The 227,902-nt window shown below is 73.3% G+C and carries 227 protein-coding genes, 1 tRNA gene, 1 other RNA gene, 1 pseudogene and 1 riboswitch (2 of these 231 only partly in view); of the genes and pseudogenes, 113 read left to right on the top strand and 117 right to left on the bottom strand.

From position 1 onward, the window contains the following. From groL to K329_RS0108550, 9 genes are all read right to left on the bottom strand, one after another. Window positions 1–1,023, bottom strand: partial view of a chaperonin GroEL gene (gene groL / locus K329_RS0108590; protein WP_028472708.1) — the 5' portion only. 609 nt of this gene lie to the left of the window's left edge; the window shows 1,023 of its 1,632 coding nt (coding positions 1–1,023); its start codon is at window positions 1,021–1,023; the stop codon falls past the left edge of the window. A gap of 225 nt (window positions 1,024–1,248) precedes the next feature. Continuing rightward, window positions 1,249–2,118, bottom strand: coding sequence for an ATP-grasp domain-containing protein (locus K329_RS25645; RefSeq protein WP_052336571.1), 870 nt, complete (start codon window positions 2,116–2,118; stop codon window positions 1,249–1,251). Window positions 2,119–2,128: 10 nt separating this feature from the next. Further along, window positions 2,129–3,085 (bottom strand): SGNH/GDSL hydrolase family protein, encoded by a 957-nt coding sequence (locus tag K329_RS25640; RefSeq protein WP_084541123.1) that lies wholly within the window; start codon window positions 3,083–3,085, stop codon window positions 2,129–2,131. 98 nt (window positions 3,086–3,183) lie between these two features. Then, on the bottom strand, window positions 3,184–3,759 hold the full coding sequence (locus tag K329_RS0108575) for a hypothetical protein (RefSeq protein ID WP_028472707.1): 576 nt from the start codon (window positions 3,757–3,759) through the stop codon (window positions 3,184–3,186). A 29-nt stretch (window positions 3,760–3,788) separates the two neighbouring features. After that, window positions 3,789–4,562 (bottom strand): ABC transporter ATP-binding protein, encoded by a 774-nt coding sequence (locus K329_RS0108570; RefSeq protein ID WP_028472706.1) that lies wholly within the window; start codon window positions 4,560–4,562, stop codon window positions 3,789–3,791. Further along, a complete protein-coding gene (locus K329_RS0108565) occupies window positions 4,559–5,578 on the bottom strand; it encodes a FecCD family ABC transporter permease (protein WP_211225780.1) in 1,020 nt (339 codons plus the stop codon). The genes K329_RS0108570 and K329_RS0108565 overlap by 4 nt, the downstream gene beginning before the upstream one ends. Next, complete coding sequence (locus K329_RS0108560; protein ID WP_211225779.1) at window positions 5,575–6,582, bottom strand: FecCD family ABC transporter permease; 1,008 nt, start codon at window positions 6,580–6,582, stop codon at window positions 5,575–5,577. Before K329_RS0108560 ends, K329_RS0108565 begins: the two co-directional genes overlap by 4 nt. A 35-nt stretch (window positions 6,583–6,617) precedes the next feature. Further along, the gene (locus K329_RS0108555) at window positions 6,618–7,466 is read right to left on the bottom strand and encodes a siderophore-interacting protein (protein ID WP_028472703.1); all 849 of its coding nucleotides are present in this window, start codon (window positions 7,464–7,466) and stop codon (window positions 6,618–6,620) included. A 7-nt stretch (window positions 7,467–7,473) separates the two neighbouring features. Beyond that, window positions 7,474–8,487: an ABC transporter substrate-binding protein gene (locus K329_RS0108550; protein WP_028472702.1), complete on the bottom strand. Its 1,014-nt coding sequence runs from the start codon at window positions 8,485–8,487 to the stop codon at window positions 7,474–7,476. Window positions 8,488–8,632: 145 nt separating this feature from the next. Between K329_RS0108550 and K329_RS25635 the strand changes: the two genes are divergently transcribed. From K329_RS25635 to K329_RS0108535, 3 genes are all read left to right on the top strand, one after another. Then, complete coding sequence (locus K329_RS25635; RefSeq protein ID WP_052336570.1) at window positions 8,633–9,463, top strand: helix-turn-helix transcriptional regulator; 831 nt, start codon at window positions 8,633–8,635, stop codon at window positions 9,461–9,463. 99 nt (window positions 9,464–9,562) lie between these two features. Continuing rightward, window positions 9,563–9,925, top strand: a complete 363-nt coding sequence (locus K329_RS0108540) for a YciI family protein (protein ID WP_028472701.1) — start codon at window positions 9,563–9,565, stop codon at window positions 9,923–9,925. 21 nt (window positions 9,926–9,946) lie between these two features. Further along, complete coding sequence (locus tag K329_RS0108535; protein ID WP_052336569.1) at window positions 9,947–11,224, top strand: RNA polymerase sigma factor; 1,278 nt, start codon at window positions 9,947–9,949, stop codon at window positions 11,222–11,224. Here the strand turns inward: K329_RS0108535 and K329_RS0108530 are convergent. From K329_RS0108530 to K329_RS25625, 7 genes are all read right to left on the bottom strand, one after another. Continuing rightward, window positions 11,196–11,474, bottom strand: a complete 279-nt coding sequence (locus tag K329_RS0108530) for a MoaD/ThiS family protein (protein ID WP_028472699.1) — start codon at window positions 11,472–11,474, stop codon at window positions 11,196–11,198. The two genes, K329_RS0108535 and K329_RS0108530, sit on opposite strands and share 29 nt — an antisense overlap. Window positions 11,475–11,542: 68 nt before the next feature. Beyond that, window positions 11,543–12,844: a threonine synthase gene (thrC, locus tag K329_RS0108525; RefSeq protein ID WP_084541120.1), complete on the bottom strand. Its 1,302-nt coding sequence runs from the start codon at window positions 12,842–12,844 to the stop codon at window positions 11,543–11,545. A 9-nt stretch (window positions 12,845–12,853) separates the two neighbouring features. Further along, window positions 12,854–12,991: riboswitch (SAM riboswitch) on the bottom strand. Window positions 12,992–13,125: 134 nt separating this feature from the next. Continuing rightward, complete coding sequence (gene otsB / locus K329_RS25630) at window positions 13,126–13,971, bottom strand: trehalose-phosphatase (RefSeq protein WP_043642569.1); 846 nt, start codon at window positions 13,969–13,971, stop codon at window positions 13,126–13,128. A gap of 123 nt (window positions 13,972–14,094) precedes the next feature. After that, window positions 14,095–14,601, bottom strand: coding sequence for a LytR C-terminal domain-containing protein (locus K329_RS0108515; protein WP_043642568.1), 507 nt, complete (start codon window positions 14,599–14,601; stop codon window positions 14,095–14,097). 8 nt (window positions 14,602–14,609) lie between these two features. After that, entirely contained in the window at window positions 14,610–15,008 is a 399-nt protein-coding gene (gene napA, locus K329_RS0108510) for a nucleoid-associated protein NapA (RefSeq protein WP_483814917.1), read from the bottom strand. Window positions 15,009–15,042: 34 nt separating this feature from the next. Further along, the gene (locus tag K329_RS0108505) at window positions 15,043–15,708 is read right to left on the bottom strand and encodes a response regulator transcription factor (RefSeq protein WP_028472696.1); all 666 of its coding nucleotides are present in this window, start codon (window positions 15,706–15,708) and stop codon (window positions 15,043–15,045) included. Then, window positions 15,686–17,107, bottom strand: coding sequence for a sensor histidine kinase (locus K329_RS25625; protein WP_052336568.1), 1,422 nt, complete (start codon window positions 17,105–17,107; stop codon window positions 15,686–15,688). Before K329_RS25625 ends, K329_RS0108505 begins: the two co-directional genes overlap by 23 nt. A 100-nt stretch (window positions 17,108–17,207) precedes the next feature. Here K329_RS25625 and K329_RS0108495 point away from each other — a divergent pair, with 100 nt between their 5' ends. The 9 genes from K329_RS0108495 (at window position 17,208) to K329_RS0108455 (ending at window position 27,045) form a co-directional block, all read left to right on the top strand. Further along, window positions 17,208–18,647: an alpha,alpha-trehalose-phosphate synthase (UDP-forming) gene (locus K329_RS0108495; protein WP_028472695.1), complete on the top strand. Its 1,440-nt coding sequence runs from the start codon at window positions 17,208–17,210 to the stop codon at window positions 18,645–18,647. Window positions 18,648–18,896: 249 nt separating this feature from the next. Next, window positions 18,897–20,018, top strand: coding sequence for an NDMA-dependent alcohol dehydrogenase (locus tag K329_RS0108490; RefSeq protein WP_028472694.1), 1,122 nt, complete (start codon window positions 18,897–18,899; stop codon window positions 20,016–20,018). 9 nt (window positions 20,019–20,027) lie between these two features. Continuing rightward, entirely contained in the window at window positions 20,028–20,492 is a 465-nt protein-coding gene (locus K329_RS0108485) for a nuclear transport factor 2 family protein (protein WP_052336567.1), read from the top strand. After that, window positions 20,489–20,911 carry a nuclear transport factor 2 family protein gene (locus K329_RS0108480; protein ID WP_028472692.1) on the top strand — a complete coding sequence of 141 codons (423 nt, stop codon included), beginning with the start codon at window positions 20,489–20,491 and terminating at the stop codon, window positions 20,909–20,911. The genes K329_RS0108485 and K329_RS0108480 overlap by 4 nt, the downstream gene beginning before the upstream one ends. Before the next feature lie 118 nt (window positions 20,912–21,029). Next, window positions 21,030–22,235 (top strand): alpha/beta fold hydrolase, encoded by a 1,206-nt coding sequence (locus K329_RS0108475; RefSeq protein ID WP_028472691.1) that lies wholly within the window; start codon window positions 21,030–21,032, stop codon window positions 22,233–22,235. Continuing rightward, window positions 22,225–23,616: an MFS transporter gene (locus K329_RS25620; RefSeq protein WP_052336566.1), complete on the top strand. Its 1,392-nt coding sequence runs from the start codon at window positions 22,225–22,227 to the stop codon at window positions 23,614–23,616. The genes K329_RS0108475 and K329_RS25620 overlap by 11 nt, the downstream gene beginning before the upstream one ends. Further along, entirely contained in the window at window positions 23,613–25,055 is a 1,443-nt protein-coding gene (locus tag K329_RS0108465; RefSeq protein WP_028472690.1) for a pyridoxal phosphate-dependent decarboxylase family protein, read from the top strand. The genes K329_RS25620 and K329_RS0108465 overlap by 4 nt, the downstream gene beginning before the upstream one ends. Before the next feature lie 63 nt (window positions 25,056–25,118). Next, complete coding sequence (locus K329_RS0108460; protein WP_043642567.1) at window positions 25,119–26,327, top strand: NAD(P)/FAD-dependent oxidoreductase; 1,209 nt, start codon at window positions 25,119–25,121, stop codon at window positions 26,325–26,327. Window positions 26,328–26,349: 22 nt separating this feature from the next. Further along, complete coding sequence (locus K329_RS0108455) at window positions 26,350–27,045, top strand: uracil-DNA glycosylase (RefSeq protein ID WP_028472688.1); 696 nt, start codon at window positions 26,350–26,352, stop codon at window positions 27,043–27,045. Between the two features lie 3 nt (window positions 27,046–27,048). Here the strand turns inward: K329_RS0108455 and K329_RS0108450 are convergent, their stop codons facing one another. Next, window positions 27,049–27,528 (bottom strand): MarR family winged helix-turn-helix transcriptional regulator, encoded by a 480-nt coding sequence (locus K329_RS0108450; protein WP_028472687.1) that lies wholly within the window; start codon window positions 27,526–27,528, stop codon window positions 27,049–27,051. 126 nt (window positions 27,529–27,654) lie between these two features. Between K329_RS0108450 and K329_RS0108445 the strand changes: the two genes are divergently transcribed. From K329_RS0108445 to K329_RS0108435, 3 genes are all read left to right on the top strand, one after another. After that, window positions 27,655–28,449, top strand: a complete 795-nt coding sequence (locus K329_RS0108445; protein WP_028472686.1) for a dioxygenase family protein — start codon at window positions 27,655–27,657, stop codon at window positions 28,447–28,449. Window positions 28,450–28,498: 49 nt separating this feature from the next. Next, the gene (gene pdxY / locus K329_RS0108440) at window positions 28,499–29,380 is read left to right on the top strand and encodes a pyridoxal kinase PdxY (protein WP_028472685.1); all 882 of its coding nucleotides are present in this window, start codon (window positions 28,499–28,501) and stop codon (window positions 29,378–29,380) included. A gap of 88 nt (window positions 29,381–29,468) precedes the next feature. After that, complete coding sequence (locus K329_RS0108435; RefSeq protein WP_028472684.1) at window positions 29,469–30,455, top strand: pirin family protein; 987 nt, start codon at window positions 29,469–29,471, stop codon at window positions 30,453–30,455. Between the two features lie 34 nt (window positions 30,456–30,489). Here K329_RS0108435 and K329_RS25615 read toward each other — a convergent pair whose 3' ends face one another. Then, on the bottom strand, window positions 30,490–30,894 hold the full coding sequence (locus K329_RS25615; protein WP_043642566.1) for a hypothetical protein: 405 nt from the start codon (window positions 30,892–30,894) through the stop codon (window positions 30,490–30,492). A gap of 35 nt (window positions 30,895–30,929) precedes the next feature. Further along, window positions 30,930–31,002, bottom strand: a tRNA-Thr gene (locus tag K329_RS0108425). A gap of 122 nt (window positions 31,003–31,124) precedes the next feature. On the opposite strand from K329_RS0108425, the gene soxR reads away from it, so the two are divergent. From soxR to K329_RS29470, 3 genes are read left to right on the top strand one after another with little or no spacing between them, the layout of a single operon-like run. Beyond that, a complete protein-coding gene (soxR, locus tag K329_RS25610; RefSeq protein WP_043642565.1) occupies window positions 31,125–31,571 on the top strand; it encodes a redox-sensitive transcriptional activator SoxR in 447 nt (148 codons plus the stop codon). Window positions 31,572–31,615: 44 nt separating this feature from the next. Continuing rightward, window positions 31,616–32,932, top strand: coding sequence for a DUF4032 domain-containing protein (locus tag K329_RS25605; protein ID WP_084541119.1), 1,317 nt, complete (start codon window positions 31,616–31,618; stop codon window positions 32,930–32,932). A gap of 10 nt (window positions 32,933–32,942) precedes the next feature. Continuing rightward, on the top strand, window positions 32,943–34,196 hold the full coding sequence (locus K329_RS29470; RefSeq protein ID WP_052336565.1) for a GNAT family N-acetyltransferase: 1,254 nt from the start codon (window positions 32,943–32,945) through the stop codon (window positions 34,194–34,196). A 39-nt stretch (window positions 34,197–34,235) separates the two neighbouring features. On the opposite strand, the gene K329_RS25595 is transcribed toward K329_RS29470, so the two are convergent. From K329_RS25595 to cysS, 3 genes are read right to left on the bottom strand one after another with little or no spacing between them, the layout of a single operon-like run. Beyond that, the gene (locus K329_RS25595; protein ID WP_211225778.1) at window positions 34,236–35,951 is read right to left on the bottom strand and encodes a metallophosphoesterase; all 1,716 of its coding nucleotides are present in this window, start codon (window positions 35,949–35,951) and stop codon (window positions 34,236–34,238) included. A gap of 3 nt (window positions 35,952–35,954) precedes the next feature. After that, the gene (gene rlmB / locus K329_RS0108400; RefSeq protein WP_028472682.1) at window positions 35,955–36,923 is read right to left on the bottom strand and encodes a 23S rRNA (guanosine(2251)-2'-O)-methyltransferase RlmB; all 969 of its coding nucleotides are present in this window, start codon (window positions 36,921–36,923) and stop codon (window positions 35,955–35,957) included. A 1-nt stretch (window position 36,924) separates the two neighbouring features. Continuing rightward, window positions 36,925–38,370, bottom strand: coding sequence for a cysteine--tRNA ligase (gene cysS, locus K329_RS0108395; RefSeq protein ID WP_028472681.1), 1,446 nt, complete (start codon window positions 38,368–38,370; stop codon window positions 36,925–36,927). A gap of 172 nt (window positions 38,371–38,542) precedes the next feature. Here cysS and K329_RS25590 point away from each other — a divergent pair, with 172 nt between their 5' ends. Beyond that, window positions 38,543–39,856 (top strand): C39 family peptidase, encoded by a 1,314-nt coding sequence (locus tag K329_RS25590; protein WP_052336564.1) that lies wholly within the window; start codon window positions 38,543–38,545, stop codon window positions 39,854–39,856. A gap of 24 nt (window positions 39,857–39,880) precedes the next feature. On the opposite strand, the gene K329_RS25585 is transcribed toward K329_RS25590, so the two are convergent. After that, window positions 39,881–41,461: a molybdopterin-dependent oxidoreductase gene (locus tag K329_RS25585; protein WP_052336563.1), complete on the bottom strand. Its 1,581-nt coding sequence runs from the start codon at window positions 41,459–41,461 to the stop codon at window positions 39,881–39,883. A 63-nt stretch (window positions 41,462–41,524) separates the two neighbouring features. On the opposite strand from K329_RS25585, the gene ispF reads away from it, so the two are divergent. After that, window positions 41,525–42,031: a 2-C-methyl-D-erythritol 2,4-cyclodiphosphate synthase gene (ispF, locus tag K329_RS0108380; protein WP_084541118.1), complete on the top strand. Its 507-nt coding sequence runs from the start codon at window positions 41,525–41,527 to the stop codon at window positions 42,029–42,031. 3 nt (window positions 42,032–42,034) lie between these two features. On the opposite strand, the gene K329_RS25580 is transcribed toward ispF, so the two are convergent. The 3 genes from K329_RS25580 to nirD are packed head-to-tail and all read right to left on the bottom strand — an operon-like array spanning window position 42,035 to window position 44,005. Further along, window positions 42,035–42,832, bottom strand: a complete 798-nt coding sequence (locus K329_RS25580; RefSeq protein WP_084541117.1) for a MerR family transcriptional regulator — start codon at window positions 42,830–42,832, stop codon at window positions 42,035–42,037. A gap of 31 nt (window positions 42,833–42,863) precedes the next feature. Next, window positions 42,864–43,655, bottom strand: coding sequence for a sirohydrochlorin chelatase (locus tag K329_RS25575; protein ID WP_052336561.1), 792 nt, complete (start codon window positions 43,653–43,655; stop codon window positions 42,864–42,866). Continuing rightward, a complete protein-coding gene (gene nirD / locus K329_RS0108365) occupies window positions 43,652–44,005 on the bottom strand; it encodes a nitrite reductase small subunit NirD (RefSeq protein ID WP_028472679.1) in 354 nt (117 codons plus the stop codon). The genes K329_RS25575 and nirD overlap by 4 nt, the downstream gene beginning before the upstream one ends. Window positions 44,006–44,181: 176 nt before the next feature. On the opposite strand from nirD, the gene K329_RS29465 reads away from it, so the two are divergent. Together K329_RS29465 and K329_RS0108355 are read left to right on the top strand one after the other, a co-directional pair. Next, on the top strand, window positions 44,182–44,985 hold the full coding sequence (locus K329_RS29465; protein ID WP_052336560.1) for a GIDE domain-containing protein: 804 nt from the start codon (window positions 44,182–44,184) through the stop codon (window positions 44,983–44,985). Then, window positions 44,982–45,713, top strand: coding sequence for an IspD/TarI family cytidylyltransferase (locus K329_RS0108355; protein WP_043642758.1), 732 nt, complete (start codon window positions 44,982–44,984; stop codon window positions 45,711–45,713). The genes K329_RS29465 and K329_RS0108355 overlap by 4 nt, the downstream gene beginning before the upstream one ends. Here the strand turns inward: K329_RS0108355 and K329_RS0108350 are convergent. Next, a complete protein-coding gene (locus K329_RS0108350) occupies window positions 45,700–46,257 on the bottom strand; it encodes a 2-C-methyl-D-erythritol 4-phosphate cytidylyltransferase (protein ID WP_028472677.1) in 558 nt (185 codons plus the stop codon). The two genes, K329_RS0108355 and K329_RS0108350, sit on opposite strands and share 14 nt — an antisense overlap. Window positions 46,258–46,369: 112 nt before the next feature. After that, a complete protein-coding gene (locus K329_RS0108345; RefSeq protein WP_028472676.1) occupies window positions 46,370–46,855 on the bottom strand; it encodes a CarD family transcriptional regulator in 486 nt (161 codons plus the stop codon). Between the two features lie 249 nt (window positions 46,856–47,104). Between K329_RS0108345 and K329_RS0108340 the strand changes: the two genes are divergently transcribed. From K329_RS0108340 to K329_RS25565, 4 genes are all read left to right on the top strand, one after another. Then, a complete protein-coding gene (locus tag K329_RS0108340; RefSeq protein ID WP_043642564.1) occupies window positions 47,105–47,941 on the top strand; it encodes a UbiA family prenyltransferase in 837 nt (278 codons plus the stop codon). Between the two features lie 130 nt (window positions 47,942–48,071). After that, window positions 48,072–48,779: a hypothetical protein gene (locus tag K329_RS0108335; RefSeq protein ID WP_028472674.1), complete on the top strand. Its 708-nt coding sequence runs from the start codon at window positions 48,072–48,074 to the stop codon at window positions 48,777–48,779. A 3-nt stretch (window positions 48,780–48,782) separates the two neighbouring features. Continuing rightward, window positions 48,783–49,526 (top strand): phosphoglyceromutase, encoded by a 744-nt coding sequence (locus tag K329_RS0108330; protein WP_028472673.1) that lies wholly within the window; start codon window positions 48,783–48,785, stop codon window positions 49,524–49,526. A gap of 105 nt (window positions 49,527–49,631) precedes the next feature. After that, window positions 49,632–50,546 (top strand): helix-turn-helix domain-containing protein, encoded by a 915-nt coding sequence (locus tag K329_RS25565; protein ID WP_052336559.1) that lies wholly within the window; start codon window positions 49,632–49,634, stop codon window positions 50,544–50,546. A 47-nt stretch (window positions 50,547–50,593) separates the two neighbouring features. Here K329_RS25565 and phoU read toward each other — a convergent pair whose 3' ends face one another. After that, window positions 50,594–51,256, bottom strand: coding sequence for a phosphate signaling complex protein PhoU (phoU, locus tag K329_RS0108320; RefSeq protein WP_043642563.1), 663 nt, complete (start codon window positions 51,254–51,256; stop codon window positions 50,594–50,596). A 121-nt stretch (window positions 51,257–51,377) separates the two neighbouring features. Between phoU and K329_RS0108315 the strand changes: the two genes are divergently transcribed. The 3 genes from K329_RS0108315 to K329_RS25560 all read left to right on the top strand — a co-directional run bounded on the left by K329_RS0108315 (window position 51,378) and on the right by K329_RS25560 (window position 54,368). Beyond that, complete coding sequence (locus K329_RS0108315; protein ID WP_028472671.1) at window positions 51,378–52,562, top strand: sensor histidine kinase; 1,185 nt, start codon at window positions 51,378–51,380, stop codon at window positions 52,560–52,562. After that, window positions 52,559–53,236: a response regulator transcription factor gene (locus K329_RS0108310; protein WP_028472670.1), complete on the top strand. Its 678-nt coding sequence runs from the start codon at window positions 52,559–52,561 to the stop codon at window positions 53,234–53,236. The genes K329_RS0108315 and K329_RS0108310 overlap by 4 nt, the downstream gene beginning before the upstream one ends. 100 nt (window positions 53,237–53,336) lie before the next feature. Next, a complete protein-coding gene (locus K329_RS25560) occupies window positions 53,337–54,368 on the top strand; it encodes a DMT family transporter (protein WP_211225777.1) in 1,032 nt (343 codons plus the stop codon). Here the strand turns inward: K329_RS25560 and K329_RS25555 are convergent. Both K329_RS25555 and mshA read right to left on the bottom strand, forming a co-directional pair. Next, a complete protein-coding gene (locus tag K329_RS25555; RefSeq protein WP_052336633.1) occupies window positions 54,292–54,795 on the bottom strand; it encodes a YbjN domain-containing protein in 504 nt (167 codons plus the stop codon). The two genes, K329_RS25560 and K329_RS25555, sit on opposite strands and share 77 nt — an antisense overlap. 89 nt (window positions 54,796–54,884) lie before the next feature. After that, the gene (gene mshA, locus K329_RS0108295; RefSeq protein WP_028472669.1) at window positions 54,885–56,153 is read right to left on the bottom strand and encodes a D-inositol-3-phosphate glycosyltransferase; all 1,269 of its coding nucleotides are present in this window, start codon (window positions 56,151–56,153) and stop codon (window positions 54,885–54,887) included. 86 nt (window positions 56,154–56,239) lie between these two features. Here mshA and K329_RS0108290 point away from each other — a divergent pair, with 86 nt between their 5' ends. The 4 genes from K329_RS0108290 to K329_RS0108275 all read left to right on the top strand — a co-directional run bounded on the left by K329_RS0108290 (window position 56,240) and on the right by K329_RS0108275 (window position 60,542). After that, window positions 56,240–57,016, top strand: coding sequence for an SDR family NAD(P)-dependent oxidoreductase (locus K329_RS0108290; protein WP_052336558.1), 777 nt, complete (start codon window positions 56,240–56,242; stop codon window positions 57,014–57,016). A gap of 216 nt (window positions 57,017–57,232) precedes the next feature. Further along, the gene (locus K329_RS25550) at window positions 57,233–58,450 is read left to right on the top strand and encodes an iron-containing alcohol dehydrogenase (protein WP_084541113.1); all 1,218 of its coding nucleotides are present in this window, start codon (window positions 57,233–57,235) and stop codon (window positions 58,448–58,450) included. Continuing rightward, entirely contained in the window at window positions 58,447–59,841 is a 1,395-nt protein-coding gene (locus K329_RS25545) for a MadS family sensor histidine kinase (protein WP_052336557.1), read from the top strand. Before K329_RS25550 ends, K329_RS25545 begins: the two co-directional genes overlap by 4 nt. After that, window positions 59,838–60,542, top strand: a complete 705-nt coding sequence (locus tag K329_RS0108275) for a MadR family response regulator transcription factor (protein WP_084541112.1) — start codon at window positions 59,838–59,840, stop codon at window positions 60,540–60,542. Before K329_RS25545 ends, K329_RS0108275 begins: the two co-directional genes overlap by 4 nt. Here the strand turns inward: K329_RS0108275 and mftM are convergent. From mftM to mdo, 4 genes are all read right to left on the bottom strand, one after another. Further along, on the bottom strand, window positions 60,535–61,494 hold the full coding sequence (gene mftM, locus K329_RS0108270; RefSeq protein ID WP_211225776.1) for a mycofactocin oligosaccharide methyltransferase MftM: 960 nt from the start codon (window positions 61,492–61,494) through the stop codon (window positions 60,535–60,537). The genes K329_RS0108275 and mftM overlap by 8 nt on opposite strands. Then, window positions 61,491–63,032, bottom strand: a complete 1,542-nt coding sequence (locus K329_RS0108265; RefSeq protein WP_028472665.1) for a VWA domain-containing protein — start codon at window positions 63,030–63,032, stop codon at window positions 61,491–61,493. The genes mftM and K329_RS0108265 overlap by 4 nt, the downstream gene beginning before the upstream one ends. Before the next feature lie 28 nt (window positions 63,033–63,060). Next, window positions 63,061–64,362, bottom strand: coding sequence for an AAA family ATPase (locus K329_RS0108260; RefSeq protein WP_028472664.1), 1,302 nt, complete (start codon window positions 64,360–64,362; stop codon window positions 63,061–63,063). Between the two features lie 164 nt (window positions 64,363–64,526). Next, complete coding sequence (gene mdo / locus K329_RS0108255) at window positions 64,527–65,819, bottom strand: NDMA-dependent methanol dehydrogenase (RefSeq protein ID WP_028472663.1); 1,293 nt, start codon at window positions 65,817–65,819, stop codon at window positions 64,527–64,529. A 181-nt stretch (window positions 65,820–66,000) separates the two neighbouring features. Here mdo and mftF point away from each other — a divergent pair, with 181 nt between their 5' ends. The 3 genes from mftF (at window position 66,001) to K329_RS0108240 (ending at window position 70,519) form a co-directional block, all read left to right on the top strand. After that, window positions 66,001–67,515, top strand: coding sequence for a mycofactocin biosynthesis glycosyltransferase MftF (gene mftF, locus K329_RS25540; RefSeq protein WP_211225775.1), 1,515 nt, complete (start codon window positions 66,001–66,003; stop codon window positions 67,513–67,515). Window positions 67,516–67,635: 120 nt separating this feature from the next. Continuing rightward, window positions 67,636–69,999 carry an ATP-binding protein gene (locus K329_RS29460; protein WP_052336556.1) on the top strand — a complete coding sequence of 788 codons (2,364 nt, stop codon included), beginning with the start codon at window positions 67,636–67,638 and terminating at the stop codon, window positions 69,997–69,999. A 121-nt stretch (window positions 70,000–70,120) separates the two neighbouring features. Further along, window positions 70,121–70,519: a VOC family protein gene (locus K329_RS0108240; RefSeq protein ID WP_028472662.1), complete on the top strand. Its 399-nt coding sequence runs from the start codon at window positions 70,121–70,123 to the stop codon at window positions 70,517–70,519. Window positions 70,520–70,591: 72 nt separating this feature from the next. On the opposite strand, the gene K329_RS29455 is transcribed toward K329_RS0108240, so the two are convergent. Continuing rightward, window positions 70,592–73,096, bottom strand: a complete 2,505-nt coding sequence (locus K329_RS29455) for a BNR repeat-containing protein (RefSeq protein ID WP_052336555.1) — start codon at window positions 73,094–73,096, stop codon at window positions 70,592–70,594. Between the two features lie 251 nt (window positions 73,097–73,347). On the opposite strand from K329_RS29455, the gene K329_RS25525 reads away from it, so the two are divergent. The 7 genes from K329_RS25525 (at window position 73,348) to K329_RS0108200 (ending at window position 79,585) form a co-directional block, all read left to right on the top strand. After that, window positions 73,348–73,791 carry a hypothetical protein gene (locus K329_RS25525; protein WP_084541111.1) on the top strand — a complete coding sequence of 148 codons (444 nt, stop codon included), beginning with the start codon at window positions 73,348–73,350 and terminating at the stop codon, window positions 73,789–73,791. Between the two features lie 52 nt (window positions 73,792–73,843). Further along, window positions 73,844–74,518, top strand: coding sequence for a TetR family transcriptional regulator (locus tag K329_RS0108225; protein WP_245596489.1), 675 nt, complete (start codon window positions 73,844–73,846; stop codon window positions 74,516–74,518). Between the two features lie 323 nt (window positions 74,519–74,841). Further along, on the top strand, window positions 74,842–75,804 hold the full coding sequence (locus K329_RS0108220) for a TIGR01777 family oxidoreductase (protein ID WP_245596487.1): 963 nt from the start codon (window positions 74,842–74,844) through the stop codon (window positions 75,802–75,804). A gap of 72 nt (window positions 75,805–75,876) precedes the next feature. Continuing rightward, window positions 75,877–77,121 (top strand): LCP family protein, encoded by a 1,245-nt coding sequence (locus K329_RS25520; protein ID WP_052336554.1) that lies wholly within the window; start codon window positions 75,877–75,879, stop codon window positions 77,119–77,121. Between the two features lie 86 nt (window positions 77,122–77,207). Beyond that, a complete protein-coding gene (locus tag K329_RS0108210; RefSeq protein ID WP_028472659.1) occupies window positions 77,208–77,651 on the top strand; it encodes an SRPBCC family protein in 444 nt (147 codons plus the stop codon). Between the two features lie 127 nt (window positions 77,652–77,778). After that, a complete protein-coding gene (locus K329_RS0108205) occupies window positions 77,779–79,236 on the top strand; it encodes a hypothetical protein (RefSeq protein ID WP_028472658.1) in 1,458 nt (485 codons plus the stop codon). A 160-nt stretch (window positions 79,237–79,396) separates the two neighbouring features. Beyond that, window positions 79,397–79,585, top strand: coding sequence for a hypothetical protein (locus K329_RS0108200; RefSeq protein WP_028472657.1), 189 nt, complete (start codon window positions 79,397–79,399; stop codon window positions 79,583–79,585). Between the two features lie 6 nt (window positions 79,586–79,591). Here the strand turns inward: K329_RS0108200 and K329_RS25515 are convergent, their stop codons facing one another. Then, window positions 79,592–80,221: a PepSY domain-containing protein gene (locus tag K329_RS25515; protein WP_043642562.1), complete on the bottom strand. Its 630-nt coding sequence runs from the start codon at window positions 80,219–80,221 to the stop codon at window positions 79,592–79,594. A 226-nt stretch (window positions 80,222–80,447) separates the two neighbouring features. Here K329_RS25515 and K329_RS30790 point away from each other — a divergent pair, with 226 nt between their 5' ends. After that, complete coding sequence (locus K329_RS30790; protein ID WP_157571633.1) at window positions 80,448–80,597, top strand: hypothetical protein; 150 nt, start codon at window positions 80,448–80,450, stop codon at window positions 80,595–80,597. A gap of 39 nt (window positions 80,598–80,636) precedes the next feature. Here K329_RS30790 and ychF read toward each other — a convergent pair whose 3' ends face one another. Further along, entirely contained in the window at window positions 80,637–81,710 is a 1,074-nt protein-coding gene (gene ychF / locus K329_RS0108190) for a redox-regulated ATPase YchF (RefSeq protein WP_028472656.1), read from the bottom strand. 83 nt (window positions 81,711–81,793) lie between these two features. On the opposite strand from ychF, the gene K329_RS0108185 reads away from it, so the two are divergent. From K329_RS0108185 to K329_RS0108165, 5 genes are read left to right on the top strand one after another with little or no spacing between them, the layout of a single operon-like run. Then, window positions 81,794–82,303: a PH domain-containing protein gene (locus K329_RS0108185; RefSeq protein WP_028472655.1), complete on the top strand. Its 510-nt coding sequence runs from the start codon at window positions 81,794–81,796 to the stop codon at window positions 82,301–82,303. After that, complete coding sequence (locus K329_RS0108180; RefSeq protein ID WP_028472654.1) at window positions 82,300–84,117, top strand: PH domain-containing protein; 1,818 nt, start codon at window positions 82,300–82,302, stop codon at window positions 84,115–84,117. Before K329_RS0108185 ends, K329_RS0108180 begins: the two co-directional genes overlap by 4 nt. A 19-nt stretch (window positions 84,118–84,136) precedes the next feature. Further along, entirely contained in the window at window positions 84,137–84,919 is a 783-nt protein-coding gene (locus K329_RS0108175) for an exodeoxyribonuclease III (RefSeq protein ID WP_028472653.1), read from the top strand. After that, window positions 84,916–85,125, top strand: coding sequence for a hypothetical protein (locus K329_RS0108170; RefSeq protein ID WP_028472652.1), 210 nt, complete (start codon window positions 84,916–84,918; stop codon window positions 85,123–85,125). Before K329_RS0108175 ends, K329_RS0108170 begins: the two co-directional genes overlap by 4 nt. Next, window positions 85,122–85,394, top strand: coding sequence for a hypothetical protein (locus K329_RS0108165; protein ID WP_157571632.1), 273 nt, complete (start codon window positions 85,122–85,124; stop codon window positions 85,392–85,394). The genes K329_RS0108170 and K329_RS0108165 overlap by 4 nt, the downstream gene beginning before the upstream one ends. A gap of 16 nt (window positions 85,395–85,410) precedes the next feature. On the opposite strand, the gene K329_RS0108160 is transcribed toward K329_RS0108165, so the two are convergent. Next, complete coding sequence (locus tag K329_RS0108160; RefSeq protein ID WP_028472650.1) at window positions 85,411–85,818, bottom strand: hypothetical protein; 408 nt, start codon at window positions 85,816–85,818, stop codon at window positions 85,411–85,413. A 37-nt stretch (window positions 85,819–85,855) separates the two neighbouring features. Beyond that, window positions 85,856–86,566, bottom strand: coding sequence for a DUF2510 domain-containing protein (locus tag K329_RS30785; protein WP_028472649.1), 711 nt, complete (start codon window positions 86,564–86,566; stop codon window positions 85,856–85,858). A gap of 705 nt (window positions 86,567–87,271) precedes the next feature. On the opposite strand from K329_RS30785, the gene K329_RS0108150 reads away from it, so the two are divergent. Further along, window positions 87,272–88,726 carry an HNH endonuclease signature motif containing protein gene (locus K329_RS0108150; RefSeq protein WP_028472648.1) on the top strand — a complete coding sequence of 485 codons (1,455 nt, stop codon included), beginning with the start codon at window positions 87,272–87,274 and terminating at the stop codon, window positions 88,724–88,726. Between the two features lie 262 nt (window positions 88,727–88,988). Here K329_RS0108150 and K329_RS0108145 read toward each other — a convergent pair whose 3' ends face one another. Continuing rightward, window positions 88,989–89,504: a hypothetical protein gene (locus K329_RS0108145; RefSeq protein ID WP_028472647.1), complete on the bottom strand. Its 516-nt coding sequence runs from the start codon at window positions 89,502–89,504 to the stop codon at window positions 88,989–88,991. Between the two features lie 110 nt (window positions 89,505–89,614). Here K329_RS0108145 and K329_RS25510 point away from each other — a divergent pair, with 110 nt between their 5' ends. The 6 genes and pseudogenes from K329_RS25510 to allB all read left to right on the top strand — a co-directional run bounded on the left by K329_RS25510 (window position 89,615) and on the right by allB (window position 95,527). Further along, window positions 89,615–90,781 carry an acetamidase/formamidase family protein gene (locus tag K329_RS25510; protein ID WP_052336553.1) on the top strand — a complete coding sequence of 389 codons (1,167 nt, stop codon included), beginning with the start codon at window positions 89,615–89,617 and terminating at the stop codon, window positions 90,779–90,781. A 7-nt stretch (window positions 90,782–90,788) separates the two neighbouring features. Next, on the top strand, window positions 90,789–92,324 hold the full coding sequence (locus K329_RS25505; protein WP_245596486.1) for an AtzH-like domain-containing protein: 1,536 nt from the start codon (window positions 90,789–90,791) through the stop codon (window positions 92,322–92,324). Between the two features lie 117 nt (window positions 92,325–92,441). Continuing rightward, window positions 92,442–92,939, top strand: a complete 498-nt coding sequence (gene uraD, locus K329_RS0108130) for a 2-oxo-4-hydroxy-4-carboxy-5-ureidoimidazoline decarboxylase (RefSeq protein ID WP_028472646.1) — start codon at window positions 92,442–92,444, stop codon at window positions 92,937–92,939. Next, window positions 92,936–93,277 carry a hydroxyisourate hydrolase gene (uraH, locus tag K329_RS0108125; RefSeq protein ID WP_028472645.1) on the top strand — a complete coding sequence of 114 codons (342 nt, stop codon included), beginning with the start codon at window positions 92,936–92,938 and terminating at the stop codon, window positions 93,275–93,277. The genes uraD and uraH overlap by 4 nt, the downstream gene beginning before the upstream one ends. A gap of 1 nt (window position 93,278) precedes the next feature. Continuing rightward, window positions 93,279–94,085: pseudogene (pucL, locus tag K329_RS0108120) on the top strand (factor-independent urate hydroxylase); the annotation flags it as partial. A gap of 110 nt (window positions 94,086–94,195) precedes the next feature. Then, on the top strand, window positions 94,196–95,527 hold the full coding sequence (gene allB / locus K329_RS25500; RefSeq protein ID WP_043642561.1) for an allantoinase AllB: 1,332 nt from the start codon (window positions 94,196–94,198) through the stop codon (window positions 95,525–95,527). A 30-nt stretch (window positions 95,528–95,557) separates the two neighbouring features. Here allB and K329_RS0108110 read toward each other — a convergent pair whose 3' ends face one another. The 3 genes from K329_RS0108110 to K329_RS25495 are packed head-to-tail and all read right to left on the bottom strand — an operon-like array spanning window position 95,558 to window position 97,706. Further along, complete coding sequence (locus tag K329_RS0108110) at window positions 95,558–96,040, bottom strand: thioredoxin family protein (RefSeq protein WP_028472643.1); 483 nt, start codon at window positions 96,038–96,040, stop codon at window positions 95,558–95,560. A 52-nt stretch (window positions 96,041–96,092) separates the two neighbouring features. After that, on the bottom strand, window positions 96,093–97,325 hold the full coding sequence (lhgO, locus tag K329_RS0108105; protein ID WP_028472642.1) for an L-2-hydroxyglutarate oxidase: 1,233 nt from the start codon (window positions 97,323–97,325) through the stop codon (window positions 96,093–96,095). 3 nt (window positions 97,326–97,328) lie between these two features. Then, window positions 97,329–97,706: a DUF4259 domain-containing protein gene (locus tag K329_RS25495; protein WP_043642560.1), complete on the bottom strand. Its 378-nt coding sequence runs from the start codon at window positions 97,704–97,706 to the stop codon at window positions 97,329–97,331. A gap of 193 nt (window positions 97,707–97,899) precedes the next feature. On the opposite strand from K329_RS25495, the gene K329_RS0108095 reads away from it, so the two are divergent. The 13 genes from K329_RS0108095 (at window position 97,900) to K329_RS25470 (ending at window position 112,635) form a co-directional block, all read left to right on the top strand. Beyond that, entirely contained in the window at window positions 97,900–99,147 is a 1,248-nt protein-coding gene (locus K329_RS0108095) for a pyridoxal-phosphate-dependent aminotransferase family protein (RefSeq protein WP_028472641.1), read from the top strand. Further along, the gene (locus K329_RS0108090; protein ID WP_084541109.1) at window positions 99,144–100,484 is read left to right on the top strand and encodes an allantoate amidohydrolase; all 1,341 of its coding nucleotides are present in this window, start codon (window positions 99,144–99,146) and stop codon (window positions 100,482–100,484) included. Before K329_RS0108095 ends, K329_RS0108090 begins: the two co-directional genes overlap by 4 nt. After that, window positions 100,481–101,371, top strand: coding sequence for a MurR/RpiR family transcriptional regulator (locus K329_RS0108085; protein ID WP_084541108.1), 891 nt, complete (start codon window positions 100,481–100,483; stop codon window positions 101,369–101,371). Before K329_RS0108090 ends, K329_RS0108085 begins: the two co-directional genes overlap by 4 nt. Then, the gene (locus tag K329_RS0108080; RefSeq protein WP_028472638.1) at window positions 101,371–102,249 is read left to right on the top strand and encodes an FAD binding domain-containing protein; all 879 of its coding nucleotides are present in this window, start codon (window positions 101,371–101,373) and stop codon (window positions 102,247–102,249) included. Before K329_RS0108085 ends, K329_RS0108080 begins: the two co-directional genes overlap by 1 nt. Beyond that, complete coding sequence (locus K329_RS25490; RefSeq protein WP_084541107.1) at window positions 102,246–105,029, top strand: molybdopterin-dependent oxidoreductase; 2,784 nt, start codon at window positions 102,246–102,248, stop codon at window positions 105,027–105,029. The genes K329_RS0108080 and K329_RS25490 overlap by 4 nt, the downstream gene beginning before the upstream one ends. Beyond that, window positions 105,010–105,489, top strand: coding sequence for a nucleoside deaminase (locus K329_RS0108070; RefSeq protein ID WP_028472637.1), 480 nt, complete (start codon window positions 105,010–105,012; stop codon window positions 105,487–105,489). Before K329_RS25490 ends, K329_RS0108070 begins: the two co-directional genes overlap by 20 nt. A gap of 48 nt (window positions 105,490–105,537) precedes the next feature. Continuing rightward, window positions 105,538–106,128: a TetR/AcrR family transcriptional regulator gene (locus K329_RS0108065; protein WP_028472636.1), complete on the top strand. Its 591-nt coding sequence runs from the start codon at window positions 105,538–105,540 to the stop codon at window positions 106,126–106,128. A gap of 78 nt (window positions 106,129–106,206) precedes the next feature. Continuing rightward, window positions 106,207–107,493, top strand: a complete 1,287-nt coding sequence (locus K329_RS25485) for a Cmx/CmrA family chloramphenicol efflux MFS transporter (protein ID WP_157571631.1) — start codon at window positions 106,207–106,209, stop codon at window positions 107,491–107,493. 269 nt (window positions 107,494–107,762) lie between these two features. Beyond that, window positions 107,763–108,842, top strand: a complete 1,080-nt coding sequence (locus K329_RS0108055; RefSeq protein ID WP_028472635.1) for an ABC transporter substrate-binding protein — start codon at window positions 107,763–107,765, stop codon at window positions 108,840–108,842. A 70-nt stretch (window positions 108,843–108,912) separates the two neighbouring features. Beyond that, complete coding sequence (locus tag K329_RS0108050; RefSeq protein WP_052336628.1) at window positions 108,913–109,728, top strand: ABC transporter ATP-binding protein; 816 nt, start codon at window positions 108,913–108,915, stop codon at window positions 109,726–109,728. Window positions 109,729–109,732: 4 nt separating this feature from the next. Continuing rightward, entirely contained in the window at window positions 109,733–110,518 is a 786-nt protein-coding gene (locus tag K329_RS25480; protein WP_245596483.1) for an ABC transporter permease, read from the top strand. Further along, entirely contained in the window at window positions 110,515–111,360 is an 846-nt protein-coding gene (locus K329_RS25475) for an ABC transporter permease (RefSeq protein WP_043642558.1), read from the top strand. Before K329_RS25480 ends, K329_RS25475 begins: the two co-directional genes overlap by 4 nt. A 183-nt stretch (window positions 111,361–111,543) precedes the next feature. After that, entirely contained in the window at window positions 111,544–112,635 is a 1,092-nt protein-coding gene (locus K329_RS25470; protein ID WP_052336552.1) for an isopenicillin N synthase family dioxygenase, read from the top strand. Here the strand turns inward: K329_RS25470 and K329_RS0108030 are convergent. Continuing rightward, window positions 112,607–113,236, bottom strand: a complete 630-nt coding sequence (locus tag K329_RS0108030) for a helix-turn-helix domain-containing protein (RefSeq protein WP_211225774.1) — start codon at window positions 113,234–113,236, stop codon at window positions 112,607–112,609. The genes K329_RS25470 and K329_RS0108030 overlap by 29 nt on opposite strands. Window positions 113,237–113,380: 144 nt before the next feature. Here K329_RS0108030 and add point away from each other — a divergent pair, with 144 nt between their 5' ends. The 4 genes from add to K329_RS25460 all read left to right on the top strand — a co-directional run bounded on the left by add (window position 113,381) and on the right by K329_RS25460 (window position 117,188). Beyond that, a complete protein-coding gene (gene add, locus K329_RS0108025) occupies window positions 113,381–114,442 on the top strand; it encodes an adenosine deaminase (RefSeq protein ID WP_052336551.1) in 1,062 nt (353 codons plus the stop codon). Between the two features lie 44 nt (window positions 114,443–114,486). Then, entirely contained in the window at window positions 114,487–115,602 is a 1,116-nt protein-coding gene (locus K329_RS31890; RefSeq protein ID WP_084541105.1) for an isopenicillin N synthase family dioxygenase, read from the top strand. 79 nt (window positions 115,603–115,681) lie between these two features. Then, complete coding sequence (locus tag K329_RS25465; RefSeq protein ID WP_052336550.1) at window positions 115,682–116,773, top strand: DNA recombination protein RmuC; 1,092 nt, start codon at window positions 115,682–115,684, stop codon at window positions 116,771–116,773. Between the two features lie 22 nt (window positions 116,774–116,795). Then, a complete protein-coding gene (locus K329_RS25460; protein WP_052336549.1) occupies window positions 116,796–117,188 on the top strand; it encodes a DUF6542 domain-containing protein in 393 nt (130 codons plus the stop codon). A gap of 222 nt (window positions 117,189–117,410) precedes the next feature. Here the strand turns inward: K329_RS25460 and K329_RS0108005 are convergent, their stop codons facing one another. After that, window positions 117,411–117,818, bottom strand: coding sequence for a DUF6157 family protein (locus K329_RS0108005; protein ID WP_028472630.1), 408 nt, complete (start codon window positions 117,816–117,818; stop codon window positions 117,411–117,413). 51 nt (window positions 117,819–117,869) lie between these two features. Here K329_RS0108005 and K329_RS0108000 point away from each other — a divergent pair, with 51 nt between their 5' ends. Further along, complete coding sequence (locus tag K329_RS0108000) at window positions 117,870–118,709, top strand: helix-turn-helix domain-containing protein (protein WP_052336548.1); 840 nt, start codon at window positions 117,870–117,872, stop codon at window positions 118,707–118,709. Between the two features lie 33 nt (window positions 118,710–118,742). Here K329_RS0108000 and K329_RS0107995 read toward each other — a convergent pair whose 3' ends face one another. Together K329_RS0107995 and K329_RS0107990 are read right to left on the bottom strand one after the other, a co-directional pair. After that, window positions 118,743–119,366 carry an L-threonylcarbamoyladenylate synthase gene (locus K329_RS0107995; protein WP_028472628.1) on the bottom strand — a complete coding sequence of 208 codons (624 nt, stop codon included), beginning with the start codon at window positions 119,364–119,366 and terminating at the stop codon, window positions 118,743–118,745. Window positions 119,367–119,373: 7 nt separating this feature from the next. Next, window positions 119,374–120,375 carry a 4-hydroxy-3-methylbut-2-enyl diphosphate reductase gene (locus K329_RS0107990; RefSeq protein WP_043642556.1) on the bottom strand — a complete coding sequence of 334 codons (1,002 nt, stop codon included), beginning with the start codon at window positions 120,373–120,375 and terminating at the stop codon, window positions 119,374–119,376. Between the two features lie 98 nt (window positions 120,376–120,473). Here K329_RS0107990 and xseA point away from each other — a divergent pair, with 98 nt between their 5' ends. Together xseA and K329_RS0107980 are read left to right on the top strand one after the other, a co-directional pair. After that, entirely contained in the window at window positions 120,474–121,745 is a 1,272-nt protein-coding gene (gene xseA, locus K329_RS0107985) for an exodeoxyribonuclease VII large subunit (RefSeq protein ID WP_028472626.1), read from the top strand. A gap of 1 nt (window position 121,746) precedes the next feature. Beyond that, window positions 121,747–121,968 (top strand): exodeoxyribonuclease VII small subunit, encoded by a 222-nt coding sequence (locus K329_RS0107980; protein WP_028472625.1) that lies wholly within the window; start codon window positions 121,747–121,749, stop codon window positions 121,966–121,968. 21 nt (window positions 121,969–121,989) lie between these two features. Here K329_RS0107980 and K329_RS0107975 read toward each other — a convergent pair whose 3' ends face one another. The 4 genes from K329_RS0107975 to K329_RS25455 all read right to left on the bottom strand — a co-directional run bounded on the left by K329_RS0107975 (window position 121,990) and on the right by K329_RS25455 (window position 124,920). Then, window positions 121,990–122,859, bottom strand: coding sequence for a WXG100 family type VII secretion target (locus tag K329_RS0107975; protein ID WP_028472624.1), 870 nt, complete (start codon window positions 122,857–122,859; stop codon window positions 121,990–121,992). Further along, window positions 122,859–123,194 carry a hypothetical protein gene (locus tag K329_RS0107970; RefSeq protein WP_028472623.1) on the bottom strand — a complete coding sequence of 112 codons (336 nt, stop codon included), beginning with the start codon at window positions 123,192–123,194 and terminating at the stop codon, window positions 122,859–122,861. The genes K329_RS0107975 and K329_RS0107970 overlap by 1 nt, the downstream gene beginning before the upstream one ends. Then, window positions 123,194–123,751, bottom strand: a complete 558-nt coding sequence (locus K329_RS0107965) for a hypothetical protein (protein WP_028472622.1) — start codon at window positions 123,749–123,751, stop codon at window positions 123,194–123,196. Before K329_RS0107965 ends, K329_RS0107970 begins: the two co-directional genes overlap by 1 nt. 116 nt (window positions 123,752–123,867) lie before the next feature. Next, window positions 123,868–124,920 (bottom strand): glycerophosphodiester phosphodiesterase family protein, encoded by a 1,053-nt coding sequence (locus K329_RS25455; protein WP_052336547.1) that lies wholly within the window; start codon window positions 124,918–124,920, stop codon window positions 123,868–123,870. A gap of 105 nt (window positions 124,921–125,025) precedes the next feature. Between K329_RS25455 and K329_RS0107955 the strand changes: the two genes are divergently transcribed. Next, window positions 125,026–125,568 carry a YbaK/EbsC family protein gene (locus tag K329_RS0107955; protein WP_028472621.1) on the top strand — a complete coding sequence of 181 codons (543 nt, stop codon included), beginning with the start codon at window positions 125,026–125,028 and terminating at the stop codon, window positions 125,566–125,568. 27 nt (window positions 125,569–125,595) lie between these two features. Here K329_RS0107955 and K329_RS0107950 read toward each other — a convergent pair whose 3' ends face one another. The 3 genes from K329_RS0107950 to K329_RS0107940 form a co-directional block, all read right to left on the bottom strand. Next, on the bottom strand, window positions 125,596–126,270 hold the full coding sequence (locus K329_RS0107950) for a GTP cyclohydrolase II (RefSeq protein WP_052336546.1): 675 nt from the start codon (window positions 126,268–126,270) through the stop codon (window positions 125,596–125,598). 267 nt (window positions 126,271–126,537) lie between these two features. Then, on the bottom strand, window positions 126,538–127,050 hold the full coding sequence (locus K329_RS0107945) for a hypothetical protein (protein ID WP_028472619.1): 513 nt from the start codon (window positions 127,048–127,050) through the stop codon (window positions 126,538–126,540). A gap of 193 nt (window positions 127,051–127,243) precedes the next feature. Next, window positions 127,244–129,520 (bottom strand): ATP-binding cassette domain-containing protein, encoded by a 2,277-nt coding sequence (locus K329_RS0107940; protein WP_028472618.1) that lies wholly within the window; start codon window positions 129,518–129,520, stop codon window positions 127,244–127,246. 103 nt (window positions 129,521–129,623) lie between these two features. Here K329_RS0107940 and K329_RS25450 point away from each other — a divergent pair, with 103 nt between their 5' ends. Genes K329_RS25450 through K329_RS0107920 form a run of 4 tightly spaced genes read left to right on the top strand, consistent with a single transcriptional unit; the run spans window position 129,624 to window position 135,130 of the window. Next, the gene (locus K329_RS25450; protein WP_052336545.1) at window positions 129,624–131,423 is read left to right on the top strand and encodes an ABC transporter ATP-binding protein; all 1,800 of its coding nucleotides are present in this window, start codon (window positions 129,624–129,626) and stop codon (window positions 131,421–131,423) included. After that, the gene (locus tag K329_RS0107930) at window positions 131,420–133,192 is read left to right on the top strand and encodes an ABC transporter ATP-binding protein (RefSeq protein ID WP_028472617.1); all 1,773 of its coding nucleotides are present in this window, start codon (window positions 131,420–131,422) and stop codon (window positions 133,190–133,192) included. Before K329_RS25450 ends, K329_RS0107930 begins: the two co-directional genes overlap by 4 nt. A 24-nt stretch (window positions 133,193–133,216) precedes the next feature. Next, window positions 133,217–134,029, top strand: coding sequence for a hypothetical protein (locus tag K329_RS0107925; protein ID WP_028472616.1), 813 nt, complete (start codon window positions 133,217–133,219; stop codon window positions 134,027–134,029). A 54-nt stretch (window positions 134,030–134,083) separates the two neighbouring features. Continuing rightward, window positions 134,084–135,130, top strand: a complete 1,047-nt coding sequence (locus K329_RS0107920) for an LLM class F420-dependent oxidoreductase (RefSeq protein WP_245596482.1) — start codon at window positions 134,084–134,086, stop codon at window positions 135,128–135,130. A 146-nt stretch (window positions 135,131–135,276) separates the two neighbouring features. On the opposite strand, the gene ligD (K329_RS0107915) is transcribed toward K329_RS0107920, so the two are convergent. The 3 genes from ligD (K329_RS0107915) to ligD (K329_RS0107905) are packed head-to-tail and all read right to left on the bottom strand — an operon-like array spanning window position 135,277 to window position 138,044. Continuing rightward, window positions 135,277–136,233, bottom strand: coding sequence for a non-homologous end-joining DNA ligase (ligD, locus tag K329_RS0107915; protein ID WP_028472614.1), 957 nt, complete (start codon window positions 136,231–136,233; stop codon window positions 135,277–135,279). Window positions 136,234–136,239: 6 nt separating this feature from the next. After that, window positions 136,240–136,992, bottom strand: coding sequence for a L,D-transpeptidase family protein (locus tag K329_RS25445; RefSeq protein WP_084541102.1), 753 nt, complete (start codon window positions 136,990–136,992; stop codon window positions 136,240–136,242). 41 nt (window positions 136,993–137,033) lie between these two features. Continuing rightward, window positions 137,034–138,044 (bottom strand): non-homologous end-joining DNA ligase, encoded by a 1,011-nt coding sequence (ligD, locus tag K329_RS0107905; protein WP_245596481.1) that lies wholly within the window; start codon window positions 138,042–138,044, stop codon window positions 137,034–137,036. 164 nt (window positions 138,045–138,208) lie between these two features. Between ligD (K329_RS0107905) and ku the strand changes: the two genes are divergently transcribed. After that, window positions 138,209–139,204 carry a non-homologous end joining protein Ku gene (gene ku / locus K329_RS0107900; RefSeq protein ID WP_028472612.1) on the top strand — a complete coding sequence of 332 codons (996 nt, stop codon included), beginning with the start codon at window positions 138,209–138,211 and terminating at the stop codon, window positions 139,202–139,204. Window positions 139,205–139,666: 462 nt separating this feature from the next. Here the strand turns inward: ku and K329_RS25440 are convergent, their stop codons facing one another. The 4 genes from K329_RS25440 to K329_RS0107880 all read right to left on the bottom strand — a co-directional run bounded on the left by K329_RS25440 (window position 139,667) and on the right by K329_RS0107880 (window position 144,181). Then, a complete protein-coding gene (locus K329_RS25440; RefSeq protein WP_052336544.1) occupies window positions 139,667–140,563 on the bottom strand; it encodes an SDR family NAD(P)-dependent oxidoreductase in 897 nt (298 codons plus the stop codon). A 53-nt stretch (window positions 140,564–140,616) separates the two neighbouring features. Further along, on the bottom strand, window positions 140,617–141,561 hold the full coding sequence (locus K329_RS0107890) for an aldo/keto reductase (protein ID WP_028472611.1): 945 nt from the start codon (window positions 141,559–141,561) through the stop codon (window positions 140,617–140,619). 17 nt (window positions 141,562–141,578) lie between these two features. After that, window positions 141,579–143,522, bottom strand: coding sequence for a bifunctional metallophosphatase/5'-nucleotidase (locus tag K329_RS0107885; protein ID WP_043642555.1), 1,944 nt, complete (start codon window positions 143,520–143,522; stop codon window positions 141,579–141,581). A gap of 107 nt (window positions 143,523–143,629) precedes the next feature. Beyond that, window positions 143,630–144,181 (bottom strand): DUF1697 domain-containing protein, encoded by a 552-nt coding sequence (locus tag K329_RS0107880; protein ID WP_028472609.1) that lies wholly within the window; start codon window positions 144,179–144,181, stop codon window positions 143,630–143,632. A gap of 73 nt (window positions 144,182–144,254) precedes the next feature. On the opposite strand from K329_RS0107880, the gene K329_RS25435 reads away from it, so the two are divergent. Then, on the top strand, window positions 144,255–144,776 hold the full coding sequence (locus tag K329_RS25435) for a MarR family winged helix-turn-helix transcriptional regulator (RefSeq protein WP_052336543.1): 522 nt from the start codon (window positions 144,255–144,257) through the stop codon (window positions 144,774–144,776). After that, the gene (locus K329_RS0107870; RefSeq protein WP_084541100.1) at window positions 144,773–146,077 is read left to right on the top strand and encodes an MFS transporter; all 1,305 of its coding nucleotides are present in this window, start codon (window positions 144,773–144,775) and stop codon (window positions 146,075–146,077) included. Before K329_RS25435 ends, K329_RS0107870 begins: the two co-directional genes overlap by 4 nt. Window positions 146,078–146,101: 24 nt before the next feature. Here K329_RS0107870 and K329_RS25430 read toward each other — a convergent pair whose 3' ends face one another. The 8 genes from K329_RS25430 to K329_RS0107830 form a co-directional block, all read right to left on the bottom strand. Further along, window positions 146,102–146,536, bottom strand: a complete 435-nt coding sequence (locus K329_RS25430) for a hypothetical protein (RefSeq protein WP_043642554.1) — start codon at window positions 146,534–146,536, stop codon at window positions 146,102–146,104. A 100-nt stretch (window positions 146,537–146,636) separates the two neighbouring features. Further along, entirely contained in the window at window positions 146,637–148,754 is a 2,118-nt protein-coding gene (locus K329_RS0107860; protein WP_028472607.1) for an iron ABC transporter permease, read from the bottom strand. A 14-nt stretch (window positions 148,755–148,768) separates the two neighbouring features. Further along, a complete protein-coding gene (locus tag K329_RS0107855) occupies window positions 148,769–149,794 on the bottom strand; it encodes an ABC transporter substrate-binding protein (RefSeq protein WP_028472606.1) in 1,026 nt (341 codons plus the stop codon). Window positions 149,795–149,835: 41 nt separating this feature from the next. Next, window positions 149,836–150,648, bottom strand: a complete 813-nt coding sequence (locus tag K329_RS0107850) for an ABC transporter ATP-binding protein (RefSeq protein ID WP_028472605.1) — start codon at window positions 150,646–150,648, stop codon at window positions 149,836–149,838. Between the two features lie 39 nt (window positions 150,649–150,687). Next, complete coding sequence (locus K329_RS0107845) at window positions 150,688–152,379, bottom strand: DEAD/DEAH box helicase (RefSeq protein WP_084541157.1); 1,692 nt, start codon at window positions 152,377–152,379, stop codon at window positions 150,688–150,690. 119 nt (window positions 152,380–152,498) lie between these two features. Continuing rightward, complete coding sequence (locus K329_RS0107840; RefSeq protein ID WP_245596504.1) at window positions 152,499–152,738, bottom strand: DUF3039 domain-containing protein; 240 nt, start codon at window positions 152,736–152,738, stop codon at window positions 152,499–152,501. Window positions 152,739–152,809: 71 nt separating this feature from the next. Further along, entirely contained in the window at window positions 152,810–153,397 is a 588-nt protein-coding gene (locus K329_RS0107835; protein ID WP_043642553.1) for a YqgE/AlgH family protein, read from the bottom strand. A 94-nt stretch (window positions 153,398–153,491) separates the two neighbouring features. Further along, a complete protein-coding gene (locus K329_RS0107830) occupies window positions 153,492–154,037 on the bottom strand; it encodes a hypothetical protein (RefSeq protein ID WP_028472601.1) in 546 nt (181 codons plus the stop codon). Between the two features lie 122 nt (window positions 154,038–154,159). On the opposite strand from K329_RS0107830, the gene K329_RS25425 reads away from it, so the two are divergent. After that, on the top strand, window positions 154,160–154,903 hold the full coding sequence (locus tag K329_RS25425) for a TetR/AcrR family transcriptional regulator (RefSeq protein ID WP_084541099.1): 744 nt from the start codon (window positions 154,160–154,162) through the stop codon (window positions 154,901–154,903). Between the two features lie 95 nt (window positions 154,904–154,998). Here K329_RS25425 and K329_RS0107820 read toward each other — a convergent pair whose 3' ends face one another. From K329_RS0107820 to K329_RS31885, 4 genes are all read right to left on the bottom strand, one after another. Continuing rightward, complete coding sequence (locus K329_RS0107820; RefSeq protein ID WP_084541098.1) at window positions 154,999–156,012, bottom strand: DUF3048 domain-containing protein; 1,014 nt, start codon at window positions 156,010–156,012, stop codon at window positions 154,999–155,001. 49 nt (window positions 156,013–156,061) lie between these two features. Next, window positions 156,062–156,829: an SDR family NAD(P)-dependent oxidoreductase gene (locus K329_RS0107815; protein WP_028472599.1), complete on the bottom strand. Its 768-nt coding sequence runs from the start codon at window positions 156,827–156,829 to the stop codon at window positions 156,062–156,064. 79 nt (window positions 156,830–156,908) lie between these two features. After that, window positions 156,909–157,334, bottom strand: a complete 426-nt coding sequence (locus K329_RS0107810; protein ID WP_028472598.1) for an HIT family protein — start codon at window positions 157,332–157,334, stop codon at window positions 156,909–156,911. A gap of 4 nt (window positions 157,335–157,338) precedes the next feature. Continuing rightward, on the bottom strand, window positions 157,339–158,895 hold the full coding sequence (locus K329_RS31885) for a M15 family metallopeptidase (RefSeq protein ID WP_052336541.1): 1,557 nt from the start codon (window positions 158,893–158,895) through the stop codon (window positions 157,339–157,341). A gap of 106 nt (window positions 158,896–159,001) precedes the next feature. Between K329_RS31885 and K329_RS25415 the strand changes: the two genes are divergently transcribed. From K329_RS25415 to K329_RS0107765, 7 genes are all read left to right on the top strand, one after another. Then, window positions 159,002–159,958: a DMT family transporter gene (locus tag K329_RS25415; protein ID WP_084541097.1), complete on the top strand. Its 957-nt coding sequence runs from the start codon at window positions 159,002–159,004 to the stop codon at window positions 159,956–159,958. A 43-nt stretch (window positions 159,959–160,001) separates the two neighbouring features. Next, window positions 160,002–160,739 (top strand): GNAT family N-acetyltransferase, encoded by a 738-nt coding sequence (locus K329_RS0107795; RefSeq protein WP_052336540.1) that lies wholly within the window; start codon window positions 160,002–160,004, stop codon window positions 160,737–160,739. Then, a complete protein-coding gene (locus K329_RS0107790) occupies window positions 160,736–161,857 on the top strand; it encodes an LLM class flavin-dependent oxidoreductase (RefSeq protein WP_028472596.1) in 1,122 nt (373 codons plus the stop codon). Before K329_RS0107795 ends, K329_RS0107790 begins: the two co-directional genes overlap by 4 nt. Continuing rightward, entirely contained in the window at window positions 161,854–163,209 is a 1,356-nt protein-coding gene (locus tag K329_RS0107785; RefSeq protein WP_028472595.1) for an LLM class flavin-dependent oxidoreductase, read from the top strand. Before K329_RS0107790 ends, K329_RS0107785 begins: the two co-directional genes overlap by 4 nt. After that, the gene (locus tag K329_RS0107780) at window positions 163,206–164,396 is read left to right on the top strand and encodes an LLM class flavin-dependent oxidoreductase (protein WP_028472594.1); all 1,191 of its coding nucleotides are present in this window, start codon (window positions 163,206–163,208) and stop codon (window positions 164,394–164,396) included. The genes K329_RS0107785 and K329_RS0107780 overlap by 4 nt, the downstream gene beginning before the upstream one ends. A gap of 49 nt (window positions 164,397–164,445) precedes the next feature. Beyond that, window positions 164,446–165,987: an ABC transporter substrate-binding protein/permease gene (locus K329_RS30230; protein ID WP_084541096.1), complete on the top strand. Its 1,542-nt coding sequence runs from the start codon at window positions 164,446–164,448 to the stop codon at window positions 165,985–165,987. A gap of 62 nt (window positions 165,988–166,049) precedes the next feature. Next, a complete protein-coding gene (locus K329_RS0107765; RefSeq protein WP_052336625.1) occupies window positions 166,050–166,823 on the top strand; it encodes an amino acid ABC transporter ATP-binding protein in 774 nt (257 codons plus the stop codon). Window positions 166,824–166,835: 12 nt separating this feature from the next. On the opposite strand, the gene K329_RS0107760 is transcribed toward K329_RS0107765, so the two are convergent. From K329_RS0107760 to K329_RS25405, 3 genes are read right to left on the bottom strand one after another with little or no spacing between them, the layout of a single operon-like run. Next, complete coding sequence (locus tag K329_RS0107760; protein WP_028472592.1) at window positions 166,836–167,156, bottom strand: hypothetical protein; 321 nt, start codon at window positions 167,154–167,156, stop codon at window positions 166,836–166,838. Window positions 167,157–167,208: 52 nt separating this feature from the next. Next, window positions 167,209–167,958 carry a response regulator gene (locus K329_RS0107755; RefSeq protein WP_245596480.1) on the bottom strand — a complete coding sequence of 250 codons (750 nt, stop codon included), beginning with the start codon at window positions 167,956–167,958 and terminating at the stop codon, window positions 167,209–167,211. Then, window positions 167,945–169,621 carry a sensor histidine kinase gene (locus K329_RS25405; RefSeq protein ID WP_169721580.1) on the bottom strand — a complete coding sequence of 559 codons (1,677 nt, stop codon included), beginning with the start codon at window positions 169,619–169,621 and terminating at the stop codon, window positions 167,945–167,947. Before K329_RS25405 ends, K329_RS0107755 begins: the two co-directional genes overlap by 14 nt. A 65-nt stretch (window positions 169,622–169,686) precedes the next feature. On the opposite strand from K329_RS25405, the gene K329_RS0107745 reads away from it, so the two are divergent. The 8 genes from K329_RS0107745 (at window position 169,687) to K329_RS25395 (ending at window position 176,946) form a co-directional block, all read left to right on the top strand. Continuing rightward, the gene (locus tag K329_RS0107745) at window positions 169,687–170,697 is read left to right on the top strand and encodes a Bug family tripartite tricarboxylate transporter substrate binding protein (RefSeq protein WP_028472590.1); all 1,011 of its coding nucleotides are present in this window, start codon (window positions 169,687–169,689) and stop codon (window positions 170,695–170,697) included. Further along, complete coding sequence (locus tag K329_RS0107740) at window positions 170,694–171,317, top strand: tripartite tricarboxylate transporter TctB family protein (RefSeq protein WP_245596479.1); 624 nt, start codon at window positions 170,694–170,696, stop codon at window positions 171,315–171,317. The genes K329_RS0107745 and K329_RS0107740 overlap by 4 nt, the downstream gene beginning before the upstream one ends. Window positions 171,318–171,330: 13 nt before the next feature. Then, the gene (locus tag K329_RS25400) at window positions 171,331–172,902 is read left to right on the top strand and encodes a tripartite tricarboxylate transporter permease (RefSeq protein ID WP_052336538.1); all 1,572 of its coding nucleotides are present in this window, start codon (window positions 171,331–171,333) and stop codon (window positions 172,900–172,902) included. After that, on the top strand, window positions 172,899–173,297 hold the full coding sequence (locus K329_RS0107730) for a universal stress protein (RefSeq protein WP_028472588.1): 399 nt from the start codon (window positions 172,899–172,901) through the stop codon (window positions 173,295–173,297). The genes K329_RS25400 and K329_RS0107730 overlap by 4 nt, the downstream gene beginning before the upstream one ends. 195 nt (window positions 173,298–173,492) lie before the next feature. Continuing rightward, window positions 173,493–173,885 (top strand): universal stress protein, encoded by a 393-nt coding sequence (locus K329_RS0107725; protein WP_028472587.1) that lies wholly within the window; start codon window positions 173,493–173,495, stop codon window positions 173,883–173,885. Then, a complete protein-coding gene (locus tag K329_RS0107720) occupies window positions 173,882–174,883 on the top strand; it encodes a Bug family tripartite tricarboxylate transporter substrate binding protein (RefSeq protein WP_028472586.1) in 1,002 nt (333 codons plus the stop codon). Before K329_RS0107725 ends, K329_RS0107720 begins: the two co-directional genes overlap by 4 nt. Beyond that, window positions 174,880–175,398 carry a tripartite tricarboxylate transporter TctB family protein gene (locus K329_RS0107715; RefSeq protein WP_028472585.1) on the top strand — a complete coding sequence of 173 codons (519 nt, stop codon included), beginning with the start codon at window positions 174,880–174,882 and terminating at the stop codon, window positions 175,396–175,398. Before K329_RS0107720 ends, K329_RS0107715 begins: the two co-directional genes overlap by 4 nt. Window positions 175,399–175,401: 3 nt before the next feature. Then, on the top strand, window positions 175,402–176,946 hold the full coding sequence (locus K329_RS25395) for a tripartite tricarboxylate transporter permease (protein WP_084541093.1): 1,545 nt from the start codon (window positions 175,402–175,404) through the stop codon (window positions 176,944–176,946). Window positions 176,947–177,018: 72 nt separating this feature from the next. Here K329_RS25395 and K329_RS25390 read toward each other — a convergent pair whose 3' ends face one another. The 5 genes from K329_RS25390 to K329_RS0107685 all read right to left on the bottom strand — a co-directional run bounded on the left by K329_RS25390 (window position 177,019) and on the right by K329_RS0107685 (window position 181,793). After that, on the bottom strand, window positions 177,019–177,516 hold the full coding sequence (locus K329_RS25390; protein ID WP_052336537.1) for a MarR family winged helix-turn-helix transcriptional regulator: 498 nt from the start codon (window positions 177,514–177,516) through the stop codon (window positions 177,019–177,021). 22 nt (window positions 177,517–177,538) lie between these two features. Beyond that, on the bottom strand, window positions 177,539–178,657 hold the full coding sequence (locus K329_RS0107700) for a DNA glycosylase AlkZ-like family protein (protein ID WP_028472584.1): 1,119 nt from the start codon (window positions 178,655–178,657) through the stop codon (window positions 177,539–177,541). Next, window positions 178,657–178,944: a DUF1905 domain-containing protein gene (locus K329_RS0107695; protein ID WP_028472583.1), complete on the bottom strand. Its 288-nt coding sequence runs from the start codon at window positions 178,942–178,944 to the stop codon at window positions 178,657–178,659. The genes K329_RS0107700 and K329_RS0107695 overlap by 1 nt, the downstream gene beginning before the upstream one ends. A 76-nt stretch (window positions 178,945–179,020) precedes the next feature. Beyond that, window positions 179,021–181,276: a catalase/peroxidase HPI gene (gene katG / locus K329_RS0107690; RefSeq protein WP_084541092.1), complete on the bottom strand. Its 2,256-nt coding sequence runs from the start codon at window positions 181,274–181,276 to the stop codon at window positions 179,021–179,023. Between the two features lie 58 nt (window positions 181,277–181,334). Continuing rightward, on the bottom strand, window positions 181,335–181,793 hold the full coding sequence (locus K329_RS0107685) for a Fur family transcriptional regulator (RefSeq protein WP_028472581.1): 459 nt from the start codon (window positions 181,791–181,793) through the stop codon (window positions 181,335–181,337). A 111-nt stretch (window positions 181,794–181,904) separates the two neighbouring features. Here K329_RS0107685 and K329_RS0107680 point away from each other — a divergent pair, with 111 nt between their 5' ends. Then, complete coding sequence (locus K329_RS0107680; RefSeq protein ID WP_157571628.1) at window positions 181,905–182,288, top strand: hypothetical protein; 384 nt, start codon at window positions 181,905–181,907, stop codon at window positions 182,286–182,288. 103 nt (window positions 182,289–182,391) lie between these two features. On the opposite strand, the gene K329_RS0107675 is transcribed toward K329_RS0107680, so the two are convergent. Further along, a complete protein-coding gene (locus tag K329_RS0107675) occupies window positions 182,392–182,949 on the bottom strand; it encodes a dihydrofolate reductase family protein (protein ID WP_028472579.1) in 558 nt (185 codons plus the stop codon). A gap of 322 nt (window positions 182,950–183,271) precedes the next feature. On the opposite strand from K329_RS0107675, the gene K329_RS25385 reads away from it, so the two are divergent. Both K329_RS25385 and K329_RS25380 read left to right on the top strand, forming a co-directional pair. Further along, window positions 183,272–184,120, top strand: coding sequence for an SDR family NAD(P)-dependent oxidoreductase (locus tag K329_RS25385; protein ID WP_052336536.1), 849 nt, complete (start codon window positions 183,272–183,274; stop codon window positions 184,118–184,120). Further along, entirely contained in the window at window positions 184,117–184,611 is a 495-nt protein-coding gene (locus K329_RS25380) for a VOC family protein (protein ID WP_169721579.1), read from the top strand. The genes K329_RS25385 and K329_RS25380 overlap by 4 nt, the downstream gene beginning before the upstream one ends. A gap of 30 nt (window positions 184,612–184,641) precedes the next feature. Here the strand turns inward: K329_RS25380 and ssrA are convergent. The 9 genes from ssrA to ftsE all read right to left on the bottom strand — a co-directional run bounded on the left by ssrA (window position 184,642) and on the right by ftsE (window position 192,496). Further along, window positions 184,642–185,012: a transfer-messenger RNA gene (gene ssrA, locus K329_RS30225) on the bottom strand. Window positions 185,013–185,099: 87 nt separating this feature from the next. Continuing rightward, the gene (locus K329_RS0107660) at window positions 185,100–185,891 is read right to left on the bottom strand and encodes an ABC transporter ATP-binding protein (RefSeq protein WP_028472578.1); all 792 of its coding nucleotides are present in this window, start codon (window positions 185,889–185,891) and stop codon (window positions 185,100–185,102) included. After that, complete coding sequence (locus K329_RS25375; protein WP_043642552.1) at window positions 185,884–186,933, bottom strand: taurine ABC transporter substrate-binding protein; 1,050 nt, start codon at window positions 186,931–186,933, stop codon at window positions 185,884–185,886. Before K329_RS25375 ends, K329_RS0107660 begins: the two co-directional genes overlap by 8 nt. Window positions 186,934–186,936: 3 nt before the next feature. After that, a complete protein-coding gene (locus tag K329_RS0107650; protein ID WP_028472577.1) occupies window positions 186,937–187,758 on the bottom strand; it encodes an ABC transporter permease in 822 nt (273 codons plus the stop codon). A gap of 99 nt (window positions 187,759–187,857) precedes the next feature. Then, the gene (locus tag K329_RS0107645) at window positions 187,858–188,844 is read right to left on the bottom strand and encodes an amidohydrolase family protein (RefSeq protein WP_084541090.1); all 987 of its coding nucleotides are present in this window, start codon (window positions 188,842–188,844) and stop codon (window positions 187,858–187,860) included. Next, window positions 188,841–189,323 carry an SsrA-binding protein SmpB gene (smpB, locus tag K329_RS0107640; protein ID WP_028472575.1) on the bottom strand — a complete coding sequence of 161 codons (483 nt, stop codon included), beginning with the start codon at window positions 189,321–189,323 and terminating at the stop codon, window positions 188,841–188,843. Before smpB ends, K329_RS0107645 begins: the two co-directional genes overlap by 4 nt. An 89-nt stretch (window positions 189,324–189,412) precedes the next feature. Further along, the gene (locus tag K329_RS0107635) at window positions 189,413–190,798 is read right to left on the bottom strand and encodes a M23 family metallopeptidase (protein WP_028472574.1); all 1,386 of its coding nucleotides are present in this window, start codon (window positions 190,796–190,798) and stop codon (window positions 189,413–189,415) included. Window positions 190,799–190,852: 54 nt separating this feature from the next. Further along, window positions 190,853–191,773 carry a permease-like cell division protein FtsX gene (gene ftsX, locus K329_RS0107630; RefSeq protein ID WP_028472573.1) on the bottom strand — a complete coding sequence of 307 codons (921 nt, stop codon included), beginning with the start codon at window positions 191,771–191,773 and terminating at the stop codon, window positions 190,853–190,855. A 33-nt stretch (window positions 191,774–191,806) separates the two neighbouring features. Further along, a complete protein-coding gene (ftsE, locus tag K329_RS0107625; protein WP_028472572.1) occupies window positions 191,807–192,496 on the bottom strand; it encodes a cell division ATP-binding protein FtsE in 690 nt (229 codons plus the stop codon). Between the two features lie 50 nt (window positions 192,497–192,546). On the opposite strand from ftsE, the gene K329_RS0107620 reads away from it, so the two are divergent. Then, complete coding sequence (locus K329_RS0107620) at window positions 192,547–193,275, top strand: hypothetical protein (RefSeq protein WP_157571627.1); 729 nt, start codon at window positions 192,547–192,549, stop codon at window positions 193,273–193,275. 80 nt (window positions 193,276–193,355) lie between these two features. Continuing rightward, window positions 193,356–193,661 (top strand): hypothetical protein, encoded by a 306-nt coding sequence (locus tag K329_RS0107615; RefSeq protein WP_157571626.1) that lies wholly within the window; start codon window positions 193,356–193,358, stop codon window positions 193,659–193,661. Window positions 193,662–193,691: 30 nt separating this feature from the next. Here the strand turns inward: K329_RS0107615 and prfB are convergent, their stop codons facing one another. Both prfB and K329_RS0107605 read right to left on the bottom strand, forming a co-directional pair. Continuing rightward, on the bottom strand, window positions 193,692–194,810 hold the full coding sequence (gene prfB / locus K329_RS0107610; RefSeq protein ID WP_028472569.1) for a peptide chain release factor 2: 1,119 nt from the start codon (window positions 194,808–194,810) through the stop codon (window positions 193,692–193,694). Window positions 194,811–194,858: 48 nt separating this feature from the next. Further along, a complete protein-coding gene (locus tag K329_RS0107605; RefSeq protein ID WP_028472568.1) occupies window positions 194,859–196,772 on the bottom strand; it encodes an alpha-amylase family protein in 1,914 nt (637 codons plus the stop codon). A gap of 40 nt (window positions 196,773–196,812) precedes the next feature. Between K329_RS0107605 and K329_RS31460 the strand changes: the two genes are divergently transcribed. Further along, complete coding sequence (locus K329_RS31460; RefSeq protein ID WP_028472567.1) at window positions 196,813–197,232, top strand: universal stress protein; 420 nt, start codon at window positions 196,813–196,815, stop codon at window positions 197,230–197,232. A 12-nt stretch (window positions 197,233–197,244) separates the two neighbouring features. Further along, window positions 197,245–197,757: a ribonuclease E activity regulator RraA gene (gene rraA / locus K329_RS0107595; protein WP_028472566.1), complete on the top strand. Its 513-nt coding sequence runs from the start codon at window positions 197,245–197,247 to the stop codon at window positions 197,755–197,757. Window positions 197,758–198,049: 292 nt separating this feature from the next. Here the strand turns inward: rraA and K329_RS0107590 are convergent, their stop codons facing one another. From K329_RS0107590 to K329_RS31620, 15 genes are all read right to left on the bottom strand, one after another. Further along, window positions 198,050–198,514 carry a pilus assembly protein TadG-related protein gene (locus K329_RS0107590; protein ID WP_028472565.1) on the bottom strand — a complete coding sequence of 155 codons (465 nt, stop codon included), beginning with the start codon at window positions 198,512–198,514 and terminating at the stop codon, window positions 198,050–198,052. Continuing rightward, on the bottom strand, window positions 198,511–198,984 hold the full coding sequence (locus tag K329_RS0107585) for a hypothetical protein (RefSeq protein WP_028472564.1): 474 nt from the start codon (window positions 198,982–198,984) through the stop codon (window positions 198,511–198,513). Before K329_RS0107585 ends, K329_RS0107590 begins: the two co-directional genes overlap by 4 nt. Further along, a complete protein-coding gene (locus tag K329_RS25370) occupies window positions 198,981–199,409 on the bottom strand; it encodes a TadE family protein (protein WP_028472563.1) in 429 nt (142 codons plus the stop codon). The genes K329_RS0107585 and K329_RS25370 overlap by 4 nt, the downstream gene beginning before the upstream one ends. Beyond that, the gene (locus K329_RS25365) at window positions 199,396–199,617 is read right to left on the bottom strand and encodes a hypothetical protein (RefSeq protein WP_043642551.1); all 222 of its coding nucleotides are present in this window, start codon (window positions 199,615–199,617) and stop codon (window positions 199,396–199,398) included. The genes K329_RS25370 and K329_RS25365 overlap by 14 nt, the downstream gene beginning before the upstream one ends. A gap of 58 nt (window positions 199,618–199,675) precedes the next feature. Beyond that, window positions 199,676–200,617 carry a type II secretion system F family protein gene (locus tag K329_RS0107570; protein ID WP_028472562.1) on the bottom strand — a complete coding sequence of 314 codons (942 nt, stop codon included), beginning with the start codon at window positions 200,615–200,617 and terminating at the stop codon, window positions 199,676–199,678. After that, window positions 200,614–201,468: a type II secretion system F family protein gene (locus tag K329_RS0107565; RefSeq protein ID WP_028472561.1), complete on the bottom strand. Its 855-nt coding sequence runs from the start codon at window positions 201,466–201,468 to the stop codon at window positions 200,614–200,616. The genes K329_RS0107570 and K329_RS0107565 overlap by 4 nt, the downstream gene beginning before the upstream one ends. Before the next feature lie 5 nt (window positions 201,469–201,473). Beyond that, a complete protein-coding gene (locus tag K329_RS25360; protein ID WP_245596478.1) occupies window positions 201,474–201,809 on the bottom strand; it encodes a CpaF/VirB11 family protein in 336 nt (111 codons plus the stop codon). A gap of 88 nt (window positions 201,810–201,897) precedes the next feature. Beyond that, complete coding sequence (locus tag K329_RS0107555) at window positions 201,898–202,437, bottom strand: hypothetical protein (protein WP_028472560.1); 540 nt, start codon at window positions 202,435–202,437, stop codon at window positions 201,898–201,900. Between the two features lie 11 nt (window positions 202,438–202,448). Next, complete coding sequence (locus K329_RS0107550) at window positions 202,449–203,372, bottom strand: hypothetical protein (protein ID WP_028472559.1); 924 nt, start codon at window positions 203,370–203,372, stop codon at window positions 202,449–202,451. A gap of 233 nt (window positions 203,373–203,605) precedes the next feature. Then, window positions 203,606–204,136, bottom strand: coding sequence for a recombinase family protein (locus K329_RS32065; RefSeq protein ID WP_084541156.1), 531 nt, complete (start codon window positions 204,134–204,136; stop codon window positions 203,606–203,608). Between the two features lie 1,044 nt (window positions 204,137–205,180). Beyond that, window positions 205,181–205,870 (bottom strand): hypothetical protein, encoded by a 690-nt coding sequence (locus K329_RS0107540; protein ID WP_157571624.1) that lies wholly within the window; start codon window positions 205,868–205,870, stop codon window positions 205,181–205,183. Between the two features lie 638 nt (window positions 205,871–206,508). Further along, a complete protein-coding gene (locus K329_RS29445) occupies window positions 206,509–207,585 on the bottom strand; it encodes a protein NO VEIN domain-containing protein (protein ID WP_028472556.1) in 1,077 nt (358 codons plus the stop codon). Between the two features lie 102 nt (window positions 207,586–207,687). Then, entirely contained in the window at window positions 207,688–209,256 is a 1,569-nt protein-coding gene (locus tag K329_RS0107530; RefSeq protein ID WP_028472555.1) for a recombinase family protein, read from the bottom strand. Then, window positions 209,222–210,232, bottom strand: coding sequence for a TadA family conjugal transfer-associated ATPase (locus K329_RS25350; RefSeq protein WP_245596477.1), 1,011 nt, complete (start codon window positions 210,230–210,232; stop codon window positions 209,222–209,224). Before K329_RS25350 ends, K329_RS0107530 begins: the two co-directional genes overlap by 35 nt. A 457-nt stretch (window positions 210,233–210,689) precedes the next feature. After that, window positions 210,690–211,430, bottom strand: a complete 741-nt coding sequence (locus tag K329_RS31620) for an alpha/beta fold hydrolase (RefSeq protein WP_052336533.1) — start codon at window positions 211,428–211,430, stop codon at window positions 210,690–210,692. Between the two features lie 99 nt (window positions 211,431–211,529). Between K329_RS31620 and K329_RS31615 the strand changes: the two genes are divergently transcribed. From K329_RS31615 to K329_RS0107500, 3 genes are all read left to right on the top strand, one after another. Continuing rightward, window positions 211,530–211,910, top strand: coding sequence for a winged helix-turn-helix transcriptional regulator (locus K329_RS31615; protein WP_245596475.1), 381 nt, complete (start codon window positions 211,530–211,532; stop codon window positions 211,908–211,910). 23 nt (window positions 211,911–211,933) lie between these two features. Further along, window positions 211,934–212,110 (top strand): hypothetical protein, encoded by a 177-nt coding sequence (locus K329_RS30775; RefSeq protein WP_157571623.1) that lies wholly within the window; start codon window positions 211,934–211,936, stop codon window positions 212,108–212,110. Between the two features lie 183 nt (window positions 212,111–212,293). Beyond that, window positions 212,294–215,335, top strand: a complete 3,042-nt coding sequence (locus K329_RS0107500) for a fibronectin type III domain-containing protein (protein ID WP_028472554.1) — start codon at window positions 212,294–212,296, stop codon at window positions 215,333–215,335. A gap of 43 nt (window positions 215,336–215,378) precedes the next feature. On the opposite strand, the gene K329_RS0107495 is transcribed toward K329_RS0107500, so the two are convergent. Next, window positions 215,379–216,173 (bottom strand): HAD-IIA family hydrolase, encoded by a 795-nt coding sequence (locus K329_RS0107495; protein ID WP_028472553.1) that lies wholly within the window; start codon window positions 216,171–216,173, stop codon window positions 215,379–215,381. Window positions 216,174–216,210: 37 nt separating this feature from the next. Beyond that, window positions 216,211–217,011 (bottom strand): MerR family transcriptional regulator, encoded by an 801-nt coding sequence (locus tag K329_RS31445; protein WP_052336531.1) that lies wholly within the window; start codon window positions 217,009–217,011, stop codon window positions 216,211–216,213. A 160-nt stretch (window positions 217,012–217,171) separates the two neighbouring features. On the opposite strand from K329_RS31445, the gene K329_RS0107485 reads away from it, so the two are divergent. Then, a complete protein-coding gene (locus K329_RS0107485) occupies window positions 217,172–218,326 on the top strand; it encodes an acyl-CoA dehydrogenase family protein (RefSeq protein ID WP_028472552.1) in 1,155 nt (384 codons plus the stop codon). Window positions 218,327–218,444: 118 nt separating this feature from the next. Further along, a complete protein-coding gene (locus K329_RS0107480; RefSeq protein ID WP_028472551.1) occupies window positions 218,445–221,036 on the top strand; it encodes a bifunctional FO biosynthesis protein CofGH in 2,592 nt (863 codons plus the stop codon). A 151-nt stretch (window positions 221,037–221,187) separates the two neighbouring features. Here the strand turns inward: K329_RS0107480 and K329_RS0107475 are convergent, their stop codons facing one another. The 4 genes from K329_RS0107475 to K329_RS0107460 all read right to left on the bottom strand — a co-directional run bounded on the left by K329_RS0107475 (window position 221,188) and on the right by K329_RS0107460 (window position 225,754). Next, complete coding sequence (locus tag K329_RS0107475) at window positions 221,188–222,486, bottom strand: cytochrome P450 (RefSeq protein ID WP_084541153.1); 1,299 nt, start codon at window positions 222,484–222,486, stop codon at window positions 221,188–221,190. Between the two features lie 75 nt (window positions 222,487–222,561). After that, window positions 222,562–223,791 carry a sugar ABC transporter permease gene (locus tag K329_RS0107470; RefSeq protein ID WP_028472549.1) on the bottom strand — a complete coding sequence of 410 codons (1,230 nt, stop codon included), beginning with the start codon at window positions 223,789–223,791 and terminating at the stop codon, window positions 222,562–222,564. After that, entirely contained in the window at window positions 223,788–224,675 is an 888-nt protein-coding gene (locus K329_RS25330; protein ID WP_425411473.1) for an ATP-binding cassette domain-containing protein, read from the bottom strand. Before K329_RS25330 ends, K329_RS0107470 begins: the two co-directional genes overlap by 4 nt. After that, on the bottom strand, window positions 224,672–225,754 hold the full coding sequence (locus tag K329_RS0107460; RefSeq protein ID WP_028472548.1) for a substrate-binding domain-containing protein: 1,083 nt from the start codon (window positions 225,752–225,754) through the stop codon (window positions 224,672–224,674). Before K329_RS0107460 ends, K329_RS25330 begins: the two co-directional genes overlap by 4 nt. Window positions 225,755–225,922: 168 nt before the next feature. On the opposite strand from K329_RS0107460, the gene K329_RS0107455 reads away from it, so the two are divergent. Beyond that, entirely contained in the window at window positions 225,923–227,125 is a 1,203-nt protein-coding gene (locus tag K329_RS0107455; protein WP_028472547.1) for an ROK family transcriptional regulator, read from the top strand. A gap of 27 nt (window positions 227,126–227,152) precedes the next feature. Here K329_RS0107455 and K329_RS0107450 read toward each other — a convergent pair whose 3' ends face one another. Together K329_RS0107450 and guaA are read right to left on the bottom strand one after the other, a co-directional pair. Beyond that, window positions 227,153–227,500: a hypothetical protein gene (locus tag K329_RS0107450; RefSeq protein WP_028472546.1), complete on the bottom strand. Its 348-nt coding sequence runs from the start codon at window positions 227,498–227,500 to the stop codon at window positions 227,153–227,155. A 245-nt stretch (window positions 227,501–227,745) separates the two neighbouring features. Continuing rightward, window positions 227,746–227,902 carry the final stretch of a glutamine-hydrolyzing GMP synthase gene (guaA, locus tag K329_RS0107445; protein WP_028472545.1) on the bottom strand. 1,439 nt of this gene lie beyond the right edge of the window, so only the last 157 of its 1,596 coding nucleotides appear in the window; the start codon falls outside the window, past its right edge — the gene reads right to left on this strand; the stop codon is at window positions 227,746–227,748.

Here is a 227,902-nt window from a genome sequence, read left to right as displayed (position 1 = left end):
GGCGATCTGGTCGGCGTCGCCCGCACCCTCGACGATGGTCGTCTCGTCCTTCGTGACGACGACCTTGCGGGCCTGGCCGAGCAGCTCGATGCCGGCGGTCTCCAGGGAGAGGCCGACCGTCTCGCTGATGACCTGACCACCGGTGAGGATGGCGATGTCCTGCAGCATGGCCTTGCGGCGGTCGCCGAAGCCGGGAGCCTTGACGGCGACCGACTTGAACGTGCCACGGATCTTGTTGACGACCAGCGTCGAGAGAGCCTCGCCGTCGACGTCCTCCGAGATGATGAGGAGCGGCTTGCCGGTCTGGATGATCTTCTCCAGGAGCGGCAGCAGGTCCTTCACGTTCGAGATCTTCGACTCGACGAGGAGCAGGTAGGCGTCCTCGAGGACGGCCTCCATGCGCTCCATGTCGGTGGCGAAGTAGGCCGAGATGTAGCCCTTGTCGAACCGCATGCCCTCGGTGAGCTCGAGGTCGATGCCGAAGGTGTTCGACTCCTCGACGGTGATGACGCCTTCCTTGCCGACCTTGTCCATCGCCTCGGCGATGATGTCGCCGACGGTGGGGTCAGCGGCGGAGATCGAGGCGGTGGAGGCGATCTGCTCCTTCGTCTCCACGTCCACGGCGAGGTTGAGCAGCTGCTCCGAGACGGCGGCGACCGCAGCCTCGATGCCGCGCTTGAGCGCGATGGGGTTGGAGCCGGCGGCGACGTTGCGGAGGCCCTCACGGACCAGCGCCTGCGCGAGGACCGTGGCCGTCGTCGTACCGTCACCGGCGACGTCGTCGGTCTTCTTGGCGACCTCCTTGACCAGCTCGGCGCCGATGCGCTCGTAGGGGTCCTCGAGCTCGATCTCCTTGGCGATGCTCACACCGTCGTTGGTGATCGTGGGGGCACCCCACTTCTTCTCGAGCACGACGTTGCGGCCCTTGGGGCCGAGAGTGACCTTGACGGCGTCGGCGAGGGTGTTCATCCCACGCTCGAGACCGCGCCGGGCCTCCTCGTTGAAAGCAATGAGCTTCGACATGTCTCCTGCGATTCCTTGTCTGCTGGAGATGGCGGACAGCTCGGCGGGTCGCCCGCGACGGACGGCCAGACCGACCGGTGGACCCTTCCCACCGCCGCTGCTGACCTCGACTGCACCGAGCCTGGTGCTACGTACTGGAGTGGCACTCTCGACTCGGGAGTGCCAGCGTCATGTTTAGCACTCGCCCCTGGCGAGTGCAAGAAGCACCCCCCGGTACGGCGGACCTCACCGCAGGCGCGACGGGACCAGGTCGGCGAACAGCCCGGCCAGCTCGGGAGCCACGTCGAGGTAGAGCCCGGGCTCGATCAGCTCGAGCTCGCTCACGGCCCAGGCGCCGTCCCACCGCATGAGGTCCACCCGGGCGTAGTCCAGACCGGTCCCGAGCAGCGACTGGGCAGCGTCCACCGCCGTGACCGCCACGCCGCCGGTCTCGTCGCCCACGGGCACGGGGCGCGACCGCCCGCCGTACAGCTCGTGCACGCGGATCTCGCCCGCGGCCGGCAGCTTGTCGACCTGGGCCACCGCCCGGCCGCCGAGCACGAAGACCGAGACCTCGCCCTCGGTGCGCACGGACTCGACCAGGGGCTGCGCGACCCAGGGCCCGGCGGTGAGGCCCTCGAGCCGGTCGTCCCGCAGCCCGTCGAGCACCACGACGCCGACGCCGCCGGCGCCCGTGCGCGGCTTCACGACCACCGTGCCCCAGCGCTCGAGCGCGTCGGCGAGCACCGGCAGCAGCGTGGCGTCGTCGACGGGCAGCGTCGGCACGACCGGCACGTGCTCCCCGAGGGTCGTCAGGTAGCTCTTGTCGGCGTTCCAGGCGAACGTGGCGGGGCCGTTCAGCATCGGCGTGACGTCCGCCGTGCGGCGGGCCCAGTCCAGAAACTCCGGCAGCCGGCGGTGGTAGTCCCAGGTCGAGCGCACGGCGACGAGGTCGGCGGCGGCCCAGTCGACGGACGCGTCGTCCCAGACGGCCCAGGCCGCGTCGACCCCGCGCTCGACGAGCGCGGCCACGAGGGCGGCGCCGCCCGGCTCGCCGTCGGGGAGGACCTGGAAGGTCGCGAGGAGCACACGGGGGCGGGCGGCGGCGGTCGTCATGGTGGCGAGGCTAGGACACACGGTCGGAGCCGTCCGACACCCCACCCGCGACCTGGTCGTCGATGCCCCAGTCGTCGATGTCGACGGCGGCCACGACCGGCTCGGCCGCGGGCTCGACCTCGGGCGACGGCTCGGGCGACGGCTCGGGTGCGTGATGGCCGAACGGCACCTCGTCGACGCGGCCGAGCGCGGCCAGCACCGAGGGCAGCACGGCGCGGGCGGTGCGCTTGTAGCCGGCGGCGCTGGGGTGGAACCGGTCGAGGCTGAACATCTCGTCGGGGTTGGTGATGAAGAACGGCCCGACCACGTCGGCCAGCGACACGGCCCGCGCGCCGGCGGCGACGGCGGTGGCCCGCTGGGCGGCCGCGAGCTGGCGGGAGGCGCGGGACCCGAGGGCGCGCAGCGGCTGCGGGACGGGGCGGAGCGCGCCGAGGTCGGGGCACGTGCCCACCACGACGGCCGTGCCGCGCGCCTGCAGCGCCTCGATGGCCTCGGCCAGGTGACGGGCCGACTCGGCGACCGGCACCCGGTGGGTGACGTCGTTGCCGCCGACGATCACCACGGCCACGGCGGCCCTGTACGACGGGGGCAGCGACGCGACCTGCTCGGCGAGCATGCTCGACTCGGCGCCGACCCGCGCGGCGGTGCGCAGGCGCACGGAGCGCTCCTCCCGCTTGGCGACCATCTTCGCCAGCCGGGCCCCGAAGGTGTCGCCGGGCACCTCGGCGCCGAGACCGGCCGCGATCGAGTCCCCGAGCACGAGCAGGTCGACGGCGTCGCCGTACCGCTTGCGGTAGACCTTGTCGGCGTCGAGCGCCTGTTCGCCGAGGGGCTTGCCGATGATGCGGCGGGCGGTGGCGGCCTGACGGCGCAGCAGCGAGCGCCCGCCGTACCCGACCCCGACCCCGAGCCCGCCGGCGAGGCCGACGACCGCGACGGCGGAGCGCATCCTGGAGGTAGCAGTCATGGGGCCATCGATGCCCGACCAGCACGTGCGGGAGGTGAACGGGTCACCAACGCGGCACGCCCTGGCCCCGACAACTGGCCCCGCCGGCAGGCCCCGGGTCAGCGGGGCCGCCGCCGGCCGTCGGCGTCGTACAGCTGCGGATAGGCCCGCGCCCGGAACGCGGCGAGCTCGGCCTGCTCCTCCTCGTCGGTCTTCTCGACCCACGGCCGGTACTCGCCGAGCGGCACGGCGCGACCGCCGGAGAGGTAGGCGGCCCGGAAGGCGTACTCCCCCGTCGGGCCCGGCCGCACCGCGGTGGCGATCCGCTGGCGCGACCCGAGCATGCGGTGCAGGTGCACCACCGAGACCCGGTCGGCCGGCGGCTCGGCGACCTGGCGCACCAGCAGCAGCGCGAGATCGACCGGGCGTCCGCGGGGAGGCCGCACCACCGCACCGGCGGGGTCCCGCTCGACGCTCGCCTCGTGCAGCACCACCACGCGCCAGGCGACGTCGCCCCCGACCCCGGGCAGGTAGCCGTCGAGCATCCGCAGCACGATGTCGCCGACGCGGGCGTCGCCGGGCAGCGTCCACTCCTGCACGTGCGTGTCGATGTCGTCACCGGCGGCCACGCTGTCGCGGTCGACGACGACACGGATCTCCTGCGGCTGCGCGTCCGGGCTCGACGATCGGCTCATGCGCCCAGTCTGGCGGGATCCAGGAGCACTCAGTCGAGCGGCACCACCATGGGGCTGCCGGCGACCGGGTCCGGCACCACGAGGCACGGCAGCCCGAAGACCTCCTCGACGAGCGTGGCGGTGACGACGTCGGCGGGGGCGCCCGTCGCGACGACCCGGCCGTCCCGCATCGCCACGACGTGGTCGGCGAAGCGCGTCGCCTGGTTGAGGTCGTGGAGCACGGCCACGACGGTGCGGCCCTCGTCGCGCAGCCGGGCGAGCAGCCGGAGCAGCTCGTACTGGTGGGCGATGTCGAGGAAGGTCGTCGGTTCGTCGAGCAGCAGGTACGGCGTCTCCTGCGCCAGGACCATCGCGATCCACACCCGCTGCCGCTGCCCGCCCGAGAGGTGCTCGACGCCCCGCTCCGCGAGGTCCGTGACCCCGGCGGCGGCCATCGCCCCCACGACGGCCCGCTCGTCGCCCGGCCCCCAGGTGCCGAGCACCGACTGGTGCGCGTAGCGCCCCCGCCGCACGAGCTGGGCCACCCGGATGCCCTCGGGCGCCTCGACGCCCTGGGGCAGGAAGCCCAGCTCGCGGGCCACGTGGCGCGACCGGAGCCGCTGGAGGTCGCGGCCGTCGAGCTCGACGACCCCGCCCCGCGGCCGCAGCAGCCGCACCAGCGCGCGCAGCAGCGTCGACTTGCCGCACGCGTTCGGCCCGACGACGGCGGTGAACGCCCCCTCGGGGATCGTCAGGTTCAGGCCCGTCACGACCTGGCGGTCGCCGTAGCCCAGCGAGAGGTCGCGGGCACGCAGCTCGGTCATCGCTTCACTTCCCTGGCCAGGAGCCACATGAGGTAGGCACCGCCGACGGCGGTGGTGACGACGCCGACGGGCAGGACCACCGGGGCGAGGAGCGCCTGGGCGACGACGTCGGAGCCCGTCAGCAGGGTGGCCCCGACGAGGGCGGCGGGCAGGAGCGGCACCCCGGTCGCCCGCACGAGCCGGCGCCCGACCTGCGGGGCGACGAGGGCGATGAAGACGATCGGGCCGGCCACGGCCGTCACCGTCGCCGTCAGCCCGACACCCACCACGACGAGCAGCAGGCGCAGGCCCGCCAGGGCCACCCCCGAGGTGCGCGCCACCTCGTCGCCCAGGGCGAGCTGGTGCATCGGGTGCGAGGCCAGCGCCAGGAGGACGGCCAGCGCGCCGACGACGGTCAGGGGCAGCCCCAGGTCCTCCCAACCCAGGCCGTTGAGGCTGCCGGCGCTCCAGGCGGTCGCGGCGATCGCCACGTCGAGGTCGGCGCGCAGGACGATCCACGAGTTCACCCCGGTGAGCACGGCGTTGACCCCGATCCCGACCACGACGAGCCGCAGGCCGCTGAAGCCCGAGCGCAGCGACAGCACGTAGATGAGGGCCGCGGTCGCCAGGCCCGCCGCGACCGAGCCGGCGGCCACCCCGGTCGCCGTGCCCGTGCCCACGGTGAGCACCAGCAGGGTGCCCGTGTAGGCGCCGGCGTCGAGGCCGATGACGTCGGGGCTGCCGAGCGGGTTGCGGGTGAGGTTCTGGAAGACCGCGCCGGCGAGCCCGAGGGCGGCACCGAACGCGAGGCCGCCGACGACGCGCGGCAGCCGCCACCGGGTGACGACGAAGTCGATCGGTCCGCCGCCCGCGAGCGCCGCGGCGACGTCGCGCGGCGACGACCAGCCGTCGCCGAGGCAGAGGCCGGTGAACCCGGCCGCCGCGGCGGTGGCCACCAGCAGGAGCGAGGCCACGAGGGTGCGCCGCTCGATCCGGACGTGCGCCCCGCGTCCCACGGGGACGCCGACCGCGCTCACGCGCCCGCCAGCCGACGCCGGACGACCCACACGAGCACCGGACCGCCGAGCACCGCGGTCACGATCGCGACCGGCACGTCACCGGTGGGCAGCAGCACCCGGGCGAGCACGTCGGAGCCGACGAGCAGCGCTCCGCCGAGCACGATGCTGAGCGTCACCAACCAGGGCACGGAGCCGCCCGCCACCCGGCGTGCGACGTGGGGGACGATCAGGCCGACGAAGGCGATCGGCCCGGCGACCGCGGTCGCGACGCCCGCGAGCACCGTCATCGTCACCACCGTCAGCACGCGGACCCGGAGCACGGGGACGCCCAGGCCGTGGGCCACGTCCTCCCCCAGCGCGATCGCGTCGAGCGGCCGGCTCAGGAGCAGGGCGGCCACCAGGCCGGCCCCGACCACCAGCGCCGGAAGCAGGAGCGGCAGCTGCTCGCGCCCGGCGAGCGAGCCGACGGACCAGAAGCGGTGGCTGTCGAACGCCTCGGCGTCGGCGAGCCGGATCGCGAGCGAGACCCCCGAGAGCACCGCCGTGAGGGCGACCCCGGCGAGCACCATGCGCAGGGGCTCGGCACGGCCGACGGCGTGCACGACGACCGTCGCCGCCGCGGCCCCCGCGCAGGCCGCCAGCATCCGGCCCGCCTGCGAGCCGTCGGGCAGCAGGATCGTCGTCACCACGACCGCCAGCGCGGCGCCGGCCGTGACCCCGAGGATGCCCGGCTCGGCGAGCGGGTTGCGGGTCATCGTCTGGACGAGGGCGCCGCCGACCGCGAGGGCGGCGCCCACGAGCAGGGCGAGCGCGGTGCGCGGCAGCCGCACGGTGCGGACGGCGACGTGGTCGGGGTTGCCGGCCCCCGGGTCGGTGAAGGCGCGCACCACCTCCCCCGGCGCCACGTCACGCTGGCCCACGGCGAGGCTGAGCAGGACGAGGAGCCCGAGGACCACGAGGCCCAGCACGAGCGCCGCGGCCGGCAGTGCCGGCGCGGGGCGTCGCTTTACCGGATCCGTCACGACCCCGGGGGTCGCGGACGGAGTGGGGGTCGTGCTCACTCCTCGTGCCCCGCGACCCCACGCTTCCAGTAGCCGGTGACCAGCGCGTCGTACCCCTTCTCGGCCGCCCAACGTCGCAGCGGCTTGATGTCCCCGGCCTCACCGGCGGCGAAGACGAAGACCTCCCGCGGGTCGTCGGGCAGCGGCAGCGCGGCCGTCTCCTCGGCCAGCCGGGAGCCGCCGGTGCGCGACAGCCAGCGCACGTCGACCCCGGGCCGCACCGCGAGCGGGTACGACGTCTCGTCGGCGTGGTCGTGGTCGACCAGCACCTGGGCGGTCACGCCCGTGGACGCCCAGGCACCCAGCTCGTCGAGCCAGCGGGCGACGGCCGGCAGGGCCGTCACGTCGACCGCCAGCACGTAGTGGCCGTAGGTGTGGGCGAAGGCCTTGGCGCCCGGCGGGCCGGCGACGACGGCCTCCTCTCCCGTCGCGACCCCGACCTCGACGGCGGCCGCCCACTCCGCGGCCAGCCCGCCCTCGTGGACCACGAAGTCGAGGTCGAGCTCGCGCGCCCCCGCGTCGTAGCGACGCACCGTGTACTTGCGCGTCGGCGTGTGCGGCCGCGGCCAGTCCAGCTCGTCGTGGTCGTCGGGCACCGGGTCGTTGCGCGTGCCGTCGGGCAGCGGGAAGACGATCTTCACGTGGTCGTCGGCGGCGTGCGTCACGAAGTCGGCGAGCTCGTCGCCGGCGAGCGTCAGCCGGAGCATGCGGGGGGTGACCGCCTCCCGGCGCACGACGCGGGCCCGTCGCACGCCGATGGGGTAGCCGACGCGGGTGACGCCACGGCCCTCCCGCTGGTGGGCGGCGACGCGGGGGCCGGGGTCGCTGCGGTCCATGCCGGTCATCGACGCCTCAGCCGAGCTCGGTCGCGAAGGCGACACCGAACGCCTCGTCGAGGCCGTCGAGGGTCGCCAGCGCCGACGTGTAGGTGGCCGCCTCGGTGTAGCGGACCGGGATGACGTGGCCGGCCCGGACCGCCGGGAGGCTCGCCCACAGCTCCGAGTCGAGCACGTACTGCACGGCCTCGCTCGGGGTGCCGTCGTCCTCGACCGAGTAGGTGATCCAGTCGGCGTCGCCCAGGCTCTCGGGCAGCTCCTCGATCGAGGGGTACTCGCTGACGTCGCTGGAGCCGCCCTGCGGGTCGGCGACCTCGCCGTAGTAGTCCACGCCGACGTCACCGGCGACGTTCGTGCCCCAGGAGCCGGCGAACTCGCGCTGGAAGTTGCCGGCGGAGACGTCGCCGTACCCGCCGAGGTGGCCGAAGGCGAGACCGTCCAGGACCGGGGCGTAGGTCTCGCGCAGCTCGCCCGCCCGCGCCTCGTAGGTCGCCTTGGCCTCGTCGAAGCTGCCGAGCACCCCGGCGGCGTCGGACTGGCGCTGCGTGAGCTCACGCCACTTGTCGGGCCGGGTCGGGCCGAGCACCACCACCGGGGCCACGGCCTCCAGACGCTCCATGTCGAGGTCGACGAGCGCCGGCACGGGCACACCGATGACGATGAGGTCCGGGTCGAGGTTGGCGATCGCCTCGTAGTTGGTGGAGGCCGCCGTCTCGCCGGCGACCTTGTCGAGGCCCTCGTAGGACGAGCGGTCCTCCGCCGTCATGATGTTGATCCCGCGCGACCACTCCGAGATCCCCACGAGGTCGGCGTCCGCCTCGAGCAGCGCCGGCACGGCGTACCCGGTCGCGACGACCCGCTCGGGGGCGACCGGGATCTCCACCTCCCCGTTGTCGGCCTCGAAGGTGCGCGTCTCGGCGTCGGGGGCGGCGTCGTCGTCGCCCCCGCAGGCGACCAGGGAGAGCCCCAGCACGAGGGCGGTGGCGGTCGCGAGCGCGCGGCGGGCAGGGACGGACGGGCGTGGGCGCATGGTGGTTCCTCCGGGACGGACGTGGGGGCGCGGTGCGGGGACCGCGACGGAAGGGGGCGCGGCGGGCCCGAGACGGCTCCGCCGGCGCGACCTGGTGAGGCTAGCCTTACCTGACGTGCGGGGAGTGTCGACGAAGGGTCATGCGGTGTCGGGCAGAGGACAGACGGGGAGCGCGGCCGGTGAGGTCACGGTCGAGGAGTACGGCTACGGGCTCGGCCCGCCGACCGGCATCCTCGTGCTGCGCTACCCGCCGGCCGACACCATCGCGGACTTCCCGGAGGGCCGCGACGACTACGTCCACCAGGTGCTGTGGTCCCCCGACGGGGTCCTCGCCGTGCGGCGGGGGCGCACCGCCCGCTTCCTCGGACCCGACCAGGCGCTGTGGGTGCGCCGCGGGGTCGTGTTCGAGGCCCGGGCCCTCGACCGCCAGACCGTGCTGCGGGTCTGCCTGCGCCAGGCGTCCCCCGAGCTGCTCGCGGTCGGCGCGGGCGCGGTGACCGTCGACCCGGGCGCGGCCGCCGCGCTCCTGTCGATCGCACGGCCCGGCGTGCGCCAGGAGGACGGGCTCGCCGCCCGGCAGGTCGTGCTCGACGGGCTCTCCACCCGCGGCGTCGACGAGGTCGACCACCAGGCGCTCGGCGCCGGGCACGCCCGGGAGGTGGCGCGCGGCCTGCTCGCCGACCCCGCCGACGCGACCGGCCTCGAGGAGTGGGCCCACCGCCTCCACGTCAGCGTGAAGACCCTGCAGCGCGACTTCCACCGCGAGTACGGCGTGTCGTTCTCGACGTGGCGCGGCCGCACCCGGCTGCACGCGTCGGTCGCGATGCTGGGGCGCCTCAGCGTCACCGAGACCGCCCACCGCGTCGGCTACGCGAGCGTGTCGGCGTACGTCACCGCGTTCACCCGCGAGCTCGGCGAGACGCCCGGGCAGCACGCCCTGCGGCAGCGTCTCGGGGTCGTCGCCGACGCGGGCTGAGCGCCGAACCGGAGAGAACCTCGTCGCCGTTGTCGAAATCGGGCACCCCCGACCGTCATCGGGCTGGAAGACTCACCCCGACGACGAAGGAGAACCCCCGTGAAGATCCTGGTGCTGATGACCGAGACCGACCCCGGAGCCTGGGACACGGTGACCGAGGCGGAGCGCGAGGCCGTGTTCGCCGCCCACGTCGCCTTCGACCGCGCCGTGCGCGAGCGCGGCACCCTCGACGCCGGCGAGGCGCTCCACGGCGTCGAGACCGCCCGCACCCTGCGCACCGTCGACGGGGAGCGGGTGGTGACCGACGGGCCGTACGCCGAGACCGCCGAGCAGCTCGGCGGCTTCTACCTCATCGACGTCGCCGACCTCGACGAGGCCGTCGAGCTCGTGCGGCTCCTGCCGTCGTCCTACACCGTCGAGGTGCGCCCGGCGCTGCACATCGAGGGCTACGACTCGGAATGACCCGGGTGAGGGGCGTGTCCCGTGGCTGACCCCGCGATCGGGCCGGGCCAGCTCCTCGCCGCCCTGCAACGCGACGAGTGGGGCCGCCTGCTCGCGCTGCTGGTCGGACAGTTCCGCCGCCTCGACCTCGCCGAGGACGGCCTCGCGGAGGCGTTCGAGGCCGGGCTGCGCCGCTGGCCGGCCGACGGCGTGCCCGACAACCCGCGGGCCTGGCTCCTGGTCGCGGCCCGGCGCCGCGTGCTGGACCGGCTGCGGGCCGAGGCGGTCGCGGCCCGGGCCGTGCCCCACCTCGAGGTGGAGGCCGAGCTGGTGCAGCGGTCGGGCCGCACGATGGCGGACGCCGGGGAGACCGTCACCGACGAGCGCTTGCGTCTCGTGCTGCTGTGCACCCACCCCTCCCTGCCGCCGCCGCACGCCGCGGCCCTGACGCTCCGGATGGTCCTGGGGGTCTCGACGGCCGACGTCGCCCGGCTCTTCTGCGTGGGTACGACGACCATGGCGGCCCGGCTCACCCGCGCCCGCAAGCGCCTGGCCGGGGCCCGGTTCGAGGTGCCGAGCGGGCCCGACCTGGTCGGGCGGGTGGCCGGCGTCGCGGACGTGGCCTACCTGGCCTTCACCGCGGGCTACGCGCCCGGGTCGGGCCCGGACGTGCTCCGCGCCGACGTGGCCGGCGAGGCGCTCCGGCTCGTGCGGGTGCTGCGGGCGCTCGTCGACCCCGACGTGGTCCGCCGGGCCGACCTCGACGCGCTGCTCGCGCTCCTCCTGCTGCAGCACTCCCGTCGCGACGCCCGGGTGGACGCCGACGGGGCGCTCGTGCTGCTGGCCGACCAGGACCGTCGCCGGTGGCACCACGCCGAGATCGCCGAGGCGCTGGCCCTGCTGACGCCGGTCGTGCGCCGTACGCCGGTCGGCGCCGCCACGCCCTGGCTGCTGCAGGCGCTCGTCGCCGCCGAGCACGCCCGCGCTCCCACCGCGGCCGCCACCGACCGGGCGCGCATCGCCGACCTCTACGCCGAGCTCGAGACGCTCACCGGATCACCCGTCGTCCGCCTCAACCGTGCGGTCGCCGTGGCCGAGCACGAGGGTCCGGAGGCGGGCCTCGCCCTCCTGGCCGGCGTCGACCCGCGGAGGCTCCCCGGGCACCGGCTGCCGGCGACCCGCGCGGAGCTGCTGGGCCGTGCCGGCGACCTCGAGGCGGCCGCGACGGCGTACGCCGAGGCCCTGGCGCGCTGCGACAACGAGGCCGAGCGCGCCCACCTGGAGGCGCGGGTCAGCAGCCTCCGGCGACCGCCGGGATGATCGAGACCTGCGCACCGTCGGGCGTCGGCGTCGCCAGGTCGTCGAGGAAGCGCACGTCCTCGTTGCCCACGTAGACGTTGACGAAGCGGCGCAGGTCGCCCTCGTCGTCGAGCACCCGGCCCTTGATGCCGGAGTGGTGCGCGTCGAGGTCGTCGAGCACCTCGGCCAGGGTCGCCCCGGTCGCGGTGACCTCGGAGGCCCCGCCCGTGTAGGTGCGCAGGATGGTGGGGATACGGACGGACACGCTCACGTGCGGGGGCTCCTCGGTTCGTGCGGGCGGGGCGGGCCGGTCAGGCGATGCCGGTCAGGCGATGCCGGTCAGGCGATGCCGGTGGCCGCGAAGGCGGCGTACGACGGCGCGATCGTGGCGACGGGGCCGACCTGGTCGGCGACGGCGTCGAGCGTCTTGAGGCCGTGGCCGGTGTTGATGACGACGGTCTCGGCGGTCGGGTCGAGCTGACCGGTCTCGACCAGCTTCTTCAGCACACCCACCGTGGTGCCGCCGGCGGTCTCGGTGAAGATGCCCTCGGTGCGGGCCAGCAGCACGATGGCCTCGCGGACCTCGTCGTCGCTGATGTCCTCGACGACGCCCCCGGTACGACGGCACACGTCGAGCACGTACGGCCCGTCGGCTGGGTTGCCGATGGCGAGCGACTTCGCGATCGTGTCGGGCTTGACCGGGCGGACGACCTTCTTGCCGTCCTTGAACGCCGCGGAGACGGGCGAGCAGCCGGTGGCCTGGGCGCCGAAGATCTTGTACGGCTTGTCCTCCACGAGGCCCAGCTTCACCAGCTCCTGGAAGGCCTTGTCGACCTTCGTGAGCTGCGAGCCCGAGGCGACCGGGATGACGACCTGGTCGGGCAGGCGCCAGCCGAGCTGCTCGGCGATCTCGTAGCCCAGCGTCTTCGAGCCCTCGGCGTAGAAGGGACGGACGTTGACGTTGACGAACGCCCACCCGTCCTCCTCCCCCGCGATCTCGGAGGCCAGCTTGTTGACGTCGTCGTAGTTGCCCTCGACGGCGACGAGCGAGTCGGTGTAGACGGCCGAGTTGATCTGCTTCGGCTTCTCGAGGTTGCTCGGGATGAAGACGACGGTCTTGATGCCGGCGCGGGCACCGGCGGCGGCGACGGCGTTGGCGAGGTTGCCCGTCGACGGGCACGCGAAGACCTTGGCGTCGAGCTCACGGGCGGCGCTCAGCGCGCACGCGACGACGCGGTCCTTGAAGGAGTTGGTGGGGTTCGTGGAGTCGTCCTTCACCCACAGCTTCTCGAGGCCCAGGGTCGCGGCGAGGTTCCTCGCCTCGAGGAGGCGGGTGAAGCCGGGCTCCATGTTGGGGCTCTGCTCGATGTCGTCCGGCACCGGCAGGAGCGCCTTGTAGCGCCAGATGTTGGCGGGGCCGGCGGCGATCTGCTCGCGGGTGACGGCCGGGAAGTCGTAGGCGACCTCGAGGGGGCCGAAGCACTCCGGACAGGCGTAGAAGGGACCGAGCTCGACCTCGTGGCCGCACTCGCGGCAGGCGAGGGCCGTGGCGTTGCCGAAGGCGCCGTCACGCAGCGGCTTCTTCGGGTCGGCCGGGGCCGCAGCGAGGGTGTCGGGGTTCTCGACGATGGACGCGCTCATGAGTCCTCCTTCTCATCTTCCCCACGACGTACCTCGCCCCGGGCCGGAATTAGCACCGTTTCCACGTCCGTCAACTGGAGTGTCGACGGGGTCGTGGCGGTTGCCGGGACTTCACTGGGCCGTTCCCTCAGTCCCTCTCGATGAGCCGTCGCCAGCGTAGGGGCGCGTCGACGGGGAGGCCTAACGGCCATCCCGTCATGCGAGACGGTCAGCCACATCGTGAGACGACGTCGCTCGAGGGTCCCCGCGACGGGGATGGACGGCGCGGGCGACGCGGAGCGTCAGAGGCGCAGGGAGGTGGCGTCGGCCGTGAACGTCCGCAGCAGGTCGAGCACGCCCTCGGGCCCCTCGACGATGACGTCGGCGAGGTCGACGAGCGCACTGACCTCCTCCGAGGCGGAGCAGACGAGGAGCGTCGGCAGCCCCTGGCTGCGCAGGTCGTCGACGGCCTTGAACGCCTCGACGTCACCGAGGTCGTCGCCGGCGAAGATGAAGGCCCCCGCGTCGGTCTCCTTCACGAGGGTCCGCACGGCCTCGCCCTTGTGCATCCCGGGCGAGCGCACCTCGATCACGCTGCGGCCCGGCTCGACGCCGAGGTCGTGGGCGGCGGCGAGCTCGGAGACGAGCGGCATGAGGCGCTCGAACGCGGCCTCGGCGTCGGGGAGGCGGCGAGTGTGGACGGCGATGGCCAGCCCCTTCTCCTCGACGTACGCACCCTCGGCGTGCGCCGTGCGCAGCACCTTGGGCAGACCGAGGAGGAAGGAGGAGAGACCGTGGGGCGGGCGCGGCGACCGGACGCGGCGGTCCTGGGTGTCCCAGCGCTCGTTGCCGTACTGGCCGAAGACGTAGAGGTCGCTGCCGGCGTCGTGCACGGCCTCGCCGACCTCGTCGAGGCCACCGAGGGCCAGCACCTGACGGGCCGGTCGACCGGTCACCACGGCGACGGCGCGCACGTGGCGGGAGAGCTCGACGAGGACCTCGGGTGCGTCGTCGTGGATGTGGGCCGTGCTGGGGTCGTCCACGATCGGCGACAGCGTGCCGTCGAAGTCACAGGCCACGACGGCTCGGGAGGCGGCGCGCACGACCGCGGCGTACCGCTGCTCAGCGGCCGGGGAGGAGAACTCCATGACGGACAGTGGACCACGAAACCGCCCCGGCGCGTGCGTGGACGAGGGAGCCGGTCGTACCGGATCCCACCCCGTCGGCGCTGGTCAGCGGCCGTGGCAAGGGTCGGACGGGTGACCGACGTCTCAGGCGAAGTCGGAGGTCAGGATGATCGTCAGGCGGTCGCCGCGCATGGGGTCGACCGCCGGCATGAGGCGCTCGATCCCCAGGTCGGCGGCCAGCAGCTGGGCCTCGCGCTCGAGGCGCTCGGGATAGTAGACGGTCGTCGAGGGGATGGTGCCGACCCAGTTGTCGGACCCCGCGACCTGCCAGCCGACACCGGAGGCCGCGTCCGCCGTACGCCCCGCGAGACCCGCGATGCCGGAGTTGTTGTAGACCTCGACGAAGACCTGGGCACGGTCGATCGCCGGCTCCTCCGGCTCGGCCGGCTGCTCGGGCTCGGCCGTGACCGTGGGCTCGGGCGTGGCCAACTCGGTGGCGGCCGGCTGGGCCGCCGTGACGATCTCGTCGTCCGCGCCGCCGCCGGCGGTCACGAGGTAGGCGAGACCCGCCATGGCGACGGCGATGACGGTGAGGATGACCAGGGGGGCCGGGTAGGCCACGCCGCGCTGGTCACGGGAACGGGAGCTCATCGGCCGGCTCAGACGTCGAAGCCGAGGCGACGGGCGGAGCGCTGGCGCTGGCGGGCGGCCCGCAGGCGGCGCAGGCGACGGACCAGCAGCGGGTCGGCGGCGAGCGCCTCCGGCTTGTCGATCAGCGCGTTCAGCACCTGGTAGTAGCGCGTCGACGACATGTCGAACTTCTCGCGGACCGCCTGCTCCTTGGCCCCCGCGTACTTCCACCACTGGCGCTCGAACTCGAGGATGTCGTGGTCACGGTCAGACAAGTCGTCGATCTCCGGGGTGGTCCGCGTCTCCGGGGAGACGGCGTTCGCGGCGTCCATGAACTGGCTCCTCCTGAGGGTACGGGCGGCAGGTCGAGCGGTGAGCTGCGGCCATGGCCACCCGTCATGGTAGGCGACGAACCACAACGGTGTCATTCGCATCGGGCGGCGTGGCGCGGCGACCCGCGGGTCAGCGTCCCGGCGCCGCCTGGAGGAACGCGAGCACGGCCTGCACCCGCCGGTGGGTCGAGGTGTCGGCGTGCAGGTCGAGCTTCGCGAAGATCCGCTGCGTGTGCTTCTCGACCGCTCCCTCCGTCACCACGAGCCGTCGGGCCACGGCCGCGTTCGAGAGTCCCTCGGCCATCGCCGCCAGGACCTCGAGCTCGCGCGGCGTCAGCCCGGCGAGCGGGTCACGTCGCCGCCGCATCAGCTGGGCCACCACCTGGGGGTCGAGCGCCGTGCCGCCCTGCGCGACCGAGGTGAGCGCGTCCAGGAAGGTCGCGAGCTCGCTCACCCGGTCCTTGAGCAGGTAGCCCACCCCGCCGACCTCGCCACCCGCACCCGCCCCCGCGAGCAGCTCGGCGGCGTAGGACACCTCGACGTACTGGCTGAGCACCAGGACCGGGGCGCCCGGCAGCAGCCGGCGCACCTCGACCGCGGCCCGCAGGCCCTCGTCGGTGTGCGACGGGGGCATCCGGACGTCGACGCAGCTCACGTCCGGGCGGTGGGCCAGCGCCGCCTCGACGAACGCCGGGCCGTCCCCGACCGCGGCGACCACCTCGTGGCCCGCGTCGGCGAGGATCAGGCCGAGGCCCTCCCGCAGCAGCAGCGAGTCATCGGCGAGCACCACGCGCACGAGCGCCTCCCCCTGCGTCCGGGTCGCGCCGCGCGTCGGTCGCAGCGCCCGCGTCGAGCGGCAGGAGCGCCCGGAGCACGGTCGGCCCGCCGGCCGGCGAGTCGAGGTCCAGCATGCCGTCCAGGCCGCGCACACGCTGGACCAGCCCCGCCAGGCCGCTGCCCTTCGCCGTGTGGGCGCCGCCGACCCCGTCGTCACGCACCTCCACGAGCAGCAGGGCCGGGTCGAGCGGGTCGACGCCGACCACCACGTCGACCCGGGTCGCGCCGCTGTGCTTGGCCACGTTCGTGAGCGCCTCGGCGACCACGAAGTAGGCCGCGGCCTCGGTGTGGCTCCCGAGGCCCGCCGGCAGGTCGACGGCGAGGTGCACGTCCTCGGCGCTGCGGGTCACGAGCTCCTCGACGGCCGCCGCCAGCCCGCGGTCGACGAGCAGGGGCGGGGCGATCCCTCGCGAGAGCGCCCGCAGCTCCTCGATGGCGGTGCGGGTCTGCTCGTACGCCGCGTCCAGCGCCGCCTGCGCGACGGCCGGGTCGTCGGCGTGCCGCGCCCGACCGAGGTCCATCGCGACCCGCACCATCCGCTGCTGGGGCCCGTCGTGGAGGTCCCGCTCGAGCCTGCGCATCGACCCGGCCTCCGCCTCGCGGGCGGCGCTGCGGCCGCCGACCTCGCGCCGCACCTGCCCCTGGAGATCGGCGCGGCTGCAGAGCAGCACCGTGGCGAGGCCGCCGTGCAGCAGGGCCATCAGGCGCACCACGAGGGGCAGCGTCAGCAGCGCGACGAGCCCGAGGAACGTGTTCAGCCAGATCTCCGGCTGGCGGCCCTCGCCGAGGCCGACCAGCGACGCCAGGGTCACGTTGTCCGGGCTCTCGGGCAGCCACCGCTGCCAGAACCAGTACGTCGCGCCGCCGAGCACCAGCGCGTACCAGCAGAACGTGACGACGGCGGCGGTCAGACCGGTGGCGAAGCCGACGACCGACCAGAGCACGTCGAGCCAGGACTGCGGATCGCGGAGCGGGGTGAGCACCCGGCGCCACCAGCCGGCCCCGGGGGGCGCCGTCGCGTACTCGGGGTGCGCCGCCACCCGCCCCTGCAGCGAGCGCAGCCGCAGCCGCTCGAGGTGCGCGAAGCCCCGCGCCGTCAGCACCGTGGCCGCCAGCACCGGCAACCCGATCGCCAGCCACGCCAGCGAGACGCCGGCCACGGTGCCCACCAGCACGAGGACGAAGGCGACCAGACCGATCGGCATCGCGGTCAGCGCGTACGTCGTGTCGTCGCCGAGGCGGCGCAGCCACGAGGTCCGACGCGGCGCCGACGACCCGTCGGCACGACCGTCGGCGGGCCCACCCGGGGGCCCGTCGGAGAGGTCGGGCACGGGCGGCATGTGCAGAGTCTCGGTCATGTCGAGGACGCTAGGCACGCCCGGCGGGCCGATCGATCCGGCCAGCCACCCGACGTGGTGTCGGGCTGGCCCGACACCCGATCCGGACTAGGGTGACCCCGTGGCACGCATCGGCACGGCAGACCTGGTCATCGTCGCCAACCGGCTCCCCGTCGACCGGATGACGAACCCCGACGGCACCCTGGGGTGGCGGCGCTCCCCCGGTGGTCTCGTCAGCGCGCTCGAGCCGGTGATGCGCGCCAACGACGGCGCCTGGATCGGGTGGCCGGGCGGCGACGACGGCGAGCTGGAGCCGTTCGTCGACGACGGCCTGCAGCTGGTGCCGGTGGCGCTGTCGCCCGACGAGATCGAGGAGTTCTACGAGGGCTTCTCCAACGGCACGCTCTGGCCGCTCTACCACGACGTGGTCGCGAAGCCGGAGTTCCACCGCGAGTGGTTCGACTCCTACGTGCGCGTCAACGAGCGGTTCGCCCGCAAGGCCGCCGAGGTCGCGTCCGAGAACGCCACGGTCTGGATCCAGGACTACCAGATGCAGCTGGTGCCGCAGATGCTGCGCGAGCTGCGGCCCGACCTGCGCATCGGCTTCTACCTCCACATCCCGTTCCCGCCCGCCGAGCTGTTCCAGCAGCTGCCGTGGCGCCGCCAGGTGCTCGAGGGCCTCCTCGGCGCCGACCTCGTCGGCTTCCAGCTGCCGGGTGCCGCGCAGAACTTCATCCGGCTCGTGCGTCAGCGCGTCGGCCACAAGACGCACCGCGACACCGTCTACCTGCCCGACGGTCGCACGGTGAAGGCCGCCGCCTTCCCGATCAGCATCGACGCGAAGAACTTCGAGGACCTCGCCCGCACCGAGGCCGTCGACCGTCGCGCGAAGGCGATCCGCGAGGCCCTCGGCAACCCGGCCAAGATCTTCCTCGGCATCGACCGGCTCGACTACACGAAGGGCATCCACGCCCGGCTGCGCGCGTTCTCGGAGCTCATCCGCGACGGCCAGTTCGACGTCGAGGACGCCGTCTTCGTGCAGGTGGCCACCCCGTCGCGCGAGCGCGTGGAGCAGTACCGGATCCTGCGCGACGACATCGACCGGCTCGTCGGACGCATCAACGGCGACCTCGGCCGCATCGGCCGCCCCGCGATCTCGTACCTGCACTCCTCCTACCCGCGCGAGGAGATGGCGGCGCTCTACAAGGCGGCCGACGTCATGGTCGTCACGCCGTACCGCGACGGCATGAACCTCGTGGCGAAGGAGTACGTCGCCTGCCGCTACGAGGGCGACGGCGCCCTCGTGCTCTCCGAGTTCGCCGGCGCGGCCGAGGAGCTGCGCCAGGCGTGGCTCGTCAACCCGTACGACATCAACGGCATGAAGCAGGCGCTGCTGCAGGCCTACGAGGCCGACCCGAAGGACATCGCGCGCCGCATGAAGGCGATGCGCAAGACGGTCATCGAGAAGGACGTCGCCCACTGGGCCGCCCGCTTCCTCGACGAGCTGGCCGCCACCCGGCCCGACCATGGCAAGTCCGTGCGGCCCGCACGCCGCAGCTGACCCGAGCCACCCCGGCCACCCCGGCCACCTCCGTCACCCCGGCCACCGGAAGTGCCGCGGCGCCTGTCGGCGCCGTCATGACAACCGCCTGCTCCCAGACCTTTACCTCTATCCCTTCGCATGGTTAGGTGATCGGCGTCACACCGTAACCATGCGCATGATGAACCTGTATGCGCTCCGGTGGGACTCACGCCAACTCGGAAGGGCGCTGATGGACGGCGTCCGACCTCCACGCAGAGGAGCACGTCAATGAAGACCATCGGTGCACTGATCTGGGAGCCCGGCACGCGGTCGGGCTGGAGCGTCGAAGACATCGAGATCGACCCGCCGAAGAGCCGCGAGGTGCGGATCAAGCTCGCCGCCTCCGGCATCTGCCACAGCGACGACCACGTCGACACGGGCGACATCCCCCTGCCGTGGGCGCCGATCATCGGCGGCCACGAGGGCGCCGGCATCATCGAGGAGCTCGGCCCCGACGTCACCGGCTTCGAGGTGGGCGACCACGTCGTGCTCTCGTTCCTGCCGTCGTGCGGCCACTGCAAGATGTGCACGATCGGCCGCGCCAACATGTGCGAGATGGGCGCCGGCGTGCTCGCCGGCTTCGCCCCCGACGGCACCCACCGCGTGCACGCGCGCGGCCAGGGCGTCGGGCCGTTCTCCTACCTGGGCACCTTCTCGCCGTACGTCGTGGTCAACATCGACTCCTGCGTGAAGATCGACAAGGACATCCCGCTCGACAAGGCCGCCCTCATCGGCTGCGGCGTGCCGACCGGCTGGGGCTCCGCCATGTACGCCGCCGACATCGCCCTCGGCGACACGGTGGTGATCGTGGGCACCGGCGGCGTCGGCATGAACGCCGTGCAGGGCGCGCGCCACCGCGGCGCGAAGAACATCGTCACGATCGACCCGGTGCCCTACAAGCGCGAGATGGCGAAGATCTTCGGCGCGACGCACTCGGTCGAGAACTACGAGCAGGCCGCCGACCTCGTCTCCGAGATGTCGAACGGCCAGGGCGCCGACGTCGTCATCATCACCGTCGACGTGGCCTACGGCCACCTGCTCAACCCGGCCCAGGAGATGACGCGCCGCGGCGGCACGCTCGTGCTCACCTCGGCGGCGCCCGTCACGCAGCGCGACGTGCCGTTCGACCTCTTCACGTTCGCCATGTCGGGCAAGCGCCTGCAGGGCAGCCTCTACGGCACCGTCACGCCGCGCCGCGACATCCCCCTCATCTGCGACCTCTACCGCCGCGGCGAGTTCAAGCTCGACGAGCTCATCACGAAGACCTACGAGCTCGAGCAGATCAACGAGGCCGTCCAGGACATGCGGGACGGCAAGAACATCCGCGGCGTCATCACCTACGACCTCTGAGGAGACGCGATGACCACCACCTCGCACGAGACCATCACCGGCTCGCTCGACGGCCGCTCCGCCGACTGGGCCGACATCGTGACGGCGACGCACACCTACGCCCTGGGCCTCGACAGCCGTAAGCCCGACCTGGCGCTGTCGGCGTTCTCCTCCGACGCCGTCTGGGACGCCACGCCGGTCGGCCTGGCCCGCTACTCCGGCCACGCCGAGATCCTCGACTTCTTCCAGCGGGACGCCGCCCAGATGGCCGACCAGTACCACGCCATCACCAACCACCGGATCGTCTTCGACGGGGCCGACGCCGCGCACGGCACCAACTACGTGCTGGCCGAGGGGCACACCACCTCGGGCGGGGCGATCAAGGCGGCCGCGCTCAACGAGGACACCTACGTGCGCACCGCGGACGGCTGGCGCATCAGCTCCCGGGTGATCACGCCGCTGATCCCGCCGCAGATGGAGGGGTTCGAGGCATGAGCACGGAGGGCGACAAGCAGGTCATCACGGCCTACCTCGACGCCGTCAGCCGGCTCGACGTCGACGCCGTGGCCCCGTTGTTCGCCGACGACGGCCGGGTCGACCTGCCCTACGCGCCCGACGGGGTGCCGACGACGATCGAGGGCCGGGAGGCGGTCGACGCCTACTACCGGGCGCTTCCCGAGATGGCCACCGAGCTGAACTTCGCCGACTACCGGATCGCCGCGCTCGACGAGCCCGGGGAGTACGTCGCGGAGTACACGTCCGACTCCTCCATGCGGGCCACGGGTGCGTCGTACGCGAACACCTACATCACGCGGGTCTCGATCCGGGACGGGCGCATCACCCGCCTGGCCGAGTTCTTCGACCCCGTGCGGCTCGTGCGGGCCCTCGGCGGCACCGTCACGATGCCGGGGTGAGACCCGTCCTCCCGCGGTCCCCGCACCACCGCCGTCCCCGGTCACGCCCGTCGTGGCCGGGGACGGCGGCGTGCGGAGCTCCCTCCCGCTCGAGGTGTCCCTCGGGTAACTTGCGCTCATGGATCTGATCCCGAAGCCCGATCAGGTCGTCTCCGCGACCGGCAACGTGGCCCACAAGCTGCTGTACGGCGGGCTCGCCGACCTGCGGCCGATGCCGCGGGTGCTCATCGAGGACGGCCAGCTCCGGGAGGTCTACCACTACCGCCCCGACCCCGCGGTGCCCGAGAAGGGCGAGCCGGTCCTGCTGGTCACGCCGCTGGCCGCACCCGCCACGTGCTTCGACCTGCGCCGCGGCTGCTCGCTCGTCGAGCACTTCGTCGGCGAGGGCCGCCCGACGTACCTCGTGGAGTACGGGCAGGTCTCGTTCAAGGACCGCAACCTCGGCATGGAGCACTGGATCACCGAGGTGGTGCCCACCGCGATCCGCGAGGTGTCGCAGCACTCCGGCGGCCGCCCCGTCCACGTCGTCGGCTGGAGCCTCGGCGGCATCTTCGCCGCCCTGACGCTGGCGAACGACGCCGACCTGCCCGTCGCGTCCCTCACGGTGGTCGGCTCCCCGTTCGACCTCAGCAAGGTGCCGCTCATCGCGCCCCTGCGCCCGCTGCTCAACCTCCGGGTGCCCGGAGGCCTGCGCCCGGTCACCCGCGCCTACCAGGCGCTCGGCGGGGCCCCGCAGCCGCTGGTGCGCTGGGCGTTCCAGCTCAGCGCCTTCCAGAAGCTGGTGACGAAGCCGCTCGCCGTGGTGCAGAACCTGGACGACGCCGACTTCCTCGCGCAGGTCGAGGCCGTCGACCGCTTCACCTCGAACATGATCGCCTACCCGGGCCGCTCGTTCGGGCAGCTCTACCACCGCATGTACCGCGGCAACGCGCTGCTGAGCGGGCGGTTCCTGCTCGACACCGGCGACGGTGAGCAGGAGGTCGACCTGGCCACGATCGAGGTGCCCGTGCTGGTCTTCGCCGGCGCGAACGACGGCATCGCGCCGGTCGCGGCGGTCAAGCCCCTCGTCGACCTGCTCACCGGCGCCGAGGAGGTCCAGTTCGAGATCGTGCCCGGCGGCCACCTCGGCATGCTCACCGGCCGGGCCGCCCGGGCGACGACGTGGCAGGTGCTCGACGAGTGGGTCGACCGCTGGTCGACGCCGCGCCCGCTCGCCGGGGGCGCCGACGCCCCGGCGCCCGAGCGGTCGGCCGCCCCGCGCGCCGACCGCATCGGGTCGAACCCGGTGCGGCGCTACGGCTCGTCGTCCTCCCGTGGTCTCTGAGGCGGCGTCGCCGGCCACCCCGCTGACCCGCGGCGTCCGGATCGGCTACGGCAGCGGCTCCGTGGCGACGGGCGCCTTCGGCACCGTGCCGGGCCTGATGCTGCTGCCGTACCTCACCGACCAGCTCGGCATCGCGGCCCTGTGGGCCGGTGTCATCGTCTTCGCGCCGAAGGCGTGGGACGTGCTGCTCAACCCCGTCGCCGGCGGCATCACCGACCGCACCCGCGACCCGCGCGGCCCCCGCCGTCCGTGGTTGCTGCGGGCCGGCACGCTGCTGGCGATCAGCTTCGCCCTGATCTTCGCCTCCCCCGGCCTCGGGTCGCAGGGCCTGGAGGCCGCGTGGGTCCTGGTGTGCTTCCTGGTCTGCGCGACGGCGTACGCGTTCTTCCAGGTGCCGTACGTCGCGATGCCGGCGGAGATCACCGACTCCTACGACGAGCGCACCCGCCTGATGACCTGGCGCGTCGCGATCCTCGCGTTCACGATCCTGCTGGCCGGCGCCTCGGCCCCGCTCATCCGTGACACGGTCGGCGGGCGCGACGGCTACCGGGTGATGGGCGTCGCGATGGCGCTCGTCATCGCGGTGGGCGTGGTGGCGGCGTACCTCGGGACCCGCCGCGCCCCCGTCGGCGCCGTGGCCGCGGGCACCGGCTCGATCCGGGACCAGCTGCGCGTCGTCGCGGCGGCCCGGGACTTCCGGATGCTGCTCGTCACCTTCGTCCTCCAGGCGCTCGCCACGGGCGCGATGCTGGCCGGCGTCGACTACGTGGCCCGCAACGTGCTCGGCAGCTCGGGCGCCTCCACGATCCTCTTCCTCTGCTTCGTCGGGCCCGCGCTCGTGCTCACGCCCGTGTGGGCCTCGGTCGGCGAGCGGGTCGGGAAGCGTCGGGGGTACGTCGTGTCCTCGCTCCTCCTCGCCGCCGGGGCCCTGCTGCTGGTCGGCGCGGCCGTCCTGCCCGCCGCGCTGGTGTACGGCGCCGTGGCCCTCGTCGGGGTCGGCTACGCCGGCTGCCAGGTCTTCCCGCTCGCGATGATGCCGGACGCCGCGGCCGTCGACGCCCACCGCACGGGCGAGAACCGCGCCGGGGTCTACACGGGCGTGTGGACCGCGGGCGAGACGCTCGGCCTCGCCCTGGGCCCCGGCGTCTTCGCCGTCGTGCTGGCCCTCGGCGGCTACGTGTCGTCGACGGGAGGCGACGCCGTGCAGCCCGACTCCGCGGTGACCGCGATCGTGCTGGGCTTCTCGGTGCTCCCCGCCGTGCTCGTCCTCGTGAGCCTGCTCTGGCTGCGGCGCTACTCCCTCGACGCGGCGACGGTCGCCGCGGCCACCTCGACCGGCACCCCCACCGGCACCTCGACCCCGAACGGAGACGCGTCGTGAGCGACGTCCTCGCCCGCCTCGCCGAGCTGCAGCGCGCCGACCTGCCCACCCACGGCGGCCGCACCCTCGCCTACGTCTACGACTCGGGGCTCGCCGAGGTCGACCGCGTCGGGCGCGAGGCCGTCGCCGCCTTCGCGGCCACCAACGGCCTCGACCCCACGGCCTTCCCCAGCACGCTGCTGATGGAGAACGAGGTGGTGGGGTCGACGGCCGACCTCCTCGACGCCCCGGCCACGTGCGTCGGCACCGTCACCTCCGGTGGCACCGAGTCGGTGCTCCTCGCCGTCCAGGGCGCCCGCGACTCCCGGCCCGACCTCGTGGAGGCGGGCGTCCGGCCGCGCCTGGTCGTGCCGTCCACGATCCACGCGGCGTTCCACAAGGCTGCCCACTACTTCGGGCTCGACCTGGTCGTCGTGCCGGTCGGCGCCGACTTCCGCGCCGACGTCGCCGCCACCCGCGCCGCGGTGGAGGCCGACCCGGGCCGCACGGTGCTCGTGGCGGTGAGCGCACCGTCGTACGCGCACGGCGTGGTCGACCCGGTGACCGAGGTCGCGGCGATCGCGGCCGAGCACGGCATCCGCTGCCACGTCGACGCCTGCATCGGCGGCTGGGTGCTGCCCTACGCGGCCCGGCTCGGGCGCGACGTGCCCCCGTGGTCGTTCGCCGTCGACGGCGTCACCAGCATCTCGGTCGACCTCCACAAGTACGCCTACACCCCGAAGGGCGCGTCGGTCCTGCTGCACCGCACGCCCGAGCTGCGGCGCGCCCAGCTGTTCGCGTGCGCCGACTGGCCGGGCTACACGATGCTCAACTCGACCCTGCAGTCGACGAAGTCGGGCGGTCCGCTCGCGGGCGCGTGGGCGGTGCTCCGCTCGATCGGCGACGCGGGCTACCTCGACCTCACCCGGCAGGTGCTCGACGGCGTCGACAGGCTGGTCGCCGGCATCGAGGCCCTGCCCGCGCTCCGCGTCGTCGCTCCGCCCGACTCCACCCTCGTCGCGGTCGCGACCGACGACACCTGCGACGTCTTCACGCTGGTCGACGAGCTCGGCCTCGTCGGGTGGCTGGCGCAGCCGCAGATGCGGTACGGCGACCAGCCCGCCACGCTCCACCTCTCCCTCAGCGCGGCGACCGCCCCGCTGGTCGACGAGCTGCTGGACGCGCTGGCGACCGCCGTCGCCACGGCGGTGGCGCGCGGCCCCGTCGCCGTGGACCCCGCGGTGGTCGAGTTCGTCGAGGCCCTCGACCCGGGCGCGCTGGGCGACGACGACTTCGACGGCCTGCTCGCCGCGGTGGGCATGGAGGCCGGCGCCGACGGACCCGCGCTCCCCGAGCGGATGGCCGAGGTCAACGCGCTGCTCGACCTCGCCTCCCCCGCCCTGCGGGAGGCGCTGCTGGGTGCCTTCCTCGATCGCCTGGCCCGCCCCACCCGCGCCTGACGGGACCCTCGTCCGGCCGTCGACGGGCCTCCACCCTTTCGGGCCACCTGCTTGCGTGGAGCCATGGAGCACCGGAGCACCTACCTCGTCATCGGAGGCGGCATGGCCGCCGACGCCGCCGCCCAGGGCATCCGCGAGCGCGACGCCGACGGGTCGATCGCGATCGTCGGCGAGGAGCCGACCGCGCCCTTCCCCCGTCCTGCGCTGTCGAAGAAGCTCTGGACCGATCCGGACTTCACGTACGACGACGCGGCGCTCGACACCGCGGGGTCGACGGGCGCGACCCTGCACCTGGGGCGCCGCGCGACCGCCGTCGACGCCGGGCTGCGCCGGGTCACCGACAGCGCGGGCGACGTGCACGCCTACGAGCACCTGCTCGTGGCCACCGGCGGTCACCCCCGCCGGATCGACGGCCTGGAGCCCGGGCCCCGGGTCCTCTACTTCCGCACGCTCACCGACTACGAGCAGCTGCGGGCCCTCGCCGCCGACCGGCCCGCTGTCACCGTCGTCGGCGGCGGCTGGATCGGCACGGAGATCGCCGCCGCCCTGCACCAGCACGGTGCGGACGTGACGCTGCTCCACCCCGACGACCGGCTGGGCGCGCCACGCTTCCCGGCCGCGCTCGCCGCCACCTTCGAGGACCTCTTCACCGACGCGGGCGTGACCGTGCGCGGGGGTGTGCGGGTGGTCGGCGGGTCGGGGGACGAGGACGGGGTCCGGCTCGACCTCGAGGACGGTTCGACGACCACCGCCGACGTCGTCGTGGTCGGCCTGGGCATCGAGCCGGCCGGCCGCCTCGACGGGCTCGACGTGGAGCTGGCCGACGACGGCAGCATCGTCGTCGACGAGCGGCTCGCGACCGGCGTCCCCGGGGTGCACGCGGCGGGCGACGTGGCGACGTACCCCGACCGGATCCTCGGCACCACGCGCGTCGAGCACGTCGACAACGCCACGACGATGGGCCGCGTGGCGGGTCGCATCCTGGCCGGCTCCGACGAGACCTACGACCACACGCCCTACTTCTACTCCGCCGTGCTCGGGCACCGCTTCGAGGCCGTCGGCACGCTCGACGCGTCGCTCGAGACGGTGACCGACGAGCTGCCCGACGGTGACGACGGCGAGCGCCGCCTCGTCGTCTACTACTTCGACGACGCCGAGGTCGTCGGTGTGCTGCTGTGGAACGTGGAGGAGCGTCGCGACGCCGCCCGGGCCGTGCTCGCCGCGCACGAGCGCCCCGCCGACGCGAGCGACCTGCGCGGTCGCATCGCGTGAGCCTGCGGCAGGATCGACGCCCATGAGCGCACTCGCGGGTCTCGTGGAGAAGGGCCTGATGGCCGCCGACTGGGCCGAGGCCCTCGCCGAGGTCGATCCGACGATCGACGACCGGGTCGCTGCCATGGGCGCCTTTCTCCGCTCCGAGATCGCGGCGGGCCGGCCGTACCTGCCCGCGGGCGACGACGTCTTCAAGGCGTTCGCGCGGCCGCTCGCCGACGTCCGCGTGCTGGTCGTGGGCCAGGACCCCTACCCGACCCCCGGCCACCCCATCGGCCTGAGCTTCGCGGTGGCGCCCGACGTGCGCCCCGTGCCCCGCAGCCTCGAGAACATCTACCGCGAGCTGCGCGACGACCTCGACCTCCCCACCCCCGAGCACGGCGACCTCACGGCCTGGGCCGACCAGGGCGTCATGCTGCTCAACCGGTGCCTGACCGTGCGACCGGGAGCGTCGGCGTCCCACCGCGGCGAGGGCTGGGAGCACGTCACGGCGACGGCGATCACGGCGCTCGTACGGCGCGGGGGCCCGCTCGCCGCGATCCTCTGGGGCAAGGACGCCCAGGGGCTCGTGCCCCACCTCGGCGACGTGCCGTCGGTGGCGTCGGCCCACCCGTCGCCGCTCTCGGCGCACCGCGGGTTCTTCGGCTCGAAGCCGTTCAGCCGCGTCGACGCGCTGCTCGTCGAGCAGGGCGGCGAGCCGGTCGACTGGCGCCTCTGACGCTCAGCCGTCGAGCGTGCGCAGGTCGGAGGCGTCGAGGTTCGCGCGCACCGTCGTGGCGATCGCGACGAGCTGACGCACCTGCTCGGGGCTCAGCCCGTCGAACACGAGCTGTCGTACGGCGCTCACGTGCCCCGGGGCGGCGGCGACCAGCACGTCGTACCCGTGGGTCGTCAGCTCGCACTCGGTGACGCGTCGGTTCGTGGGCGAGGGCGAGCGGGCGAGCCAGCCGCGGGCCTCGAGCTTCTTGACGACGTGCGAGAGGCGCGAGAGCGACGAGTTGGTGCGGGCGGCCAGCTCGCTCATCGCGAGCCGCCGCTCGGGCGCGCCCGAGAGCATCGCCATCACCTGGTAGTCGAAGTGGGTCATGCCGGCGTCGCGCTGGGCCTGGGAGTCCAGGGCGGGGCCGAGCCGTAGCAGCACCCCGACGAGCGCCAGCCACGCGGCCATCTCGTCGTCGTCGAGCCAGGGAGTCTCCGCCACGCTCGCACCCTAGGTCACCTGCGGCGACGCCGCGGCGCCGGAGGGGACGGTCTGGACCACCTCCGGAATACTTGAAACTTCAAGTTGTTCTCCCTACAGTTGCCACACCAGACCGCAGGAGACGCCATGACCGAGACCAGCCCCGCCACGACGGGCCGCATGCCCGCCCTCTACATCGGCCACGGCGCCCCGCCCCTGCTCGACGACCCCCTCTGGTCGGCCCAGCTGAGCGCATGGGCGGCCGGCCTGCCACGGCCGAAGGCGATCCTGATCGTGAGCGCGCACTGGGAGTCGGCGCCCGTCAGCCTCAGCGCGTCGGGCGTGCCCCTCGTCTACGACTTCGGCGGCTTCCACCCGCGCTACTACCAGATGCAGTACGCCACGCCCGACGCCTCGGCGCTGGCCGCCCGCGTCGCCGCGATGATGCCGGACCGCGAACCGGTGCACCAGCACGCCTCCCGCGGCCTCGACCACGGCGCCTGGGTGCCGCTGAAGATCATGTTCCCCGAGGCCGACATCCCCGTGCTGCAGATGTCGTTGCCGACCCACGACCCCTACCGGCTGCTCGCCCTCGGCGAGCGGCTGCGGCCCCTGCGCGACGAGGGCGTGCTGGTGATGGGCTCGGGCTTCCTCACCCACGGGCTCCCCTTCCTGCGCGACTTCACCATCGAGGCGAAGGCGCCGGGCTGGTCGGTCGACTTCGACCTGTGGGCCGCGGACGCGCTCGCCCGCGGCGACGTCGACGAGCTGGCGGCCTACCAGGCCAAGGCGCCCGGCATGCCCTACGCGCACCCCACCGTCGAGCACTACACGCCGCTGTTCGTCACCCTCGGCGCGGCCACCGCGGCGGACGCCCCCGGCGACCAGCGCATCGACGGCTACTGGATGGGCCTCTCGAAGCGGTCGCTGCAGGTCGCCTGAGCGCCCCGGCACCGCCGCCGCGGCGGCCGACCGTGGCAGGATCAACGGCGTGAAGATCCTGTCCATCCAGTCGTCGGTCGCCTACGGGCACGTCGGCAACTCCGCGGCCACGTTCCCCCTCCAGCGCCTGGGTCACGAGGTGTGGCCGGTGCTCACGGTGCACTTCTCCAACCACACCGGGTACGGCGCGTGGCGCGGGCCGCTGCTCGACCCCGCCGACGTCGCCGACGTCATCACCGGCATCGGCGAGCGCGAGGTCACCGGGCCCGACGGTCGTGCGGTCAGCGTGCTGGCGACGGCCGACGCCGTGCTCTCGGGCTACCAGGGCGCCGAGGAAGTCGGGGGCGTCGTGCTCGACGCCGTCGCCCGCGTCAAGGAGCTCAACCCCCGCGCCGTCTACTGCTGCGACCCCGTGATGGGCGACGTCGGCCGCGGGATGTTCGTGCGCCCGGGCATCCCGGAGTTCATGCGCGACCACGTCGTGCCGCAGGCCGACATCCTCACGCCGAACCACTTCGAGCTCGACTTCCTCGCCGGCACGACGACGACCACCGAGGCCGAGGTGCTCGCAGCGGTCGACGTCATCCGCGACCGCGGGCCCCGCGACGTGCTCGTCACCAGCGTGATCACCGAGGAGACCCCCGAGGGCGCGCTCGAGGTCTACGCCGTCTCCGACGACGGCGCGTGGGCCGTGACGACCCCGCAGCTGCCGATCGCCCCCAACGGGTGCGGCGACGTGACCTCGGCGCTCTACCTGGCCCACCTCACCACCACCGGCTCGCCCGAGGTGGCGCTCGAGCGCACCACCGCCACCGTCTACGCGGTCCTCGAGGCGACGATCGCCGCCGGCACCCGCGAGATCCAGCTCGTCGGCGCCCAGGCCTCCATCGCCAGCCCGCCCGAGCGGTTCACGGCGCGCCAGCTGCGCTGACCGGGCGGTCCGACGGGTCGGGAACAGAAGTCCTCGACAGGTAGTTCACTCGTCAACTACATTGGGCCATCGACCCGAGGAGCTCCCCGTGCCCGCAGTGAACGTCCCCGACTGGACCGTCCTCCCCCGCACCGTCGCGGCGCTGCCCGGCGCGGAGGACCGCGCGGTCGTCACCGTCACCACCGCCCCGCAGGGCTACGAGGGCGAGGGGTTCCCCGTCCGGCGCGCGTTCGCCGGCGTCGACGCCCGGGCGCTCGACCCCTTCATCCACATGGACCAGATGGGCGAGGTGGAGTACGCGCCGGGCGAGCCGAAGGGCACCTCGTGGCACCCGCACCGCGGCTTCGAGACCGTCACCTACATCATGGACGGCGTCTTCGACCACGCCGACAGCCACGGCGGCGGCGGGTCGATCACCGACGGCGACACCCAGTGGATGACCGCGGGTTCGGGCCTGCTCCACATCGAGGCCCCGCCGGAGTGGCTCGTGGTCGAGGGGGGCCTCTTCCACGGCATCCAGCTCTGGGTGAACCTGCCGAAGGCCGACAAGTGGCTGCCCCCGCACTACCAGGACCTGCGGGCCAGCGAGGTCGGGCTGGGCACGTCGGCCGACGCCGGCGCACTCATCCGCGTCATCGCCGGCGAGGTCGACGGCATCACGGGCCCCGGCAGCACCCGCACCCCGATGGCGATGGTGCACGCGACCGTGTCTCCGGGCGCCGAGCTCGTCATGCCGTGGCGCACCGACTTCAACGCGCTCGTCTACGTGATGAGCGGCGACGGCTACGTCTCGGGCGGCCGACGGAAGGTCCGCACGGGCCAGCTCGCGGTGCTCGGCCACGGCGAGACGGTCACGATCGGCGCCGACCGCCAGCAGGACGGCCGCCACGGCGCGCTCGAGGTGATCGTGCTCGGCGGCCTGCCGATCCGGGAGCCGATCGCGTGGATGGGCCCGTTCGTCATGAACACCCGCGCCGAGGTGCAGCAGGCGTTCGAGGACTTCTCCAAGGGCCGCCTCGGCACCATCCCGTCCGTGCCCCACGCCGACGTGCACGGCGAGCTGCGCCCGGAGTGAGTCCCGGGACGTCCGGGACCGACTGAGGGCTGCGTCAGTAGGAATCGCCCCGGGCGTACCGCTCGCGCCGCCAGGCACGACCGCGCCCGCGGTTGCGGGCCTTGTAGGTGGGCAGCTGGCTGTCGCAGTTCGGGCACACGAGCCGCAGGTTGCCACGCGCGTTGTGGTTCGCGTCCCCGTCGACGTGGTCGAGCACCAGGGTGAGGGGACGGCCGTTCCACGTCGCCTCACCGCGACACAGAGCGCACCTGCCGGCCTGCTCCTCCATCAGGTGGAGCCGCACGTAGTGCCGCGGATTCGTGTCGATGAAGGCAACACCGGACGCCAGCCAGGCCTCCGTCCTCAGGCGACGGTCGGCCTGCCGTTGGCACCCGTTGCTGCAGAAGCTCTTCTGGTGCCGGCCGGTGAGGGCACCGCCGCATCCTCGACACTCCGCCATGACGCCGGACGCTAGGTGTCGCCACCGACAACCGGAGCCGCGTGAGAGCCTCGAACTCTCGACCTTTCGCTTACAAGGCGAATGCTCTACCAACTGAGCTAACGCGGCCTGCCGCGGGAGCGGCCCGGCAATCCTAGACATGGGCGCGTCCGACCCGCACCACAGGCGGCAGACGGCCCGGGACGACGACCCTGGACCTCCAGCCCCCTCGAGGTCGTAGGCTCGCGCGCGTGCACCTCCTGACCATCGGCCAGGTCGCCGAGCGCTCGGGCGTCGCGCACTCGACGCTGCGCTACTACGAGACCCTCGGGCTCGTCTCCTCGGCGCGTACGTCGGGCAACCAGCGCCGCTACCCGCAGCCGACCCTGCGACGCCTGGCGTTCATCCGCAGCGCCCAGCAGGTGGGGCTGAGCCTCGAGGAGATCGGCGCCGCCCTCGCCACGCTGCCGGAGGGCCGCACGCCCACCAAGGCCGACTGGACCCGGCTGAGCCAGGCCTGGCGCGCCCGTCTCGACCAGCAGATCGAGCGCATCGAGCGGTTGCGCGACCAGCTGGACGGCTGCATCGGGTGCGGCTGCCTGAGCCTGCGCTCGTGCCGCCTCGCCAACCCCGCCGACGTCGCCGCCGACCTCGGGCCGGGCGGCACCTTCCTCGACCCCGAGGTCACGCCGTCGTAGGGTCGCAGCACCCGCGACCGGACGACGGACGGCAGGAGGAACCCGTGGCACTGCGCATCGTGGCGAACCGCCCCGACCCGGCCCTGGTCCGCCTGCCCTGGTCGCTCCCGCTCGCCGACTGGAGCGACGACGTCGTCGTACCGCTCCCGCGCGGCATCTCCCGCCACGTCGTCCGCATCGTGCGGCTCGACACCCGCGGCCGGCCCGGGGCGCCGGCCGGGTCGACGTACGCGGTGAAGGAGACCGAGGAGGCGATCGCCTTCCGGGAGTACGGGATGCTGCGCGACCTCCAGCGCTCCGGCCTGCCCGCCGTCGTGGCGCAGGGCGTGGTCACCGGCCGCGTCGGCGCCGACGGCGAGGCCCTGCCCGCGGCCCTCCTCACCCAGCACCTGAGGTTCTCCCTCCCCTACCGCAGCCTCTTCGCCCACGGGGCCGGCGCCGACCACGTCTCGTCGCTCGTCGACGCCCTCGTCGTGCTGCTGGTGCGGCTGCACCTCGCGGACTTCTACTGGGGCGACGTCTCGCTCTCCAACGTGCTCTTCCGGCGCGACGCGGGCGGGTTCGCGGCGTACCTCGTCGACGCCGAGACCGGGGAGTGGCGCAGCCCGCTCTCCGACCGCCTCCGCGAGTACGACGTGGAGGTCGGCTGCCAGAACGTGTTCGCCGAGCTGTGCGACCTGCAGGCCGCCGGCACGCTCGACGAGGACTTCGGGACGCACGCGGTGGTCGCGATGATCGAGGAGCGGTACGGCGCGCTGTGGGGCGAGCTCACCGGCAGCGAGGAGTTCACCACCGACGAGATGTGGCGCATCGAGCAGCGCATCCAGCGCCTCAACGACCTCGGGTTCGACGTCGAGGAGCTCGACATCGTCACCGACTTCGACGGCGACCGCGTCGAGATCCAGCCCCGCGTCGTCGAGCTCGGCCACCACTGCCGCGAGCTGCGCGCGCTCACGGGCCTGGACGTCGAGGACGCCCAGGCGCGGCGGATGCTCAACGACATCGCCGCCTTCAGCGCCCACCACGACCTGGGCGGCGCCGACCGCGGCCTCGTCGCGCACCGCTGGCTGACGACGGTCTACGAGCCCCTCGTCGCGATGGTGCCGGCGGAGGCCCGCGGCAAGCTCGACGGGCCGGAGCTCTTCCACGAGGTCCTCGAGCACCGCTGGTACCTCTCCGAGCTCGCCGGCCACGAGGTCGACATCTTCGAGACCGCCCACGACTACATCGACCGGATCCTCCTCGGACGGCCCGACGAGGCCGTCGCGCCCCCGCTGGACGACGGGCTCGTGCCGGCCGACGCCGCCGACGCGGCGGTGGGAGGGGAAACCCGGGAGACGACGGTCGACACCAGCCCGTAGGTTGCCGGGCATGGCCCTCCACACCCGCCGGCTCGGTCCCGACGACCCCGAGAGCGTGCACGTCGCCTCACGCCGGCTCGGCACCGAGGCCTTCGGCGCCTGGCCGAGCGACCGCACGCCGCCGCCCCTGCCGGTCGGCGACGCCTGGCCCGCCGGCGTCGCCATGTGGGCCACGTTCGACGACGAGCTCCCCGATCCCGCCGACCCCGACGGACCGCTGATGGTCGCCCGGGTCCGCACCCACGACTACACCTCCTGGTTCGGCGGCGCGTCGGTGCCGACGACCGGGTACGCCGGCGTGGCCGTCACCGCCGAGCACCGGGGCGGCGGCCTGCTGAACGAGCTGTTCGCCGCCTCCCTCGTGGAGTCCGCCGAGGCGGGAGCGGCGCTCTCGACGCTCTACCCGACCGCGCCGGGCATCTACCGGCGCTTCGGCTACGAGGTCGTCGCCGCCTACGACACCGTCGAGGTGCCGACCACCGCGCTGGCCGGCGTGCGTCCCTCCCCGACCGTCCGCACCCGTCGTGCGACCCCGGCGGACGTGCCGGCGGTGCTCGCGACGTACGACACGTGGGCCTCCGCCCAGAACGGCCCCCTCACCCGCCGCGGTCCGCTCTTCGCGGACGCCGAGAAGCTGCTCGACGAGGTCTTCGCCGTGACCCTCGCCGAGGAGCCCGACACCGACGGGACGGCGCGGGTGGTCGGGTTCGCGAGCTGGGACCGCGGCAGCGGGTACGACCTGGACAGCGCCATCGAGGTGCACGACCTCGTCGCCCTCACCGGGGACGCGGCCCGCGCGCTGTGGCGGGTGCTCGGGTCGTTCTCGAGCGTGGCCGGCCGCATCCGGCTGCACACGTCCGACCCCGACGTCACCCGGCTCGTGCTGCCGTCCCTGGCGTGGGAGCGGGCGGCCCACCATCCGTACATGCTGCGGATCCTCGACCTGCCGGCGGCGATGGCGCCCCGGGCCCTGCCCGTCCCCGGGACGGTCGAGCTCGAGGTGGCCGACGATCCCGTGGGCCTCCTCGACGGCGCGTGGCGCCTCACCGCGCTCGACGGCGTCGCCGCCGCTGCCACCCGCACGGGCGCGGCGTCGGGCGACCTCCCGCGGTTCACCGTCGCGGGCGTCTCGCTCCTGTACGCCGGAGCGCAGGGCACCGCGAACCTGCGGATGGCCGGTCACCTGAGCGGACCGACGACGTACGACGCGCTGCTCGACGCCTGGTTCGGCGGCCGGCAGACCCACGTGCGCGACTACTTCTAGCGCGCAGGCGGGTCAGCCGGGTCGGCCGAGCCCGGAAGCTCAGCCGGCCGGGACGGTCTCCTCGTCGGAGGACGAGTCCTCCGTGTCCTCCGGCGCGAGCGGCGTCTCGTCGTCGTCACCGGGCACGAGCTCGCCCGTGTCGCCGGGCTCCTCCGACGGCGTGTAGTCGAGCTCGACGTACTCGCCCACGTCGAAGCGACCGTTCGTCTGGAGCACGACCCACTGCATCCCGACCGGCCGGCCCTCGCGGTAGGTGATGAGCGTGGTCTCGGCGGGACGGCGGGGCTTGCTGCCGACCGCGATCGCGTACGCCGCGCCGCCCGTCGTGCCGCTCGTGTAGCTGTAGCCGAACTCGCCGTTCTCGCCCTCGACGAGGGTCGGGTCGGACCGCACGTGGATGTGCCCGCCGATGACCAGGTCGACGCAGCCCTGCGCGAGGGCGTCACGCCCCAGGGAGGCGTCGTGCACGAGCAGGGTGTTGACCCGCTCCTCGGCGTCGCAGGCCGCCTCGGTGAGCAGGTCGCGGACCTCCCCGAAGGTGAGGTCGACGGTGTCGCGCCAGTTGCCGAGGCCACTGGAGCGCGGGTCGTCGACGCCCATGAGCACGCCGCCGCCGGGGCCCTCCATCGACTCGCCGTCGGTCACGCGGGTCCACCCCTTGTCGGCGAGGTAGTCGCCGACGAAGTCGCCCTGGTCGTGGTTGCCGAGGATGGCGAAGCGCTCGTCGTAGTCGTTGAAGGCGTCGTCGAGCGAGTCGAGGCTGAACGCCTCCCACGGCTGTCCGGTCGAGGTGTCGTCGCCCGCGTCGAGCACGACGGTCGCGCCACCGGTGTCGCCGATCGCCCGGGCCACCGGGTCCATGCCGATGTTGTCGTGGCGGTCGGAGACCATCACGGCCACGGTCTCGTCGTCCTCGGGCTGGCGCAGCTCGAGGTCGGCGGCCCGCTCGGCCGCGTCGGCGTAGAACGCCTGGGAGGCCTCGTACGTCGAGACCGCGCTCTCGATGAGGCGCCGCGTCTGTGCGGTCGTCACGTCGGCCCGGATCTCGACGTCGGCCGCCTCCACCGGGAGCGGGACCTGGTCGCCGAGGAACTCGCCGAGCGTCTGCCACGGGCTCACCTCGGCCTGGGCCTCGTCGGTCGTCGCGTCCTCGCCCGCCCACGGCTGGACGACGAGGCCGACGCCGACCGCGAGCACCACCACGACGACGACCCCGCCGCGCCACCCCAGCGACGCGCGCAGCAGCTGGCGACGACGGTCGCGGCCGAGCAGCAGGTAGATGCCCACGGGCACCGCGCCGGCCACGAGGCCGCGCAGGATCGCGGAGACGGCCATGTCGGTGACGAGGTCGGTGACCTTGGTGATCTGGGCGTCGGGCTGGGAGGCGATGAAGGCGTAGCGCTCCACCAGCTCCTCCGTCGAGGCGACCTCGGTCTTGCCGAGCTGGAGGTCGACACCGATCCGGCCGCCGGTGTCGACGCGCACGTCGGGCAGCAGGGCGCCCGGGTGCAGCACGGCGTACCCGTCGAGGGTCGGGCTCACGACGGTGTCGTGGCCGGCGACGACGGTGGTCCGGCTGCTGCCCAGGAAGAGCGCGAGCGCCACCGCGGCGCCGACGCCCAGCCAGACCACGGCGAGGACCACGCCGGTCAGCACCCGGGCACGGCGGCGGGTGCCGCGCCCCGGTCGATCCCCGGTGGTGGTGCCGGTGGTGGTGCTGTCGGCCGGGTCCTGCGGGGTCTGCTGGTCGGGCATCGCTCAGGCGCGCCGCGACTGAGCGACGGAGTACAGGGCCACGGAGGCGGCGACGCCGGCGTTGAGCGACTCGAGGTCGTTCGCCATCGGGATCGACACGAGCTGGTCGCAGTGCTCGGCGACGAGGCGCGAGAGGCCCTTGCCCTCCGAGCCGACCACCACGACGAGCGGACCGTCGCCGAGCTGGAGGTCGGGCAGCTCGATGTCACCGTCGGCGGCGAGCCCGATGATCATCAGCCCGGCGTCGGCGTAGGCCTTCAGCTGGCGGTTGAGGTTCACCGTCTGCGCGACGGGGATCCGGGCCGCGGCACCGGCGGACGTCTTCCAGGCCGACGCCGTCATGCCGGCGGCACGACGCTCGGGGATCAGCACGCCGTGGGCACCGAAACCGGCCGCGGAGCGGATGACCGCACCCAGGTTGCGCGGGTCGGTGACCGAGTCGAGGGCCACGATGAGCGGGGGCTCGCCCTTCTCGTCGGCCCGGTCGAGCAGGTCGTCGGGGTGCGCGTACTCGTACGACGGCAGCCGCGCCGCCAGCCCCTGGTGCACGGCACCCTGGGTCAGGCGGTCGAGCTCGTTGCGGGTGACCTCGAGGAGCGGCGCACCCTGCTCGGCGGCGAGCCCGAACACCTCGCGCATGCGGCCGTCGCGCTCGGTGCCCTCGGCGACGTAGACGCCGGTCACCGGGATGCCGGAGCGCAGCACCTCGGCCACCGAGTTGCGCCCGGCCACCCACTCCGCGTCGCTGCTCTTCGACGTACGACGCGGCGGACCGCTGCGGCCGCCGCCCCGGGCGGCGGACCGCTCCGCGGCCTTCGCCGACTTGTAGGTCTTGTGGTAGGGCCGGTCCTTGGCCTTGGGCGTGGGCCCCTTGCCCTCGAGACCGCGGCGCACGCGACCTCCGGAGCCGGCGGTGGGGTTGCCCTTGCCGCTCTTGCGGATCGCGCCCTTGCGCTGTGAGTTGCCTGGCACGTCAGTCTTCCCGTCTGTTGGTGGGTGCACCGTCGACCAGGGACCACTCGGGTCCGCTGGGTGTGTCGGTCACCTCGATGCCTGCGGCCTTGATGCCGTCGCGGATGGCGTCGGCGGTCGCGAAGTCCTTGGCCGCCCGGGCGGCGGCACGCTGCTCGAGCATCCCGGCGACGAGGGCGTCGACCGCGGCCACGAGGGCGTCGTCGGCGCTCCCGCCCGCGGACGGCCACGCCGGGTCGGCCGGGTCGAGCCCGAGCACGTCGAGCATGGCGCGCACCTGGCCCGCCGTGGTGCGTGCGGCCTCGGTGTCGCCGTCGGCGAGCGACCGGTTGCCGTCGCGCACGGCGTCGTGGAGCACGGCGACCGCGGCCGGGGTGGCGAGGTCGTCGTCCATCGCGGCCACGAACGCGGCCGGGAGGCCCGGGAGTCCTGCGGGCGCATCGGTGGCGTCGCCCCCGGCGCGCTCGAGGAAGCCCTCGACCCGGCGGAACCCGGCCGCGGCCTCGTCGAGGGCCTCGAACGAGAACTCGACGTGGCTGCGGTAGTGGGCCGCCACCAGGTAGTAGCGCAGCTCGATGCCCCGCACGCGCTCGAGGATCCGCGGGATCGACAGCGTGTTGCCGAGCGACTTGCTCATCTTCTCGCCGGCGGTCGTGATCCAGGCGTTGTGCAGCCAGTACGACGCGAACGCGTGCCCGGCCGCGCGCGACTGGGCCTGCTCGTTCTCGTGGTGGGGGAAGCGGAGGTCGAACCCGCCGCCGTGGATGTCGAAGGCCTCGCCGAGGTACTTGCCCGCCATGGCGGAGCACTCGATGTGCCAGCCGGGCCGACCGCGACCCCACGGCGACGGCCAGGAGGCGGTCGCGGGCTCGCTCGGCTTGTGGCCCTTCCAGAGGGCGAAGTCGCGGGCGTCCCGCTTGCCGCGCGGGTCGGCGTCGGCCGCGGCCTCCATGTCGTCGATCGACTGGCGGGTGAGCTCGCCGTACGACGGCCACGAGCGCACGTCGAAGTAGACGTCGCCCGAGCCGTCGGCGGCCGCGTAGGCGTGGCCGCGCTCGACGAGCGCGCCGATCAACTCGAGCATCTCGGGCACGTGGCCGGTCGCCGCGGGCTCGTAGGTGGGCGGCGCGACGTTGAGCGCCGCGTACGACGCCGTGAGGTCGCGGTGCATCGCCTGGGCGTGGGCGAACCACGGGCGCCCACGCTCGGCGGCCTTGGCGAGGATCTTGTCGTCGATGTCGGTGACGTTGCGGATGAACGTCACGTCGAGGCCGCGCGCGGTCAGCCAGCGCCGCAGCACGTCGAAGTTGACCCCGGACCGCACGTGCCCCACGTGGGGCTCCGACTGCACCGTCAGACCACACACGTACAGACCGGCCCGACCTTCGACGAGGGGCACGAAGTCACGCACTTCGCGGGTCGCGGTGTCGTAGAGGCGCAGGGTCACCCGCCTGATTCTAGGGCCACGAGGCCCTCCGGCCGACTCGTCGCGCCCGGGGGCCGGCGGCGGCGCTCACCGTCGGCGCCGCGCCCTCCCTCGCGTCCCACCCGTCGCAGAGGTCGCACACGCCTCGTGCGTATCCGCTGACAGCGACCGCGGGGCGTCGTACGCTCGACGGGTGAGCGAGCCCCTCGGAACCCCGGACCACCCCGCGACCACCGGCGTCGAGCGCCGCACCCTGCTGCGCGCCCCGGCCGCCGCCGTCGCCGGCTCGGTCGCCCTCGGGGCGCTCGGTGCCCTCGGCGGTGCCGCTCCGGCCTCCGCCGCGGTCGCCCGCCAGGTGATGTACCGCGCCTGGGAGGGGCCCCGCCTGCTGCGCACCGGCCAGCTCGACAGCGTCGTCGTCGACGCGACGGGCGCGCTGGCGATGCCGGCCAACGCCCGCCTGCGCACCACCCTCAACGGCAAGACGTACGCCGGCGGTGCCTGGTACTCCCCGTGGGTCCGCGAGGGCTACGCCTTCACCGAGCTCATCCCGTCGTGGGCGGCGGTCACGCCCGGCGACAGCTTCATCGTGGTCGAGGTGCGCGGCAAGGACGCCGCCGGCCGCACCTCGAGCTGGGACGTGATGGCCCGCTGGGCCACGGGCGACAGCCAGGTGCGCCGCACGTCGTTCGGCGCCCAGACCGACGACCTCGCGAACGTCGCGGTCGACACGTGGCGCTCCAGCTCCGCGACGGGGCTGCGCGACTTCCAGCTGCGGGTCTCGCTCTACCGCAAGGTCGGCGCCACCACCGCCAGCCCGACGGTCCGCTCCGTGGGCGCGATGACCTCGCGCCTCCCCTCCGGCTCGGTGCAGCCGTCGCGGCCGCTGGGCATCGCGAAGACGCTGCCCGTGCCGCAGTTCTCGCAGATGGTGCACTCGGGCCACTACCCGTCGTACGGCGGCGGCGGCCAGGCCTGGTGCTCCCCCACCTCGGTCTCGATGGTCCTCCACTACTACCGGGCGCTGCCCACCTCGAGCGCCTGGTCGTGGGTGCCCGCCGGCCACGTCGACCCGTGGGTCGACCACGCGGCCCGGATGACGTACGACACCACGTACGGCGGCTGCGGCAACTGGTCGTTCAACACGGCCTACGCCAACCAGCGCGTCGCCAGCGCCTTCGTGACCCGGCTCAAGAGCCTGCGCGAGGCGGAGGAGTTCATCGCGTACGGCATCCCGCTCATCGCCTCGATCTCGTTCGCCCGGGGCCAGCTGTCGGGCTCGCCCATCGGCGCCACCAACGGCCACCTGCTCGTCATCTCGGGCTTCACGCCCGAGGGCGACGTGGTCGTCAACGACCCGGCGTCGCCGAACCGGGAGGGCGTGCGCCGCGTCTACCAGCGCGCCCAGTTCGAGAACGTCTGGCTGCCCAAGTCGGGCGGGCTCGTCTACGTCATCCGTGACGCCGCCCACCCGCTGCCGCCGCGCGGGACCCGCCGCAACTGGTGACCCCGGCCCGGGGGCCGGGCCCGCTCACGCCTCGACGACGGTGAACGTCACCTCGTGGAGGCCCGTGGTCGGGTCCTCGGTCTCCTCGGGGTCGCCCTCGTCCTGCAGGTTGCCGACGCGGTCGCGGGCCCGGGCGCGCACGACGTGCTCACCGGGCTCCAGCTCGACCTCGGCGCGCCACTGCACCCACGCGTCGTGCTCGCGCGCGTCACCCAGGATCGCCAGCCGCCACGCACCGCCGTCGACCGACACCTCCACCGAGCTCACGCCCTGCGGCGGCGCCCAGGCCGTGCCCGCGAGGCGGACCACGCCGGGCGGCAGGTCGCTGTCCGACGCCGGCACCTCGACCCGGGAGGACGGACGCACGGGCGTGAGCAGCGCCGGGTCCTCCTCGCGGGTCTCGGCCACCACGTCGAGGCGCGTGACCTCCCAGTCGACCACCCACTTGCAGGCGGACGCGGCGCCGTACAGGCCGGGCACGATGGTCCGCGCGGGGTAGCCGTGCTCGAGCGGCAGGGGCTCGCCGTTCATCGCGAAGGCGAGGAGCCCGCCGCGGCGGGGGTCGCCCAGCGCCTGCGTCGACGTCACGCACGACCAGCCGTCGCGGCCCGTCTGCACGACGGCGTCGGCCCCGGGCAGCACGCCGGCCATCCCCAGGAGCACCCGGGTCGGCACCCCCGACCACCAGGCGTTGCCCACGAGGTCGCCCCCCGGCTCGTTCTGCAGCGAGACCAGCGCCTGCCACCCCTCCTGCACCGTCATGCCGATGAGCTGGGTGTAGCTGAGCAGCACCTCCCGCTCCACCTCGCCGTGGATGCGCAGCTGCCACTGCTCGGCGTCGATCGTCGGCACGATGAGCGCGGAGTCGACGCGGTAGAAGTCCTCGTTGGGGGTCATCCAGGGAGTGAGGCCGGCGACCTCGAGCTGCGCGCCGGCGGGCACCTGGGGCGGGGTCACCATCGTGAGGCGCAGCAGGTCGCGGCCCCGTTCGACGACGCGGCGGCCCTGGCCGATCACCTCGCCCACGACGGTCGTCGCGACGGCAGCCACGACGACGACGGCGGAACGGACGAGGAAGGCCCGCCGGCTGCCCCGGAGGCCCGGCTCGTCGGTGTCGGTCCGGCCGGCCTCGCCCGCACCCCTCTCCTCCGGGACGCCGCGGCCGCGGCGCAGCAGCGACCACCCGCCCCCGACCACGGCCAGCCCGATGCCGAAGCCGAGTGCCCCGGCCGCCACGGGCACGAAGTCGACCCGGGTGGTGGCGGGCCGCACCACGACCAGCAGGAACCCGACCGCCGCCACGAGGACCGTCACGACGGCCGGGGTGCGCCAGCCGTCGGAGGCGGCGAGGCCGGTCGCGGCGGCCAGCGCGGTGGTGCCGAGCACCAGGAGCACGATGAGGAGCGGTCCGGTCGCGATCGCGACGAGGTCGACGCCGTTGTGCACGATGTACTCCGGCGGGAGGGCGGTGATGATCGCCTCGCGCAGGCCCAGCAGGGGCCCGACCTCCAGGGTGACGGCGCCCGCGGCCAGCTCGCTCAGCCCGAAGCCGAGCAGCGCGGCCACCACGCCCGCCAGGGCCCAGCGCCCCCGTGCCTCGCTCACGCGCCGATTCTCCCTCCACCTGCTCCGCGGGGCTCCGCGGGCCGGGTCCGGCATGATCCTCCCGTGACCGTACCGTCCCCCGACCCCAGGCCCCTCCTGCCCCGCGTCGGGGTGGGCACCGACGTCCACCGCTTCGCGGACGGCGTGCCGATGCACCTCGCCGGCCTGCACTTCCCCGACGAGCCCCGGGGGCTCGAGGGCCACTCCGACGCCGACGTCGCCGCGCACGCCGCGTGCGACGCCCTGCTGTCGGCCTCGGGGCTCGGAGACCTCGGCAGCAACTTCGGCACGTCCGCGCCCGAGTGGGCGGGGGCGTCCGGGGTCGCGCTGCTGACCGAGACCGTACGGCGCGTGACCGCCGCCGGGTTCGTGATCGGCAACGTCGCGGTGCAGGTGATCGGCAACCGTCCCCGGATCGGCGGGCGCCGGTCCGAGGCGGAGCAGGTCCTGAGCGCGGCCGTGGGGGCACCCGTGACGCTGTCGGCCACCACGACCGACGGGCTGGGGCTCACGGGCCGCGGCGAGGGCGTCGCGGCGCTCGCCACCGCCCTCGTCGTACCGGTGGCCTGAGGCTCAGCCCGAGAACCCGCCGAGCGGGGAGTCGCCGCTCCCGAAGAGCGCCTCGGCCTGCTCGCCGGTGAGCGCGCCCAGCTCCTCCGCCAGCACCCGCTCGATCACCTGGGCGAGCTCGTAGCGGAACGACGCCAGCACGGCCTGGCTCACGATCGGCAGCAGCGCCTCGATGCTGCTGACGAGGTCGGGCCACTTCTCCTCGGGCATGCCCTCGGCGAGGAAGCGCTGCCACACGTCGTGCCGGAACGCCTCCACGTAGTCGGCCGCCATCTGGCCGAGGTGCGTGTGGGACTGGTCGAAGAGCCCGACCACCGTGTCCTTCCCCAGCCCCATCCGCATGCCCTGGGCACCGGCGCGCACGAGCGCCGGTCGGAGCATCCGCACGGTGTCCGGGTCGAGCCGCTGCAGCAGGCCCCGCTGCTCGAGCGCACCCACGAACGACTCGTCGTGCGCGATGCCGGCCAGGTCGGCGAGCGCGTCGACCGTGACCTCCTCCGGCTCGACGGGGCCGCCGACGGGCCGGGTGAGCAGGGTCAGCAGGTCGAGCGCGTGGGTCTCGGGCACGTGCGGGTTCTCGGCCAGGGCCTTCTCGACCGCGTTGAGGGTGTAGCCCCGGTCGAGCAGGTCGCGCACGAGCGCGAGGCGGGCGGCGTGGTCCTCGTTGTAGTAGCCCTTGCGGCCGATGAGGCGCGGCGCGGCCATCAGGCCGCGGGTGGCGTACGCGCGGACGTTCCGCACGGTCATCCCGACCCGCGCGGCCAGCTCGTCGATCGTCATCTCTCCGGGGCGTGCGCTCATGGCCCGGCCATTCTGTCAGGCGTGTCGAGCCTCAGGCGGCAGGCCTCCGCGCGGCGGCCCGACCGGTCCCTCGGGCCGCGCTGCGCGCCGTGGCCCGTCCGACCGCCCCGAGGTAGCGACGGGCGACGAGCTCGACGACCAGCCGGTGGGGTCCGAGCACGTCGGCCAGCACGTCCGCACCGCTCGCCCGGGCGAGGGCCGAGGCACGGTTGGCGTGCGGTCCGCTGCCCAGCAGGTACGGCGCGACCGCCACACGCAGGCCCTGCGCGCGCAGCTCGGCGACGGTCTCCGCGACGGGGGCACCGGTACCGGTCACGCCCGCGGGCCGCACCACCGCGTGCCGGCGTCGGGCGTGGAGGAGCTCCGCCGCGCGCTGCAGCTCCGACTCGGTCGTGGCGGCGCCGTGGCCCGCCCCGACGAGCACGACCGCGTCCGCGGACCGTGCGCCGGCGGCCACCAGCTGGCGGCTGGCCGCCTCGGCGAGCAGGGGGTGGGGGCCGATGCCGGGCGTCACGCGCACGGTGTCCGGGCCGAGCCCGGGCAGGCGCGCGCCCGCAGCGGCGTACTCGCCGAGCTCGGGGTCCGTCGTCAGGGTGAGGGGCACGACGACGACGCGGCGGCCCTGGCGGGCCAGGGTACGGAGGACGGTGGTGTAGCGCGGGCCCCCGCCGTCGAGGAAGCAGGTCACGCGCCCGACCCCGCCCAGCCGGCGTCCGGCCTGGGTCGTCACGGCCCGCGGCACGAGGTCGCCGGCGGGTGCGCCGCTCCCCCGCGAGAGCGTCACGAGGATGGTTCCGTCGGTCTCGTTCGTTCCGGTGCTCATGCCACGACCTCCTGCTTGCGACTGCCGACGAGGACGACGCCCTCGACGACCTTGACCTCGTACGCCGGCACGGTGACGCCCTCGTCCTCGCGGCAGCGGCCCGTCCTCAGGTCGAAGGAGTGACGGTGCACCGGCGACGCCACGAAGGGCACGCCGTCGCGACTGCCCACGATCCCCCGCGCCATGACCGAGGCGTGGGCGAACGGATCGTGGTTGCCGAGCGCGTAGACCAGGTCGTCCGCGGTGCGGAACAGGGCGATCGCCTGACCGTGCACCAGTGCCGTCGCGCCGCGCTCGACCTCGAGCTCCGCGACGCGGCAGACCGGCCGCCACTCCTGCGCCCCGCCCATCCGTGCCTCCCTCGTCCCGAGCCCGCTGGTGGCGCGAAACTAGGCGCCGCGTGTTGACGGGGCGTGTCGCCGCGTTACGCCCGTGAAAACACCTTCCGGCAGCGGCCCGGGTTTGGTGCGCCCCGGCGGACGGCAGGATGGCCCGGCACGCCCGTCCCCCTCCCGAGGAGCCCGCCATGGTCTACCTGTTCGTCGCCGCTGGCTTCGCCGCCGCGATCGGCGCTCTCTCGCTCTACAAGGCCCGGCAGGCCTCGGCCAACGTCGCCGGGCTGCTGGGGGTCGAGACCAGCACGACCGCGCTGCTCCACGAGCTGCACCAGAACGCCACGGCCGCCGCCGGGCCGGGCGCCTACCGCGAGCGCGTCGAGGTCGAGGGCGTCGTCGTCGCCGGCCCCGGCGGCCTGCTGACCTCGGAGATCTCGAAGACCGAGTGCGTGTGGCACCAGCACCGCGTCACCCGCCACTACGAGCACGTGCGACGCGACGACGAGGGCCGTCGCCGGGTCGAGAAGCGCAAGGAGAAGGTGGCCAACAACCGCAGCCGCGACGCCTTCGTGGTGCGCGACGACCACGGCGAGGTCGTCGTGGTGCCGACCCACAACGTGCAGCAGGCGCGCAAGACCGTCAGCGAGTTCCGCCCGGAGGCGCAGGGGAACGCCGGCACGCAGCTCAGCCTGGGCTCCTTCTCGCTGTCGCTGCCGGCCGCCGACCGTGGGGGCACGGTCGGCTACCAGTACGACGAGTGGGTGCTGACGCCCGGCACCCGGGTGTTCGTCTCCGGCGAGGCCGTCGACCGCGACGGCCGGCTCGAGATCCGCGCGCCCCAGGACGACCGCATCCTCATCACGACCCGGTCCGAGGACGAGGTGCTCGACGACAAGGGCCAGGAGGCCAAGATGTCCGGCCTCACGGGCTACGGCCTGCTGGCCCTCGCCGTGGCGCTCGCCGTCGCCGGCGTCGTGGTCGGGATCGTCCGCTGAGGCCCGCCGTCGTCCTGCTCGCCGGCGGCTCGGGCACCCGGGTCGGGGCGGGCGTCAACAAGGTCCTCCTGGACCTCGCGGGCGAGCCCGTGCTGGTGCGTGCCCTCCGTACGGCGCTCGCCGTCCCCGACGTCGTGCGCGTGGTGCTGGTGGTGCGCCCGGAGGACGAGCAGCTGGTCGCCGCCGCGGTGGCGCCCCACCTCGGCGAGCGCGAGGTGCTGCTGGTGCACGGCGGCGCCACGCGACACGCCTCCGAGCTCGCGGCCCTCGCCGCGCTGGAGCAGGACCTGCTGTCGGGCGACGTGGACGTGGTGGCCCTCCACGACGCGGCGCGTCCGCTGGCCCGCCCCGAGCTGTTCACCCGTGCTCTCGAGGCCGCGGAGGCCCAGGGGGGCGCGGTGCCGGCGGTCGAGCTGCCCGCGCTGGTACGACGCGACGGCGGCCCCGTGGCCGACCTGACCGGCGACGCCCGGACCGTCGGCGTGCAGACCCCGCAGGCGTTCCGCGGGCACGACCTGCTCGCCGCCTACCGGTGGGCGGACGCCTCGGGGGTCGAGGCCACCGACACGGCCGGCTGCGTGAGCGCCTGGGCCGCGGCCACCGGCACCGACCTGGCGGTGGTCGCCGTCCCGTCGTCGCCCGCCAACCTCAAGGTGACGTACGCCGAGGACGTGCCGGCGGCGGTCGCCCTGCTGGACGCCCGCACCCCCGGCCTCACGGGGTGGTGAGGGCCTCGAGCACCGCGAGGTCGTCCGGCCCGGACACCCGCCGGCCCGCGGCCGGCACCTCCACCAGCACGACCCGGTAGCGCTCCTGCAGCGCGGTGACGAGCGCACCGAAGTCGAGGCTCGGCAGCCGTTCCAGGTCGGCGACGACCGACACGGGCAGCACGACGGGCGACGCGACGGCGGCGAGCGCGTCGCGGTCGACGGTCTCGCCGAGCAGTCCGTCGCGCGCCACCTTCACGGTGTCGGTGACCGGGCGCACGCCCACCACCACGACGTCGTCGTCGACAGCCCGCCGGACGCACGCGACGAGGTCGTCGGCGTCGAGCAGCGGGCACAGCGAGTCGTGGAGCACGAACGGCACCTCGGCCGCCCGGACGTCGGCCCACGGCGTGCCCAGGCTGATCGCGTCCACCCCGGCGGCGCCGAGCGCCCACGCGGCGCAGGCGACGAGGGACTCGCCGTGCACCAGCGCGAAGGGCAGGGAGCCGCGCCCCTCCTCGACCACCGTGCCCCAGACCGGGCCCTCGAGCTCGTCGTACGTCACGTGTGCCTCACCCGGCCAACCTATGCCCCGCCGCCGCTCCCGGGAACGACGACGGCCCCGGGAGGTTCTCCCGGGGCCGTGATCGATGCTGTGGTGCGTGGAGGGGGTCGCCTCAGGAGGCCAGCACCTCGTCGAGGATGGACTCCGCCTTGTCCTCGTTGGTGCTCTCGGCGAGCGCGAGCTCGGAGACGAGGATCTGCCGCGCCTTCGCGAGCATCCGCTTCTCGCCGGCCGACAGACCGCGGTCACGCTCCCGGCGCCAGAGGTCGCGCACGACCTCGGCCACCTTCATGACGTCACCGCTGTGCAGCTTCTCGAGGTTGGCCTTGTAGCGACGCGACCAGTTGGTCGGCTCCTCGACCTGCTCGGCACGGAGGACGTCGAACACACGGTCGAGACCCTCCTTGTCGACCACGTCGCGGACCCCGACGAGGTCGAGGTTGCACGCCGGCACCCTCACGACCAGGTCCTGCTGTGCCACGATCCTCAGGACCAGGTACTCCCGGTCCTCTCCCTTGATCTTCCGCATCTCGATGTCCTCGATGACTGCGGCCCCGTGATTGGGATAGACGACCGTTTCGCCGACGGTGAAAGTCATATGTCAGGTTCCCCTTCCTAGGGGACCCACTCTACCACGGTGTGACGCCTCCCTCGGCTGCGTTTGTGCAGGTCAGCGGCATGACGAGGGGTTGACAGATGACGGAATGCTGTGTTCCGGCGGCCGGAAGACGTCCCGTCAGGACGGCGTGACGGAGGACGGTCGCCCGTCGGTCCCCCGTCGTCCCGCTCGCTCCGACGCGCCCGCTGACCTCCCCAAACTGCTCGCCCGTGGTCGATACTCCTCCTCATGGCGGCCTCCTCCACCGACGCGACGACCTCGCCCGCACCGGCGACCCCCGAGGTCGACGAGACCGGCGACGACACCACCGGGACCGGCAGGCCGAGGACCGGACGCCTCCCCCGCCCGAGGGTGCCCCGCAGCGTGCGCACCGCGCTCGACCTCGCCCAGGCCGCCCACCCGCGCCAGCTGGTGCTGACGGCGCTCGGCGTCGCGGGCGCCGCGTTCGTCGCCGGACGTCCGATGACCGAGGTCTGGCTCGTGCTCGCGACCGTCGCGCTCGGCCAGGCCGTGCTGGGGTGGCACAACGACCTCGTCGACCGCGGCTCCGACGCCCGGGAGGAGCGGCCGCGCAAGCCCGTCGCCGCCGGTCGCCTCGACCACGGCACCGTCTGGTTCGCGCTCGCGTGCGCCGTCCTCGCGCTCGTCCCGCTGGCGGTCGCCAACGGGACGACGGCGGCCGCCGCGTACGTCGGCAGCGTCGTCATCGGGGTGCTCGGCAACCTCGTGCTGCGCGGCTCGGTGCTCTCCTGGGTGCCGTGGGCGGCGTCGTACGCGCTCTACCCGTTCTTCCTCTCGTACGGCGGGCTCGGCGGCAGCTACGAGGGCGGCGCACCACCCACGGTCGCGATCGTCGTGCTGGCCGGCGCCCTCGGCGTGTGCGTGCACGTGCTGCGGGCGCTGCCCGGCCTCGTGCCCGACAACCGGAGCGGACGTCGCCATCTGCCACTGCGCCTGGCCCTCCGCACGGGGGCGCCGCGCCTGCTGCTGCTCGCGAGCCTCGCCACCGCCCTGGTCGTCGCGGGCCTCGTCGCGGTGGCCGCCACGAGCGGCCTCACCCGCTGACGCCGACTGTGACCGGCCGCGGCGAGGGGGCACACCACCGGGTCACCCGCGAACGCTAGGCTGTGCCCGGCCGCGCCAGCAGGGCGGCGTACGACCACGGCACCACTGCCCGACGACGAAGGTATCCACGATGCAGCGCACCCCCGCACGCACCTTCTCCCGCAACCGACGCCGCCTCGGCCTGTTCCTGGCCGGCGCCCTCGTGGCCGCCCCCGCGCTCTCGTCGTGCGGCAAGTCGGGCTTCGACGTCTCGACGGACCTGCCCTACGTGCCGGCCAACGGCGCCAACTTCCGCGAGGACGCGCCGATCGACGTCGTCGGCCTCGTGATCGTCTCGGCCGAGGACGGCTCGGGCACGCTCATCGCGACCTTCGTCAACAAGACGCTGGAGCCCGCGACGACGCCGGAGATCGCGCCGCGCGACGAGGTCGAGGTCGAGGGCTACGAGCCCTTCGAGATGACGAGCAACGAGTACGTCAACCTCGCCGACGAGACGCTCGACCCGATCATCGTCACCGGCGAGACGGTGGTCAGCGGCGCCAGCGTCCCGCTCGTGTTCACCGAGGGCGACATCGAGCGCACGATGTGGGTGCCCGTCGTGCCGAACGACGAGACCACCACGACCCTCCCGCTCGAGCACGGCGAGGAGTCGGGCGAGGAGTCGGAGGAGGGCACCGACACCGAGGAGCACTTCGGCGAGAGCCACGACGGCGCCCCCAACCCGTGGGCCGACCTCGACCGCTCCGCCGACGCCGCTCCCGAGGAGCCCGCGACCGTCACCCCGGAGCCGGCCACGCCGGAGTCCGAGACCTCGACCGACGCTCCCACGGAGGGCTGACCCGTGACCTACACCCTCGTGCTGCTCCGCCACGGCGAGAGCGAGTGGAACGCCAAGAACCTCTTCACCGGCTGGGTCGACGTGGCCCTGACCGAGAAGGGCCGCGGCGAGGCCGTCCGCGGCGGCGAGCTGCTCAAGGACGCCGGCGTCCTGCCCGACGTCGTGCACACGTCGCTCCAGCGCCGGGCGATCAACACCGCCGCGCTCGCCCTCGACGCGGCCGACCGCCACTGGATCCCGGTCCGTCGCTCGTGGCGCCTCAACGAGCGCCACTACGGCGCGCTCCAGGGCAAGGACAAGAAGCAGACCCTCGAGGAGTTCGGCGAGGAGCAGTTCATGCTCTGGCGTCGCAGCTTCGACGTGCCCCCGCCGGCCATCGCCGACGACGACGAGTTCTCGCAGGCCGCCGACCCGCGCTACGCGGACCTCGGCGACGAGGCCCCGCGCACCGAGTGCCTCAAGGACGTCATCGGCCGCCTGCTCCCCTACTGGGACTCCGCGGTCGTGCCCGACCTGCGCGAGGGTCGCACCGTGCTCGTCGCCGCCCACGGCAACAGCCTCCGCGCCATCGTGAAGCACCTCGACCAGGTCTCCGACGACGACATCGCCGGCCTCAACATTCCGACCGGCATGCCCCTGGTCTACCGGCTCGACGACGACCTGCGTCCGACGGTGCCGGGCGGCGAGTACCTCGACCCCGAGGCCGCTGCGGCGGCTGCGGCGGCCGTGGCGAACCAGGGCCGCTGAACCGGAAGGTTCCCCCGCGTCGCCCGTTCCGCTGAGGACCGACGGCCACTAGCGTTGCGCCCTTCACCCCCGACCGGTCCTGCCGGCCGAGATGGAGGAGAGGACGTGACCCTGGTCGCCCCCGAGGCCAAGGACGACGGCTTCGCGACCGCGCTCCGCGCCGCGCTCGAGGCGAGCGGGCTCGGTCTCGAGTCGGTGCAGCGCCGGCTGGCCCAGCGCGGCGTCAGCATCAGCGTCGCCACCCTCAGCTACTGGCAGACGGGGGCGCGCACCCCCGGTCGGCGTGCGTCCCTCGAGGTCGTCGCCCACCTGGAGGCCCTCCTCGGGCTCCCCGGCGGCGAGCTCGTCTCCCGCGTGCCCGCGCCGCGCCCGCGGGGGCCGGTCGCACCCCGCACCGACGAGGTCACCCTCCCCCGCTTCGCGGCCCGCGACGTGGTCCGGCGGATCACCGAGACGGTCGAGAACCCCGACAGCCTCCTGCTGGGCCGCATCTCCCACCACGACGAGGTCGTGATCGGCGCCGACCGGCGGCTGGCGTCCGCGCGCAGCCGCATCGTGGGCCGCGCGGAGGCGGACGGGCTCACGGGGATGGGCATCACCCAGTTCCTCGACGACCACACCGCCGGCACGCCACGCCTGATCGTCCACGGCGGCGGCTCCGTCGGGCACGAGATCGTCGACCACGACCACCGGGTCGTGGGCGTCCGGCTCGACTACGACGTGCCGCTGCGGCGCGGCGACGCCGTGCTCATCGACTACGAGCTCGGCACGGAGGGCGCAGGGCCGCGCGACACGTCGTACGACGCGAGCTGCAGCCTGCCGGTGCGGGAGTACCTGCTCGTCGTGAAGTTCCGGACCGACGACGTGCCGGCGCGCGTCGAGTCCTACCAGCTGCACGGCGACGGGACGCCTCTCCACCCGCGCCGCCGGGTCCAGCCCGACCACCGCGGCCACGCCGTGCTGCTGGCCCTCGACTGCCCGCCCGGCACCGTCGGGATGGCCTGGTCCTGGGACGACTGAGGCCCCCGGCGTGCGCCGGGGGCCCCAGCTGGACGGGTGGGGCGTCGTCAGCGCTGCGAGGCGCTGCCGGCCGGGTTCTCGCCCGTGACGACGAAGACGACTCGGTTGGCCACCGACACCGCGTGGTCGGCGATGCGCTCGTAGTAGCGGCCCAGCAGGGCGAGGTCGACCGCCGCCTCCACCCCGTGGGGCCACTCGTCGTCGAGCATGGCGGAGAAGGTGGCGCGCCGCAGGGTGTCCATCTCGTCGTCGACGAGGTGGAGGTCGCGCGCGGACTCGGCGTCGCGCTCGAGGATGATGCGCTCGACCTGCGCCGTCATCGTCTCGGCGACCTTGGCCATGCGGCCCAGGGTCGGCTGCACCGACGCCGGGACAGCGAGGTCGGGCACCCGCAGGCGGGCGATCTTGGCGACGTGGACGGAGAGGTCACCCATGCGCTCGAGCTCGGCCACCATGCGCAGCGCCGCGACGACGACCCGCAGGTCACCGGCCACCGGCTGCTGGAGCGAGAGGAGGGAGAACGCGTTCTCCTCCACCCGCTCGCGCGTGAGGTCGATCTCGAGGTCACCGGTGATCACCTTCTCGGCGACGAGGGCGTCGCCCGAGAGGAGGGCGGTGGTGGCGTCGGCGACGGCGCGCCGCACCTGACCCGCCATGGCGGAGAGATCGTCGAAGAGAGCATCGAGCTGCTCGTGGAAGGCATCACGCATGCCCACGAACCTAGAGGGCCCAGGCAGCAGGTGGCGCACGTGGCGTGAACGCGCGGTGAACAGTGCCGCGCCAGGGATCGCGTGGTCCGGGGCACCGGTGGACAATGCGTACGATCGGCTCGTGGACCCGACGACCCAGGCATTCGTGGCCGCCCTCCTGGGCGCCCTCGTCGCCGGCTCCGGGGTCATGGCGTGGCACATCAGCGACCGCCTGCAGCACAAGCAGCCTGAGCCCCCCGAGGAGCCCCTGCTCCCCGCCGGCGTGGCAGGTGTCCTCTCCGTCCTGCGCAGCAGCGCGGTCGTCGTCGGCGGCGACGACGTCGTGCTCAAGGCCTCGGCCCCGGCGTACGCGCTGGGCCTGGTGCGCGGCCAGGACGTCGTCGACTCGCGCCTCGCCGAGATGGTGCGGCAGGTGCGGCGCGACGGCCAGATCCGGGAGCAGGAGATCACCATGACGCGGGCGGGCTACCCCAGCCGCACCGTCATCGCCCGCGTGGCGCCCCTCGGCTCGCGGCTCGTGCTCGCGCTGGTCGAGGACCGCACCCGGGAGCACCGCGTGGAGGAGGTGCGCCGCGACTTCGTGGCGAACGTCAGCCACGAGCTCAAGACGCCCGTCGGCGCGATCCGGCTGCTGGCCGACGCCGTGGTCGACGCCTCCGACGACCCCGAGGCCGTCGTGCGGTTCGCGCAGCGCATGAAGAAGGAGAGCGAGCGGCTCTCCGTGCTCGTGCAGCAGATCATCGAGCTGTCGCGGCTGCAGGGCGACGACCCCCTCGAGCACCCGGCACCGGTCGACGTCGACGAGGTCGTCACCGCGGCGATCGACACCAGCGCGATCGACGCGCAGAACCGTCGGGTCACTGTGACCACCTCCGGCGAGTCCGGCCTCGCCGTCTTCGGCAGCCACGAGCAGATCCTCATCGCGGTCGGCAACCTGGTGGCCAACGCCGTCAACTACAGCCCCGCCGGATCGACCGTCGTCGTGTCGTCGAAGACCCTCGAGGAGTCGGTGGAGATCGCCGTCACCGACCAGGGCATCGGCATCCCCGCCGGCGAGATCGACCGCATCTTCGAGCGCTTCTACCGCGTCGACCCGGCCCGCCACCGCTCCACCGGGGGCACCGGCCTCGGGCTCTCCATCGTCAAGCACGTCGCAGCGACCCACGGCGGCGACGTCCGCGTGTGGTCCGTCGAGGGCCAGGGCTCGACGTTCCGGCTGCGCCTGCCCCGCATCGCGAGCGAGCTCGCGTCCAGCGGCACCACGTCCCGCACCACTCGCAGCACCCACCAGGAGGAAAGCCCGTGACCCGGGTACTCGTCGTCGAGGACGAAGAGAGCTACAGCGACGCGCTCGCCTACATGCTCCGCAAGGAAGGCTTCGAGGTGGCGATCGCCGCCGACGGAAACGCCGCACTGACCGAGTTCGACCGCAACGGCGCCGACATCGTGCTGCTCGACCTCATGCTGCCGGGCATCCCCGGCACCGAGGTCTGCCGCCAGATCCGGCAGACCTCGAGCGTGCCGGTGATCATGGTGAGCGCCAAGGACGACGAGGTCGACAAGGTGGTGGGCCTCGAGCTCGGCGCCGACGACTACGTCACCAAGCCGTACTCGCCCCGCGAGCTCGTGGCCCGGATCCGCGCCGTGCTGCGCCGCGGCGTGGAGCCCGACCTCTCCCCCAGCACGCTCGAGGCCGGCCCCGTGCGGATGGACGTGGAGCGCCACGTCGTCACCGTCGACGGCCTCGAGCAGCGGCTCCCGCTCAAGGAGTTCGAGCTGCTCGAGATGTTCCTGCGCAACCCGGGCCGCGTGCTCACGCGCGGCCAGCTCATCGACCGGGTCTGGGGCTCCGACTACGTCGGCGACACCAAGACCCTCGACGTGCACGTGAAGCGGCTGCGCGCGAAGCTCGAGCCCGACCCGAGCGAGCCGAAGTACCTCGTCACCGTGCGTGGGCTGGGCTACAAGCTCGACCTCTGAGCGGGTCCGGCGCGGGGTTGGCGCGGGGTTGGCGGGGGTTCGTCGTACGACGACCGATTCCCGCGTGTCGGCTGTCGGCGCCATCGCCTAGCGTCGACCCGTGACGACCCCGACCCCGCGCACCGAGCCCCTCCCCGACGCCCCCGGCACCCGCGTCGGCGCCACGCGCCCGGCACCGACGTGGCTGCCGGTCGCGGCGGCGGCCGTGACGCTGCTGGCGTGGGCCTCGGCGTTCGTGGCGATCCGCCACCTGGGTGACGACGTGCCGCCCGGCGCACTGTCGCTGGGTCGTCTGCTCGTCGCCGCCGTCGCCCTCGGCGTGCTGCTCGCGCTGCGTCCGCGGTCGGGCCACCGCTGGCCGGTACGACGCCACCTCCCGCTGCTGCTCCTCTGCGGTGCGGCCTGGTTCGGCGTCTACAACCTGGCCCTCAACGCCTCCGAGCAGCGCATCGACGCCGGTACGGCCGCCCTCGTGGTGCAGATCGGGCCGCTCATCGTGGCCGGGCTCGCGTGCGTCTTCCTCGGCGAGGTCATGCACCGCTGGCTCGCCCTCGGCATGGGCGTCGGCTTCAGCGGCGTCGTGGTCATCGGCCAGGCGTCGTCGGGCCACGAGAACGGCGACCTGCTGGGCGTGCTCCTCGCGGTCGTCGCTGCGGTCACCTACGCGATCGGGGTGCTGGCGCAGAAGCCGATCCTCGGCCGGGCCGGAGCGCTCGAGGTCACCTTCCTGGCCTGCGTCATCGGCGCGGTCGTCTGCCTGCCGTGGTCGGTCCAGCTGGTCGACGTCCTGCGCACGGCCGAGCTCTCCACCGTGCTCTGGGTGGTCTACCTGGGCCTCGTGCCGACCGCGATCGCCTTCAGCACGTGGGCCTACGCGCTCACCCGCACCGACGCCTCGACGATGGCGATGTCGACGTTCCTCGTGCCGTTCATCGCGAGCGGCCTGGCGTGGCTGTTCCTCGGCGAGGTGCCACCGCCGCTGGCCTTCGTGGGCGGCGCGCTGTGCATCGTCGGCGTGCTGCTCACCCGGCGGCGCCCGCCGGTGGTGCCGCCGGTCAGTCCCGGTCCGGCGCCGACGGGTCCGGCTGGTCGGGGTCAGGACGGGGCTGCCCCGACTCGAGCCACCCCCTGAACGCCTCGAGGTTGCGGGTCGACTCGCCGCGGTCGGTGCGCCACTCCCACTCCTTGCGGATGGAGGAGGCGAACCCGAGCTCGAGGATCGTGTTGAACGACTCGTCGGCGTAGGTGAGCACCGAGCCCAGCAGCCGGTCGAGCCCGTCGGACGTGAGCGTCTCGAGCGGGAGCCGGGCGTCGAGGTAGATGTCGCCGCTGTGGTCGACGGCGAAGGCGACGCCGTACATGCGGAGGTTGCGCTGCAGCAGCCAGCGGTAGACGCCCTCGTGGTTCTCGTCGGGGTTGCGGCAGACGAACGCGTGCACGCCGAGGGCGTGGCGCCCGACGTCGAGGCGAACGGGCACGGTCAGCTTGCGCTCGCCGGGCAGCGAGAGGGAGAAGACGCCGGGGGTGGCCTCGTCGTACTCGATCTCGGTGGCCGCCAGGTGGTCGCGGAGGAACCCGGCGGCGGCCTCGTCGAGGTCGGCGGACGGGGCGGCGCCGAGCCCGTCGGGCGTGTCCTGCGTCGGGCCCGTCACCGGTCGGCCGGCGATCGGTCGGCCGGGGCGCGCAGGGTGCGGCGCGCCTGCTCGTAGGCGGCGATCGTGGACTCGGCGGCCCGCTCCCAGGCGAACGCGCGGGCGTGCTCGAGGGCGCCGGCCGAGAGGTCGAGCAGGAGGTCGGGGTCGCGCAGCACGCGGCGCAGGACGCGGGCCCAGTCGACCGGCTCGTGGGTGTCGACCAGCAGGCCGCTGGTGCCGTCGTTCACCGCGGTGACGAGCCCGCCGACGCCGGCGGCGACCACCGGGGTGCCCGTGGCCTGAGCCTCGAGCGCGACGAGGCCGAACGACTCGTTGTAGGACGGCACGGCGACGACCGTGGCCGCTGCGTACCACCAGGCGAGCTCGGCCTGGCCGACCGGCGGGACGAAGCGCACGACGTCGCCGAGACCGAGCTCGGCGACGAGGTCGGCGAGAGCCTCGGGGCGCTCGAGGCCGGAGCCGGAGGGACCGCCGACGATCGGGACCACGAGCCGCGGGCGCAGGCCGGGGTCGGCCTCGAGCAGGGCGGCGACGGCACGCACCAGCACGTCGGGCGCCTTGAGGGGCTGGATGCGACCGGCGAACAGCACGACGTGGGCGTCGACGGGCAGGCCGAGGGCGGCCCGCACGGTCGCCCGGTGCTGGGGCCGGAAGAGGTCGAGGTCGACCCCCGGGTGGATCACGCGCACGCGCTCGGGGGCGGCGCCGTACAGGCTGACGAGGTCGTCGGCCTCGCGCTCGGTGTTGGCGACGAGGAGGTCGGCGGCGTCGACGACCTGCTCCTCGCCGATCACGCGCACCGCGGGCTCGGGGGTGTCACCGAGCGCCAGCGCGCCGTTCTTCACCTTCGCCATCGTGTGCATCGAGTGCACGAGCGGCACACCCCAGCGGTCGCGGGCGAGCGCCCCGACCTGGCCCGACAGCCAGTAGTGGGAGTGCACCGCGTCGAAGTGGCCGAGCGGCGCCTCGGCCTCCGTGCGCAGCACCTCGCGGGCGAACGCGCACAGCTGGGCGGGGAGGTCGGCCTTGCCGAGCCCCTCGTAGGGACCGGCGACGAGGTGGCGGACCCGCACCCGCTCCGCGGCCTCGACGACGGCGGGGAGCCGCGAGGAGGTGGCGCGGGTCATCACGTCGACCTCGACCCCGAGGGCGCCGAGACGGCGGGCGAGCTCGAGCACGTAGACGTTCATGCCCCCCGCGTCGCCGGTGCCCGGCTGGTCGAGGGGGGAGGTGTGGAGGCTGATCATCGCGACCCGCTTCATGCTGCCTCCTCCAGACGCCCGGGGCCCGTGGTGTGCGGACCGGGCCCCATTCTCCACCGTCGGGCCAAGTCGGTCAGAATCGAGGCATGACCTCCACCGAGCCCACCGCCGCCCCCGCCCGCCGTACCGCCGTCGTGACCGGCGCCAGCAGCGGCATCGGCGAGGCGACCGCCCGCGCGCTCGCCGGCGCCGGCTTCCACGTGGTCTGCGCCGCCCGCCGGGCCGAGCGCGTGGAGGCCCTCGCCGCGGAGATCGGCGGCACCGCCGTCGCGTGCGACGTGACCGACGCCGCACAGGTCGCCGCCCTCGCCGCGGCCGCCGGCCCCGTCGTGCACGTGCTCGTCAACAACGCCGGCGGCGCCTTCGGCTCCGACCCGGTCGAGCGGGCCGACGCCGAGCAGTGGCGCTCGATGTACGAGGTCAACGTCGTCGGCCTCCTGCAGGTGACCCAGGCCGTGCTGCCCGCGCTGCGCGCCAGCGGCGACGGCGTGGTCGTGAACATCGGCTCGACCGCCGGCCGCGTGGCCTACGAGGGCGGCGCCGGCTACGTCGCCGCGAAGCACGGCACGAAGGTCGTCACCCAGACCCTGCGCCTCGAGCTCGTGGGCGAGCCGATCCGGATCACCGAGATCGCGCCCGGCATGGTGCACACCCCCGAGTTCTCCCTCGTGCGCTTCGGGGGCGACCAGGACGCGGCCGACAAGGTGTACGCCGGGGTGCCCGACCCCCTCGTCGCCGACGACGTCGCGGACGCCGTCGCCTGGGTGGTCACCCGCCCCAGCCACGTCAACATCGACGAGCTCGTCATCCGCCCCCGCGCCCAGGCCGCCCAGCACAAGGTGCACCGGGTCGACCAGGACTGAGACCGGCGGAGCACGCCGCCGAGCACGGTGCCGGGACCGCAGCGGCCCCGGCAACGTGCTCGCAACCTCGTGCGGGCCAGGGTGGGGCCACCCTCCCTGCACGTGATGCCGGTCACACCACGGGCAGGGCCGCAGGCCGGACCCTGGAGTGCCCGTGAACGAACGCCGTACCCCTCGCACCACCCACGCCCGCCGCTGCGCCCGACGGGGCCCGCGATGACGCTGATGGCGCCGCCGGCCTCCCGGGCGCAGGCCCACGGGCACGACCACCGCCAGGCCGCTCCGGCCCCGCTGCTCAAGTTCCACGCCCCCGAGATCGTCTTCGGCTTCGGCTCGCTGGCCGAGGCGGGCTTCGCCGCCGCCCGGCTCGGCGCGCGGCGCCCCTTCGTCGTCACCGACCCCGGCATCTGCGAGGCCGGCTGGGTCGACGAGCTCACGGCGTACCTGCGGGACGCCCGGCTCCACCCCGTGATCTGGAGCGCGGTCACGCCGAACCCGAAGGACCACGAGGTGCGGGCCGCCTACGAGCGGTACGTCGCCAGCGAGGCCGACGTGATCATCGGCATCGGCGGCGGCTCGGTGATGGACGCCGCCAAGGGCGTCGCGATCCTCTCCGGCAACGCGGGCGACATCCTCGACTTCGCGGGGGTCGACCAGGTGACGCACCCGATCCCGCCGATGCTGATGATCCCCAGCACCTCCGGCACGGGCGCCGACGTGAGCCAGTTCTGCATCGTGACCGACACCGAGCGCTCCGTGAAGATCACGATCATGGGGCGCGCGCTCGTGCCCGACATCTCGGTGACCGACCCGCGCCTGCTCGTCACGATGCCCGAGGACCTCAACGCCGCGACGGGTCTCGACGCGCTCACGCACGGGGTCGAGTCGTTCGTCTCGCTGGCCCACAACCCCCTCGCCGACAGCCACGCCCTCAACGCCGTGGGGCTCGTCTGCCGCCACCTGCGCACCACGATGACCTCGCCCCGCGACGAGCACGCCCGCGCCAAGATGGCCCAGGCCAGCCTCGAGGCGGGTCTCGCCTTCACCAACGCGATCCTCGGCGCCACCCACGCCATGAGCCACCAGGTGGGCGGCCTGCTCGACCTGCCCCACGGCGTCGTCAACGGCGTGCTGCTCCCCCACGTCATCCGCTACAACGCCCGCGCCACGCCGGCGCGCTTCCTCGACCTCGCCGGGGCGGCCGGGCTCGACGTCGACGGGGCCGACGGCGAGAAGGCCGCCGAGCTGCTGGCCGAGCACGTCCGGCGGCTGGCGGACGACGTCGGCGTGCCGAGCGGCCTGCGGGCGCTCGGGGTGAGCGAGGACGACATCCCCCAGCTCGCCCGGACCACCCTCGACGACGCCTGCCTCACGACCAACCCGCGCACCGCCTCCGAGGAGGAGATCGTCACCCTCTTCCGCGAGGCGCTGTGACCGTCGACCACCCGGCGCGGCCCGACCTGGAGGCCCTGACGGGGGTCCGCTCCGGCAAGGGCTCCTACTACCGCGCCTACGTGCGCTCCGACGAGCGCACGCAGCGCGCGGTCCGCGCGATGGACTCGATCTCGCGCGCGCTGGTGCGCACCGTCGAGGGTCCGCGCGGGCTGCTCGAGGAGGTCGTCCGGGCGGCGTCGGCGCACCTCGAGGCCGAGTGGACCCTGCTCGCGCTCTCCGACGGCCACCTCCCGGGGGCGCGCCCGCGCTTCCTCGCCCTGGCGCAGGACGGAGCACCCGTCGACGACGAGGCGACGCTGCCCGCCTTCGTGCGGCGCGAGCTGGGCGCCGTACGCGCCGGGCACGCCACCCGGTCGTCGGACGAGAGCCGGTGGGTGCGGGTGCCGATGACGCTCGAGGGTCGCCACATCGGCAGCCTCGTGGGGCTGCACGGGCTGCCCGCCGACCCCGAGCCCGGCGACCTGTCCGTGCTGCGGATCCTCGCCAACCACGCGGCCGTCTCCCTGCACACCTCGGAGCAGTACCACGCCGGCCTGGCCCTGCACCGGCGCGCGCAGCGGCTGTACGACGAAGCCCAGGCCCAGCGCCGCGACCTCGAGGCCCGCACGGCCGAGCTGCGGCACGTCGAGCGCCGGCTCGTCGTCGCCCACCAGCGCGAGCTCGTCGACACCGAGCGCCACCGGATCGCGCGCGAGCTGCACGACTCCGTGACCCAGTTCGTGCTGTCGGCGGGCATGGCGGTCGAGCTGGCGCGCGGTGAGGCGAGCGACCTGGGTGCCACGTCGATCGCCGCCCGCCTGGCGACCGCGAAGGCCCTCAGCGCGGAGGCGGTCGACCAGCTGCGGCGCGCGATCTACGCGCTGCACCGCCCCCACAGCGCCACGGTCGCGACGCTGCCCGAGCTGCTCCACGAGCTGGCCGACCACCACCGGCCCGGCCTCGCGGTGCAGGTGCGGGTCGAGGGCGACGCGGCCGAGCTGCCCGCCGACGCCGACCACGACCTCGCCCGCGCCGTCGGCGAGGCCCTCTTCAACGTCGCCAACCACGCCCGGGCCACCCGGGCCGTGGTGCGCGTGCGCTACCGGCCGCACGAGCTGGTGGTGACCGTCGCCGACGACGGCGGGGGCGACCCCGTCGAGCTGGCGCGCCTGCTGCGCCTCGAGCGCGGGGCTGCCGTCGACGGACGCCACCGCGGTCTCGCCAACATCGAGTCCCGCGTGCTCGAGCTCGGCGGCACCCTCGCCTTCCGGCGCGCCCGCCTCGGCGGCGTGCGCGTCGAGCTGCGGGTGCCGCTGCCCATCACCGACCGGGGCCGCCCGTCGCTCATCCGCGACCTCGTCACCGCCCCACCCCGAGAGGACACCCCATGACCACCACGATCCCCGTCGGCGACACCGGCGTCGCCGACGACCGGGCCGTCGACCGCACGGCCGGCACCGTCGGCATCATGCTCGTCGACGACCACGCGATCGTCCGGCAGGGACTGCGGTCGATCCTCGAGCGCGAGCCCGACCTGCGGGTGCTCGCCGAGGCCTCGACAGCGGCGGAGGCGCTCGTCGTCGTGGGGCGGGTGCGGCCCGACATCGTGCTGCTCGACCTGAAGCTCTCGACCTCCTCCGACACCGAGGGCCTCGAGCTGTGCGCCGACCTCGTCGCGACCCACCCCGGCCTCGGCGTGCTCGTGCTCACGACGTTCCTCGACGACCAGCTCGTGCTGCGCGCGATCCGGGTGGGCGCGAAGGGGTACGTCGTGAAGGACGTCGACACCTCCGGGCTGATCCGGGCCATCCGCGACGTGAGCCGCGGCGGCAGCGCGTTCGACGCCCGCAGCGCCGCCGCGATGGTGCGGGGCCTCAACGCCCCAGAGGTCACCGACGTGCGCCGGCTGACCGAGCGCGAGCGGGAGGTGCTGCGGCTGCTCGCACGGGGCCACTCCAACAAGGGCATCGGCGAGCGCCTGTTCATCTCCGAGACCACCGCGAAGTTCCACGTGGGCAACATCCTGCGCAAGCTCGGCGTCTCGCGCCGGGCCGAGGCGGTCTACGAGGCCAGCAAGCTGGGCGTCATCTGACGTCGAGCACGAGCCAGCCGCCGTGGTGCTCGTGCACGTCGTACGCCAGCCCGGTCGCGGCGCCCCAGGCGTCGAGGTCGGCGAGGTCGACGGTGCGCACGTGGCCCCAGGTCTCCTCGGCCACGTCCTCCAGGGGTACGGCGACGACCACGCGGCGCCGCGCCAGCCGGCACGCCTCGGCGATGATGCGGACGCCGTGGTCGGCGTCGACGTGCTCGAGCAGGTGCAGCACCAGCACCGCGTCGACCGAGCCGTCGGCGCCCGGGTGGTGGGCGGCGTCGGCCACCACGGTCGTCAGCCCGAGGCCGAGGCGCGGCGCCATCGCCCCCAGCAGGCCGACCGTCCCGGGGGCGACGTCCGAGGCGGTGACCTCGCGCCCCGCGGCGGCCAGCCGGAGCGCGAGGAACCCGAAGCAGCAGCCCATCTCGAGCACGGAGCCGGGCGGGAGCAGGGCCTCCGCGTGGCGGTAGACGGGGGCGTACTCGGCGATGGTGCCGTGACCGGAGCCGACCGGCCCGTCGGCCGTGACCGTCGCCGCCTCCACCCGCTCGAGGGTGTGGCGGTAGAAGCGCTCCCAGGCCGCCAGCGGATCGGGGTCGAGGGAGCGGACGACGCCCGTGAAGATGCGCTCGAAGAGGTCGGCGCCCCGGAGCCAGCCGGGGCCGAACAGCTCGTCGGCCACCAGCCCGGCCAGGTCGTCGTCGACGTCGTCGGCGCCCAGCACGTGCTCCACCCGCACGCGGTCGCCGACCGACGTTAGGTCGAAGTGGGGCGTGCGGACCGTGGCGAGGGTGAGACGGGACCGGTGCCCGCCGACGGCGCGGACCTCGACGACGGCGTCGCGGTAGAGGCCGGGCAGCGCCGGCGCGAGGGGGTCGATGGTGGTGGCCGTCGCGTCCGTGGCCGTCGCGACCGGGGCCGGCGGCACCGGGGCCGGCGGCACGACGCTCACCGCGACCGCCCGGCCGGCAGGTCCTCGGTCGCCTTCTCGAGGTGGGCCAGGTTGCGCACCACCTGGACGCGGTCGCAGTGCTCGGCGTACGCCGGCAGGTCGCACCGGCCCAGGCCCCACGAGTAGCGGGGCTCGGGCGTCAGCCACACCGTCGAGCGGGCGCGGCGCGCCAGCTCCTCGAAGGAGGAGAGCCCGGGGTCCCGGCCGTTGCTGCGGCCGTCGCCGAGCACCACGAGCGTCGTACGACGCGTGACGGCCCCGCCGTACTGGTCGAGGAAGGTGTCGAACATCGACCCGTAGTCGGAGTCCGCGTCGACGTCGAGGAGGCCGCCGGCGGGCAGACCGGCGAGCACGAGCGAGAGCGCCTCCTCCGTGCGGTGCTCGGCGAAGAGGTCGGTGGTCTCGACGAGGTCGGAGACGAACGCGAAGGTGCGCACCGACGCGGCGACCGACTGCAGTCCGTGCACCAGGTGCAGCGTGAACCGGGCGGTCGAGCGCACGGAGAGCGACACGTCGCAGAGCACCATGAGCCGCGGGCGGTCCTCGACCTTGCTGACGGCGACCGGTCGGAAGGGCACCCCGTCGTACCGCATGTTCGACCGCATCGTGCGGCGCCCGTCGACCACGCCGCGGGCCGAGGCCGTGCGGCGGGAGCGCGGCGCCCCGTGCAGCGAGCGCAGCAACCGGCGCAGCGACTCCTCCAGCGCGGCGCGCTCCTCCTCGTCGACCGTCTCGGCCTGGGCGGCCTGGATCTCGCGGCTCTCGAGCTCGACGTCGAGGGCCATCAGCTCCTCGAGGTGCTGCTTGATGCGCTCGGGCAGCGCCTCCAGGAAGGGCGCGAGCGCCTCGCGCAGCGCGGCCAGGGTGGCGGCGTGCTCGGGGTCCATGGGCTCGTCGGAGGCCTCGGCCTCCTCGAGCCACGACAGCAGCGTCAGCTCCTCCGCCACCGTCAGCTCGGTGTCGAGCTGGAGGCCGGGGGTACTGGCGATCTCGCCGGGGTTGCCGGGGTTGTGCATCCGCGACGTCGAGATCTGGACGCGGGCGGCCTCGCCGATGTTCGACTGCTTCTCGTTCGACAGCACGATCTCGTCGGTCATCGAGGCCATGTCGATCTTGTCGGCCTCCTGGTGCAGGTTGTACTGCTGCGCCAGGTCCTCGGGCTTGAAGAACTCCTTGATGTCCTTCGGCTTGTCGTGGCTGTGGCCGTCCTGCGGCAGGTCGCCCGGGCTGTCGGAGAGCGTGAACTGGTCGAGCACGCCGTCGTCGACGAGGTCGTCGTGGGTGTGGTCGTGGCCGTGGTCGCCGTCGTCGTCGACCACCGCGCGGAGCCCGAAGAAGCGGTCGAAGACCCGCTCGTACGTCGCGAGGTCGCGCCGGTCCTTGACCAGGCAGACGGCGAGCGCCGACCGGAGCACCTCGCGCTCGGCCAGCACCCCCTCGACCCCGACGGCGTGCATGGCGTCGATCGCCTCGGCGGTGCTGACCCGCACCCCGTGCAGGCGCAGCAGGCGGATGAAGCGGTGCAGGGCGCCTTCCATCGTCGTACCCCTCTCGCCGCGACCGGGCTCAGACCGGGCGCTTGCGGGCGCCGGCGGCGAACGAGCGGGAGCCCTGGCCGCTGGGCACGGACCTCGGCGCCGAGCCCTTGCCGCCCTTGCCGCCCTTGTCGCCGCCCGGGGACCCGGGGGCGCCGTAGTAGTTCTCGTCGTGGCGCCCCGGCTGGTCCTTCGCGGCGCGCACGTCCTTGCCGCTCGGGCCGTCGTCGGCGGGTCCGTCGTGGCGGTGGTCGGCGCCCGGGCCGTGGCCGTGCCCGTGGCCGTGGCCGTGGCCGTGGCCCGTGTGGAGGCTGTCGGGCACCGTCGCGTTCGGGTCGACGAGGCGCGGGATCTCCTTGAGCGCCCGGGCGAGGTCGCGCTCGTACTTCACGACCACGTTCATCGTGGAGGCCAGCACCTCCGACGACAGCTCGGTGACGCCGAGCACGGCGAGGGTGCGCGCCCAGTCGATCGTCTCCGAGATGCTCGGTGCCTTGCGCAGGTCGAGCTCGCGCAGCTGCCGCACGACCTCGACGAGCCGGGTCGAGAGAGCGGCGGACAGCCCCGTGTCCTTCGACGCGATGATCTCCAGCTCGCGCTGCGCCTCGGGGTAGTCGAGGAAGAGGTGGAGGCAGCGCCGCTTGAGGGCGGCGGAGAGGTCACGCGTGTTGTTGGAGGTCAGCACCACGTACGGCGCGTGGACCGCCGTGATCGTGCCGATCTCGGGGATGGAGATCTGGTACTCCGAGAGCAGCTCGAGCAGCACCGCCTCGAGCGCCTCGTCGGCGCGGTCGACCTCGTCGATGAGGAGCACGACCGGCTCGGGGGACGTGATCGCCTCGAGCAGGGGCCGCGGGGAGAGGAAGCGGTCGGAGAAGAACACGCTGTCCTGGGCCGCGATGCGCTCGACGGCCTCGCTGATGGTCGTGGTGTCGGCGACGACCTGGCCGATCTTCTCGCGCAGGATCTGGGTGTAGAGCAGCTGCTTGCCGTAGTCCCACTCGTAGAGGGCCTTCGTCTCGTCCTGGCCCTCGTAGCACTGCAGGCGGAGCAGGCGGCGGCCCGTGACCTCGGCCAGGGTCTGCGCGAGCTGGGTCTTGCCGACGCCGGCCGGCCCCTCCAGCAGCACCGGCTTGTCGAGCCGGGTCTGGAGGAACACGGTGGTGGCCAGGCGGTCGTCGGGCAGGTAGCCGGCCTCCGTGAACCGCTCCTTGACCGCGGCCACGGACTCGAAGCCCACCGGTGCCTCACCGGGCTCGCCGGGCTCGCCGGGCTCGCGCGGCGTACCGGAGGTGCCCGGGACGGGGGTGTCGGCGGTCGGGGTCGTGGTCACGAGCGGCTCCTCGGATCGGCGGTGCTGGCGGGCGGTGGCAGCGGGGCGGCCCCGACCCCCGCAGGTAGTCCCTGACGTTCTGGTCGCTCGCGGTTCGCGGGCACGACCGTTCCGTCAGGGACTACCCGGCCGGGGGCAGGTGCGGGGCGGTGCGGGGGCGAGGCTCAGGACAGGAGGTCGTCCAGGTCGCCCGTCATGCAGTGCTCCACGACGGGGCGCACGGTCTCGAACGTGCACTCCTTGGCGTTGCCGGGGGTGCACGCGTCGCCGAGCACGTGGTTCGTGATGCGGTCGACGTCGTCGGCGTCGCCCTTGATGACGGGCGCGTTCTCGTAGAACGCGGTCGGACCGGTGCCGAGGCGGTTCTTGGAGTACGAGTCGGCCGTGACGTCGACGAACCGCTCCGGGATGCCCACGTCGCGCAGGAGGCGGATCGCGGCGGCGAGCGCGGCGTCGGCGGCCTGCGGCTTGGTCATGCCGCGGGTGTCGACGCCCATCGCCTCGGCGATGTCGGCGAACCGACCGTAGACGGCGGGCATGTTGAAGGCCCACACGCGCGGCAGCGCGATCGCGTTGTTGAGCCCGTGGTGGGTGTCGTAGAAGGCGCTCACCGCGTGGCTGATCGAGTGGATGATGCCGAGCCCGCCCGAGTTGAACGCCTGGGCGGCGATGTACTGGGCATACATCATGCCCTCGCGCCCCTTGAGGTCCTGGCCGTTCCAGACCGCCTCGCGGAGGTTCTCGTTGGTGAGCTTGATGGCCCGGATCGCGTTGCCGAGGCTCGGCTCGAAGTTGAGGCGCGAGACGTAGGGCTCGGAGGCGTGGGCGAGCACGTCGAAGCCGCACTGGGCGGTGTAGTCGACCGGGCAGTCGAAGTAGAGCACCGGGTCGTCGATCGCCAGGGTGGCCACCGAGGCGTCGTCGAACGCGACGTACTTGTGGGGGTTGTCGGGGTCCGTCGTGGTGTCGGTGATGACGTAGGCCCACGAGGTCTCCGAGCCGGTGCCGGCCGTGGTGGAGACCGCGATGTGCGGCGGGTTCTTCGGGTTCTCGGACATGTTGAAGCCCTCGAACTCGTTCACGTTGCGACCGTCGTGGGCGACGGAGACGCGGGCGCCCTTGCAGGCGTCGTGGGAGGACCCGCCACCGATGGAGACGAACGAGTCGCACTCGTTCTCCTGGTAGAGCGCCACGGAGTCCATGACGTTGTAGTCCTTCGGGTTCGACTCGACCTTGTCGTACACGACGACCTCGAGGCCGTGGTACTTCATCGACTCGACGATCTTGTGGACGATGTCGGTGCCGCGCAGGCCCGAGGTCATCACCAGCGTCTTGCGGAAGCCCAGCTTGAGGGCCTCGGGACCGATCATCTCGTGCGCGCCCGGCCCCATGAGGGCACGGGGGAACGGGTGGAACTCCTTGATGGGGAACGGCTTGAGCAGCTCGTCGACCTGCATGGTGGTGACCTCCTGGGACCTGATGGGGGTGGCGCTCCCCAGCGACGCTAGGAGTGACGTGGGCCACTGCGACAGACGAGGATCCGGATACGGGTCGCGTGGTGAGGGGCTCCCCTCTCCGACCGGGCAGGTGGCGCCGTCACGGCGGCGGGCGCGGCGCACGACCCCGTACGGTGCGGTCGTGACCACGACGCAGGGAGGCCCGGTCGAGCCCGCGAGCCCGCCCGGCCCCACGGGGGTCGCGCTCCCCCGGGGCTTCCGCGTGCGGCTCTCGCCCCGCACCCGGGTGCTCGACGGCGGCGGCCTCCTCGTCGGGGGCACGGCGACCGGGGTGCTGCACCTCAGGCCGGCGGCCGTCGGACGCCTGGGCACCGACCGCTCGCTGGTCGCGGACGACGCGGTCGGGGCCCAGCTGTGCCGGGCGCTGCTCGACCGCGGGTTCGCGGACCCCGACCTGGATCCCTCTCCCGCCCCGCCCACCGGTGGGTACGGCGAGGTGACCGTCGTCGTACCGGTGCACGACGACGCCCCGCGGCTGGCGCGGCTCCTCGACGTGCTGCCCGACGGCCTCGCGGTAGTGGTGGTCGACGACGCCTCCGCCGACCCCGACGCGCTCGCGCGGGTGGTGGCCGCCCGGGCGGAGCGCCTCGACGTCCGGCTCCTGCACCACGCCACGAACCGCGGACCCGGCGCCGCCCGCAACACCGGTCTCGCGGCGGTGGGCACGCCGTACGTCGTGTTCTGCGACGCCGACGTGCGCCCCGTCGACGGCTGGCTCGAGCGGCTGCTGGCCCACTTCGCCGACCCGGCGCTGGCGCTCGTCGCCCCGCGCGTGCTCGGCGAGCCCACGGCTCCGGGTGAGCGGCCGACCTGGCTGTGGCGCTACGAGCAGGCCCGGTCGTCGTTGGACCTGGGACGCGTCGCGGCCGCCGTGCGTCCGGGCGGCACGGTCTCCTACGTGCCCAGCGCCTGCCTCGCCGGGCGCACGGCGTCGCTCGCGGGCGGGTTCGCGGAGGCGCTGCGCGTCGCCGAGGACGTCGACCTCGTGTGGCGCCTCACCGCCGCCGGCTGGCGCGTGCGCTACGACCCGGAGGCGGTCGTCCGCCACGACCACCGCACGGCCTGGGGCCCGTGGCTGCGCCGCAAGGCCTACTACGGCACCGGCGCCGCCGAGCTGGCGCGGCGGCACGGCGACGCGGTCGCCCCGATGGTGCTCACGCCCTGGACGGCGGCCCTCACCGTCGCCGTCCTCGCGCAGCGCCGGTGGTCGGCCCCGGTCGCGCTCGCCGTCACCGGCACCACGACGGTGGCGCTCTCCCGGCGCCTCGGCTCGGCGCACCGACCGCTCCTGACGTCCGCCCGGCTGGTCGGCGGCGGCGTCGTCGCCACCGCGTCCCAGACGGCCGGCTCGCTCACGCGGCACCACTGGCCGCTGGCGGTCGCCGCGGCCGTCGTGTCGCCCCGGGCCCGCCGGGCTCTCGTGGTCGCCGCCGTGGCGGAGGCCGTCGCCGACCACCGGTCGGTGCGCCCGGACCTCGACGTCGTGCGGTACGGCGTGGCCCGTCGGCTCGACGACGCCGCGTACGGCGCGGGCCTCTGGGCCGGCGCCTGGCACGGGCGCAGCGTCCGAGCGCTGCTCCCCCGGGTGGTCGGGGTCCCGGACCGCGTGTCGCGGCTGCTGCGCCGTACCCGCTGAGGCTGTGGCCGCGCGCACGGACAAGCCTGGAGCATTCGGGCCCGCGCCCCCGGGGAGTGGTCCACAATCAGCACGGGACGGCGGCGCGACCGTGCGCGGCCGAGGGAGAGAGTGCAAGGCGTGGAGCGCTGGCCGCTGTGGTGGTGGGGCGCGCTGGTGACGGGCATCGCGGCCGTCGCCGTCGTGCACTTCATCGAGCCCGAAGGTCCCGTCGGGCAGGCCACCTACCTCCTCGTCACCGTCGGCGCCCCGGTCGTCGGAGCGATCGGCACCCGCCGTCGCCCGCCGGGGCAGCGGCTCGTGCCGGGCCTGGTGACCCTCGGCCTCGCCACCTTCACCGTGGGCGACCTGGTCTGGTTCGCCGACCGCTGGTTCGGCGGCGTCCCCCAGGTCTCGCTCGCCGACGCCTTCTGGACCGCGAGCTACCTCGGCCTCGGGGCCGCCCTCTTCCTCACCGTCGTGGCGCCGCGCGACGACGTGGACGAGGCGGGCGGGGAGCTCGGGGCCACGGATGCCGCGGGCCCCCGTCGACGGATCGACGTCGACGCCGTGATCGACAGCCTCACGGTCGTGGTGGTGGCGGTCATCGTGCTGTGGACCGTGCTGGTCGGAGACCTCGTGGGCGAGAGCGACGTCTCGGCCACGACGCGCGTGGTCCGTGGCGCCTACCCGGTGCTCGACGCGGTGCTGCTGGCGCTGGCGGTGCGGGCGCTGCTCGTACGTCGTACCCGGGCCGGTGTCGGGCTGCCGCTCGCGCTCGGCGTCGCCTACTGGATGGCGGCCGACATCGGCTACCTCGTCTTCGCCGTCTCCGGCGCCAACGAGCGCACCCTCGACGTGCTCTGGATGCTCGGCTGCTCGCTGATGGCGGTCTCCGTCTGGATCGACACCCCGGTGCGGCCGGCGACCGCGGCCGCCCCGTCCGACACCGGGCACGTCGGCCGTCTCAGCATCGCCACGCTCCCGCTCCTCGTGCCGGCGGCGCTGGCCGTCGTCGAGTCCCGCGACGACTCGGGGCGCAGCACCGTGGTCCTGCTCGCCGGGTTCCTCGCGCTCCTCGGGCTCGCGTTCGCCCGCACCCACCGACAGCTGCGCTCCGAGACCACGGCCCGGCAGGAGACCGCGCTGGCCCGCGACGCCGCGCTCGCCGCCTCCCGGGCGAAGTCCGAGTTCCTCACCACCATGAGCCACGAGATCCGCACGCCCATGAACGGGGTGCTCGGCCTCACGGCGCTCCTGCTGACGACCGAGCTGACCCCCGAGCAGCGGCAGTACGCCGAGGGCGTGCGCGTCGCGGGCGACACGCTGCTGGCGCTGATCGACGACATCCTCGACCTCTCCAAGGTCGAGGCCGGCCGGATCGACCTCGAGTCCATCGACTTCGTGCCCGCCCTGGTCGTGACGGAGGCCGCGTCGCTCGTGTCGGACCAGGCCTGCCGCCGGGGCGTGACCCTCGAGGTCGACGTCGACGCGGACGCCGCCCTCACCGTGCGCGGCGACCCGGGCCGGCTCCGCCAGGTGGTCGTGAACCTGCTCTCCAACGCGGTGAAGTTCACGACGGACGGGAGCGTCACGGTCACCCTCACCGCCCGCCCGGTCGACCTGGAGCGCGCCGAGGGGGACGCGGCCGGCGACCCGGAACGCGCCCCGGACGGTGACCCGGAGGACGGAGCGCTCGCCCTGCGCCTCGAGGTCGTCGACACCGGCATCGGCATCGAGCCCGACGCCCGCGCCCGCATCTTCGCGCCGTTCACGCAGGCCGACTCCTCGACCACCCGCGAGTACGGCGGCACCGGCCTCGGGCTGGCGATCTCCCGACGGCTCGTCGACGCCATGGGCGGCACGCTCGACTTCGACTCCCGCCCGGGCGAGGGCTCGACGTTCTGGGTCGAGGTCACCCTCCCGCGGGTCGCTGCGCCCGTCGCGGCCGCCCTGGCCGAGTCGCTGGCGGAGCACCCGGCCGAGCCGTCCGACCTGCCGGGGCCGACACCGGCGCGCCCCGTCGACGCGCTCGTGCCGGCGCTCGTCGCGCCCGGCGCCCCGCCGGCGCCGGCGACGCCCGCCCCGACCGCCACCGTCACCGTCGCCCCCGCCCGACCGCGGGTGCTCGTGGTCGACGACGACGAGATCAACCGCGTGGTCGCGACGGGCATGCTGAAGCGGCTCGGGTACGACGCCGACGAGGTCCCGGGCGGGGCCGAGGCCCTGGCCGCGATGACCGCGGCCGGCGGCGCCGCGTCGTACGCCGCCGTGCTCATGGACTGCCAGATGCCGGTGATGGACGGCTACACCGTCACGCGGGAGTGGCGGACGACCGAGGGCCTCGGGACGCCCCGGCTGCCGATCATCGCGATGACCGCCAGCGCCGTCGAGGGCGAGCGCGAGCGGTGCCTGTCCGCCGGGATGGACGACTACGTGACGAAGCCGGTGACGCCGGCCTCCATCGGCGCGGCGCTCACGCGGCACGCGCTCCCCGTCGGCTGACCGCTCCCCTCCCTGCCCGGTCGGCCAGGCCCGGCGGGCGAGTGCCTGCCCGCCCGGGGAGTGTGCGGCGCACCCGGGTCGGCGACGGTGGGAGGACCGTCCGCCGCACGAAGGAGTGCCCATGCCGTTCCCTCCCCTCGCCCACGCCGCCGTCACCGTGACCGACCTCGAGCGCAGCACCCGCTGGTACGCCGCGCTGTTCGGCGCCGACCCCGTGCTCGACGAGGACGAGACGACCGGCGGGTTCCACCACACCGTCTTCGCCCTCGACGGCGGCCAGCTCTTCGGTCTGCACACCCACCCGGCCGGGGCGGAGGGCACGTTCGACGAGCACGTGACGGGCCTCGACCACCTGGCCTTCGCCTGCGCGGACCGCGCCGAGCTCGAGACCTGGGCGGGCCGGCTCGACGAGCTCGGGATCAGCCACGGCGGGGTCGTCGACGCGCACTACGGGTCGGGCCTCTCGTTCCGCGACCCCGACAACATCGCGCTCGAGTTCTTCGCCCCGCCGGCCGGCTGAGGCGGCGCTGCTGAGCGAACGCGAAGAGGCGGCCGACCCGAAGGTCGACCGCCTCTCCTGGGGTTCAGCGGGTCACGGTCGGCCGGACACCGTCGTCCACTGCCACCACGACCGGACGGTCGCGCGGTACGCCGGGTCGTCGGGCACGAACGTCACGCTGACCTGCCAGCTGCCCGTGGTGGGCACGGCGGGGGTCCACATGCGGGTCGTGGTGCCGCTGTAGCGCCACGAACGCGCGATCACCTGGGCCGTGCCGGCCTTGCGGATCGTCACGTACGCCGTGCCGCTGACGCGCGTGGCGTCCTCGCCGGCGTAGAAGATCGTGAACGGCTTCGCCGTGCCCACCCGACCGAAGCGCCAGGGCGCCCCGACCGTGAGGCTGGAGCCGACACCGATCGAGCCGGGCTCCGGGGTCACCGGGGGCTCGGGCTCCGGGTCGACCGGCGGCACCTCGGTCTCCTCGCCCAGCAGCACGACCTGCAGCGTGCTGCCGTCACGCGGCCACTCGTCGCGCGGAAGGTCGCGGTTCTCGGGCAGGGTCTCCCAGCGCAGCACGTAGCGGCCCCGGTCGGTCGCCGGCTCGGCGCCGTCGCCGCGGTCGCGCGTGACGTTGACCTGCAGGTCCTCGACACCCTCGTACGGCGTCCGCACCTCCGAGAGGTCGCCCGGGAGGGCGGGGGTCGGCGTCTGGGCCAGGGGCTCCAGGTCAGGGTCGATGACGATGCTCTGGCGCACGCCCGAGCAGGCGAAGTTCACCTGGACGTTGCCGTCGGCGAGGAGCTCCGAGCCGAGCATCTGGACCTCGAAGACGAGCGTGCCGCCGCCGCCGAAGCTCCAGCGTCCCTCCCAGTCGCTGATCTGGTTGATCTTCCAGTCGGCGGGGTCCGCGGCCGGGGTGGCCGCGTACAGCTGCGAGTGACCGTCGGCGTCGTACTTGTGGTAGCTGACGAGCACCTCGCCCTCGGCGGTGAACCCGATCCGGGCGTTGCCGTTGAGCAGACCGGCGAAGTCGGGGATCGGGTCGACGACGTCGCCCTCGCCGTACGTGAAGGGGGTGCTCAGGGGCTCGCCGGCGGCGTCGACCCAGTTGACCAGGTCCTCGCTCTTGGCGTAGGTGAGCATGCTGTTCGTCGCCGCGTCGGGCGTGTCGCGCCAGACCCAGAGCAGGTGGAACATGCCGTCGGGGCCGAGCGTGGGGCCCTGGAAGTAGGAGTTCCAGGTGCCGTCCGGGTTCTCGGCCGAGCCCTGGCCGTCGAAGAACGGCTGGTCGATGAGCCGCACCCAGGCGCCGGCCTCCTCGTCGTACACGTTGAAGTAGGTGACGCCACTGCCGCTGCCGCCGTTGCGGTGGCTGAAGACGAGGCTGCCGTCGAGGCGGTTCACGAACTCCGGGTAGGTCACGCTGTTCTCGGTGGCGGCGTCGACCATGACCGGCACGCGGGTGAGGGTCGCGATGTCGCCGCCGGGAGCGGTCTTGAAGTACGCGAGCCGCACGTTGTGCATGTTGCCGGACACGTGGAGCGTGCCGTCGCGGTCGAGGCCGAGCGAGATGTAGTTGTGGCTGTCCCAGCCGAGGCGCTCGGGGAGCTCCTGGTAGGTCCACTCGCCGTCGGGGAGCGTCCGGTGCGCGATCACCATCGTGCGGTCGACGTCGTAGAAACCGACGTACTGGTCGTCACCGCGGGTGAGCAGGTCCTGGACCACGAACATGCCGGCCCAGGTGAGGCCGAGGTCGCTGGTCTCCAGCACCTCGTTGCCGTCCTGGGGGAACTCGTAGCTGCCGTCGGCCTGGTCGCAGACCAGCGGGCCGGGCGGCTGGACCGCGGGGGTCGAGGTGGTGACCTCGAAGGAGTCGGCACGCAGGTTGTCGGTGACGGTGTAGAGACCGGCACGACCGCCGACGAGGGCGACGTCGGTCGGCACGGTGACGGTGGTGTCGACGAGCACGCCGCCGTCGGCGTCGACGATCGACCCCGAGAGCTCGTTGCCGTCCCGCGAGAGGGTCGCCACGACGCCGTCGTGGCCGGGGAGCGAGGCCGGGCCCGTGAAGGTGCCCTCCTTCAGCACCTGGACGGTCGAGCTGCCGGTCATCTTGAGGAGGTGCCAGCGACCCGTGCCCGGGTTGCCCGAGGTCGCCGAGGTCGTGAGTCGCAGCAGGTAGTAGGAGAGCGAGCCGCTCGTGCTGCGCACGTTGCCCGCCACCCCGCTCCACTCCCGGCCCGTGGCCGGGGCGTAGGGCTGGACGCGCACGTCGGCGCTGACGCTCCACGTGGCGCCGAGCTCGACACCGTCCTGGGTCGTGACGTTGTTCTGCGCTCCGGTGACCGCGTTGAGCGCCTCGCCGTCGGTGATCTGCCACGTGCCCCGCGGGCTGGTCCAGCCGTTGCCCAGCCCGGCGCTGCCGTCGGTGGTGCGCTCGAAGTCGTCGGTGAACGTGACCGTCGCCGAGTCGTCGGGCTCGGCGGCCGAGACCGCCAGGGGGCTCGAGGCCGCCCCCGCCAGTGCGGTGGCGACGACAGCGACCAGGGCGGTGGCGGCCCGCCGAGGTCGGGACGGGCGATGGAGGAACGAGCTCATGGATGCTCCGGTGGTCGAAGGTAGTAAATCGATTTAACGCGGCCGTGATCCCCACCTTTGCACACGAAAGTGAGCCATGTCACCTCCGATCCGACGCCGCCGAGGCCGTCCGCGGAGCTCCCGGAGGTGGCCTATGGGATCCGCTCCCCACGACGGCAGGCCGACCAGACCTGGCGTATTGAACATGTTCAAAACTAGCCGTACAGTCGGGCCGAGACCATTTTCGAACACGTTCGACTCTAGGAGATCCCGTGGACTGGACCGTCACCACGTACCTCGGCTACCTCGCCATCACCCTCCCGATCACGGTGTGGGTCGCCCGCACGCTCTTCACCAACGGCGCGGCGTTCCTCGCCGACGTCTTCGACGGACGCACCGACCTCGCCGCCGCCGTGAACCACCTGCTCGTCGTCGGCTTCTACCTGCTCAACGTCGGCTTCGTGCTGCTCTTCCTGCGGGTCGGCGATCCCGTGCCGGACGCGGGCGCGATGCTCGAGGCGCTGAGCGTGAAGGTCGGCGTCGTGCTGCTCGTGGTGGGCGCCGTCCACTTCCTCAACATCGTGCTCTTCAACTCGATCCGGAAGCGCCACGGCGTCGAGCAGGCGCAGCGCGCGACCGCCGGCGCCTCCGCCCTCCGAGGCCCCGGGCCCGGCCAGGTGGGTGGCTACCCGCCGTACCCCGCTCCGGGTCGGTGACCGCGGCGTGCACCCGCGCGCACCGCGGGCCCCGGTGACTACCCTGGCTCCCGTGCCGACGCCCGCCCCCCGCTCCGCCAAGGCCGAGGCCACGCGCGCCGGCATCGTCTCGGCCGCCATGCGCCTCTTCAAGGAGGGCGGGTACGACGCCACCACCATGCGGGCCGTGGCCGACGCCGCCGGGGTCTCCCTGGGCAGCGCGTACTACTACTTCGCCTCCAAGGAGCACCTCGTCCAGGGGTTCTACGACCAGATCTCGGGCGAGCACCAGGAGGTCGTGACCGACGTCCTGGCCGACGAGACCGCCTTCGCCCCCCGGCTCGCGGGCGTGCTCGAGCGGTGGATCGACCTCGCCGCGCCGTACCACGACTTCGCCGGCACGTTCTTCCGGAACGCCGCCGACCCCCGCAGCCCTCTCTCGCCCTTCTCGCCCGAGTCGGCGGCGGCCCGCGAGGCCTCCGTCGCGATCCACCGCGAGGTGCTCGCCGGCTCGGACCTCAAGCTGCCCGCCGCGCTGCGCGAGGAGATGCCCGAGCTGCTCTGGCTGCTGCAGATGGGCATGGTGCTCTTCTGGGTCTACGACTCCTCCGACGACCAGGCCCGCACCCGCGCCCTCGTGCGCGGTGTCGTGCCGCTCGTCGATCGGCTCGGGCGACTCACCCGCCTGCCCGTCGTGCGCGGCGTCGCCGGCGACATCGCCGCGCTCGCCCGGTCGCTGCGGGACTGACGCGCGACCTCGGCCCCAGGCGCGGACTCCAGCCACCGCATCCCGCGGGCCTCGGTCCGCACCCCATCGACGGCCCGCCCGCCGCGGACTAAGGCCAGCCGATCCCGCGGGCCTCGGTCCGCACTCCATCGACGGCCCGCCCGCCGCGGACTAAGGCCAGCCGATCCCGCGGGCCTGGGTCCGCACCCTCCGCGTCACCGGGGACCTCTCCGCACACCCACGCTTCGCCCACCCCCGAGCCACCCCGCAACTGCGTTCTTGAACACGTTCATTTTACCCTCGAGCCTCTTTTGAACGCGTTCAATTCATCCTAGGCTGACGTCATGTCTCCCATGAAGATCGTCATCCCCGGTGGCACCGGCCACGTCGGTGGCGTCCTGCGTCGGGCGCTCGTCGCGCAGGGTCACGAGGTCGTCGTCCTGAGCCGTCACCCCCGCCCCCTCGAGCCGGGCGTGCGCCACGTGGAGTGGGACGGGCGGACGCTCGGCCCGTGGGCCGACGAGCTCGACGGCGCCGACGCCGTGGTCAACCTGGCCGGTCGCACGGTGAGCTGCCGCTACACCGACGAGCACCTGCGCGAGATGATGGACTCGCGGGTCGAGTCCACACGGGTCGTCGGCGAAGCCGTGATGAAGGCCGAGCGCCCGCCACGGGTCTGGCTGCAGATGAGCACGGCGACGATCTACGCCGACACCCGCGGTCCCGCCCACGACGAGGCCACCGGCGTCATCGGCGGCGACGAGCCGCACGTGCCCCTGTACTGGGAGTACAGCGTGCGGATCGCCCGCCGCTGGGAGGCGGCGCAGCAGGAGGCCGACCTGCCCGCGACCCGGCGGGTGGCCCTGCGGACCGCGATGGTGATGGGCACCGAGCGTGGGGGTGTGCTCGACTACCTGCTCTGGCTCGCCCGGCTCGGCCTCGGCGGCCCGGTCGCGGGCGGAGGCCAGTACGTGTCGTGGATCCACGCCGACGACTTCGCCCGGGCGGTGCTGTTCCTGCTCGAGCACGACGACCTCGACGGACCCGTCAACCTCGCCGCGCCCGGACCGCTGCCGCAGCGCGAGCTGATGCGCGGCCTGCGTCGGGCGTGGGGTCGCCGACCGGGCCTGCCGGCCACCCGCTGGATGGCCTCGATCGGCGCCTTCATCCTGCGGACGGACCCCGAGCTGCTGCTCAAGAGCCGTCGCGTCGTGCCCGGCCGGCTGCTCGACGCCGGCTTCACCTTCGACCATCCGCGGTGGGACGGAGCGGCCGCCGACCTGGTGCGGGGCGTACGGGCTCGCTGACCTTCCCGGGCGGCGCGGGGCGTCGGAACGTAGGTTGGGGGCCGACACCCCTCACCTCCACCGGGAGCAGCCGTGCCACAGGACCCCGCGTCGAGCGCCGCCGACCGCCGTACCCGCCCGAAGCGGCGCGCCCGCGGCAAGCGACGCCACACCGTGCTGCGGGCCGTCGTGGCCACCGCGGCGGTGCTGGCGCTCGTGACCACCCTGACCGCCGCGTTCGCCTACCGGCAGCTGGGCGCCAACATCGACACCTTCGCCGACTCGGAGCAGCGGATGGGCGAGCGGCCCGACAAGGAGGCCGCCGACACGCCCCAGGAGCCGCTCAACATCCTGCTCGTGGGCTCGGACCTCAACAACCCCGAGGAGGGCGCGCGGTCCGACACGGCGATCGTCATGCACGTCTCAGGCGACCGCGACTTCGCCTACGGCATCAGCCTGCCGCGCGACGCGCTCGTCGACCGCCCCGACTGCGAGCTCGAGGACGGCGAGGTCGTGCCGGGTGAGGAGATGGTCATGTTCAACACCGCGTACGACGAGGCCGACGCCATCTGCACGGCCCGCACGGTGGAGTCCCTCACCGGCATCTACGTCGACGCCACCGTCGAGATGGACTTCGGCGGCTTCGAGGACATGGTCGACGCGATCGACGGGGTCGAGATCTGCCTGCCCGAGCCGATCGAGGAGAGCCGCTTCAACGACGCGCTGCCCCGCGAGGGCACCTTCACCGCCACCGGCGAGGAGGCCCTCATCTACGTGCGCGAGCGCCACCAGCTCTCGATCAACGGCGACGTCGGCCGCATGAAGCGCCAGCAGGCCTTCCTCGCGTCGATGGCCAACAAGGTGGTGTCGGCGGAGACGCTGACGAACCCGTCGCGGATCACCGGCTTCCTCGAGGCGGTCACCGGGTCGATGACCATCACGGAGGAGTACCGCGACCTCGCGAAGCTCGGTCAGCTGGGCCTGCAGCTCAACGGGATCGGCCTCGACAACATCACGTTCCTGACGGTGCCGAGCGAGGAGTGGGTCGAGGACCCGAACCGCCTCGTGTGGACCGACGAGGCCGACGACCTGTGGACGCTGGTGCGCACGGACCAGCCCCTGACCCCGCAGTTCCTCGAGGGCTCCATCGGCGCCGAGGAGAGCGGGGGCTCCGTCAACACCGGTGGGCCCGCTCCGGCCCCCACCGGCAGCGCGTCGGACGCGCCGACGACCGGCACGTCCGACGACCCGAGCGACGACTCGGCCGACGACCCGACGACGTCCGCGCCGGAGGGCATCGACGCCGAGGAGTTCGCCGACCAGAACGGCCTCTGCTGAGGCCCGCACCGGCTCGGGCCCCCGCCGTACGGGCGACGGCCTGAGCCACCATCACCCACCACCACCCCGACCTCGAGGAGACGACGATGGCCCAGGTCACCGCCACCACCCACACGCACCTGTCCGTCCCGCCGGCCGTGGCCCTGGACGCGCTGAGCGACTACACGACCGTCAGGCCCGCGATCCTGACCGACAAGTACACCGACTACTCCGTGGTCGAGGGCGGCATCGGCTCCGGCACGGTCGTCACCTGGCGGCTGCACGCGACCGAGAAGCGGGTGCGCCACGTGCTCGCCGACGTCACCGTCGACGGCAGCGAGGTCGTCGAGACCGACCGGCACTCGACCATGGTCACGCGGTACGCCGTGACGCCCGACGGCTCGGGCAGCGAAGTCACCGTGACCACCACCTGGAAGGGCGCCGGCGGCATCGGCGGCTTCTTCGAGAAGACCTTCGCCCCCAAGGGGCTCGCGCGCATCCACGACGAGCTGCTCGCGAACCTCGCCTCCCGGCTGGGCGGCCGCGCCTGACCCTGGCGCAGGTTTCCGGCAACGTTTCGTCATTTCCCCCTCCTCTTCCCGCGCCCTCGGTTACTTTTCGCGCACGAGCTCGGGACAAGCCGTCCCGAGCTCTGTCGCGCCAGGGGAACGAGGGGAAATGCGCAGGATCATCACGACGGGCGTCGTCGCCGCAGGGTCGGCCGCGCTCGTGGTCAGCGGGACCGGGTTCGGCACGCCGGCCCAGGCCGCGTCGAGCGGGATCACCATCACGGACGTGTCCTACGCGGAGGCGGAGGACATCGACTACGGCTACGACCTGCCGTTCGTCGACGCCAGCTGCGGGTTCGTCGTCGAGTTCACGGACAGCACGCCCGGCGCCTTCTACGAGGTCGCGCTCTCCCCCGCGGTGGACGTGTACACCTGGGCCGACTACGACCGTCGCTCACGCACGGGCCAGGCCTGGGTGGACTGCGGCTACGCCCCTGACGCACTGGTGAGCGGCCAGACCTACACGGTCACGATCCAGGAGTACGACTCCCGCGAACGCCTGGTCGGCTCGACGACCACCGAGGTCGCCTACCAAGAGGTCGGCGCACCCACCGCCGCGCGCCTCGAGGTCGGCGGCGTGGAGGCCGTGGACACGCTGCCGACGGGGGTCCCCATCGACATCGCGTACGACGGCGAGTGGGAGCCCGGCACGACCTTCCACACGGTCGTCAGCTCGATCTCGCCCGAGGACCTCGAGGACGACGGGGGCTACTGGTTCGAGTCCTTCCGCGCCGGCGCCGACGGGCGCGGCGCCCTCGCCCGTGAGTCGGGCTCGGCCTCGGCCAGCGTCGTGAGCGACGACGACTGGCCCTTCACCACGATCCTGTCGCAGACGGTGACCGGCAACGCCCCCGTCTCGCGCTTCCGGATCCCCCACCACCTCGGGGGCGAGATCGCGCTGGTGTCGATCCGCGCGGAGAAGGCCGGCAAGGCCCCCGTGCTGGTCTGGTTCGACGAGATCGAGATCGTCACCTCGGCCCCGACGCAGCAGTTCCCCGCCGCCTGGGTGCGCACCCCGGGCGCCAAGTCCGGGGCTGCGTTCGCCGGCACGCCCGTCGGTGTCTCGGCGCCGTCGTTCACCCACACCGGCACCGTCGCCGAGCTGCGGCCGTACTACCAGTGGTACCTCGACGGGGCGGTCATCCCGGGCGCGAAGTCGCGGACCTACACGCCGCCGGCCAACGCCATCGGCCGCACGCTCACGCTCGGCATCGCGTTCGCCGCGCCGGGCTACCTGACCCGCACCGGCTCCTTCAACTTCGGCACGGTCGGCCAGCGCTCCGTGCCCGCGGCCTGGGTCCGCACGCCGGCCGTGAAGTCCGGTACGGCGCGGGCGGGCAGCACGGTGTCGGTCTCGGCGCCGGTCCTCACCTCGACCGCGGTGGCCCAGGGCACCAAGGTCTACTACCAGTGGTTCCTCGACGGCCGGGCGATCCCGGGCGCGAAGTCCCGCACGTACACGGTCACCAGCGCCGCGCGCGGCAAGACGCTGACCGTCGGCATCGCCGTGGCCAAGCCGCTCTGGAAGCCGCTCAACTCGACGTTGTCCTTCGGCAAGGTCCGCTGACCGCTCCCGCACAGCCCGCTCCACCGCAGCACCGCACGGCCGCGAGCCGCGTCCCCTCGGGGGCGCGGCTCGCGTGCGTCGTACCGGGGTTCACCCAGGGTTCACCGGGACGGCGGCCGACGGTCGGTCAGGTAGTTGAGGAGTGTACGACACTCGGGGCATGGTCGCCTTCCTCCTCGTGCTGGCCGTCGGTGGCCTCGCGCTCCTCGCGGGCTCGGCGGCCGCACTGCGGCTCCAGGCGCGGGGACGCGGTCCCTCCCCCACCCAGATGCGCCTCGGGATCGTCCTCGTCGTGGCCGCGGTCGCCGTCGCGACCGGGTTCATCGTCCGGGCCGAGCTGAGCGAGTAGCGCGGGTCAGTCGCGGACGGCGGAGATGACGCCGAGGTCGGCGTCGAGGGTGACGTCCCAGTCCTGGTTCTGCGCGTCGCGGACCTCGACCTCGAAGGCCTCGCCGGCGTCGTCGCTGCGGTCGACGTCGACGGCGGTGCCGCCCTCGACGGCGGCCTCGGCCGCGGCGGCGACCTGGGCACGCTCCTCGTCGCTGATGGGCTGGTCGTCGGCGTCGCCGGTCGGCGCGGTGCCGGGCGAGGTGCTGGAGGACGCGCTCGGGTCGGCGCTCGGAACCGCACCGGCGCCGGAGCCCTGGCCGTCGTCACCGCGGTCGCCGCGGCCGTCGTCGTCGGCGCGGCTGCTGATCACCTCGAAGTCCTCGTCGAGCAGGACGTCCCAGGAGAGGCCGTCGGCGTCGACGACCTCGACGTCGTAGAGACGCGAGCCGCCCTCGTCGGTGTCGTCGTCGACGTCGGCGTCCACGGCCCGGCCGCTGCCGACCTCCTCGACGGCGGCGGACTCGGCGCGCTCGCGGTCGTCACGGCTCAGGTCGTCCCCGTCGCCGCTGACCGCCCAGAAGATGCCGCCGGCGGCGAGCACGGCGACGACCGCGATGCCGGGGACGAGGACGCGCTTGCTGGTGACCTTGCTCATGACTGTTTCCTCCAGGGTGGTGGTGTCCCGGGGTGGTGCACCCCGTGGCGATGGCACCACTGTGCGACGCCCTCGCTGAAGCGGACCTGAAGGCACCTGAAGGCGCGTTCAGGAAGGCGTGGGCAGGGGGTGAGGTACCTACGGCCACGCGCCGGAGGCGTGCGGCCCGCGACACAGCGTGGTCGATCGCTGCCATCCCGTGGCACCGATCGGACACACTCCGGGCGTGCGCGACCTGGGAACGACGTCCGGGGTGGTCCGGGCCTGGTACGACGACCACGGCTGGGGCGTCCTCGGCTCCCCGGACACGCCCGGCGGCTGCTGGGCGCACCACCGTCGTCGTACGACGGCGTCGACGCCTTCCGGTCGACGCTGACCATCGTCTGGGACGACGAGCCGCCGTCGAGCGGGACGGTCAGACGTTGAAGCGGAACTCCACCACGTCGCCGTCGGCCATGATGTAGTCCTTGCCCTCCATGCGCACCTTGCCGGCCTCCTTGGCCTTGGCCATGGAGCCCGCGGCGACGAGGTCGTCGTACGAGACGATCTCGGCCTTGATGAAGCCCTTCTGGAAGTCCGTGTGGATGACGCCGGCGGCCTCGGGGGCGCTCGCGCCCTGCGGCACGGTCCAGGCGCGCGTCTCCTTGGGACCGGCGGTGAGGTAGGTCTGCAGGCCGAGGGTCTCGAAGCCGACGCGGGCGAGCACCTCGAGGCCGGGCTCGTCGACGCCGGCCTCCGCGAGGAACTCCACGGCCTCCTCGTCGTCGAGCTCGATCAGCTCGGACTCGAACTTCGCGTCGAGGAAGATCGCCTCCGCCGGGGCGACCAGGTCGCGCATGCGCTGCTTGAGCTCGTCGTCGGCGAGCTCGTCGGCGTCGCAGTTGAAGACGTAGAGGAAGGGCTTCGCGGTGAGCAGCGACAGCTCGCGCAGCAGGGAGCGGTCGATGTCGGTGGCGATGATCGGGGTGCCCGACTCCAGCGCCTCCTTGGCGGCCTTCGCCGCCTCGAGGTTCGCGACGAGGTCCTTGACCTTGCGCGACTCCTTCTCCAGCCGCGTCACCGCGCGCTCGACCGTGTCGAGGTCGGCGAGGATCAGCTCGGTCTGGATGGTGGAGATGTCGTTCGCGGGGTTGACCTCGCCGTCGACGTGCGTCACGTCCTCGTCGCGGAAGACGCGGGTGACCTGGCAGATCGCCGCCGACTCGCGGATGTGGGAGAGGAACTTGTTGCCGAGGCCCTCGCCCTCGCTGGCGCCGCGCACGATGCCCGCGATGTCGACGAACTCGACCGTCGCGGGGAGCACCTTGGCCGAGCCGAAGATCTCCGCCAGCTTCGCGAGCCGGTCGTCGGGCACACCGACCACCCCGACGTTCGGCTCGATCGTGGCGAACGGGTAGTTCGCCGCGAGCACGTCGTTCTTGGTCAGTGCGTTGAAGAGGGTCGACTTGCCCGCGTTGGGGAGCCCGACGATGCCGATGGTGAGTGCCACGGGCGCAGACTCTACGGCGCGACGCGGGTGCGGTTCACATCAAGGAGCCCCGCCCCGTGTGCGAGGCTCGCCGGGTGACGTCGATGGAACCTGCTGTGCCGCCCGTGCCCGTGGCCCTCCGCGAGCCGACCCACCAGGTCTCGCCCCGCGCCGTGACCTACTGGCGCCTCGTCGCCGGGATCACGACGGCGGTCGTGTGGGTCGTGCTGGGCCTGGTGGTGCTCCTCTGGTCCGACCGCCCGTGGTGGTTCACCGTCCCGGCGCTGGTCGTCGCGCTCCTCCTCCTCGCGTGGACCCTGGTGATGCCGTCGTTCCGGTTCCGCGTGCACCGCTGGGAGGTCACCGACGACGCCGTCCACACCCGCAGCGGCTGGCTCACCGTCGAGGAGCGGATCGCGCCGCTCTCCCGCGTGCAGACGGTCGACTCGACGCAGGGCCCGATCATGCGCATGTTCTCGCTGCGGTCGCTCACCGTCACCACCGCCTCCGCGGCGGGGCCGCTGACGATCGACTGCCTCGACGCCGAGCTCGCCCGGCGCCTCGTCGCCGACCTCACCGCCATCACCGCCGCCACGCAGGACGACGCGACGTGAGCACCCCACCGCCGTACCAGCCGCCCCAGCAGCCGCCCCAGCAGCCGCCCGGCCCCCCGCCGTACCAGCCGCCGGGCCCCCCGCCGTACCAGCAGCCCTTCCCGCAGCAGCCCGTCCCGCAGCAGGGCTCCTCGCCGTACGGCGCGGGCCCGCCCCCGGGCGTCGCCGACGACGGCGGCCCGGCCTGGCACCGCCTCGACAAGCGCCTCCTGGTGATCGGACCGCTGGCGGTGCTGCGCCAGTTCGCGATCCCGCTGATCATCGGCTTCTTCGGGATCGGCAGCTCGGGCGGCGGTCTCTGGTCGCTGCTGCTGCTCCCGGTGGCCGTCGTGAGCGCGGCCGTGCTGGGTGCGGTCCCGTGGCTGACGACGTACTACCGGCAGACGGCGACCCAGTTCGAGGTGCGCCGCGGGCTGCTCAACAAGACGAACCTCACCGCCCCGCTCGACCGCGTGCGGAGCGTCGACCTCACCGCGCCCCTGGTGCACCGGCTGCTCGGGGTGACGAAGGTCGAGATCGGCACCGGCGTCGACGACACCCGCATCGAGCTCGAGACCCTCGGCAAGGACGCCGCGGCCCACCTGCGCACCTCCCTGCTGCACCGCGCGCAGGCGGCCGGGACGACCGCGGGCCCGATGACGGGCCCGGCGGGTACGACGGCGGGCGACCCCGCGCCGTACGCGACGGGCTCCGCCGACCCGCAGGGCTCGACCCCGGGCGGCTCCCCCAGCACCGGCTGGCACCCCGGCGACCGCCACCCGGGCGAGCCCGTCGGCGTCGGCCCGACCGTCGAGCTCGCCACGATGCACTGGGCGTGGCTGCGATTCGCGCCGCTCAGCCTCGCGCGGCTCGCGATCGTCGCCGGTGCGCTGGGTGCGTCGTCGCAGTTCCTCGACGACCTGCCGATCTGGGACACCGAGCACGCGCAGAGCGCGTGGGGCTGGCTCGGGTCGCAGGCCCTCCCGCTGGTGCTGGTCGCCGGCGCCGTGATCCTCCTGGTGGCGTGGCTCGCGCTGTCGATCACGGGCTACGTGCTGCAGTGGTTCAACTACCGCCTCGTGCGGCAGCCCGGCGGCCAGCAGGCGGGCGACACGTCGCTGCGGCTCACCGCGGGCCTGCTCACCACACGGTCGACCACCGTCGAGGACCGTCGCGTCCGCGGCGTCGAGCTGGTCGAGCCCGCGCTCATGCGCCTCGCCGACGGCGCCGAGCTGTCGACGCTGGCCACCGGCGTCGAGGACGGCACGACGAAGATCCTGCCGTCGTGCCCCACCTCGGTCGCGGTCGACGTCGCCCACCGCGTGCTCGGCCCGGCGGCCGAGGCGTCGCGCCCGCTGGGCCGGACCCTCGTCTCCCACGGCGGGGCCGCCCGCCGCCGCGCCCACGTGCGCTGGCAGTGGTCCACCCTTATCGCGGGTACGGCGGGCGTCGTCGCCACGATCGTCCTCGAGGGGCCCTGGTGGCCGCCCGTGGTCGGCATCGCCGCGCTCCTCCTGCTCGGCGTCGCCGGGGCGGAGGCGTCGTACCGGAACCTCGGCCACGCCCTCACCACCGACGACGACGGTCCCCTCCACCTCGTGGCCGGGTCGGGCGCGTTCGCGCGGCACCGCACCGTGCTGGAGGCCGAGGGCGTCATCGGCTGGGTGGTGAGCCAGACGTTCTTCCAGCGCCGTCGCGGGCTGGCGAACCTCGTGGCGACGACCGCCGCCGGCTCGGAGGCCGTCGTCATCCGAGACGTGCCCCTCGCCGACGCCGTACCGCTCGCCGACGCCACCACGCCGGGGCTGCTGACCTCGTTCCTGCCGGGCCGCTGACGCGCCGTACGCTCGCCGGGTGCGTATCGCGACCTGGAACGTCAACTCCCTCCGCTCCCGCATCGACCGCGTCGAGGCCTTCCTCGACCGCCACGACGTCGACGTGCTGGCGCTGCAGGAGACGAAGGCCCGCGAGGAGCAGCTGCCGCTGATGGGGCTGACGTCGCGGGGCTACGAGGTGGCCGCCGCGGGCGTGAACCAGTGGAACGGGGTCGCGATCATCAGCCGCGTCGGGCTCGAGGACGTCGAGGTCGGGTTCCCCGGCATGCCGACGTTCGGGGAGCCCCCGGTGGCGGAGTCGCGCGCGATCGGCGCGACCTGCGGCGGGGTGCGCGTGTGGTCGCTCTACGTGCCGAACGGTCGCAAGGTCGACGACCCGCACTACGTCTACAAGCTCGAGTGGCTCGCGCGGCTGCGGGAGTCCGCGCAGGGCTGGGTCGACACCCCGACGGCGCTCGTCGGCGACTGGAACGTCGCACCGCGGGACGAGGACGTCTTCGACATCTTGGCGTTCGCCGGCTCCACCCACGTCACGGCACCGGAGCGCGCGGCCTTCCAGGGGTTCATCGACGACGGGTACGACGACGTGGTGCGGCCTCACACGCCCGGCCCGGAGGTCTACACGTACTGGGACTACTTCCGGCAGCGCTACGAGCGCAACCGCGGCCTGCGCATCGACTTCGTGCTCGGGTCGCCGTCCTTCGCCGCCGGCGTGACGGGGGCGTTCATCGACCGTGACGAGCGCGCCGGCAAGGGCGCCTCCGACCACGCGCCCGTCGTGGTCGACCTGGACCTCCCGTGACCAAGCAGTTCGGGCTGGCGCGCCCCGTCCTCTACACCGCCATCTCCACGGTCATCGGGACCGTCATCTTCGCGGTGTGCGTCTCCCTCACGGGGGACCCGTCCGCGGTGGGGCTCCTCGTCAGGTGCCTCGTGTTCGCCGCCGTGCTCGGCCCGGTGACGTACCTGCTCACCCGCCGGCAGAACCGCAGGCTGCTCGGCGGATGAGGAACCCCGTCGCCAGGTTCAACCGGATGGTGATGCGCAACCCGCTCAAGTGGCTCTGCTTCACCAGTGGGGCGATGTTCGGCGGGATGGCCCTTCTCCTCGTGGCCGGCATGACCCAGGAACCGGTGGGTACGGGCTTCTGGTACTTCTGCCTCGTCACCGTCGCGTGCGCGGTGGCGATCGTCGGCGTCTGCGCGTGGTTCTTCGCCAAGTTCCACCGGCTCGAGAAGAAGCTGGAGGCCGAGCCCGAGACCGAGACGGACCCGTGAGCCAGCCGGCCCGCTCCTACCCGAGGTCGCCGCAGGTCTCCTCCACGTAGGTGTCGAAGGCGTCGCCCTCCGGACCGCGGTCGCCCGTGAGGTCACCTGCCTCCTCGATCTCGGCGCGGGTCGTGCCGTCGGCGTCCTCCAGGCCGTCGACGAGCTGCTCGAACCCGGCACGCCCGTCGTCCGAGATGCTCGCCGGAGCTCCGGTGTCGGCCAGGACCTCGACCATGCGGTCCGTCTCCCAGGGCTCGCCCTCGGCCCGCGCACCCTCCTCGGCGAGGAGGGCCCGGACCTCGCCGACCGAGAGGCAGAAGTCGTACGCGGTGGCGTCGGCCGGCGCGTCCGAAGCGCGGGAACCGCCGATCACCACGACCAAGGCGACCACGAGGGCGGCGACGACGACGGTGCCGCCGAGGAGGGCACGCACGGGCCTTCGGCGGGTGGTCCTGCCGTCGTCGGGCCGGTCAGTCCGTGCCGAACGGCGTGCCACACGTCTCCTCGGTGTAGGTCTCGAAGGCGTCGCTCTCCGGGCTGTCGTCGCCGTCCCCGCTGACGTTCCCCTCACCTGACTCCTCGAGCTCGTCGTACGTCATCCCGTCCGCCAGCTCGAGGCCGGCCACCAGCTCCTCGAAGCCCGCGCGCGCGTCGTCCTCGATGCCCGCGGGAGTGCCGGTGTCGACGAGCACGTCCACCATGCGACCCGTCTCCCACTCCTGGTCACCCTCCTGGAACGCCAGCACGAAGATGAGGCCGTAGACCTCGTCCATCGCCTCGCAGAAGTCGTCCTCCGTCGCATCGGTCGGAGCGCTAGAGGGACCGGAACCGCCGCCCAGCACCACCACCAGGGTCACGACCAGGGCCACCACGAGCACGACCCCACCGATCAAGGGGCCGACGATCCTCCAGTTCGTGACCGGGGCTGGAGCCGGGGCCGGGACCCACGTGGAGCCGGAAGTCGGGGCGGCCGTCGGGTCTGCCGTCGGGTCTGCCATCGGGTCTGCGGTCGGGTCGGAGGCCGGGGCGGGCGGGTCAGGGGTCGGGCGGGTGTGCGCCGTCCAGGACGTGCCGTCCCACCAGCGCTCCGCCCCGGGGTCCGCGCCGTACCAGCCGGGCTGCGGGCCGCCCGCGCCACCAGGCGCTCGGCCGTCGTCCTGCGTGCTGTCGTCCCCCGTCATGGTGTCCCCCTCGTACGTCGGTCACGTCGCGCCTCGTTGCCGGCGTCGCCGCTGGTTCAGCCTTTCAGAGTCGGACGCCGCCCACCGGGACTTGGCCGACTCCGAGGCCCGGCCGGACCACGTCTGGCCGTGCCTTCGGTCGTCGAGGGGGGCCGTTCGGGGCGGGAGGGCCCCGCGTGCGGAACGGTGGTGGTGGAGCGAGCGCCCCCGGTGGTGGAGGAGCGACCGCCAGCGAGCGTCTCCCGGTGGTTGAGGAGCGAGCGCCAGCGAGCGTCTCGAAACCACGGCCACGGTGGTGGAGGAGGGTCGCCAAGCCCGCGCCCGCGGTGGTTGAGGAGGGCCGCGAGGCTCGCGCCCACGGTGGTGGAGGAGGGTCGCCAAGCCCGCGCCCGCGGTGGTTGAGGAGGGCCGCGAGGCTCGCGCCCACGGTGGTGGAGGAGGGTCGCCAAGCCCGCGCCCGCGGTGGTTGAGGAGGGCCGCGAGGCTCGCGCCCACGGTGGTGGAGGAGGGTCGCCAAGCCCGCGCCCGCGGTGGTTGAGGAGGGCCGCGAGGCTCGTGCCCCGGTGGTTGAGGAGGGCCGCTAGGCCCGTCTCGAAACCACTGGCCCCTCTCGGCAGCTAAGGGCCGCTTGACCTGGTCAAACAGTTATCCCCAGATCACCTCCAGTGCCTGGCGATCGAACGCGTGATCGAATAGAATCAGGACATGAGCCCGCCCACCGCCACCCTCGGCAGCACTGCCTTCCCGGCCGTGCTGCTCGACGGTGCCCGGGCGGCTCTGGCCCGTCAGCGGGCGGCGGAGGTCGAGGTCCTCGTGGCGGTCGCGGACTGGGCCGACGCGCACACCGAGGGCGGCGTGGTCGCCGACCAGTACGGCCCGTTTGGGCTGCTCCGCTCCGATGCGCACCTGCTCCCGGGCGCGGACGTGTTCGGGGAGCTCGGCGGGCCGGGCGCTCCGTTGGTGTCGGAGTTCTGCGTCGTGGAGATCGCCGCCGCCCTCGGTCTGTCGACCGACTCCGGTCGCCGGCTGGTCGGTGAGGCGGTCGAGCTGCGGCACCGGCTCCCCAGGCTCTGGGCGCGGGTCATGGTCGGCGCGTTGCCGGTGTGGAGGGCTCGGAAGATCGCGCAGGAGACGACCCAGCTCACGGTCGAGGGCGCGGAGTTCGTCGACCGTCACCTCGCACCCGTGGCCCACAAGACCGGACTGGTGACCGCGCAGAAGCTGGTCGCCGAGGCGGTCGCCCGGTTCGACCCCGAAAAGGCCGAGCTCGACCGCGCCGACTCCGACGCCACCCGACGGTTCGACATCGACTTCGACTTCGACGCCCAGGTGGATCCGGGTCGGGGTGTGGTGCCGGTGTCCGGCACCCTCGACCTCGCCGACGCCCTCGACCTCGAGAACGCCGTGTCCCGCGTGGCCGCTGACCTCGCGCTCGCGGGGTCGCTGGACTCCCTCGACGCACGGCGATCATCCGCGGTCGGTGAGATCGCGCGGCGTCAGACCACGCTCGACCTCAGCGGCTGCGACAACGCCGACGCTGTGCGGACCACGACGGGCGAGGCCAGCAACCAGACCGGCAGCGACACCCCGCCGGCCGCGACGCGATCGAAGGCGCGTCAGGTCGTGCTCCACGTCCACCTCTCCGAGACCGCGCTCACCGACCTGGACCCCAACGCCTGCGGCGGCGTCGATCTCGCACGGGTCGAGAAGACCCGCAGCTTCGTGCTCGCCGAGCAGGTCCGCGAATGGTGCCGCGCAACCTCCACCCAGGTCGTCGTGAAGCCGGTGATCGACCTGCGCGACCAGATCGCGGTCGACGCCTACGAGATCCCCGACCGGATCGCCGAACGCGTCCGCCTCACCCGACCCGCCTGCGTGTTCCCGCACTGCACGAGGCCCGCGCGGGGTTGCGACCTCGACCACGTCGATGAGTACGTCCGAGCAGATGACGGCGGGCCACCGGGTCAGACCTCCACGACCAACCTCGCCCCGCTCTGCCGGCGACATCACCGCGTGAAGACCCACCCATCGCTGACCGGTGCAGGACCCGAGAGACGGTGGCGCTACCGCCGCCTGCCCGACGGATCCTTCGTCTGGACGAGCCCCCACGACCAGCAGTACCTCGTCGACCCCCACGGCACGATCCCTCTGCCCGCTTGAACCTGCCCGTCTGACCGCACACCTCAGCGACACCCGTCACTGGGGTGTGCCGTCATGCCCCGGGGGCGCGCGTGGCTTCGAGACGCTCGCTGCGCTCGCTCCTCACCCACCGAGACATGCTGCGCTCGCTCCTCACCCACCGGACGCGCTGCACTCGCCCCTCACCCATCGAGCCGGCTGCGCTCGCACCCCACCCACCAAGAGTTTCGACCCAGTGCTGAGCCCTCCCCACCAGCTCACGCTGCCACCGCCGCCCGCGCCCTCACCACCGCTCGCGCCGGGGCTCGCCGTACGGCACGGGCCGCTCGGCGATCTGGCGGTCGAGGTCCGCGAGGGCCCGCTCGTAGGCGCCGCGGCGGACCTCGAAGGGTCCGAGGCGCTCGAGGGTGGTGCCGGTGCCGTCGTAGAACCGTTCCCACCGCACGGCCCAGGGCAGGAGGACGACGTCGACGAAGACGGAGCTGCAGCCGAACCCGCCGCAGGAGCAGGTGGCCACGCCGGTGCCGGCGAGCACGGTCCCGCCGAGCGGTGCGAACTCGACCACGAGGTCCTCGACGCCGGGTGCGTCGTCGGGGTCACCGGTGGTGGTGGCGGCGAAGTCGAAGGCGGGCCGGTCCAGGAAGTGGCGCGAGGAGGAGCCGATCTCGGAGACGGTCGGTCCGGTCCACCAGCTGGCGACGGTGCCACCGGCGATCTCGGGCAGGGGGCGACCCCCGACGAGCACCTGGACCCGGTGGTCCCCCTCGTCGGCGACCAGCTGGAAGGACAGGAGCGCCATCCGTCGAGGCTACGGTCGGAGGACCTCCGCCGCACCGCGGTTTCCGCGCCGAGCCCGCCACGAAACGCCTCGGAACACCCCTGAAACACCGGTTCCGTACGCTCCCGGCCATGCCCGGCCACTTCCCCGCCCCGACCGCCCCGCTCGACGCCGGCACGGGCCCGGTGCGCGCCGCGACGTACCTGCCGTCGACGCCCGACCACGTGCTCTGGGGCCGCCTGCCCTGCGGCACGGACTCCCCGGTGCTCACGGTCGACGCGGGCACCGAGGTCACCGTCGACACGCTGAGCCACGAGGGCGTCCTCGAGGACCAGGGCCGCGACCCCCGTCGCTTCTTCGGCCGGTACGGCGTCGCGCCCGAGGGCGTGCTCGCCGACGCGGTCGCGCTGGCGGCGTCCGACCACCCGCGCACGTTCGGGGTGGACGGGCCGCACGTGGTGACGGGTCCGATCGCGGTGCGCGGCGCGCGGGCGGGCGACCTGCTCGCGATCACGGTGCTCGAGACGCTGCCGCGGGTGCCGTACGGCGTCGTCTCCAACCGGCACGCGAAGGGCGCGCTGCCCGGCGAGTACCCCCTCGACGACGCCCCGGTCTTCTCCGCCTTCGCCGCGCTCACGGAGCACGAGGACCCCCGCGGGCGGGGGCGGGCATCGTACGGCGAGCTGCCGCTCACCGTGGCGGGGTACGACGACCCGGACGCGCCCCGGGCGAGGTTCCCGCTCGCCCCGTTCCTCGGGATCATGGGCGTCGCGGTGGCGGGCGGGGAACGTCCGCACTCGGTGCCGCCCGGGCCGCACGGCGGCAACATCGACATCAACCTGCTGACGGTCGGGGCCACGCTCTACCTCCCGGTGCAGGTGGACGGAGCGCTCGCGTACGTCGGCGACCCGCACTTCGCGCAGGGCGACGGCGAGGTGGCGCTGACGGCGATGGAGGCCAGCCTGCGCGCCACCGTGCGCCTCGACGTCGTCGCGCACGAGGAGGCGGTCGCCCACTTCGGCGAGCTCGCCGGGCCGCTGGCCGCCACGACCGAGCACCTGGTGCCCACCGGCATGGACCCGGACCTCGACGTCGCCACCCAGAACTGCGTGCGCGCCGCGATCGGGCTGCTCGGCGCCCGCTACGGGATGGAGCCGGCGATGGCCTACGCCTACCTCTCCGCCGCCACCGACTTCGACATCAGCCAGGTGGTCGACGTGGTGAAGGGCGTGCACGCGCGGATCCGCACGTCCGACTTCGCCCATCTGAACGACCGCGGACTGCCCGGCAGGCGATGATGCGCAGGTGAGCATCCCCGTGGCCGCCACCGAGCCCCTCCCCGACGGCCTGCCCGCCGGTCTGATGGACGCCTTCTGGGCCTACGAGCACGCGCTCATGACCGACGACCTGGAGGCGCTCGACCGGCTCTTCGCCCCCGGCCCCGGCACCCTGCGCACCGACGCGGCCGGGATGCTCGTCGGCCACGACGCGATCAGCGCCTTCCGCGGCGGCCGGGGCGGTGCCCCGCGCCGCACCGTCGTGGAGACGCAGGTGCAGGTGGTCGACGACGACAACGCCCTGGTCATGGCCGTCACCGAGCTGACCCGCGGCGGACGCGGCCAGCAGACCCAGCTGTGGCAGCGCCGGGCCGGCGGGTGGGTCGTCACCGCCGCCCACGTCGCCGTCAGCGCCCCGGCCCTCGACACCCGCATCTGGCGCGTCGCCGGCGACCCGCTGGTCGCGGGCTTCGAGGACGGTCCGCTCGCCGGGGAGACCGTGGCCGTCAAGGACCTCTACGCCGTCGCCGGTCACCGCATCGGGGCGGGCAACCCGTCGTACCTGGCCGCGGCCCCGCCCGAGACCCGCCACGCGCGCGTGGTCGGTCGGCTGCTCGACGCCGGCGCCGACGTCACCGGCATCGCCCGCACCGACGAGTTCGCGTGGAGCCTGTTCGGCGACAACGAGCACTACGGCGCCCCGCCGAACCCGCACGCCCCGCGCCGCCTGCCGGGCGGCTCGTCGTCCGGCTCCGCGACCGCCACCAGCCTCGGCCAGGTCAGCATCGGGCTCGGCACCGACACGGGCGGCTCGATCCGGGTGCCCTCGTCGTGGCAGGGCCTCTGGGGCATCCGTACGTCGCGCAACGCCGTGCCGCGCGACAGCCTCCTCGCTCTCGCACCCACCTTCGACGCGGTCGGCTGGATGACCCGCGACCCCGGGCTGCTGGCCCGGGTCGGCGACGTGCTCCTGCCGCCCTCTCCCCCGCCGGCCAGCAGCGACGTCGTGCTCGCGACGGACCTCCTGGCCCTCGCGACCCCGGACGTCCGGGCCGCGGTCGAGGCGTTCGCCCGCTCCTGGGGCACGGTCATCCGCGAGCCGTTCGGCACGCGCGAGCTCGCCGAGTGGCGGCAGGCCTTCGTCACCGTGCAGTCGAGCGAGGCGTGGCGCCAGCACGCCAGCTGGGTCGCGTCGCGGCCGAGCACCCTCACGCCCGCGGTGCGCGGACGCTTCGAGGCCGCCGCGCGCCAGCCCGCCGCCGACGTGGCCCGGGCCGCCGAGTCGCTCACCGGCATCCGGCTCGACGTCCGTCACCGGGTGGCCGACCGGATCCTGCTGCTGCCCACGACGCCGAGCGTCGCGCCGTACCCCGGCCAGGCCGACCAGCAGCTGCGCGACACCATGCTGGAGCTCACGAGCATCGCGGGCATCGGCGGCCTGCCGGCGGTGAACGTGCCGCTCCGCACGGCCGACGGGCTGCCCTGCGGGGTCTGCCTCGTCGCCGCCCCCGGGCGCGACCGCGACCTGCTCGCCCTCGCCGGGACACTCACCTCGCTGCTCTGACGCGAGCCCGGCCGACGCTGCCGAGCCCGGGCCGAAACGTTCGTTACAGTCGCGAAACGCGGGCGCCGTCCCGCGAAACACGGCGTCCCTACGGTGGTCGTCGGCGGAGGGAGAGCAGTGGAGATCGAGGAGTTCAACGCACTCGGGGCGACGGCGGCACGGGAGCTGCTGCGACCCGTCGCCGGCATCGACTGGTGGCTGGACGCGCTGGTCGCGGGCCGGCCCTACACCGACGTCGAGGCGCTGACGTCGTACGCCGCGGCCGAGGCGGCCCGCTGGAGCCCGGCCGACGTCGACGCCGCCCTGGCCCACCACCCGCGCATCGGCGAGCGACCGCAGGGCGACGGCGCCGAGGCGGCGCTGAGCCGGCGGGAGCAGGCGGCCATCGGCGGCCCGCGCGACCCCGGCCTCGAGGAGGCCATCGCGACGGGCAACGCGGCCTACGAGGCGCGCCACGACCGGGTCTTCCTCATCCGCGCTGCCGGGCGCAGCCGCAAGGAGATCCTCGACGAGCTCGTGCGCCGACTCGACAACGACCCGGACGCCGAGGCCCTCGAGGTCGCCGACCAGCTCACCCAGATCGCCCACCTCCGGCTGGAAGGCCTCTTCTCGTGACCACCTGCTCCACCCACGTGCTCGACGCCGCCCTCGGCGTGCCCGCGGCCGGTCTCGAGGTGTTCCTCTCCACCGCCGACGGCGACACCCTCGCGACGGCCCGCACCGACGACGACGGCCGGATCCGCTGGGACGCGCCGCTGGAGGCCGGGGGGCTGCCCGCCGACCTCGCCCCCGCGACGTACCTCGTGACGTTCGCGACCGGCTCGTGGTTCGCGGCCGCGGCGCGCGAGACCTTCTTCCCCCACGTGCAGGTGGCCGCCGAGATCAGCGGCCCGCACGTGCACGTGGCGCTGCTCCTGAGCCCGTTCTCCTACACGACCTACAAGGGAAGCTGACATGGCTGCTGGCGACATCATCCTGGGGGCGAACCAGTACGGGAAGGCCGAGTGCCGGCTCGTGCGCGTCGACCGCGACACCCCCGTGCACCGCCTCACCGACCTCAACGTCACCGCCCAGCTGCGCGGCGACTTCGCCGCCTGCCACACCGACGGCGACAACAGCCAGGTGGTCGCCACCGACACGCAGAAGAACACCGTCTACGCCTTCGCCCGCGAGCACGGGATCGCCGACCCCGAGACCTTCCTGATGACGCTGGGCGCGCACTTCGTCGACGGCTTCGAGTGGGTCGACGGCGGCCGCTGGGAGGCCGAGCAGTTCTCGTGGGAGCGCATCGCGGTCGACGGCCGCCCCCACGACCACTCCTTCGTGCGCACGGGCCAGGAGGTGCGCACGACCGTCGTCCAGAAGGACGGCGACACCACCTGGGTCGTCTCGGGCCTCAAGGACTGCACGGTGCTGAAGTCGACCGGGTCGGAGTTCCACGGCTTCCCCCGCGACCGCTACACGACGCTCGGCGAGACCGACGACCGCATCATGGCGACCTCGGTGACCGCCGGGTGGCGCTACGCCTCGACCGACGCGGCCGAGCTCGCCGCGCTCGACTTCGACGCCCTCTACACCGGCATCCGCGACACGATGCTCGCGACGTTCGCCGACGTGCACTCGCTCGCGCTGCAGCAGACGCTCTTCGCCATGGGCAAGGCCGTGCTCGAGCAGTACGACGCGGTGGCCGAGGTCAAGCTGTCGTGCCCCAACAAGCACCACTTCCTCGTCGACCTGGCGCCGTTCGGGCTCGACAACCCGGGCGAGGTCTTCTTCGCGGCCGACCGGCCCTACGGCCTCATCCAGGCCACCATCGAGCGCGAGGGAGCGCCGGCCGCGCCCCAGGCCTGGGCGACCGTGCCGGGCTTCGCGTGAGGATCGACGCGCTGCGGGCCCGGCACGTGCTCGTCGGCGACGAGGTCGTGCCCGCCACCCTCGTCGTGCGCGACGAGCGGATCGCGGCGATCGAGCCCTACGAGCACCCGACCGAGGGCGTCGTGGTGCAGGCACCCGACTCGGCGTACGTCGTTCCCGGCGTCGTCGACACCCACGTGCACGTCAACGAGCCCGGCCGCACCGAGTGGGAGGGGTTCCTCTCCGCGACGGAGGCGGCCGCCCTCGGCGGCGCCACCACGCTCGTCGACATGCCGCTCAACTCGATCCCGCCCACCACCACCGTCGAGCACCTGCAGGTCAAGCAGTCGGCGGCGCTCGGTCAGCTGATGGTGGACGTCGGCTTCTGGGGCGGCGCCGTGCCCGGCAACGTGGCCGACCTCGAGCCGCTCTGGCGCACCGGCGTGTTCGGGTTCAAGTGCTTCCTCGCCCCCAGCGGCGTCGACGAGTTCCCACCCCTGGCGCCCGACGAGTTCCTGCTCGCGCTCCGCGAGATCGCCCGCTTCGACGGGCTGATGATCGTGCACGCCGAGGACGCGACCGTGCTCGAGGCGGCGCCCTCGCCGCCGAGCCGGGCGTACGCCGACTTCGTGGTCTCCCGCCCGCCCGCCGCGGAGACCCAGGCGATCCGCCAGGTGCTCGACGGCGCCCGCGAGACCGGGGCGCGGGTGCACGTGCTGCACCTCTCCAGCGCCCGCGCGCTCGACATGCTCGCCGACGCCAAGGCCGAGGGCCTGCGCGTCACGGTCGAGACCTGCCCGCACTACCTGACCTTCGCGGCCGAGACCATCCCCGACGCCTCGCCGCAGTTCAAGTGCTGCCCGCCGATCCGCGACGCCGGCAACCGCGAGGAGCTGTGGGCCGCGCTGCGCGAGGGCGTCATCGACTGCGTCGTCTCCGACCACTCGCCCGCGACCGCCGAGGAGAAGCACCGTGGCGGCGGGGACCTGCAGCAGGCGTGGGGCGGGGTCTCCGGCCTCCAGGTCGGGTTCGCGGCCATGGCGTCCGAGGCGCGCAGCCGCGGCATCCCGCTCGCCCAGGTGAGCCGCTGGATGTCGCGCCACACCGCCGACCTCGTCGGCCTCACCGCGAAGGGCCGGATCGAGGTGGGCGCCGACGCCGACCTCGCCGTCTACGACACCGCCGCGCCGTTCCGGGTCGAGGCGACGAACCTCGCCCACAAGAACCCCATCTCGGCGTACGACGGCCTCACGTACGACGGGCGCGTCGTCCGCACCGTCGTGCGCGGCAACGCGATCGACGTCGACCGCCCCGACCACGACTGGGGCCGGCAGCTGCTGCGCGGCTGAGGCCTCCGGGCCCGGGCAGGATCCAGTCGCTCAGATCGCCGCGTCGATGCCCGCGAGCACCTGCTGCTTCGTGGGCGCCCCCGTGGCGCGCGTGACCTCGCGGCCGGCCGCGTCGAGCACGATCGTGGTGGGTGTGCGCAGGATGTTCAGCTCGCGCGTCAGCTCGAGGTGGTGCTCGGCGTCGACCTCCACGTGCGCCACGCCCGGCACGACCTCGGCCACCTCGCCGAGCACGCGGCGGGTCGCCCGGCAGGGGGCGCAGAAGGCCGACGAGAACTGCAGCAGCGTCACGCGCTCCCCCGGCTCGGCCTCGACGCCCGAGGCGGCGGCGCGCTCCCAGGCGGTGGGCTGGGCGGGAGCGCTGGGCTCCGCCGGTGCGGCGGCCTCGTCCGGTACGGCGGCCGCCGGCGCCGTACGACCGTTCGTCCGGAAGCGGCCGTCGGTGCGGGCGCGCCACAGCCCGCCGGCCACGGCGAGCACGACGGCGGCGAGCAGGATCCAGGCTCCGGTCACGTCGGTGGCAACCGCCGCGGCGCGGGACGCATTCCCGGTCTCGGAGCCGCGCTCAGAGCCCGACCCGGTCGGCCAGCTCGCGGGCGAGGGCGAACGAGCTGGTCGCCGCCGGCGACGGGGCGTTGCGGAGGTGGCTGACGACGCCGCCGGTCGTGGAGATGACGAAGTCGTCGACGAGGGAACCGTCCCGCGCGACCGCCTGGGCGCGGACGCCGGCGTGGGTGGTGCCGTCGAGGTCGTCGAGCGTCAGCGACGGCACGTAGCGCGCGGCGGCCTCGACGAACGCCCGCCGGCTCGCCGCCATCCGCAGCTCGGTGGCGCCGGTGCGCCAGAACCGTCGGGCGACCCGCCAGGTGCCGGGCCAGGTCGCGGTCTCCCAGGCGTCGCGCCCGCGCAGGGTCCGCAGCCGGTAGGCGTCCCGGGCCGGCACCAGCATGGCGGTCGGGCCCAGGGTGACGCCGCCGTCGACGTGCTTCGTGACGTGCACGCCGAGGAACGGCAGGTCGGGGTCCGGCACCGGGTAGACCATCCCGCGGACGACGGGCTCCGCCGTACGGCGCAGCGCGAGGTAGGCGCCGCGGAACGGCACGATGCGCGGGTCGGCGGGCGCGCCGGCTCCCCGGGCGAGGCGGTCGGCCCACAGCCCCGCGCAGACCACGACGCGTCGGGCGGCGAGCACCGACGGGCCGCCGGTCCCGACCCCGGTCACGTCCACGCGGGCGCCGTCGCCGCCGGGCTCGGCGACGATGCCACCGACCTCGACACCGAGGCGCACCTCGCCGCCGAGACGCTCGACCTCGGCCGCGATCGCCCGGGCCACCGCGCCGTAGTCGACGATGCCGGTGTTCGGCGCGTGCAGCGCCGCCAGGCCGGTGGCGTTCGGCTCGACCTCGCGGATCTCGTCGGCCCCGACCCGCCGCAGCCCCGGTACGCCGTTCGCGCGGCCGCGCAGCTCGAGGGCGTCGAGGCGTCCGAGCTCGTCGTCGGCCACCGCCACGACGAGCTTGCCGCAGCGCTCGTGCGGGATGCCGTGCTCCTCGCAGTAGTCGTACATCAGCCGGGCGCCCTCGACGCAGAGCCGGGCCTTCAGCGACCCGGGCTCGTAGTAGATGCCGCCGTGCACCACCCCGGAGTTGTGACCGGTCTGGTGGGCCGCGACCCGGTCCTCCTTGTCGACGACCACCACCGACGCACCGGGCCGGCGCAGCAGCGCCTCGCGGGCCACCGCGAGCCCCACGATGCCGGCGCCGACGACGACGAGGTCGTGGCGGGCGTCCCCCGGCACGCGTCAGCCCCGCGCGGCCAGGTCGCGCAGCTGCGCGCGGGCGGCCGGCGGCAGGAACTCCTCGCCCTCGCGGTCGACCAGCGCCGCCGAGGCGTCGCGGGCCTGCCGGACGAGGGCGGGCGACGGACGCCAGTCGGGCCGGGGCCAGTCGGCCGGGTCGAGGTAGGGCTCGTGCGCCTCGATCCCCGTGCGGTCGATCGCGAAGAAGACCAGCGCGGCAGCGGCTGCCGCGTCGGCGAGGTCGGAGTCGTAGCCGCCCTCGGCCTCCGCGAGGAAGGCGGCGAGCATCCCCTCGACCTCCCCGGTGTCCGCTTCCGCGAGCTCCATCACGATGTCCGCGGCCGAGTCGTTCTCGAACAGTCCCTCGCCCCAGGTCCCCACGTCACGCCCCTCTCCTCGGACCGGCCCCGTGCCGGTCACGGGTCCAGTCCACCGTGTCGGGGACGCCGACGCACGCGCGGCGCGGCGTCGTACCCGAGTTTCGGGAGGTAGGGCCCGTCACCGCGCCGGAAACGGAAACACCGCGGGCGCGTCGCGAAACACCCCAGAAACGGATGTTTCATAGGCTGCCCCCATGTCCGTCTCGGCCGCTGCCCAGATCCACCCCCCGCCGCGCCTGCTGATGGGTCCCGGACCCGTCAACGCCGACCCCCGCGTGCTGCGGGCGATGAGCGCGCCGCTGGTGGGTCAGTACGACCCCGCGATGACGTCGTACATGAACGAGGTCATGGCGCTCTACCGCGACGTGTTCGTGACGACGAACGAGCAGACGTTCCTCGTCGACGGCACCTCCCGCGCGGGCATCGAGGCCGCGCTGGTGAGCCTGCTCGAGCCCGGCGACCGGGTGCTCGTGCCGGTCTTCGGGCGCTTCGGCCACCTGCTCACCGAGATCGCCGAGCGCTGCGGCGCCGAGGTGCACACGATCTCCACCGACTGGGGCACCGTCTTCACGCCGGAGCAGCTGGAGGAGGCCGTCGCCGCGGTCCGGCCCAAGGTCGTCGCGGTCGTGCAGGGCGACACCGCCACCACGATGTGCCAGCCGCTGGCCGACCTCGGCGAGATCTGCCGGCGCCACGACGCGCTCCTCTACTGCGACGCCACGGCCTCGCTCGCCGGCAACGAGTTCCTCACCGACGCGTGGGGCGTCGACGTCGTCACGGCCGGCCTGCAGAAGTGCCTCGGCGGGCCGTCGGGCAGCGCCCCCATCACGATCGCGCCGCGGGCCGTCGAGGTCATCGACGGCCGCCGGCACGTCGAGGCGGGCATCCGCGAGGCCGCCGACGAGGCGCGCGAGGGCGGCCTGCGCATCCGCTCCAACTACTTCGACCTCGCGCAGGTCATGGACTACTGGGGCCCCCGCCGCCTCAACCACCACACCGAGGCGACGAGCATGCTGTACGGCGCCCGCGAGTGCGCCCGCCTGCTCGTCGAGGAGGGCGTGGGCCGGGCCGTCGAGCGCCACCGCCTGCACGGGGCGGCGATGCTGGCCGGTGTCCGCGGCCTCGGGCTCGAGGTCTTCGGCGACGTCGACCACAAGATGCACAACGTGGTGGCCGTCCACATCCCCGACGGCGTGCCCGGCGACGCCGCCCGCGGCGCGATGCTCACCGACTTCGGCATCGAGATCGGCACCTCCTTCGGTCCGCTGCACGGCAAGGTCTGGCGCATCGGCACGATGGGCTACAACGCCCGCCGCGACGCCGTGCTCCTCACCCTCGCCGCCCTCGAGCAGGTGCTCCGCGCGTACGGCGCCCGCGTCACCGGCGGTGGCGGGGTCGGGGCCGCGCGCGAGGTGTACGACGCGAGCGAGGCCGACGCATGAGCACCGACGCGACCACCACCGACGCGACCAGCGACCCCACCACCGACCCGACCACCGACCCGACCACCGCCCCGGGCGTGCTCGCCCGCTGCACCGAGCTCGACCGCTTCACCTCCTCGCCCGACCACCTCGAGCGCGTGCACCTCTCCCCCGAGCACGCCGCCGCCAACGAGGCGGTGCGCGCCTGGATGGAGCAGGCCGGGCTAACCACGTGGCGCGACGCCGCCGGCAACATGTGCGGACGACGCGAGGGCCGTGAGCCGGGCCTGCCCGCGCTCCTGCTGGGCTCGCACGTCGACACGGTGCCCGACGCCGGGTCGTACGACGGGATGCTCGGCGTCGTCATGGCGATCGCCGTGGCGCAGCGGCTCGGCGACCGGGTCGCCGAGCTGCCCTTCGCGCTCGAGCTGGTCGCGTTCTCCGACGAGGAGGGCACCCGCTTCGGCACGGCCCTCATGGGCAGCAAGGCGCTGGCCGGTCTCTGGGACGACGCCTGGTGGCAGCTCGCCGACGCCGACGGCGTCCCGCTGCGGCAGGCCTTCCTCGACTTCGGCCTCGACCCCGAGCGCGCCCGCGACGCGGCCCGCGCCCCCGGGAGCCTCGTCGGCTACCTCGAGGCCCACATCGAGCAGGGCCCCTACCTCGAGGCCGCCGACGTCTCGCTCGGCTACGTCACGACCATCGCGGGCGCCCGCCGCTTCCGCCTCACGGTGCTCGGCGAGGCCCGGCACGCGGGCGGCACGCCGTACGAGCGCCGCCGCGACGCCCTCGTCGGCGCCGGCGAGGCCATCACGACGATCGAGCGGCTCGGCCGCGCGCTCGGTGTCATCGCCACCGTCGGTCAGATCGAGGTGCACCCCGGCGCCGTCAACGTGATCGCCGGCCGGGCCGACTTCAGCCTCGACCTGCGCGCCCCGCTCGACGAGGACCGCGACCGCGCGTGGGAGCGGCTGCACGCCGAGGTCGCCGCCGCCTGCGAGGCGCGCGGCCTGCGGCTCGAGGTCACCGAGACCCACGCGGCGCCCGCCGCCCCCTGCGCGGGCTGGCTCCAGCAGGCCGTCGTCGACGGCATCCGCAGCACCGGCGACGCCGACCCGATGGCGCTGTGGAGCCGCGCGGGCCACGACGCGATGGCCGTCGCGGCCGTCGCCGACATCGGGATGCTCTTCCTGCGCTGCCACGACGGCATCAGCCACCACCCGGGCGAGGACGTGCGCGAGGTCGACGTCGCCCGGGGCATCGACGCGTTCGAGGCGGCCGTGCTCGCGGTCGCGACGGCCCACGACGCCGGCGGCACCGCCGCCGTCCCACCCCCGACACCAGGACTGGGCCGATGACCACCACGAGCACGCCACCCACTGCCGGGACCGCCACCGGGTCCGCCACCGCCATGGCCGGCACCACCGCCGTGCGCATCGACGAGCGCATCGCCACCCGGCGCGCCGACCTCTCGCCCCAGGAGCGTCGGGCCGCCGACACGCTGCTCGAGCACCTCGAGGACCTCGCCACCTACCGCGCCGCCGAGCTGGCCGAGCTCGCCGGCGTCTCGAAGGCGACGATGAGCCGGCTCTTCCGCAGCCTGGGGTACGCCGACTTCGACGAGGTCCGCGACCACCTCCGCGCCCTGCGCGCCGTGGGCGAGCCGCGCCAGCTGGAGGCGCCGGCGAGCCTTCCGGCGTACGCCCGGGCCGAGGCCGCGACCATCGCCGCCGTGCTGGCGCAGCCGAGCATCGCGCGGGCGGTCTCGGCCCTCGTCGCGGCGCGCCACGTGCACGTCGTCGGCTGGCGCAACAGCCACGCCGTCGCGCTCCACCTGCGCCAGCAGCTCGCGCAGGCCCGGCCCGACGTCCGGCTCGGCCCGCTGCCCGGGCAGGTGATGGGCGAGGAGCTCGCCGACGTCGGGGCGGGCGACGCCGTCGTCGTCATCGGGTTCCGTCGCCGGCCGCACGGCCTGGGCGGCTTCCTCGCCGAGGCGGTGCGCACCGGTGCCACCGTCGTGCTGCTCGCCGACCCGAGCGCCGTCGACCACGCCCGCCAGCTGGGCGCCCCGCACGTGTGGCTCGAGTGCCCCGTCGCGACCGACCTCGCGTTCGACTCCTACGCCGCCGCCATGAGCGTCGTCGCCGTGCTGGCCGACGGCGTGCTCGCCGCGCTCGGCCCGGCCGGGCGCGAGCGCGTGACGTCGATCAGCGGCCGCTACCACCGCCTCCGAGAGATCGAGTGATGGACCTCGTCGAGCTCACCGGCGTCCGGGTCGCCCGCACCCGCGACGACCTGCGCCTCGCCCCCGGCGAGGCCTTCCTCGGCGGCGGGTCGTGGCTCTACTCCACGCCGCAGCCCGGGCTGCGCGGCCTCGTCGACCTCACCGGCCTCGGCTGGGCCCCGACCGAGCCGCTCGCCGCGCCGGAGGGTGACGGCGGGCTCCGGATCGCGGGCACCTGCACCGTGGCACAGCTCGTCGCCGCGGCCGCCGGGTGGCCGGGCGCCGACCCGCGTCGTACGTCGGCCGCCGCCCTCGTGCGCGACTGCGCCGAGGCCTTCCTGATGTCGTTCAAGGTGTGGGAGGTCGCGACCGTCGGCGGCAACGTGTGCCTGGGGCTGCCGGCCGGCGCGATGATCTCGCTGACCTCCGCGCTCGGCGCCACGGCCGAGCTGTGGGGCCCCGACGGCGAGCGTCGCGTGGCCGTGACCGACCTCGTGGTCGACGCGGAGCGCACGGACCGCCGTACCGACGAGGTGGTGCGCGCCCTCGACGTGCCCGCCGCCGCGCTCACCGCCCGCTACGCCTTCCGCAAGGTCGCGCTCTCGCCGATCGGCCGCTCGTCCGCGGTCGTCGTCGGCCGGCTCGACGTCGACGGCCCGACGCCCGGCGCCTGCACCGTCGTCGTCACCGCGGCCACGCGTCGTCCGGTGCCGCTGCGGTTCCCCGCGCTGCCCACGCCCGTCGAGCTCGCCGCCGCGGTGGCGGCGATCGACTGCTGGTACGACGACCCGCACGGCCCCGCCGACTGGCGGGCCGGCGTGACGCCGGTGCTCGCGGCGGAGGTGCTGGCGGAGCTCGCCGGCGGCGCCGGGGTCTCCGGTCCGGGGGCGGCCGCGTGATCGAGGTCAACGGCACCCCGGTCGACCCGGCGGAGATCGGCACCCACCCGGGGCAGTGCCTGCGCACGTTCCTGCGCGACGCCGGCCGGCTCGACGTGAAGAAGGGCTGCGACGCCGGCGACTGCGGCGCCTGCACCGTGCTGCTCGACGGCACCCCGACCCACTCCTGCCTCACGCCCGTGCACCGCGCCGAGGGCCGCACGGTCACCACCGTCGCCGGCCTCGGCACGCCGGAGCACCTCCACCCGGTGCAGCGGGGCTTCGTCGCGGCGGGCGGCTTCCAGTGCGGCTTCTGCACGGCGGGGTACGTCGTGACCGCCGCCGCGCTCGCCGACGCCGACGGGGTCGTGCCCGGCGCCGACGACCCCGCGCGCGAGGCCGACGTGGCCCGGCTCTTCAAGGGCAACCTCTGCCGCTGCACCGGCTACCGCTCGATCCGCGACGCCCTCGCGGGGCGCTCCAACGTCGCTCCGGACGGCCCCGGGTGTGCGGGTCACGGAGGCGTCGGCCGATCGCTGGGAGCACCCGCCGGGCCGCGCATCGTCTCCGGGTGCGAGCCGTTCACGCTCGACCTGCCGACCACCGGCGTGCTGCACATGAGCGTCGTGCAGAGCACCGAGGCCCACGCGCGCATCGTCTCGATCGACACGAGCCGGGCGGAGGCCCTGCCCGGCGTGCGCCTCGTGCTCACCCACCACGACGTGCCCGGCACGCTCTTCTCGACCGGCCGCCACCAGAGCCGCCTCGACGACCCCGACGACACCCGCATGCTCGACGACGTCGTCCGGTACGTCGGGCAGCGCGTCGCCGCGGTCGTGGCCGACTCCCCGCAGACCGCCGCCCACGCCGCCACGCTGGTCGACGTCGTCTACGCGCCGCTGCCGGCCGTCTTCGACCCGGAGGCCGCGCGCACGCCGGGGGCACCGCTGCTGCACGGCGACAAGGGGCCGGAGTCGCGCATCAGCGAGCCCGCCCGCAACGTGGTGGCGCAGAGCCACGGCGAGGTCGGGGACGTCGACGCCGGCCTGGCCGCGGCCGTCCACACCGTCGGGGGCACGTGGCGCACCGCCCGCGTCACCCACGCCCAGCTCGAGACGCACGGCGCCCGTGCCTGGGTGGACCCCGACGGCACGCTCGTCGTGCGCACGAGCACGCAGGTGCCGTTCCTCATCCGCGACGAGCTGGCGCGCCTCCTCGAGCGCGACCCCGCGACGGTCCGGGTGGTCGCCGCGCGGGTCGGCGGCGGCTTCGGCGGCAAGCAGGAGCTGCTGGTCGAGGACCTCGTCGCGATCGCCACGCTGCGGCTCGGCGCCCCGGTCCAGCTCGAGCTCACCCGCGCCCAGCAGTTCACGATGCTGCCGTGCCGCCACCCGATGCGGGTGCGGGTGCGCCTGGGCGCGGACGCCGACGGCGTGCTCACCGCGATGGCCGTCGACGTGCTCTCCGACACCGGCGCCTACGGCAACCACGCCCCCGGCGTGATGTTCCACGGCTGCCACGAGTCGGTCGCGCTCTACCGCTGCGCCAACAAGCGGGTCGACGCCGAGGCGGTCTACACGAACAACGTCCCCTCCGGGGCGTTCCGGGGCTACGGGCTGGGCCAGATCATCTTCGCCATCGAGTCGGCGATGGACGAGCTGGCCCGCGAGGTCGGGCTGAGCGCGACCGAGGTACGGCGCCGCAACGTCGTCGTCCCGGGCGACGAGTTCGTCGTGAACGGCGCCCCCGACACCGACCTCGTCTTCGGCAGCTACGGCCTCGACCAGTGCCTCGACCTCGTCGACGCCGCGCTCGCCGACGGGCGCGGGGCGGCCGCCGTACCCGCCCCGAGCGCCACCTCCGACTGGGTGCTCGGCGAGGGGGTCGCGGCCGCGATGATCGCGACGATCCCGCCCCGGGGCCACCACAGCGAGGCGGCCGTGACCATGGCGCCCGACGGGCAGGTCACGATCGACGTCGGCACCGCCGAGTTCGGCAACGGCACCGCCACCGTGCACACCCAGCTCGCCGCCGACGCGCTCGGCGTGGCGCCGGAGCGGGTGCGGCTGCGGGCCTCCGACACGGCGACCGCCGGCTACGACACCGGGGCCTACGGCTCGACGGGATCGGTCGTCGCGGGGGCCGCCGTGGCCCGTGCGGCCGCCGACCTGCGGGCCCGGCTCGACGCGGTCGGCGGCGACCCGTCGGTGCTGGAGTCGCCCGTCACGGCCCGAGCGAGCAGCGACGGGTCGCCCCGCTCGGTGGCGTTCAACGTGCACGCCTTCCGGGTCGCGGTCGACCGCAGCACGGGAGAGGTGCGGATCCTCGACTCGGTCCAGGCCGTCGACGCCGCCGTCGTGCTCAACCCCGAGCAGCTGCGGGGCCAGGTCGAGGGCGGGGTCGCGCAGGCCATCGGCGGCGCGCTCTACGAGGAGCTGGTGCTCACCGACGGCGTGCTGTCGACGGCGGCGTTCCGCGACTACCGCGTGCCCCAGATGGCCGACGTGCCGCCCACCCGGGTGCTGTTCGCCGACACCTACGACACGCTCGGCCCCGCCGGCGCGAAGTCGATGAGCGAGGCGCCGTACAACCCCGTCGCCCCCGCCCTCGCCAACGCCGTGCGCGACGCGCTCGGCGTGCGACCCCACGAGATCCCCCTGAGCCGCGACCGCGTGTGGCGGCTCGCGCGCACCGACACCGGCGTCGGTCAGCCGCTCCCCCCTGCGCTCGCCCCGGGTCACCCCGGCGAGCTCCCCGTTGACGAGAAGGACGAGAACCACGATGCAGACGACCACGACTGACGCGCAGTGGCTGGCCCAGGCCATCGAGCTGGCGGTGGCGAACGTCGCCGACGGGGGCGGCCCCTTCGGCGCCGTGATCGTGCGGGACGGCGAGCTCGTCGCGACCGGGCAGAACCGCGTGACGCCCCTGCTCGACCCCACCGCGCACGCGGAGGTGCAGGCGATCCGGGCGGCGTGCCAGGTGGTGGGCGACTTCTCGCTCGCCGGCTGCGAGCTCTTCACCTCGTGCGAGCCCTGCCCGCTCTGCGTCTCGGCGTCGCTGTGGGCCCGCCTCGACCGCGTCGTCTTCGCCGCCGACCGCGACGACGCCGCGAACGGCGGGTTCGACGACCGCGCCTTCTACGACGTGCTCGCCGCGCCCCGCGACACCTGGACCACCCCCGTCGTCGGGCTGCGCCCCGCCGACGCCACGGCGCCCTTCGACGCCTGGGTCGCGAAGGTCGACCGCACGCGGTACTGACCCCGGAGGTTCTGGACAGACCAGTTCAGATCTCGTACGGTCGTCGTCGTGGCCCGACCTCGTGCGTTCGACACCGACACCGCCCTCGACGTGCTCGTCGAGAGCTTCTGGGACCACTCCTTCGCGACGACGTCGACCGACGACCTCTGTCGGCTCTCCGGCCTCTCGCGCAGCAGCCTCTACAACGCGTTCGGCACAAAGCGGGAGGTCTACGCGCTGGTGCTGAAGCGCTACTCCGACCGCAAGGCGGCCGAGCAGGGTGCCCTGCTCGAGCTGGACCTGCCCGGCGCCGACCTGCTCCGGACCTTCGCCCGCACCGTGCTCGACCACCAGTGGGCCGAGGCCGAGCGACGCGCCTGCCTGGGCATCACGGCGTCGCTCGAGACGGGACCCACCGGCGGTGACGTGACCGAGCGGCTCGAGCGCAACGCGCAGGGCTTCTCCGCGACGATCGCCGAGATCGTCGCCCGCGGCCAGCGCGACGGCACCCTCGACGCGAGCCGGCCTGCGACCGAGCTCGCCTGGGTCGTGCACGCGATGCTCGACGGCCTCCAGGTGCGCTCGCGCATCCACCACGACCGCGCCGACGTCGACCGATGTGTCGAGACCCTGCTCGACCTGCTCGCCCCGCGCGACTGACCCACCCGACCACCCCGACCCGTCCTCGACCCCGCCCCTGTTCTGGACAGAACCATCCATCATCTCGGAGGACCCGCCATGACCGCACCCGCTCCCGCCCGGCTGCCCCTGGCCGTCTACGTGCTCGGGGCCACGATCTTCTGCCTCGGCACGTCGGAGTTCATGCTGGCCGGGCTCCTCCCCGACCTCGCCCGCGACCTCGGCGTCGGCCTGCCCACGGCGGGCGGCCTGATCAGCGGGTTCGCGATCGGCATGCTGGTCGGCGCCCCCGTGATGGCACTGCTGACGTTGCGCCTGCCGCGTCGTACGACGCTCGTGGCCGCCGCGCTGGTCTTCGCCGTCGCCCACCTCGCGGGCGCCGTCGCCGACGACTACGTCCTGCTGATGGTCAGCCGGGTGGTCGCGGCCGTGGCCTGCGCGACGTACTGGGCCGTGGCCGCCGTGACGGCACTGGCGCTCTCCCCGGCCGGCGCCACCGCCCGCGCCATGGCGGTCGTGGTCGGCGGGCTGACGGTCGCCAACGTCGCCGGCGTACCGCTCGGCACCCTGGTCGGCAGCGCCGGCGGCTGGCGGCTGACGTTCGTCGCCGTCGGGGCGCTGACCCTCGTCGCCGCGGTGGCGACGGCGTGGCTCGTCCCCGAGACGCGCGCCCGCGACGTCGACACGACCCCGTACGGCGCGGTGCTGCGCCGCGAGCTGCGCACCTTCCGCCGCCTGCCGCTGTGGGTGGCGCTCGGCACCACGGCGGCCTTCCAGGCCACGGTGTTCTGCACCTTCTCCTACCTCGCGCCCGTCGTCACCGACGTGGCCGGGCTCTCCGAGTCCGCCGTGCCGGGCGTGCTGCTGGCCTTCGGGGTCGGTTCGGTCGTGGGGGTGGTCCTCGGCGGCCGGTACGCCGACCGCGACCTCATGGGCAACGTGCTGGTCTCGCTCGTGGCGCTGGCCGGCTCCCTGGTGCTGCTCGTCGCCCTCGCGCCGCTGCCGGGCGCCCTCGTGCCGGCCGTCTTCGTCTTCGGGGTGGCCGCCTTCTCGATCGCGTCGGCGATCAACGCGCGCGTGCTGGGGCTGGCGGGTGACGCCCCGACCCTCGCCTCGGCCGTCAACGTCTCGGCGTTCAACGTGGGCAACGCGGTGGGCCCGGCTGTCGGCGGCGCCGTCATCGCCTCCGGCGCCGGCTACCTCGCGCCGGCCTGGGCCTCGGTCGGCCTGGCCGTCGTCGCCCTCGGGCTCGCGCTCGTGTCGCGGCGGATCGAGCGGCCCGAGCCGGGCCGGCCGGAGAAGCCCGGCCAGTCGGAGAGCGCCGCAGTCCCCGCCGTACCGCCGACGCCCACCCTCTGCACCTCGGGCTGCGCGGACGCGAGCTGACGGCCAGCCGTCCACGAGCACGGACGGCGGCGAATCGCCCACCGCCCAGCTCGTACGACGCCCACCGGCCCGGATCGCCGCGATCCGGGCCGGTGGCGCGCTCGACCGCGCCCGCCGTACGCACCCTGAGCACAACCTGAAACGAACGTAACAGCGCTGAAACGCCAACCGCCCGTTCGTGTTACCGGCGCTTCCTAGCCTTCCGGCGTACTCGGGGAAACCCGCGCAGAGACGCGCGCGATCCGTCACCCCTCATCGAGGAGAACCACATGAAGCTGTCCCTGCGCCGCGACGGCCGGATCGTCCGATCCGGTGCCGTCCTTGCGGCTGCCGCCCTCGTCCTCAGCGGCTGCGGCGGGTCCGACGACGAAGCCAGCGACGGCGAGGGCTACGGCGACGTCACCGTGCAGCTGTCGTGGATCAAGAACGCCGAGTTCGCCGGCGAGTTCTTCGCCGACACGAACGGCTACTACACCGACGCCGGCTTCGGCGACGTCACCCTCAACCCCGGCCCCGGCGCGATCGAGACCCTCGTGGCGTCCGGCGAGGCCGACTTCGGGCTCTCGAACGCGATCGCCACCGCGCAGCTCATCGACTCCGAGGACGCGCCGCTGAAGATCGTCGGCACCAAGTTCCAGAAGAACCCGTTCACGATCCTCTCGCTCGCCGACGGCGGCAACATCCTCACGCCCGAGGACCTGGTCGGCAAGACCATCGGCGTCCAGGCCGGCGGCAACGAGACGCTGTTCGACGCGCTGCTCGAGGTCAACGGCATCGACCCGGCCGACGTCACGAAGGTGCCGGTCGAGTACGACCCGTCGCCGCTCATCGACGGCGAGGTCGACGGGTTCCTCGCCTACCTGACGAACGAGTCGATCACGGTCGAGTTCGACGGCTACGACGTCGCGAACCTGCCCTTCGCCGACAACGGCCTGCCGTTCGTCGCCGAGTCGGTGATCGTCAACGAGCGCACCATCGAGGAGAACCCGGAGATGATCAAGGACTTCCTCCGCGCCGAGATCCTCGGCTGGAAGGACGCCCTCGCCGACCCCGACGAGGCCGCCCGCCTGGCCGTCGAGGAGTACGGCGCCGACCTCGACCTCTCCATGGACAAGGAGCTCGAGCAGGCCCGCATCCAGGCCGGCCTGATCGTCACCCCCGACGTCGAGAGCAACGGGCTGTTCACCATCAGCGACACGCTCATCGAGGAGAACCTCGCGACGCTGGCGGCCGCCGGCGTCGACATCGAGGCCGACGACCTCTTCGACCTCTCGCTGCTCACGGAGCTGCTCGAGGAGGAGCCGGAGCTCGCCGAGCTGCCCGACGACATCGAGCTCCCGACCTCCTGACCCGCTCGACCCCGCACCACCCGCGACACCCGCACCACCCCGCATGACCGAAGCCGAGCAGGGAGAGACCGTGTCCACCACGCTGAAGAACCCCGGCGCCGCCGAGGCCCGCACCTCGGGCACCGGCGTCCGGATCGAGAACCTGTCCAAGACCTTCCGGATGGGGCGCAAGAGCGTCACGGCGCTCGACGACGCCACCCTCTTCACGGAGAAGGGCAGCTTCCTCTCCCTGCTCGGCCCCTCGGGCTGCGGCAAGTCCACCATCCTGCGCATCCTGGCCGGCCTCGAGAAGCCGACCTCGGGCACGGCGCTCGTCGAGGGCAAGACGCCGCTCGAGCTGCGTCGCGACCACGAGCTCGGCATCGCGTTCCAGGACTCGGCGCTGCTGCCGTGGCGCTCGGTGATGGCCAACATCCGGCTGCCGTTCGAGGTCTCCGGCGTGAAGCCCGACGAGAGCCTCATCGCCGAGCTCATCGCCCTCGTGGGTCTCACCGGCTTCGAGAAGGCCAAGCCCGCCCAGCTCTCGGGCGGCATGCGGCAGCGGGTGTCGATCGCCCGCTCGCTCGTCGTGAAGCCGTCGGTGCTGCTGCTGGACGAGCCCTTCGGCGCCCTCGACGACATGACCCGCCAGCGGCTGAACGTCGAGCTGCTGCGCATCTGGACCGAGAAGCCCGCGACGACCCTCATGGTCACGCACGGCATCTCCGAGGCGATCTTCCTCTCCGACCAGGTCGCCGTGATGAGCGCGCGCCCGGGTCGGATCAAAGAGGTCATCGACGTCGACCTCCCGCGGCCCCGCCTGCCCGAGATCATGCGGACGCCCGAGTTCCACGCCCTCCACGACCGGGCGAGCGACCTGCTCTTCGGCGACCCGGCTGCGGAGTGAGCGCGTGCTGACCTCCGAACGTCTCCGCGCGCCGGCCATGGGGGCCGCCGGCGTGGTCGTCGTCGTGCTCGCCTGGTGGCTGCTCTCCGTCACCCTGCTGCGCGAGGCCCGCGTGCCCACCCCGGGCGGCGTCGTCTCCTCGATCCTCGACGACGGCTGGGCCTACTACTGGCCGAACTTCTCCATGACGATCAACGAGGCCGTGCTCGGGTTCCTCTACGGCAACGTGGCGGCGATCGCGCTGGCCTCGCTCGTCCTGCTCGTGCCGCAGCTCGAGGCGGTGATCATGCAGGTGGCCGTCATCAGCTACTGCATCCCGATCGTCGCCATCGCGCCGGTGCTCTACATCATCATCGGCATCCCCGACGACGGCGCCGCCTCCGGCACCGCGGTCGCGCTGGCCACGCTGTCGGTCTTCTTCACCACCGTCATCGGCACGGTGCTGGGCCTGCGGTCGGCGGAGCGTACGAGCCTCGACGTCGTCAGCGTGTACGGCGGGGGCCGGCTCGCCCAGCTGCGCAAGGTGCAGCTGGTCTCCGCCCTCCCGTCCGTGCTCAACGCCCTGCAGATCGCCGCCCCGGCGGCCTTCCTCGGCGCCATCCTCGGCGAGTACACCGGCGGCCTGCGCCCCGGCGTCGCGCGCGTGCTCGTCACCGCGCAGCAGAACCTCAACGTCGAGCGCGCCTGGGCCACGGGGCTGCTCTGCGCGGCCGTCGCCGGCGCCGGGTTCGCGCTCTTCGGGATCATCAGCCGGGTCGTCAGCCCGTGGTCGAAGGGAGCGCAGGCATGAGCTCGACCCTCACCACCGGCGAGAAGCCCGTCAAGGCGCGCACCGGTCTCGCGATCCTCCGCTCGCTCGCCACGACGACCCTCACGATGGTGCTGGTGCTCGCAGTCGTGCTCGGGCTCTGGGTGGCCGGACTGGCCATCTGGGACGTCGACGAGTTCGTCGGCAAGGGCCCCGCCGACGTGTGGGCCTACCTCGTGAGCGACCCCGACGCCGCCGAGAACCGCGAGGGCATGGGCGGCCTGCTCGCCCAGACGCTCGAGGACGCCACCATCGGCTTCGTCGTCGGCATGCTCGCCGCCATCGGGTTCGCGATGCTCATCGTGCGGTTCAAGGCCGTCGAGAGCGCCGTCATGCCGGTCGCGATGGTCTTCCGCTCGGTGCCGCTCGTCGCCCTCGCGCCGATCATCATCCTGCTGGCCGGTCGCGGCGCCCTCACGGTGGCGATCATCAGCGGTGTCGTCGTGCTCTTCCCGGCGCTGGTCACCACGGTCTTCGGGCTCCGGTCGGTCTCGCCCCAGATGCGTGACGTCGTCACCGTGTACGGCGGGTCCGAGGGCGCCGTCCTGCGCAAGGCCGCGTTCCCCTCGGCCCTGCCCTCGCTGTTCGCGGCGATCCGCATCTCCGTGCCCGGCGCCATCACCGGCGCCCTGCTCGCGGAGTGGCTCGCCACCGGCAAGGGCATGGGGTCCGCGATCGTCTCGGCGTCCCGCAACGGCCGCATCAACGAGACCTGGTCGCTGGTCGTCATCGTGACGGTCGCCTCGGTCGTGCTCTACCTCGTCGCCCAGCTCGTCGAGTCCGCCGTGCTCGCGCGCTACGGCAAGAACGCCGGCAAGGCCTGACCCACCACCGTCCCCGAGCCGCAACACGCACGTCACCCACCGCTGCCCCCGCCCGCCTAGGGTCGGGGGCAGCGCTCTAGTTCCAACGGACACGACGGGCTCCCGCACCCGCGCACGGGGCGGGCCTCCCGGGACACGGACACCTCAGAGCGGATCCGTGTCCCGACTCCCGAGGAGAGCTCCGTGTCCCCCACCCCGTTCGCCGTCCCCGTCGTCGACCTCGCCCGCCCGCACGCCGAGGTGGTCGCCGCCATCGACCGCGCCTGCACCGAGGTCGGCTTCCTCCAGCTCGTCGGCCACGGCGTGCCCGACGAGGTCGTCGCCGGCCTCGTCGCCGCCCTGGACCAGTTCTTCGCCCTCCCCGACGCCGACAAGCGGGCGCTGCGCCGGCCCCCGGAGGAGAACCGCGGCTACGTGCCGCCGCGCACCGAGGCGCAGAGCCTCAGCCTCGGCGTCCAGCCGGCCGACATGATGAACGACTTCTTCGAGGCGTACGGCGTGGGCCGCGGCCTCGCGGACTACCCGGCGTCCTCGGGGGTCGCGGCGGTGGCCGACCACGCGTCGTACGGCGAGCACTACGCCCCGAGCGTGTGGCCGGACCTGCCCGGCTGGCGCGAGGCGGTCGAGCGCTACCTCGGCGAGGCCGAGCGTGTGGCCCGCACCCTGGTCGCGCTGTTCGAGGACGCCCTCGGGCTCGACCGTGGTGAGCTCGCGGCCCTGGACCGGCACCCGATCAGCGTCATGCGGCTCATCAACTACGCGCTCGACGAGGGCACGGCGGTGCACCTCGACGGCGACCTGCGGGGCATGGGCGAGCACACCGACTACGGCCTGCTCACCGTGCTGTGGGCCGACCGGGTCGCGGGCCTGCAGGTGCTCGCGGCCGACGGCACGTGGCACGACGTCATGCCCGCCGACGGGGCGCTGCTCGTGAACCTCGGCGACCTCACCGCTCGGCTCACCAACGACCGGTGGTCGTCGACGCTGCACCGCGTGCGGCCGCCGGTCGTCGACGGCACGATCCGACGGCGGCGCTCGGCGGCGTACTTCCACGACGCGGACGCGGACGCCGTCGTCGCTCCCCTGCCGGGCTGCGTCGACGACGCCCACCCGGCGCGCTACTCGCCCGTGACGGTGGACGAGCACGTGCGCGCGAAGGTCGCGGGCTCGAACGCCGGGGTGGTCAACCACGCGGCGGTGCGGGAACGGGCGCGCCTCGGCCCGGGTGCCGGCACGCCGGCGGTCGTCAGTCCCCCGACGGCATCGCGACGCTGAGCAGCAGGTGCACCGGCTCGTCGCCCTCGACGCTCCAGCGCTCCCGTGTGCCCGTGGGGAAGGCGAGGAAGTCGCGGGGCCCGAGCCGGTGCACCGCGCCGCCGTCGACCTCGACCGCGAGGCGGCCGCTGACGACGTACACCCCGGTCTCGCCGACCGCCTCGAACCAGGTCGTGAGGTGCTCGCCCGGGCCCACGACGTACTCGACGACCTGCAGCGGGGAGTCGTCCTGGAACCTCAGGGCGCGCCCGACCGCGCTGTCCGGGCGGTCGGAGACGGGGATGAGACGGCCGCTGCCGGCCGGGACCAGCACGACGGGGTCGGCCGGCTCCCCGGCCACGACGGGCAGCAGCTCGCCGGGCGAGACGCCGAGCGCGGACGCGAGGCGGTAGGTCGTCACCATCGACGGCGCGCTCTGCCCGCGCTCGAGCTGGCTGAGGAACGGCTGGCTGACGCCGGCCACCGCGGCGAGGGCACGCATCGATAACCCCTGCTTGTCGCGGAGCTCCTTGATGCGGAGGCCGATGCGGGCGGCGATGTCGCTCTCGCTGGTCGGCACCGCGGCCGGGAGGGCGGGACCCGTTACGGGGAGATCGCTCAACCGTCACACTCCTGACACATCTGTTCGATCAGATCGAGGCACAATGATCGTCATGACTTATCAGCGCCCGCGTGACGCCCTCGCCGGGATGGCGACTGCCGCTGATCGTAGCGACTTCTCACCGCACCCGGAGGTCACCGCCCGATGACCGGCTTCGCCTACTCGACCCCGACCCCCGCCGACCCGGTGATCGACGCCCTCGTGGCGGCGCTGCCGAAGGTCAGCCTCCACTGCCACCTGCTCGGCACCGTCGCACCCGCGACCGTCGTCGACCTGGCCCGCAAGCACCGCGTCGACCTCGGCGGCCGCACCGCCGACGACCTCTACGACCACGACAGCTACGAGGACCTCGGCGAGTTCCTCCGCGTGCTCGACGTCGTCGGCTCCGTCGTGCGCGACCTCGACGACCTGCACCGCGTCACCTACGAGTCGCTCACCGCGGGCGGCGCGGCCCACGGGGTGCTCTACCGCGAGATCCAGCTCAGCCCGCCGGGCCACGAGGGCGTGCCCTACTCCCGGCTGCTCGACGGCGTCATCGCCGGCGCGCGCGACGCGGAGACCGACACCGGCATCGGGTTCGGCCTGGTCATCGGGATCAACCGCGAGCGCAGCGGCGCCGAGGCCCGCCGGCTGGTGGAACAGGTGATCGCCGACCGCCGTGACGAGGTGCTCGGCATCGGCCTCGACTACGCCGAGGTCAACGGTCCGCCGCACGGCTTCGTGGAGGCCTACCGCCTGGCCGGGGACGCCGGGCTGGGCCGCACCGCGCACTCCGAGTCCGGCCCGCCCGCCCACGTGCTCACCCTGCTCGACGACCTCGGCTGCTCCCGGATCGACCACGGCTACCACGTCGTCGACGACCCCGAGATCACCGCGCGCTGCGTCGAGGAGCGCATCCCGTTCAACTGCACGCCCGTGAGCTCCGACATCGGCCGCTACTCCGGCAGCGGCGACGGCACCCACGAGCGCATCCGCGAGATGGTCGACGCCGGGCTCTGCGTGACGATCGACTCCGACGACCCGCCGATGTTCGGCACCGACCCCACCCACGACTTCCGGGTGCTCGCCCACGCGCTCGGGTACGGCGCGGAGCAGCTCGGTGCGTTCACCCTCAACGCCGTCGAGGCCACCTGGCTCGACGCGAGCGACAAGCAGGCCCTGCGGCAGCGGGTCGAGGCCGCGCTGGCCGCCGTACCCACCCCCTGACCCCACCCGCCCGACCGCTCACCCCCGCGAGAAGGAGCACCCCGATGACCACCGACGTCTCCCCCACCAGCACCCCCACGGCCGCCCCCGGGAACGGCGGCGCCCTCGTCGGCGCCGACGGCTTCCACGTGCCGACCGTCGACATCGGCGCGTACGTCGGGGCCGGCACCCCCGAGGCGCGAGCGGCGGCCGCCGCGGCCTTCGACGAGGCCGCCCGCACGGTCGGCTTCGTGCAGGTCGTGGGCCACGGCGTGCCCACCGACGTGCTCGAGGGCTTCGGCGACGCGCTCGACGCGTTCTTCGGGCTGCCGCTGGAGGTGAAGAAGACGTACCGGACGCCTCCGGCGGTCAACCGCGGCTACACGGCGCCGAAGACGGAGTCGCTGAGCCTCAGCCTGGGCGTGGCGCCGTCGAACCGGATGCACGACTTCTTCGAGGCGTTCAACGTCGGCCTCGCGGTCTCGGACTTCCCGGGCCTCGACCTGCCGGAGGCCGACTACCCGGAGAACGTGTGGCCCGCGGAGGCGACGGCGTTCCGGGAGGCCGTGTCGGCGTACTTCGACGAGGCCGGCCGTGTCGCCCGCACGCTGACGACCCTCTTCGCCGACGCGCTCGGGCTCGAGCCCGGCCACCTCGACGCGTTCACCGACCACTCCGTCGACGTGCTGCGCATGAACAACTACGCCCTCGAGCCCGGCACCGTCGAGCTCGACGGCGAGCTGACCGGCATGGGCGCCCACACCGACTACGGCATCGTCACGGTGCTCTGGGCCGACCAGGTCGCGGGCCTCCAGGTGCTCGGCGCCGACGGCTCGTGGAACGACGTGATGCCCGCCGACGGCGCCCTGCTGATCAACCTCGGCGACCTCATGGCGCGGTGGACCAACGAGCGCTGGATGTCGACGGTGCACCGCGTGAAGCCCCCGATCGTCGACGGCTCCATCCAGCGCCGCCGCAGCGCGGCGTACTTCCACGACGGCAACATCGACGCCGTCATCGCCACCCTGCCGACCTGCGTCGCCGAGGGCGAGGAGAGCCGGTACGCCCCGATCACCGTCGCGGAGCACCTGCGGGCGAAGCTCGCCGGGTCGCGCGCCGGGGTCGCGAACGAGGGCGCCGGCCGCGAGGCCGCGCGGGTGCTCGGCGCGCAGCAGGGCTGAGGCGGCCCCGGGGCGGGCACGACACGCCCCGGGCACCGCCGTCCCGCCACTGTCGGTGGTGCCCGGCAGGGTGGGGCCCATGGACCTCACCGACGTCGTCACCGCGGTCGTGCTGCTGGCGATCGGCGCACTGCTGGGCGGGTACGTCGGCGTGCTCTGGGCCCGCTCGCGGCCCGGGCAGCTCGACGGCGCCGTGTCGGCCGACCGCCTCACGGAGGGCATCGACCGGCTGGGCGACCAGCTGGCCGACCTCCACCACGACCGCGCCGTGTGGCAGGGCGAGCTGGCCCAGCAGGTGGCCGACATGCGCACCCAGACCGGTGAGCTGCGCCGGGAGACGCACTCGCTGGCGACCGCGCTGCGCCGCCCGACGGTGCGCGGCCGCTGGGGCGAGCTGCACCTGCGGCGGGCCGTCGAGCTGGCCGGCATGGTCGACCGCTGCGACTTCACCGAGCAGGCGCGGCTCGACGACGGCGCGCTGCGGCCCGACCTGGTGGTGAGCCTGGCCGGGGGCCGCTCGATCGCGGTCGACGCCAAGGTGCCGCTCGACGCGTTCCTCGACGCCACCGAGCTCGACCCTGGCGACGCCGTGCAGGCGGAGGCGCAGCGGGCCCACCTGCTGCGGCACGCCCGACAGGTCCGCACCCACGTCGACGCCCTGGGCGCGAAGCGCTACTGGTCGGCGCTGCGGGAGTCGCCCGAGTTCGTCGTGCTCTTCGTGCCCGGCGACGCGTTCCTCGCGGCCGCGCTCGAGGCCGACCCGTCGTTGATGGAGCACGCCGCCGCCCGCCAGGTCGTGCTCGCCACCCCGACCACGCTCATCGCGCTGCTGCGCACGGTGGCCCACGGCTGGCGCCACGAGGCGCTCGCCGACCAGGCGGAGGAGATCCAGCGCGTCGGCCGCGAGCTGCACCTGCGGCTGCGCACCTGGACCGGCCACCTCGACCAGCTCGGCCGTTCCCTCGGCGCCGCCACCCGTCACTTCAACGGTGCCGTCGGCTCGCTCGAGACCCGGGTGCTGGTCTCGGCCCGCCGGCTCGCCGACCTCGGTGTCACCGACGACGACCTGCCCGCGCCCCGCGCCGTCAGCGAGCTGCCGCGCACGGCCGACCCCCTCGACGTACGCGAAGACCGCGAGGCCGGCCCCGGCGCGTCGGCGCGCGGCGCCTGACGGAGCGTCCTATCTTGACCGCGTGAGCCAGCTCGCCGCGCCCTGGACGACCGGGTACGAGCCCGGCCGCCAGGTGGTGGTGCTGGGTGTCGCCGGCCTGCTCAGCGTGACGGTGCTCGACATCCTCCTGGGCGGCACCGTCGGCCTGTTCTTCGACCTCTGCTTCATCGTGCTGTGCCTCGGGCTCGCGGTGCTGGTCGACCGGCGGGACTTCTTCGTCGTCGGCGTGCTGCCGCCCCTGCTGATGCTCGGCGCGTTCGTGCTGCTCGCGATCGTCAACCGAGGTGCGATCGCCTCCCCCGACGACACCGCCACCCAGGCCGTCGTCACCGCGGTCGTCGCTCACAGCGTCGCCCTCACCGCCGGCTACGCCCTGTGCGCCGCGACGCTCGTAGCGCGCATGACGCGCGACTGACGCCGCCCGGAGCGGGTGGGGCTGGACGGGCCCGTCAGGGCGGACGTCATACGAACCCGGGGCCGGGCGCCACGTCCCGTATGACGTCCGGTCTCGCCGCACGCCAGCCGCTGCGGTGCCATCGACCGGGCGGACGGGGCGCGACACCGCAACCGCGCGCCGTACGACGACGTGCGCGCGGCAGTCGGGCGCGGTCGGGCGCAGCGCTGGCGCGCGCCTCACCTACGCGCGCGACGAGCGCATCGCGACGAGGTGGCGAACGGTCGGATCGGACCGCAGCGCGTCGTACTCAGGCGTGCCCAGGCCGACGAGCGCCACCCGGCCCTCGTCGTCGTGGTGCGTGCCCCACCCGTAGCGCTTCGAGAGCGGGGAGGCCCGGAGGCAGGCGCGGTCCTTGGCGAAGAAGGCATCGCGCTCGGCGACGAGGTCGACGCCCTCGGGAAGGTCGGACCGTTCGACGTGGAGGGCGAAGAGGAGGTCGTCGGACGTCAGCTCGTACGGCCTCTCTGTCAGCAGGCGGTGCTGGAGCGCCGCGATGCTGGGCCGCGCGGCGAGCGGTGGCACCTCGGCCCCGGTGACGGGGCAGTCGGGTGCGACCTCGATGAAGACGGTGCGGTACGTGGTGGACATGACGCCACCTTCGCCTGCGCCGACGTCCCGGGTCTTGCAGAATCACGCCACATGGACAGTGCCGCGGTGGAACGCACGATCAGCGCCGAGGAGCGCACCGGCGTGCTGGAGCCCGACAACCTCGCGCGCTTCGGTGCCCGCTGGTACGCCCCGTCGGGCGCGGCGGCCGAGGTCGTCGACACCTACTGGAGCGTCGTCTGGAACCTGGGCGTCGACGAGACCCTGACCCAGCGCATCCTCGAGCTGCCGGCGATCACGCTGAGCGTCGAGTCCGGCGAGGGCGTGCCGGCGCCACTGGTGCTGAGTCCGGTCCAGCGGCGCGCGTGGGTGCGCACGATCACCGGTCGGGGTCGGGCGTTCGGCATCCGCCTCCGACCGGCGGGCCTCGCCGTGGTCAGCGACCTGAGGCCGCAGGACGTGGACGTGCCGTGCGCCGTGACGCCCGAGCTCGACCGCCGGGCGCACGCGTTCCTCGCCGACGTCGCGCGCGGTCGGTGCGACGACGAGCGGGTGCGGCTCGCCGACGACGCGGCTGCCCGGCTCGTGGCCGAACGCCCCCTCTCGTCCGAGCAGCGCCTGGCCGACGCGACGGTGGCCGCCCTGACCGCGAGCGTCCGCTCTCGCACCGGACCGGGACTGGCCGCGGACCTCGGGGCAAGCGAGCGAGCGGTCCAGCGGGCCCTGCGCAACACGCTCGGGATCGGACCCAAGGCTGCGGCGCGACGGATCCGGCTGCAGGAGGTCGTGCGGCTCCTCTCGCAACCCGGTGCACGCATCGCGCAGGTGGCCGGCGACCTGGGCTACGTCGACCAGGCGCACCTCGTCAACGACTTCCGGTCCGTCGTCGGACTCACCCCTGGTCAGTACGTACGGCAGCTCGGCACGCCCTAGCGACCGTACGGCGGGTGCAGCGCGGTCGGGCGATCAGTCCTCGAACGGCCCGGGGTCGCCGGCGCCGTACCGGACGATCTCCGGCGCGTCGTCGGACCAGTCGACGACGGTGGTGGGCTCGGCGGGGGTCTCGCCGGCCTCGATGACGATCTCGACGACGTGGTCGAGGTCCTCCTTGACCTCCCAGCCCATGGTGCGCGGCTCGGTCTCGCCGGGGAGGATCAGCGTGCTCGTCAGCATCGGCTCGCCGAGGCCCTCGAGGAGGGCGCAGACCACCGGGTGGTCGGGGATGCGCACGCCGACGGTCTTCTTCTTGGGGTGCATCAGCTGCTTCGGCACCTCGCGGGTGGCCGGCAGGATGAACGTGTACGGCCCCGGCAGCGCCGACTTCACGCTGCGGAAGGCGTGGTTCGAGACGTGCACGAAGTGGCCGAGCTGGGAGAAGTCGGCGCACATGAGCGTGAAGTGGTGCTTGTCGTCGAGCTCGCGGATCTTGAGGATCCGGTCCTTGCCGTCGCGGTTGCCGAGCTGGCAGCCGAGGGCGTAGCCGGAGTCGGTCGGGTACGCGATCAGCGCACCGTCCTTGAGGGCCTCGACCACCTGCGCCACGAGACGCGGCTGGGGGTCGACGGGGTGGAGGTCGAGGTAGCGGGCCATCGGAGCGTCAGGCCTTGCCCGCGGCCTTGAGGTCGCGACGCAGCTCGGGCGGGAGGGAGAAGATGAGCGACTCCTCGGCCGTCTGCACCGCGCGGGCGTCCGGGTAGCCGCGGTCGGCGAGGAGGCCGAGCACACCCTCCACGAGGTCCTCCGGCACCGAGGCGCCCGAGGTGACGCTCACCGTGGTGACGCCCTCGAACCACGCGTCCTCGATCTCGCTCGCGTCGTCGACCCGGTACGACGCCTTGGCGCCGGCCTCGAGCGCGACCTCCACGAGCCGGACCGAGTTCGACGAGTTCGCCGAGCCCACGACGATGACGAGGTCGGCGTCCTTGCCGATCTCCTTCACCGCGACCTGGCGGTTCTGGGTGGCGTAGCAGATGTCGTCGGACGGCGGGTCCTCGAGCTGCGGGAACTTCTCGCGCAGCCGGCGCACCGTCTCCATCGTCTCGTCGACGCTCAGCGTGGTCTGCGACAGCCACGACAGCTTGGTGCCCTCGGGGAACTCGAGGTCGTCGACGTCGGCGGGGGTCTCGACCAGGGTGATGTGGTCGGGTGCCTCGCCGGCGGTGCCCTCGACCTCCTCGTGACCCTCGTGGCCGATGAGCAGGATGCGGTAGCCGTCGTTCGCGAAGCGGCGCGCCTCGTGGTGCACCTTCGTCACGAGCGGGCAGGTGGCGTCGATCGTCTTCAGCGAGCGCTCGGCCGCCTCCGCGTGCACCATCGGCGAGACGCCGTGGGCGGAGAAGACGACGGTGGCGCCCTCGGGGATCTCCTCGATCTCCTCGACGAAGATCGCGCCGCGCTCCTCGAGCGTGCGCACCACGTGCTTGTTGTGCACGATCTGCTTGCGCACGTAGACCGGGGCGCCGTAGAGGTCGAGCGCCTTCTCGACCGTGATGACCGCGCGGTCGACGCCCGCGCAGTAGCCGCGGGGGGCCGCGAGCAGCACCGCCCGCTCGGCCTCGCCCGGAGGCAGGAGGGTCGGCGTGCCCAGGTCGATGCTCATGGTGCCCGAGTCTAGGTGAGCGACCACGTACGCCGAAGCCCTCGCGCGTGCCCCGGGGTGCGCGCCCGCTGTCGGCGCGCTCCCCTAGGCTCCCGTGCGTGGCCCTGGAGACCTCCCCCGAGCAGCCGGCCCCGGTGCGGCAGATCGCGAACGCGATCGCCGGCTGGGTCGAACGGCTCGGTGCCGTGTGGGTCGAGGGCCAGGTCGCCCAGGTGAACCGACGTCCCGGCATGAGCACCGTCTTCATGACGCTGCGCGACGCCGTCGCCGACCTGTCGGTCACCGTCACCTGCTCCCGCACCCTCTTCGACGGGCTCAACCCGCCGCTCGTCGAGGGCGCGAGCGTCATCATCCACGCGAAGCCGTCGTACTACGCCAACCGCGGCACGCTCTCGCTGGCGGCCCGCGACATCCGCATGGTCGGGCTCGGCGAGCTGCTGGCGCGCATCGAGCGCCGGCGCCAGCTGCTGGCCGCCGAGGGCCTCTTCGCGGCCGAGCTGAAGCGGCGCCTGCCGTTCCTGCCGGCGTGCGTCGGGCTGGTCACCTCCCCCGGGTCGGCCGCCGAGCGCGACGTGCTCGAGGTCGCGCGCCGCCGCTGGCCGGCGGTGCGCTTCACGACGGCGTACGCCGCGATGCAGGGCCCCCGCAGCGCCGTCGAGGTGATCGAGGCCGTCGAGAGGCTCGACCGCGACCCGACCGTCGACGTCATCGTGGTGGCGCGGGGTGGCGGGTCGGTGGAGGACCTGCTGCCCTTCTCCGACGAGGGCCTGCTCCGGGCGGTCCACAAGGTCCGCACCCCCGTGGTCTCCGCCATCGGCCACGAGCCCGACTCCCCGCTGCTCGACCTGGTCGCCGACTTCCGGGCGGCCACCCCCACCGACGCCGCCAAGCACGTCGTGCCCGACGTCGCCGACGAGCTGGCCGGCATCGGGCAGGCCCGCGACCGGGCCCGCCGCGCCGTCGAGCACCGCATCGGCCGGGAGCAGGCCGGGCTCGACGCCCTGCGCTCGCGACCCGCGATGGCCGACCCGCGCCACCTGCTCGACGTACGACGTGACGAGGTCACCGCCCTGCGCGACCGGGCGCGGCTCACGCTGCGCCACCGGCTCGACCGCGCCGCCGACGACGTGACCCACGGACGCGCCCGGGCGCAGGCCCTCTCGCCCCTGGAGACCCTGCGGCGCGGCTACGCGGTGCTGCAGACCGACGCCGGCGAGGTCGTCACGTCGTTGGCCCGGGTCGCCCCCGGTGTCGAGGTGTCGGTCCGCGTCGCCGACGGTCGCGTCCACGCCACGACCACGCGGCTCGAGCCGCTCACCGACGTCCCCACCGACACGCCCACCGACGCCCAGCCGGGCGAGGAGTCCTGACATGGCCGAGAAGAAGAAGACCGAGGCTCCCGAGCAGTCCTACGAGGAGGCGCGCGACGAGCTCATCGAGGTCGTGCGCCGCCTCGAGAGCGGCGGCACGACGCTGGAGGAGTCCCTCGCGCTGTGGGAGCGGGCCGAGCAGCTCGCGCGCTCCTGCCAGGAGTGGCTCGAGGGCGCCCGGGCGCGCCTCGACGCCGCGGTCGGGACCGACGCCGCCGGGTGAGCGGGCGCCGGCCGCGACCCGTCAGGCCGTCTCCCACTCCCCGTTGAGGTCGGTGAGCAGCAGGTCGAAGCGCGGCCACTCGCCGTTGGGCAGACCGGCCGAACCGAGGCTCGAGTTGAGGTCGTCCCAGGCGCCGGCGTAGCTGATCGCCAGCTCGGAGAAGTACTGGACCGCGTTGTCGACGACGGTGGCCACGCCGTTGACCGTCGTGGCGATGAGGTCGAGCGTCGGGGCGACCCAGGCCCCGGTCGCCTTGTCGAGGCTGGCGAAGCTGCCGGCCGCCGCCATCATGTCCATCGACAGCTGCACGACGCTCGTCAGCTGGGTGCTCCAGTACTGGACCATCGCGGTGCTCCCGTCGTTGAGGAGCCCGCCGGCGTCGCTCAGGAGGTCCGAGACGCCCGACGCCGCCGTGTTCTGCTGCTGGGCGACCGTCTTGTAGGCCTCCATGCCGTCGCCGGTCCAGTCGTTGGCGAGGTAGGTCTCGAGCTGCGTGACCTGGAACGACATGTCGTTGAGGTGGTCGCGGGCGTCCTGGTAGCCGGCCGCGATGACGGCCATCTGCAGGGGGTCGCCGAACACGTCCCCGATGGCCTGCCGGATGTCGGCGACCGCCTGCTCCCAGGCCTCGCTGACGCGGGTGCAGGCGTCGTCGAACACGCCCTGCAGCGCCTGCGCGGCGAGCCAGCCGAGACCGGCCCCGGCCAGGGGCCCGAGAACCGGGACGCTGATGCCGAGCCCGCCCCCGACGAGCGGGAGGATCCAGTCGAGGTTGTCGTTGATGAAGACGGCGATGTCCTCGAACATCTGCCCGATCGCCTCGGTGACGGCGTCGATCGCGTCGTCGATCTGCACCGCGAAGACCTCGGGGTCGTTGGACGCCTGGCTCATCAGGGCACCTCCGAGAAGTTGGGGACCTGGCTCTGGTCGGTGTTGGAGTAGTCGTTGGCTGTCTCGACCAGGCCGTCGGCGAGCAGCGACGCGGCCACCGCGCCGTCGCCCAGCGCGGCCGCCACGGTGGTGTTGAAGGCCATGTGCTTGCGACCGATGCCGGTCAGCTCGGCGGCCGCGCCGAACAGGAACGGCCTGCCCGCGCCCTCCGCCATGGCCCCCTGCGCGGAGCTGATGTTGGTCGACAAGGTGTCCCAGCGATCGGCCGCGGTGACGAGGCGCTCCGCCTCGACGCTGAACCCGCCTCCGGGCGGGATCGGGTCTCCGTGCGCCATCACCACTCCTCTCGGGCGTACGCCGCGGCGAACGCCTCGCGCAGCGCGTACCGGACGTCGGACGCCGACGCACGGACGAGCCAGGCGTGGTCGACCTCGAGCCGGCTGAACCCCATCGGGTACGACGCGTGCACGGTCAGCTCACCGTCGCGGGACGACCCGCGGAGCGGGGCCGGCGCCTCGTAGACCCGCCGTCCGTCAGGCGCCGTCCGGACCTCGTCCGGGTGCGGCGGCAGGGCCGGGACGCGGGCCGGGGCGGGGTAGCGGTTGACGGTGACCCGCACACGTCGCTCCGCGATGGCCCGCCCGTGGGCGAGGTCGTCCTCGTCGACCCGGCCGGTGGCGGCCGCCGCCAGGCCACGCCGCAGCTCCGCCACGCCGTACGTCTCGGCCACCAGCTCCGGCAGCGTGGGTCCGGCCTCCCGGAAGTCCTGACCGACCTCGACCGCGGTGACCCAGCCGGTGCAGTCGACCGTGAGCGTCAGCGCGCCCGAGCTGTGCTGCGCCACCACCGGGTCGTGCTCGACGTACCGCCCGTCGTGCGTGCGTCGGCGCAAGCCCTCGAGCCTGCGTCTCGTCGTCCCGTCCACGTCTCCCCCTCGCGGCCGGCCGCTCGGCCGGCTCCGGGGAGTCGTGTGCCCGTGAGCCCGCCGACCAAACCCTCCGGTCCGCGTCAGAGGCGGTGCGCCACCGCCGCCATGACGATCTCGGGGTGGTCGGTGGTGAGGCCGTCGACCCCCGCGTCGAGGAAGGCGGTCGCCTCGGCGAAGAGGTCGCCGTACGACGCGGGGTCGTCGCCGTCGCGCAGGTCGGTCGGGAGGAAGCGGTTCTCGGCGCGCAGCGTCCAGACCTGCACGGTGAGCCAGCGACGGTGGGCGTCGCGCACGAGGTCGGTGGGCTCGCCGAGGGTGCCGTCGGGGCCGGGCGGCAGCACGAGCGCCTTGGTGACGCCGATGCCGTCGGCGTACTCGTCGACGCGGGCGAGGCCCTCGGGGGTCATGAGGTCGCCGTACGTCGTGGGGTCACCGGCGAGCACGGCGTCGGGCGGCTGCCGGTCGTGTAGGTCGAGCAGCTGCACGACCTGCACGCGGCTGCGTCGCGAGAGCCGGCGGAGCACCTCGGTCTCGAACGACATGACCGTGACACGGGCTCGCGGGTGGTCGAGGTCGTGGCGGCGCAGGTCGGCCAGCAGTGCGGTCTCGACGTCGAGGCCGCGGCGCCGGGCGTGCTCCACGTGCTTGAGCTCGAGCATGATGCCGACGGCGCGCCCGCGTCGCACCGACTCGGCCTCCACCATCGCGAAGACCTCGGTGAGCGTCGGCACGCCCTCGCGGCCGTCGTACGCCGCGGAGTCCGGCCGCAGGTCCGGGAACCTCTCCCGGGCGGTGAGCGTCTTGAGCTCGGCGACCGTCAGGTCCTCGACGAACCAGCCCTCCCGCTCGACGCCGTCGACGCTGCGGGTGGTGCGCAGGTGCGCGAGCCCGGGGCGCGAGGCGACGTCGGTGGTGGCGGAGAGCTCGTTCTCGTGGCGGGCGACGAGCACGCCGTCGCGGGTGGCCACGAGGTCGAGCTCGATGTCGTCGACACCGGCGCGGATGGCGGTGCGGTAGGCCTCGAGGGTGTGCTCGGGCCGGTAGGCCGAGGCTCCGCGGTGGGCGGTCACCCCCGGCGTCACCACGAGGCTGTGCCGCGAGCGGGACCTGAGGGGCGTGAGCTGGACCGTCACGCTCTCGAGAGCACCAGCCGTCCACGACATCGGCCCCACGCCCGGGTGACGAGCAGGTGACATCCGCACGAGGAGCGGGGGGCGGGCTCCGGCAGACTCGGGCGCATGAGCATCCCCCAGCTGGGCGGCCTGGTCGGCCGCCCGTTCGCCGACGCCACCGACCTGCTCGCCGACCCGACCGCGGCGGCCCTCGCCGACTGGGCCCACCACGGTGCCATGGGGGTCGTCGAGATCGACCCCGACCTGGCCGACACGGCCGCCCTGACCGAGGCCTACGACCTGCCGCTGGCGGCCTCCGGCAACTGCGTGCTGGTCGCCGGGCGGCGTGACGGCGAGGAGCGGGTCGCGGCGTGCGTCGTCGCCGCCGACACGCGGGCGGACGTCAACGGGCTCGTGAAGCGCACGCTCGACGTGCGCAAGGCGTCGTTCCTTGCCATGGACCGCGCGGTCGAGGAGTCCGGGATGGAGCACGGCGGCATCACCCCGGTCGGGCTGCCCGCCGCCTGGCGCGTGCTCGTCGACCCGCGCCTGCTCGAGGCCGACGTCGTGGTGCTCGGCTCCGGCCTGCGCCGCTCCAAGCTGCTCGTGCCCGGCGCCCTCCTGGCCGAGCTGCCCGGCGCGGAGGTCGTCGAGGGCCTCGCGCGCTGAGCCCGCCCGCCCGGTGGGCCGTCGCGCTCAGGCGGTGAGGTCGAGGGTGTGCGCGGTGTGGTCGCGCTTGGCCACGAGGTAGCGCGCGTTGGCGTCGGAGAGGTGCACGCCGGTGGGCACGCGGTCGGTGACCACGACGCCGTACGACGCGAGCTGCGCCGCCTTGTCGGGGTTGTTCGAGAGCAGCCGGATCCGGTCGGCGCCGACGGCCCGGAGCATCTGGGCCGCGGCCCGATAGTCGCGCTCGTCCTCACCGCGGCCGAGGGCGACGTTGGCCTCGAAGGTGTCGAGGCCGGCGTCCTGCAGCGCGTAGGCGTCGAGCTTGGCGTAGAGGCCGATGCCCCGCCCCTCCTGGCGCAGGTAGAGCAGGAACCCGCCGGTGGCCGTGATCCGCTCGACGGCCTCGCGGAGCTGGGGGCCGCAGTCGCACCGCTGGGAGCCCAGCACGTCGCCGGTGAGGCACTCGCTGTGCGGGCGCACGAGCGGCGCCTCTCCCCCGGCGGCCGACCGCTCGACCGCGGCCGCCCAGTCACCGAGGCCGAGCAGCAGGTGCTCCCGGTCATCGAGCAGACCGCGGAACGTGAACACGTCGGTGGTGGTCGCGTAGCCGTCACCGAGCTCCATCGGCACGCGGACGTGGGTGCGCACCTCGGCGGGCGGCGTGGGGACCAGGGCGGTCAGCGGGGTGACGTTCTCGGACATGCGGTCTCCTCGGAGGTCGTTGCTCCCGCAAGCATCCCTCGCAACACTTGAAACATCAAGCGTTGGGCGAGACGGCATGCCGTCGACGACGGACGGGCGCGGCTGCCTGGGCATGGCCCGGCCGCGCGGAGCGTGGCGGACGGACGCACGCCGGAGCCCGTCCTGGGCGCATGCGTCCGCCACACCCGACCCGAGCGGCGTCACCGTGCAGACGCGACAACTCGGCACGTCCAGGGCGTGCAGACCCGACAGCTCGGGCCGGCCCTCTCAGGCCTGGTTCGGCTCCGACGACCGCTCCGACCCGACCGACCCGACCGACTCGACCTCCGCCGACTCCGCCGACTCCGCCGACTCCGCCGACTCTGCCGACCCAGCCGGCTCACCCGCTTCGGCGGCCTCGGCGGCGGCGAGCGCCTCGCGAATGGCCTCGAGGGCGTCGTACCCGGTCGTCGTCAGCTCCCACAGCCCCAGGCCGCCGGAGGTGATCAGGCCGTCGTCGGCCATGGCTCGGCGCTCCTTGAGCACCACGGTGCGCCAGCGGACCTCGCCGCTGGGGCCGACGGCGAGGTCGTCGCGCTGGAGCACGTCGGCCATCCGGGTGGAGAGCTCGTCGAGCACCAGCTCGCGCTCGAGGCGGCCGGCGTGGTCGGCGAGGACCGCGAGCACGTACGGCCGGAACGCCGACTGGGCGGTGCGGCCGGGGAGGGTGCGGGGCGTACGGCGCACCGGGGCGGGCACCGCCTCGGGCTCCGCGATCGCCGGGGCCCGGGTGCCGGGCACGCGGCGGGGGGCCGGGGTGCGGGGGGTCGAGGCGCGCGAGGCCCGCGGCGGCTTGGGGGCCGGCGGTGGGGACGGTGGCGGCGGCGGTGCCCCGTGGGGACACGTCAGGAGGGGCAGTTCACAGAGTTCGCACCAGGCGTCCGCGCTCACGGGCTCCACGATAGGGGCCGGGCCCCCACCCCTCCCCGGTGGGTCAGCCGACGTGCGCGGCGAGGCAGTCGCCGGTGAGCGTGCCGGCCCGGGCGAGGTCGGCGGGCGTGCCCTCGAAGACCACCGTGCCGCCGTCGTGGCCGGCGCCCGGCCCCATGTCGATCACCCAGTCCGCCTGGCTGACGACGTCGAGGTGGTGCTCGATGACGACCACCGTGCTGCCGCCGTCGACGAGCCGGTCGAGCAGCCCCATCAGGGTGGCGATGTCACCGAGGTGGAGCCCGGTGGTCGGCTCGTCGAGCAGGTAGACCGCGCCCTTCGTGCCGAGCTCCATCGCGAGCTTCAGCCGCTGTCGCTCGCCGCCCGAGAGGGTGGTCAGGGTCTGCCCGAGCGTCAGGTAGCCGAGGCCGACGTCGACCATCGACGTCACCACCTTCAGCACCGCCTTCTCGGTGAAGAACTCGCAGGCCGCCTCGGCCGAGAGCCCGAGCACCTCGGCCACGTTCAGCCCGCGCAGCGTGTGGGCGAGCACGGCGGGCGTGTAGCGGCTGCCGCCGCACTCCTCGCAGGTCGTGGCGACCGTGTCGAGGAAGGCCAGCTCGGAGTAGATCAGGCCGAGGCCCTTGCACTCCGGGCAGGCGCCCTCGGAGTTCGCGCTGAACAGGGCCGGCTTCACCCCGTTGGCCTTCGCGAAGACCTTGCGCACCTCGTCCATCACCCCGGTGTAGGTCGCCACGCTCGAGCGCCGCGACCCGCGGGCGATCGCCTGGTCGACCACGACGGCGTCCGGGCAGGCGCGCCGCAGCGCGGTGTGCACCAGGGTGGACTTGCCCGACCCCGCGACCCCCGTGACGACCGTCAGCACCCCCGTCGGCACGTCGACCGAGACGTCGCGCAGGTTGTGCGCGCTCGCGCCGCGCACCTCGATGGCGCCGGTCGGCGTGCGGTACGACGTGCGCAGCGGCGGCTGCAGGTCCAGGTGGCGCCCGGTCCGGGTGTCGGCGCCGCGCAGCGCGTCGTACGAGCCCTCGAAGACCACCGTGCCACCGGCGGCCCCCGCGCCCGGGCCCATGTCGACGACGTGGTCGGCGATCGCCATGAGCTGCGGCTTGTGCTCGACGACGAGCACGGTGTTGCCCTTGTCGCGCAGGCGCTGCAGCAGCACCGTCAGGGGGCCCAGGTCGTGCGGGTGGAGCCCGACCGACGGCTCGTCGAAGACGTAGGTGAGGTCGGTGAGGGCGGAGCCGAGGTGGCGCACCATCTTCACGCGCTGCGCCTCGCCGCCCGAGAGGCTCGGGCTGGAGCGGTCGAGCGAGAGGTAGCCGAGGCCGATGAACGCCAGGGCGTCGAGACGCTCGGCCAGCGCGTGCACGAGGGGTGCGACCTCGGGGGTGGTGATCGCGCGGAGGAAGACGCCCAGGTCGGTGACCTGCAGCGCCGCGGCCTCGGCGATGTTCAGCGACCGCCCGTCGGCCGTGATCCGGCAGCCCAGCACGGCGGGCGCGTAGCGGCTGCCGCCGCAGTCGGGGCACGGCTGGGAGGTGACGAACCGGTCGACGATCCGCCGTACGTGCGGCTGCAGGGCGTCGTAGTCCTTGCTGAGGTAGCTGCGCTTGAACCGCTCGACGAGTCCCTCGTAGGTGAGGTTCATGTTCGCCGTGCGCACCTTCACCGGCTCGCCGCGCAGGAAGCGCTCGCGCTCGGCCGCGTCGTACTCGCGCAGCGGCTTGTCGGCGTCGAAGAAGCCGGAGTCGATGAAGATCTGGAGGTACCACTTGCCCGGGGCGAAGTCGGGCAGGTCGATCGGCCCCTCGGCCAGCGACTTGTCCCAGTCCACCAGCAGGTCGAGGTCGATGTCGTCGACGCGGCCGGACCCCTCGCACCGCGGGCACATGCCCTCGGGGTGGGTGAACGACAGCTGCGCCGGGTGGGCGATCGCCGGCTCCCCGACCTTGCCGAAGAGCATCCGCAGCAGCGCCTGGGTGTCGGTGGCGGTGCCGACCGTCGAGCGCGAGCTGCCGCCCATCCGCTCCTGGCCCACGACGATGGCGGCGCTCAGGTGGCGCAGCTCGTCGACGTCGGGCTGCGGGATGCTCGGCAGGAAGCCCTGGATGAAGGTCGAGTGCGTCTCGTTGAGCAGGCGCTGGCTCTCGGCCGCGATGGTGCCGAACACGAGCGACGACTTGCCCGAGCCCGAGACCCCCGTGAAGACGGTGATCTGGCGCTTCGGGATGTCGACGGAGACGTCGCGCAGGTTGTTCTCCCGCGCGCCGCGGACCTCGATGTGGCTGGCGTACGACGGGGTGGCTGAGGTGGTCACGGCGATCAGACTGCCGCAGGTCGACGGACTCATCGGGCCCGTCGGCGATTCGTCGCCCGAAAAGGATTGGCTGAAGCCCGCTCGAGGTCTTTACCGTGAGTCGGTGCGCTCCCTCCCGCTCGACCACCCCGGCGTCGCCGACCACTCCTCCCCCGGTCGGCTGCTGCTGTGGATGGCGGCGGGCCAGAAGGTGACCCTCCTCGGCGGCGCGCTCTTCGGCATCGTGTGGATGGGCTCGCAGGCCGTGCTGCCCGCCGTCATCGGCCGGGCGATCGACGACGGCGTCGCGGCGCGCGACCGGGGCGCCCTGCTCGGCTGGGCCGCCGTCATGCTCGCCCTCGGCCTCCTGCAGGCGGGGAGCGGCATCATGCGGCACCGGTTCGCCGTCACGAACTGGCTCACCGCGGCCTACCGCACGGTGCAGCTCGTCGGCCACCAGACCGAGCGCCTGGGCGGCACCCTGCCGCGACGGGTCTCGACGGGCGAGGTCGTCGCGATCGGCACCAGCGACCTCGAGCACATCGGCGGCGTGATGGACGTCAGCGCCCGGTTCGCCGGCGCCGTCGTCAGCTTCGTGCTCGTCAGCGGCATCCTGCTCACCACCTCGGTGCCGCTCGGCCTCATGGTGCTGCTCGGCGTGCCGCTGCTGATGCTGTCGGTCGGCCCGCTGCTCAAGCCGCTCCAGCGCCGCTCCGCGATGCAGCGCGAGCTGATGAGCCACCTCGCCACCACGGCCGGCGACATCGTGGCCGGCCTCCGCGTGCTGCGCGGCGTCGGCGGCGAGCAGGTGTTCTCGGAGCGCTACGCCCGGCAGTCGCAGACGACCCGCCGCGCCGGCGTGCGCGTCGCGCGGCTGCAGTCGGTGCTCGACGCGCTCCAGGTGCTGCTCCCCGGCGTCTTCGTCGTGCTCGTCGTGTGGGTGGGCGCCCGGTACGCCGTCGCGGGCACCATCACGGCCGGCGAGCTCGTGGCGTTCTACGGCTACGCGACGTTCCTGATGATCCCCCTGCGCACGGCCACCGAGTTCGCCAACAAGGTCATCCGGGCCCGCGTCTCCGCCGCCCGCGTCTGCCACGTGCTGGCGCTCGAGCCCGACACCGCGACGCCCACGACGCCCCTCGTCGCGCCCACGGGCGCCGACCTCGTCGACCTGCGCTCGGGGCTGCGCGTGCCCGCCGGCCGTCTCGTCGCCCTCGTCTGCGAGGACCCGGACGTCACGGCCCACCTCGCCGACCGCCTGGGCCTCACCACCGCCGACCCCGACGACGCGGTCCGTCTCGTCGACGCCGACGGCGCCGTGCCGCTCACCGCGCTCGACCCCGCCGACGTACGCCGGCACGTGCTCGTCTCCGACACGGGTGCGGCGCTGTTCTCGGGCCGCCTGCGCGACGTGCTCGACCCGCTCGGCCGGGGCGACGCGGTGCTCGCCGAGGCCCTGCGCACCGCCTCGGCGGAGGACGTCGTGGACGCGCTGCCCGAGGGTCTCGACCACGTGGTCACCGAGCGCGGCCGCAGCTTCTCGGGCGGCCAGCGCCAGCGGCTCGTGCTGACCCGGGCGCTCACCTGCGCGCCCGAGATCCTCGTGCTCGTGGAGCCGACCTCCGCCGTCGACGCCCACACCGAGGCCCGCGTCGCCACCCGGCTCGCCGAGCTGCGGCACGGGCTCACGACGGTCGTCGTCACCAGCAGCCCCCTCATGCTCGACGCGGTCGACGAGGTCGCGTTCTGCTCGCCCGACGGCCGCGTGGTCGCCCACGGTCCGCACCTCGACCTGCTGACCGAGGTGCCGGCGTACCGCGCGGTGGTGACCCGCGGCGCGGACGACGAGACCGACGACCAGAACGACGACCAGAACGACCACGAGACCGACCGGCCGACGCGACCGAGGGAGACCGTGCGATGAGCGTCCGCGCCCTGCCCGTCGCCGACGGCCCCGCCGTCCGCCGCTACGCCGTCGACCTCGCCCGTCGCCACCCGCGCCTGCTCGCGGCGGCGCTCTCGCTGCACGTCGTCGCGGCCGTCGCGGCGCTCGCGCTGCCCCGCCTGCTCGGCGACCTCGTGGAGGCCGTCGAGACCGGTACGACGAACGAGCACGTCAACCGGATCGTGCTGCTCATCGCCGGGTTCGTGGTCGCCCAGGCCGTGCTCACGCGCTACGCCCGCCTGCTGAGCCAGGTGCTCGGCGAGCAGGTGCTGGCCGAGCTGCGCGAGGACTTCGTCGACCACACGCTCGCGCTGCCGATCAGCACGGTCGAGGACGCCGGCTCCGGCGACCTCATGACCCGCACGAGCCGCGACGTCGACCGCCTCGGCTGGTCGGTGCGCTACTCCGTGCCCGAGTGGGTCATCGCCGTCATCACCGCCGTGCTCACGGTCGCCGCCGCGATCAGCGTCGGCTGGTGGGTCGTGCTCCCCTGCCTGCTGGGCGTGCCGCCGCTCGTGATCGGGCTGCGCTGGTACCTGGCGCGGGCCCGCGACGGCTACCAGTGGGAGTCGGCCACCTACTCGCAGATCAACACCACCCTCACCGAGAGCGTCGAGGGCGCCCGCACGGCGGACGCGCTCGGCATCGGACGCGCCCGGCTGCGGCTCCTGGACGACGACATCGCCGAGTCGTTCCGCGCCGAGCGCTACACCCTGCGGCTGCGCACGCTCTTCTTCCCGAGCATGGAGATCGCCTACCTCGTGCCCGTCGTCGGCACGCTCCTGCTGGGCGGCTGGCTCTACGTCGGCGGCCACGTCTCGCTCGGCGAGGTCACCACGGCCACTCTCTACGTGCAGATGCTCGTCGGCCCGGTCGACCAGATCGTCGCGATCATGGACGAGCTGCAGGTCGGCGCCGCCTCGCTGGCCCGGCTGCTCGGCGTGGCCGACGTGCCCGACGACCGCGTCGCCACCGACGCCCGGCCCCGCGGCGAGAAGGTCGACGTGCGGGACGCGCGCTTCTCGTACGTCGAGGGGCGCGAGGTGCTGCACGGGGTCAGCCTCGACATCGGCGTCGGCGAACGCATCGCCATGGTCGGGCCCTCGGGCGCCGGCAAGTCGACGCTCGGCCGACTGCTGGCGGGCATCCACCCGCCGACCGCCGGCTCCGTCACCGTCGGCGGCGTCGCCCTCACCGACCTGCCCCTCGACGACCTGCGCGGCCACGTCGCGCTCGTGACGCAGGAGCACCACGTCTTCGCCGGCACCCTGCGGGAGAACCTCGCCCTCGCCGCCGGCCCCGGCGCCTCCGAGGCCGACATCCGTGCGGCGCTCTCCGCCGTCGACGCGCTCGAGTGGGCCGACGCGCTCCCCGAGGGCCTCGACACCGAGGTCGGCAACGGCGGACGGGCGCTGACGCCCCCGCAGGCCCAGCAGGTCGCGCTGGCCCGGCTCGTGCTGGCCGACCCGCACACGCTGGTGCTCGACGAGGCCACGTCGCTCATCGACCCGCGGGCGGCGCGCCACCTGGAGCGCTCCCTGGCCGCCGTGCTCGAGGGCCGCACGGTCGTCGCCATCGCCCACCGGCTGTTCTCGGCGCACGACGCCGACCGGGTGGCCGTGGTGGCCGACGGGCGGATCGCCGAGTTCGGCACGCACGACGAGCTGGTCGCCGCGGGTGGGTCGTACGCCGCGCTCTGGGCGTCGTGGAACGGCGAGCACGAGGTGGAGAAGCCGCGCGAGGCGTGACCGACCGGTGGGTACCGTCGGACCATGACGCTCGTCGTGGTGCTGGTGGCCCTGGTCGTGATCGCCGGGATCGGCGTCGTCGCGTGGCAACGGTCCCGCGCCAAGCAGCTGGCGCAGGCCGAGGAGAGCCTCCGCGCGGTCACCAAGGTGGCCGACGAGGACGTCACGCGCTTCGGCGAGGAGCTGCAGGACCTGCACATCGACACCCTCACCACCGAGCTCGACCCGGCGATGCGGCAGGACTACCAGCGGGCCCTCGACTCCTACGAGAACGCCAAGGACCTGCTGCGCGACGTCCGTGAGCCCGAGCAGGTCAAGGGCGTCACCACCGCGCTGGAGGATGGCCGCTACGCCAAGGCGTGCGTGCTCGCCCGCCAGGCCGGCGAGCCCCTGCCCCAGCGCCTCGCGCCCTGCTTCTTCAACCCGGCCCACGGCCCGTCGACCACCGAGGTCGAGTGGGCGCCCCCGGGCGGCGTCCCCCGCGACGTGCCCCTGTGCGCCGCCGACGCCGAGCGGCTCGCCCAGGGCGCCGAGCCCGACACGCGCCTCGTGCGCAAGGACGGCCGCATGGTGCCCTGGTACGACGGCGGTGCCGCCTACCGGCCCTACGCCGACGGCTACTACGGCATGGCCATGATGAACGGCCTGTTCCCCGCGTTCTTCCTGGGCGCGATGCTCTCGAGCGGCTCGGCCTTCGACACCGGCGGCGACGGCGGGTTCGGCGGCGACGGTGGTGGCGGTTGGGACGGCGGCGGAGGCGGCGACGGCGGTGGCGGCGACGGCGGGTTCTTCGGCGGCGGGGACCTCGGCGGCGGCGGGGACTTCGGCGGCTTCTGACCCGTGCGGTGGACCCGGATTGATCGGTGACAGTTCTGCTGTCATCGTGACGCCATGACTCTGCGCATCGCCACCCAGCTCCAGTACGCCGGCAACCCCCGCGACGCGGCCGACCAGGTGCTCGCCCTGGAGAAGGCGGGCCTCGACTCGGTGTGGGTGGCTGAGGCGTACGGCTTCGACTCCCCCACGCTGATGGGCTACCTGGCCGCGAAGACCGAGAACGTGAAGATCGGCTCCGCCATCCTCAACGTCTACTCCCGCACGCCCGGTGCCCTGCTGCAGACGGCGGCCGGCCTCGACAACGTCAGCGGTGGCCGCGCCATCCTCGGTCTCGGCGCCTCGGGCCCGCAGGTGATCGAGGGCTTCCACGGCGTGCCGTACGCGAAGCCCCTGGCCCGCACCCGCGAGGTCGTCGACATCATCCGCCGCGGCCTCCAGCGCGAGCCTCTGGTGCACGACGGCGAGTTCCACCTGCCGCTCGACAAGGAGCACGGCGCCGTCACCGGCCTCGGCAAGCCGCTCAAGCTGCTGACGAAGCCCGAGCGCTCCTCGATCCCGATCTGGATCGCCGCGCTCGGCCCGAAGAGCGTGGAGCAGACCGCCGAGTACGCCGACGGCTGGATCCCCCACCTGTTCCACCCGGAGAAGTCGTCCCTCGTCTGGGGCGACGCGCTCGCCAAGGGCACCGCGGCCCGCCCGGCCGAGCTCGGCCCGCTGAACGTGATGGCCGGCGGCATGCTCGCCATCGGCGAGGGCCCCGAGACCAAGGCGCTCCTCGACTTCGCCCGCCCGCTGTTCGCGCTCTACGTGGGCGGCATGGGCGCCAAGGGCAAGAACTTCTACAACGACGTCGCGCGCTCCTACGGCTACGAGGAGGAGGCGGAGAAGATCCAGGACCTCTACCTCTCGGGCCAGAAGAAGGAGGCCGAGGCGCTGGTGCCCACCGAGTGGCTCGAGGCGTCGAACCTCGTCGGCCCCGCGTCGTACGTGAAGGAGCGGCTCGCCGCCTTCGAGGAGGCCGGCGTCACCGACATCAACGTCATGCCCGCCTCCGACGACCCGGCCGCGACCATCGCCGAGCTGCGCGACCTCATCGGCTGAGCCCGGGCCGGTCGGGGCTTCGGCGCGCGAGTGTGGCGGACCGATGCAGGCGCGGAGCCCCTGGGCCCGCGACCGTCCGCCACGCTCGCCCGGCCGCTGCGGAGCGCACGTCGACCCGGCCGGCGTACGGCGGGACACCCCACGCCTCACGCGTCGAACAGGTCCCCGTCGGCGTCGACGCGGGCGAGCACCTCGTCGTACGTCAGCTGGTCGATGTCGAGGGGGTCGTCGGCGCCGGCCTCGACCTCGGCCCAGGTGAGGGGGGCGGCGACGTACGGGCGGTCCTTGCCGCGCAGCGAGTACGGCGCGACGGTGGTCTTCGCCCCGGCGTTCTGCGACCAGTCGATGAAGACCTTGCCGCCGCGGCGCTGCTTCGTCATCGACGCGGTGACGAGGGTCGGGTGGGCCGCCTGGAGCTCCTCGGCGACGGCCTTCGCCAGCGCGCTGGCCTCGTCGGAGTCGACCGGCGCCTCGCCGCGCGGGAGCCGGTCGAGGGACGCGTAGAGATGGAGGCCCTTGCTGCCGCTCGTCACCGGCGTGCAGGTCAGGCCCCGCTCGGCCAGCGCGTCACGCGCCAGCAGCGCCACCGTGCAGCACTCGTGGAGCCCGGCCGGCTCGCCCGGGTCGAGGTCGATGACGATGCGGTCGGGGCGCCGGGCCCGCCCGGTGCGCCCGACCCGCCACTGGTGCACGTGCAGCTCGAGCGCCGCGAGGTTGACGACCCACGTGAGCGTGGCGAGGTCGTCGACGACCGGGAAGCGCAGGACGCCGGGACCGGTCTCCTCGCCCGTGTCGCCCCAGCGGCGGGAGCCGGTGGTCGACACCTCCGCCGTCCGCACCCAGGCCGGCGTGCCGCCCGGCGCGTTCTTCTCGAAGAAGCTCGAGCCGCCGACGCCGTGGGGCCAGCGCACCCGGGTGACGGCGCGGTCGCGCAGCTGGGGCAGCAGCACGGGGGCGATGCGGGCGTAGTAGTCGAGCACCTCGCCCTTGGTCGTGCCGGTGGTCGGGTAGAGCACCTTGCCGAGGTTGGTCAGCCGGAGCACGCGGCCCTCGACCTCGACGCGGACCTCCGCGCCCTGCTCCCCCGCAGCGCCCGTCGCCACGGCGCCTCAGGTGCCGATCGCGATGAGCGGCACCTTCGCGGGGTGCAGCAGGGGCATGAGCGCGACCATCACGTGGCGGGGCACGGAGACGCAGCCGGCGGTCGCGCCCCGGCCGTTCACGTGCAGGAAGATGCCGCTGCCGCGGTACCGGACCTGCTCGCGGTAGTTGTAGTCGGTGACGACGGAGTACTCGTACTGCGCGCCGTAGTCGCTCAGCCGCTCCGAGCCGTTCTCGCCCGTCAGGTTCCAGCGGAAGCCGCCCTGGGCCTGGTTGCGGAGCCGGTTGTACCAGTTCGACGCGTTGTCCTGCACCCAGAAGTCGCCCGACTCGATCTTGCGGTAGGGCAGGCCCCACCCCGGCTGCAGGCCGTGCGTCCCGAACGACGAGAACAGGCCGTACGTGCCGAGCGGCGTCGCCCCGGAGCCCTGGCGGCGCTGCGTGCCGGCGACGAGGCCGCCGTACCCGATGCGCCCGTCGGTCGTGAGGAACTCCGGCGTCCACGTGGTGTTGCGGCGCTGCCAGAACACGACGCGGGCCTGGTGGCCCGAGGTGCGGTTGACGGTGACGACGGCCCGCGAGCCCGCGCGCAGGACGACGGGCACGTTGTCGAGCCGGATCGTCGAGGCCGCCTGCGCCGGCGTGGGGCGGACGAGCCCCGAGAGCGTGAGCAGGCCTCCTGCGCCGAGCGCGAGGGCGGTACGGCGCGTCGGCCCCGGGGGCTGGGCCCGGAGCTGGGACTGGGTGTGCGGTGCGGTCACTGGTCCTCCGACCCGAGATGGCGTGCGGGCCACGGTACGGGTCAGAGGTCACCGAGGTCGAGGTCGGTGCGCACCCCGCGGTACGACGGCTGCCGCAGCCGGGACCCGGACACCGTCGGGTCACCGTTCACCCCGAGCGACTCGACGTCGACGACGAGCTGGGGGTGCACCCACCGGGTCCCCGTCGCGTCGATGCGCGGCACCTCGTCGGCGAACGGGCTGCGCGTCGCGGCCAGGGGCGCGAGCAGCTCGGCGAGCACCGGGCCCACCTTGCCGGCGATGCCCGAGCCCACCCGCCCCCGGTAGAGCAGGCCCCCGGGGGTCGGCGTACCGACCAGCAGCGCACCCAGGCGGTGCTCCGAGCCGGTCTCCGGGCGCCAGCCACCGACGACGTACGACGCGCGCCGACGGTGCGGGAACTTGAGCCAGTGGCGGCTCCGGGTGCCGGGCGCGTACGGCGAGTCGAGGCGCTTGCTGACGATGCCCTCGAGGCCCTGCTGGTCGGTGGCCTCCAGCAGCATCGCGCCGTCGTCGTACGCCGGGGGCACCTGCCAGCGGTCGTCGACGGCGAGCACGTCGGCCAGCAGCGCACGGCGCTCGGCCAGGGGCCGGGAGGTGAGGTCGCGGCCGTCGAGGCGCAGCAGGTCGAAGACGAGGAAGGTCACCGGGTTGGTCGTCGCCAGGCGGGCCGCCCGCCGCGGCTCGCGCACGTGCATGCGGTCGGCGAGCGCGGAGAAGCTGGGCAGGCCGTCGGCGAACGCCACCACCTCGCCGTCGAGCACGGCGTGGCGGCCGTCGACCGCGGCCGGCAGGCCGTGCAGCTCGGGGTAGGCGGCGGTGACCGTGTTCTCGTTGCGGCTCGTCATCCGCAGGTCGGGCGTGGCCGCGGCGCCGACGCTGGCGCCGGTGGCGGCCAGGACGCGCATGCCGTCCCACTTGACCTCGTGGCTCCACCCCTCGCCGGTGGGCACGTGGGTGCCCTTCGTGGCCAGCATCGGGCGCAGCCCGGCCGCCCCGGTCAGCCCGGTGCGGGAGGTCGGCGAGGTCGGCACGGCGCCATCCTGCCCGCTCCACCGGCCACACGCGTGACCTCGGGTGATACTGGGAACCTGGTGTCGACCGGCTGGTCTTCCCCGCCCCGATGAGTTCGGGGCACCGGCCGGGTCTGGTCCGTGGGTCTGCCGCGGGGCGGACGTGACGGAGAGAGGTGCACGCCATGCGGGCGATCTGGAAGGGCGCGGTCTCGTTCGGGCTGGTCAACGTGCCGGTCAAGCTGTACGCCGCGACCGAGTCGCACGACGTCTCGTTCCGGCAGGTGCACGCCAAGGACGGCGGGCGCATCAAGTACCAGCGCATCTGCTCCGTCGACGGCGAGGAGGTCGCGTACGCCGACATCGCCAAGGGCTACGAGACCGAGGACGGCGAGATGGTCATCCTCGAGGACGAGGACCTCGCCAGCCTGCCGTCGGCCTCCTCCCGCGAGATCGCGGTCGAGAAGTTCGTGCCGAGCGACCAGATCGACCCGATGCTGTTCGAGAAGTCCTACTACCTCGAGCCCGAGAAGACCGGCGCCAAGCCCTACGCGCTGCTGCGCCAGGCGCTCCAGGACGCCGACCGGATGGCCGTCGTCACCGTCGCCATCCGCAACCGCACCTCCATCGCCGTGCTCCGCGTGCGCGACGACGTGATCGTGCTGCAGACGATGATGTGGCCCGACGAGGTGCGGGTGCCCGACTTCTCGATCGACTCCGGCGAGGTCAAGGACTCCGAGGTGAAGATGGCCCGGATGCTCGTCGAGACCCTCGCGGGTGACTTCGACGCCGACGAGTTCACCGACGACTACGCCGACGCCGTCGAGGCCGTCGTGAAGGCGAAGATCGAGGGCGGCGAGGTGCAGCGCACCGAGACCTCCACCAAGTCCTCCGGCGAGGTCGTCGACCTGCTCGCGGCGCTGCAGCGCTCGGTGCAGGCGGCGAAGAAGTCGCGCGGCGAGGCGGTGGACGACGCCGACGACGACACCGAGTCCGAGTCCGACGAGGAATCGGCGGCGCCCGCGAAAAAGACGACGCGCAAGGCACCGGCGAAGAAGGCCGCCACCGGCGCGAAGAAGGCCCCGGCGGCGAAGAAGGCCCCCACGAAGACCGCCGCGAAGAAGAGCAGCTCCGCCGCCAAGAAGGCCCCCGCGAAGCGGACGGCGAAGAAGGCCAGCTAGGTCGTCGGCGGGACCCGTCCGTCGGGGGTGCTGCGCCCGACGCAGCCCGGCGCAGCCCGACCGACCAGGCCGAGGGGAACGCGGACCGCGCCCGTCACCAAGGCGGGCACACGGACCGTTCCGTCCGCGCGCGACGGCGTGGCGCCAGCACCGGCCGGCCGGCCCGGCGACGCCCGCGGACCCACGCCGACGGAATCCACCGGCCTCGGTCCGCACCCCAGGGCCCGGCGACGCCCGCGGACCCACGCCCCCGGAATCCACCGGCCTCGGTCCGCACCCCAGGGCCCGGCGACGCGCGCGGACCCACGCCCCCGGAATCCACCGGCCTCAGTCCCCACCCCAGGGCCCGGCGACGCCCGCGGACCCACGCCTCCGGAATCCACCGGCCTCAGTCCGCACCCCGTGGCCCGGCGACGCCCCTCCGCGAGTCGCCCCACACCGAGCGGGCGCCCGCCGTACCCCTCAGACGTCGGCGGGCGACGTGGCGGCGACGCCGCGACGTGCGGCGGCCGAGTCCGGGAACCGCCGGTCGGCGAGCGAGAAGGCCAGGTCGGTGAGCCGGGGCGCGACGACGTTCGCGAGCTCGAGCACGCGGGCCGGGAGGAGGTCGACCGTGATCGGCCGGTCCTCCAGCGCCCGCACGACCGTCAGCGCGGCCTGCTCCGGCGACTGCGCGGGCACCCGCCGGTAGGCCTCGGTCGGGGCCGACATCGCCGTCCGCACGAGACCCATCCGCAGGTTCGTGAACGCGACGTTGTCGCGATAGGTCTCGCGTCCGGCGATGCGCGCGAAGGTGTCGAGGGCGGTCTTCGAGGCGATGTACGGCGCGAACTTCGGCGACTTCACCTGCACGCCCCAGGTCACGACGTTGACGACGTGCCCGAAGCCCTGGGCGCGCATGGCGGGCAGCAGGCCCAGCGTGAGGCGCACCGGTCCGAGGTAGTTGACCGCGATCGTGCGCTCGACGTCGTGGAAGCGGTCGTGCGTCAGGGCCAGCGAGCGCCGGATCGAGCGACCGGCGTTGTTGACGAGGTGGTCGACCGGACCGAACTCGGCGTCGACCGTGCGCACCAGCTGGTCGATCTGGTCGCCGTCGGTCAGGTCGCAGACGAACGCGTACGCCGTTCCGCCGGCCGACTCGATCTCGCGCCGCACCCGCTCGAGCTCGTCGCCGCGGCGGGCCACCAGCAGCACCGTCGCCCCGCGGGCGCCCACCGCCAGGGCCGTCGCCTCGCCGATGCCCGACGAGGCGCCGGTGATCATGACGGTGCGCCCGGCCAGCGGACTGCGGGGATAACCGGTCAGGTGGCGCACCACGCGTCGTACCCGGGAGAGCGGCGTCGTCAGCAGGAGACCCATGCATCGAGCGTACGACGGGCCCGGTTCGGTGGTCCCGGCTCCCTGGGCTCGGCTCAGCGCGCCCCGTCGAGCCGCTCACGCTGCGCGGGCGTGAGCTCGAGCCGCGCGGCACCGACGGCCTCGTCGAGCTGCTCGAGCGAGCTGACGCCGACGATCGGCCGCATGGCGGGCGAGCCGCCGAGCAGCCACGCCAGCACGACCTGGGTCGTCGAGGCGCCGAGCTCGGCCGCGACCTCGGCGAGCACGGCGAGGCGCCGCGTCGTACCGGGGTGGTCGTAGGCCTCCGGGAACGGGCGGTCGTCGCGGGCGTAGCTGCCCTGGACGAGCGGGCTGTAGGCCCACAGCTCGAGGTCGGGGTGGGTGGCGAGGTAGTCGACGGTCTCGTCGGTGACGAAGCCGAAGCGGTGGTCCTTGCCGGGCACCTCGGTGTCGGGGCGGGGCCGCACGTACGACGTGGTCAGCTGCAGCGCCGTGAACGGCTCCACCCCGGACGCCGCCGCCAGGGCGCGCGCCTGCTCGACCCGCCAGGTCGGGTGGTTGGAGATGCCGAGCCGCGTCGCGAGACCGTCGCGGACGACCTCGCCGAACACCGCGACGACCTCGTCCATCGGCACGCTGCGGTCCTCCAGGTGGGCCCAGTAGAGGTCGACCCGGTCGAGCCCGAGCCGCTCGAGGCTGGCGCGCACCGAGCGTCGTACGACGTCGGGGGCGAGGCCGACGACGCGCCCGAGATCGCCCGGCACGACCGGCTCCGGCCCCACCTTCGTCGCGATCACGAGCTCGTCGCGCAGCCCGGGGTGGGCGGCGAGCCAGCGACCGAGGACCGCCTCGCTCTGCCCGCCCGCGCCGGTGTCGCTCGCCCAGAAGGCGTAGCAGTCGGCGGTGTCGAGCGTGCGCCCGCCCGCCTCGACGAAGCGGTCGAGGAGCGCGAACGACGTGCGCTCGTCGGTCTTCGTCCCGAAGTACATGGTGCCCAGCACGAGGTCGGCGACAGTCACGCCCCGAGCATGTCAGGTCACCGCACGTCGAGCGGCTCCCCGCCCGCGGTGAGGCGCCAGTCGACCGACGCGAAGTCCGCCGGGTCGACGACCCCGCGGTCGGTCACCCAGTCGATGAGCAGCTGCCGGATCTCCTGCTGGCCGTTCACCACGACGGGTGCCGTCGTGACGTGCGGGAAGCCACCGCCGCCGGACTGCCGGTAGTTGTTGACCGCGAGCACGAACTCGGCCTCCGGGGCGACGGGGTCCCCGCCGTACGCCAGGCCCACGATGCGGGAGCCGACCGGCTGCGTGAGGTCGACGTCGTACGTCAGCGGCGCGTCGAGCCCGGCGACGGTGTCGAAGTTGTAGTCGGGCGTGCCGTTCGGCGCCTCGGTGGTCGGGGCGTTCGTGACGTCGGCGATCGCGTGGGGCCCGGCGCCCGTGACGGCCTTGAAGTAGCGGGCCGAGAACTCGAGGTAGTCCTTCAGCTGCGCCCCCGTCACGCGGACGGCGAGCAGCGTGTTGTCGAAGACATAGAGCGAGGCGACGTCGCGCACGGTGAGGTCGCCCTGCGGGAAGACCGCGGTGCGGCTGAAGGGCGCTGCGATCGACAGGACGGGCAGCGCCGCGTCGGCCCCCGTGAGGCCCTCCTTCACCGCGCCGGCCTGCACGTGCTGCACGAAGTCGATGATCGGCACGTCCTCCACCACGCCCCGGGCGGCCGGCAGCTCGGTCACCGAGGTGCCGACCACCGAGTTCACGTAGTCGACGACCACCGCGTGCTGCTCGGCGACGGCGGCCGCGACCGCCGGGTGCTCGTCGACCGTGTTGGCGTTGAGCGTCTGGGCGGTGCTGCCGACGACCTGCCAGCGGCCGCGGTGGCGGCGCAGCTCGAGGTCCATCACGGTCAGCCGCATGCCCCAGTAGAGGGGCTCGCTCAGGAGTACGCTCCGGCCCGTGCTCGCGTTCGTCACGAACCGCTGCGGGATCTCCCGGTGGGCGTGGCCCACGAGGATCGCGTCGATGCCCGGCACCTGCTCGGCCACGAGGCTCGCCGCGTTCTCCGGGTAGGGCAGCGCGTCGCCGTACGACGAGCTCGTGTCGGCCCCCGAGTGCGCCGCGACCACGACCACGTCGCAGCCCTCGCGCCTCATCCGCGGCACCCAGCGCTGCGCCTCCTCGACGAGGCCCGGGAACTCGAGCCGCCCCTCGACGACCGCCTTGTCCCAGATCGCGATGCCCGGGTTGGTGAGGCCGAGGATGCCGACGTTGATCCACTCGCCCCCGCCGTGACCCCCGCCGTGACCCTCGCCGCGACCCCCGCCGCGTCCGCCCTGCGCGCCGTGGCCCCCGTGGCCGCGACCGCCCACGCGCAGGCGCTTGACCACGTACGGCGGGAAGACGGGCCGCTTCGTGGTGGCGTCGACGGCGTTGGCGCCGAGGAGCGGGAAGTCCAGCTGGCTCTCGAAGGTGCGCAGCACGTCGAGCCCGTAGTTGAACTCGTGGTTGCCGAGCGCGGCGGCGTCGTACCCGCAGAGGTTCATCGCCGCCGCCATCGGGTGGACGCCACCGCCCGTGATGGGCGCGACCCGGGCGTAGTAGTAGGCGAGCGGCGTGCCCTGCAGGGTGTCGCCGGCGTCGATGGTGACGAGGGGCTCGCCGGCCCGCTCCGCCTTGACGGCCTCGATGAGCGTCGCCACCTTGGCCACGCCGATCTCGTCGCCGGCCGCGTTCGCGAAGGCCGCGTTCTTGAAGTAGTCCCAGCTCAGCACGTTGCCGTGGAGGTCGGTCGTGCCGAGCACCGTGAGCCGCACGCTGTCTCGACCTCCTCCTCCGTGACCGCCGCCGGGGTGGGCGGCCTGGGCGGCGAGCGGCGCCGAGACGAAGCCGGCGGCGCCCAGGGCCGCGGCCCCGGTGAGCACCGTACGGCGCGTCGAGCGACGCGTGGGCAGGGGCGAGCGATCTGCGGAGCTGGTCATCGTCGAGTCCCGAGTGTCGAGGTGATCAGAGGCGCCACCGTTCTACCCCGGCCCGACGGGGCCCGGTCAAGGGGCCCGGTCGAGAGGCCCGGCCGGCACCCCCGCCCTCAGCGCCCCCAGTCGGCCGCGAGGCGTCGTACGACGGTGAGGTTGCGGTTGGTGCCGGCCACGCCCAGCACCTTCTCGACGCGGTTGTTGTCGAGCCGGGTCGACCGGTAGCCCTCCGCCAGCGTGACGTGGACGGCCCGCCCCCGCACCCGGACCCGGCCGTCGACGTCGGAGAGCGCCTCGAGGGCCTCGACCGCCGCCGGCTCGGGGAGGTCGCGCAGGAACGTCACGTACTGCCCGTGCACCTCCCCCGCCGCCGCCTCCAGCGCGAGGATCGCCTCGCCGTCGGTGGCGGCCTCCACCAGCTCGGCGCGGGTCAGCACCGCGGTCGGCACCTCGAACCCCCGGTCGGCCGCGAAGACCCGCTCCAGCCGCTCGGTGAGCCGCGCGACGCTCCGCATCGGGGTCTCGAGGCGGACGTTGCCGGTCTGGATGTGGGTGCGGGGCTCGACGAAGCCGTCGGCCTCGAGCGCGGCCCGCAGGTCGGCCATGGGGAACTGGCGGCGCGGGCCCAGGTTGATGGCGCGGAGGAAGGCGACGTAGACGGCCACGACCGGAGTCTGCTCCCTCCCACCGCCCGCCGCCACTTTATTTGTATAGACCATCTATGTAGTCTGGTCTCTTGTGACGACGACTCCCGGCACCGACACCGCCCCGCCCACCGGCGAGACCGGTCCCGACGACAGCGGGTCCCTCGGCAGTGGCCCCCTCGACGGTGAGGGCCCGCAGGACGAGCGGCTCACCCAGCTGTCCGTCGACCTCGTGATCCACGCGGCCCGCCTGATCCGGCAGATCCGTCGCACCTCGCCCGACTCCTCCCCCGCGCTGCGCATGCTGTCGCTGCTGGAGGAGCAGGGCCCGCTCGGTGTCAGCCGCCTCGCGCAGGCCGACGGCACCGCCCAACCCACCGCGACCGCCACGGTCAACGGGCTGCTCGCCCGCGGGTGGGTGACCAAGGAGCAGCACCCGGACGACTACCGCTCCACGCTCGTGCGCATGACCGCCGAGGGCCGTGAGGCCCTCGAGCTGGTACGACGCCGCAACGCCGCCGCCGTCAGCGCGCGCCTCGTGGCCGCCGGCCACGACGTCGACGAGCTGGAGCGCGCCGTCTCGCTGCTCCGCGACCTCACGGAAGGACCCCAGTGACCACCCTCGACACGTCCACCAGCACCGCCCCCACCGCCGCCGCACCCCCGGCCGGCGGCGCGCACGCGCCGGACCCGGGCGGCTCGCCCTGGCGCCAGCCCCGCGCCGTGTGGGCCGTGGCGTTCGCCTGCGTGATCGCGTTCATGGGCATCGGGCTGGTCGACCCCATCCTCAAGGAGATCGCGGGCCAGCTCGACGCGACGCCCAGCCAGGTCTCGCTGCTCTTCACCAGTTACATGGCCGTCATGGGCATCGCCATGCTCGTCACCGGCGTGGTCTCGAGCCGCATCGGTCCCAAGCGCACCCTGCTCGCCGGGCTCGCGCTCATCATCGTGTTCGCCGCCCTGGCCGGGTCGTCGGGCTCCGTGGGCGCCGTCATCGGCTTCCGCGCGGGCTGGGGGCTCGGCAACGCCCTCTTCGTGGCCACCGCGCTCTCGACGATCGTGACGTCGTCGAAGGGCTCGCTCGCCCACGCCATCATCCTGTTCGAGGCGGCCCTCGGCCTCGGCATCGCGTCGGGCCCGCTGCTCGGCGGCCTGCTCGGCGAGCAGTCGTGGCGCGGTCCGTTCTTCGGCGTCTCCGTGCTGATGACGATCGCCCTCGTGGCCACCGCGTTCTTCCTGCCCAGCACGCCGCCCACCGGGCGCCGTACCTCGCTCGCCGACCCGTTCCGCGCCCTGCGCCACCCCGCGCTGCTGCTGCTCGCGCTGGTCGCCGTCTTCTACAACCTCGGCTTCTTCACGCTCATGGCCGCCGGCCCGTTCGCGCTGCCGAGCCTCGACATCATGCAGATCGGCTGGACCTTCTTCGGCTGGGGCGTCCTGCTCGCCGTCGCGTCCGTCGTCGTGGCGCCGCGGCTGCAGCACCGCTTCGGCACCGTGCCCGCGATGATCGGCTGCCTCGCGCTGTTCGCGCTCGACCTCGCCATGATGGCGGTCTTCGCCACCCACGAGCCGGTCATCATCGTCGGCATCGTCGTGGCCGGCGCCTTCCTCGGCGTCAACAACACGCTCGTCACCGAGGCCGTCATGGGCTCGGCGCCCGTCGAGCGTCCCGTGGCCTCCGCGGCGTACTCGTTCGTGCGGTTCACCGGCGGGGCGCTCGGCCCGTTCGTCGCGCTGAAGCTGGCCGAGAACGTCGACGTGCACGCCCCGTTCTGGTTCGGCGCCGCGGCCGTCGCCGTCGGCGTGGTCATCGCGAGCGGCGGCGCCCGGACGGTGACCCGTGCCCTGCACGGCGACGCCCCGGCCGCCCACAGCACGCGGGAGGCCGAGGCGGTCGTGGTCGGCGACGTCGACTGAGCGACCCCGCACCACGCCTCCGCGTCACTCCGCGGCCGGCTCCTCGGGCGTCTCGCAGTACGACGCGGAGCCGGTCGCGGCGGCGTGGTAGGCGAACTCCTCGCCCCCGACGGTGAGGATGATGCGGCGGCCGGGCGTCAGCGCCTGGGTGTACATCTGGCCGGCCTCCGGGCACCCGAGGGCGCCGCTGCGCCACTCGACGGCCTCGTCGGAGGCCACGGTGATCTCACCGGCGTCGGCGCCCTCCCGCTCCGCGAGGTCGGCGACGGCGGCCGCGACGACGTCGTCGGCGTCGGTCTCCTCCCCCGGCACCTCGGGCGTGCCGTCGGACGCGGACGGGGACGAGCTCGACTCCGGGTCGGTGCCCGTGTCGGCGGCGGACCCGTCGTCATCGGACCCGCAGGCCGAGAGCGCCAGGATCGTGGCCAGGGCGGCGGGCAGTGCCAGTGCGCGGAACATCCGAGATCAGCTCCTCGTGGTCGGTTGCCGGACCACCCTAGGACGCGCCCCGGCGGGCATCGGTTCCCTGCCCCCGCCGCCACCCCACCACCCCGGAGGGTCAGGCGCGCGAGCGGGAGAGCAGCCAGAGGAAGTACGGCGCCCCGATGATCGCGACGACGAGCCCGGCCGGCACCTGGGCCGGCGCGATGACCGTGCGCCCGACCGTGTCGGCGACGCTCAGCAGCACGGCCCCGAGCAGCATCGCCACCGGCACGACCCGGAGGTGGGAGCCGCCGACGAGCGCCCGGGCGGCGTGCGGGGCCACCAGTCCCACGAAGCCGACCACGCCCACCGCGCTGACGCTGCCCGCGATCAGCAGGGCGGCCGCGAGCAGCAGGCCCAGCCGCGCCGGCTCGAGACGCACCCCGACGAGCCGCGGGGTGTCCTCGTCGAGGGCGACGAGGTCGAGCACCCGCGAGGCCGCCCACACGAGCGGCAGCAGCACCACGAGCAGCACGACCACCGGGCGCACCTGCTCCCAGGTGCGGCCGTACGTCGTGCCCGAGAGCCACGTGAAGATCGTCGGGGTGTCGTAGGGGTTCGACCGCACGAGCAGGTACGTCGTCAGCGCCGTCGCCCCGGCGGAGAACCCGATGCCGACCAGCACCAGGCGGTCGGAGTCCAGCCCGTTGCGCCAGGCGAGCCCGTAGACGATCGCGAACGCGATGAGCGCGCCCGCCACGGCGGCGCCGAGCACGGCGGTCGTCGAGGCCAGACCGACGCCCGTCACGACGACGACGGCGCCCACCCCGGCCCCACCGGTGATGCCGACGATGCCCGGCTCGGCGAGGGGGTTGCGGCAGACCGCCTGGATGACCGTGCCCGCGAGCGCGAGAGCGGCGCCCGCGACGAGTGCGGCCACGACGCGCGGGCTCCGCTCGTCGATCGCGAACTCGACGAGGGGCAGCGCGTTGCCCCGCGCCCAGTTGACGAGGTCACCCGTGAGCAGCCAGGTGTAGCCGGCGAGGAGGCCGACCACGCCGGCCGTGGCGGCGAGCACGCCGGCGAGGCCGGTGACGATCCAGAAGCGGAGGCGCGAGCGACCGGCGACCGCACCCGTCGGCGGCCGTCGCGTCGGACCGGCGTCCCGCGCGCTGCGGGCGAGCACCACGAGCACGACGGCCCCGAGGAGCGTCGTCGTCACCCCGGTGGGGACGATCAGCGCCGCCTCCGCGCCGAGGAACGCCCGGAGCGTCGCGTCGGAGAGCAGCACCAGCAGCGCACCGAGGAGTCCCGAGGCCGGCAGGAGCACGAGGTGGCGGCGCAGCGCGGGCACGACGCCGCCCAGCAGCCGCGCGGCCGCCGGCGCGCAGAGGCCGACGAAGCCGATGGGCCCGGCCAGGGTGACCGCGGCGGCCGACAGGACGACGGCGATCAGGGTGCCGAGGACCCGGGTGCTGCGCACCGGGACACCGAGCACCCCGGCGGTGTCGTCGCCGAGCCCCACGATGTCGAGGCGGCTGCACAGCAGGAGGCCCGCGGCGAGGGCCAGCAGGATCACCGGGGCCATCTGCCGCACCGCGGCGGGTCCGAGCTGGCTCAGCGAGCCGCTCCCCCAGGCGAACAGGCCCGTGGTCTCCTGCGCGAAGAGGACGAGGAGCATCGAGGTCAGGGCACTGAGCGCGAGGCCCAGCACCGTGCCGGCGAGGATGAGGCGGGTCGTCGAGGCGCCCCCGCGGCCGGCGAGCGCGAGCACGAGCCCCGCTGCGGCGAGGCCGCCGAGGAACGCCGTGCCGCCCGAGACCAGCAGCGGCAGGCTCACGCCGAGCACCGAGCTGAGCGCCACCGCGAAGTAGGCCCCCGCGTTCACCGCGAGGGTGTCGGGCGAGGCCAGCGCGTTGCGCGCCAGCGACTGGAACATCGCGCCGGCCACCCCGAGGGCGAAGCCCACCAGGAGACCGGCGAGCATGCGCGGCAGCCGCGACGCCGAGAGCACGTCGAGCGTGCGCTCGGCGCCGTCGGCGCCGGGCGAGGTGAGCAGGCCCAGCAGGTCGGAGACCCCGACCGCCGAGGTGCCCTGCGTCAGGTGCCACCCGGCGACGACCACGAGGGCCGAGACCAGGAGCACGCCCACCCCGAGCGCGCCGGGGACGACCCGCCGTACCCCGGTGGGCAGCTGCTCCGCCTCGGCGGCCGCGGCGGCGTCAGCGGCCGCGCGCTCCTGCGTCGTCGTCATCGGGCGGCCCGGGCTCAGGAGAGCTGAGCGACGTACGCGTCGACCATCTGCTGGATCGAGCGGGGACCGCCGAACGTCCAGATGCCCTCGGGGAACGGGAGGAGGCGGTCGTTCTCGACGAAGTCGAGGCCGGTCCACACCGCGTTGTCCTGCAGCGGCTCGAGCCACGACGCCGACTCGGTCTCCGTGTAGAAGACGGTCGCGTCCTCGACGGCCACGAGGCCCTCGACGTCGGTGGCGCCGAGGCCGTAGACGGGGTCGACCTCACCGGTCCAGGCGTTGGTGAGCCCGAGCTCCTCGCCGACCTCGGACATCAGCGCGCCCTGGCCGAACGGCCGGATGCTGACGTTGGAGCCGTCGACGTACGCGTCGAAGTAGACGAAGTCGGTGCTCTCGGGCGCGGCGGCCTCGATCGCGGCGCGGCCCTCCTCGAGCGAGGCGTCGAGCTGCGCGAGCACCTCCTCGGCCCGGGCCTGCTTGCCCAGCGCCTCCGCGATCATCGTGAACGTGTCGCGAGCCTTGCCGATGGGGTCCTCGGCGTCCGCGCCGACGGAGGCGAGCACGGGCACGCCGTACTCCTCGAGCTGCGCGATGCGCGGGTCGTCGGCGCTGCTCGGCTCGACGATGATCAGGTCGGGGTCCTGCGCGAAGACCGCGTCGAGGCTCGGCTCCTGGCGGGTGCCGACGTCCTCCGTGTCAGCGGGCAGGTCCGCCGCGGAGTCCCACGTGCCGTAGCCCTCGACGTCGGCGGCGCCCACCGGGTTCACGCAGAGCGTCAGGACGTCCTCCGTCTGCTGCCACTCCAGCGAGACCACGCGCGTGGCCGGCTCGTCGAGCTCGACGGTGCGGCCGAGGTCGTCGGTGATCGTGATCGGCCCCTCGGTGACCTCGTCGGCCGTCTCCGACGTCGCGCAGTCGTCGCCGCTGGCGGCCGAGGGGGTCGATTCGTCGGACTCGTCGGCGGCGGGCTGGGTCGAGCCGCAGGCGGCGAGGGCCGTGAGGCCGGCCGCCAGGACGGCGGCGGAGAGCTGACGCTTCATCGGTGATCCTTCTGGGTCGGTGGGGCGGGAGGCTCCGGGGCTCAGGCCCGACGGAGGTGGTGCTTTCCCCGTGGTTCGACGCGGACGGTTCCGAGGTCCGGGTCGAGGGCGGTGTGGACGGTGAGGCCGTAGACCTCGCTGAGCAGCTCGGCGTCGAGCACGTCGGCCGGCGCGCCCGCGGCGCGGACGACGCCCCGGTGGAGCAGCACGATGTCGTCGGCGACGGCGGACGCCTGGTTGAGGTCGTGGAGCACGATGCCGATGGCCACCTGGTGCTCGTCGGCGAGGTCGCGCACCAGGTCGAGGATCTCCACCTGGTAGCGCAGGTCGAGGTGGTTGGTCGGCTCGTCGAGCAGCAGGACGCCCGTGTCCTGGGCCAGGCAGGTGGCCAGCCAGACCCGCTGCAGCTCGCCGCCCGACAGCTCGTCGACGGCACGGTCGGCCATGGCGTCGGTGCCCGTCACGGCGAGGGCGTGGGCGATGGCCTCGCGGTCGGCGTCGCCCAGGCCCGAGAACCGGGCGCGGTGGGGATGGCGTCCGAACGCCACCACGTCACGGACGGCGAGGCCCGACGGCTGCGGGCGGGACTGCGACAGCAGGGTCACCCGGTGGGCGAACTCCTTGGCACCGAGGCCGTGGGCGTCGAGGCCGTCGGCGAGCAGCACCGCACCCACGTCGACCTTGTGGAGCCGGGCCAGGGAGCGGAGGACCGTCGACTTGCCGCTGCCGTTCGGGCCCACGAGCGCGGTGACCGCGCCGGTGCGCAGGGCGACGGAGACCTCGTGCACCACGGCGGTGCCGTGGTAGCTCAGGCGGAGGCCACGGCCCTCGAGGGCGACGTCGGAGACGGACACGAGAGGGGAGGCTAACCTAACTTCGGCTTGCCCGCACCGTCACGACGTACGGCGGACCGCCCACTCGCGGATGCGCTCGATGCGCTCCCGCAGCTGCTCCGACGTCGCGATGGCCGCCGGCGGACCCCCGCAGTCGCGCCGGAGCGCGGCGTGGGTGACGCCGTGGGGCTGCCCCGTCCGGTGGTTCCACGCCGCCACCAGGCCGTTGAGCTCGCGCCGCAGGACGGCCAGCTGCTCGTGCGCCGTGAGCTGCTCCACGGAGTCGGTGCTGGGGCGTCGGCCGGACTCCTCCGCCGCCGCCTTCTGCTTGCGCGCGCGCTCCGACTGACGGGTGTGGAGCAGGTCGCGCACCTGGTCGGCGTCGAGGAGGCCGGGGATGCCGAGGAAGTCCATCTCCTCCTCCGAGCCCACCTGGACCTCGCCGGCGTGGCCGAACTCGCCCCCGTCGTACAGCACGCGGTCGAAGACGGCCGCCGAGCCGAGCGCCTCGAACGAGAGCATCTCCTCGCCCGACGCCGACTCGGTGGCGTTCGCCTGCGCCACCAGCGCGTCCTCGGCGGCGAAGATGTCGTCCTCGTCGGTGACCTTCTTGCCCAGCACGTGGTCGCGCTGCGCCTCCAGCTCGGAGGCGTGCTCGAGCAGCTTCGGCACCGACGGCAGGAAGACCGACGCCACCTCGCCGCGCTTGCGGGCACGCACGAAGCGACCCACCGCCTGGGCGAAGAACAGCGGGGTCGAGGTGGTCGTGGCGTAGACCCCGACGGCGAGCCGCGGCACGTCGACGCCCTCCGACACCATGCGTACGGCGACCATCCAGCGGCTGTCGTCGGCCGCGAACGCGGTGATCTTCTTCGACGAGGTCTTCTCGTCGCTGAGCACGATGGTCGCCGCCTCGCCCGTGATCGTCCGGAGCAGCTTGGCGTAGGCCCGCGCCGACTCCTGGTCGGTCGCGATGACGAGGCCGCCGGCGTCCGGCACGTGGCGCCGCACCTCGCTCAGGCGCGAGTCGGCCGCCGCCAGCACGCTCGGCATCCACGACCCGCGCGGGTCGAGGGCCGTGCGCAGCGCGTGGGCCGTCATGTCCTTGGTCAGCGGCTCCCCCAGCCGGGCCGCGATCTCGTCGCCGGCGCTGGTGCGCCACTGCATCTCGCCGGAGTAGGCGAGGAACAGCACGGGGCGGACGACGTGGTCGCTGAGCGCGTGCTGGTAGCCGTAGGTGTAGTCCGCCACCGAGCGCGGGATGCCGTCGTCGCCCGGCGCGTAGCGCACGAACGGGATCGGGTTGATGTCGGAGCGGAACGGGGTGCCGGTGAGCGCGAGCCGGCGCGACGCCGGCTGGAACGCCTCGAGCACGCCCTCGCCCCACGACATGGCGTCGCCGGCGTGGTGGATCTCGTCGAGGATCACCAGGGTGCGGAACCGCTCGGTGCGGATGCGCATCGCCAACGGGTTGACCGCGACCCCGGCATAGGTGACGGCGACGCCGACGAAGTCCTTCGAGGTGCGGCCCTTGCCGGCCGCGAACGTCGGGTCGATCGGGATGCCGACCTTCGCCGCGGCCTCGGCCCACTGGACCTTGAGGTGCTCGGTCGGCGCGACGATGGTGATGCGGTCGATGACCCGGCGGGCCAGCAGCTCGGAGGCCACCGAGAGCGCGAACGTCGTCTTGCCGGCACCCGGCGTCGCGACGGTGAGGAAGTCCTTCGGCGCCTCGGTGAGGTACTGCTTCATGGCCGCCGTCTGCCACGCGCGCAGCGACGGCGCCGTGCCCCAGGCCGCACGGTCCGGCCACGCGGGCGAGAGGTCGACGGGGGTGGGCTCAGGCGTCCCGTTGCCGGGCACCTGCCCCGTCACGCCTTGTCGCCGGAACCGCTGTCGCCGGAACCGTCCTTCATGGACTCCCAGATCTCCTTGCAGTCCGGGCAGACCGGGAACTTCTCGGGGGCGCGGCTCGGCACCCAGACCTTGCCGCAGAGGGCGATGACGGGCGTGCCCAGCACCATGGCCTCGGTCAGCTTGTCCTTCGGGACGTAGTGGCTGAAGCGCTCGTGGTCACCGTCGTCGGTCGGGACCGTACGACGGTCCTCGATGACGCTCGTGCCACCGTCGGTGCCGGGGCCGGAGAATCCGATTCGTGTGCTCACCCGGAGGATTCTACGGGTCAGTTGAGGGTCGGGTCGGCCGGACGCGTGGAGATCCACGCCTCCTCGCCCGGCTGGCGGCGCAGCACGTCGCGCCGGAGGTCGGCCGGCTCCGCGACGAACACGTCGGAGAGCTGCGCGGGCACGACGTACCAGCTGCCCTCCTCGACCTCGGCGTCCAGCTGGCCGGGACCCCAGCCGGCGTACCCCACGAAGATCCGGAAGGCGGCGAGCCCGCCGTCGAGCAGCTCCACGGGGGTGTCGAGGTCGACGACACCGAGGCCGTCGACGACCTCGCGGTAGCCGACCGGCCGGTCGGCGTCGCTCAGCGGGCGGGCCAGGCCGAGGGCGCCGTCGGTGCTGACGGGGCCGCCCTGGAACAGCACGTCGGGCCCGGTGACGATGTCGCGCCACTGGTCGAGCACGTCGGCCACCAGCACGGGCGAGGGCCGGTTGAGCACCACCCCGAGCGCCCCGTCGGCGTCGCTGTCGAGGAGGAAGATGACGGTCTCGTGGAAGTTCGGGTCGTTCAGCTCCGGCGTCGCGACCAGGAGCATCCCGGAGCCGAGCGCCCCGGAGCCGGGAGTCCCGGCGCTGGGGGATGACATGGCGTCCACTATGCCGCCACCGCCCAGCGCACGTCGACGCCCCCGCGGGGGTGGCCGCGGGGGCGTCGGTCGGCGCGCACGGTCAGGACGCTCCCTAGGCCGCGAGCGCGGCGCGCAGGCGGCCCAGCAGGCCGGAGGCACCGGGGTCGGTCGTGGCGCTCCGGGCGGTGCCGCCCACGGCGCCGGAGGCGAGGAGCTGGCGCGCCCGCTCCTCGATCGCCGCGCCGGCGACGGCGCCGACGGAGTCGTCGAAGCTCGAGCGTCCGGCCATCGCGGCGAGCATGGCGCGCTCCTTGGCGCGGGCCCCCGCCATCACCCGGACGGCGTGGCCGCCGATCTCGTCGGCCGCGGGGCCGTCGAGGATCGCGCGGACGCCGGGCATGTCGGCCGCCGTGCCGGCCCAGGCCGTGGCCACGGCCTCCTCGAGGTCGAGGGGCTGGGTCGCCAGCGCGGCGTCGATGCGGCCCGAGAGCCGGGTGTGCCAGCGCAGCTGGAGGGTGCCGAGCAGGTCGAGGTCGTCCGCGAAGGTGGCGCGGACCCCGTCGAGGTCGGTGGGGAGACGGCCGTCGAGACGGGCGTCCGCGGTGGCGATCGCCGTCGAGAGGACCTCGCCGCGCCGGTGGTACGCATTCCAGGTCATGGGCTTCTCCTTCACAGTGCTTCACATACCTTCGGTACGTACTCCGAGTATGCAGCCGACCACCGGTATGCCGAAGGGCTGAGCGCCGTGACGTCCGTTACCCGGACCTATGCTGGGCCGCGATGACCAAGTCGACCGCGTCCAAGCTGCTGCGCCAGGGCATCGGGGTCCCCGGCACCAGCCGACGGGCCCAGTACTCCGCCTCCACCAAGCGGGCCCTCGTCGACGTGGCGGAGCGCCTCTTCACCGACGCCGGGTACGCCGGCGCCTCCCTCGACGCGATCGTCGCGGGCGCCGAGGTGACCAAGGGCGCGCTCTACCACCACTTCCACGGCAAGCGCGCGCTCTTCGAGGCCGTCTTCGAGAAGGTCGAGGGCGAGGCCGTCCTCGTCATCTCGAAGGCGATGAAGGAGGAGAAGGACCCCTGGGAGAAGGCCGTCGTCGGCCTCCGCACGTTCCTCCAGGTGGTGCAGCAGCCGACGTACCGCCGCGTGGTCGTGCAGGAGGGGCCGGCCGTCCTGGGCTACGAGCGCTTCCGCGAGCACGAGGAGCGCTCGAGCTACGCGATCATCCACGACATGGTGGCCGCGATCCTCACCGACAAGCGGCGCAAGGTCGACGACCTGCTGCTCCAGTCGTTCAGCAGCATCTTCTTCGGCGCCATGTCGGCGGCCGGCGAGCTGGTCGCCGACAGCGACGACCCGGCCGGCGCCAGCCACCGCGTCGAGGTCGCCATCGGCTACATCATCAGCGGGATGCAGCTCGTGCGGGAGGCCGGCGTCGAGCTGCCCACCACCGAGGACTTCGACGAGGGCACCGACTCGGCGGACGCCGAGGTCGACCCCGATGCCGACCCGATCGACTGACCCCGCTCGACCACCTCGTACGGCGACGGGTCGCGGTGCACGCGCCCCGTCCGCCCTGTCGCTCACACCGCACGACGACGCCCGCCGCGCCCGGCTCAGCGGTAGTCCAGCGACCCCGTCGTGCTCGGCAGGAGCTCGATCCACGTGTGGCCCGGCGGCACGAGCAGCGGCCCGTCGTCGGTGGTGAGCTCGAGCGCGTCGCCCGGGGAGTCCTTCGACCACTCCGCCTCGACCGCGCGCCCGTCGTGGAACACGGTGGCCGTGCCCGAGCCCTCGAGCAGCGACTCCGGGACGGGGTTGCCGGCCGGGTCGAGGTAGCCCGCGTCGACGACGTCCACCTCGAGCGCGACGACCGTGTCGGCCACGAACTCGTCGTCGTCCGCGGCGAAGGACGACGTCGGGAGGTAGCGGCCGTCGTCCTGCAGCTCCCAGCTCGTCGTGTGGGCGGTGGAGAACACCGCGTCGATCTCGGTGGCCGGGGCACCCTCGTCGTACGCGGCCGACACGCCCCACGGCAGGTAGTCGTCGGCGCGACCACCGTCGGCCGTCAGGTCGGACTCGACCTCGAGCAGATCGGCGAACAGGTCGTACGGCGAGGTGCGGCCGGCCGCGCGGTAGAAGCCCGGGGCGCCCTCCTCGACGTAGTCGATGCCGGCCTCGTCGATGCGCCGCAGGGTCCGCGCGGCCGCGCCGCTCGTCACGATCGTGGCGTGGTCGGCGGGCACGATGCCGATGTCGGTCGCGCGCATCGAGCGCACCGGACCCACCTCGTCGGGCACGTCGGTCTGGAAGAACACGGCCAACCGCGCCTCGCCGCCCTCGACCAGCTGCTCGACCACGAGGTCGGCGTGGCTCAGGCCCACCTGCGGGGAGCTCGACCGGGTGTTGTCGATCTTGACCACCAGGAGCGGACGCGTCGCGTCGCCGTCGGTGGCGGGCAGCCCGGTGTAGGGCCAGACGGTCGGCCCGGCGTCGGTGGGCGCGCCGGACGCACCCGGCGTCTCCGCCGGACCGTCGGGCCCCATGGCCTCCGGGTCGCCCTGCGAGCAGCCGGCCAGCAGCACGCCGACGGCCGCCAGCGCGACCACTCCCCTGGTGCGAGGTGTCATGGCACGCAGTCTGCCGAGGGAGGGGCCGCGCCGGTCGGTGGCGCGCCGGTCAGACGAGCGTGGCGCCGCCGTCGACGTACAGGGTCTGGCCCGTGATGTAGGACGCCTCGTCGCTGGCGAGGAACGCGACCGCGGCCGCGATGTCCTCCGGGTGCCCGATGCGCTTGACGGGGTTGTGGTCGGCGACGCCGGCCCGGAAGTCCTCGACGCTGAGCTTGAGCCGGGCCGCGGTGGCGTCGGTCATCTCGGTCGCGATGAAGCCGGGGGCCACGGCGTTGACGTTGATGCCGTAGGGGCCGAGCTCGAGGCCGAGCGTGCGGGTGAAGCCCTGGATGCCCATCTTGGCGGCCGAGTAGTTGGCCTGCCCGCGGTTGCCCAGCGCCGACGTGCTCGAGAGGTTCACGACCTTGCCGTAGCGCTGCTCGACGAAGTGCTTCTGCGCCGCCTTCGTCATGAGGAAGGCGCCCTTGAGGTGCACGTTCATGACCATGTCCCAGTCGACCTCGGTCATCTTGAACAGCAGGTTGTCGCGCGTCACGCCGGCGTTGTTGACGAGCACGTGCAGACCGCCGAGCTCGGCGACGACCCGCTCCACGGCGGCGTCGACGGAGGCGGCGTCGCCCACGTCGGCCCCGACGCCCACGGCGCGGGCGCCGTCGACCAGCTCGAGACGACCGGCGGCGTCGGCGGCGGCCTGCTCGTCGAGGTCGAGGATCGCGATCGAGGCGCCCTCGCTCGCGAGGCGTTGCGCCGTACCGAACCCGATGCCGCGCGCGGCTCCCGTGATGACTGCGACGCGTGCGTCGTACCGACCCATGACGACTCCTTCTGGCTGATGACGGCTGATGACGGCCCGTGTGACCTGGCGCGCGTCACTCTAGGACCCGCCACCGACGTCAGGTGACCAGGGCCACACGCAACCTCTCCGCGTACGCCGCCCGCTCGCCGTCGGCGTACTTCTGGCGCGGCCAGAAGAACCCGCGCAGGCCGTCGCCCCTGGTGCGGGGCACGACGTGGAGGTGGAGGTGGGGCACCGACTGGCTGACCACGTTGTTGATCGCCACGAACGAGCCCTGCGCCCCCAGCGCGTCGACGACGGCCGTGCACAGCCGCTGCGCCGTGGCGAGGAAGTCCTCGCGCAGGTCGGCGGGCAGCTCGGGCAGCGTCACGACGTGCTCGCGCGGCACGAGCAGCACGTGGCCCTTGAAGACGGGACGCACGTCGAGGAACGCCACCAGCCGGTCGTCGGTGTGCACCACGTCGGCCGGCGTCGTTCCGGCGACGATGCCGCAGAAGACGCAGCCGTCGGGAGCGGCGGCCACGGGCTCAGCCGTCGAAGTGGTGGATGTCGCCGAGGCCGTAGGTCCAGCGGAAGCCGTAGCTCGCCATGATCTGCACGACCCGGTGCGAGCGGCTGCGCCAGGCCACGTCGGGGTGGCTACGGTTGAGCCACCACGTGTTGGGCACGACGCCCTGGGCCGAGCTGTAGGGGTTCTCCCACGGGTTGAGGTCGATCGAGCGGCCGGTGGAGTGCGGCGAGCGCCTCCCCGGGCTGCCGACGACGCTGCGGCAGTTGAAGCCGGAGGTGTTGTCGGCCGCCATCGACCGGTAGTCGTCGGCACCGCCGACGCGCGAGGAGTAGCCGAAGACGTCGGGCCGCACCATCGACCGGATCGGCACGCCGCCGTCGTGCAGGCGGGCGAACAGCTGCGCCGTGCGGGACGCGATGGCCTTGTTCACGACGATCTCGCCCTGGTAGCGGTAGCCGTCGAACCCGATGTAGTTGACGCGCACCAGTCGCAGGTCGGCGCGCCCCACGGGGCACCCGGAGCGCCAGCTGACGCCGACCATGTCGTTCCAGATGTGGTTGGGGATCGCGAAGACCTGGGCGTTGGGGCCCGGCACGGTCGCACGCGGCGCCCACGGGCGGGCGACCGACGGGCGGGGCGCACCGGCGGGCAGCACGACGGGGTTCGTGTAGGGCAGGTTGGCGACCCAGCGCTCGGCGCTGATGCCCTGCCCGATCCACTCCAGCGGGCGGAAGACGACCCGGTACTTCGTGCCCGTGCGCGGGCGGAACGTCACCGAGCCGCCGCCGTTGGCCGCGGTCGGGGCCGTGCCGAGCAGCTGGTAGCCGGCGCCGGCGTTCGCGTGGACCTCGACGCGGCCCTGGACGGGGGCGCCGGTCTCGTCACGCACCGCGTACCACATCTTCAGCGGGCTCTCGTCGCGCACGGACGTGGCGGTCACGAGGTCGACGACCGCCGTGCGCAGGCGCAGCGGGACGATCGCCCGGCCGTAGCCCGCGGCGTTCGCGTCGTTGCCGGCGAAGATCGCCCGCACGTTGTTGTCGCGCGTCGTGCCCGCGAGCGTGACGGTGGCGGTCGTGGTGCCGTCGGCGCCGGTGGTGAGGTTGGCGACGGGCTGCCAGACGGTGCCGGCCGCACGCTCGACCCGCACCGGGACGCCGCTCAGGCCGGCTCCGTCGCCGCCGGTGACGCGGATGGTCACGTCGACCTGCTGACCCTTGTAGCCGGCGGGCCCGCTGACGCTGATCTGCGTGCCGGCCGCGGCCCGGGGGGCCGAGGTCGGCGGCGGGCCGGGCTGCGCCGGAGCGGTCGGCTCCGCGGGGGTCGACGGCTCGGCCGGGGTGCTCGGCTCCGCGGGAGCGGACGGCTCCGCGGGGGTCGTCGTCTCCGCGGGCGCGGTCGGCTCGGCCGGGGTGGAGGGGTCGGCCGGTGCCGTCGGCTCGGCCGGGGAGGGCTGCGCGCCGTACGCGAGGCCGGGCGTGACGAGCAGCGCGGCGGTGAGGACGGCGACGAGCGCGCCGTGGCGACGCGACCTCCGACGAGAGGAGAGCGGAGGACGTGCACCCGAGTTCATCGCATCAGAGTAGGGACCACCACCGACGGTGTAAACGGGGCTCACCCGTAGGGAGCCCGCGGCAATCCCGTCGCGTCGGCCCGGGCCGACGCCCTAGGCTCGCGCCGTGCACAGCCGGGCAGGTCTCCTCCAGGTCAGCGCCGCCGGCATCCTCTGGGGCACGGGCGGCCTCGGGGTGCACGTCGTGCACGACCGCGCCGGACTCTCGGCCGGGGCCGTCAGCGCCTGGCGGATGGGGCTGGCCGCCGTCGTGCTGCTCCTCGTCGTGGTCGTGCTCCGGCAGGCCCCCGCCGTCGTCGACCTGCTGCGCCGCCACCCCGTGCGGGCCGTCGCCGTCGGCGTCGCGACGGCCGCCTACCAGGGCCTCTACTTCGCGGCCGTCCTCGCGGTCGGGGTGGGCGTCGCCACCGTCGTCGCCCTGGGCCTGGCCCCCGTGATGGTCACCGTCGTCGAGTGCGTCACCGAGCGCCGGCCGCCCCGCGGGGGCGAGGTCGTGGCGCTGGCGGCGGCCCTCCTCGGCCTGGGGCTCGTCTCGTACGCCGGGGCCAGCGCCGGCACCGGTCCCGCCCCGCTGCTCGGCGTGGCCGCGGCCGTCGTCGCCGCGCTGGGGTACGCCGCCACCACCCTCGTCGGCCGGACCGTCAGCCGGGCGGCCTCCCCCCTCGCCCTCACCACCGTCGCCACCACCGTCGGGGCCCTCGCGCTCCTGCCCTTCGCCGCGGTCGACGTCGCCCGGGGCCTGCCGGTGGGCACGACCGACCCGGTCTCGATCGCCTGGCTCGCGTGGCTGGGCGTCGCCACGATGGCGCTCGCCTACGGGCTGCTCTACGCCGGCCTGCGCTCGACCTCGAGCAGCGCCGCCACCATCGCGACCCTCCTCGAGCCGGTGACGGCCGCCGTGCTGGCCGCCCTGCTGCTCGGCGAGCGGCTCGGCGTGGCCGGGGTGGCCGGCGGGGTGCTGATCCTCGCGGCCATCGCGGTGCACGCCCGGGCGACGCCGGCGGCGATCCCCACGGCGCTCCCCGCCGCCACCCCTCGGGCCGGGGAATCAGCAGTGCCCTGATCGACTTAGGTTGGGGACCGCACGACGACCTGAGGAGGCACACGTGACCGTCCCGCTCGACGAGATCCTCGACCCGACCGCCGGACCCGACCCCCTCGACAACGCGGTCTGGGCCTCGCTCACCGGCCCGGCCCACGCCGCGCTGGCCGTCGGTGGCGACCTCGCCCGCCGCTACCCCGCCGAGGTGTCGCCGTTCGCCGCCCTGCGCGACCACCGCGACCCGGCCTCCTGGGACGCGCTCGCCGGGCTGCTCGACCCCGGCGAGGCGATCGTGCTCTCCGCCCCCGGCCTCGAGGTGCCGCCCGACTGGCGCGTAGTCGAGACGATCCCCGGCGTGCAGATGGTCGCGACGCCGCGACTGGTCGATGCCCGCGACGAGGGCGACGCCCCGACGACCGTGCTCGACCCCGACGCCGACACCCCCGCGATGCTCGACCTCACCCGCCGCACGCGCCCCGGCCCGTTCCTGCGCCGCACCGCGACGATGGGCACCTACCTCGGCGTCCGGGGGCCCGACGGCGAGCTGGCCGCCATGGCCGGCGAGCGCCTGCACCCCGCCGGCTGGACCGAGATCAGCGCCGTCTGCACCGACCCGGCGCACGTCGGTCGTGGTCTGGCCTCGCGCCTCCTGCGCGACGTCGCCCGCGGGATCCGCGCGCGGGGCGAGGTGCCGTTCCTGCACACGGGCGCGCAGAACACCCGGGCGATCCGCCTCTACGAGCACCTCGGGTTCGAGCTGCGCACCCCGACGGTGTTCGTGCTCGTGGGAGCCCCCCGATGAGCGGGCCGGGGTTCCACCTCGCGCTCGGTCTCGACGGCGTCGGCTGGCACCCGGGCGCGGCGGCGCTGCTGCCGCAGGACGCGGCGCGGACGGCGCGGGCGTCGTACTGGTCGCCGCTCGTGCGCCGGGCGGAGGCGGCGGGGATCGACCTGGTCACCTGGGAGGACTCCTTCCGCCCGAGCCGCGGCACGTACGGCGTACCTGACGCCGTGCTGCTCGCCAGCGCCCTGGCTCCCGTCACCGAGCACATCGGGCTCGTGCCGACCGTCGTCGTCACGTCGACCGAGCCGTTCCACGTGGCCAAGGCGGTCGCGACCCTCGACCACGTGTCGCTGGGTCGGGCGGGCGTGCGGATCAAGGTCGACGCCCAGCACCGCGGGCCGCGGTTCGACGGGAGCCGGGACGTCTTCGCGGACGCCACCGACGTCGTCGAGGTGCTGGGCCGGCTGTGGGACAGCTGGGAGGACGACGCCGAGATCCGCGACGTCGCGACCGGCCGGTTCGTGGACCGCGACCGGCTGCACCACGTCGACTTCGTCGGCGAGGGGTTCTCGGTGAAGGGACCGCTCATCACGCCGCGACCGCCGCAGGGCAGGCCACCGGTCGTCGTGCTGGCCCACGACGAGCGCGCGTTCGCGCTCGCGGCCACCTCGGCCGACGTGGTGCTCGTGACGCCCGGCGGCCCGTTCCCGGGCGACGACGTGCCGGGCGCGCTGGCGCGGGTCCGGGCGGCCTCGGTCGCGGCGGGCCGCACGGGCGCGCCCCTCCGGGTGCTCGGCGAGGTGGCGTTCGTGCTCGGACGCACCACCGCCGACGCCCACGACCGGGCCGCCCGCCTCGAGGAGGCGGCCGGCCGGCCCTGGCGCAGCGACGCGCACCTGCACGTCGGGACCGCCCCCGAGCTGGCCGACCTCGTCACCTCCTGGGCCGACGCGGGCCTCGACGGGGTCCGCTTCCGACCCGCGACCCACACCGACGACGTCCGACGCCTGCTCGACGAGACCCTGCCGCTGCTCGCGGCACGCGGGTCGACGGCGCACGCCCCCGACCGCACGACCCTGCGGGACCGGCTCGGCCTCGAGCGGCCGGTCTCCCGCTACGCCGAGGAGGCGCCATGACCAGCGAGCCGGCGCCGCGGCAGGTGCGGCTGGGTGCCCACTTCCCGGGCGTCAACAACACGACCGTGTGGAGCGACCCGGCGTCGGGGAGCCACATCGCCTTCGACAGCTTCGTGCGGCTCGCGCAGACCGCCGAGCGGGCCTGCTTCGACTTCTTCTTCCTCGCCGAGGGGCTCCGGCTGCGGGAGAAGAAGGGCCGGATCCACGACCTCGACGTCGTCGGCCGGCCCGACACCCTGCCCGTGCTCGCCGCGCTGTCGGCGGTCACGGAGCACATCGGGCTCGTCGGCACCATGACGACGACCTTCAACGAGCCGGAGGAGCTGGCGCGCCAGCTCGCCAGCCTCGACCACCTCTCGGGCGGACGGGCGGGGTGGAACGCGGTCACCTCACCCGACGCGTTCACGGGCGCGAACTTCCGCCGCGGAGGCTTCCTCGCCCGCGAGGACCGCTACACGCGGGCGTCGGAGTTCGTCGCGCTCGTGCGCCGGCTCTGGACGTCGTGGCCCGACCGCGTCGTGCACGCCGGCCGACACTTCGACGTCGACGGACGGTTCGCGCTGCCCCGGAGCCCCCAGGGGCAGCCGGTGGTGCTGCAGGCCGGGGACTCCGACGACGGGCGCGGGTTCGGCGCCACCCACGCCGACGGCATCTTCACCCTGGCCCGCGACCTCGACGGCGCCCGCGCCTTCTCGGCCGACCTCAAGGCCCGCGCCGCCGCGGCGGGCCGCGACCCCGACCACCTGCTCATCCTCCCCGCCGCCACGTTCGCGCTCGGCGACACGGCGGCGGAGGCCGAGGTCCGGGCGGCGGAGATCCGCCGCCAGCAGGTGAGCGGGCAGACCGCGCAGCAGTTCCTGGAGCGCTACTGGAACCGCGACCTCTCGGCGTACGACCCCGACGGCCCCCTCCCCGACGTCGATCCGCTCCCCGAGCCCGAGGACCCGCTGCTGTTCCAGGGCCAGGTGCGCCCCACGGGCGACGTGGCGGGCCAGGTGCGCCAGTGGAGGGACCTGGCCGACGAGAAGGACCTCTCCCTGCGCGACCTCGTGGTCGAGGTGAGCGCCCGCCAGACCTTCGTCGGCACGCCCGCCGACGTGGCCGACCAGATCGACCACCGGGTGCAGACCGGGGCGGCCGACGGCTTCATCCTGGTGCCCCACCTCACCCCCGGCGGGCTCGACGACTTCGCCACCCACGTGGTCCCGCTGCTGCAGGCCAAGGGGGTGCTGCGCACGTCGTACGGCGGGGCGACGCTGCGCGAGAACCTCGGCCTCCCGGCCGTGGCGCCGGACCCGCCGAGCCCCACCGACCCGCCCAGCCCGTCCTCGACCGCCCGGAGGCCCGCATGACCGCCCACCTCAGCGTCCTCGACCTGCTGCCCCGCGTCAGCGGCGACGACCAGCCGACCGCCCTCGCGCACGCGGTCGACCTCGCCCGCGCCGCCGAGGCCGCGGGCTACCGACGTCTCTGGTACGCCGAGCACCACCTCAACCCCGGCCTCCTCGGGGTCTCCCCCGCCGTCGTGGTCGCCCTCGTGGGCGGAGCGACGACGACGATCCGCCTCGGGTCGGCGGGCGTGCAGTTCGGCCACCGGACCCCGCTCGCGACCGTCGAGGAGTTCGGCCTGCTCGACGCGGCGTTCCCGGGCCGCATCGACCTCGGCATCGGACGGTCGCCGTCGCGCCCGGCGCCGGACGCCTCGAGCACGACCGGTGCGGCTGCAGGCGGCGGCCAGGGTGCCGCTGCCTCCTTCCTCGCCGCCCGGGCGCAGGCCTCGGCGGCGGCGCACGCCGAGGACACCCACGCGCCCAACGGCCTGCTCCTGCCGGCGCAGTTCGACCCGTCGTCGGGCGGTGGCGGTGCCCGGCTCGGCGACACCCTCGACCTCCTCCAGCAGCCCGGCGCCTGGGCCCCCGACTACGACGAGCAGATCGCAGAGGTGCAAGTGCTGCTCCGGGGCGAGCACCACGGCGCGGACGGCCGCGAGCTGCCCGCCGTTCCCGGTCGGGGGGCCGACGTCGAGATCTGGGTGCTCGGGGCCTCCGCGGGCCGCAGCGCCGCCGTCGCCGGGGCCCGCGGGCTGCCGTTCGTGGCCAGCTACCACCACTCCCCCAGCACGGTGCTCGACGCGGTCGACGCCTACCGCGCGGCGTTCGTGCCGTCGGCAGCGCTGGCCGAGCCGTACGTCGCGGTCTCCGTCGACGCTGTCGCCGCGCCGACCACCGAGGAGGCCCGGCACCTGGCGTCCGGCCACGCCCACTGGGTGCGCAGCATCCGGGCCGGCGAGGGCGCGATCCCCTACCCCTCCGCCGACGAGGCCGCGGCCCTGCCGTGGACCGACGCCGACGACGCGCTCGTCGACGACCGGGTGCGCACCCAGCTCGTCGGCGACCCCGGCGAGGTGGCCGACCGGCTCGCCCAGGTGGCGGAGGCGGCGGGCGCCGCGGAGCTCGCGATCACGACCATCACGCACGCCCACGACGCGAGGGTGCGATCGTACGAGCTCATCGCGCAGGAGTGGGCGCGTCGTGCCTGAGGCACGACACCCCGGTCCCGCCACCCGCACGAGCACCCCAGGAGCGACCATGCGTCGTACCGCAGCCGCCCTCCTCGGGGCCCTGCTCGCCACCCTCGTGATCGCCGGGGCGGTGCTCGGCCTCGCGGGTCCGTCCCCGACCCAGGCGGCGACCCAGGCCGCGACCCAGGCCGCGACCCAGGCAGCGTCGGGGCAGGACGAGGACCGCCGCGTCGTCCGCGTCGGCACCGAGGGCACCTACCCGCCGTTCACCTACCGCGAGGGCAGCGGGGAGGACGACCTCACGGGCTACGACATCGACGTGATCGAGGCGGTCGCCGACGAGGCCGGGTGGGACCTGGAGTTCGTCGAGTCGCAGTTCGACGCCATCTTCGCGGCGCTCGACTCCGGACGCATCGACGTGATCGCCAACCAGATCTCGTTCAACCCGGAGCGCGACGCCCGCTACGCGCTGTCGGAGCCGTACACCTACTCGCAGGGCGTGATCGTCACGCGCAGCGACGACGACTCGATCACGTCGCTCGACGACCTCGAGGGCGTCACCACGGCCCAGTCGTCGACGAGCAACTGGGCCGAGATCGCCCGCGAGGCGGGAGCCGACGTGCAGACGGTCGAGGGCTTCGCCCCGGCCGCCGAGCTGCTCGCCCAGGGCCGGGTCGACGCGATCGTCAACGACAACATCGCGGTGCTCGACTACCTCAACACCTCCGGCTCCGACGAGATCAAGATCGCCGGCGAGGCCGGCGACGAGGGCAGCGAGCAGGTGCTCGCGTTCCGCAAGGAGGACCAGGCCCTCGCCGAGGAGGCGAACGCCGCGCTCGACGCCCTGCGGGAGGACGGCACCCTCGCCGAGATCTCGGAGAGCTACTTCCGCGCCGACGTCTCGGTGCCCGACGGCGGCGACGCGGACCTCAGCGGCGGCCGCGAGGGCCGCACCACGTGGGAGGCGGTCCAGGACACCGCCTGGCCGATGTTCGTCGCGATGGTCAAGATCACGATCCCGCTCACCGTGGTGAGCTTCGCGATCGGGCTGGTGCTCGCGGTGGCCGTCGCCCTCGCCCGGATCTCCCGCTCCCGCGTGCTCGCGGGCCTCGCTCGCGCGTTCGTCTCGATCATCCGCGGCACCCCGCTGCTCGTGCAGCTGTTCATCGTCTTCTTCGGCCTGGGCCAGATCGGGATCCGGCTCGACCCGTTCGTGGCGGCCACGATCGCGCTCAGCCTCAACGTGGCCGGGTACGCCTCCGAGGTCGTCCGCTCGGCCATCCTGTCGGTGCCGAAGGGGCAGTTCGAGGCCGCCACGACGATCGGCCTCGACTACCGCCAGACCCTGCGACGCATCGTCTTCCCGCAGGCCGCGCGCACCGCCGTACCCCCGCTGTCGAACACGCTGCTGTCGCTGACGAAGGACACGTCGCTGGCCTCGACGGTGCTGCTCACCGAGCTGTTCCGCGTCGCGCAGGTCTCCGCCGGGGCGAACGGCCAGTACCTCGCGCTCTACAGCGTCGCCGCGGTCTACTACTGGGTGCTCTGCACGATCCTCTCCGTGGCGCAGACGCGGCTGGAGAAGCGGCTCGACAGGTACGTCGCGTGAGCGCCGACCGCGACTCGCCCGGCCCCACCCCGCCCCACGCCGACCCGACGAAGGAGACCCCCTTGGCCGCAGACGAGACGCCCCGCATCCGGGTCGAGGGCCTCACCAAGGCGTTCGGCGACAACCGGGTGCTGAAGGGCATCGACCTCACCGCCGCGGCGGGCACGTCGACGGTCGTGATCGGGCCGTCGGGCTCCGGCAAGACGACGGTGCTGCGCTCGCTGAACGTGCTCGACCAGCCCGACGCCGGCCTGGTCGCGATCGACGACGTGGCGATTGACTTCGCGACGCTGCCGCCGGGTCGGGCCGGTCGTGCCCAGGTCGCGCGCCTGCGTGCCCAGAGCGGGATGGTCTTCCAGTCCCACCACCTGTTCCCGCACAAGTCGGTGCTGGAGAACGTCATCGAGGGCCCGGTCGTCGCGCAGGGCCGCCCCCGCGAGGAGGCCGTCGCCGACGCCCGGCAGCTGCTGGCCCAGGTCGGTCTGACCGACAAGGAGGACGAGCACCCGTTCCAGCTCTCCGGCGGTCAGCAGCAGCGGGTGGGCATCGCCCGGGCGTTGGCGCTCAAGCCGCAGGTGGTGCTCTTCGACGAGCCGACGTCGGCCCTCGACCCCGAGCTGGTCGGCGAGGTGCTCGCCGTGATCCGCGACCTCGCCGAGCAGGGCTGGACCACCGTGATCGTGACCCACGAGATCCGCTTCGCGGAGCAGGTGGCCGACCAGGTGCTGTTCCTCGACGGCGGCGTGATCGTCGAGCGTGGCCCGGCCGCGCAGGTCATCGGTGACCCGCAGGTCGAGCGGACGCAGCAGTTCCTGCAGCGGATCCTGGCGCCGTAGGAGCGACGGAGGTCAGCCGCCAGTGCCGCCACGCAGCTGCGTGGTCGCGGCGGGGTGCTCCTCGTGCCGCGACACCCGCTGGCCGTCGACGACGGCCTCGCGGTCGCCGTACGTCGAGAAGTGCACCCGCGAGTGCCGGCGGCCCACCTGGCGCCAGACGACGACGCCGGCGACGACCGTGACGGCGAGGGCGATCGCGAGCTCCAGGTCGCCGAGCGTGGCGACCTGCGCCAGGCCCAGGACGGCGAGCGCGACCACCGCCGCCACGGCGAGCACGGCGCCCACCTGCTTGACGTACAGACCACCCGAGGTGCTGAAGAACGGTCGGCTCATGGCTGCCTCCCCCGATAGAGTCCCCCGACCGTAGCCGACCCGGCGGGCCCGGTCAGCCCCTCGCGCGCCGGTACAGCCGCTGCGGGCGACCGGCGCCGCCGTACTGCAACCGCACCGCGGCCTCCCCCGTCTCGGCGAAGTGCTCGAGGTAGCGCCGCGCGCTGACGCGCGAGATGCCCATGCTCTCGGCGCAGTCGGCGGCGGAGATCTCGGCCACGGGGTCGAGCTGGGTGAGCACGCCGGCGGCGGTCTCGGCGGAGAGTCCCTTGGGCAGCACGACGCGGGCGCCGGTGGTGGGCGCGAACACGGCGTCGATGGCCTCCTGGGTGGCGCGCGGCTCCGACCGGCCGGCGCCCGCGGCGGCGGGCTCGAGCGCGGCGACCCCCTCCAGCGCCTCGAGGTTGCGGCGGAAGACCTCGAGGCGGCTGACCAGGTCGTCGCGGTCGAAGGGCTTCACCAGGTAGTGGGCGGCCCCGGCGGCCGCGGCCGCGCGCACCGTGTCGGCCTCGCGCGCGGCGGTGACCATGATGACGCCGGTCTCGTCGCCGTCGCCGCGCAGGCGCCGCAGCACCTCGATGCCGCTGAGGTCCGGCAGGTGCACGTCGAGCAGCACCAGGTCGGGGGCCAGCCGCGCGATCTCGGTGAGCGCGGTCGCGCCGGTCGCCGCCACCCCCACGGGCACGAAGCCGGGCACGGCCTCGACGAACCGGCTGTGGATCGAGGCGACCATGAAGTCGTCGTCGACGACGAGCACGCGCAGGTCGGGCCCGCGTGCGCCGTCGCCGGGGTCAGGCGCCGACACCGGGCACCTCCGTGCGCTGCCGGTCGCCCGGCAGCCTCGCCGCGAACACCGCGCCGGCCTCCTCGTTCTCGTCCACCGTCACCTCACCGCCCCGACGCTGGCAGACCTGCTGCACGAGCGCCAGCCCCACGCCCCGACCGCCCGTGCCGGCCGGCTTCGTCGACCAGCCGCGCTCGAAGATCCGGGCCCGGTCCTCCTCCGGGACTCCCACGCCCGTGTCGGCCACCTCGACCCACGCCGCGTCGTCGGCGTGCCACAACCGCACGCGTACGGCGCCGTGGCCACCCCCGGTGCTGCCCGCGGCGCCCGCCACGGCGTCCACCGCGTTGTCGACGAGGTTGCCCAGCACCGTGCCGACGTCCGCCGCCAGGTCGGGGTCGAGCCGCGGCAGCACGTCGTCGCCGACGAGGTCGATCGCGAGCCCGCGCTCGGCGGCGAGGCTCGCCTTCGCCACCAGGAGGGCGGCGACCTGCGGGTCCTCGACGCGCGCGCGGATGCCGTCGCTGATCTCGGCCTGCCGACGCACGATCGTACCGATCGCGCCCGCGGCCTCGTCGTACTCGCCCAGCTGCAGCAGCCCGGAGATGGTGTGCAGGCGGTTGGCGAACTCGTGGGTCTGCGCGCGCAGGGTCTCGGTGACCGACTCGCGGTTGCGCAGCTCGCTGCGCAGGGCCAGCAGCTCGGTGTGGTCGCGCAGCGTCACGACGACGCCACCGGTGCGCCCCGGCTCCCGCACGCGCGTGCGGTTGACGACGAGCACCCGGGCGCCGACGACGAGCACCGCGTCCCGGATCTCCGGGGCCCGGTCCTCACGGCCCCGGGTCGTGTCGGCGGCCAGGACGGCGGCCACCTCCGGCGGCAGGTCGACCTCGGCGAGGAGCGTGCCCGGCCCGACCCGCTCGCTCAGGTCGAGCAGCTCCCGGGCGGTGTCGTTGACGACGGTGAGGCGGCCGTCGTCGCCCACGGCCACGAGGCCCTCGCGCAGGGAGTGCAGCAGCGCCTCGCGCTGGTCGGCGAGGGCGGCGATCTCCGCGGGCTCGAGGCCGCGCGTGCGGCGCCGGATGAGCCGCGACAGCATCCACGACCCCGCCCCGCCGAGCGCGAGGCCCAGCCCGAGGAACACCCCGAGGTCGGGCACGGCGCTCTCGACCTGGGCCGCGAAGGAGGGGTAGGTCTCGGCGAGCATCACGGTGCCGATGAGGGTGCCGTCGTCGGCGAGCACCGGCACGAGGGCCGCCACCGACTCGCGGTCGCGCACGTTGACGTCGCCCACCCAGCTGCGGCGCTCCAGCACGGAGCCGTCGCCGAGGTCGAGCTGGTCGCCCTCCAGGGTCGGGTCGGTGGCCGTGACGATCCGTCCGGTCGCGTCGGTGAGGTAGACGGCGTCGGCGCCGAGGCGCACGCGGGTGTCGTCGGCGTACGCCGTCAGCGGCTGGATCGGCGGGTTCGCGCGCGCGAGGCCCTCCCGGACCCCGTCGGTGCCGGCCAGGGCCTCCGCCGCGAGGCGCAGACGGGAGCCCCGCTCGTCGCGGAAGGAGGTGTCGGCCTGCTGCAGCGTGACGAAGCCGGCGACCAGGAGCACGACGAGCAGGACGCTCAGCTGCAGCACCAGGAACTGGCCCGCGAGCGTCATCCGGGCGCCCGGCGCCGTACGTGACCGCAAGTTACACAACCTCCTTTGCGACCCTAAGCGTGACGCAGCCCACATCCATGGTGAGCATTCCCCACATGAAGGTCCCACAGCCCCGCAGGTCCGCGCGCCGTCGCGCGACCCTAGCCCTCGCCGCCGCGACGACCCTCGTCGCGGCGCTCGCGGGCTGCGGCGTCACGCGCGGCGACGCCAGCAACGATTTCACGGTCTACATCCCCAACAGCCCCGGGGGTGGGTACGACCAGACGGGCCGCGCAGCGGTCTCGGCCATGGAGCGCAACGACCTCACGGGCGGCGACTTCGAGATCAGCAACATCATCGGCGCCGGTGGCTCCGTGGCGATGTCGCGCCTCATGAACGCCGAGGGCGACGAGCACCTCATGCTCTACATGGGTCTCGGCGTCGTCGGCTCGCTCTACTCCAACGGCAACGACTACCGCCCGCAGGACGCCACCCCGATCGCCAAGCTGATCGAGGACCAGGAGGGCGTGCTCGTGCCCGCCGACTCGCCGTTCGAGACGTTCGAGGACTTCCTCGCCGCGTGGCGCGCCGACCCCGGCTCCGTGGTCGTCGGCGGCGGCTCGTCGGTGGGCGGCCCCGACCACCTCTTCCCGATGCTGCTCGCGCAGGCGGCCGGCATCGACCCGCGCGAGGTCCGCTACGTCGTGTACGACGGCGGCGGCCCGCTCACGAGCGCCCTGCTCGGCAACAAGATCCAGGTCGGCTTCTCCGGCCTCGGCGAGTTCGAGGGCCAGATCGCCTCGGGCGAGCTGCGGGCGCTGGCCGTCTCCGGCGAGGAGCGCCTCGAGACCGAGACGCTCGCCGACGTGCCCACCGTCACCGAGGGCGGCGTCGACCTGGTCTTCAACAACTGGCGCGGCGTGCTCGCCCCGCCCGGCATCTCCGAGGAGCGCCAGGACGAGCTGATCGCCCTGGTCGAGGAGATGCACGCGACCGACGAGTGGCAGCAGGCGATGGCCGACAACGGCTGGATCGACGCCCTGCAGACCGGCGACGAGTTCGGCGAGTTCCTCGCCAGCGAGGACGCCCGGGTCGCCGACACCCTCGACGAGCTGGGGCTGCGATGAGCACCCCCGACCGACCTCCCACCACCCCCGTCACCACCCCCGCCGGCACCCCGGCCAGCACGCAGACAGGCGACCAGATGACCGTCGACACCTCGCCCCCGGACGGGGCCACCCCACCGGGGACGGCGCAGCCCGAGGCCCCCGAACGCGACCTCGCGCAGCTCGGCCTCGCCGCCCTGCTCGTCGTCGTCGGCGTCTACACCGTGTACGACGCCAGCACCCTCACCGTCGGCTTCGCCGACCCCGTCGGCCCGAAGGCGTTCCCCTACGTCATCGGCACCGTCATGACCCTGCTCGGCGCGCTCCTCGCCGTGGCCGCGCTGCGCGGCGACGTGCCGGAGCCGGACTCGGGCGAGGACATCGACCTCTCGCAGAAGTCCGACTGGCTCACGGTCGCCAAGCTCGTCGGCGTGCTGGTCTTCACCATCGCGACCGTCGACTTCCTCGGCTGGGCCATCACCGGCGCCGTCCTGTTCGCCGGCGCCACCTGGTCGCTCGGCAGCAAGACCCCGGTGCGCGACGTCCTCATCGGCGTCGTGCTCTCGGTCGGCAGCTGGTACGCGTTCCACGTCGGCCTGGGGATCCCCCTGACGCCCGGCATCCTCGACGGAATCCTCTGAGGGGGGCGGACAGATGGAGAGTCTGGAGCTCCTCGCCGGCGGCCTCGCGACCGCCGTCACCCCCGAGAACCTCATGTGGGCCGCGATCGGCGTGCTGCTCGGCACGTTCGTCGGCGTCCTCCCCGGCATCGGCCCCGCCATGGCCGTGGCCCTGCTGCTGCCCGTCACGTTCGGCCTCGAGCCGACGCAGGCGTTCATCATGTTCGCCGGCATCTACTACGGCGGCATGTACGGCGGGTCGACCACCTCGATCCTGCTGAACACACCCGGTGAGTCCGCGTCGGTGATGACGGCGCTCGAGGGCAACAAGATGGCGAAGAAGGGGCGGGCCGCCCAGGCGCTCGCCACCGCCGCCATCGGGTCCTTCATCGCCGGCACCATCGGCACGATGCTCGTCGTCTTCTTCGCCCCCGCCCTCGCCGGCGTGGCCGTCGAGGTGGGCGCCCCGTCGTACCTCGCGATCATGCTCATGGCGATGGTGCTCGTCACCAGCGTGCTCGGCTCCTCGCGGCTGCGCGGCTTCATCGCGCTGTTCCTCGGCCTCACGATCGGGCTCGTCGGGCTCGACCTCAACACGGGCCAGCCGCGCCTGTCGTTCGACCAGCCCCTGCTGGCCGACCGCATCGACATCGTGGTGGTCGCCGTCGGCATCTTCGCCCTCGGCGAGGCCCTCTGGGTCGCGGCGCACCTGCGTCGCCGTCCGCTCGCCGTCATCCCCGTCGGTCGCCCGTGGATGGGCAAGGCCGACTGGAGCCGGTCGTGGAAGCCGTGGCTGCGCGGCACCGCCCTCGGCTTCCCGTTCGGCGCCGTGCCGGCCGGTGGCGCCGAGACGCCGACGTTCCTCTCCTACGTGCTCGAGAAGCGCCTGGCGAAGAAGGGCCACGAGTTCGGCCACGGCGCCATCGAGGGCGTCGCGGGTCCGGAGGCGGCCAACAACGCCTCGGCCGCCGGCACCTTCGTGCCGCTGCTCGCGCTCGGCCTGCCGGTCACCGCGACGGCGACGATCATGCTCGCCGCGCTCCAGGGCTACGGCATCCAGCCCGGCCCGCAGCTGATGACCGAGCACGCCGACCTCGTGTGGACCCTGCTCGCCAGCCTGCTCATCGGCAACACCCTGCTGCTCGTGCTCAACCTGCCGCTCGCGCCGCTGTGGGCGAAGCTGCTCCGGATCCCGCGCCCGTACCTCTACGCCGGCATCCTGTTCTTCGCCTCGCTGGGCGCCTACACGGCGAACCAGCAGCCGTTCGACCTGTTCCTGCTCCTCGTCTTCGGCCTGCTCGGCCTGCTGATGCGTCGCTTCGGGCTGCCGGTGCTGCCGCTCATCCTGGGCGTCATCCTCGGCCCCCTCATGGAGACGAAGATGCGGGAGGCGCTCGCCATCTCGGACGGCGACGTCGCCGGCCTGGTCAACGAGCCCGTCGCGATCGTCGTCTACGTGATCATCGCCCTCCTGGTCGTCGTCCCGCTGGTGCTCGCCCGGGTCCGCCCGCCGCGCAAGCCCACCGAGATCGCGGCCGAGCTGAACGACGACGACACCACCTCCGGACCCACCTCCGGCCCGACCTCGAAGGAGACCGTGCGATGAGCACGACCGACACCGTCCTGATCGCCTACACCCCCGACGACTTCGGACAGGCCGCGCTCGCGCACGGCATCGCCGAGGCCACCCGCCGCTCGGCACGGATCGTCGCCGTCAACGCGACCCGCGGCGACGCGTACGTCGACGAGCGCCACGCCGACGACGACCGCGTGGCCACCCTCGAGGAGGAGCTGACCGCCTCGGGCCTCGAGTTCGTCGTACGACGCCCGATCGCCGCCGACGTGGCCGAGGCCGTCGTCGAGGCGGCCGACGAGGAGAGCGCGGACGTCATCGTCATCGGCCTGCGACGCCGTTCGCCGGTCGGCAAGCTGGTCATGGGGAGCGTTGCCCAGCGCGTGCTGCTGGGCGCCGGCTGCCCGGTGCTGGCGGTCAAGCCGTAGTCCCAGGTCACAGCGTCATCCACCCCGAGCGGGGCCCGGTCGGACCGGGCCCCGCTCGTGGTGCGTCCCCGCCCTGACCACAACTTTCTCTTCGTCCGTTGTGTCGCCAAGGGTGACGCCCGCCACCGGCTCCGTGACCGTGGCCACACACCGGGCGCCGCGCGCGCCCTTCGCACCACGTCACGAAGGAGCTCGATGACCGTCGTCCTCGCCCACACCCCGGCGCCGTCCGCAGGGGCCGCGTTCGCCTCCGCTCTCGACCAGGCGCGGCTGCGTGGGACCGACCTGGTCGTGCTCAACGTGTCGTCGAACGACAGCCTGGCCGATCCCCACCACGTCTCCGACGAGGCGCTGGCGCCCCTGCTCGCCGCCGCGACGCAGGCCGGCGTGGACGCGCGCGTCGAGCGGGTGGTGGCGGGCGACGCCGTCGACGCGGTGCTCTCGACCCTCGAGCGGCTCGATGCCGACCTCGTCGTGCTCGGCATCCGCCACCGCTCCCCCGTCGGCAAGCTGCTGATGGGCAGCACGGCCCAGCGGATCCTGCTCGCGGCCCACTGCGACGTGCTCGCCGTCAAGGCCAAGCCGTGATCGGCGACAAGGGCCTGCTCGCCGCGGGGGTCGGTCTCGTGCTCGCCGCCACGACCGGCTTCTTCGCCGTGCAGGACGCCCGTGGCGACGAGGGCGGCGCCCAGGCCCGCTCGGCCGTCACGATGATCGCGCCCGCGGCCGCCGGCGGTGGCTGGGACCTCACGGCCCGCGAGTTCCAGCAGGCCACGCGCACCGAGGGCATCGTCAACAACATGCAGGTCGTCAACGTGCCCGGCGCCGGCGGCACCATCGGGCTGAGCCAGCTCGTGCGGTTCGACGGCGACGCGACCACGCTGATGATGACCGGCGCCGCCATGGTCGGCGGGGTCGAGATGGGCGGCGGCTCGAGCCGCATCTCCGACGTCACCCCGATCGCCCGGCTCGCCGACGACTTCGAGGTCATCGCCGTTCCGGAGGACTCGCCCTGGCAGACGCTCGAGGACTTCGTCGAGGCCTGGGTGGCCGACCCGGGCCTCCCGGTCGGCGGCGGCTCGGCCGGCTCGGTCGACCACCTGGTGGCCGGTCAGCTGGCGCGGGCCGCGGGCATCGACCCGGGCGACCTGCAGTACACGCCGCACGCCGGCGGCGGCGACCTCACGCTCTCCCTGCTCTCCAACGCGAGCGGGACCGTGCCGGTCGGCATCAGCGGCTACAACGACTTCCGCGACCTGATCGAGGGCGGACGCCTGCGCGCCCTCGCCGTCGTCTCGCCCGAGCCCCTCGACGGCGTCGACGCCCCGACCGTCCAGGAGGCGGGCTACGACGGCGTCGACCTCGTCAACTGGCGCGGCGTGCTCGCGCCACCGGGCATCACCGACGAGGAGCGCGACGAGCTCCTCGCCATCACCGAGGAGATGCGGGAGACGGACTCGTGGGGCGAGGCTGTCGACCGCAACCGCTGGGAGGAGAGCTTCATGGGCCCCGACGAGTTCGCCGCCTTCATCGCCGTCGAGGAGGAGCGCACGAACGCGCTCCTGGTCGAGCTGGGGATCCTGTGAGCGCCCCGACCGCCGCCGGTGAGGGAACGCGTCGTACGACGCCGATCGCCGGCCGCGGCGAGATCGTCGTCGCCGGGCTGCTGCTCGTGCTGGCCGGCGTGCTGGTGCACGGCAACCTCACGATGGACGTCGTCGGCGACGGCGGCCTGCTCGGCCCGCAGGGTGCCGGCTGGCTCGTCGCCGTGCTCGCCGTCCTGGTCGCGCTGGGGCTGGTGCGCAGCGCGCTCGCGAAGCCCGCGCCGGCCCGCGAGGCCGCGGCCGCGGTCTCGGCCGACACCAACTGGCGGGCCGTGCTGACGGTCTTCGGCGGTCTGCTCGCCTTCACCGCCCTCATCGAGACCGTGGGCTGGCTGATCATGGCCACCGTCATGTTCGCGACCGTGGCCACCGGCCTCGGCAACCGCAACCTCCTGCGCAACGTGACGGTCGGGTTCATCCTCGCCTCGGTCGTGCAGATCACCTTCAGCGGCATGCTCGGTCTCGCGCTGCCCTCCGGACTCCTCGGAAGGGGCTGACCCGTGGACCAGCTCTCCAGCCTCGCCGGCGGTTTCGGCGACGTCCTCACGCCGATGAACCTGATGTGGGTGCTCATCGGTGCGTTCCTCGGCACCGCGGTCGGCGTCATGCCCGGCCTCGGCTCCGCGATGGCGGTGGCCCTGCTGCTGCCGATGACCTTCACGCTCGACCCGCTCGCCGCGCTCATCATGTTCTCCGGCATCTACTTCGGCGGGCTGTTCGGCGACTCGACCGCCGGCATCCTCATGAACACCCCCGGCAACAGCACCGCGATCGCCACGACGTTCGAGGGCCACAAGATGGCCCGCGGCGGCCGGGCGCCCCAGGCGCTCGCAACCTCGGCGATCGGCGCGTTCATCGGCTCGATCCTCGCGACCACGCTCGTGGTGTTCTTCGCCCCGACCATGGCCGACCTGGCCACCAGCTTCGGGCCGGGCGAGTACTTCGCGCTCGCCCTGTTCGCGTTCGTGGCGATCTCGACGGTGGTCTCGGAGTCCCCGCTGCGCGGCCTCGCCGCCCTCACCTTCGGCCTGGCGTTCGCGCTCGTCGGGGTCGACCAGTCGACCGGTACGGCGCGCTACACCTTCGAGGTGCCCGCCCTCTTCGACGGCATCAGCATCGTCGTCATCACCGTGGCGGTCCTCGCCGTGGGCGAGGTGCTGCACGTGGCCGGGCGCCACGGGCGCGCCGGCGGCACCGAGCTCATCCCGTCGAGGGGCCGGCCGTGGCTCTCCGGCGGCGAGTTCCGCCGGGCCCTGCCGGCCTGGCTGCGCGGGGCGAGCATCGGCGTGCCGTTCGGCATCATCCCGGCCGGTGGCGCCGAGGTGCCGACGTTCCTCTCGTACACGACCGAGAAGCAGCTCGACAAGCGTCGCGACGAGCCCGAGTTCGGCACCGGCGCCATCGAGGGCGTCGCCGGACCGGAGGCCGCGGGCAACGCGACCGCCGGCTCCGCCATGGGGGCGCTCCTCGCGCTCGGTCTGCCGACCTCGGCCACCGCCGCGCTGCTGCTGGCCACGTTCCAGCAGTACGGCATGCAGCCGGGCCCGCTGCTGTTCGAGCGCAACGGCGAGATCGTCTGGGCCCTGCTCGCGGCGCTGTTCCTCGCCGCGATCGTGCTGCTGATCCTCAACCTGCCGTTCGCGCCGCTGTGGGCGAAGCTGCTGATGCTGCCGCAGTCCTACCTGTACGCCGGGATCACGGTGTTCGCCAGCCTCGGCGTCTACGCGACGGGCGCCAGCCAGACCGACCTGGTGCTCATGTGCGCGCTCGGCCTGCTCGCGTTCGTGATGCGGCGCAACGACGTGCCGCTCGCTCCGGTGCTCATCGCGGTGATCCTCGGCCCGCTGGCCGAGTACTCGCTGCGCGACGCCATGGCCAACTCCGGCAACGACCCCGTCACGCTGGTCAGCAGCCCGATCACCATCGGGCTCTACACGCTGCTGGCGCTCGGCATCGCCTGGACCGTCTACCGCCGCCTGCGTCCGCCGGCCCCGCCGGAGGCCGTCGCCGCCGAGCAGCAGGAGCGCGTCGGCTCCGACCGCTGAGCACACGTCGTACGACGAGGGGCGCCGACCACGGAGGTCGGCGCCCCTCGGGCGTGCGGTGGGTGCGAGACGTCAGGCGGGCGCGCCGGTGGAGCCGCCCGGACAGGTGACGTCGACCCCCGCGCCGAACTGGCGCACGGCCTCCGTCATCCGGGGCACGTCGAGCCCGTCGAGGTGGGCGATCACGTGCCGCCGCACGCTCGCCAGGTGGGTGGGCCACGCCTCGGCGAGCCGGGCGAGGCCGGCGTCGGTGAGGATCGCGTCGGCGCCGCGACCGTCGTCGGCGGAGCGCTCGCGGCGCACCCAGCCCTGCTTCTCCAGGCGCTGCACCACGCGCGTCATGCCGCTCGGCGAGAGGGCGTGCGCGGTGGCGAGCTCGCTCATCCGCAGCTGACGGCCCGGCGCCTCGGAGAGGTACATCAGGGCGGAGTACTCGCTCATCGTGAGGTCCTCCTCCCGCCGCAGGTCGGCGTCGAGGGCCCGTGGCACGGCGACGAGGGCACGGGCGAAGACCCGGAAGAACTCGTCGTGCTCGGCCGAGAGCGGCTCGACGGGCGGAAGGACGGACATGTCGTCCAGGATACTTGCTTGATCAACTAATTGTCACGACGGGCAGGTCGAGCCAACGACCGAGGTCGGCGATCTCGCGGTCGACGGCCGCCCGGACCGACGCCGGGAACGGCTCGTCCTCGTGGACGGCGGCGACCCGCAGCTCGCCCTCGGCCCGGTCGGCGGTGACGTCGACCTTGCCGACCAGCCGGTCGCCGTGCAGGACCGGCAGGGCGTAGTAGCCCCAGCGCCGGGCGGCGGCGGGCTTGTACATCTCGAGCACGTAGTCGAACTCGAAGAGGTCGACCATCCGTTTCCGGTCGTGCAGCAGCCGGTCGAACGGCGAGAGCAGCGCCGTACGCCCCGCGAACGCGTCGTCGGAGAGGCCGTCGAGCAGCGAGGGGTCGACCCGCCACCGGCCGCGGACCCCCTCGACGACGGCCTCCTCCCCCACCGGGTGGCCCTCCAGGGGCTCGACCGTCGACGCCGGGCCCGTCGCGCGGGCGATGCCGAGCGAGCCCAGCCGGCGCTCGTCGCGCCGTACCCGCGCCTCCTCGAGCCCGGGGCCGGGGTCGTCCGGGTAGACGCGGTCGGCGAGGTCCCACAGCGGGTCGCGGCCGCGTCGACCGGCCACCGCGACCTCGCCGCGGGCGACCAGGAGGTCGAGCATCATGCGCACGTTGCGGCCCGCGTTCCAGCCCGAGGAGCGCCAGGGCCGCACGCAGGTGTCGGGCAGGTCCCGCACGGTCAGGGGCCCGTCGCCGCGCAGCCGGGCGAGGAGGTCGCGCCGGCACGCGTCGTTGTCGGCGACCCAGCCGGCCTGCGCCTCGCGCCAGGCCGGGCGCTCGCCGTCGCGGCCGGGCCAGGCCGCCATCTCCGCCCGGTAGAGGGCGACGTCCTCGGCCGGTCGGAGGGTCTGGCGCAGCTCGACCAGCCGCAGCTCGTCGGCGAGGTCCCGCAGCTCCTGGGGGTCGTACGACGAGCCGATCCGGCTCCAGAGCACGAGGTCGGCGCTCGGCGCGACCGCGGCCGTCGGCTCGACCTGCAGCAGCGAGAGGCGTCGTACGGTCTCGAGCACGTCGGTGGGGCGCTCGGCCGTCAACGCCTGGGCGCGCAGCGCGAGGCGCCGGGCGTCGGCACGACTCAGCCGGTGGGTGACCATCAGACGTCGATGTCGAGCCGCAGCCGCACCTCGTCGTCGAGGCCGAACCCCTCGGCCTTCCGCACCCTGTCCTTGAGCGGTACGACGTACCCGCCCTCGCGCGGCCACAGCGAGGTCGTCCAGCGGGTCGCGCCGATGGTGACGGCGACCGGGATCATGCCCCAGCCGTAGGTGATCGCGCCGGCAACGGCCTCGATCTCGGCGCACTCGTCGGGCGGCACGGCGACGAAGTGGAACGGGGCGGGCCCACGCCACTCGAACACGGGGCCGGAGAACTCGAGCTCCATCGGTCGAGCATAAGGCGGTACGACGACGGCCGGGCCACCTCGCGGGGACCCGGCCGTCGTGCGTCGTGCGTGGGGCTCAGACCAGGTCGAACCGGTCGAGCTCCATGACCTTCGTCCAGGCTGCGACGAAGTCGTGCACGAACTTCTCCTTCGCGTCGTCGGAGGCGTAGACCTCGGCGACGGCGCGCAGCTCGGAGTTCGAGCCGAAGACGAGGTCGGCGCGGCTGCCGGTCCAGCGGACCTCGCCGGCGTCGTCGCGCGCCTCGAACGTCTCCTCGCGGTCGTCGACCGCGTGCCACTCGGTGCCGAGGTCGAGCAGGTTGACGAAGAAGTCGTTCGTCAGCGTGCCCGGCGCGTCGGTGAGGACGCCGAGGGACGACCCGTCGTAGTTGGCGCCGAGCACCCGCAGACCACCGACGAGCACGGTGAGCTCGGGAGCGGTCAGGCTGAGCAGGTTGGCCTTGTCGACGAGCAGGTACTCCGCCGGGAGGCGGCTGCCCTTGCCCGCGTAGTTGCGGAACCCGTCGGCGGTCGGCTCGAGGTAGGAGAACGACTGCACGTCGGTCTGCTCCGCCGTGGCGTCGGTGCGCCCCGGCGTGAACGGCACCTCGAGGTCGTGACCGGCCTCCTTCGCCGCGTGCTCGACGGCCGCGGAGCCGGCCAGCACGATGAGGTCGGCGAGCGAGACCTGCTTGTCGCCGGCGTTCGCGTTGAAGTTGTCGCGGATCTCCTCGAGCACCCGCAGCACCGACGCGAGCTTGTCGGGGTTGTTGACCTCCCAGCCGCTCTGCGGCTCGAGGCGCAGGCGGGCACCGTTCGCGCCGCCGCGCTTGTCGCTGCTGCGGAACGTCGAGGCCGAGGCCCACGCCGTCGTCACCAGGTCGGCCGTGCTGAGGCCCGAGCTGAGCACCTGGCTCTTGAGCACCGCGACGTCCTCGCCGTCGATGGCCTCGTACGTCGCCGCCGGCACCGGGTCCTGCCAGAGCAGCACCTCGGAGGGCACCTCGGGGCCGAGGTAGCGCTGGATCGGGCCCATGTCACGGTGCGTGAGCTTGAACCAGGCGCGGGCGAACGCGTCGGCGAACGCGTCCGGCTCGTCCTTGAAGCGGCGCGAGATCTCCTCGTAGACCGGGTCGAACCGGAGCGCGAGGTCGGTCGTCAGCATCCGCGGCTCGCGGCGGCCGTCGCCGTGCGCGTCGGGCACCATGTCGGCGCCCGCACCGTTCTTCGGACGCCACTGGTTGGCACCGGCGGGGCTCTGGAACAGCTCCCACTCGTAGGCGAAGAGGATGTGGAAGAACTCGTTGTCCCACCGGGTCGGGTGGTAGGTCCACGTGACCTCGAGGCCGCTGGTGACGGTGTCGGCGCCGTGGCCGTCGCCGTACCCGTTCTTCCAGCCGAAGCCCTGGTTCTCGATCGGCGAGGCCTCCGGGTCGGCACCGAGCTTGTCGTCCTGGTGGGCGCCGTGGGTCTTGCCGAAGGTGTGGCCACCGGCGATGAGCGCGACGGTCTCCTCGTCGTTCATCGCCATGCGGCCGAACGTCTCGCGGATGTCGCGGGCGGCGGCGACCGGGTCGGGCTGGCCCTCGGGACCCTCGGGGTTGACGTAGATGAGACCCATCGTGGTCGCACCGAGGGGCTTCTCGAGCTCGCGGTCGCCCGAGTAGCGCTGGTCGGTGCCGAGCCACTCGGTCTCGGGGCCCCAGTAGACGTCGTCGTCCGGCTCCCAGACGTCGGCGCGGCCGCCGGCGAAGCCGAAGGTCTCGAAGCCCATCGTCTCGAGCGCGACGTTGCCCGTGAGGATCATCAGGTCGGCCCACGAGAGCGCCTGGCCGTACTTCTTCTTGACCGGCCAGATGAGGCGGCGGGCCTTGTCGAGGTTGACGTTGTCGGGCCAGCTGTTGAGCGGGGCGAACCGCTGCATGCCGGCGCCCGCGCCACCGCGACCGTCGAACACCCGGTAGGTGCCGGCGCTGTGCCACGCCATGCGGATCATGAAGGGGGCGTAGTTGCCGAAGTCGGCGGGCCACCAGGGCTGCGAGGTCGTGAGCACCTCGGCGATGTCCTGCTTCACCGCGGCGAGGTCGAGCGTGCTGAACGCGGCCGCGTAGTCGAAGTCGTCGCCCAGCGGGTTCTTCGCCGGCGCGTGCTTCGCGAGGATGTCGACGTTGAGCTTGTTCGGCCACCAGACGCGGTTGGGCTCACCCTGCGTGGGGTGCGGCAGCTGGCTGCCGTGGGCCACCGGGCAGCCGGAGGCCTCGCCGGGCGCCGGGACCGGGTCGTCGGTGGTGATCTGACCGTGCTCGTTGCCGGGGAGAGGCTCGGTGGTCATCTGTTTCCTTCCGTGGGGGCGGGTGAGGGCGTACGGAGTGGAGGCGTGGGGCCGACCGTCAGGCGGTCGGGGCGAGGGGCGCGGCGTCGGCCTCGGCCGCGCGGGCGCAGGCCGGGCACGTGCCCCAGTAGATGACCTCGGCCTCCTCGATGAGGAAGCCGCCGTCGTCGGAGGCGGTGAGGCAGGGGGCGTGGCCCACGGCGCAGTCGACGTCCGCCACCGCACCGCAGGAGCGGCACACCACGTGGTGGTGGTTGTCGCCCACGCGCGCCTCGTAGCGGGCCAGCGAGCCCGCGGGCTGGATGCGACGGATCAGCCCGGCGGTCGTCAACGCACCCAGGCAGTCGTAGACCGCCTGGTGGGAGACCGTCGGCAGCGCGACGCGGACGGCGCCGATGATCGTGTCGGTGTCGGCGTGGGGGTTCGCGTGCACCGCACCGAGGACGGCGACCCGCGGCCCCGTGACGCGGAGCGCGGCGGAGCGCAGCATCTGGGGGAAGTCGGTCGGCGTGGACATGGGTCCCACTGTGCTCCCTTTTCTGGAACTAGTCAAGAAAGGGGAGGGTGGTCGACGAGCGGCACTACGTGCGCCGTCGTACGCTCCCGGCATGCGGAGGCCGACGGAGTCGTGAGTGCACGGATGCTGGTGCTCGGCCTCGAGCCGGGCGGCTTCCACCTGTCCGGCAACGACTTCCGTCGACGCGTCCGCGAGCGGTGGCCGGACGCCGACGTACAGCACCAGCCGCAGCACGACACGGCCGATCTCACCGCACACCTCGCTCCTCCTGGCGGGAGGTCGTGGAGCATCGACCACGCCCGCGACGGCGAGCTCCTGAGCACCGACGGCGACCGGCGGCAGGTCGACGAGTTCGTCGCGTGGGTCTGCTCCTGGTTGACGCCCGACCAGGCAGCCTTCCTGATGGACGACGGCGCCCATGCGGTCGTGCGTCTCCGCCCCGGGATGACCGCCACCGAGGCGCGGGCCGAGATGGGCCCGCCTCCCTGGGCATAGCGGGCCAGTACGGCAGACCAGCGGACCGTCCCGCTGGAGTGTGTGTCATCAGTGCCACCTGATGACACCGATCACCCGCACTCGGCTGCTCCGCGCTCTCTGATCAGCGCGCCCGGTAGCGCGCGTAGAGCAGGCCGCTGGCGAAGACCCGCTGGTCGACCAGGTCGAGGTCGAGGCGGACGCCGTCGGGGAAGAACCGCGTGCCGCCGCCGACGACGCTCGTGGTGACGAACAGGTGGTACTCGTCGACCAGGCCCGCCGCGATCGCCTGCGCCGCGAGGTGGGGACCGTCGACGGAGAGGTCGTGCTCCGACTCCGCCTTCAGGCGGCGCACCGCCTCGGGGTCGAAGGTCCGCTCGATCCGCGTCCGCGCGCTCGACGGCGCCTCCAGCGTGGTGGAGTAGACGACCTTGTCGGCCGCCTTCCAGTCGCGGGCGTAGTCCAGGATGTGCGGCGGCACGTCGGGCCCGGCGTCGACGGTCTCCCAGAAGACCATCGTCTCGTACATCCGCCGCCCGTAGAGGAACGTGCGGACGTCGCGGAAGAGGTCGCCGATGAAGGTGTGCACCTCCTCGTCCTCCGCGCCCCGGCCGAGGTCGCCCTCCGCCGCCACGGCGTAGCCGTCGAGCGAGGTGATCATCGAGTAGACGAGCTGGGCCACGGTGGGCCTCCTTCGGTACGGCGCGCCCGGTCGGGCGCCACCCGGGGGTGTTGACCTCGGCGCGGCCCGCGACTCATCGCCGGCGGCGTCGACCAGCACCGGCGGCGGCGAACGCGCGCCGTACGGGAGGCCGAGGCCCCTCCGGGCGCCGGATCGCCGCTGTCCGTGCTGCTCGCCCTCCCATCACCCGGGCGGATCGGCAGCATCACCGGATCCGACTTCCGTCGCGCGTCGACACCCCCCACGGTGGGCGGATGGCCTCGAAGCATCGACCCGCGACGGTCCTCCCCCCTCACGCAGTCGCCGAGCCCGGGGGCACACCGTGAAGGAGCTCGACGGGCGCGTCGCCGTCATCACCGGGGCCGCGAGCGGCATCGGGCGCGCGCTCGCGGACGAGTGCGCGGCCCGGGGGATGCGGGTCGTCGTCGCCGATGTCGACGGCGCTCGCATCGAGGAGGTCGCGACCGAGCTGCGCTCGCGCGGCGCCCAGGTCGTCGGCGTACCCACCGACGTCACCGACCCGGCCCAGGTGGAGCGGCTCGCGGATCGCACGTCCTCCGAGTTCGGCGACCCGCAGCTGCTCTGCCTGAACGCCGGCGTCGCCGCGGGCGGGGTGGCGTGGGAGCTCGACGAACGGGCGTGGCGCTGGGTGATCGACGTCAACCTGTGGGGGTTGATCCACGGGGTCCGCGCGTTCCTGCCCCGGATGGTCGACGAGGAGGAGGGACACGTCCTCGTCACCGCCTCGATCGGCGGCCTGATCGGCTCGCCCGGCATGGGGGCGTACTCGGCGTCGAAGCACGCCGCGATCGGGCTGGCGGAGTCGCTGCGGGAGGACCTCCGGCTCGCCGGCTCGGCCGTGGGCGTGACCGTGCTCTGCCCGGGTTTCACCCGCACGCGCATGAACGACTCGGCGCGCAGCTGGCCCGACGCCCTCGGCGCTCCGCCCGACGGCGGCCTCGCGCCCGGGCACCCCCGGCTGAGGGAGGCCTTCCTGGCGCGGATGACCGACGCGGCGGAGCCGGTCGACGTGGCGGCCGCTGCCCTGCAGGCGGTACAGGCTCGCGAGTTCTGGGCCGTGACGGACCGGGAGATCGGCCCCCGGCTGGCTGCCCATCTGGCTCCCGTGCTCCACGGTCCGCCCTGCCCCGAGGGTGCGGAGCCGTGGTGACGGGCGGCGCGGACGGCGGCGCCGAGACCGCCCCGATGCTCTCGTGGGACCACGTCGCCCTCTCGGTCGGCGATCTCGAGGCAGCCCGGGACTGGTGGTGCCACGCGCTGGACCTCGAGCCCGAGTACCACCTGGCGCCGCCGGACACCGACCTGCGCGGCACGATGCTCCTGCACTCCTCCGGGTTCCGCGTCGAGCTCCTCCATCGCCCGGGTGCAGCCGCCGGGCCGTCGTACGCCGGGCCCCTCGAGGCCGCCGGGGTGCTCGGGCTCGGTCACGTCTGTCTCCGTGCCGACGACGTGGCCGCGGCGTACGACGTGCTCGTCGGGCGCGGCGCCGTACCCCGGAAGCCACCGAGCGCCTCGCCGGCGCGGCCCGGGGCCCTCAACGCGTTCGTGAGCGATCCGGACGGGAACCTGATCGAGATCCTCGACCGCCCCCGCACCGACGTCGCTCGCGGGCCCACCACGCACGAACGACCGCACCCCTGAGGGTGCGGCCGTTCGAATCAAGAGGCTGTCAGGTGGAGCTGGCGGGAATCGAACCCGCGTCCTCGAGCGCAGAACCAGGTCTTCTCCGGGTGCAGTTCGTGAGATCGCTTTTCTCGGCCCCGAGGCTTGCACGAACACATCCTCGACAGGCTCAGTCAGGAAAAAGTCCCGCTCACCCCTCCTGACGGAAGGTGAGCAGCAAGTCTCCTAGATGACGTCAGGCTCCGAGCCGGAGACGGATACTCGGTCTGACGCTTCGGTCACCGCTCAGGCGGCGAGAGCGAAGTCACTGCGCTTGTTGTCGGCAGTTATTGGTTTCCAACGATCGTTTACGAGATGACGTTGGCTTCTCGACCCGCTTCCCCTGGGACGTACGTCCCCAGTCGAAACCGATCAGCCCCTCTTGAGTTGTGAAGCAACGGCGAACCGCTGTCGACCACTCTACCGCGCACGCCTGACAACCTCGACCGGATAGTCGGCCTCCGTCGTCACCCGGCCACCACCGGCTCGACGTGCTGGATCGCCGAGCGCACCCGCGCGGCGAGCTCCGTGAACTCCGGCAGGGCGCGCAGCTCCTCGGGCGGCACCTCGTGGCTCGCGGTCGAGAACCGGGCCGGCTCGTCGAGCACGATCCGGCCCGGTCGCGGGCTCATCACCAGCACCCGGGACCCCAGGAACACGGCCTCGTCGACGCTGTGGGTGATGAAGAGGATGGTCTTGCCCGTCTCGCGCCAGATGGTGAGCAGCTCGTTCTGCAGCCGCTCCCGCGTCAGCGCGTCGAGGGCGCCGAACGGCTCGTCCATCAGCACGATGTCGGGGTCGTTCGCCAGCACCCGTGCGATCTGGGCCCGCTGCTGCATACCGCCCGACAGCTCGTAGGGGCGCAGCCCCGCGACGTCCTGCAGGCCGACCAGCTCGAGGAACCGCTCCGCCGTACGGCGCCGCTCGACCTTCGCCGAGCCCCGCAGCCGCGGTCCGAGCTCGACGTTGCCGCGCACGTCGAGCCAGGGGTAGAGCGTCGGCTGCTGGAATACCACGCCCCGCTCGACGCCCGGGGCGCGGACGGGCTCGCCGCCCACCGTGATCGAGCCGCCCGACGGCAGCCCGAAACCGGCGAGGAGGCGCAGCAGGGTGGTCTTGCCGCAGCCCGACGGCCCGGCGAGGGTGACGAGCTCGCCCGGTTCGATGGTCAGGTCGATCGGGCCGAGGGCGTGCACCTCGCCGCCGCGGGCCCGGAAGCACTGCTCCAGGCCCGCGACGACGACGGTCCGGTCACTCATCGGCGGCTGCCTGGGCGGGGCCCGCGTTGACGCCGTCGGCGTAGACCGACTCGTCGGCGACGGCGGCGATCCCGTCCTGGCTCAGCAGGAACTCTGCGGTCGCGAAGAGGTCGGTGCCCAGCTTGCCGCCGAGGTAGTCGGGGCCGACCTGGTCGCTCGCCCGCAGGAACACGAAGCCCTCGAACTGGGCCAGCGCCTCCTCGGTCGTGACGCCGACCTCAACGGCCACGGACTCGGCGGCCTTCTCGGGGTCGTCGAGGATCTGCTCGACGGCGTGGTCCTGCGCGCGGGCCCAGGCCTCGAGCACGGCCGGGTTGTCGTCGACGAACGCCGAGTCGGCGATCGCGAGGTCGAAGGTGGGCTTGCCGGCGTCGGCGGTGTCCTCGCTCGTGAGGATCACCTCGCCGCCGTCGGCGACCAGCTCGCTCAGCGTCGGGTCCCAGACCCAGGCCGCGTCGACGTCCCCACGGCCCCACGCCGGCGCGATCTGCTCGGGCTCGGCGTTGACGAGGTCGTAGTCGGCCGGGTCCTGGCCGGCATCGGCGATCGCCTGGAGCAGGGAGAAGTGGGCGGTGGAGCCGAACGGGGTGGCGATCGTCTTGCCGACGAGGCCGGCGATGTCGGTGGCCTCGCCCTCGCGGACGACCAGCGACTCCGCCGCGCCGATCACGTCGTGCACCCAGATGACCTCGACGGGCAGGTCGAGCGGCGCCGACAGCGCGCGGGTCGCGGGCGAGCTGCCGACGAGCCCGATGTCGAGGCTCGAGCCACCGAACGCCTGGACCACGTCGCCGCCGGACGGGAAGTTCGTCCACTCGATCGTCGCGTTGGGCAGGCAGTCCTCGAGGATGCCCTGGTCCTTCACGACCACGTCGCCGTTCGGGATCTTCTGGTAGCCGATCCGCACGGTCGTGGTGACCGACTCGTCGGCCTCCCAGGGGCAGTCCGAGGCGGCGCCCTCGGTCTCGCCGCCGCCGACGCAGCTGCTGAGCAGGAGCGGGGCGGCGAGCGCGAGGGCGAGGGTGGGGACGGTCTTCTTCATGGCTCAGGCCTTTCCTCGCCACGGGGCGAGCTGTTTCTCGAGGATGCGGAGGACGGTGTCGAGGGCGATCGCGGTCAGGCCGATGACGAGGATGCAGGCCACCGAGAGCGCGATCTTGTTCTGCGTGCCCGAGAGGTAGGCGAGGCCGCCGATGCCCGGCAGGCCGTTGGCGAGCTCGGCGGCGACGACGGTGGTCCAGGCGAACCCGACGGCCACCCGGAGGCCCGAGAGGATGTCGGGCACCGTCGCCGGCGCGAGCACGTGGGTGAGGGTCTGGCGCTTCGTCGCCCCGAGCGAGAGCGCCGCGTTGAGGTGGTCCTCCTTCACGCCGCGCACGCCGTTGAGCGTGGCGAGCGTGATCGGCGGGAACGCCGCCAGCACGAGCAGCCAGACCTTCGAGGTGTCGTAGAACCCGAACCAGGCGATGAGGAAGCCGATGTAGGCCAGCGGCGGGATCGAGCGGAGGAAGTCGACGTACGGCCCGACCACCCGCCCGAACCCGCGGAACAGCCCCATCGTGAGCCCGAGCGGCACGGCGACGACGAGCGCGATCGCCAGCCCGAGGCCGATCCGGCGCAGGCTGACGACGAGGTGCTCCCAGAGGAAGTAGTTCTCCTCGCCCCGCACGACGCGGTCCACACCGCCACCGATCGGGTGGTAGGTGTTCGCGCGCACGAACGCCTCCCAGACCTCCAGCGGGCTGGGGGTCAGGTACGCCGGCTTCACGACGTCGCTGGCGGAGACGAGCGACCACGCGGTCAGCACGACGGCGAGGGTCACGACGTGCGGGAGCGCGCGTCGTACGGAGGGGAGCACCGGGGTCACGTCGGGTGAATCTAGTGACTCGGTCTACTTAACCGAGCTCCGTCTCACGGAACGGTGGGACGGGGTCCGGGCGCCACGCCGGAGGTGGTACGGCGGGCGTCAGGCGGGCCCGACCCCGAAGAGCCGCGCCGCGTTGCCCCAGCAGACCTCGCGCAGCCAGTCGTCGTCGAAGACGCTCCGCCGCTCGCGCAGCGCCTCGAGCACCTCGAGCTGGTGGGCGTAGCGGTAGGGGATGTTCGGGAAGTCCGAGCCGTAGAGCACCTTGTGACCCACCGCGGCGAACCGGTCTAGCAGCGCCTCGGGGTAGGTGCCGTCGCCGTGCACGTGGCCCGCACCGTCACCCGCACCGCCGTGGGCCACGTCGGCGAACGCCGAGGTCGTCTCGCCGAAGAACCGCGTGAATGCCATCGTCGTGTCGAGGTGCACCCGCTCGTAGGTCTCGGCCATGGCGAGGAACTCGTCGTACTCGGGCGCCCCCAGGTGGGCCATCACGAGCGTGAGGCGCGGGTGGCGGGCGAGCACCTCGGCCACCGGCCCGGGCCCCGTGAACTCCGTCGGCACCGGCCCCGAACCGGCGTGGAGCACGATCGGCGTGCCGGACTCCTCCAGCACGTCCCACACCGGCTCCAGCAGCGGGTCGCGTACGTCGTACGCCCCCACCTGCACGTGCAGCTTGAAGACCTGGACCCCGGCGGCGACGCGCGCCTCGACGTACGACGCCGCCCCGACCTCGGGGTAGAACGTGCCGCTGACGAGGCAGCCCGGGGTGCGGGCCGCGAAGCCGGCGGCCCACTCGTTGAGGAACTCCGCCATGCCCGGCTTGTGCGGGTAGGGCAGCGCGGTGAAGCGACGGACGCCGAACGAGCGCAGCAGGTCGACGTTCGTCTCGTCGTCGTTCAGGTAGCGGATCGGCCACTCCCGGCCGACGAGCGGGCCCGCGGACGCGAACACCGCGCGCACCTTCTCGGTGACGCGCGGTGGCAGGAAGTGCGTGTGCACGTCGAAGAGGCCGGGGATGCCCAGGCGCCCGATCGTCGCGAGGTGGCGCTCCCGCTGCTCGTCGTCGCCGCCGAGCAGGTCGGTCACACCTGGTCCATGCCCTTGAGCTGGCGACCCAGCGCCTGCTGCTTCTCGCGGTTGAACTGGCGCTCGGCCAGCGAGTGGCGCTTGTCGTAGGACTTCTTGCCCTTCGCCAGCGCGATCTCGACCTTCGCGCGGCCGTCGGTGAAGTAGAGCGACAGCGGGATGATCGTGTAGCCCTTGTTGGCCGTCTTGGCGGCGATCTTGTCGATCTCGGCGCGGTGGAGCAGCAGCTTGCGCTTGCGGCGGGCGGCGTGGTTGGTCCAGGTGCCCTGCGCGTACTCCGGGATGTGGACGGCGTGCAGCCACATCTCGTCGTGCTCGATGTCGACGAAGCCGTCGACGAGGTTGGCCCGGCCGGCTCGCAGCGCCTTCACCTCGGTGCCCTGGAGGACCATGCCGGCCTCGAAGGTGTCCTCGATCGTGTAGTCGTGCCGCGCCTTGCGGTTCTGCGCGATGAGCTTGCGCCCCTGCTCCTTGGCCATTCGTCCATCCTCTCAAGAGAGCGCAAGGGGATTGACCACGCCGCCCGAGGGCGTCGTGCGCGGGCCCCTCCGGACGCGGCGCTCCAGGCTCAGAAGTAGTTCATCGGGTTGGTCGGCGAGCCGTTCTTGTAGACCGTGAAGTGCAGGTGGCAGCCGGTCGACCAGCCGGTGGTGCCGACGTACCCGACGAGCTGACCGCGGCGCACGTTCTGGCCGACGCTGACGACGTAGCGCGTCGCGTGGTTGTAGATCGACGCGACGCCGGCCCCGTTGATGTAGCCGTTGTCGATGACGAGGCGGTTGCCCCAGGCCGACTGGAAGTACTTCTCGACGACCTGGCCGTCGGCGGTGGCGTACATCGGGGTGCCGCAGGCGGCGCCGAAGTCCGTGCCGTCGTGCAGGGAGTAGTAGCCGTAGATCGGGTGGACGCGCATGCCGTACGGCGAGGTGACGCGACCGGCGACCGGATAGCTGAGGGCGCCGCTGGAGTTGCTGGAGCCGCCACCGCCGCCGCTCGAGCCGCCGCCACCGGAGGAGCCACCCCCGCCGGAGGAGGAGCCACCGCCGTTGTTGCGGGCCGCCTCCTCGCGGGCGCGCTGCGCGGCCGCCTCCCGGGCCGCCGCAGCGGCCGCGGCTGCCGCCGCGCGCTCGCGCAGCACCCGGCCGAGACGGGCGTCCTCGGCCTCGAGCTCGTTGAGCGTGGCCTGGTCGGCGGCCCGGGCCGCGGCGGCGTCGGCCTCGACCGCCTGGTGGGCGGTGACGAGCTGGGCGACCTCGGCCTCCGCGGCCTCGGCCTCCGCCTCGAGGGTGCGCATGCGCTCCAGGTTGGCGGCGGCCTCGGCGCGCTCGGCGGCGACCAGATCGGTCGCCTCCTGCACGGCGCCCTCGCGCACCTCGAGCATGACCTCGGCGGCGCGCAGGTCGTCGTACACCCGCGCCTCGGTGTCGACGACGGTGTCGTGGGCGGTCTGCAGGCGGGTCAGGTCGGCGAGGTCCTCGGCGCCGAGGATGGCGCCGAGCGCCTGGAGGTCGGCGTCGCCCACCATCGAGCGCTCGACGATCTGGCGGCCGACGCGGGTGCGCTGCGCCTGCACGCCCTGGCGGCCCTCCTCGAGCTCGGCCTGCGCGGCGGCCAGCTGGGCCTCCGCGACGTCGAGCCGCTCCTGCATCTCGACGTCGAACGCCTGCGCCTCGGCCAGCTCGGCGCGCGCGGTGGAGACGCGGGCCTGGGCGGCGGACAGCTGGGCGGTCGACTCACGGAGCCGGATGGTGGCCGCTCGGAGCGTGGCGCTGGACTCGTCGAGGTCGTTGTGGGCCCCGTCGATCTGGCCCTGGACCTCGCTGCGCCGCTCCTGCAGCTCGTCGTCCTCGTCGTCGGCGTAGGCGAAGGGGACGACGGCAGCACCGGACGACAGCACGACGACGGAGACCATCGCGGCGAGCCGACGGCGGGACAGCGCGGGGAAGATGCGCACAGGGGAGCCTCAGGTGTTCGGGGAAGTGAACGAGTCGAAGGTAGACCAGTCGGGTCAGACTTTGAGGTATTTGCGCGTGAGCACGAGTGTCGGCAGCAGCGTGAGCAGCGGGCCGAGCAGTGCGATCGCCCCCAGCGCCACGCCGAAGTCGCCGAGACCCACCCACGGCATGAACTTCAGCTCGTCGGCCGCCTGGTCGTGGATCACGAACCGGAGCAGCGCCGCGAGCGCGCCGCCGGCGAGCAGCACGCCGAGCAGCGCCGTGACCAGGGCCTCGAGGAGGAACGGCAGCGCGATGTAGAGGGTCGAGGCACCCACGAGCCGCATGATGCCGATCTCGCGGCGTCGGGCGAAGGCGGCCAGGCGGATGGTGTTGCCGACCAGCAGGAGCGCGGCGAGCACGAGGAACCCGGCCACGCCGAGCGCGCCCCACTGGGCCGCGTCGAGCACGTCGAAGACCGGCTCGAGCAGCTCGCGCTGGTCGCGGATGAGCTTGACCCCGTCCAGCGTCGCGACGGCGCTCTCCACCCCCTCGGAGCGCTCCGGGTCGACGAGGGAGATCCAGATCGAGTCGTTGAAGTCCTCGACCGTGACCGCGGCGTCCTCGCCCTCGAGCAGACGGGTGTCGCCCTGGGCCTCGCTCACCGCGAGGGTCTTGTCGAAGGCGTCCTGCTTCGACTCGGTGCGCAGGCCGGAGACCTCGGGGTTCTCCTCGATCGCGTTCATGATGTCGCCGCGCTGCGCGTCGGTGACGGCGCCGTTGCAGCGCCCCACGTCGGTCTCGTTGCAGAGGTAGACGGTGATCTCGACCTGGCTGCCGAACTGCTCGTCGGCGATGGCGGCCTGCTGGTTGAGCAGCACGCCGGTGCCCACGAGGGAGAGCGAGACGAAGAGGGTCAGCACGACCGCGAGGTGCATCGAGATGTTGCGACGCAGGCCCTGGGCGAGCTCGGTGAAGACGTAACGCAGCTGCATGAGGTGGGTCTGCTCCTGGATCGGGGGAAGTGCTCAGTTCTGGAAGCCGTAGACGCCCTGCGCCTGGTCGCGCAGCATGTGGCCGTTCTCCAGCTCCACGACGCGCTTGCGCATCTGGTCGACGATGCTGTTGTCGTGCGTCGACATGACGACGGTCGTGCCGGTGCGGTTGATCCGGTCGAGCAGCTTCATGATGCCGACCGACGTGGTCGGGTCGAGGTTTCCGGTCGGCTCGTCGGCCAGCAGGATCTTGGGGCGGTTCACGAACGCCCGGGCGATCGCCACGCGCTGCTGCTCGCCGCCCGACAGCTCGTCGGGCATCCGGTCGGCCTTGCCGTCGAGGCCCACGAGGTCGAGCGTCTGCGGCACCAGCTCCATGATCTGGGCGCGGGGCTTGCCGATCACCTGGAGCGCGAACGCGACGTTCTCGTGCACCGTCTTGTTGGGCAGGAGCCGGAAGTCCTGGAACACGGTGCCGATCTCGCGACGCAGGCGCGGCACCTTCCAGGTGGCGAGGCGGTTGAGCTCGCGGCCCGCGACGTACACGCGGCCCGCGGTCGACCGGTGCTCGCGGAGCACGAGGCGGAGGAAGGTGGACTTGCCCGAACCGGAGGAGCCGACCAGGAAGACGAACTCGCCCTTCTCGATGTCGACACTGATGTCGTCGAGCGCGGGGCGGCCCTGGCCGGGGTAGGTCACGGAGACCTTCTCGAAGCGGATCACCGAAGGGAGCGTAGTCGAGCCGCCCAGCCCGTTTGTCCTAGGTTGTGGGTGTGTTCCCCCACCATCGACGCGCCCGTGCGGCCGTGCGGGCCGCGGTCCTGGTCCCCGCGCTGGTCATCGGCCTGGCGGCCTGCGACGGCGGCGGCGAGGCCGAGCCCGACCCGGCGCCCACCTCCGCCGCGCCCACTCCCCTGGCCGACATCGACACCACGACGTTCACCGTCGGCCGGGTCTCGTTCTGCGACGCCGTGCCGGAGGACGCGACCGCCGACGTGCTCGGGGGCGAGGTCGGCGAGGCGGCGCCGTACGAGAACGGGAGTGTCGCCGAGGTGGCCCCCGGGGTCGAGGACCGCGTGCACGAGACGGGCTGCCGCTGGTACGGCGAGGGCGACGCCGCCGCACTGACGACCCCGCTCGCCTCCGCCTGGGTCTTCGCGCCGCCGGTCACGCCGGAGCAGGCCGAGCAGTACGCCGCGGCCGCCGTCGGCGAGGGCTGCCGGGCCGTCGAGGGCCAGCCGGCGTACGGCGCCGCGACCGTCGCCACCGTCTGCCGCACCCCGGTGCCGGGCACGGAGACGACACCGGAGGCCGTGGTGACCGAGGTGGCGTTCCGCGGACTGTTCGGCGACGCCTGGCTCACCTGCGCCCTGCGCGCCCCCACCGCGGGCGGGCCGTCCGATGCCGCACCGCCCACCGACGACGAGCTGTTCGAGCGCGCGGGCGTCTGGTGCGGCCAGGTTGCGCTCGCCGGTGCGGTGGAGCCCGAGACGACCGGCTGAGGCACGGCCGGGCGGACGCCACGAGCGAGGGTGCGGGCGTTGTCGGCGCGCGGCCGTACTGTCGTCACAGTGATGCGACGATGAGCAAGATGGACGGCCTGCGCGCCATGCGCGAGGCACGCTACGACGCGGCCGAGAAGCGGGGCGCCGCTGCGGCGAGCGCCCGGACGGCCCCGACCGAGAAGCCGGCGGCGAAGACCCCGGCGAAGAAGAAGCCCGCTCCCGCCCCGAGCGCCGACGAGACGCTCGAGGGCACCGCGGTCGCCGTCGACGCCGACGCGTCAGCGGTCGTGGACAGCGACGACCTCTGCGGCCACCGCGCGATCAGCGGGCGCACCTGCACCCGCGAGAAGGGCCACGCGGCCAAGAGCCACCGCTACGCCTGACGGCGCGGGCAGCGGCGAAGGCCGGAGCGACTAGTTCGCCTCGGCCTTCTCCGCGCCCCGGCGCCAGCGGATGCCGGCCTCGAGGAACGCGTCGATGTCGCCGTCGAACACCGACGACGGGTTGCCCGACTCGTAGGTCGTGCGCAGGTCCTTCACGACCTGGTACGGGTTCAGCACGTAGTTGCGCATCTGGTCGCCCCACGACGCCTGGACGTCGCCGCGCAGCCCGTCGAGGTGGGCCTTCTCCTCGGCCTTCTTCAGCGCGAGCAGCTTGGCCTTGAGCACGACCATCGCGCTGGCCTTGTTCTGCAGCTGGCTCTTCTCGTTCTGGCAGCTGACGACCGTGCCGGTCGGGATGTGCGTGAGGCGCACCGCGGAGTCGGTGGTGTTGACCGACTGGCCGCCCGGGCCGCCGGAGCGGTAGACGTCGGTGCGGATCTCCTCGTCCGGGATGTCGATCTCGTCGGTCTGCTCGAGCACCGGCACGACCTCGACGGCGGCGAAGCTCGTCTGGCGGCGGCCCTGGTTGTCGAACGGGCTGATGCGCACGAGGCGGTGGGTGCCGGCCTCGACCGACAGCGTGCCGTAGGCGTACGGCGCGTGGATCGCGAAGGTGGCGGACTTGAGGCCGGCCTCCTCGGCGTACGAGGTGTCGAAGACCTCGACGGGGTACTTGTTGCGCTCGGCCCAGCGCACGTACATGCGCATCAGCATCTCGGCGAAGTCGGCGGCGTCGACGCCACCGGCGCCGGCGCGGATGGTCACGAGGGCCTCGCGGGCGTCGTACTCGCCCGAGAGCAGCGTGCGCACCTCGAGGTTCTCGACGGCCTTCTTCAGGCGGTTGAGCTCCGTCTCGGCCTCGGCCATCGAGTCGGCGTCGCCCTCCTCGGTGCCGAGCTCGACGAGCACGCCGAGGTCGTCGATGCGCTCGCGCAGTCCGTCGAAGCGCTCGAGCTCGCCCTGCAGCGCCGAGAGACGACCGGTGACGCGCTGGGCGTTGGCCTGGTCGTCCCAGAGGTCGGGGGCGGCCACCTGCTCGCCGAGGTCGACGACCTCCGCGCGCATGGCGTCGACGTCGAGCACCTGCTCGATGGTGCGCATCGTCGCGCTGAGGTGCTTGATCTCTTGGTCGAAGTCCGGGCCAGCCACAAACGACGATGCTACGTCAGCGCGAAACCGGCCCGGCATCCCCGCCCGTCAGCGCAGCGGCCCGTCGACCAGCCACCACGCGGCGTACGCCGGCACCAGCACGATCCCGTCGTCGCCCCAGGTGACGGCGTGGCCGCCGAGGGCGTCGTACGGCGCGTGGAGGCCGAGCGCCGCCAGCCGCTCGGCGGGCAGCGGGCGGGGGCGGTCGGTGACGTTGTAGACGCCGACCACGACCCCGGCGGCGGGGCTGCGCAGGGTGACGAGGAGGCCGTCGTCGACGCCGTCGACCACGGTCGGGGAGGTGGCGGCGTGCAGCTGCGGGAGCGTACGGCGCACGCGGGCCAGGTGGGCCAGCGCGGCGAACGCGCGCCCGGGCACGGTGGAGAGGTCGTCGCGCCGCGCCAGGCGGGCGGGGTCGAGGCGGGGGCGGTGGGCCCACCGGTTGTCGCCCTCGTGGCCGGGCTCGTCGGCCCAGTCGGGGTCGTTGGGCTGCGCCAGCTCGTCGCCGCTCCAGATCACGGGGATCCCGCCCCAGCCGGCGACGACGGCGTGGGCGAGGAAGAAGCGGGCGAGGGCGGCGTCGACCGCACCCGCGTCGCCGGAGGCCTCCGCGGCGGCGAGGCCGGTGAGGGCGGCCGCCGTACCGCTGATGCGCTTGTCGCCGGTGGCGGGGTTGTGCTGGAAGACGAGTCCCGCGGCCCAGGAGCCGGGATGGTCGCCGGCGTACCAGTCCGAGAGGAACGCACGGTGGGCCGCGCCGTCGAGGCCGACGGCGGGGGCGTCGCGGTCGTCGATCGCCCAGCCGATGTCGTCGTGGCAGCGGGCGTAGGTGATCCAGGTGGCGGTGGGCGGCGTCGGCGGCAGCCCGCCGAGCACCTGGCGGGCGAGCGCGGTCTCGCCGGAGGCGAGCATCGACCAGACCTGCACCATCAGCGTGTTGTGGTAGGCGAGGTCGCTGACCTTGCCGGCGTGGGCGCCGGTGCCGAGGTAGGGCATGAGGTCGCGCGGGCTGACGATCGCCTCGGCCTTGAACAGCACGCCGGGGCAGGCGATCCGGGCGACGGCGCGCAGCGCCTGGGTGAGCGGGTGCACCTCGGGCTGGTTCTGGCAGGTGGTGCCGAGCCGCTTCCAGAGGAACGCGATGGCGTCGAGGCGCAGCACCTCGACGCCGAGGTTCGCGAGGTGGCAGACGATCTCGGCGAACTCGACGAGCACGTCGGGGTTCGACCAGTCGAGATCCCACTGCCAGGTGTTGAAGGTGGTCCACACCCAGGCGTCGAGGTCGGGGTCGTGGGTGAAGCTGCCGGGCGCGAAGTCGGGGAAGACCTCGGGCACGGTCTCCTCGTAGGCGTCGGGCAGCTCGCGGTCGGCGAAGACGTGGAAGTAGCGGCGGTAGCGTTCCTCCCCCGCCCGGGCACGCTCGGCCCACTCGTGCTCGCGGGCCACGTGGTTGAGCACGAGGTCGAGCACCAGGCTGATGCCCCGGCCCCGCAGGCGCCGGGTGAGCTCGCGCAGGTCGTCGGTGGTGCCGAGGTCGGCGCGCACGGTGCGGTAGTCGGCCACGGCGTACCCGCCGTCGCTGTCCCCCGGTCGCGGCGTCAGCAGCGGCATGAGGTGGAGGTAGCCGACGCCGAGGGCCTCGAGGTGGTCGACCCGCTCCCCCACCGCGGCGAGATTGCCGCCGAGGTCGGCCGCGAACCGCTCGGCGTACGCCGCGTAGCCGGTCAGGCCGGGCTGCTGGAACCAGTCCGGCTGGAGCAGTCGCCGCTCGTCGAGCTCGTGGAGGTCGTCGTCGCGCTCGGCGTACGCCGCGGAGGCCACGTCGAGCAGCCGCTGGGTCGTGGCGGCGGCCACCTCGGGCGGGAACACGGCCTCGAGACCGGCGACGAGGTCGGGGCCGTAGCGCGCCACCCGCAGGTCGAGCGTGCGGCGGCGGTGGGGCGGGAGAGCCGGGGTCGACATGGGTGCATTCAACCCTGGCTCGAGAGTGGAGGATGACCCCGTGAACGCTTCTCCTTCGGTCGCTCCGACCGTCGCCGTGCTCCACGCCGCCACACGCGAGGGCGAGGCCGCCCTCGCCGCCGCCGTCGAGGAGGCGCAGCACCGCTCGCTCCCGCTCGTCGTCGTGGCCACCTCGACGGGGTCCCCCGACGACCGCGTCACCGCGGTCGAGGAGGAGGTGCTCACCGGCCGCCTGGCGGAGGTGCTGCCCGCCGACCTCGACTGGCGGCTCGACCTCGTCGCGCCCGGCAGCGACCCCACCGACAGCGTGGTGGAGCACCTCGAGTCGCTGACACCGCGTCTGGTCATCGTCGGCTCGCGCCGCCGCAGCACGATCGGCAAGATGATCCTCGGACGATCGGTCCAGCGTCTCCTGCTCGAGGTCTCCGCCCAGATCCTCGTCGTCAAGCCCGCCCGCTGAGAGGACCCACCCATGAGCACCCCCACCTTCGACGCCGACGCCTTCGTCGCCGGCACCCTCACCACCTCGGACCTCGTCGACGCGCTCGTCGACGCCGAGGTCGAGGTGCGCTCCTGCGAGACGCAGTTCAATCAGTACGGCGCCCGCCCCCGCTTCACGGGCCCCGTGCGCACGGTGCGCTGCGACCGCGACAACGGCCTGGTCAAGAAGACGCTCAACAGCCCCGGTGAGGGCGCGGTGCTCGTCGTCGACGGCGGCGCGTCCCTGTATTCAGCGCTGATGGGCGACATGATCGCCGAGGCCGCCGTGGCGAACGGCTGGGCCGGCGTCATCATCAACGGCCCGGTGCGCGACGTGCGCGCCATCGCCTCGCTCGAGCTGGGCGTGAAGGCGCTGGGCTCGAACCCCCGCAAGAGCGCCAAGGACGCCGCCGGCGAGACCGACGTGCCCGTCACCTTCGGAGGCGTCACGTTCACCCCGGGCGACGTCGTGTGGAGCGACGAGGACGGGATCGTCGTCGTCTGAGGCACGCTCCACCCCTCTACGGGCGGGTAGTCCCTGACGTAGTGGTCGTTGCTGCGGCCGAGGAACGACCACATCGTCAGGGACTACCTGGCCGTCCGGTCGGGCCCGGGGCACGGACGTCATACGAATCGAGGCCCGGGAGCCCCCGTCGGTATGACGTCCGGTCGGGCCGCGTTGATCGGCCGCTCTCCCGCTCCGACGACGTCATCCGGTCCGAGCTCCCGGGGCGTCAGTTCGGATGACGTCCCGGATGACCTGAGGCGCCGCCGCACCCGTCGCCCGCGGTCACCCCCTAGGGGCTGAGCTGCACCGCCGCACTGCCGGTCGCGGCGATCGTGGCCTCCTCGGGCCCGCCGGGCAGGGTCAGCGGCAGGTCGAGCGGCGCCGAGATCCGGACCTCGACCGACCCGCCGTCAACGCTGGCGTCGTACCCGAGCCCGGGGTAGCGCCGAAAGGCCCCCACCTCGAGCAGGTACGACGCGACCGCCGCCTCGGCGACCCGCTCGGTCTGGATGGCGCGGTCGTCGTCGCGGAACCCGCCGGTGTAGGCCTCGCCGCCCGTGGCGCCCGCGTCCGCGCCGGCGAGGGCGGCGCCGTCGGCGAGCGTGGCGAGCCCCTGGCGCTGGAGGTAGGCGGCAGAGGCGTCGACCACGACCGCGAGCATCATGAAGAGCACGCCGGCGAAGCCGATGATCATCAGCGTCGTCTGGCCGCGCTGGTCCCGCGCTCCCCCGGTGACGCCGTGTCGGGCGGTCACTCCGCCTCCCGGAACTGGCCGAACGGCACCGCGTGGCTGGCCTCGAGGGCGAAGGTCGGGGTGCCGCCGCCCAGCACCTCGGGCATGAACGGCAGCGCGACGGACGAGTCGACGACCACCGTGATGACGGCCCCGGGCGCGCGACAGGCGTCGGGTCCCGTCGCCCGACCACCGCCGTCGGCGGGCGCCGAGCAGCTGATGTCGACGTCGACCGGCTCATCGATGCCCTGGTCGGTGAAGGCCCGGGTCGCGGCAGCGTCGGCGGCGGCCTGGCCGCTGACGTGGTCATCGGCGAGCGCGTAGGCGCGGGCGGCGGTCCGGGCGGCGGCCGTGACCGCGAAGGCACCGCGCTGCACCTCGAACACCGCCAGCACGATGTAGACGACGGGCACCAGCAGGATGATCCCGAGCCACGTCAGCTCGATCACGGCGCTGCCCCGCTGGTCGCGGCGCCGGTGCGCGGGCCTCACGGCGACTCCTCCACCGCGTGGCCCCGGGCGGTCAGCCGGATCCCCGGCCCACCCAGGCCGAACGCCGGCACCTCAGCCTCGACCGTCACGCGCACCCCGGGGCGCCCGTCGACGACGTACTCCTCGACCCGCACACCCTCGGCGAACCGGTTCGCGACGGCGTTGGCGATCTCCTTGCGGGTGCGGTCCTCACCGTCGGCGAGGTCGCGGTCGTACGCCGCCGCCTCCCGGGCTCCCTCGGACGCCGCCGAGGTCAACGTGTTGCGCACGTGCAGCACCAGCGCCACCTGGACGATCCCGGCGAACAGCGGCAGCAGCACCACGAGCACCAGCACGAAGTCGACGACGGCCGACCCGCGCTGGTCGCGGCGGGCTGGGGTGCGACGGGCGGTGCGGCGAGGGCGGCGCCGCTCAGCCCAGGCCACTGACCGATCCGAGCGCGCGCGACAGCATCGCGTTGAGCTCGGGCCCGGCGAAGGTCCAGATGGCGTAGACGAGGCCCGCGGTCATGACCGTGACCATGACCCACCCCGGCACGTCGCCGCGCTGGGCGCTGCGGCGGCCCTCGGCGGAGGGTGGCAGGAGCAGGGCGCGGCAGCGGAGCAGGAGGGTGAGGAATCCCGAGACGGACATGGTCACTCCTTGTTTCTGGTGGGTGGGTTCTGGTGGGGGTGCGGACGGACGTGTCGACTCATGGCGCCACCAGCCGGAGGCCGATGATGCCGGGGTAGAAGGCGAAGAGGATGGTCACGGGGAGCACCAGGAACACGACCGGCACCATCATGAAGACCTCCTTGCGGGCGGCGGTCTCGATGAGCTCGCGGCGCCCCGCGTCGCGGACGTCGGCGGCCTGGGCGTGCAGCACGTCGGCCAGCGGGGTGCCCCGCTCGATGGCGACGGCGACGCCCGAGGCGAAACGCGCCACCAGCGGGAGGCCGGTGGTGGCGGCCATCCGGTCGAAGGCGTCGCTCACGGGCTCGCCCGTGCGGACGGCGGCGAGCACTCCTTCGAGGTCGCGCGACAGCTCGCCGCGGCTGCGTCGTACGACGCGGTCCAGCGCCGCGACCGGGCCCTCGCCGGCTGCAACGGAGAGCGCCAGCAGCTCGGCGACGATCGGGAACTCCTCGATGATGCGACGCTCCCGCTTCTTCACCTGCGACGTCAGGTGGTTGTCGCGGTAGAGCACTCCACCGGCGAAAGCCACGAGGCAGAAGACGAACGCACCGACCGCGGCGCCCGGCTCGGCGAGGGTCCGCAGCACGCCCCAGGCAGCGGCGACCGCGAAGGCGGCGAGGCCCCAGACGACCTGCTCGACGCGGAAGTCGTGGACGGTCCGGTCGAGACCGGCGCGGTCGAGACGGCGCCGGACCGAGGCCGAGCCGCCCAGGACCCGCTCGATGCCGTCGGCGGTCCGGCGGAGCAGCGGCCCGAAGACGCCGGCTGCCGCCGATGCCGGACTGACCGTCGGCGTCCGCGCCGGGGCGGCGCCCGGCACGCGGGGCACGTCACGGACGTACGGGAGCACCCGCCCACCCAGGGCCGGCCGCTGGATCGCCCGCACCCGCAGCAGCACGAGGAGCAGCCCGGCCCCCACGAGGGAGCCGAGCAGCGCGCCGACCAGGGCGGGCGTCATCCGAGGATCCGCCGTTCGGTGGGCAGCCGGCCGATCCGCATCATCAGGCGGTAGGACACGACGCAGATCGCGGCGCCGACCACCAGGATCAGCGTGCCCGTCGGCGAGGCGTAGCGCCGGATCACGTCGCCCTGGAACGACATCATCAGCAGCACCATCCAGGGTGCGGCCACCGCGAGGCGGGCGCCGTTGACCGTCCAGGCCTGCCGCGACTCCATCTCCGAGCGCAGCCGCGCGTCGTCGCGCAGGTAGCCCGAGAGGTTGCGCAGCAGCCGCCCGAGCTCGCCGCCGCCGACCTCGCGCGCGATCCGCAGGCCCTCCACGACACGGTCGCCCACGGGGTCGGCGAGACGCTCCTTCAGCCGGTCGAGGCAGTCGGAGAACCGGCCGGTGACCTGGTAGTCCAGCGCGAACGCGTCGAACGCGGGCCGCAGCGGCTCAGGACCACGGACCGCGAGTCCGGCCAGCGCATCCGGCAGCGAGAGGCCCGCGCGCACCGCGGACGCGAGGTTGTCGACCGCGTCAGGCCAGACATCGGCGAACTCGCGCTGACGCCGGCGGGCACGGGCCGAGACCACCGCGAGCGGCAAGTAGGCGGCCATGAGCCCGAACACGAGGGCGATCGGCGCCGTACGCGACACGACCTGCATCAGGAGCGCGGCCGCCGCTCCGAGCACGACGCACAGGAGGACGAGGCTCGTCGCGGAGACGTGCGCCATCCCGGCCCGGGCGAGTATCAGGGTGATCCGGCCGGGCTCCCGGTCGACGACCTTCGGCGTCCGCGGCACGAAGAACGCGGACCACACCAGCAGCAGACCGAGCCCCAGCCCCAGCCCGACGAGCGCCCCCACGCTCCTCAGCCCGCCTGCAGGATGCGGTGGATGTCGATGCCGATGCGCTCGAACGCCTCCGTACGGGGCGGCATCCCGTGCGTACGGCGCAGCTCGGCGCCCTGCCGCACGAACAGCGGCTCGACCTCGATGATGTCGTTCTCGACCCGTCCGGGGACGCCGACGATCTCGTTCACCCGGCGCACGCCGCGGGAGTCGATGCCTAGGTGGACGACGATGTCGACCGAGCTCGCGACCGTCGGCACGACGAACTTCGACGACACGTTCTCGCCGGCGAGCAGCGGCAGCATGCACATCTTCACGAGCGCCTCGCGGGCGCTGTTGGCGTGGAGCGTGCACATGCCCGGCAGCCCCGACTTACCAAATGACAAGGCGCTGCGACATGAGACCACTCATGACGGGACCGAGCCGCGGTACCGGCCGGTCCCGCTACGACTTGGGTGGGAGGTCGGCGATCTTTGTGTGAGCGAGCCACAGCCGATTTAGGGCCATGAGGACACACATCACAAGATGCACAAACAGAAACGTGAGCACGGCGGCCCAGGCTGACCCCAACGGTTCGGCCGTCTTGCCCGGCGCGGCGGGAGCCTGAGTACTAGAGGCGATCACCATCGATGTAGTCAGGCCGAGGCCGACCAAGACAGACCAGCTCACGTTCGCGAAGAGCTCCCGCACGTCCGCGATGAGCGAGTCGTAGGGAGAGAGTCGCTCGTCTCGACGGACGCGGATGAAGAGCGTAAAGACGTTGCCGACCATCCCGAACAGCAGTGCCGTGAACACGCTGATCCCGCCCAACAACTTCGACACGTCGTACAGCTTCAGGTGAAAAACGACCGCCGCAACCGCGACAACGAGGGGTATGCCTAGGAGCCCGAGGTAGTCGCGGAACCGCCACTTGCCAGTGGTCGCGTCCCGGAGGGTGTCGAAGTGCGCTGAAACGATGTCGCTGACGCCCCACTTAGCGCTCATCGTTCACCGCCTCACGATGCCCCAGCGAGCACCAGTTCGTGGTCCAGACCCATCGCCTCGAGAGTGTCACGAACCTCCGACAGTACCGCCGCACGGAACGTCGCGTCATCAGGTCGAGGTTCATCGTCATCTGACAGCTCGTGCAGGAACCGCGGGTAGTCCTTCTGGATCACGACCGTCTTCGGCCCGCCTGGTCCGTTCATCTCAACCTTGGTTTCCTCGGGGTTGAACCCCGACGGGATGTCCGTAATGACCGACTTCGGGTTGACCCGATCCTTGACGAGCTTGCCGATCCAATCCTTCGGGAGCACCTCGCCGCGGTAGCCCCGCAACACCCACTCCCGCGCCCTCACGCGGCGGGCCTGGTCGGTGCTCCGCTCGTAGCTGGTGAACGTGATCTTCTGAAGCTTCGCATCGTCCAGGTACTTAAGCCATGCGGGCGCCTCAACGGCGGTGCTCTCGCGCGGCCACAACTTCGCCTCAGGGAACCGACCCGCGAACCAGTCGCGGAACTCCGGCCACAGCGTGCTCATGAAGCTTCGGTTGCTCACGACCTCCGCGACCATCAGGCCACGAACTCCGGTCTCCGGAACCACAAGCAGGCCGCGAATGACGTACGTCGGCGCGTCCTGCGATCGGATGGAGTACGCCTCACTGTGGCTCGTCGTGTCGATCACCCGACCTTGCAACCCCCAGCGACCAACTTCTACGTCAAACCAGATACAACGGCCCTTGACCGTCTTACTGATCAGCTTGATGTAGCGGTTCTTCTTGCAAGCGCGGCCACTGCCAACGTGAGCCTTCAGGAACTCCGGGAAAACCGAGAGAAGGTCGTCACCCTTACCGGTGAAGTCGTGCAGCAGGCGCTCCGCGTCTTTCTTCGCGTTGAGTTTCCGCACAACGACCTCATGAACGGCGAATTGGTGCTTCGGCACGGGCACTTCCTCTCCAGCAGCTTGCGACGATGGTATTCGATCGCGCTTGAGGACGTGACGACACGCTCCAATTGCTTCCGGCCTGCCCCGCTCGTACCGAGAACGCCCCTCCCCGATTCAATGCCTGACGACGGCCTCAGTGGCTTGTCGCAGCTCCGCGCCACGCACTTCGGCTACGCAAACAGGAGCCGACCGACGGTCGACTCCTGTTGTCTCGATATCCAGGCTGATGGCTAGGCCGCATCCTCCGTCCATCGGTAGATGGTGGCTCGGGAGCAGCCCAGGGCACGAGCGATCACCGCATACGGCTCGCCAGCTGCCCGCATCCTGTTGGCTAGGGCTACTTGCTCTGTTGAGAGCACTGGCGGTCTGCCGACCTGACGACCGCGGGCCCTCGCAGACTCTCGTGCGGCTTGCGTCCGCTCGCGGATCAGCTCGCGCTCTAACTCGGCCATGGCAGCGAACACTGCCGCTGCCATTCGTCCCGCTGGGGTGCCCATGTCGAGCCCCTCGCGTAGTGAACGGACTTGGATCCCCCGCGAGTGCAGGTCGTTGAGGGTCCCCAGAACTTGCATCACCGAGCGACCGAGCCGATCGAGGGCGACAACGATAAGCGTGTCTCCAGACCGCAGGTGGTCCACGCAATCTGAAAGACCGGGACGGTCCGAGCGAACACCGGAGAGCTTGTCGGTCCAGATGCGAGTTGCGCCGGCGGCTTTGACCTGGTCGAGCTGCGGCGTCAGGTCCTGGCCGGAGGTTGACACACGACAGTAGGCCCCCACGAGAGCAGTCACGCTGGGTCCTGGTCAGCAGCCGGAGCGGCCTTCGGGGTGCTCCCCCTACAGCCCCCAGCCTTCGGGCCAGCAGGCGCCGGAGCGGGCCCGGGGGCCCCCGTCGCACACTCCGGCCGCCCGACCGCTTCAGTCTCGCCTTCAGCCGAACTGGCACACCTGGCCTCGAACGTTCGGCCGACCGTTCCAGGGATCCTGCCCGCAATCCCGGCCTCATCCGCTGCCTGAATGAAGGCGGTCCACGCCTGCTGGATCGTTCGCTCGGCGCCGTCGTCGTTTGGCGTGCGCGCCGCTGCATCCCAGAGCTGAAGCAGCTCGTCGTCCCCGGCCATCCTGTCGAGGTTCATCTCAATGTGTTTCCTGCTCGCTGCCACGCTGTCTCCCTGGCCTTGTGGTCCGGCGGATCCGAACTGAACTCAGGAATCACTGCGCACTGAGGGTGTGTACCTAAGTCACCGATACTCCCGAAATACGGACTGTTTCTATCCCGGGACCAGTGGACGGCTCAATGGACGTCAGGAAGGTCTGCGTTGCGCTCTGGGCCGACGCGCTCACCACGGCGCGATCGCCCGTCCAGTAGCAACGAAGTGGACAGCCCGCGATTGGAGGCGCTCTCGCGGATGGCGGTAGATCACACTGGCGTTCACGCCCATCTCTGCTGCTACGAGCTGAATCGATCCGCCGCTGAGGTCACGAGCCTCACGAGAGACCGATTCGGGTGATAGCACATGGCGAACTTTCTTGGCATGCACTCCACAACGGAGGCACGGCTCGCCGTCTCACCACGGCGCTCGCGCCCAGGAATCAGACAGACAACCTGTTACCCCGGCGGACCAGCGGATCAGTGGCCCGGACACGTTCGACCGTTGGTCTCACCGGCCGACAACTCACAGCCTTTGAGGCGACTGCATTTGTCGCTGCCCCGCTCCCCCTGCCCCGCGGCCCGGAGGCCCTGGAGCAGGCCCGGAGCGGCCCGGAGTGGCCCGAAGCGGGCGCTGGGCGGCACCATCACCTGGCTCAAAACTCGAAGTCGCGCATGCTCGCCACTGCCGCGTCGTGTAGGAGCTGAGCCTCCGCACGCCTGAGGCGATCACGCTGCGATGCGCGCAGCTCGCGTTCCTTCGCGCGGCCCCCTCCCGCTGTATCTAAGAACTGACGCCACTCCAGCAGCAACTCTGGACTTGGTTCCAGCAGCGTGCGCGCCTCGTTAACGAGGCGCTGGCTCGCTCCTGTCACTAACTCCAGCGTCACAGTTCCTGATCGTGACTGGATTGAGCTCCGCTCCCCCGGCGTGTAGGTCAGGACGCCAGATGCTTGCAGGTTCGCCATCTGCTTCCGCACGGCTGCCGGGGAGGCTGTTACATCCGACTGCACAAAGGCGGTCAGCGCCAAAAACCGCAGGCTGGCAAGCGCCGGAGCGCCGCGCGAGTAGGCGATCGTGAATGCAGCTTGGTGAAGTGCACGTCGCGTGGGCGCCATCGCGCTCGCCAGACCGCGCTCGAGCTGAGATGCGTAGGTCTCGGCGACGAGCTGACGCTGAGCGTCGTGATTGACCCAGTCGTCGGCGCGATCGAGAAGCAACGCAATCGCCTCGTTGTGCCTGCGGTAGCTGACAGTCCCGAGCCACAGCCTGATGGCCTTCTGATTGCGGAAGTGTTCAAGATAGGCGTCTCCGTCCGCATGCCCCGTCGCGGCCCAGTGGGCCAACTTTGGCCACCGCCGGACACACCTGCAGGCGGTCCTCATTGCCTCGCTACTGAGGTCCTGGACTCTGGAACTGGACAACGTCGATCACCCCTTGGCCGGGCTTGGCCGGAGGGTGGGGTGGGAGGGCGTTGGCGCTCCCACCCCAGTGAGTTCTCCGGCCAAGGTGAACTAGATCAATTACTCGGCCGTCGGCTCTCGCAACAAGCTCTGTCGATCGCTCCTGAAGCGGGAAGACAACTTGTTACCCCTACTAGGGTGCCGATTGCCCGTTTGGCATGATTGGGAATGCGGTCGAGATTGCGTGCTTCGCCCAACTCTGCGCATCACAAATTTGCTCTTGGCCCCGTCGCCCGTCTGTGCCTCGGCTCGTCCGGCAGGTCGGCGACTTGCGTTGTTTCTGGGATGGAATCCAGCACCCGCAGCCATGCGCTCGAGAGCGTAACCCACAGCTCCCGGCCGGAAAAGCCTCTGGGGCGACTGCATTTGTCGCTGCCCCGCTCCCCCTGCCCCGCGGCCCGGAGGCCCTGGAGCAGGCCCGGAGTGGCCCGGAGTGGCCCGGAGTGGCCCGAAGCGGGCGTTGGGCGGCCCGAAGCAACCCGTAGCCGCACCCAGTCCCGTCCGATTACGCAACGGCTGGCCTAAGAGTCAGGTGTGTCTCCGGGGAGGCTGTACGCGAAGCGCTTCGGGGCGAGATCCGAAGCCGACGGCGTCCAGTCCTGCCAGATCCGGAAGCGGCCGCCCGCGCACTCGACCGTCCCAGTTTTCGTGCGGGTCCAGCTAATGCTGTCCACGACCACAAGGTCCGTTGCAGCGTGACCCTCGGCGTGGGTCACCTCGTTGATGGTGAGCTCCACGGTGTCGATCTGCAGGGAGCTGCCTTTCACCTCCACGTGGCGCTCCACGCCGTCGAGGTTAAGTCTGATGTCGTAAGGCTTGCCGAGTTTGACGATGTCCGTAGCCCCGCGGCCGGAGTAGTAGTCGATCGCGGCGTCCACGGCCCAATTTTCGATGGCTGACCGGAGGACGGGATCCTGGACCCGGGTGGTGCGTCCGGGCAGAGCTTTCCCGCCAGGCGCATCCTCCTCGATGACCCCGTCGTCATCGGCGGGGGGCGAGGCGGACGGTTGTTGGTTCTGGCTTTGGCTCAAGAGGCCCTGACTGGTCGTCTGGGCAGCGCCAAGCTGCGGGAAAAGTTCAAGAAGCTGTCTCGGGAAAGTCGTGAAGTATCCCTGCTGCGCACGCAGTGCGGTCCCGCCGTATAGGTAGTAGGGGAAGTAGATCGGCTTCCCGTACTGGCTCTCTAGGGCAGCACGCAGGTCCAGTACGGCGGACGATTGAAGCTGAAGCAGCTCCGACGTCAGTGGATGGTCGAACGAGTTGAAGCCGCCAAGGTCCACGGCCCAAGCGTCCGTGACCCGGTCCGTGCCCTTCTCCCGCGCTGACACGCCACGCGGCTTCCATCGGTAACCATGAGCGACCTCGGCCGCAGCCTTGGCGATAGACCAACCCACCAGACCATGGGCTGATCCGCTGCCCCCCCAATGGAGAACCCGGTCGCCGGGCCGCACCTGCGAAACGAGCTCATAGAACGGTGACGCACTGGGGAACTTGGGCGCAATCAGCAACTCGCCGAGGAGGCCGTTGGTATCGATCGAGCGCACTTCCATCCAGTACCGCTGCGAAGGGTCCTGGGTCCACCAGGTATTGAGTGCCACGGGCCGACATCATGCCGGTGCGACGGGTCGCACGAGTGAAGGCGGAGCCGCATTGGGCACAATCACGCGGGACGCGCCCATTGCCGAGCTTGGGCCGATGCCTCACAGAACAACGGGCCGCAGGAACTCTGGGGCTGTCGCCCCCTCATCGTTCAGCGAAACAGCGACCTTGTGCCAGACCACGAATCGGTCGGCGCTCCGGCCGGGGTAGACCACTACATCGAGGAAGCTCTCGACCAACTGACGGCGCTGACGTAGCGGAAGGGAGTCGAATCGTTGCAGGAGAAGCGACTTGTGGTCCGCAGCGGCGCCCATGCTGATCCGGCCGTCGTTCTCCAGGATCAGAGCTCCGGACTCGATCAGCATGGCGCTGTTCGCGTCGGCCTCAACGATGCGTTGAATATCTGCCTCTAGCTCCAGCTCCCGCTGGCGATGTTTGGTGGCCTTGGCGCGCAGCGTGGAGCGATCGAACGGTGACTCATCATCGTCTAGTTCCTCGGTGATCTTGACCAGCTTCTTTTTCGCCTCCTCCAGCTCCACTTGGGCCCGACGAAGGTCCGACGCAGAGGAATTCTCCGACGGCAGCAGGTCGTTCGGCGCGAACATGAACGCGGAAACCACAGCGTTGCGGGCGAGGTCATCCAGCACTAGGGCTTTGGCCGAACCGTGACGAACCTTCTTGCCGCCGTCGTCGAACTCGGGAGGGACCGCTGGCAGCGCGGAGCGCTTGCAGCGGTACACCTTGTAGGAGGCCTTCCGGTCGCTCCCTACCGAGGACCGCAGGGGCTGCGAGCACAAGCCACATCGAGCGATGCCTGCAAGCAGCCATCTGGGCTCAAAGATGCGTCCGACGTCGCCGGGATTCTTCGTGATTCTCGCCCGCACCAGGTCCCAAAGGTCGCGGTCAACAATCGGTTCCCATACTGCCTTGACAGACTCGTCAATCTCGCCGCGAACCTCCATCAGGCCCGCGTTCCTAGGTCGCTTCAGCAACTGTTGGACGCTGGCGTAACTCCACGTCCGTCCGGTAGCCGTGCGTACTTCTCGGAGGTTCCACTCCTTAATGATGCTGTAGATCGTGGCTCCGGCTGCTATCTGCTCAGACGCCCACCTGATCTCGTTGGCTTCGTCTTCGCGGTGCGCAACACGGTCGGGTTCAAAGCCAAAAGGGCGATTACCCCACAGGGGCTGACCAGCCCGTCTCCGCTCGTCGAACCGCTGCTGCTGACGCTTGCTGCGAGTGATTATCTCTTGGCTTCCGACCCAGCCGCGCAGAAAGGCCACCACCTCGTGGTCACCGGAAGTCGGATCTAGCAAACCCTCTGCAAGTGTGTGCCAGCGGATGCCACTTTCGCGACAGATCATGAAGAGTTCCAGCACCTCCGCGGTCTGCCGCGAGAGACGATCCTGGAAGGTTGCCACGATGACGTCGAACTTCCTGGCCTTGGCGTCGGACACCATGCGCTTATAGCCCGGCCGCTCCTTCCCCGGCAGGAAGGCGCTGATGCCATCGTCGACATACAACCCAGCTACCTCGTAGCCCTGCTTGGCGCTGAGGGCCCTGAGGTTTTTCTCTTGCACTGCCACCTTGTCGAAGTCGTCATCAGTCTCGCTGATGCGGCAGTAGAGGGCCGCCCTAGGCGGCGTCGACCCAGTCGGCAGCTCGTGCATTGTCGAAGGCTAACCCCGGCAGGCCCGCGTTGAGGGCGAGGAGGAGGTCGAGGCACTCCTCCGAGCGGACCTCGCCGACGATGATCCGCGACGGGCGCATGCGCAGCGCTTCCTTCACGAGGTCCCGCAGCACGACGGACCCCGTGCCCTCGAGTCCGGACTGCCGCGTCTGCATCGGCACCCAATCTGGATGGGGGAACCTCAATTCGAAGACCTCCTCCGCCGACACCACGCGGTCGCCGCCGGGGATCGCCGCCGCTAGGCAGTTGAGCATCGTGGTCTTGCCGGCCTGCGTGCCGCCCGCAACGAGGACGTTGAGCCCGGCCCGGATCGCCGCGGTCAGGAACGCGGCCGCCTGCGACGAGAGGCTGTGCAGCTCGACGAGATCGCTGAGGCGCGCCGCCTTGAGCACGAACTTCCGGATGTTCACCGCCGTGAATCCGCGGCTGATGCCCTCGAGCACCACGTGCAGCCGGTGGCCCTCGGGCAGCATCGCGTCGACGAACGGGCTGGAGATGTCGAGCCGGCGACCGCTCGACTTGAGCATCCGCTCGACCAGCTCGGCGACCTGCGCCTGGGTGAGCATCAGGTTCGTCAGCTCGTGGCGCCCGTTGCGCGCCACGAAGACGCGGCTGGGGTCGTTGATCCAGATCTCCTCGACCGTCGGATCGTCGAGGAACGGCTGCAGCGGCCCGAACCCGGAGATGCGCGCGACCAGCTCGGCCACCACAGCAGGCACGTCACCGAGCTTCGCGACCGCACCGGTCAGGCTCCGGTCGTCGTGCTCGCGCGCCACGTTCTCCGCGATGCGGCGCACCACCGCGACGTCACGCTGGGGGTCGATGGCCTCGGCCCGCACCACCTCGCGCACCCGTGCGTCGAGGGCGTCCATCACGCTCGCCGGCGCGGCCGCGGCGGGCAGCGGCGGCCCGGCACCGTTCGCGCGCGAACGGCCGTCGACGTCGGCGATCGTCATTGGCAGAGCCCCGTCCCGAGTGGAGTTCCGAAGTGGCGATGAAGCAGAGAAGCAGTGAGAACCATGAAACAACAGCGCTCGGCGATGGGTCCACCACACCAGTCACAACCTGTGGAGAACTGTCATGACGGTGACAACGGGCGTGCTCTGGGTCGCCCTACCCTCGCGCCCTGACCCCGTGGAACGGACGGCCACCACCCGCACCTCCTCCATCTTCGACGCCGGCGCCCGGACAACCGGCACCCTCACCACACCACCTCGGGCCCGCGGTCGCCTGATGCGGCGGGCACGCCCGCGAGCAGTCATCGGGGCGACGTCGCGCCGGCGGGCCACCTGGCCGGTACGGGCCACACCCCGGTCGACCCAGCAGGCCGTGACACCGACACCGCTCTCGACCTGGCGGCGAACTGGGCGCCCGTGCCGAACGGGCGCGTCATCTCACCGAGGACCGTCGGGCTCAGCTCAAGAAAGGCACCAGTGCGGCCAACAGCCGGTCGGGTGCGTCGAGCGGGATCAGATGGCCACAGTGGTCGAGCTGGATGGTGGTGAGGTCGTCGGTCACGCGGCTCAGCTGAGCGCCGAGAGCGGGCCCGACCGGGCGTGCCCCGATGGCCAGCGTCGGCATGCTCAGTGAGCGCTCGGATGTCAGCGCGCTGATGGCAACAGCATTCGCCGGCATGGCGCGGTAGTGAGCGAATCCTGCCGCGAGTCGGTCACGGCCGGTGTAGGCAGCGACGAAGGCGTCCGTGAGAGCGGGATCGATGCCGCGGCGTGCGGCGGTACCGGCCTGGAGGAACCACTCGACGTACTCCCGTTCGTGTCCTTCCAGCACCGTCTCCGCCAGGTCGGGCACCTGATGGAACCCGAACCACCACGGCGCCCCCTTCGCGAGGAACGACTCGGCCCCCGGGAGGGCACCTGCCAGGGCTTCCATCACGACGAGGCGAGTGACGAGCGCGGGTCGGGTCAGTGCGAGCACCAGGGCAACGGGGACGCCTGCGTCGATCGCCACGACGTCCGCAGTTCTCATGCCCGCTTCCGCCATCTCGGTGGCGACCTGCTCGGCGAGCGACATCGCGTCGCCGCCCGCAACCGTGTCGGGAGTGAGCACGTGGTGCGTTCGTCGCAACTGGGGAAGCACCTCGTCCCAGAGCCGCGGCGTGTGGGGAAAGCCGTGCAGCAACACCAGTCCGTTCATGTCGACCCTCTGTTAGTCACTTTCAGTTACCTCGTTCAAACTAGATACCGTGGCCGGCATGGAGAAGAAGGCACTTCGTGCACACGAGGTCACCCCGTGGTGACCGCCCCCGACCGACGTGGCGATCTGTTCGACCCGTCGTGTCCCACTCGGCAGCTGCTCGACCGGATCAGTGGCAAGTGGGTCGCGATGATCATCAAGACCCTTGCCGAATCCGGAGAGCTGCGGTGGTCCGAGGTCAAGCGCGCGACGCCGGGCGTCTCAGCGAAGATGCTCGCTCAGACCCTGCAGTCGCTCGAGGGAGACGGGCTCGTGGCGCGTCGGGTCGAGCCCACCGTGCCGCCGGCTGTGCACTACTCCTTGACACCGCTCGGCGAGAGCCTCGACGAGCCGCTCGCCGCGCTACGGGCATGGGCCGAGGACCACATGCACGAGATCGATCCCCTCGGCACGCCCGCGTCCGCTGCCCGGCGGCCCTGACTGCGTCCTGACACACTGACGACATGGAAGGCCCCGTCACCAGCCTCGTCCTCGGGGGCACCATCGGTCTGCTGGTGGTGCTGCTCACGCGGTACGGCGCGAAGCGCGGCTGGTCGCCTCGACGGACCTGGGTCGGGATCGCCGGAGTGGCCCTCGGCCTCGGCGCGGTCATCGGTCTCGTGGCGGCCGCTCTCGACTGACCACTGCCGCAACCTCATCGGGCAGTGCTCGGCAGTGAACACGGCGGCCGCCGATGACCCCCAGAAGGCCGCCCAGCCCACCACCCGACCGCCCTCCACGACGACTCACGTCACACCAGCCCCACCTGTGAACATCGCCATTCGCACCGATTCCCCGGTCTGGTCCACCTAGATTCAATCCCCGTGCCGACCGAGACGCCCGCCGCGGGCCCGCCCAGCCGCTCCACGGGGCCGGCGCGCGCCCTCGCGAAGGCAATCCTGGCCGCCTCCCTCGCCACGCTCCTCGTGGCCACCGCCCTCGTCGCGCTCGCCCTCGTGGCCCCCGAGCGCTTCGCCCCCGCGACCCCCGACAGCACCTCCGAGACCGACGCCGGCACCCAGATCGACCCCGCCGACCTCGAGCCCGCGGCGGCCGCGGGCGGCGTACGCGTCGCGGTGCTGATGCCGTTCGCCAGCGCGTCCGGACGCACCGGGCTCGTGCGGCCCGCCGACCACACCCCCGCCCTCCTCGGCGGCTTCTCGTGGGACCTGCACAAGGGCGACAACGCCGCCGTCTACGCCAACTTCCGATCGTTCGACGGCCCCGTCACCCTCAAGGTCGCGCGCATCGCCAGCAACAACAACGGCGCCGGCACCATGCTCACCCTCGACGTGCGCGTCGGCGGCACCCTCCTCGGGCAGATCCGCTACGGCCACCTGCGCAACCTGCAGGTCACCACGAGCACTCCGGAGTTCTCCCCCGGCCGCCTTCTCGGCTACCTCGCCACCGGCCGCACCCCCGACAACCGCTGCGCCGACGGCACCGCCGACGGGTGGCCCTACTCCAGCTCGTGGCGCGTGTGCACCGAGAGCGGCATCCACACCCACACCGACTTCCAGAAGGCGTGCTGGGCGCGGTTCCCGACGTACGCCGTGCTGCCCGCCGACACCGCCATCGGCATGATGTCGACGGCCTACCCGGTCGCCACCAACACCGAGTGCGACGCCGCCGAGCTCGACTACGTCAACACCGACCCGGTGGCCGACGGGGACTTCGTCACGTACGGCGGGCACACCTACCGCGTCGCCGGCGGCGCCCCGATCTACGTCTCCTCCTGGGCCGGGTTCGGGGGCGCGCAGCCCACCACCGCCTACACCCGCGAGCAGTTCGGCACCCTGCGCCGCTACCCCGTCGAGGGCACCTTCCTGCGCGGCGTGCCGTCGAACCGCCTCTTCCGCGTCGTCGGCAACAGCCCCCTCCACGTGCCCGACCTCGACCCCGGCAGCGCCCCCGTCACCGACGTCGACGACGCCGCGATCGACCGCATCGGCGCCGACCACATGTACGACCACCTCACCGCCCTGCCCGCCGAGGGCACCTTCATCCGCACGGCGCGACGCGGCAGCGTGTACGTCGTGGCCGGCGGCGCCCCCGTCTACGTCAGCACCCTCGACCCCTGGGGCGGCTCGGGCTCCATCACCTTCACCAACGTCGGCGAGCAGACCGTCACCAACGCGGGCGTCGCCGGCCTCTCCGGCGCCTGGCAGCACCTGCGCGCCGTGCCCGCCGAGGGCACGTTCCTCATCGGCAAGGCCGGCGGAGGCGTCTACCGCGTCGCCGGCGGCTCGCCCCAGTGGGTCGACTCCTGGACCCCGTTCGGGGGCCGCCAGCCCACCACCGCCGTCGACGACGCCGCCATCGCCCGCGCCGGGTCCGGCGGCAGCTACGACCGGCTCAGCGCCTACCCCGCCCCCGGCACCGTGCTCCGCGCCGTCGGCACCGACCGGCTCTACCGCGTCGCCGGCGACGCGCCGCTCCACGTCACCTCGGCGAGCGTGCTCGAGGCCGGCGCCCCCGCGGCCGTCGACGTCTCCGCCGCCGTCCTCGACCGGGCCGGCCAGCCCGGCGGCAACCTCGCCCACCTGCGCGCCCAGCCCGTCGACGGGACCGTCGTGACCGCGGGCGGCACGCCGTACGTCTTCGCCGGCGGCGCCGCCCTCGCCGGTGGCAGCGCGACCGGCGCCGTGCGCGTCGACGCCGCTGCCCTCCAGCGCGCGGGCGAGACCGCCCAGCCGTGGGGCGGCCACGTGCTCGGCGCGCCCCGCGACGGCACCTACGTGCGCACCTCCGACGGCGCCACCACCGGCAGCGTCGCGCGCGCGGCGGGCGGGACGCTCCTGACGCTCTCCTCCTGCGAGGCGCTCGACGGGTGCGCCGGGGCGGTCGCCGTACCGGAGAGCTCGGTGCTCGCCTTCCAGGCCGCCCGTCCGCGGCCCGCGACCGGCACGCCCCTGCGGTTCGTGCCCTCGGGCCGCACCGTCACCGTGACCGACGAGCGCTGCCTCGACGTCGCCCCCACCAGCCCCGAGGCCGCGGCCGCCGTGGCCGTCAACGACGGCGACTTCTACTGCGACGAGACCGCACCGGCCGCCCCCGGCGACGTGCGCGCGGTGCGCGGCGACCGCTCCGCCGTGGTCAGCTGGAGCACCCCGAGCGACGACGGGGGCCTGCCCGTCACCGGCTACGCCGTCACCACCTCCCCCGGCGACGTCGTCACCGAGGTCGGTCCCGAGGCGCGCAGCCTGCGCCTCGACGGCCTCGTCAACGGCACGGCGTACACGTTCACCGTCACCGCCACGAACGACGCCGGCACCTCGGAGCCCTCCGCGCCGTCGACCGCGGTCGTGCCCGCCGGCCGCGCCCTCCCCATGGCGCAGCCCTACGCCCGCGTGGTCGAGGACGACGTGACCCTGGCCTGGCTGCCGGGCGACGGCAACGGCGAGCCCGTGACGCAGTACGTCGTGCGCCGCGGCAGCAGCAGCGGCAACACGTACGTCGTGGTGCCCGCCGACCGCGACCGCATCGTCGTGGAGAACCTGCCGCGCGGCACCTACACGTTCACCGTCTACGCCACCACCGTGCTCGGCAACAGCCTCGCCAGCCCGGTCCGCACCGTGACCGTCACCGCCGGCGTGCCCGCCGCTCCCGCTCGGCCGACCACCGTCGTGAAGGGCGCCAACGTCACGCTGAGCTGGACCCCGCCGCCGGCGAGCGGCTCGACGATCACCGAGTACGTCGTGCGCCGCGTCGGACCCGACGGCAGCCGCTACTGGCCCGTCCCCGGCGCCAACAGCTCGCTCACCTTCCGCGGCGTCGCGCCCGGCACCTACGCGTTCACCGTGTACGCCCGCAACGGCATCGGCACCAGCACCCCGAGCGCCGCCGCGCGGGTCACGCTGCGCTGAGCCGGTCGGCCGTGCGCGGGGCAGGACGGGACGGGGCGAGGCGTCAGATCTCGCCCTTCTCCACGAGGTCGACGAGGTCGGCCACGGAGTCCTTGACGCGCGTCGGCCGGTAGGGGAACAGCTCGATCTGCTCGCGCGTCGTCGAGCCCGTCGTCACGAGCACCGTGCGCAGGCCCGCCTCGAGCCCGGCGATGATGTCGGTGTCCATCCGGTCGCCGACCATCACGGTCGTCTCGGAGTGCGCCTCGAGCCGGTTGAGCGCGCTGCGCATCATCAGCGAGTTCGGCTTGCCGACGTAGTAGGGCTGGCGGTTCGTCGCCGTGCTGATGAGCGCCGCGACCGCGCCCGTGGCCGGCAGCTTGCCCTGCTGGCTGGGGCCGCTGGCGTCGGGGTTCGTGGCGATGAAGCGGGCGCCGCCGTCGATGAGCCGGATCGCCTTCGTGATCGCCTCGAACGAGTAGGTGCGGGTCTCCCCCAGCACCACGTAGTCGGGGTCGCGGTCGGTCTGCACGTAGCCCACGTCGTGCAGCGCCGTGGTGAGCCCCGCCTCGCCCACGACGTACGCGGTGCCGTTCGGGCGCTGGTCGAGCAGGAACTGCGCGGTGGCGAGCGCCGAGGTCCAGATACGGTGCTCGGGGATGTCGATGCCGCTGCCGAGCAGGCGGGCCCGCAGGTCGCGCGGGGTGTAGATCGAGTTGTTGGTGAGCACGAGGAACTCGCGCCCGGACCCGACGAGCGCCGCGATGAACTCCGCGGCGCCGGGGATGGGCTCCTCCTCGTGGACGAGCACGCCGTCCATGTCGGTCAGCCAGGTCTCGATAAGGCGGGGTTCGCTCATGGCTCCATCGTGGCGCCGACGTCAAGCGCCGCGGGGCTCAGCGCCGCTTCAGCGAGCGCTGGATGACCTGGTTCGCGGCCCGCTGGAACCCGACCACCACGCCCTCGAGCGTGACGCGCCGCAGGTTGGCGACGGTGGCCTCCATGCGGGCGGCCTCGGCGGCCGTGTGGGGCTCGGCGCGGTACGGCCGCACCACCTGCTCGCGCAGCACCTCGGTGAGCTCGTCGGCCAGGGCCGTCATGTGGCGGTCGATGATCTCGCTCGCGGCCACCAGGCTCGCCGTGGGCACCTCGACCCCCAGCATCTCGACGCCGAGGTCGAAGCCGGGCAGCAGCACGTACGTCGCGCTGCCGCCGTCGTCGGCGTCGCCGCCCTCGCCGTCGCTCTCCGCGGGCTCGACGGCCCGGAGGGCGACCAGGGTGAGCATGTCGTCCTCCGACAGCGGGCGGCGCGCGCGCTTCTCGACCTGGCGCCAGGTGACGCGCTCGGGCGGCTCGGTGGTCCAGGACGTGAGCATGGCGCGCTGCAGCGCGAGGTCCTCCGTGGAGGCGCCGGCGGGCAGCGAGGTCATGTAGCGCTCGATGGCCTGGAGCGTGAAGCCGTGGTCCTGCAGCGCCCGCACCATCTCGAGCCGCGCCACGTGGGCGTCGCCGTAGTAGGCGACGCGCCCCCGCCGTACGGGCGGCGGGATCAGCCCGAGGGAGGCGTAGTAGCGGGTCGTGCGCACCGTCGTGCCGACCTTCGCCGAGAGCTCGTCGATCGTGAGCTCGGCCGTCTCGTCGGCCGTCCGGTCACCCGGGTCGGGGGCGTCGGCGGACGGGGCGGGGGTGGCGGTCACGACGGTGACAGTAGGGCTGTCGCGGCGGCGGAGGCAATCTGCGGCGCGTCGACGGGGGCCCGTCACGCCGTACCGCTTGCATGCTGACAGTTCTGCTGTAACAGTTGAGATGTCACATCTGGTCCGCCCCGCACGACGCCTCGCCCACGAAGGAGCCCGCATGCCCACCGCCAGCGCCGCCGACATCCTCGACACCGAGCACGAGGACTTCCGCGCCATGGTGCGCGCCTTCGTCGCCAAGGAGGTCACGCCCTTCCACGACCAGTGGGAGAAGGACGGCATCGTCGACCGCGAGGTGTGGCGCAAGGCCGGCGCGCAGGGCATCCTCAGCTTCGACGTCGAGGAGCAGTACGGCGGGATGGGCCTCAAGGACTTCCGCTACAACATGATCGTCGCGGAGGAGCTGAGCCGGTCGCTGGCCAGCGGCATCGGGTTCCCCGTGCACACCGACATCATCGTCCCCTACATCTCCTCCCTCGGCACCGAGGAGCAGAAGCAGCGCTGGCTGCCCGGCTGCGTCTCGGGCGACATCGTCACCTCCGTCGCGATGACCGAGCCGGGCGCCGGCTCCGACCTGCAGGGCATCCGCACGTCGGCCGTCGACAAGGGCGACCACTACGTGCTCAACGGCTCGAAGACGTTCATCAGCAACGGCATCATGGCCGACCTCGTGATCGTCGTCGCGCGCACCGACCCCGACGCCGGCCACCAGGGCATCAGCCTGCTCGTCGTCGAGCGCGGCATGGAGGGCTTCACCCGCGGCCGCAACCTCGACAAGATCGGCCTCAAGGCGCAGGACACGGCCGAGCTGTTCTTCGACAACGTCGTCGTGCCGAAGGAGAACCTGCTCGGCGAGGAGGGCTCCGGGTTCATCTCGCTCATGGTGAACCTGCCGCAGGAGCGCCTCTCCATCGCCACCATCGCCGTCGCCGCCTGCGAGGGCGTGCTCGAGATGTGCCTGAGCTACGCCAAGGAGCGCGAGGCGTTCGGCAAGCCGATCGGCAAGTTCCAGCACAACCGCTTCCTGCTCGCCGAGATGGCCACCGAGGTGCACATCGCCCGCGTCTTCGTGAACGACTGCGTGATGCGCCACAACCGCGGCGAGGTCGACCCGTCGCTCGCGTCGATGGCGAAGTGGTGGACGACCGAGCTGCAGAAGAAGCTCGTCGACCAGGGCGTGCAGCTGCACGGCGGCTACGGCTACATGATGGAGTACCCCATCGCGAAGGCCTACGTCGACAGCCGCATCCAGACCATCTACGGCGGCACGACCGAGATCCAGAAGGAGATCATCGGGCGCATGCTGGGGGTATGAGCCCCGGCCTCCACCCCGCCCGCACGGCGACCGTCCTCGCGCGACCGGCGGCCCCGCACCGGTCCGTGACCAGTGCGTGGGCCGCCGTCCACACAATTGATGCGCACATTAGGCTGCACTGGTGACGTCTCCCACCCCCCAGCAGGTACGACGCGCACTCGCCCGAGCAGAGCGTGGCGCGGCCCTCGACGCGGCCGAGGCCGGTGTCCTCCTGGCCGCCACCGGCGAGGACCTCGACCGCCTGACCGCGGTCGCCGCCCGGGTGCGTGATGCGGGCCTGGTCGGCGCGGGGCGCCCGGGGGTCGTGACGTACTCACCGAAGGTGTTCATCCCGGTGACGCGGCTGTGCCGCGACCGCTGCCACTACTGCACGTTCGTGGAGACCCCCAAGCAGGCCGAGCGGGAGGGGCGCTCGCCGTACCTCTCCCCCGACGAGATCCTCGACATCGCCCGCCAGGGTGCGGAGCTGGGCTGCCTCGAGGCGCTGTTCACCCTCGGCGACCGGCCCGAGGACCGTTGGCCCGAGGCGCAGGCGTGGCTCGACGAGCAGGGCTACGACACGACGCTCGCCTACGTGCGCGCCATGGCGGTTCTGGTGCTGGAGGAGACCGGGCTGCTGCCGCACCTCAACCCCGGCGTCATGTCGTGGGAGGAGATGAACCGGCTCAAGCCGGTCTCGCCGTCGATGGGCATGATGCTCGAGACCACCTCGCGGCGGCTGTTCGAGACCAAGGGCGAGGCCCACCACGGCTCCCCCGACAAGGACCCGGCCGTGCGGCTGCGGGTGCTCGAGGACGCGGGTCGCCTGGGCATCCCCTTCACCACCGGCATCCTCGTCGGCATCGGCGAGACGATCGAGGAGCGCGCCGACACGATCTTCGCGCTGCGCAGGGTCTCCGCGCAGTTCGGCCACGTGCAGGAGGTGATCGTCCAGAACTTCCGCGCGAAGCCCGACACGGCGATGCGCCACTCCGGCGACCTCGGGCTCGACGAGTACCGCGCCGCGATCGCCGTCACCCGCATCGTGCTCGGCCCCAAGGCCCGCGTGCAGGCGCCGCCGAACCTCGTCGACCTCGCCGAGTGCCGCGCCCTGCTCGAGGCCGGCGTCGACGACTGGGGCGGCGTCTCGCCGCTCACCCCCGACCACGTGAACCCCGAGCGTCCCTGGCCCTCCCTGGAGCGGCTGCGCCAGATCACCGCCGACTGCGGCTTCGCCCTCGAGCCCCGGCTCACCGTGCACCCCGAGTACGTCGTGGGCGCGCTGGTGCGCGAGGAGGCCTGGATCGACCCACGCGTGCTCGGCCACGTCGCGGCGCTGGCCGACCCGGGCACCCGTTCGCCCGAGCGCGCGGGCCTCGCCGTACGCGAGGTGCGGCCCGTCGGTCGCGCCTGGCAGGAGCCGGACCCCTCGCTCGAGGCCGCCGGCTACGGCCGCGTCGACCTGCACAGCGAGGTCGACACCGAGGGCCGCACCGAGGACCGTCGCTCCGACTTCGACACCGTGTACGGCGACTGGGACGAGGTACGGCGCGCTGCCGCCGTCGTCTCGACGCCCGGCGACGGGGGCCCGGTCTCGGCGCCCGCGGCGGGCGTCACCGCTCCGTCCGTGTCGCTGGCCGAGGGCCGCGAGGCGCTGGCAGCCGCCGAGCGCGACCCGGGCGGGCTCTCCGACGCCCACGCGCTCACCCTCATCAACGCCGAGGGCGACCTGCTGCGCGCCGTCACCGGGCTCGCGGACGACCTGCGCCGCGCGACCGTCGGCGACGACGTCACCTACGTGGTGAACCGGAACATCAACTTCACCAACGTCTGCTACGTCGGCTGCCGGTTCTGCGCGTTCGCGCAGCGCCGTACCGACGCCGACGCCTACTCGCTCTCGCTCGACCAGGTCGCCGACCGCGCCGAGGAGGCCTGGGACCTCGGGGCCACCGAGGTCTGCATGCAGGGCGGCATCGACCCGCAGCTGCCGGGCACGGCGTACTTCGACATCGCCGCCGCCGTGAAGACCCGGGTGCCGGGCATGCACGTGCACGCCTTCAGCCCGATGGAGATCGTCAACGGCTCGTCGCGCACCGGGCTGTCGTTCGAGGACTTCCTCATCAAGGCCCGCGAGTCCGGTCTCGACTCCATCCCGGGCACGGCCGCGGAGATCCTCGACGACGAGGTCCGCTGGATCCTCACCAAGGGCAAGCTGCCCACCGCCACCTGGATCGACGTCATCTCGACCGCGCACCGCGTGGGCATCCCGACGACCTCGACGATGATGTACGGCCACGTCGACAACCCGCGCCACTGGGTCGGCCACCTCCGGGTGCTCTCCCGCATCCAGGACGCGTCACTGGCCGAGGGCCGCACCGGGTTCACCGAGTTCGTGCCGCTGCCGTTCGTGCACTCCTCCGCGCCGATCTACCTCGCCGGCGTCGCGCGCCCCGGCCCGACCCTGCGCGACAACCTCGCCGTGCACGCGATGGCCCGGATCCTGCTCCACGGACGCATCGACAACATCCAGACCTCGTGGGTGAAGCTCGGCGTCGACGGCACCCGGATGATGCTCCAGGCGGGCGCCAACGACCTCGGCGGCACGCTCATGGAGGAGACCATCTCCCGCATGGCCGGCTCCGAGCACGGCTCCGCCAAGACCGTCGAGGAGCTCGTCACCATCGGCGCCGGCATCGACCGGCCCGTGGTGCAGCGCCGCACGACCTACTGAGCCCCGCCGAGCTGTCCCGTCTGCACCGGCGCAGGGCGCCGAGCTGTCGCGTCTGCACCGCTGAGGAGCGTCGAGTTGTCGCGACTGCCGTGCAGACCCGACAACTCGGCGGGTCCGGAGCGTGCAGACCCGACAGCTCGGCGGGGCGGCCTCAGCCGAGCGGACGGACGAGCAGCTTCTCGACGCCGTACACGATCGACTGCCCGAAGTACTCGAGGTCGTCGCTGCCGTCGACGAGGGTCATCGCGGGGAAGCGTTTCGCGAGCGCCGGGTAGGCCTTGCGGAGCTCGACGCGGGCCAGCTCGGCGCCGACGCAGCGGTGGATGCCGTGGCCGAAGGCGAGGTGGGACTTCGACGGGCGGTGCGGGTCGAAGTCGACCGGGCAGCCCCCGAAGGCCGGGTCGCGGTCGACGGCGGGCAGGTGCACCAGCACGACGTCGCCCTTCTTGATCGGCTGGCCGTCGACGACCACGTCGGTCTTCGCGAAGCGCGGGAACGCGATCTGCACGACGGAGAGGTAGCGCAGCAGCTCCTCCACGACGGCGTCGACGTCGGCCTCGCCGGCGACGAGCGCCTCCCAGTGCTCGCGGTGCTCGAGCAGCACCACGGTGCCCAGCGCGAGCATCCCGGCGCTGGTCTCCATGCCGCCCGTGAACGCGCCGTCGGCGAGCCCGCCCAGGTCGTAGTCGCTGATCTCGTCGCCGAAGTCGCGCACGATCTGGCCGATGAGGCCGGGGCCGGGGTCGTGGCGCTGGCGGGCGGTCTCGGCGAGCAGGAACTCGCGGGAGCCCGAGATCGCGCCGAGCACGGCGTTGCCGCCGCCGGTGACGTCGAAGCGGGCCGAGCCCAGCTCGCGGAAGGTCTCGCGGCGCTCGTCGGGCAGGCCGAGCAGCTCGCAGATGACGAGGAACGGGACGGCGAAGCCGAAGAGGGGCACGAGGTCGACGACACCGTCGTCGGAGGCCTTCGCGGCGGCCTCGATCTCGTCGAGCTGACGGTCGATGATCGCGTCGATGAGCGGCTCGAGCCGCTGGAGGCGACGCCGGGTGAACTCGGGCGTCAGGAACTTGCGGAGCCGGGTGTGGTCGGGCGGGTCGGTGAACCCGAGGCCGCCGATGTCACCGTCCGAGGCCCCCGACTTGCCGACGTACGGGCGGATGTCGGTCGAGTAGGACGTCTGGTCGACGAGGACGGCGTGGCCCGCGTCGTACCCCGTCACGAGCCAGACGTTGAGGCCCAGGAAGGTCGTGAGCTTCTGCACCGGGGCCTCGGTGCGCATCTCGTCGAGCCGCGCGGGCGAGTCCATGCCGTCGCGCTGCAGCGGCCAGCCCAGCGTCGGCGGGATCTTGTCGACCCTCGAGAGGTCGACCCGCCCCGCCGCCTGGCGCATCACGACGCCGCGCACCCCCGAGAGGACGCGCGTCCGTACACCGTCCAGGACCCCGATCATCTTGCTCACGAGCGTCAGTCTGCCCGGAGGGCGCGTCTCCACGCCCTCCGGGGCCGACCGTCCGTACGGCGTGTCTCAGCCGCGTCCGCTCGAGGAGCGGGCCCGGCGGGCGATCGAGTCGATCGCCACCGCCAGCAGGAGCACCGCGCCGGTGACCATGAACCGCACCGACGAGTCCACGCCGACGATGTTCAGGCCGGACTGGATGGCCTGCAGCACGATGATGCCGAGCATCGCGGAGTACGCCGACCCGCGACCACCGAAGAGGCTGGTGCCGCCGATCACCGCGGCCGCGATGGCCATCAGGTTGGTGTCCGTCGTGCCCGTCGCCTGCGACACCGACGTCTGCTGACCCGCGGCCAGCACCCCGCCGAGGGCGGCGAGCGTCGAGGTGAGCACGAAGACCGAGACGTAGATGCGTCCGACCTTCACGCCCGAGCGGCGGGCCGCCTCCTCGTTGCCACCGACGGCGAAGACGTGGCGTCCCCAGCGCGTACGGCGCAGCATGAGGTCCATGCCGACCACCAGGGCGGCGAACAGCAGGAACAGGTAGCTCCAGCCGCGGTCGACGCCCAGGTACCAGGTCAGCCAGCCCAGGCCGAGCGCGAGCAGGCCCGCCTTGACGCCGAGCGTGACGAGGGAGGGCGCCGAGAGGTCCGCGCGCTTGCGCTGGCGCACCTTCCAGAGACCGCCCGCGACGTACAGCGCCACGACGAGCGCCACCGCGACGTACGCCGCGGTGCCCGTCAGGTAGCTGAACCGCGCGAACTCGATGAGCCCCGAGTTCGGCGGCAGGTTGATCGTGCCGTCGCTGCCCAGGATGTAGAGGAGCACGCCCTGGAAGCCCAGGAGACCCGCGAGGGAGAACACGAAGCTGGGGATGCCGAGCTTCGTGTAGAGCAGCGCGTAGACGAGGCCGACGACGACGCCGACCCCGACGCCCGCGGCCATGCCGAGCACGAGCGACTGGCTCTCCTTGACGACGAGCACCGCCATGACGGCGGCACCCATCCCGGAGACGGAGCCCACCGAGAGGTCGATCTCCCCCAGCAGCAGCACCAGGACGATGCCGAGCGAGATGATCCCGATCGGCGCCGCGTAGGCCAGGATGTTGACCAGCGAGAACGACGAGAGGAACCGCGGGTCGAGGCTGTAGAAGACCGCGCAGATCACGATCAGCCCGATGACGACGGGCAGGCTGCCCAGGTCACCGCCGCGCAGCCGGCGCCACACGAGGTCGAGCGCGCCCCCCAGCCCCTTGGACTGGACGAGCCGTTCGTCGGCGAGGTCGGCGGCGACGGTCATGAGGTCTCTCCTGCGGGTGCGTCCACGGTCTTGGTCTGCTGCGTTCCGCCGATGGGGGCCTCGCCCCGCTCGGCGCGGTCACGCTCGCTGGCACCGGTGATGGCCGCGACGAGCTGCTCGACGCTGACGTCGGCGGCCCGGAAGCTGGCGGCGTTGCGCCCGAGGCGCAGGACCTCGATGCGGTCGGCGACCGCGAGCACGTCGGACATGTTGTGGCTGACGAGGATGACGCCGAGACCGGTCTCCCGGAGGCGGCGCACGAGGGCGAGCACCTCGGCGGTCTGGGCGACGCCCAGGGCGGCGGTCGGCTCGTCGAGGATGACGATGCCGGGGTCGCCGACCAGGCTGCGGGCGATGGCGACGGTCTGCCGCTGACCGCCCGAGAGGGCCGCGATCGGGATGCGGACCGACGGGATCTTGGCGGAGAGACGACGCAGCAGGCGCCACGCCTCCTGCTCCATGCTGACCTCGTCGAGCACGCCGAGCTGACGGCGCTCCCGGCCGAGGAACAGGTTGGCGACCACGTCGAGGTTGTCGCAGAGCGCGAGGTCCTGGAACACCGTGGCGATCCCGAGGTTCTGCGCGCCACGCGGACCGGCGATGCTGACCGGCTTGCCGTCGAGGCGGATCTCGCCCGCGTCGGGCTGGTAGACGCCGGCGATGATCTTCACCAGCGTCGACTTGCCGGCACCGTTGTCGCCGACGAGGGCGACGACCTCACCGGCCGCCACCTCCATCGAGATGTCGGAGAGCGCCTGGACCGCGCCGAAGCGCTTGCCCACGCCCGAGAGGGAGAGGGCCAGGCCCGAGCCGGCCGGGTCGCCCCGGCCGGCTCGGTCCGACGCAGGCGAGGCCTGCGTCTTGGTCAGGTCGGGAGAGGTCACGAGGTGAGCCCCGCCTCGGCACAGGCGTCGGCGTAGTCCTCGGTGCAGATCTGGTCGACCGTGTAGAACTCGTCGGCGATCACGGTGTCGGCGACGTTGTCGGCGGTGACCACGATCGGGTCGAAGATGAAGGACGCGACGCCCTCGTAGTCCTCGGTGTCGGTGATCTCCTCGCCCTGGGCGAGCGCCACGGCCACCTCGGCGGCCTTCTCGGCCTCGATCGGGATGGGCTTGTAGATCGTCATCTCCTGCTCACCCGCGAGGATGCGCTGGATGGCGGCGATCTCGGCGTCCTGGCCCGTGATGGGCGGCAGGGCGGTCGGGTCGACGCCCGCACCGGTCAGCGCCGAGACGACGCCACCCGCCTGGCCGTCGTTGGCGGCGTACACGCCCGCGATCTCGCTGGCGTCGAAGCGCGCGAGCTGGTCGGTGGCCCACTGCTGGGCGTTCTGCGGGCTCCAGTCGGGGTTGTCGTACTCCGCGAGGATCTCGAGGCCGCTGGCGTCGATCGCCTCGTGGGCGCCGGCCTTGAACTGCGCGGCGTTCGGGTCGCTCGGGGCGCCGTTCAGCATGAGGATGCCGCCCTGGTCGCCGGTGGCCTCGATGAGCGCCTCGCCCTGCATGCGGCCGACGGTCTCGTTGTCGAAGGAGAGGTAGTAGTCCGCGCCCTCGATGAAGCGGTCGTACGCGATGACCGGGGTGTCGGCCTCCTGCGCCGTACGGACCATGCCGCCGGCGCCCGCGCCGTTGACCGGGTCGAGCACGATCACGTCGGCGTTCTGGGAGATGGCGGAGTCGACCTGCTGGGTCTGCTTCGCCTCGTCCTGGTCGGCGTTGAAGTAGATGACCTCGCAGTCGTCGCACAGCTCGGCGACCTTGGCCTCGAACAGCGGCTTGTCGAAGGCCTCGTAGCGGGTGGTGCTGGACTCGGGCAGGAGCAGGGCGATGGTGGAACCGCCACCACCCTCGCCGCCGCCGTCGCCCGACTGGGCGTCGTTCGCGCCGCAGGCGGCAAGGCCGCCGGCGCCGACGAGGATCGCGGCCGACGTGATGGCGACGCGCTGGAACTTGGTGGGCATGCGTTTCTCCTCGGTGACGTGCAGCGGCGCTGCGTAGGAACAGGTGGAGTGTTGTGCCTCACAGGACTTGCCGTCAAGACTTGAACGCAAGAATCGTCATTCGGGGTGAATCGGTCTAGTTTCGGACATGTCTTGACGGCAAAGCGCCTTGCCGCCACAGTTACCGCCGTGTCCACCGCCGACGTCCGGGGCCCTGCGCCCGGCTCCACCGCCACGCTGCGCACGACGAACACCCGTCGTGTGCTCGACGTGCTGCGTACGGCGGGGGGCGCGCCCGACGACACGGACGCGACCGTGCTCACCCAGGCCGAGCTCGCCCGGGTGACGGGGCTGGCGCCGGCGACGGTGTCCAACATCATCCGCGAGCTCGGCACGGTCGGGCTCGTGACGACCGAGCCGGGCGGCGGGCGTCGGGGCACGGTCGTGCGGCTGTCGTCGGAGGCCGGTGTCGTGGCCGGTGTCGACTTCGGCCACAGCCACGTCGCGGTCGCGATCGGCGACCTCACGGGCCGCCTGCTCCACGAGCGGCGGGGGCGTCTGCCCTCGGTGCACCAGCACGAGGAGGGGCTCCGGTTCGCGGACGCGCTGCTCGACGAGCTGCTGGCGGAGGCCGGGATCGAGCGCAGCAGCGTCCGCACCGTGGGCCTCGGCCTGCCGGCACCGATCAGCGACCGGGTCGTGCGCTCGGCGGCGATCCTGCCGGGCTGGGTGGGCGTCGACGCGATGGAGGCGTGCGAGCAGACCTTCGGGGTGCCCGTCTGCGTCGAGAACGACGCCAACCTCGGAGCGCTCGCCGAGCACCGCAACGGCGTCGCCCGCGGCCACGACTCGTCGGTCTTCGTGAAGATCTCGTCGGGCGTCGGCTCCGGGATCATCATCGACAACCAACTGTTCCAGGGCAACGGCGGCGCGGCCGGCGAGATCGGCCACCTCACGCTCGACGAGAACGGGCCCGTCTGCCGCTGCGGCAGCCGGGGCTGCCTCGAGGCCTACGCCTCGGTGGCCACCATCCTCGGCATGATGAAGGCCCAGCTGCCCGACGCGACCCTCGACGACGTCGTGGCCGCGGCCCACGCCGGCAACGTCTCCGCCCAGCGCTCCATCGAGGACGCCGGTCGCCACCTCGGCTGGGGCCTCGCGAGCGTCGTCAACCTGCTCAACCCGGCCCTGGTGGTCGTCGGGGGCGACATGGCCCGCGCGGGCGAGCTGCTGCTCGAGTCGGTACGGCGCGAGCTGCGCCGCCACGTGCTCGACGCCGTCGCCGGCACGCCCGTGCTGCTCAGCGAGCTGGGTGAGCGGGCCTCGCTCGTCGGCGCCGTGCTGCTCGCCGCCGAGCGCACCGAGCTGCTCGAGCTGACCGAGCTCGACTGACCCGGAGGCCCTCCCCCGGCCGGCCGCTCAGGCGAGGTCGTCCCAGGACATCGCGCAGGTCGTGCAGGTCAGCCGGCGCACCCTGCGTTCACCGGCGAGGCCGACGGCCAGGAGCGATGCCCCGCCCGTCAGCACGGCCGCCCCGGCCTTGGCGCCGTCGATCCCGGCGCGCTGGGTGCGCAGCTCCACGCCGACCCCGCCCCGCTCGTGGCAGAACCGGTACACGATGGCGGCGTGCGGGTGGTGCGCCGGGGGCGACACGGGACCGCGCAGCCCCTCGCGGAACGCGTGGGCACACCGGACCGCGATCAGCGCGACGAGCGCCGCGAGGATCGCCCCGATGACGGTCCACGCCAGGGCGGCTTGCAGGTCCATGGAGGGAGGGTAGGACGCCCCCGCCCCATCCGTCCGCGAGATCGGCCGGGTGGGGTCGTGCAGACGCGCCGGCTCGGCACCGTCAGACGTCGCAGAAGTGCCGGCTCGGCACCGTCAGACGGTGCAGACGCGACAGCTCGACACCGTCACGCGATGCAGACGCGACAGCTCGACACCGTCACGCGATGCAGACGCGCCGGCTCGGCACCGTCAGACGGTGCAGACGCGACAGCTCGCGCGGGGCGTCACTCCCACTCGATGGTGCCCGGGGGCTTGCTCGTCACGTCGAGCACGACGCGGTTCACCTCGGGCACCTCGTTGGTGATGCGGGTGGAGATGCGCTCGATGACGTCGTACGGGAGGCGGGACCAGTCGGCGGTCATCGCGTCCTCGCTGCTGACC

Source organism: Nocardioides alkalitolerans DSM 16699, from assembly GCF_000426525.1.
Classification (GTDB): Bacteria; Actinomycetota; Actinomycetes; order Propionibacteriales; family Nocardioidaceae; genus Nocardioides; species Nocardioides alkalitolerans.
The sequence above is the reverse complement of the archived record's forward strand: the minus strand, read 5'-3'. Positions and strand labels throughout refer to the sequence as shown.

Coding starts and splice junctions, on each gene's coding strand:
- K329_RS0107685 (WP_028472581.1), bottom strand. CDS start 181,793: ATGTCCACGCCGACCGACTTCCCCCAGATGCTGCGCTCCGCCGCGCTC.
- K329_RS0107450 (WP_028472546.1), bottom strand. CDS start 227,500: ATGGACCTGCAAGCCGCCCTGGCGTGGACCGTCATCGGGGCGATCCTC.
- K329_RS31890 (WP_084541105.1), top strand. CDS start 114,487: ATGACCACCGACGTCTCCCCCACCAGCACCCCCACGGCCGCCCCCGGG.
- K329_RS0108145 (WP_028472647.1), bottom strand. CDS start 89,504: ATGGCGCTCCTGTCCTTCCAGCTGGTCGCCGACGAGGGGGACCACCGG.
- K329_RS0107885 (WP_043642555.1), bottom strand. CDS start 143,522: ATGACCAGCTCCGCAGATCGCTCGCCCCTGCCCACGCGTCGCTCGACG.
- nirD (WP_028472679.1), bottom strand. CDS start 44,005: ATGGGCGGGGCGCAGGAGTGGCGGCCGGTCTGCCGCGTCGCGGAGCTC.
- K329_RS0108345 (WP_028472676.1), bottom strand. CDS start 46,855: ATGACTTTCACCGTCGGCGAAACGGTCGTCTATCCCAATCACGGGGCC.
- K329_RS0107950 (WP_052336546.1), bottom strand. CDS start 126,270: ATGTCCGAGAACGTCACCCCGCTGACCGCCCTGGTCCCCACGCCGCCC.
- K329_RS0107605 (WP_028472568.1), bottom strand. CDS start 196,772: ATGTCGACCCCGGCTCTCCCGCCCCACCGCCGCCGCACGCTCGACCTG.
- K329_RS0107920 (WP_245596482.1), top strand. CDS start 134,084: ATGACTCTGCGCATCGCCACCCAGCTCCAGTACGCCGGCAACCCCCGC.
- K329_RS0107495 (WP_028472553.1), bottom strand. CDS start 216,173: ATGAGCGAACCCCGCCTTATCGAGACCTGGCTGACCGACATGGACGGC.
- K329_RS0107955 (WP_028472621.1), top strand. CDS start 125,026: ATGAGCATCCCCCAGCTGGGCGGCCTGGTCGGCCGCCCGTTCGCCGAC.
- ku (WP_028472612.1), top strand. CDS start 138,209: ATGCGGGCGATCTGGAAGGGCGCGGTCTCGTTCGGGCTGGTCAACGTG.
- K329_RS25440 (WP_052336544.1), bottom strand. CDS start 140,563: ATGGGTCTCCTGCTGACGACGCCGCTCTCCCGGGTACGACGCGTGGTG.
- K329_RS0107615 (WP_157571626.1), top strand. CDS start 193,356: ATGAGCAAGATGGACGGCCTGCGCGCCATGCGCGAGGCACGCTACGAC.
- K329_RS25640 (WP_084541123.1), bottom strand. CDS start 3,085: ATGACTGCTACCTCCAGGATGCGCTCCGCCGTCGCGGTCGTCGGCCTC.
- K329_RS0108070 (WP_028472637.1), top strand. CDS start 105,010: ATGCAGACGACCACGACTGACGCGCAGTGGCTGGCCCAGGCCATCGAG.
- K329_RS0107570 (WP_028472562.1), bottom strand. CDS start 200,617: ATGACGCCCGCCCTGGTCGGCGCGCTGCTCGGCTCCCTCGTGGGGGCC.
- K329_RS0108165 (WP_157571632.1), top strand. CDS start 85,122: ATGAGGAACCCCGTCGCCAGGTTCAACCGGATGGTGATGCGCAACCCG.
- K329_RS0108515 (WP_043642568.1), bottom strand. CDS start 14,601: ATGAGCTCCCGTTCCCGTGACCAGCGCGGCGTGGCCTACCCGGCCCCC.
- K329_RS0108005 (WP_028472630.1), bottom strand. CDS start 117,818: ATGTCCACCACGTACCGCACCGTCTTCATCGAGGTCGCACCCGACTGC.
- K329_RS30785 (WP_028472649.1), bottom strand. CDS start 86,566: ATGACGGGGGACGACAGCACGCAGGACGACGGCCGAGCGCCTGGTGGC.
- K329_RS0107780 (WP_028472594.1), top strand. CDS start 163,206: ATGACCGCCCACCTCAGCGTCCTCGACCTGCTGCCCCGCGTCAGCGGC.
- K329_RS0107970 (WP_028472623.1), bottom strand. CDS start 123,194: ATGGCGCACGGAGACCCGATCCCGCCCGGAGGCGGGTTCAGCGTCGAG.
- K329_RS0107820 (WP_084541098.1), bottom strand. CDS start 156,012: ATGACACCTCGCACCAGGGGAGTGGTCGCGCTGGCGGCCGTCGGCGTG.
- K329_RS29455 (WP_052336555.1), bottom strand. CDS start 73,096: ATGAGCTCGTTCCTCCATCGCCCGTCCCGACCTCGGCGGGCCGCCACC.
- K329_RS25550 (WP_084541113.1), top strand. CDS start 57,233: ATGACGCTGATGGCGCCGCCGGCCTCCCGGGCGCAGGCCCACGGGCAC.
- K329_RS0108455 (WP_028472688.1), top strand. CDS start 26,350: ATGAGCGCACTCGCGGGTCTCGTGGAGAAGGGCCTGATGGCCGCCGAC.
- K329_RS0107855 (WP_028472606.1), bottom strand. CDS start 149,794: ATGAAGCGTCAGCTCTCCGCCGCCGTCCTGGCGGCCGGCCTCACGGCC.
- K329_RS0108460 (WP_043642567.1), top strand. CDS start 25,119: ATGGAGCACCGGAGCACCTACCTCGTCATCGGAGGCGGCATGGCCGCC.
- K329_RS0108210 (WP_028472659.1), top strand. CDS start 77,208: ATGGCCCAGGTCACCGCCACCACCCACACGCACCTGTCCGTCCCGCCG.
- K329_RS0108265 (WP_028472665.1), bottom strand. CDS start 63,032: ATGGAAGGCGCCCTGCACCGCTTCATCCGCCTGCTGCGCCTGCACGGG.
- K329_RS25375 (WP_043642552.1), bottom strand. CDS start 186,933: ATGAAGAAGACCGTCCCCACCCTCGCCCTCGCGCTCGCCGCCCCGCTC.
- K329_RS31620 (WP_052336533.1), bottom strand. CDS start 211,430: ATGAACGGACTGGTGTTGCTGCACGGCTTTCCCCACACGCCGCGGCTC.
- K329_RS0108000 (WP_052336548.1), top strand. CDS start 117,870: ATGGACAGTGCCGCGGTGGAACGCACGATCAGCGCCGAGGAGCGCACC.
- K329_RS0108055 (WP_028472635.1), top strand. CDS start 107,763: ATGAAGCTGTCCCTGCGCCGCGACGGCCGGATCGTCCGATCCGGTGCC.
- K329_RS25465 (WP_052336550.1), top strand. CDS start 115,682: ATGGACCTCACCGACGTCGTCACCGCGGTCGTGCTGCTGGCGATCGGC.
- K329_RS0107830 (WP_028472601.1), bottom strand. CDS start 154,037: ATGACCTGGAATGCGTACCACCGGCGCGGCGAGGTCCTCTCGACGGCG.
- K329_RS0107700 (WP_028472584.1), bottom strand. CDS start 178,657: ATGGTCACCCACCGGCTGAGTCGTGCCGACGCCCGGCGCCTCGCGCTG.
- K329_RS25390 (WP_052336537.1), bottom strand. CDS start 177,516: ATGTCCGTCCTTCCGCCCGTCGAGCCGCTCTCGGCCGAGCACGACGAG.
- K329_RS31885 (WP_052336541.1), bottom strand. CDS start 158,895: ATGAACTCGGGTGCACGTCCTCCGCTCTCCTCTCGTCGGAGGTCGCGT.
- K329_RS0107695 (WP_028472583.1), bottom strand. CDS start 178,944: ATGGAGCTCGAGTTCTCCGGCCCCGTGTTCGAGTGGCGTGGGCCCGCC.
- K329_RS0108340 (WP_043642564.1), top strand. CDS start 47,105: ATGGCGGCCTCCTCCACCGACGCGACGACCTCGCCCGCACCGGCGACC.
- K329_RS0108575 (WP_028472707.1), bottom strand. CDS start 3,759: ATGAGCCGATCGTCGAGCCCGGACGCGCAGCCGCAGGAGATCCGTGTC.
- K329_RS0107555 (WP_028472560.1), bottom strand. CDS start 202,437: ATGAGCGCTAAGTGGGGCGTCAGCGACATCGTTTCAGCGCACTTCGAC.
- K329_RS0107470 (WP_028472549.1), bottom strand. CDS start 223,791: ATGACCGTCGCCGCCGACCTCGCCGACGAACGGCTCGTCCAGTCCAAG.
- K329_RS0108335 (WP_028472674.1), top strand. CDS start 48,072: ATGCAGCGCACCCCCGCACGCACCTTCTCCCGCAACCGACGCCGCCTC.
- K329_RS25425 (WP_084541099.1), top strand. CDS start 154,160: ATGACCAAGTCGACCGCGTCCAAGCTGCTGCGCCAGGGCATCGGGGTC.
- K329_RS0108490 (WP_028472694.1), top strand. CDS start 18,897: ATGAAGACCATCGGTGCACTGATCTGGGAGCCCGGCACGCGGTCGGGC.
- K329_RS0108085 (WP_084541108.1), top strand. CDS start 100,481: ATGACCACCACGAGCACGCCACCCACTGCCGGGACCGCCACCGGGTCC.
- K329_RS0107990 (WP_043642556.1), bottom strand. CDS start 120,375: ATGAGCATCGACCTGGGCACGCCGACCCTCCTGCCTCCGGGCGAGGCC.
- K329_RS25510 (WP_052336553.1), top strand. CDS start 89,615: ATGCCCGGCCACTTCCCCGCCCCGACCGCCCCGCTCGACGCCGGCACG.
- K329_RS0107730 (WP_028472588.1), top strand. CDS start 172,899: ATGAGCACGACCGACACCGTCCTGATCGCCTACACCCCCGACGACTTC.
- K329_RS0108475 (WP_028472691.1), top strand. CDS start 21,030: ATGGATCTGATCCCGAAGCCCGATCAGGTCGTCTCCGCGACCGGCAAC.
- K329_RS25645 (WP_052336571.1), bottom strand. CDS start 2,118: ATGACGACCGCCGCCGCCCGCCCCCGTGTGCTCCTCGCGACCTTCCAG.
- K329_RS0108275 (WP_084541112.1), top strand. CDS start 59,838: ATGACCACCACGATCCCCGTCGGCGACACCGGCGTCGCCGACGACCGG.
- K329_RS25350 (WP_245596477.1), bottom strand. CDS start 210,232: ATGACGATCGCCGACGTCGACGGCCGTTCGCGCGCGAACGGTGCCGGG.
- K329_RS0107745 (WP_028472590.1), top strand. CDS start 169,687: ATGAAGGTCCCACAGCCCCGCAGGTCCGCGCGCCGTCGCGCGACCCTA.
- K329_RS0108205 (WP_028472658.1), top strand. CDS start 77,779: ATGCGCAGGATCATCACGACGGGCGTCGTCGCCGCAGGGTCGGCCGCG.
- mshA (WP_028472669.1), bottom strand. CDS start 56,153: ATGAAGCGGGTCGCGATGATCAGCCTCCACACCTCCCCCCTCGACCAG.
- K329_RS0108185 (WP_028472655.1), top strand. CDS start 81,794: ATGGAACCTGCTGTGCCGCCCGTGCCCGTGGCCCTCCGCGAGCCGACC.
- thrC (WP_084541120.1), bottom strand. CDS start 12,844: ATGAGCGCGTCCATCGTCGAGAACCCCGACACCCTCGCTGCGGCCCCG.
- K329_RS25360 (WP_245596478.1), bottom strand. CDS start 201,809: ATGTGCACGCTCCACGCCAACAGCGCCCGCGAGGCGCTCGTGAAGATG.
- K329_RS0108095 (WP_028472641.1), top strand. CDS start 97,900: ATGTCCGTCTCGGCCGCTGCCCAGATCCACCCCCCGCCGCGCCTGCTG.
- K329_RS25485 (WP_157571631.1), top strand. CDS start 106,207: ATGACCGCACCCGCTCCCGCCCGGCTGCCCCTGGCCGTCTACGTGCTC.
- K329_RS25580 (WP_084541117.1), bottom strand. CDS start 42,832: ATGAGCGCACGCCCCGGAGAGATGACGATCGACGAGCTGGCCGCGCGG.
- K329_RS0108570 (WP_028472706.1), bottom strand. CDS start 4,562: ATGACCGAGCTGCGTGCCCGCGACCTCTCGCTGGGCTACGGCGACCGC.
- K329_RS0107725 (WP_028472587.1), top strand. CDS start 173,493: ATGACCGTCGTCCTCGCCCACACCCCGGCGCCGTCCGCAGGGGCCGCG.
- K329_RS0107995 (WP_028472628.1), bottom strand. CDS start 119,366: ATGGCCCGCTACCTCGACCTCCACCCCGTCGACCCCCAGCCGCGTCTC.
- K329_RS0108485 (WP_052336567.1), top strand. CDS start 20,028: ATGACCACCACCTCGCACGAGACCATCACCGGCTCGCTCGACGGCCGC.
- K329_RS0107835 (WP_043642553.1), bottom strand. CDS start 153,397: ATGTCATCCCCCAGCGCCGGGACTCCCGGCTCCGGGGCGCTCGGCTCC.
- K329_RS30775 (WP_157571623.1), top strand. CDS start 211,934: ATGGAAGGCCCCGTCACCAGCCTCGTCCTCGGGGGCACCATCGGTCTG.
- K329_RS0107925 (WP_028472616.1), top strand. CDS start 133,217: ATGACGCTCGTCGTGGTGCTGGTGGCCCTGGTCGTGATCGCCGGGATC.
- K329_RS0107460 (WP_028472548.1), bottom strand. CDS start 225,754: ATGCCCACCAAGTTCCAGCGCGTCGCCATCACGTCGGCCGCGATCCTC.
- K329_RS0108555 (WP_028472703.1), bottom strand. CDS start 7,466: ATGACCGGCATGGACCGCAGCGACCCCGGCCCCCGCGTCGCCGCCCAC.
- K329_RS0108290 (WP_052336558.1), top strand. CDS start 56,240: ATGACCTCCACCGAGCCCACCGCCGCCCCCGCCCGCCGTACCGCCGTC.
- K329_RS25625 (WP_052336568.1), bottom strand. CDS start 17,107: ATGACCGAGACTCTGCACATGCCGCCCGTGCCCGACCTCTCCGACGGG.
- K329_RS0107815 (WP_028472599.1), bottom strand. CDS start 156,829: ATGGGTCGGTACGACGCACGCGTCGCAGTCATCACGGGAGCCGCGCGC.
- K329_RS29470 (WP_052336565.1), top strand. CDS start 32,943: ATGGCCCTCCACACCCGCCGGCTCGGTCCCGACGACCCCGAGAGCGTG.
- K329_RS0107930 (WP_028472617.1), top strand. CDS start 131,420: ATGAGCGTCCGCGCCCTGCCCGTCGCCGACGGCCCCGCCGTCCGCCGC.
- add (WP_052336551.1), top strand. CDS start 113,381: ATGACCGGCTTCGCCTACTCGACCCCGACCCCCGCCGACCCGGTGATC.
- K329_RS29465 (WP_052336560.1), top strand. CDS start 44,182: ATGGTCTACCTGTTCGTCGCCGCTGGCTTCGCCGCCGCGATCGGCGCT.
- K329_RS0107530 (WP_028472555.1), bottom strand. CDS start 209,256: ATGCACGAGCTGCCGACTGGGTCGACGCCGCCTAGGGCGGCCCTCTAC.
- K329_RS0107790 (WP_028472596.1), top strand. CDS start 160,736: ATGAGCGGGCCGGGGTTCCACCTCGCGCTCGGTCTCGACGGCGTCGGC.
- K329_RS0107740 (WP_245596479.1), top strand. CDS start 170,694: ATGAGCACCCCCGACCGACCTCCCACCACCCCCGTCACCACCCCCGCC.
- K329_RS0107860 (WP_028472607.1), bottom strand. CDS start 148,754: ATGACGACGACGCAGGAGCGCGCGGCCGCTGACGCCGCCGCGGCCGCC.
- K329_RS0108550 (WP_028472702.1), bottom strand. CDS start 8,487: ATGCGCCCACGCCCGTCCGTCCCTGCCCGCCGCGCGCTCGCGACCGCC.
- K329_RS0108445 (WP_028472686.1), top strand. CDS start 27,655: ATGACCGAGACCAGCCCCGCCACGACGGGCCGCATGCCCGCCCTCTAC.
- K329_RS25595 (WP_211225778.1), bottom strand. CDS start 35,951: ATGCCCGACCAGCAGACCCCGCAGGACCCGGCCGACAGCACCACCACC.
- ftsX (WP_028472573.1), bottom strand. CDS start 191,773: ATGCAGCTGCGTTACGTCTTCACCGAGCTCGCCCAGGGCCTGCGTCGC.
- K329_RS25515 (WP_043642562.1), bottom strand. CDS start 80,221: ATGAGCAAGGTCACCAGCAAGCGCGTCCTCGTCCCCGGCATCGCGGTC.
- mdo (WP_028472663.1), bottom strand. CDS start 65,819: ATGCAGGTCGACGAGCTGCTCAAGCCGTTCCCCATCAAGGAGTTCCAC.
- K329_RS0107760 (WP_028472592.1), bottom strand. CDS start 167,156: ATGAGCCGACCGTTCTTCAGCACCTCGGGTGGTCTGTACGTCAAGCAG.
- napA (WP_483814917.1), bottom strand. CDS start 15,008: ATGACACCGTTGTGGTTCGTCGCCTACCATGACGGGTGGCCATGGCCG.
- K329_RS25575 (WP_052336561.1), bottom strand. CDS start 43,655: ATGAGCACCGGAACGAACGAGACCGACGGAACCATCCTCGTGACGCTC.
- rraA (WP_028472566.1), top strand. CDS start 197,245: ATGAGCACCCCCACCTTCGACGCCGACGCCTTCGTCGCCGGCACCCTC.
- K329_RS0107485 (WP_028472552.1), top strand. CDS start 217,172: ATGCCCACCGCCAGCGCCGCCGACATCCTCGACACCGAGCACGAGGAC.
- K329_RS25365 (WP_043642551.1), bottom strand. CDS start 199,617: ATGTCCGTCTCGGGATTCCTCACCCTCCTGCTCCGCTGCCGCGCCCTG.
- phoU (WP_043642563.1), bottom strand. CDS start 51,256: ATGCGTGATGCCTTCCACGAGCAGCTCGATGCTCTCTTCGACGATCTC.
- K329_RS0107980 (WP_028472625.1), top strand. CDS start 121,747: ATGGCCGAGAAGAAGAAGACCGAGGCTCCCGAGCAGTCCTACGAGGAG.
- K329_RS0108150 (WP_028472648.1), top strand. CDS start 87,272: ATGAGCCCGCCCACCGCCACCCTCGGCAGCACTGCCTTCCCGGCCGTG.
- K329_RS30230 (WP_084541096.1), top strand. CDS start 164,446: ATGCGTCGTACCGCAGCCGCCCTCCTCGGGGCCCTGCTCGCCACCCTC.
- K329_RS0108080 (WP_028472638.1), top strand. CDS start 101,371: ATGGACCTCGTCGAGCTCACCGGCGTCCGGGTCGCCCGCACCCGCGAC.
- K329_RS0108090 (WP_084541109.1), top strand. CDS start 99,144: ATGAGCACCGACGCGACCACCACCGACGCGACCAGCGACCCCACCACC.
- K329_RS0107660 (WP_028472578.1), bottom strand. CDS start 185,891: ATGAGTGACCGGACCGTCGTCGTCGCGGGCCTGGAGCAGTGCTTCCGG.
- K329_RS0108240 (WP_028472662.1), top strand. CDS start 70,121: ATGCCGTTCCCTCCCCTCGCCCACGCCGCCGTCACCGTGACCGACCTC.
- K329_RS0107475 (WP_084541153.1), bottom strand. CDS start 222,486: ATGATCGGGGTCCTGGACGGTGTACGGACGCGCGTCCTCTCGGGGGTG.
- K329_RS25475 (WP_043642558.1), top strand. CDS start 110,515: ATGAGCTCGACCCTCACCACCGGCGAGAAGCCCGTCAAGGCGCGCACC.
- K329_RS25430 (WP_043642554.1), bottom strand. CDS start 146,536: ATGTTCCGCGCACTGGCACTGCCCGCCGCCCTGGCCACGATCCTGGCG.
- K329_RS0107785 (WP_028472595.1), top strand. CDS start 161,854: ATGACCAGCGAGCCGGCGCCGCGGCAGGTGCGGCTGGGTGCCCACTTC.
- otsB (WP_043642569.1), bottom strand. CDS start 13,971: ATGGAGTTCTCCTCCCCGGCCGCTGAGCAGCGGTACGCCGCGGTCGTG.
- katG (WP_084541092.1), bottom strand. CDS start 181,276: ATGACCACCGAGCCTCTCCCCGGCAACGAGCACGGTCAGATCACCACC.
- K329_RS0108480 (WP_028472692.1), top strand. CDS start 20,489: ATGAGCACGGAGGGCGACAAGCAGGTCATCACGGCCTACCTCGACGCC.
- K329_RS0107975 (WP_028472624.1), bottom strand. CDS start 122,859: ATGAGCCAGGCGTCCAACGACCCCGAGGTCTTCGCGGTGCAGATCGAC.
- K329_RS25615 (WP_043642566.1), bottom strand. CDS start 30,894: ATGGCGGAGTGTCGAGGATGCGGCGGTGCCCTCACCGGCCGGCACCAG.
- K329_RS0107845 (WP_084541157.1), bottom strand. CDS start 152,379: ATGAAGCAGTACCTCACCGAGGCGCCGAAGGACTTCCTCACCGTCGCG.
- K329_RS25400 (WP_052336538.1), top strand. CDS start 171,331: ATGGAGAGTCTGGAGCTCCTCGCCGGCGGCCTCGCGACCGCCGTCACC.
- K329_RS0108220 (WP_245596487.1), top strand. CDS start 74,842: ATGTCTCCCATGAAGATCGTCATCCCCGGTGGCACCGGCCACGTCGGT.
- smpB (WP_028472575.1), bottom strand. CDS start 189,323: ATGGCCAAGGAGCAGGGGCGCAAGCTCATCGCGCAGAACCGCAAGGCG.
- K329_RS0108200 (WP_028472657.1), top strand. CDS start 79,397: ATGGTCGCCTTCCTCCTCGTGCTGGCCGTCGGTGGCCTCGCGCTCCTC.